Annotated in this window: 194 protein-coding genes, 2 tRNA genes, 2 pseudogenes and 1 riboswitch; of the genes and pseudogenes, 108 read left to right on the top strand and 90 right to left on the bottom strand. The window is 57.3% G+C overall.

The window, feature by feature from the left end:
• Positions 1-144: 144 nt before the first annotated feature.
• Entirely contained in the window at positions 145-336 is a 192-nt protein-coding gene (locus tag JAO29_RS07605) for a hypothetical protein (protein WP_334267595.1), read from the bottom strand.
• Between the two features lie 311 nt (positions 337-647).
• Here JAO29_RS07605 and JAO29_RS07600 point away from each other — a divergent pair, with 311 nt between their 5' ends.
• Together JAO29_RS07600 and JAO29_RS07595 are read left to right on the top strand one after the other, a co-directional pair.
• A complete protein-coding gene (locus JAO29_RS07600; protein ID WP_334267594.1) occupies positions 648-1,109 on the top strand; it encodes a hypothetical protein in 462 nt (153 codons plus the stop codon).
• A 71-nt stretch (positions 1,110-1,180) separates the two neighbouring features.
• Complete coding sequence (locus JAO29_RS07595) at positions 1,181-1,306, top strand: hypothetical protein (RefSeq protein WP_334267593.1); 126 nt, start codon at positions 1,181-1,183, stop codon at positions 1,304-1,306.
• 1,634 nt (positions 1,307-2,940) lie between these two features.
• Here JAO29_RS07595 and JAO29_RS07590 read toward each other — a convergent pair.
• The 6 genes from JAO29_RS07590 to JAO29_RS07565 all read right to left on the bottom strand — a co-directional run bounded on the left by JAO29_RS07590 (position 2,941) and on the right by JAO29_RS07565 (position 10,106).
• Positions 2,941-3,612 carry a hypothetical protein gene (locus JAO29_RS07590; protein ID WP_334267592.1) on the bottom strand — a complete coding sequence of 224 codons (672 nt, stop codon included), beginning with the start codon at positions 3,610-3,612 and terminating at the stop codon, positions 2,941-2,943.
• Positions 3,613-4,368: 756 nt separating this feature from the next.
• Positions 4,369-6,042 carry an acetolactate synthase AlsS gene (gene alsS, locus JAO29_RS07585; protein WP_334267591.1) on the bottom strand — a complete coding sequence of 558 codons (1,674 nt, stop codon included), beginning with the start codon at positions 6,040-6,042 and terminating at the stop codon, positions 4,369-4,371.
• Positions 6,039-6,872: an acetolactate decarboxylase gene (budA, locus tag JAO29_RS07580; RefSeq protein WP_334267590.1), complete on the bottom strand. Its 834-nt coding sequence runs from the start codon at positions 6,870-6,872 to the stop codon at positions 6,039-6,041. The genes alsS and budA overlap by 4 nt, the downstream gene beginning before the upstream one ends.
• A gap of 182 nt (positions 6,873-7,054) precedes the next feature.
• Positions 7,055-7,264 carry a hypothetical protein gene (locus tag JAO29_RS07575; RefSeq protein ID WP_334267589.1) on the bottom strand — a complete coding sequence of 70 codons (210 nt, stop codon included), beginning with the start codon at positions 7,262-7,264 and terminating at the stop codon, positions 7,055-7,057.
• A gap of 192 nt (positions 7,265-7,456) precedes the next feature.
• Entirely contained in the window at positions 7,457-8,392 is a 936-nt protein-coding gene (locus JAO29_RS07570) for an AEC family transporter (RefSeq protein WP_334267588.1), read from the bottom strand.
• Positions 8,393-8,411: 19 nt separating this feature from the next.
• A complete protein-coding gene (locus tag JAO29_RS07565) occupies positions 8,412-10,106 on the bottom strand; it encodes an NAD-dependent malic enzyme (RefSeq protein ID WP_334267587.1) in 1,695 nt (564 codons plus the stop codon).
• Positions 10,107-10,443: 337 nt separating this feature from the next.
• On the opposite strand from JAO29_RS07565, the gene citC reads away from it, so the two are divergent.
• From citC to citG, 6 genes are read left to right on the top strand one after another with little or no spacing between them, the layout of a single operon-like run.
• Positions 10,444-11,502: a [citrate (pro-3S)-lyase] ligase gene (citC, locus tag JAO29_RS07560; protein ID WP_334267586.1), complete on the top strand. Its 1,059-nt coding sequence runs from the start codon at positions 10,444-10,446 to the stop codon at positions 11,500-11,502.
• Positions 11,499-11,792 carry a citrate lyase acyl carrier protein gene (citD, locus tag JAO29_RS07555; protein ID WP_334267585.1) on the top strand — a complete coding sequence of 98 codons (294 nt, stop codon included), beginning with the start codon at positions 11,499-11,501 and terminating at the stop codon, positions 11,790-11,792. The genes citC and citD overlap by 4 nt, the downstream gene beginning before the upstream one ends.
• Positions 11,792-12,658, top strand: coding sequence for an aldolase/citrate lyase family protein (locus JAO29_RS07550; protein ID WP_334267584.1), 867 nt, complete (start codon positions 11,792-11,794; stop codon positions 12,656-12,658). Before citD ends, JAO29_RS07550 begins: the two co-directional genes overlap by 1 nt.
• Positions 12,659-12,686: 28 nt before the next feature.
• Positions 12,687-14,207 (top strand): citrate lyase subunit alpha, encoded by a 1,521-nt coding sequence (citF, locus tag JAO29_RS07545; protein ID WP_334267583.1) that lies wholly within the window; start codon positions 12,687-12,689, stop codon positions 14,205-14,207.
• Complete coding sequence (gene citX / locus JAO29_RS07540) at positions 14,207-14,746, top strand: citrate lyase holo-[acyl-carrier protein] synthase (protein ID WP_334267582.1); 540 nt, start codon at positions 14,207-14,209, stop codon at positions 14,744-14,746. The genes citF and citX overlap by 1 nt, the downstream gene beginning before the upstream one ends.
• A complete protein-coding gene (citG, locus tag JAO29_RS07535) occupies positions 14,721-15,641 on the top strand; it encodes a triphosphoribosyl-dephospho-CoA synthase CitG (RefSeq protein ID WP_334267581.1) in 921 nt (306 codons plus the stop codon). The genes citX and citG overlap by 26 nt, the downstream gene beginning before the upstream one ends.
• A gap of 807 nt (positions 15,642-16,448) precedes the next feature.
• On the opposite strand, the gene JAO29_RS07530 is transcribed toward citG, so the two are convergent.
• From JAO29_RS07530 to JAO29_RS07515, 5 genes and pseudogenes are all read right to left on the bottom strand, one after another.
• Entirely contained in the window at positions 16,449-16,652 is a 204-nt protein-coding gene (locus tag JAO29_RS07530) for a hypothetical protein (protein WP_334267580.1), read from the bottom strand.
• 11 nt (positions 16,653-16,663) lie between these two features.
• Positions 16,664-16,816 (bottom strand): SDR family NAD(P)-dependent oxidoreductase, encoded by a 153-nt coding sequence (locus tag JAO29_RS23465; RefSeq protein ID WP_442886338.1) that lies wholly within the window; start codon positions 16,814-16,816, stop codon positions 16,664-16,666.
• Positions 16,817-16,820: 4 nt separating this feature from the next.
• The gene (locus JAO29_RS07525; RefSeq protein WP_334267579.1) at positions 16,821-17,264 is read right to left on the bottom strand and encodes a hypothetical protein; all 444 of its coding nucleotides are present in this window, start codon (positions 17,262-17,264) and stop codon (positions 16,821-16,823) included.
• A 289-nt stretch (positions 17,265-17,553) separates the two neighbouring features.
• On the bottom strand, positions 17,554-18,219 hold the full coding sequence (locus JAO29_RS07520) for a DUF2950 family protein (RefSeq protein ID WP_334267578.1): 666 nt from the start codon (positions 18,217-18,219) through the stop codon (positions 17,554-17,556).
• 171 nt (positions 18,220-18,390) lie between these two features.
• Positions 18,391-19,469 (bottom strand): annotated as a pseudogene (locus JAO29_RS07515) (DUF3300 domain-containing protein).
• Positions 19,470-20,180: 711 nt separating this feature from the next.
• Between JAO29_RS07515 and JAO29_RS07510 the strand changes: the two are divergent.
• The 4 genes from JAO29_RS07510 (at position 20,181) to JAO29_RS07495 (ending at position 25,832) form a co-directional block, all read left to right on the top strand.
• Positions 20,181-23,561: a PAS domain S-box protein gene (locus JAO29_RS07510; protein ID WP_334267577.1), complete on the top strand. Its 3,381-nt coding sequence runs from the start codon at positions 20,181-20,183 to the stop codon at positions 23,559-23,561.
• Positions 23,558-24,184, top strand: coding sequence for a response regulator transcription factor (locus JAO29_RS07505; RefSeq protein WP_334267576.1), 627 nt, complete (start codon positions 23,558-23,560; stop codon positions 24,182-24,184). Before JAO29_RS07510 ends, JAO29_RS07505 begins: the two co-directional genes overlap by 4 nt.
• 146 nt (positions 24,185-24,330) lie before the next feature.
• Positions 24,331-24,708 (top strand): response regulator transcription factor, encoded by a 378-nt coding sequence (locus JAO29_RS07500; protein ID WP_334267575.1) that lies wholly within the window; start codon positions 24,331-24,333, stop codon positions 24,706-24,708.
• Between the two features lie 35 nt (positions 24,709-24,743).
• A complete protein-coding gene (locus tag JAO29_RS07495) occupies positions 24,744-25,832 on the top strand; it encodes a sigma-54 interaction domain-containing protein (RefSeq protein ID WP_334267574.1) in 1,089 nt (362 codons plus the stop codon).
• A gap of 734 nt (positions 25,833-26,566) precedes the next feature.
• Here the strand turns inward: JAO29_RS07495 and JAO29_RS07490 are convergent.
• The 4 genes from JAO29_RS07490 to JAO29_RS07475 form a co-directional block, all read right to left on the bottom strand.
• Positions 26,567-28,054, bottom strand: coding sequence for an efflux transporter outer membrane subunit (locus JAO29_RS07490; protein ID WP_334267573.1), 1,488 nt, complete (start codon positions 28,052-28,054; stop codon positions 26,567-26,569).
• Positions 28,055-28,118: 64 nt separating this feature from the next.
• Complete coding sequence (locus JAO29_RS07485; protein WP_334267572.1) at positions 28,119-31,238, bottom strand: efflux RND transporter permease subunit; 3,120 nt, start codon at positions 31,236-31,238, stop codon at positions 28,119-28,121.
• Entirely contained in the window at positions 31,235-34,546 is a 3,312-nt protein-coding gene (locus JAO29_RS07480) for an efflux RND transporter permease subunit (RefSeq protein WP_334267571.1), read from the bottom strand. Before JAO29_RS07480 ends, JAO29_RS07485 begins: the two co-directional genes overlap by 4 nt.
• Positions 34,543-35,769, bottom strand: a complete 1,227-nt coding sequence (locus JAO29_RS07475) for an efflux RND transporter periplasmic adaptor subunit (protein WP_334267570.1) — start codon at positions 35,767-35,769, stop codon at positions 34,543-34,545. The genes JAO29_RS07480 and JAO29_RS07475 overlap by 4 nt, the downstream gene beginning before the upstream one ends.
• Before the next feature lie 441 nt (positions 35,770-36,210).
• On the opposite strand from JAO29_RS07475, the pseudogene JAO29_RS23460 reads away from it, so the two are divergent.
• Positions 36,211-36,489, top strand: a pseudogene (locus JAO29_RS23460) (LysR substrate-binding domain-containing protein); the annotation flags it as partial.
• Positions 36,490-37,456: 967 nt separating this feature from the next.
• Positions 37,457-37,777, top strand: coding sequence for a sialidase family protein (locus tag JAO29_RS07470; RefSeq protein WP_334267569.1), 321 nt, complete (start codon positions 37,457-37,459; stop codon positions 37,775-37,777).
• Between the two features lie 613 nt (positions 37,778-38,390).
• Here JAO29_RS07470 and JAO29_RS07465 read toward each other — a convergent pair.
• A tRNA-Lys gene (locus tag JAO29_RS07465) sits at positions 38,391-38,466 on the bottom strand.
• Positions 38,467-38,557: 91 nt separating this feature from the next.
• Positions 38,558-40,180, bottom strand: a complete 1,623-nt coding sequence (locus JAO29_RS07460; RefSeq protein WP_334267568.1) for a hypothetical protein — start codon at positions 40,178-40,180, stop codon at positions 38,558-38,560.
• A 212-nt stretch (positions 40,181-40,392) separates the two neighbouring features.
• Between JAO29_RS07460 and JAO29_RS07455 the strand changes: the two genes are divergently transcribed.
• Both JAO29_RS07455 and JAO29_RS07450 read left to right on the top strand, forming a co-directional pair.
• A complete protein-coding gene (locus tag JAO29_RS07455) occupies positions 40,393-41,397 on the top strand; it encodes a lysylphosphatidylglycerol synthase transmembrane domain-containing protein (protein WP_334267567.1) in 1,005 nt (334 codons plus the stop codon).
• Between the two features lie 136 nt (positions 41,398-41,533).
• Complete coding sequence (locus tag JAO29_RS07450; RefSeq protein ID WP_334267566.1) at positions 41,534-43,549, top strand: arginine--tRNA ligase; 2,016 nt, start codon at positions 41,534-41,536, stop codon at positions 43,547-43,549.
• A 349-nt stretch (positions 43,550-43,898) separates the two neighbouring features.
• Here the strand turns inward: JAO29_RS07450 and JAO29_RS07445 are convergent, their stop codons facing one another.
• The 3 genes from JAO29_RS07445 to JAO29_RS07435 form a co-directional block, all read right to left on the bottom strand.
• Entirely contained in the window at positions 43,899-47,408 is a 3,510-nt protein-coding gene (locus JAO29_RS07445; RefSeq protein WP_334267565.1) for a TonB-dependent receptor, read from the bottom strand.
• Between the two features lie 610 nt (positions 47,409-48,018).
• A complete protein-coding gene (locus JAO29_RS07440; RefSeq protein WP_334267564.1) occupies positions 48,019-49,566 on the bottom strand; it encodes an FAD-dependent oxidoreductase in 1,548 nt (515 codons plus the stop codon).
• Positions 49,567-49,860: 294 nt separating this feature from the next.
• Positions 49,861-51,225, bottom strand: coding sequence for an APC family permease (locus JAO29_RS07435; RefSeq protein WP_334267563.1), 1,365 nt, complete (start codon positions 51,223-51,225; stop codon positions 49,861-49,863).
• 183 nt (positions 51,226-51,408) lie between these two features.
• On the opposite strand from JAO29_RS07435, the gene JAO29_RS07430 reads away from it, so the two are divergent.
• Positions 51,409-52,116: an L-ribulose-5-phosphate 4-epimerase gene (locus JAO29_RS07430; protein ID WP_334267562.1), complete on the top strand. Its 708-nt coding sequence runs from the start codon at positions 51,409-51,411 to the stop codon at positions 52,114-52,116.
• Positions 52,117-52,147: 31 nt separating this feature from the next.
• Positions 52,148-53,734, top strand: a complete 1,587-nt coding sequence (locus JAO29_RS07425; protein ID WP_334267561.1) for a ribulokinase — start codon at positions 52,148-52,150, stop codon at positions 53,732-53,734.
• Between the two features lie 93 nt (positions 53,735-53,827).
• Here the strand turns inward: JAO29_RS07425 and JAO29_RS07420 are convergent, their stop codons facing one another.
• The 3 genes from JAO29_RS07420 to JAO29_RS07410 form a co-directional block, all read right to left on the bottom strand.
• The gene (locus JAO29_RS07420; protein ID WP_334267560.1) at positions 53,828-54,460 is read right to left on the bottom strand and encodes an MBL fold metallo-hydrolase; all 633 of its coding nucleotides are present in this window, start codon (positions 54,458-54,460) and stop codon (positions 53,828-53,830) included.
• A 72-nt stretch (positions 54,461-54,532) separates the two neighbouring features.
• On the bottom strand, positions 54,533-54,832 hold the full coding sequence (gene secG / locus JAO29_RS07415) for a preprotein translocase subunit SecG (protein ID WP_334267559.1): 300 nt from the start codon (positions 54,830-54,832) through the stop codon (positions 54,533-54,535).
• Between the two features lie 35 nt (positions 54,833-54,867).
• Positions 54,868-54,952, bottom strand: a tRNA-Leu gene (locus JAO29_RS07410).
• Between the two features lie 166 nt (positions 54,953-55,118).
• Here JAO29_RS07410 and JAO29_RS07405 point away from each other — a divergent pair.
• Positions 55,119-56,216 (top strand): isoaspartyl peptidase/L-asparaginase family protein, encoded by a 1,098-nt coding sequence (locus tag JAO29_RS07405; protein WP_334267558.1) that lies wholly within the window; start codon positions 55,119-55,121, stop codon positions 56,214-56,216.
• Between the two features lie 66 nt (positions 56,217-56,282).
• Here the strand turns inward: JAO29_RS07405 and JAO29_RS07400 are convergent, their stop codons facing one another.
• The 3 genes from JAO29_RS07400 to JAO29_RS07390 all read right to left on the bottom strand — a co-directional run bounded on the left by JAO29_RS07400 (position 56,283) and on the right by JAO29_RS07390 (position 57,734).
• Positions 56,283-56,525 carry a hypothetical protein gene (locus JAO29_RS07400; RefSeq protein WP_334267557.1) on the bottom strand — a complete coding sequence of 81 codons (243 nt, stop codon included), beginning with the start codon at positions 56,523-56,525 and terminating at the stop codon, positions 56,283-56,285.
• Positions 56,526-56,596: 71 nt separating this feature from the next.
• Positions 56,597-56,833, bottom strand: a complete 237-nt coding sequence (locus tag JAO29_RS07395) for a sigma factor (protein ID WP_334267556.1) — start codon at positions 56,831-56,833, stop codon at positions 56,597-56,599.
• Between the two features lie 49 nt (positions 56,834-56,882).
• A complete protein-coding gene (locus JAO29_RS07390; protein WP_334267555.1) occupies positions 56,883-57,734 on the bottom strand; it encodes an HAD family hydrolase in 852 nt (283 codons plus the stop codon).
• Between the two features lie 3 nt (positions 57,735-57,737).
• Here JAO29_RS07390 and JAO29_RS07385 point away from each other — a divergent pair, with 3 nt between their 5' ends.
• Positions 57,738-58,148: a hypothetical protein gene (locus tag JAO29_RS07385; protein ID WP_334267554.1), complete on the top strand. Its 411-nt coding sequence runs from the start codon at positions 57,738-57,740 to the stop codon at positions 58,146-58,148.
• Here the strand turns inward: JAO29_RS07385 and JAO29_RS07380 are convergent.
• The 5 genes from JAO29_RS07380 to uvrB form a co-directional block, all read right to left on the bottom strand.
• Complete coding sequence (locus tag JAO29_RS07380; RefSeq protein WP_334267553.1) at positions 58,145-59,104, bottom strand: carbohydrate kinase family protein; 960 nt, start codon at positions 59,102-59,104, stop codon at positions 58,145-58,147. The two genes, JAO29_RS07385 and JAO29_RS07380, sit on opposite strands and share 4 nt — an antisense overlap.
• Positions 59,105-59,165: 61 nt before the next feature.
• Positions 59,166-59,939, bottom strand: a complete 774-nt coding sequence (locus JAO29_RS07375) for a dienelactone hydrolase family protein (protein ID WP_334267552.1) — start codon at positions 59,937-59,939, stop codon at positions 59,166-59,168.
• A gap of 64 nt (positions 59,940-60,003) precedes the next feature.
• Positions 60,004-60,642 (bottom strand): YdcF family protein, encoded by a 639-nt coding sequence (locus tag JAO29_RS07370; RefSeq protein ID WP_334267551.1) that lies wholly within the window; start codon positions 60,640-60,642, stop codon positions 60,004-60,006.
• Entirely contained in the window at positions 60,639-61,070 is a 432-nt protein-coding gene (locus JAO29_RS07365) for a response regulator (protein ID WP_334267550.1), read from the bottom strand. The genes JAO29_RS07370 and JAO29_RS07365 overlap by 4 nt, the downstream gene beginning before the upstream one ends.
• Before the next feature lie 167 nt (positions 61,071-61,237).
• Entirely contained in the window at positions 61,238-63,226 is a 1,989-nt protein-coding gene (uvrB, locus tag JAO29_RS07360; protein ID WP_334267549.1) for an excinuclease ABC subunit UvrB, read from the bottom strand.
• Positions 63,227-63,265: 39 nt separating this feature from the next.
• Here uvrB and JAO29_RS07355 point away from each other — a divergent pair, with 39 nt between their 5' ends.
• Complete coding sequence (locus JAO29_RS07355) at positions 63,266-63,853, top strand: histidine phosphatase family protein (protein ID WP_334267548.1); 588 nt, start codon at positions 63,266-63,268, stop codon at positions 63,851-63,853.
• 31 nt (positions 63,854-63,884) lie between these two features.
• Here the strand turns inward: JAO29_RS07355 and JAO29_RS07350 are convergent, their stop codons facing one another.
• Positions 63,885-65,210 carry an FAD-dependent oxidoreductase gene (locus tag JAO29_RS07350; RefSeq protein WP_334267547.1) on the bottom strand — a complete coding sequence of 442 codons (1,326 nt, stop codon included), beginning with the start codon at positions 65,208-65,210 and terminating at the stop codon, positions 63,885-63,887.
• A 30-nt stretch (positions 65,211-65,240) separates the two neighbouring features.
• Between JAO29_RS07350 and JAO29_RS07345 the strand changes: the two genes are divergently transcribed.
• Both JAO29_RS07345 and JAO29_RS07340 read left to right on the top strand, forming a co-directional pair.
• Positions 65,241-66,902, top strand: a complete 1,662-nt coding sequence (locus JAO29_RS07345; protein ID WP_334267546.1) for a M20/M25/M40 family metallo-hydrolase — start codon at positions 65,241-65,243, stop codon at positions 66,900-66,902.
• A gap of 33 nt (positions 66,903-66,935) precedes the next feature.
• Positions 66,936-67,646: an HAD family hydrolase gene (locus JAO29_RS07340; RefSeq protein WP_334267545.1), complete on the top strand. Its 711-nt coding sequence runs from the start codon at positions 66,936-66,938 to the stop codon at positions 67,644-67,646.
• A 213-nt stretch (positions 67,647-67,859) separates the two neighbouring features.
• Here the strand turns inward: JAO29_RS07340 and JAO29_RS07335 are convergent, their stop codons facing one another.
• The 3 genes from JAO29_RS07335 to lexA form a co-directional block, all read right to left on the bottom strand.
• A complete protein-coding gene (locus JAO29_RS07335; RefSeq protein ID WP_334267544.1) occupies positions 67,860-68,711 on the bottom strand; it encodes a DUF4097 family beta strand repeat-containing protein in 852 nt (283 codons plus the stop codon).
• A 522-nt stretch (positions 68,712-69,233) separates the two neighbouring features.
• A complete protein-coding gene (locus tag JAO29_RS07330) occupies positions 69,234-70,442 on the bottom strand; it encodes an efflux RND transporter periplasmic adaptor subunit (protein ID WP_334267543.1) in 1,209 nt (402 codons plus the stop codon).
• A 171-nt stretch (positions 70,443-70,613) separates the two neighbouring features.
• Complete coding sequence (gene lexA / locus JAO29_RS07325; RefSeq protein ID WP_334267542.1) at positions 70,614-71,222, bottom strand: transcriptional repressor LexA; 609 nt, start codon at positions 71,220-71,222, stop codon at positions 70,614-70,616.
• A gap of 241 nt (positions 71,223-71,463) precedes the next feature.
• Between lexA and JAO29_RS07320 the strand changes: the two genes are divergently transcribed.
• From JAO29_RS07320 to JAO29_RS07195, 26 genes are all read left to right on the top strand, one after another.
• A complete protein-coding gene (locus JAO29_RS07320) occupies positions 71,464-72,225 on the top strand; it encodes a response regulator transcription factor (RefSeq protein WP_334267541.1) in 762 nt (253 codons plus the stop codon).
• Between the two features lie 15 nt (positions 72,226-72,240).
• On the top strand, positions 72,241-72,456 hold the full coding sequence (locus JAO29_RS07315; RefSeq protein WP_334267540.1) for a hypothetical protein: 216 nt from the start codon (positions 72,241-72,243) through the stop codon (positions 72,454-72,456).
• A 13-nt stretch (positions 72,457-72,469) separates the two neighbouring features.
• Complete coding sequence (locus tag JAO29_RS07310) at positions 72,470-73,717, top strand: sigma-54 interaction domain-containing protein (protein ID WP_334267539.1); 1,248 nt, start codon at positions 72,470-72,472, stop codon at positions 73,715-73,717.
• An 87-nt stretch (positions 73,718-73,804) separates the two neighbouring features.
• Positions 73,805-74,188: a flagellar basal body rod protein FlgB gene (flgB, locus tag JAO29_RS07305; protein WP_334267538.1), complete on the top strand. Its 384-nt coding sequence runs from the start codon at positions 73,805-73,807 to the stop codon at positions 74,186-74,188.
• A 3-nt stretch (positions 74,189-74,191) separates the two neighbouring features.
• The gene (flgC, locus tag JAO29_RS07300) at positions 74,192-74,692 is read left to right on the top strand and encodes a flagellar basal body rod protein FlgC (protein WP_334267537.1); all 501 of its coding nucleotides are present in this window, start codon (positions 74,192-74,194) and stop codon (positions 74,690-74,692) included.
• A gap of 40 nt (positions 74,693-74,732) precedes the next feature.
• On the top strand, positions 74,733-75,044 hold the full coding sequence (gene fliE, locus JAO29_RS07295) for a flagellar hook-basal body complex protein FliE (protein WP_334267536.1): 312 nt from the start codon (positions 74,733-74,735) through the stop codon (positions 75,042-75,044).
• A 101-nt stretch (positions 75,045-75,145) separates the two neighbouring features.
• Complete coding sequence (gene fliF, locus JAO29_RS07290) at positions 75,146-76,921, top strand: flagellar basal-body MS-ring/collar protein FliF (RefSeq protein WP_334267535.1); 1,776 nt, start codon at positions 75,146-75,148, stop codon at positions 76,919-76,921.
• Positions 76,921-78,012, top strand: coding sequence for a flagellar motor switch protein FliG (gene fliG, locus JAO29_RS07285; protein ID WP_334267534.1), 1,092 nt, complete (start codon positions 76,921-76,923; stop codon positions 78,010-78,012). Before fliF ends, fliG begins: the two co-directional genes overlap by 1 nt.
• Positions 77,996-78,706 (top strand): FliH/SctL family protein, encoded by a 711-nt coding sequence (locus JAO29_RS07280; RefSeq protein WP_334267533.1) that lies wholly within the window; start codon positions 77,996-77,998, stop codon positions 78,704-78,706. The genes fliG and JAO29_RS07280 overlap by 17 nt, the downstream gene beginning before the upstream one ends.
• Positions 78,703-80,028, top strand: coding sequence for a FliI/YscN family ATPase (locus JAO29_RS07275; RefSeq protein ID WP_334267532.1), 1,326 nt, complete (start codon positions 78,703-78,705; stop codon positions 80,026-80,028). The genes JAO29_RS07280 and JAO29_RS07275 overlap by 4 nt, the downstream gene beginning before the upstream one ends.
• A gap of 2 nt (positions 80,029-80,030) precedes the next feature.
• The gene (locus JAO29_RS07270) at positions 80,031-80,504 is read left to right on the top strand and encodes a hypothetical protein (protein ID WP_334267531.1); all 474 of its coding nucleotides are present in this window, start codon (positions 80,031-80,033) and stop codon (positions 80,502-80,504) included.
• 60 nt (positions 80,505-80,564) lie between these two features.
• The gene (locus tag JAO29_RS07265; RefSeq protein ID WP_334267530.1) at positions 80,565-82,208 is read left to right on the top strand and encodes a hypothetical protein; all 1,644 of its coding nucleotides are present in this window, start codon (positions 80,565-80,567) and stop codon (positions 82,206-82,208) included.
• 20 nt (positions 82,209-82,228) lie between these two features.
• The gene (locus JAO29_RS07260; RefSeq protein ID WP_334267529.1) at positions 82,229-82,564 is read left to right on the top strand and encodes a flagellar hook assembly protein FlgD; all 336 of its coding nucleotides are present in this window, start codon (positions 82,229-82,231) and stop codon (positions 82,562-82,564) included.
• 86 nt (positions 82,565-82,650) lie between these two features.
• Positions 82,651-83,877: a flagellar hook protein FlgE gene (locus JAO29_RS07255; RefSeq protein WP_334267528.1), complete on the top strand. Its 1,227-nt coding sequence runs from the start codon at positions 82,651-82,653 to the stop codon at positions 83,875-83,877.
• Positions 83,878-84,019: 142 nt separating this feature from the next.
• Positions 84,020-84,562, top strand: a complete 543-nt coding sequence (locus JAO29_RS07250) for a flagellar basal body-associated FliL family protein (RefSeq protein WP_334267527.1) — start codon at positions 84,020-84,022, stop codon at positions 84,560-84,562.
• Positions 84,563-84,577: 15 nt separating this feature from the next.
• Positions 84,578-84,919: a FliM/FliN family flagellar motor C-terminal domain-containing protein gene (locus JAO29_RS07245; RefSeq protein WP_334267526.1), complete on the top strand. Its 342-nt coding sequence runs from the start codon at positions 84,578-84,580 to the stop codon at positions 84,917-84,919.
• 13 nt (positions 84,920-84,932) lie between these two features.
• The gene (locus tag JAO29_RS07240; RefSeq protein ID WP_334267525.1) at positions 84,933-85,235 is read left to right on the top strand and encodes a flagellar biosynthetic protein FliO; all 303 of its coding nucleotides are present in this window, start codon (positions 84,933-84,935) and stop codon (positions 85,233-85,235) included.
• The gene (gene fliP / locus JAO29_RS07235; protein ID WP_334267524.1) at positions 85,232-86,092 is read left to right on the top strand and encodes a flagellar type III secretion system pore protein FliP; all 861 of its coding nucleotides are present in this window, start codon (positions 85,232-85,234) and stop codon (positions 86,090-86,092) included. The genes JAO29_RS07240 and fliP overlap by 4 nt, the downstream gene beginning before the upstream one ends.
• Before the next feature lie 19 nt (positions 86,093-86,111).
• Positions 86,112-86,381 carry a flagellar biosynthetic protein FliQ gene (locus JAO29_RS07230; RefSeq protein WP_334267523.1) on the top strand — a complete coding sequence of 90 codons (270 nt, stop codon included), beginning with the start codon at positions 86,112-86,114 and terminating at the stop codon, positions 86,379-86,381.
• 4 nt (positions 86,382-86,385) lie between these two features.
• Positions 86,386-87,168, top strand: a complete 783-nt coding sequence (locus JAO29_RS07225) for a flagellar biosynthetic protein FliR (RefSeq protein WP_334267522.1) — start codon at positions 86,386-86,388, stop codon at positions 87,166-87,168.
• Positions 87,165-88,310: an EscU/YscU/HrcU family type III secretion system export apparatus switch protein gene (locus JAO29_RS07220; RefSeq protein WP_334267521.1), complete on the top strand. Its 1,146-nt coding sequence runs from the start codon at positions 87,165-87,167 to the stop codon at positions 88,308-88,310. The genes JAO29_RS07225 and JAO29_RS07220 overlap by 4 nt, the downstream gene beginning before the upstream one ends.
• Positions 88,307-90,409, top strand: a complete 2,103-nt coding sequence (flhA, locus tag JAO29_RS07215; protein ID WP_334267520.1) for a flagellar biosynthesis protein FlhA — start codon at positions 88,307-88,309, stop codon at positions 90,407-90,409. Before JAO29_RS07220 ends, flhA begins: the two co-directional genes overlap by 4 nt.
• A 46-nt stretch (positions 90,410-90,455) precedes the next feature.
• Positions 90,456-91,370: a FliA/WhiG family RNA polymerase sigma factor gene (locus JAO29_RS07210; protein WP_334267519.1), complete on the top strand. Its 915-nt coding sequence runs from the start codon at positions 90,456-90,458 to the stop codon at positions 91,368-91,370.
• 34 nt (positions 91,371-91,404) lie between these two features.
• Complete coding sequence (locus JAO29_RS07205; protein ID WP_334267518.1) at positions 91,405-92,403, top strand: flagellar motor switch protein FliM; 999 nt, start codon at positions 91,405-91,407, stop codon at positions 92,401-92,403.
• A gap of 12 nt (positions 92,404-92,415) precedes the next feature.
• Complete coding sequence (locus JAO29_RS07200; protein ID WP_334267517.1) at positions 92,416-92,724, top strand: FliM/FliN family flagellar motor switch protein; 309 nt, start codon at positions 92,416-92,418, stop codon at positions 92,722-92,724.
• Entirely contained in the window at positions 92,712-93,677 is a 966-nt protein-coding gene (locus JAO29_RS07195) for a hypothetical protein (RefSeq protein ID WP_334267516.1), read from the top strand. The genes JAO29_RS07200 and JAO29_RS07195 overlap by 13 nt, the downstream gene beginning before the upstream one ends.
• Before the next feature lie 87 nt (positions 93,678-93,764).
• On the opposite strand, the gene JAO29_RS07190 is transcribed toward JAO29_RS07195, so the two are convergent.
• The 5 genes from JAO29_RS07190 to truA form a co-directional block, all read right to left on the bottom strand.
• A complete protein-coding gene (locus JAO29_RS07190) occupies positions 93,765-94,181 on the bottom strand; it encodes a peptidoglycan-binding domain-containing protein (protein WP_334267515.1) in 417 nt (138 codons plus the stop codon).
• Positions 94,182-94,388: 207 nt separating this feature from the next.
• A complete protein-coding gene (locus JAO29_RS07185; RefSeq protein ID WP_334267514.1) occupies positions 94,389-96,053 on the bottom strand; it encodes a trypsin-like peptidase domain-containing protein in 1,665 nt (554 codons plus the stop codon).
• A 211-nt stretch (positions 96,054-96,264) separates the two neighbouring features.
• A complete protein-coding gene (locus tag JAO29_RS07180; protein WP_334267513.1) occupies positions 96,265-97,188 on the bottom strand; it encodes a DMT family transporter in 924 nt (307 codons plus the stop codon).
• Between the two features lie 43 nt (positions 97,189-97,231).
• Positions 97,232-98,506 carry a M20/M25/M40 family metallo-hydrolase gene (locus tag JAO29_RS07175; protein WP_334267512.1) on the bottom strand — a complete coding sequence of 425 codons (1,275 nt, stop codon included), beginning with the start codon at positions 98,504-98,506 and terminating at the stop codon, positions 97,232-97,234.
• A gap of 12 nt (positions 98,507-98,518) precedes the next feature.
• Complete coding sequence (gene truA / locus JAO29_RS07170; RefSeq protein WP_334267511.1) at positions 98,519-99,322, bottom strand: tRNA pseudouridine(38-40) synthase TruA; 804 nt, start codon at positions 99,320-99,322, stop codon at positions 98,519-98,521.
• A 399-nt stretch (positions 99,323-99,721) separates the two neighbouring features.
• On the opposite strand from truA, the gene JAO29_RS07165 reads away from it, so the two are divergent.
• The 3 genes from JAO29_RS07165 (at position 99,722) to JAO29_RS07155 (ending at position 104,439) form a co-directional block, all read left to right on the top strand.
• Positions 99,722-101,890, top strand: coding sequence for a TolC family protein (locus JAO29_RS07165; RefSeq protein WP_334267510.1), 2,169 nt, complete (start codon positions 99,722-99,724; stop codon positions 101,888-101,890).
• A 118-nt stretch (positions 101,891-102,008) separates the two neighbouring features.
• Positions 102,009-104,162 (top strand): thioredoxin domain-containing protein, encoded by a 2,154-nt coding sequence (locus tag JAO29_RS07160; protein WP_334267509.1) that lies wholly within the window; start codon positions 102,009-102,011, stop codon positions 104,160-104,162.
• Positions 104,163-104,280: 118 nt separating this feature from the next.
• Positions 104,281-104,439, top strand: a complete 159-nt coding sequence (locus JAO29_RS07155) for a hypothetical protein (RefSeq protein ID WP_334267508.1) — start codon at positions 104,281-104,283, stop codon at positions 104,437-104,439.
• Position 104,440: 1 nt separating this feature from the next.
• Here the strand turns inward: JAO29_RS07155 and JAO29_RS07150 are convergent, their stop codons facing one another.
• Positions 104,441-105,382: a mechanosensitive ion channel family protein gene (locus JAO29_RS07150; RefSeq protein WP_334267507.1), complete on the bottom strand. Its 942-nt coding sequence runs from the start codon at positions 105,380-105,382 to the stop codon at positions 104,441-104,443.
• A 98-nt stretch (positions 105,383-105,480) separates the two neighbouring features.
• On the opposite strand from JAO29_RS07150, the gene JAO29_RS07145 reads away from it, so the two are divergent.
• A complete protein-coding gene (locus tag JAO29_RS07145; protein WP_334267506.1) occupies positions 105,481-105,888 on the top strand; it encodes a hypothetical protein in 408 nt (135 codons plus the stop codon).
• Positions 105,889-105,917: 29 nt separating this feature from the next.
• Here the strand turns inward: JAO29_RS07145 and JAO29_RS07140 are convergent, their stop codons facing one another.
• Positions 105,918-107,480 (bottom strand): S8 family peptidase, encoded by a 1,563-nt coding sequence (locus JAO29_RS07140; protein WP_334267505.1) that lies wholly within the window; start codon positions 107,478-107,480, stop codon positions 105,918-105,920.
• 319 nt (positions 107,481-107,799) lie between these two features.
• On the opposite strand from JAO29_RS07140, the gene JAO29_RS07135 reads away from it, so the two are divergent.
• The 3 genes from JAO29_RS07135 (at position 107,800) to JAO29_RS07125 (ending at position 113,813) form a co-directional block, all read left to right on the top strand.
• Positions 107,800-110,025, top strand: a complete 2,226-nt coding sequence (locus tag JAO29_RS07135) for a sodium-translocating pyrophosphatase (protein WP_334267504.1) — start codon at positions 107,800-107,802, stop codon at positions 110,023-110,025.
• 237 nt (positions 110,026-110,262) lie between these two features.
• Entirely contained in the window at positions 110,263-112,449 is a 2,187-nt protein-coding gene (locus tag JAO29_RS07130) for an alpha-ketoacid dehydrogenase subunit alpha/beta (protein ID WP_334267503.1), read from the top strand.
• Positions 112,450-112,556: 107 nt separating this feature from the next.
• Positions 112,557-113,813: a DUF1501 domain-containing protein gene (locus tag JAO29_RS07125; protein ID WP_334267502.1), complete on the top strand. Its 1,257-nt coding sequence runs from the start codon at positions 112,557-112,559 to the stop codon at positions 113,811-113,813.
• A 250-nt stretch (positions 113,814-114,063) separates the two neighbouring features.
• Here JAO29_RS07125 and JAO29_RS07120 read toward each other — a convergent pair whose 3' ends face one another.
• Together JAO29_RS07120 and JAO29_RS07115 are read right to left on the bottom strand one after the other, a co-directional pair.
• Complete coding sequence (locus tag JAO29_RS07120) at positions 114,064-114,489, bottom strand: DoxX family protein (RefSeq protein ID WP_334267501.1); 426 nt, start codon at positions 114,487-114,489, stop codon at positions 114,064-114,066.
• Positions 114,490-114,544: 55 nt separating this feature from the next.
• Positions 114,545-115,444, bottom strand: coding sequence for an alpha/beta hydrolase (locus tag JAO29_RS07115; RefSeq protein WP_334267500.1), 900 nt, complete (start codon positions 115,442-115,444; stop codon positions 114,545-114,547).
• Positions 115,445-115,521: 77 nt separating this feature from the next.
• Between JAO29_RS07115 and JAO29_RS07110 the strand changes: the two genes are divergently transcribed.
• Together JAO29_RS07110 and gpmI are read left to right on the top strand one after the other, a co-directional pair.
• Complete coding sequence (locus JAO29_RS07110) at positions 115,522-115,833, top strand: Rieske (2Fe-2S) protein (protein WP_334267499.1); 312 nt, start codon at positions 115,522-115,524, stop codon at positions 115,831-115,833.
• Positions 115,834-115,895: 62 nt separating this feature from the next.
• The gene (gene gpmI, locus JAO29_RS07105) at positions 115,896-117,515 is read left to right on the top strand and encodes a 2,3-bisphosphoglycerate-independent phosphoglycerate mutase (RefSeq protein WP_334267498.1); all 1,620 of its coding nucleotides are present in this window, start codon (positions 115,896-115,898) and stop codon (positions 117,513-117,515) included.
• 73 nt (positions 117,516-117,588) lie between these two features.
• Here gpmI and JAO29_RS07100 read toward each other — a convergent pair whose 3' ends face one another.
• Genes JAO29_RS07100 through JAO29_RS07080 form a run of 5 tightly spaced genes read right to left on the bottom strand, consistent with a single transcriptional unit; the run spans position 117,589 to position 122,164 of the window.
• On the bottom strand, positions 117,589-118,596 hold the full coding sequence (locus tag JAO29_RS07100; protein ID WP_334267497.1) for a metallophosphoesterase: 1,008 nt from the start codon (positions 118,594-118,596) through the stop codon (positions 117,589-117,591).
• 44 nt (positions 118,597-118,640) lie between these two features.
• Positions 118,641-119,240, bottom strand: a complete 600-nt coding sequence (gene recR / locus JAO29_RS07095) for a recombination mediator RecR (RefSeq protein WP_442886335.1) — start codon at positions 119,238-119,240, stop codon at positions 118,641-118,643.
• The gene (locus JAO29_RS07090; RefSeq protein ID WP_334267496.1) at positions 119,240-119,563 is read right to left on the bottom strand and encodes a YbaB/EbfC family nucleoid-associated protein; all 324 of its coding nucleotides are present in this window, start codon (positions 119,561-119,563) and stop codon (positions 119,240-119,242) included. The genes recR and JAO29_RS07090 overlap by 1 nt, the downstream gene beginning before the upstream one ends.
• 27 nt (positions 119,564-119,590) lie before the next feature.
• Positions 119,591-121,603: a DNA polymerase III subunit gamma/tau gene (gene dnaX / locus JAO29_RS07085; protein WP_334267495.1), complete on the bottom strand. Its 2,013-nt coding sequence runs from the start codon at positions 121,601-121,603 to the stop codon at positions 119,591-119,593.
• A 54-nt stretch (positions 121,604-121,657) separates the two neighbouring features.
• Positions 121,658-122,164 (bottom strand): SET domain-containing protein, encoded by a 507-nt coding sequence (locus tag JAO29_RS07080; RefSeq protein ID WP_334267494.1) that lies wholly within the window; start codon positions 122,162-122,164, stop codon positions 121,658-121,660.
• Between the two features lie 96 nt (positions 122,165-122,260).
• On the opposite strand from JAO29_RS07080, the gene JAO29_RS07075 reads away from it, so the two are divergent.
• Positions 122,261-123,034, top strand: coding sequence for a tetratricopeptide repeat protein (locus JAO29_RS07075; protein ID WP_334267493.1), 774 nt, complete (start codon positions 122,261-122,263; stop codon positions 123,032-123,034).
• 23 nt (positions 123,035-123,057) lie between these two features.
• Here the strand turns inward: JAO29_RS07075 and flgL are convergent, their stop codons facing one another.
• From flgL to JAO29_RS07055, 4 genes are all read right to left on the bottom strand, one after another.
• On the bottom strand, positions 123,058-123,951 hold the full coding sequence (flgL, locus tag JAO29_RS07070) for a flagellar hook-associated protein FlgL (RefSeq protein WP_334267492.1): 894 nt from the start codon (positions 123,949-123,951) through the stop codon (positions 123,058-123,060).
• Between the two features lie 20 nt (positions 123,952-123,971).
• Entirely contained in the window at positions 123,972-125,378 is a 1,407-nt protein-coding gene (flgK, locus tag JAO29_RS07065) for a flagellar hook-associated protein FlgK (protein WP_334267491.1), read from the bottom strand.
• A gap of 238 nt (positions 125,379-125,616) precedes the next feature.
• Positions 125,617-125,922, bottom strand: coding sequence for a flagellar biosynthesis anti-sigma factor FlgM (gene flgM / locus JAO29_RS07060; protein WP_334267490.1), 306 nt, complete (start codon positions 125,920-125,922; stop codon positions 125,617-125,619).
• A 177-nt stretch (positions 125,923-126,099) separates the two neighbouring features.
• Positions 126,100-127,104, bottom strand: coding sequence for an amidohydrolase family protein (locus JAO29_RS07055; RefSeq protein ID WP_334267489.1), 1,005 nt, complete (start codon positions 127,102-127,104; stop codon positions 126,100-126,102).
• An 80-nt stretch (positions 127,105-127,184) separates the two neighbouring features.
• Here JAO29_RS07055 and JAO29_RS07050 point away from each other — a divergent pair, with 80 nt between their 5' ends.
• The 5 genes from JAO29_RS07050 (at position 127,185) to JAO29_RS23455 (ending at position 133,265) form a co-directional block, all read left to right on the top strand.
• Positions 127,185-128,108, top strand: a complete 924-nt coding sequence (locus JAO29_RS07050) for a LysR family transcriptional regulator (RefSeq protein ID WP_334267488.1) — start codon at positions 127,185-127,187, stop codon at positions 128,106-128,108.
• A 325-nt stretch (positions 128,109-128,433) separates the two neighbouring features.
• Positions 128,434-129,672 carry an aminotransferase class V-fold PLP-dependent enzyme gene (locus JAO29_RS07045; protein WP_334267487.1) on the top strand — a complete coding sequence of 413 codons (1,239 nt, stop codon included), beginning with the start codon at positions 128,434-128,436 and terminating at the stop codon, positions 129,670-129,672.
• A 218-nt stretch (positions 129,673-129,890) separates the two neighbouring features.
• Positions 129,891-130,238: a PadR family transcriptional regulator gene (locus JAO29_RS07040; protein WP_334267486.1), complete on the top strand. Its 348-nt coding sequence runs from the start codon at positions 129,891-129,893 to the stop codon at positions 130,236-130,238.
• Positions 130,239-130,240: 2 nt separating this feature from the next.
• Positions 130,241-132,958, top strand: coding sequence for an ABC transporter permease (locus JAO29_RS07035; RefSeq protein WP_334267485.1), 2,718 nt, complete (start codon positions 130,241-130,243; stop codon positions 132,956-132,958).
• A 1-nt stretch (position 132,959) separates the two neighbouring features.
• On the top strand, positions 132,960-133,265 hold the full coding sequence (locus tag JAO29_RS23455) for a GntR family transcriptional regulator (RefSeq protein WP_442886334.1): 306 nt from the start codon (positions 132,960-132,962) through the stop codon (positions 133,263-133,265).
• Between the two features lie 205 nt (positions 133,266-133,470).
• Here the strand turns inward: JAO29_RS23455 and JAO29_RS07030 are convergent, their stop codons facing one another.
• Entirely contained in the window at positions 133,471-133,884 is a 414-nt protein-coding gene (locus tag JAO29_RS07030) for a hypothetical protein (protein ID WP_334267484.1), read from the bottom strand.
• Between the two features lie 471 nt (positions 133,885-134,355).
• Between JAO29_RS07030 and JAO29_RS07025 the strand changes: the two genes are divergently transcribed.
• On the top strand, positions 134,356-135,423 hold the full coding sequence (locus JAO29_RS07025) for an energy transducer TonB (RefSeq protein ID WP_334267483.1): 1,068 nt from the start codon (positions 134,356-134,358) through the stop codon (positions 135,421-135,423).
• Positions 135,424-135,795: 372 nt separating this feature from the next.
• A complete protein-coding gene (locus JAO29_RS07020; RefSeq protein WP_334267482.1) occupies positions 135,796-136,524 on the top strand; it encodes a hypothetical protein in 729 nt (242 codons plus the stop codon).
• A gap of 198 nt (positions 136,525-136,722) precedes the next feature.
• Here the strand turns inward: JAO29_RS07020 and yihA are convergent, their stop codons facing one another.
• The 4 genes from yihA to JAO29_RS07000 all read right to left on the bottom strand — a co-directional run bounded on the left by yihA (position 136,723) and on the right by JAO29_RS07000 (position 140,656).
• Complete coding sequence (yihA, locus tag JAO29_RS07015; RefSeq protein WP_334267481.1) at positions 136,723-137,334, bottom strand: ribosome biogenesis GTP-binding protein YihA/YsxC; 612 nt, start codon at positions 137,332-137,334, stop codon at positions 136,723-136,725.
• 87 nt (positions 137,335-137,421) lie between these two features.
• Positions 137,422-138,183 (bottom strand): hypothetical protein, encoded by a 762-nt coding sequence (locus JAO29_RS07010; RefSeq protein WP_334267480.1) that lies wholly within the window; start codon positions 138,181-138,183, stop codon positions 137,422-137,424.
• 135 nt (positions 138,184-138,318) lie between these two features.
• A complete protein-coding gene (locus JAO29_RS07005) occupies positions 138,319-140,124 on the bottom strand; it encodes an MFS transporter (protein WP_334267479.1) in 1,806 nt (601 codons plus the stop codon).
• 178 nt (positions 140,125-140,302) lie between these two features.
• Positions 140,303-140,656: an L-rhamnose mutarotase gene (locus JAO29_RS07000; RefSeq protein WP_334267478.1), complete on the bottom strand. Its 354-nt coding sequence runs from the start codon at positions 140,654-140,656 to the stop codon at positions 140,303-140,305.
• 171 nt (positions 140,657-140,827) lie between these two features.
• On the opposite strand from JAO29_RS07000, the gene JAO29_RS06995 reads away from it, so the two are divergent.
• The 4 genes from JAO29_RS06995 to JAO29_RS06980 all read left to right on the top strand — a co-directional run bounded on the left by JAO29_RS06995 (position 140,828) and on the right by JAO29_RS06980 (position 146,380).
• Positions 140,828-141,577, top strand: coding sequence for an SDR family NAD(P)-dependent oxidoreductase (locus JAO29_RS06995; protein WP_334267477.1), 750 nt, complete (start codon positions 140,828-140,830; stop codon positions 141,575-141,577).
• A gap of 58 nt (positions 141,578-141,635) precedes the next feature.
• Entirely contained in the window at positions 141,636-142,940 is a 1,305-nt protein-coding gene (locus JAO29_RS06990; RefSeq protein ID WP_334267476.1) for an enolase C-terminal domain-like protein, read from the top strand.
• Positions 142,937-143,815: a fumarylacetoacetate hydrolase family protein gene (locus tag JAO29_RS06985; RefSeq protein WP_334267475.1), complete on the top strand. Its 879-nt coding sequence runs from the start codon at positions 142,937-142,939 to the stop codon at positions 143,813-143,815. The genes JAO29_RS06990 and JAO29_RS06985 overlap by 4 nt, the downstream gene beginning before the upstream one ends.
• Positions 143,816-143,926: 111 nt before the next feature.
• Positions 143,927-146,380, top strand: a complete 2,454-nt coding sequence (locus tag JAO29_RS06980; RefSeq protein ID WP_334267474.1) for an Ig-like domain repeat protein — start codon at positions 143,927-143,929, stop codon at positions 146,378-146,380.
• On the opposite strand, the gene JAO29_RS06975 is transcribed toward JAO29_RS06980, so the two are convergent.
• From JAO29_RS06975 to JAO29_RS06940, 8 genes are all read right to left on the bottom strand, one after another.
• Positions 146,377-147,105, bottom strand: a complete 729-nt coding sequence (locus JAO29_RS06975) for a ZIP family metal transporter (protein WP_334267473.1) — start codon at positions 147,103-147,105, stop codon at positions 146,377-146,379. The genes JAO29_RS06980 and JAO29_RS06975 overlap by 4 nt on opposite strands.
• A 93-nt stretch (positions 147,106-147,198) precedes the next feature.
• Positions 147,199-147,717: a DUF4149 domain-containing protein gene (locus JAO29_RS06970; RefSeq protein ID WP_334267472.1), complete on the bottom strand. Its 519-nt coding sequence runs from the start codon at positions 147,715-147,717 to the stop codon at positions 147,199-147,201.
• Positions 147,717-148,565, bottom strand: a complete 849-nt coding sequence (locus tag JAO29_RS06965; RefSeq protein WP_334267471.1) for a zinc metalloprotease HtpX — start codon at positions 148,563-148,565, stop codon at positions 147,717-147,719. The genes JAO29_RS06970 and JAO29_RS06965 overlap by 1 nt, the downstream gene beginning before the upstream one ends.
• Before the next feature lies 1 nt (position 148,566).
• Entirely contained in the window at positions 148,567-149,904 is a 1,338-nt protein-coding gene (locus JAO29_RS06960) for a carboxypeptidase regulatory-like domain-containing protein (RefSeq protein ID WP_334267470.1), read from the bottom strand.
• A gap of 39 nt (positions 149,905-149,943) precedes the next feature.
• On the bottom strand, positions 149,944-150,234 hold the full coding sequence (locus JAO29_RS06955; protein ID WP_334267469.1) for a hypothetical protein: 291 nt from the start codon (positions 150,232-150,234) through the stop codon (positions 149,944-149,946).
• Positions 150,234-150,722, bottom strand: coding sequence for a cytochrome c-type biogenesis protein (locus JAO29_RS06950; protein ID WP_334267468.1), 489 nt, complete (start codon positions 150,720-150,722; stop codon positions 150,234-150,236). The genes JAO29_RS06955 and JAO29_RS06950 overlap by 1 nt, the downstream gene beginning before the upstream one ends.
• A complete protein-coding gene (locus JAO29_RS06945; protein ID WP_334267467.1) occupies positions 150,715-152,796 on the bottom strand; it encodes a heme lyase CcmF/NrfE family subunit in 2,082 nt (693 codons plus the stop codon). Before JAO29_RS06945 ends, JAO29_RS06950 begins: the two co-directional genes overlap by 8 nt.
• A gap of 80 nt (positions 152,797-152,876) precedes the next feature.
• Positions 152,877-153,293, bottom strand: a complete 417-nt coding sequence (locus JAO29_RS06940) for a response regulator (protein WP_334267466.1) — start codon at positions 153,291-153,293, stop codon at positions 152,877-152,879.
• Positions 153,294-153,625: 332 nt separating this feature from the next.
• On the opposite strand from JAO29_RS06940, the gene JAO29_RS06935 reads away from it, so the two are divergent.
• The 3 genes from JAO29_RS06935 (at position 153,626) to JAO29_RS06925 (ending at position 158,311) form a co-directional block, all read left to right on the top strand.
• Positions 153,626-155,422, top strand: coding sequence for a sodium:solute symporter family protein (locus JAO29_RS06935; RefSeq protein WP_334267465.1), 1,797 nt, complete (start codon positions 153,626-153,628; stop codon positions 155,420-155,422).
• Positions 155,423-155,468: 46 nt separating this feature from the next.
• Complete coding sequence (locus JAO29_RS06930; RefSeq protein ID WP_334267464.1) at positions 155,469-155,714, top strand: hypothetical protein; 246 nt, start codon at positions 155,469-155,471, stop codon at positions 155,712-155,714.
• Positions 155,715-155,818: 104 nt separating this feature from the next.
• On the top strand, positions 155,819-158,311 hold the full coding sequence (locus tag JAO29_RS06925; RefSeq protein ID WP_334267463.1) for a protein kinase domain-containing protein: 2,493 nt from the start codon (positions 155,819-155,821) through the stop codon (positions 158,309-158,311).
• 64 nt (positions 158,312-158,375) lie between these two features.
• Here JAO29_RS06925 and JAO29_RS06920 read toward each other — a convergent pair whose 3' ends face one another.
• The gene (locus JAO29_RS06920) at positions 158,376-159,329 is read right to left on the bottom strand and encodes a hypothetical protein (protein ID WP_334267462.1); all 954 of its coding nucleotides are present in this window, start codon (positions 159,327-159,329) and stop codon (positions 158,376-158,378) included.
• A 353-nt stretch (positions 159,330-159,682) separates the two neighbouring features.
• Between JAO29_RS06920 and eno the strand changes: the two genes are divergently transcribed.
• From eno to JAO29_RS06880, 8 genes are all read left to right on the top strand, one after another.
• The gene (eno, locus tag JAO29_RS06915) at positions 159,683-160,975 is read left to right on the top strand and encodes a phosphopyruvate hydratase (protein ID WP_334267461.1); all 1,293 of its coding nucleotides are present in this window, start codon (positions 159,683-159,685) and stop codon (positions 160,973-160,975) included.
• Between the two features lie 211 nt (positions 160,976-161,186).
• Entirely contained in the window at positions 161,187-162,209 is a 1,023-nt protein-coding gene (gene gnd, locus JAO29_RS06910; protein WP_334267460.1) for a phosphogluconate dehydrogenase (NAD(+)-dependent, decarboxylating), read from the top strand.
• Between the two features lie 26 nt (positions 162,210-162,235).
• A complete protein-coding gene (gene zwf / locus JAO29_RS06905; protein WP_334267459.1) occupies positions 162,236-163,651 on the top strand; it encodes a glucose-6-phosphate dehydrogenase in 1,416 nt (471 codons plus the stop codon).
• Between the two features lie 166 nt (positions 163,652-163,817).
• Positions 163,818-164,954 (top strand): glutamine-hydrolyzing carbamoyl-phosphate synthase small subunit, encoded by a 1,137-nt coding sequence (carA, locus tag JAO29_RS06900; RefSeq protein WP_334267458.1) that lies wholly within the window; start codon positions 163,818-163,820, stop codon positions 164,952-164,954.
• Entirely contained in the window at positions 164,951-166,645 is a 1,695-nt protein-coding gene (locus JAO29_RS06895) for a hypothetical protein (RefSeq protein ID WP_334267457.1), read from the top strand. The genes carA and JAO29_RS06895 overlap by 4 nt, the downstream gene beginning before the upstream one ends.
• Before the next feature lie 32 nt (positions 166,646-166,677).
• On the top strand, positions 166,678-169,944 hold the full coding sequence (carB, locus tag JAO29_RS06890) for a carbamoyl-phosphate synthase large subunit (protein WP_334267456.1): 3,267 nt from the start codon (positions 166,678-166,680) through the stop codon (positions 169,942-169,944).
• Between the two features lie 17 nt (positions 169,945-169,961).
• Positions 169,962-171,002, top strand: a complete 1,041-nt coding sequence (locus tag JAO29_RS06885) for a dihydrodipicolinate synthase family protein (protein WP_334267455.1) — start codon at positions 169,962-169,964, stop codon at positions 171,000-171,002.
• A gap of 303 nt (positions 171,003-171,305) precedes the next feature.
• Positions 171,306-172,643, top strand: a complete 1,338-nt coding sequence (locus JAO29_RS06880) for an MFS transporter (RefSeq protein ID WP_334267454.1) — start codon at positions 171,306-171,308, stop codon at positions 172,641-172,643.
• Here the strand turns inward: JAO29_RS06880 and JAO29_RS06875 are convergent.
• The 4 genes from JAO29_RS06875 to JAO29_RS06860 form a co-directional block, all read right to left on the bottom strand.
• Positions 172,640-173,632, bottom strand: a complete 993-nt coding sequence (locus JAO29_RS06875; RefSeq protein ID WP_334267453.1) for a tetratricopeptide repeat protein — start codon at positions 173,630-173,632, stop codon at positions 172,640-172,642. The genes JAO29_RS06880 and JAO29_RS06875 overlap by 4 nt on opposite strands.
• 178 nt (positions 173,633-173,810) lie before the next feature.
• Entirely contained in the window at positions 173,811-174,572 is a 762-nt protein-coding gene (pal, locus tag JAO29_RS06870) for a peptidoglycan-associated lipoprotein Pal (protein WP_334267452.1), read from the bottom strand.
• Between the two features lie 105 nt (positions 174,573-174,677).
• Positions 174,678-176,048 carry a Tol-Pal system beta propeller repeat protein TolB gene (gene tolB / locus JAO29_RS06865; protein WP_334267450.1) on the bottom strand — a complete coding sequence of 457 codons (1,371 nt, stop codon included), beginning with the start codon at positions 176,046-176,048 and terminating at the stop codon, positions 174,678-174,680.
• 87 nt (positions 176,049-176,135) lie between these two features.
• Positions 176,136-176,915, bottom strand: a complete 780-nt coding sequence (locus JAO29_RS06860) for a ThuA domain-containing protein (RefSeq protein ID WP_334267449.1) — start codon at positions 176,913-176,915, stop codon at positions 176,136-176,138.
• Positions 176,916-177,007: 92 nt separating this feature from the next.
• Between JAO29_RS06860 and JAO29_RS06855 the strand changes: the two genes are divergently transcribed.
• Positions 177,008-178,348: an enolase C-terminal domain-like protein gene (locus tag JAO29_RS06855; protein WP_334267448.1), complete on the top strand. Its 1,341-nt coding sequence runs from the start codon at positions 177,008-177,010 to the stop codon at positions 178,346-178,348.
• Between the two features lie 252 nt (positions 178,349-178,600).
• Here the strand turns inward: JAO29_RS06855 and JAO29_RS06850 are convergent, their stop codons facing one another.
• Genes JAO29_RS06850 through JAO29_RS06840 form a run of 3 tightly spaced genes read right to left on the bottom strand, consistent with a single transcriptional unit; the run spans position 178,601 to position 180,639 of the window.
• Entirely contained in the window at positions 178,601-179,392 is a 792-nt protein-coding gene (locus JAO29_RS06850; protein WP_334267447.1) for an energy transducer TonB family protein, read from the bottom strand.
• A 24-nt stretch (positions 179,393-179,416) separates the two neighbouring features.
• The gene (locus tag JAO29_RS06845) at positions 179,417-179,830 is read right to left on the bottom strand and encodes an ExbD/TolR family protein (protein WP_334267446.1); all 414 of its coding nucleotides are present in this window, start codon (positions 179,828-179,830) and stop codon (positions 179,417-179,419) included.
• A 2-nt stretch (positions 179,831-179,832) separates the two neighbouring features.
• Complete coding sequence (locus JAO29_RS06840; protein WP_334267445.1) at positions 179,833-180,639, bottom strand: MotA/TolQ/ExbB proton channel family protein; 807 nt, start codon at positions 180,637-180,639, stop codon at positions 179,833-179,835.
• Between the two features lie 202 nt (positions 180,640-180,841).
• Between JAO29_RS06840 and hemW the strand changes: the two genes are divergently transcribed.
• Both hemW and ltaE read left to right on the top strand, forming a co-directional pair.
• Entirely contained in the window at positions 180,842-182,056 is a 1,215-nt protein-coding gene (gene hemW, locus JAO29_RS06835) for a radical SAM family heme chaperone HemW (protein ID WP_334267444.1), read from the top strand.
• A 33-nt stretch (positions 182,057-182,089) separates the two neighbouring features.
• Positions 182,090-183,118 (top strand): low-specificity L-threonine aldolase, encoded by a 1,029-nt coding sequence (gene ltaE / locus JAO29_RS06830; protein ID WP_334267443.1) that lies wholly within the window; start codon positions 182,090-182,092, stop codon positions 183,116-183,118.
• On the opposite strand, the gene JAO29_RS06825 is transcribed toward ltaE, so the two are convergent.
• Both JAO29_RS06825 and JAO29_RS06820 read right to left on the bottom strand, forming a co-directional pair.
• Positions 183,115-184,908: an ATP-binding protein gene (locus JAO29_RS06825; protein ID WP_334267442.1), complete on the bottom strand. Its 1,794-nt coding sequence runs from the start codon at positions 184,906-184,908 to the stop codon at positions 183,115-183,117. The genes ltaE and JAO29_RS06825 overlap by 4 nt on opposite strands.
• Positions 184,909-184,931: 23 nt before the next feature.
• Positions 184,932-185,309 carry a response regulator gene (locus tag JAO29_RS06820; RefSeq protein ID WP_334267441.1) on the bottom strand — a complete coding sequence of 126 codons (378 nt, stop codon included), beginning with the start codon at positions 185,307-185,309 and terminating at the stop codon, positions 184,932-184,934.
• A 195-nt stretch (positions 185,310-185,504) separates the two neighbouring features.
• On the opposite strand from JAO29_RS06820, the gene JAO29_RS06815 reads away from it, so the two are divergent.
• The 7 genes from JAO29_RS06815 to phoU all read left to right on the top strand — a co-directional run bounded on the left by JAO29_RS06815 (position 185,505) and on the right by phoU (position 192,165).
• Positions 185,505-186,215, top strand: a complete 711-nt coding sequence (locus tag JAO29_RS06815; protein WP_334267440.1) for a response regulator transcription factor — start codon at positions 185,505-185,507, stop codon at positions 186,213-186,215.
• A gap of 10 nt (positions 186,216-186,225) precedes the next feature.
• The gene (locus JAO29_RS06810) at positions 186,226-187,563 is read left to right on the top strand and encodes a sensor histidine kinase (RefSeq protein ID WP_334267439.1); all 1,338 of its coding nucleotides are present in this window, start codon (positions 186,226-186,228) and stop codon (positions 187,561-187,563) included.
• A 119-nt stretch (positions 187,564-187,682) separates the two neighbouring features.
• On the top strand, positions 187,683-188,690 hold the full coding sequence (gene pstS / locus JAO29_RS06805; RefSeq protein WP_334267438.1) for a phosphate ABC transporter substrate-binding protein PstS: 1,008 nt from the start codon (positions 187,683-187,685) through the stop codon (positions 188,688-188,690).
• A gap of 93 nt (positions 188,691-188,783) precedes the next feature.
• Positions 188,784-189,833 carry a phosphate ABC transporter permease subunit PstC gene (gene pstC, locus JAO29_RS06800; RefSeq protein WP_334267437.1) on the top strand — a complete coding sequence of 350 codons (1,050 nt, stop codon included), beginning with the start codon at positions 188,784-188,786 and terminating at the stop codon, positions 189,831-189,833.
• Positions 189,834-190,739: a phosphate ABC transporter permease PstA gene (gene pstA / locus JAO29_RS06795; RefSeq protein WP_334267436.1), complete on the top strand. Its 906-nt coding sequence runs from the start codon at positions 189,834-189,836 to the stop codon at positions 190,737-190,739.
• Positions 190,739-191,497 (top strand): phosphate ABC transporter ATP-binding protein PstB, encoded by a 759-nt coding sequence (gene pstB / locus JAO29_RS06790; protein ID WP_334267435.1) that lies wholly within the window; start codon positions 190,739-190,741, stop codon positions 191,495-191,497. Before pstA ends, pstB begins: the two co-directional genes overlap by 1 nt.
• Complete coding sequence (phoU, locus tag JAO29_RS06785) at positions 191,497-192,165, top strand: phosphate signaling complex protein PhoU (protein ID WP_334267623.1); 669 nt, start codon at positions 191,497-191,499, stop codon at positions 192,163-192,165. Before pstB ends, phoU begins: the two co-directional genes overlap by 1 nt.
• Here phoU and JAO29_RS06780 read toward each other — a convergent pair.
• Positions 192,162-195,782: a UvrD-helicase domain-containing protein gene (locus tag JAO29_RS06780; protein WP_334267434.1), complete on the bottom strand. Its 3,621-nt coding sequence runs from the start codon at positions 195,780-195,782 to the stop codon at positions 192,162-192,164. The genes phoU and JAO29_RS06780 overlap by 4 nt on opposite strands.
• A complete protein-coding gene (locus JAO29_RS06775) occupies positions 195,748-198,651 on the bottom strand; it encodes a PD-(D/E)XK nuclease family protein (RefSeq protein WP_334267433.1) in 2,904 nt (967 codons plus the stop codon). The genes JAO29_RS06780 and JAO29_RS06775 overlap by 35 nt, the downstream gene beginning before the upstream one ends.
• A gap of 57 nt (positions 198,652-198,708) precedes the next feature.
• Between JAO29_RS06775 and JAO29_RS06770 the strand changes: the two genes are divergently transcribed.
• Positions 198,709-199,491, top strand: a complete 783-nt coding sequence (locus JAO29_RS06770; RefSeq protein ID WP_334267432.1) for an SCO family protein — start codon at positions 198,709-198,711, stop codon at positions 199,489-199,491.
• A gap of 12 nt (positions 199,492-199,503) precedes the next feature.
• Here the strand turns inward: JAO29_RS06770 and JAO29_RS06765 are convergent, their stop codons facing one another.
• Entirely contained in the window at positions 199,504-199,947 is a 444-nt protein-coding gene (locus JAO29_RS06765; protein ID WP_334267431.1) for a CBS domain-containing protein, read from the bottom strand.
• A 185-nt stretch (positions 199,948-200,132) separates the two neighbouring features.
• Between JAO29_RS06765 and JAO29_RS06760 the strand changes: the two genes are divergently transcribed.
• Positions 200,133-200,507 (top strand): hypothetical protein, encoded by a 375-nt coding sequence (locus JAO29_RS06760; protein WP_334267430.1) that lies wholly within the window; start codon positions 200,133-200,135, stop codon positions 200,505-200,507.
• A gap of 112 nt (positions 200,508-200,619) precedes the next feature.
• Positions 200,620-202,482 (top strand): ABC transporter ATP-binding protein, encoded by a 1,863-nt coding sequence (locus JAO29_RS06755; protein WP_334267429.1) that lies wholly within the window; start codon positions 200,620-200,622, stop codon positions 202,480-202,482.
• Between the two features lie 21 nt (positions 202,483-202,503).
• On the opposite strand, the gene JAO29_RS06750 is transcribed toward JAO29_RS06755, so the two are convergent.
• Positions 202,504-204,576, bottom strand: coding sequence for a S9 family peptidase (locus JAO29_RS06750; RefSeq protein ID WP_334267622.1), 2,073 nt, complete (start codon positions 204,574-204,576; stop codon positions 202,504-202,506).
• Between the two features lie 191 nt (positions 204,577-204,767).
• On the opposite strand from JAO29_RS06750, the gene JAO29_RS06745 reads away from it, so the two are divergent.
• The 3 genes from JAO29_RS06745 to JAO29_RS06735 all read left to right on the top strand — a co-directional run bounded on the left by JAO29_RS06745 (position 204,768) and on the right by JAO29_RS06735 (position 207,020).
• Positions 204,768-205,454 carry a DUF4142 domain-containing protein gene (locus JAO29_RS06745; RefSeq protein ID WP_334267428.1) on the top strand — a complete coding sequence of 229 codons (687 nt, stop codon included), beginning with the start codon at positions 204,768-204,770 and terminating at the stop codon, positions 205,452-205,454.
• 75 nt (positions 205,455-205,529) lie between these two features.
• Entirely contained in the window at positions 205,530-206,321 is a 792-nt protein-coding gene (locus JAO29_RS06740; protein WP_334267427.1) for a TPM domain-containing protein, read from the top strand.
• A gap of 114 nt (positions 206,322-206,435) precedes the next feature.
• Positions 206,436-207,020 carry a LemA family protein gene (locus JAO29_RS06735; RefSeq protein WP_334267426.1) on the top strand — a complete coding sequence of 195 codons (585 nt, stop codon included), beginning with the start codon at positions 206,436-206,438 and terminating at the stop codon, positions 207,018-207,020.
• A 110-nt stretch (positions 207,021-207,130) separates the two neighbouring features.
• On the opposite strand, the gene JAO29_RS06730 is transcribed toward JAO29_RS06735, so the two are convergent.
• Together JAO29_RS06730 and JAO29_RS06725 are read right to left on the bottom strand one after the other, a co-directional pair.
• The gene (locus JAO29_RS06730; protein WP_334267425.1) at positions 207,131-207,478 is read right to left on the bottom strand and encodes an STAS domain-containing protein; all 348 of its coding nucleotides are present in this window, start codon (positions 207,476-207,478) and stop codon (positions 207,131-207,133) included.
• Positions 207,479-207,492: 14 nt separating this feature from the next.
• Positions 207,493-207,933, bottom strand: coding sequence for an ATP-binding protein (locus JAO29_RS06725; protein WP_334267424.1), 441 nt, complete (start codon positions 207,931-207,933; stop codon positions 207,493-207,495).
• 576 nt (positions 207,934-208,509) lie between these two features.
• Here JAO29_RS06725 and JAO29_RS06720 point away from each other — a divergent pair.
• The 9 genes from JAO29_RS06720 (at position 208,510) to JAO29_RS06680 (ending at position 218,354) form a co-directional block, all read left to right on the top strand.
• Positions 208,510-209,769, top strand: coding sequence for a magnesium transporter MgtE N-terminal domain-containing protein (locus JAO29_RS06720; RefSeq protein WP_334267423.1), 1,260 nt, complete (start codon positions 208,510-208,512; stop codon positions 209,767-209,769).
• Positions 209,770-209,802: 33 nt separating this feature from the next.
• A complete protein-coding gene (locus tag JAO29_RS06715) occupies positions 209,803-210,855 on the top strand; it encodes a CgeB family protein (protein ID WP_334267422.1) in 1,053 nt (350 codons plus the stop codon).
• A gap of 359 nt (positions 210,856-211,214) precedes the next feature.
• Positions 211,215-211,718 (top strand): NADH-quinone oxidoreductase subunit NuoI, encoded by a 504-nt coding sequence (nuoI, locus tag JAO29_RS06710; protein ID WP_334267621.1) that lies wholly within the window; start codon positions 211,215-211,217, stop codon positions 211,716-211,718.
• Positions 211,719-211,816: 98 nt separating this feature from the next.
• Positions 211,817-212,923: a homocysteine S-methyltransferase family protein gene (locus JAO29_RS06705; RefSeq protein ID WP_334267620.1), complete on the top strand. Its 1,107-nt coding sequence runs from the start codon at positions 211,817-211,819 to the stop codon at positions 212,921-212,923.
• Positions 212,920-215,649 (top strand): methionine synthase, encoded by a 2,730-nt coding sequence (metH, locus tag JAO29_RS06700; protein ID WP_334267421.1) that lies wholly within the window; start codon positions 212,920-212,922, stop codon positions 215,647-215,649. The genes JAO29_RS06705 and metH overlap by 4 nt, the downstream gene beginning before the upstream one ends.
• Positions 215,650-215,919: 270 nt before the next feature.
• Positions 215,920-216,153, top strand: a complete 234-nt coding sequence (locus JAO29_RS06695) for a hypothetical protein (RefSeq protein ID WP_334267420.1) — start codon at positions 215,920-215,922, stop codon at positions 216,151-216,153.
• Positions 216,154-216,239: 86 nt separating this feature from the next.
• A riboswitch (SAM riboswitch) is annotated at positions 216,240-216,352 on the top strand.
• 129 nt (positions 216,353-216,481) lie between these two features.
• The gene (gene thrC, locus JAO29_RS06690) at positions 216,482-217,768 is read left to right on the top strand and encodes a threonine synthase (protein ID WP_334267419.1); all 1,287 of its coding nucleotides are present in this window, start codon (positions 216,482-216,484) and stop codon (positions 217,766-217,768) included.
• A 5-nt stretch (positions 217,769-217,773) separates the two neighbouring features.
• Entirely contained in the window at positions 217,774-218,052 is a 279-nt protein-coding gene (locus JAO29_RS06685) for a MoaD/ThiS family protein (protein ID WP_334267418.1), read from the top strand.
• Between the two features lie 152 nt (positions 218,053-218,204).
• Positions 218,205-218,354, top strand: coding sequence for a lmo0937 family membrane protein (locus JAO29_RS06680; RefSeq protein ID WP_334267417.1), 150 nt, complete (start codon positions 218,205-218,207; stop codon positions 218,352-218,354).
• 53 nt (positions 218,355-218,407) lie between these two features.
• Here the strand turns inward: JAO29_RS06680 and lon are convergent, their stop codons facing one another.
• The 5 genes from lon to JAO29_RS06655 form a co-directional block, all read right to left on the bottom strand.
• Positions 218,408-220,834 (bottom strand): endopeptidase La, encoded by a 2,427-nt coding sequence (gene lon / locus JAO29_RS06675; protein WP_334267416.1) that lies wholly within the window; start codon positions 220,832-220,834, stop codon positions 218,408-218,410.
• A 211-nt stretch (positions 220,835-221,045) separates the two neighbouring features.
• On the bottom strand, positions 221,046-222,335 hold the full coding sequence (gene clpX, locus JAO29_RS06670; RefSeq protein WP_334267415.1) for an ATP-dependent Clp protease ATP-binding subunit ClpX: 1,290 nt from the start codon (positions 222,333-222,335) through the stop codon (positions 221,046-221,048).
• A gap of 162 nt (positions 222,336-222,497) precedes the next feature.
• Positions 222,498-223,139 carry an ATP-dependent Clp endopeptidase proteolytic subunit ClpP gene (gene clpP / locus JAO29_RS06665; protein WP_334267619.1) on the bottom strand — a complete coding sequence of 214 codons (642 nt, stop codon included), beginning with the start codon at positions 223,137-223,139 and terminating at the stop codon, positions 222,498-222,500.
• Between the two features lie 5 nt (positions 223,140-223,144).
• On the bottom strand, positions 223,145-224,569 hold the full coding sequence (gene tig / locus JAO29_RS06660; protein WP_334267414.1) for a trigger factor: 1,425 nt from the start codon (positions 224,567-224,569) through the stop codon (positions 223,145-223,147).
• Between the two features lie 140 nt (positions 224,570-224,709).
• Positions 224,710-225,942: an aldose epimerase family protein gene (locus JAO29_RS06655; protein WP_334267413.1), complete on the bottom strand. Its 1,233-nt coding sequence runs from the start codon at positions 225,940-225,942 to the stop codon at positions 224,710-224,712.
• A gap of 311 nt (positions 225,943-226,253) precedes the next feature.
• On the opposite strand from JAO29_RS06655, the gene JAO29_RS06650 reads away from it, so the two are divergent.
• Both JAO29_RS06650 and JAO29_RS06645 read left to right on the top strand, forming a co-directional pair.
• The gene (locus tag JAO29_RS06650) at positions 226,254-226,835 is read left to right on the top strand and encodes a uracil-DNA glycosylase (RefSeq protein ID WP_334267412.1); all 582 of its coding nucleotides are present in this window, start codon (positions 226,254-226,256) and stop codon (positions 226,833-226,835) included.
• A 137-nt stretch (positions 226,836-226,972) separates the two neighbouring features.
• The gene (locus JAO29_RS06645) at positions 226,973-227,302 is read left to right on the top strand and encodes a YtxH domain-containing protein (protein ID WP_334267411.1); all 330 of its coding nucleotides are present in this window, start codon (positions 226,973-226,975) and stop codon (positions 227,300-227,302) included.
• A 20-nt stretch (positions 227,303-227,322) separates the two neighbouring features.
• Here the strand turns inward: JAO29_RS06645 and JAO29_RS06640 are convergent, their stop codons facing one another.
• Both JAO29_RS06640 and JAO29_RS06635 read right to left on the bottom strand, forming a co-directional pair.
• Positions 227,323-227,760 (bottom strand): cupin domain-containing protein, encoded by a 438-nt coding sequence (locus tag JAO29_RS06640; protein ID WP_334267410.1) that lies wholly within the window; start codon positions 227,758-227,760, stop codon positions 227,323-227,325.
• A gap of 98 nt (positions 227,761-227,858) precedes the next feature.
• The gene (locus tag JAO29_RS06635; RefSeq protein WP_334267409.1) at positions 227,859-230,327 is read right to left on the bottom strand and encodes an ATP-dependent Clp protease ATP-binding subunit; all 2,469 of its coding nucleotides are present in this window, start codon (positions 230,325-230,327) and stop codon (positions 227,859-227,861) included.
• Positions 230,328-230,686 lie beyond the last annotated feature (359 nt).

Below are 230,686 nucleotides of genomic sequence, written 5' to 3'. Positions count from 1 at the left end.
AGATCCAAGAGAACGCGTAGCGACACCGAGCGTGCGGAGCACTCGGACAGTCCGATGGTTGTTGTGCTGGAGAGACTCTGTACCCGTGAACTGTATGCCTGGTGAAACTTCCATCGGACGGTGCTAAAGCTTCGGAGCCTAAGGTTAGTATCGTTTCCTATATCGGGTTCGAATCGTCGTGCGGCCTTCCGCAACCACGTCATGGGCGAAGTCCAGTGCCCACTCCTGGTTGGCTTCGGAGGGTTTCCCGTACTCCACGCGTATCTCAGTCTCGCAATACTGCTTGATGTCGGGCGGGCGAAGACTCTCAAGCTCTCGGGTCTTCTGCTCTTGCATGAGTTCAGTCTGCGGCTCCGGGTTCCAGGTGGCTATGCAGGCGGGCGACTGGTCTTGGCTCAGAGCATGAGGGATGTCGAGTGATACATGTGAGTCGGAATACCGTCTGACAATGACATCATTCGGACACTGTAGACGCGAACCATTCATCTTTCTTCTTGTTGATATCGCACAGGCTCATCCAGAACAGGAAGAAAAGAATGAGTTTGCGCTAATTCCTTGACTATTTGGGATGGAGCTGCCCGAATGGCTCGTCGCGTGCCCTAAGAAGAGAAACCGCATTGAATACGCAATGCGATCAGGAGATATTTATGATGAGCTTCGGTAAAGTCGTTCTCACTATGGTACTAACTTGTCTAGTCTCTGCTATCCCGGTCTCGGCACAGATTACCAACGGTCTGGATTTCACTACATCCTTTCCATTCTATGTTGGCAATGCTCAAATGCCAGCTGGATCTTACATGGTTACACAATCCGATATGGACGACACGATTCTGATCATCCGGAATGACGATGGATCTCATGCTGCGCTTATCGACTTCACACCAACACAATCAGACACATATCATGCAAACTCAGATGTCACATTCCACAAATATGGCAACACTGAGTATCTGAACCGGCTTTGGGTCGAAGGACAGCAATACGGGATGAAGGTTGTGCCGACCAAGGCGGAGAGCAAACTGGCTGCTGCGACTAATACGGTTGAACATTCCTTAGCCGCGAATAAGCTGTCAGGGAAAGGAGAGGCGGCAGCCGTTGCGCCTCACTAATGCGTGACCAATTCGGTTGCCAAAATCTGCAAGGCCGCGTGATCGTTACAATCAAGATGAGGTCACCCCGTATGGCATCGCCATCGAATCCGGAGGCGTCGACGGTCCGATGCGCGCGGCAAGCCGATATTCCGGTTCGCCGCGCGCATCGTGACCTGTTCGCGGCCACGGCCGTTCTCTACACCGTACAACCCTAATCCACAGAATGGAGCCGCTTCAAATTGAAAGGCCAGAGCGGAACGAAGTGATCCTGAAGTTGCTGCTGACGAACCTGAACCATCCGCACGACTTCGATCAAACAGCGAATAGCTTCGGAGACTAGGCAACGTCTTAATGGGTGGAGTTGCGAGTCACCGCGTAATAGTGTGTGAGGCCCAGCATCAGCTGGGTGGAAGAAACGGTCGCGCAGCTAGTCATGCGATTGTCGGTGAACAGTTGGCGAGGTCGAGATTTAGACACTCATATTCGACGACCTCAAAGAGGTGCAGCCTGAAGATCAGGTTTTCAAGTACTTCGCCGAACTCCGCATCCGCCGATTCTGGCTCTGCAATTGCATTTGAGATGTGCATGTAAGAGGAGTTTATTCCGGAGGTGGTGCAATGCGTTCTGAGCTAGTTTTTGGCGCGATGGTTAACGTCTCGAACCACTTTCTCCTTACCAAACTCGTGTCCCGGGCGACCCGTAGATTCCACCGGCCGCATGATCGCATCCAGGAGACGACGAATGCTGTGTTGGTGCGCTTCTATGACATGAATCCCCTAGCAAGGACAAGGCCGGTTGAGATACCTACTAAGGCCCCGTTGCACCGCGCGAGCTGACGGTGATTCTAAATTCGACTGTAGATCGGGAGATGCTGGTCAAACCTCGCTGGCTTTGTCTTCTGAGCGACATCCTCCGCTGACCCGGCACTCGGCTGGGACACACCCCCCCCATCCACTTGGCTTCAAGGGCTGAGCCTCCCAATTCAGCCCAACCCTTCCCATTCAACTGTCAAGTCCGATCAAATGCACCGACTCATACCCACAATTCGTCGTAGCTGCGGTATGGTCGGCACTCCGACGGTATCCCAGTCTTTAGTCGTTTGATGGCACTGCGGGTAGATGATGACGACGGAGTGGTTTGCCTTTGTCCCGGATTTACATTGAGCCCGACTGCCACTTCCGTTTCGTGAGAAGCATGTGGCCCAAGACCGATTGGACTTAGTCCAGAAGATCTGCCAACCCATACCCGCTCGTTACCGCAAGGGCAGCAGCGAGCGCCCGTTTGCAAAACAAATGTCACTGTCAATGGAGAATATAGAGCCGACAGCGCGGTGGCAGAGGAGCGCAAAAATCAGAACACGTTCGGGTGTCAGTCTTTTGCCACTCCTTGTTGACATTCGTTCCCGCTGACCGCCTGCATGGTGGTCCACAGTAGAAGCACCTCTGTTTACCGCTAGATCGGCGGTCTAGCGAACGGGATTCAGCTGGCACGTGGACGAGTCTATTCCGTGAATCCGGGGAACGTCTACGATCCCTCGGCGGTAAGGCTTGTCATTCTGGAATCGACTTGCTTGCCTTCGTAGCTACACCTGTAACTTCTAACTTTCCGAAGATGTCGGGGCGAGTCCATTTCAAAAACGTTCCCGTAAACGGGTGGCAACTAGCTGGTGTAACCGCAATATGGGGTGGCACATCACTCTCGGTCTACGGCATAAGTGGTCTTAACGCTTTTGCTCAAGTCCTCAGCCCATACGAACTCACGGGTGCGTGCGATCAGTGAAAAGGAATAGCGATGCGGCAGCGATGCTGATGATGAGAGATGCCCGGCCACGTACCCAACGCACCAGGCGCTAACAGATACCGTAACGCTGGTGGCCAAGAAAGCACTGCACAAAGAGCAGATCCATTTCGCCAGTCAGGTCACAACCGATGTCTTCTGTTGCAATGATCGTGCCCGCGAGCTCGCGGCCGATTGCGACATCCTCAATGCTGCAATTCAGCAGAGCAGCGCATTCCTTTTCAGAAAGACCTTCGATGACCGACATAACAAACACAAACCGTTCGAATAGGCTGAGGGAAGTAATGGCTGCAAACGGCTGGTGTGCTCCTGGAACCAAGGGCCGTGCGCTCCCATAGAACGACCAGTAGTACGCTTGTTTCGGCGCAGGCCTGATGATCTGGATCGCTTGCCTGAGCATTGCGCGACGACCATCCTGTTTGGCCCATTCCAGGAATCCGCCTCGGGATTCCACGTACTCATCCAGAGCTTTGAAAAAACACCTCTCGGCGACTTGCCTGTCCGCCGTAACCAGAAACGAAAGCAAATACAGACCGTTCATTTGATTGATGAATATCTCTGCATAGTCGGTGGCGCCTGCATCCTCCTGCAACGAATCGTCGAAGATTGGTGAAACGTTGATATGCATTTTCTTTCCCGCCTTCCGTTTGCCGGCTGTCTGCCGAACACGATCGTCGGCAGCTTTGAGTTCCGAACTTTCCTGTCGTTGTATCAGCGACTCCATCCCGCATTGATATTGAGGAAACGGCTTGGTCGTGCCTCCGCCGCGTGAGCTTTGCCTCTACCCTCGGGCGGGCACTCCATGAAGTGCACGTTCGTTGCCATTGCACGGAATCTCGGCCTCTGTGATGTCGGGATACAGGCGTTACGAGTTGCCGATAAGGATGCCGGTGGCAAACACCAGGGCCCCACCCAGCAAAACCTGGACTGCTGCCGTAACCGCTGGAGTTTCCATGTACCGGTGCCGGATCCAGGTCTCATAAGGTTATTTCCGCCATTGACCCAAGCATTCAAAGTCCCGATGGAGCAATTTCGCTGCCACGAGACTCTATGCCTGGTAAACAGAACTACTACGCGATGTCGCGGAGAATTCGAACGATCCCCGCGCAGCCGTCCACAGGCGGACAGGATGATCGTCTGGCGTGTCAGAATTCTGACACCGAGCACCCTTCCCGTCGGCTCCATGACACGCAATGCAGGCAACGCTTGTAGACCTTCGCCCAGCCTCCGCATTCGGCTTCTTGGTGTAACGAAGAGGACCGATACGAGGGGCGCCGACCTGCGCTCTAAGGCCCATTGCGACAGCTCGTGCAAACCGTGATTAGGCAATCGAGCACTGACGTGAACTTCAATGGCGGCGAAGATCTGCAGTCGTCGCCGCAGTCTCTTCGAGTTTGTATCTATTACCGACTGTATCTCCGAGATAGATATTCTCTTGTTCCAGCATGTGCAAACGTTCTCTTGAGTAGCTTCGCAAGGCTCAGTTCAGAGCCTCAGGATGCACGATGTTCATCAACTGGCGATTGTCACTGTAATCAACTGGAATGCCGATAACTACAGGACCTTCCATGTTGAGGGCCTTTTTTATTGTGGAAGAAATCTGGTCTGGAGCATCAATCCTTAGTCCCTTGGCGCCAAAGCTCTCCGCGAATTTCACCGTGTCTACTGGACCAAAATCCACACCTGACGCCCGCCCATACTTTGAGACCTGTTGGAAACGTACCATGTCATAAGAACCGTCAATCCAAACCAACTGGACAAGATTGCACTTAAGTCGAACCGCAGTCTCAAGCTCCATCGCCGAGAACAGAAACCCTCCATCACCAGATATGGAAATCACCTTTTCCCGCGGACGGACCAGGCATGCGGCAATCGCCCAAGGCAATCCAACACCGAGCGTTTGCTGGCCGTTAGTCATTAGTACTTGTCTAGCACGAAAACTATAAAGATACCGCGCCAGCCAAATGTGGAACGAGCCCATGTCCAAGCAGAGAGTCATATCATCGCTTAGCAGGTTCTGAAGCTCGTGTACCAGACGCATCGGATGAATCGGTACTCCGTTCATCGCAGCTGCGCGTTGCCCGAACGTTATGCGCTCCTGCGCGATGTTGTCGAGTATGGAATTGGGTGTTGTGATTGGTCTATCAATCTCTTCACTCAGGGCGTGAATCGTCGCGGCAATATCGCCGATTAATTCGATTTGCGGTTGATATTCGTTGTCGATATCGCAACGGAGTACATCGATGTGTATAAGCGGGCGCCTTTTGCCCGCGTTCCAAAGACTTGGCTCGCACTCAATGGGATCATAGCCGACAGTCACGACCAGGTCCGCGGCATCAAGAAGTTGATCGGCGGGCTGATTGTGGAATAAGCCTATTCGTCCGCCAAATTGATCGAACAACTCTCGCGAGACAACGCCAGCTCCTTGATACGTGCACACTACGGGAACGCGTACTCTCGTCAGTAAGCGACGTACTGCGTCTGTCGTGCACCTCTGGCTGGCAAGCAGCCCCAGCAAGATTACCGGCTGCTCTGCAGCATTGATGAGGCGAGCTGCTGCAGTAATGGATTCCGCATCTGCGGCTCCGAGCTTGTCGGGCCTCGCGGGCGTCAAAACGTCCCCGTTCGCCGGCCCAACCATGATGTCTTTAGGAGCAGAGATGAATGCAGCTCCCGGGCGCCCCGATTCCGCTGCGCGGAAGGCATTGGCTACTACTTCGGAAATTGATTGTGATGAATCAATTTCGGCGCTAAACTTTGTGATCGGTCGAAACAGGCTGACTGTATCCATGCTTTGATGGAGCTGCTTCAACCGATCAGCAACGGACACTGCGCCACCAATTGCGACGACTGGGTCACCTTCGGAATTAGCGGTGGCTAAGCCGGTGACCAGATTGGAGCATCCTGGTCCCGAAGTAACCAATGCGACTCCTGCTCTCCCCGTCATGCGTCCGATACCACCTGCTATGAATGCGGCATTTTGTTCATGCCGGCAAACAACGGTCTTGATCTTCGAATCCAGCAGGGCATCAAAGACTTTGTCGATTTTTGCTCCAGGTATGCCGAAGACATATTCAATGCCTTGCTCTTCGAGACTTTTTACGAGCAGTTCGGCGCCAGATCGTGGACTCAGTTTTCTAACGGGTGTACTCACTTTTTTGCTCCTTCGGCTTTGGCGAGGTCGGCTGCTGGATCGCGGCGTAAGTCTGCTTTGAGGAAGTCCTCGGTTCCGGGAAGCGCCACGTGATAGTTGCCCTCTCGTTGAATTTGCAATCGCAGGTTCAAGCCTCGGCATTGCAGAAGATGACCACCATGCGCGCGATCGTCTGATAAGAAGTGCAGATGATAGCCAGGAACATTAAATGTTCGTGCATACTCTGGACTCCAAAACCCAACTAATGTTCCCGATAGATTTCGAAACTCAAATTCAGGTTGAACAGCCGCAGCTTGCACTAACGGCACGCCTTCTTGTGTTCGGCACATTGCTCGCGTGCGCACGTACTCAAAAGTTCCATCCACCCTCAAAGCATAGAAAAGGTTATCGGAGGTCCGGAGTGTGTCGAAATGTAAACCCAGTGCGTTCATATCCGTGCATTGCTCCAGAGTGACTGAAAGATCATGTGTAAATCGAGTAATGATCGCAAACGGTGTCAGCACATCATCCTGCACTTCCCGGACAGAACCATCACTGAGCACCTGAAAGCAATCTCCATTGACGATCACCATCTCGCCATCAAGTTCTTCAAAGGTCCCGAGGCCAAGATCACCATGCTGCCGGAGGTCTCCAACGCGTACCGCCCCTTGATATATCCCTTCGACAAGAGCCGTAGCCGTTGAAACCTGATAGAGCGTGTGATGACTTAGTTTGAAGTAATCAGCGAGCGCACAGTTGACGATACGAGAAACAGGTTGTCTCGTTCTGTTCGCGTGAGCTTGCAGCAACTTCCATAATCCCGACGAGACCGTAGATTCTAGATAGGGCATATCGATTTCTTTCCGTTCGTTTGGCCACCAGTCAGGACCGTAGCGCCACTCGGTTGTAAGAAAAACGTGTAATTGCGTAAATTGCTCACTTCGGATGCACCACTTGAATCACAAACGAGAACTGCCAGTCTGGTGCCCCGGCCGGACGTTGACATTGAGAACGCCTGCAACTGAGCATCGAGTCACCGTCGCCGACTTGCCAATGTTCCCCTAACCCACCGCCCCCCCGGAACGGTCCACATGTTTCTGCTGCTGGCTTTCCAATTGGCGGTGTAGGTGGGTAGGCGGGCGGCATACCGACCGTTCGGGAAGTTGTCCATCCCGAAGTTGGAGTAACTCCCGTATTGCAGCTTGATCTGATCCGCCACAGGGTTCTGCGTTTTCTTCATCATTTCCTCCAGGCTGTCCTGTTCCTGCGCCATCAGCGATATGTTGCGAGCAGAATGCCAGCGAGGTTGCCAGCGCGATCCTATTCTTTCTCATATATAGCCTCCTCTCTCTTTCTAGGCTCTCCGGGTTAGCGAGCTCCTACGGCGCGGTGACCCGGTGCAAAGTCTGCCCGGCGATCATGTTTCCATGAATATCTACATCTTCCGCGTCAGCAGAAACACAACTGGGATAGTCGCAAATGCGAGCACTCTAGTCGCAAGAATCGTTGTGGAGGACTCGGACTGTAAAGTTCCGTACTCTTCTGCGAACATGGTTGTAATCACAGCTGAAGGAAGAGCTGCCAACAGGATGGCTTCGCGGGCGAGCACGCCCGACACTCCAAATATCAGCACGGTTACAACCATGGCCGCGGGCTGCACCAAGTTCTTGATGAGGCTGTCGACGCTTACAGCGGCCGTTAGCCGGACCTTTTCTTCCGCAACGATGAGCCCTACCACGAACAGGGAGAGCCCGGTTGTCGGCTGTCCGATTAAGTGAAGCGAATTGATGAGTACGGCAGGTATGTGCACATTGAGAAGGACTACTGCGGCTCCAATAAACGGAACCCAGACCCTTGGTTCACGTATCGCCTTCGCAAAGCTCTTCATGAATACATGAGTGCCGGCGCGCGCGTTTTTCGGTGAGTCCAACTCAAGCAAGACTGAAGTAAGCGGAACAATCAGTAGCGTTGGGACGAGGTTCGCGATAACGATCGGATAGAGACTGGAGGGTCCAAACAACTGATGTAAGATGGGCAGTCCCATGAAGACCATATCGGGAAAGGTTAGAAGACTGGCCTTCAGCGTCGCTTCGTCCAGACGATAGGGTAAAAGATAGCGGCAGACGAGCAAGACCGTGATGTACGGCACCATCAGGCCGACGAAGAAGATCAGCGGTACCTTATAGTTCAGAAGATCCGCGCGCGGGGTTTCCAGGATTCCAGTGAGCAGTAACGGTGGAAGCAACCAGCTAAGGATCAGTTTTGTCAGCGTGGCGCGGTCGGCAATGCGAAGGGATTTGCGCCCTGCCAAATATCCCAGAAGGACGACAAATGCGACAGGGATAAGAGTTGTAAAGATAGTGTCAATCACTTATGTCACCTGTCGCCCTTCAGAAGGCTGGGTACTGTGGCGTCCATTGAGCTTGAGTCACGCTTTGCCTTAAGACTTCCTGAGTCATCTTCGGCGCCACACCATCTGCCTGCGCCGCTTCGGCTACTGCTACAGCAATCTCGACTGTTACCTCACGTGCCGCGGTCAACGCTGGAAGCAGCGGCGCAGTGGGATCTCTCAGCGCGGGAGACGCACTGGCGAGAGCGCGGGCAGCGGCGAGCATCATCGAATCCGTAATGCGCCAAGCACGCGTCGCAGCGACGCCCAGTCCAACAGCAGGAAAAATGTATGCGTTGTTGCATTGCGCGATAGAAAATTGCTTCCCTGAAAAATCAACAGGTGGGAAAGCCGTTCCGGTTGCGACGAGGCCGCGCCCGTCCGTCCAGCGAATCAGGTCCGCAGGCTTCGCCTCGGATTTATCCGTTGGGTTCGATAGCGGGAAGATAATTGGCCGCTCCACTTTGCGCGCCATCTCGCGGACTATGGCTTCAGTGAATGCCCCTCCGGCAGTCGAGAGCCCGATGAGAGCTGTAGCATCGATATTCTTGATGACCTCTTCAAGACCGATCGTTCCAACCGGTGGTTGCGACCAACTCGCGACAACTTCGCGTGGCTGAGCGTAGACGCGCTGGTCAGGCGTAAGATCGGTTCGTCCAGTGTGCAGTAATCCCTTTATATCCACCATCCAAAAGCGACTGCGTGCCTCCGCCTCGGAAAGGCCTTCCTGCACCATGGCCGCGCGGAGATAATCGGCTACGCCGATGGAGGAACCGGCTCCGAGTAAAACGAATTGTTGATCGGTTAACTTCTCTCGCGTGACAGAGACGGCTGCCAGCATCGCGGCCAGCGTTACGGCCGCAGTGCCCTGGATATCATCGTTGTAGGTCAGCAATTCGTTCCCGTAACGCTCGAGAATGGGTCTGGCGTGCGCGGTGGACAGGTCTTCCCAGTGAAGTAGAGTGTTGGGCAGTTCCTTCTTGACAGCGTCGACAAACTGTTCCACGAAGGCAAAGTAATCCTTGTCGTCGCGTCGCTTGTGCCGCCAGCCCAGATACTCCGGATCGGCAAGGCGCTCTGCATTGTCAGTGCCGACGTCTAGAACGACTGGCAATGTCCGCATCGGGTGGATTCCACCGATGAGCGTGTACAGCGAAAGCTTTCCAATGGAAATGCCCATTCCTCCGACGCCTTGATCTCCAATGCCGAGAACACGCTGACCGTCTGTAACGACCATCACATCAACTTCGCGATTGGGTCGGCTTTTCAGTATTTCTCGGATCGAGTTACGTGCAGGATAGGAGATGAAGAGTCCGCGCGGCCGGCGATAAATATGGCTGAAGAGCTGGCATCCCATCGCCACAACTGGCGTGTAGGCAATCGGCATCATTTCCTCGAGATGCTCAGCGAGCAATTTGTAGAAGAGCACCTCGTTCGTATCCTGCAGTGCACGTAAGTAGATGTGTCGTTCGAGATCGTCGTCTTTTCGTTTGAAGGCTTCATAGGCGCGAACGGATTGCTCCTCCAGTGTTTCAACCTGTGGCGGCAACAAGCCGTTGAGCCCCAAACGAGCGCGCTCTTCATCAGTGAATGCAGTTCCCTTATTTAGAGCTGGCGAGTTGAGCAGGGCTGCAGCGTACGAATCAATTTGCGGAACGCCCCTCTCGATCACATCTGTAGCGCTTTTTAATAACATTCCATCTCTCCATTCCCGACGTTAGCGGCTTCCATCTGATTGCCGATCTGTTCGCCACCACAGTCAGTTGCAATTGTTGTTCCAACTTCCGCAGGTCGTCCGCAAGGGCGACCGTCCTGCTGAAAACACTGAGCGGGTGTTTGCGTTTGGGAATTCCTAGTACGCCGTTCAAGTGTCAATTGGTGGACGAAGTGTCATGATGGAGACACTTCACCGTGGTCACTCTCCACCCCTCGACGCGGTCGAGCGGCCATTCCTACGATCTCTCTCCTGTTTGCAACAGTCTGCGGAGAAATTGATTTGGTCCATGATGTGCTTCCCTAGTTCACGAGAGCGTATGAATATAGACCTCAAATTCTTTGCTGTGCGACCAGAAGACGCACCGGACGACGTGGCCGAAGCGAGAGATCTGCTCGCGACCAGCGGACTGGACTTTGACAACCACATCGAGTTGCTGGTTGTGTGCCGTGGGGATGGGCGCCTGGTTGCTTGCGCGGGCCTGGATCACAACATCATTAAGTGTGTAGCAGTCGCACGAGAGTTTCGCGGCGACTCGCTAAGCCTCCGTCTCGGCAGCGAGATCATCAGCGTGGCCGCCCAGATGGGGCGTTTTCGGTTGTTCCTTTATTCAATGCCGCACAATCGGCACCTTTTCCGCGGCTGGGGATTCTATCCACTGGTCGAAGTACCTGGCGTCGTGATCCTGATGGAGAACAGTCCACTCGCTCTGCAGAGATATTGCGACTCTCTTCGATCGCAAAGAGTGGCCGGAGAACGGATTGGCTGCGCTGTATTAAATGCAAATCCCTTTACGTTAGGTCACCAATATCTCCTGGAACGCGCTGCGGCCGAATGTGATTGGCTGCACGTGTTTGTCGTCAAGGAAGATGCGTCCACGTTCTCCTATGCGGACAGGTTTGCAATGGTTGCTGACGGCGTGAAGAAGATCCCGAAGGTGACTCTGCACCCCGGTTCCGAGTACATCATCTCCCGTGCGACCTTCCCTGGTTACTTCTTAAAAGACAAAAAGCCGATTGCCCATATCCGGGCGGCCATCGATTTGCTCCTTTTTCGGGACCATATTGCTCCGGCTCTCGCAATTAATCACCGCTATGTTGGCACCGAACCTTTCGACAGCGTTACCAAACTCTATAACGCTGACATGGAGTACTGGCTGCAGCGTGCGCCCTCTCGAGCACCAGTCATCAAGGTTGTCGAGGTTCAGCGAACCTCAATGGACGGCAATGCGATCTCAGCTTCTGCGGTCAGGCAGCTGCTGTCGCAGTGCGGTATGCATTCGATCGAGAAGTTAGTACCGGCAACGACACTAGAAATTTTAGAACGGACATATTCGGCAAAATCACAACTCGCAGTGGCAGGAGATGATCAAACATGAAAATTGTTAAAGAGGCTGTCGCGGGCACCCTGGAATCCAGCGATGTGCTGGTGAAAGTTTCCCCCAGCGATTCAGGAACACTCAACATCGTCATTCACAGCGACGTGATTAAACAGTTCGGGAACCAGATCAGAAGGGTCACTGTCGACACTTTAGGCAAGCTTGCCGTTAGTGAGGCAACGGTGGTTATCGAAGATAAGGGTGCTTTGGACTATGCGATCCGAGCACGGGTCGAGGCTGCCGTTTTACGCGGCGCGGGCTCTGAGGAGCTGGATTGGAGGCAACTGTGATGAAAGCTCGTCGAAGCATGCTTTTTGTGCCGGGTGACAACCCCGCAATGCTCAGCACGGCTTTTGTATATAAGCCGGATTCCGTAATGTTTGACCTGGAAGACGCTGTGTCCCCGCGCGAAAAGGATTCTGCGCGACTTCTGGTCTTTCACGCATTGCAGCTACCTGCTTATCGCGAGATTGAAAAGGTCGTCCGCATTAATGAGCTCGACACGGACTTTGGCCTCAAGGATCTCGAAGCTGCGATCCACGGCGGAACAGATGTCGTGCGCCTCCCGAAGACCGAAAATGCTGACGCCATCCTCGAGCTCGAAGTGCACGTCGAGCGGCTGGAGAAAGAATGCGGCCGCCCGGTTGGCCAGACCAAGCTGATTGCCGCTATTGAATCCGCGTCCGGCGTCGTGAATGCGGTCGAGATAGCCAGAGCCTCGCCGCGGATGATCGCCATCGCGATCGCTGGATTCGATTATTTGGTCGACATGCAAACCGAGCGCAGCGGTGGATCCGAGCCGGAATTGTTCTATGCTCGCGCTGCTATCCTTCACGCGGCTCGTGCAGCCGGCATCGATGCCTTTGATGTTGCTTACGGCAAGGTGGATGACGACGAAGGCTTTTTGCGAGAGGTCCAGATCGCAAGGCAGCTTGGCTTTAACGGAAAATCTCTCATCCATCCTCGACAAGTTGACCTCCTCCATCGCGCTTACGCACCGACGAATGTGGAGTTACAGCGTGCAAAGCAGATACTGGCGGCAGCCGAAGCCGCTCGGCGCAACGGACTCGGCGTGGTCTCACTCGACGGCAAGATGATCGATCCGCCGGTGATCAAAGAAGCAGAAATGGTGCTGAGCCGCGCCCAGGTAGCGTAAACCCTTTGAACGAAAGGAAGGACTACATATGAATACTCTGCTCGAAAAGCTGTCAGGAGAGAACGCGGTGACGCGTGCGACCCCAATATTTGCGGGCGCTTACACGCATACACCTTATCTCGCTGATCCCGAACTGAAGGTGCATCGGAAGCTATGTCCCTCGCTCGCAGAGGCGATCAAGCGATCAGGCCTGAAAAATGGGATGACGATCTCGTTTCATCATGGCTTCCGCGAAGGCGACAAGGTAATCAACAAAGTAGTCGACGCCGTGGCCCAGATGGGGTTCAAGAACCTGACACTTGCCTCAAGTTCACTACTGAACTGCCACGATCCGTTGGTTGAACACATAAAGAACGGAGTCATCACTCGCATTTACACCTCTGGGTTGCGAGGCAAGTTGGGCGAAGCCATCTCTAACGGCCTGTTGAATGTGCCTGTAGAGATCCACTCCCATGGCGGACGAGTCCATCTTATCCAGAGCGGCGAATTAGAGATTGATGTCGCCTTTCTCGGAGTCTCCTGCTGCGACGAATTTGGCAACGCCAACGGATCACGCGGGAAGTTAAGTTGCGGGTCACTCGGCTACGCGAAGGTCGATGCGGAATATGCGCACAATGTCGTGTTGCTGACCCCGGAGATCGTTCCGTTCCCGAACTACCCAGCAAGTATCTCTCAGGATCGCGTGGACTTGATCGTGCAGATTGATGACATAGGTGATCCCTCGCTGATCGGAGTAGGCGCTGCTCGCGTGACGAAAAATCCACGCGAGTTATTGATCGCCCGACGGGCGGCGGGGGTGATCGAGCACTCTGGCTACTTCAAGGATGGTTTCTCCATGCAAACCGGCTCGGGCGCGGCATCGACTGCGGCTACCCGCTTCCTGGAGGAGCACATGGCCGCTGCAGGTATTACAGCAAGTTTCGCGCTTGGCGGAATTACCGGAGCGATTGCGGATCTACACAAGAAAGGGCTCGTAAAGACCATCGTTGACGTGCAATCGTTTGATAGCAATGCAGCGGAATCGTTGTGCACCTCACCTGCTCATCTTGAGATTTCCGCCAATGAGTATGCCAACGCTTCGTCAAAGGCTGCTTACGTCGATCGAGTGGATGTTGTCATCCTGAGTGCCTTGGAAATCGATATCGATTTCAACGTCAACGTAATTACCGGGTCCGATGGCGTAATTCGCGGCGCGTCAGGAGGTCATTGCGACGTCGCCGCAGCTGCGAACCTAACCATCGTCGTGGCTCCGTTAGTCAGGGGCCGAATTCCCACCGTAGTCCGTCACGTCGCGACAATGGTGACGCCCGGAGAATCTGTCGATGTATTGGTAACCGATCACGGAATCGCCGTGAACCCGAAGCGACCTGAAATAGAACAGCGACTGCGCGAGGCACGGTTGCCGGTCATGACAATTGAGGATCTGCGTGAGCGAGCGGTCGGCCTGACCGGCGAGCCCGATCCCATCGAATTCACAGACCGAGTTGTTGGCATCATTCGCTATCGAGATGGCAGCATCATTGATGTCGTTCGTCAGGTTAAGAGTTAATGAAGGGATTTGCTGAGATCACAGTCAGCGGTACGGAATTGCTGGCTGCGCGGGAGCGGCGTGCCGATTACCAGGCTGCCGCCGTATCCCAATTCGGAAAGCCCGTACTGTCGATCACGATGATTACGCCTGGACCAATGAAGGACGGTTGGTTACCACAACGAGCGATGGAGATAGCACTTCTCCACATTGACACTCTGATAACAGCAAATGGTTGGCAACTGCTCTCGCGTGATGTCTTTTGGCGAAGTACCGGCCCAGAAGCGATCTACGTCATTGATGTTCAAGCGCACCTCCTCAAGACTGTCGCGGTTGAACTAGAGGGGAGCCATCCGATCGGAAGATTGTGGGATTTGGATGTAATCGCGCCAGACGGTGTCGCACTTTCACGTACCCAACTAGCGATCCCGGCACGGGGTTGTCTTGTATGCGACCGTCCCGCACGCGAATGCGGACGTTCTCAGAAGCATTCGCTCGCGGAGTTACTGACAGCCATGCTGAGGATGGTGGAAGATGTTGATCGGCACAGACGAACCTAGCACCGTAAAGGCCCCCGCTCTCGCTGGAGATCTTTTCAGAAAAAGGCGGGCAATCGCAGTGTCTGCATCTGAAGCTCTGTTGAGCGAACTGATGCTTACGCCGAAGCCTGGCCTGGTTGATCTACGAAACTCCGGCGCACACCGCGATATGAATCTCGTAACATTCCTGAAAAGTGCGCGCGTACTCTCGGCTTGGTTCCCTATATTCGTTGACATGGGACACACCGCTGCCGATGTCCCCGCGAGTGATTTTCTGCCTCTGCTGCGGTCTGTTGGAATCGGGTGTGAACAAGAGATGTTCCAGACAACACAAGGCATCAACACACATAAAGGCGCGATCTTCTCGCTTGGGTTGTTGTGCGCTGCCGCGGGACGCCTACTCGCGCAGGAAATCGCCCTAACTCGTGAGCGTCTTTGCACCGAAGTGAGCCATATCTGTGCGGGCATAGTAGAACGCGAACTCAGCGGCACGGCGGAACAACAGACGGCAGGTGAGCGCATTTTTCATCTCTACGGCTTAGCCGGAGCGAGGGGCGAAGCCGAGTCGGGTTTTGGGACGGTACGCTCAGTTGCATTACCCGTCTACGATCACCTGCGCCAAAACGGTCTCACCCAGAAGATCGCCCTCTCACAAGCTTTCCTATATCTACTCACGGTGAACGACGACACAAACCTCGTCGCCCGCGGTGGCCTCGCCGGCCTTGATTACGTTCGTGAATACGCCCGCAAGTTGTTAGACGATGGAGGAGTATTTGCGCTCGATGGTCTCAAAAGAATGATCGAATTCGATGATGACCTGATAGCACGTAACCTCAGTCCTGGCGGAAGCGCGGACCTACTCGCAGTCACTGCGTTTCTTGCAGAATTCCCGACGTCAGTTGACGTTGAGCAATAAAAGCTCGATTTCTCTACTCCCGATTCGATGAACACGCGTCAATGTACTGTCGCGACGTGTCGACTTCCTCAACCGTGTTACTGCGAGTTAGACATTCAGTTCGGCTAACGCCTCTGTTTTCGAAGCCATCCCCGATTGCAACTTTCGCAATACCAGTGCCTAAGTATGTATAGCAGGCATTATCGACGCCGCTTTTTGAGGAGCGCTACCATTTATGACTCGCAGAATACTTGGCGCCTTCGCACTAATCCACGACATAGTCCCATTCCCGATCTGCGAAGCTGTACCGGTTCTGGACCGAGACGATGGGAACGACCTTACGCACACGCTCAATGTGCTACCGTGCGGGTTGGACAACGCCACCACTCGAATCTTCCCGTGCTCTAGGAGTCGGCCAAAGTTGCAACAGACGCTTCGAGAGGCAGGATCGGATCCGGAATGATGCAACGGATACACGTCGATATGATCAAGTCTCAATAGCTTCAGCCCGTCTTCCACTGCTGCCGCAAGTAAGACGGAGTCGCGTTATGGGTCCATTCATTGGGGCCCGGGCGATTCCAGCCACACTTGTAGCAATAACCACCCACTTTGGATCAGGAAACAAGGATCTGGGCGATTGATTCTTCACTTACGTGGGGACCGCAGGAATCGCTGTATCGATGAAATTGAACCCAGCTCTGCCGAGGCGCAGCACCGCGAGTGCGCTGTTACTCGTCACGCGGAGGGTCCAGATACGTTCGGCAGTCAGACCAGCTAAGTTTGCAGAAATCTCTTTCTCATTTAAGAGTACCTACTCTCCGTAGTTAACTAAGACAGGTTGTTTGCATCAGCTCCGGCCGTCACGTCGTAACATGCGCCCGTAACCATGGCCGCAAGATCAGAAGCGAGGAAGACCGCCGCAGGCGCAAGGTCTTCGGCTTTCAGCCACGGGACCTTGAGCGGCACATGAGGTGCGTATGCTTCAATCGCCTGTTGTTCTGTTGGGTGCCTGGGAGGGTTGTCGATGCGCAACCCTTCTCCTATCATGGCAGTCCAGCGAGGGTCATTGCGCGTGAGCGGCGTACAACTAGGCCGGGCACCAATGCGTTGACGGTTATCTTGTGTGGCCCCAACTCAAGGGCCGCACTCTTCATCAATCCTATGATTCCCCACTTCGAAGCAGAGTACGATGACATGTTCTTAGATCCGTGCTTTCCCTGCATCGAGAAACCATTGCTCGACGTAATCCGCCGCCGAGTGCAGGAATAAGATATCGCGTACGTCGTCTACTAACGCCATGAACTTACGTCCGTGCTGCTGAACCGTCGCGGCAGTCTCATCGAGATCTGCACGGGTCGACACCGGATATGTCTGTACCGGAGTGACTCTGGCACAGATATCGATACCTACAATCTCGGCCCCATTGGCCGCCATTTCGACGGCGATGGCTCGGCTGATTCCACGAGCAGCTCCTGTGATCACAGCGACTCGATCCTTAAGCAACTCGTTCCCGAACGCGTGTCCCGCCAACGTTTGATCTTCTGCGGATTGCTGCTGTGCGAATGCCGATGTTCCCGCAGCCGCGGTGCCGAGTGTAGCGGCTGCGCACGTGAGCAGTCGCCGGCGAGTGATTTGGTCTTCCATTCAAAGTACTCCCATGTACGAGGAAAGCTGGTTGGTTTTCCTGTCCGGCACAGCAAGAGCACGGGCTATGCGAAACTAGGATGCTTATAGTGATCAGAAGAAGTGAAATCACGATGGCTGTCTCCATACCGGTTTGACTCTGTCTTCTCCATACTGTCCAAATCAAATTCACCCGCTGGTTGCAAAACACTCGAAATCGTTCTCGTTGATCGACTATGGTTCATTGTGTGTATGCCGAACTGAGCGACACGTTTGGAACGCAATCCGCATTCTCGTTCAGAATGAGGCCTTATTGCACCGCGACCCACTTTTCAGATGGCTTCCCTTGAATCTTCTGCGCCATGCTAGCAGTTTGTGGCCCGAGATCCCTTTCGTACACCTTGCTGCCGCTAACCAGAAACGTCATCACTCCAGAGCTACCGTACGTCGCGGGATACGCCACTACCGCGATACCACTCCGTTGTTTTAGTACTCGGAAGTAGTAGCCGTGAAAAGTTTGGCTTGTGGTGGAAATGCCGCCTTCGGACTCGATAAGACTCTGCACAAACTCGAGGACAGGAGCGTCGTCCTCGGCTACTCTGTACGCATTTGAGCTACTCGCTTTTGTCAGTCCGTGGCACACCTTGATGACGGCGGTCTCATTCTCTCCAACTTCGCGAGTCATAATTTCCCAAGAACCGGAATCCGAATCAAAATGCCAGTTGCCACCAGTTGTGACGAGGGGAATCGGAAACGGCCAATTTTCTGCACCTACGTAAAGTACGGTCGAGCCGTCCGCTTCACGAACCAGCCTGTGCATTTCCTTATATTTCTGAGCAAACCGCTCGCGCTCTAGCTTGTCCTGGCCGTCGTTGCCGGTTGAGATGGGTACTGCACCAAGGATTGCCTGCACCGCCTGATCATCGTTGTTTCGCACGGCGGCGTACAAGGCTTGCGAAGCTTCCTCGGCAGACACGAAGGGCCTCTGCTGGCTTTGCGCTAGCATGGGTTGGGCCGCAGGTAAGAGCAACGACGCTATAAGGTTCAGCAACAAGCTCCGGACTGTTACTTGGGAACGAGCGAGTATCGGATTTGTATGCATAATCAGTTTCTCCATCAGAAGGCGTGATTCCATCAACCTACTTGTTTATCTATGACCACCGCCGCCGTGGAAACCTCCACCGCCGTGAAAGCCTCCCCCACCGTGAAAACCTCCCATGCTCGAAGAGCCGCGGGAGGAGTAACCGCGGGTTACGCCGCCGTCATGGAATCCGCTGAACGCACCGTACTCTCCACCAGCACCTGGTGCTGCAGTGTGTTGGCCTGGCGCTGCCGGACCACTATGAAATGCGTTTCCGCCGTGAAATGGATCTCCGCCTCGAAATCCTCCCCCGGGACTGTGAAATGAATTCATCCGGGCACGATTCGCGTAGAAACTGCGGTTAACAATCGTAGTGCTGTGGGATACGTACGTATTGTGGTTGTAGAGGATTACGTTATGGTGCCAATCGGGTGCCCAGTGATGCCAGCCCCAACCAAATCCGCCAAAAAAGCCCACATGAAAGCCGAAACCAAATCCGAAGCCCGGAGAGGTCCAATACAGACCCGGATACCAATACCATCCCGGCCATGGCGCGACGGGAACTCCGTAGACTAACCACGGGTCATATTCGGGTACATAAACAACCTCCGGGTCAGCCGCTTCAATGACGATCGTGTGCCCCTCGTCGTTCACCTTCAGCTGTGATGTGCTCTTCAAGTTCCCCGACTTTTTCGCTTGCTGCCGCATCACCTGAACGGCATTCATCACGTCCTGTTGCTGATTGATGTAGGCATCTCCCAGTGACGAGGTCCAAGAAAGATTCTTGTCCATGTTCGCGAGTACTGACGGAAATTCGGCGAGCGCCTTCACGCTCGGGTCCCAGGGCTGTTGATCGAGGGCTTGTGCCAGCTGGTCCCCTTGAGATCGGAGTGTGCCTGCAACCAGCGATCCGCTTCAACAACCTGCGCAGGATACGTTGAGGCCGCGAGGATCTGGGCGACTAACGAATCCGGATACAGAGCAATTGGCGCCACAAGTTGCTGCAGTTCCTGCGGATTCGGGTGTGCGGACGTAACCGGTGTCGGCGAGCCGGGTTCATCCGCAAACGCAGGTCCTCCCGACAAAATAGCGATCGTCAGACAGGAACAAAGGATGCGAGCTAGCTTTTTTTTTAGAGCATTCATAAGCTTCTCCATCAGGGGTGGCGCGAGCACCGCTCACCACGCTGACGTAAGGGTTGAAAGCATTTGCCTTGCCATTCCGTAATGATCTTGCACGCACGCCAAATCGCCCATAGTACGAGCATTGCTCGGGACATCAGTCAAATGAGAGTGCATTCTCGCAGGAGCCATGGCGTGCTGGGCGGTGTCGAGATACTGACAGAAGTGTCCCAAGGAGCACAGCGTGTAATCTGAGTTGTGACATCGCAATTCGGAACGGCTCAGTTCATCGAGCATTTCAATCGGTTAACCATGCACGCAAAGTTTGGAATGCGGTGTGCTCCACATGACAGACAAATGGGGATGAAATCATCGACTTGAAAGTTGCGTTTAGCACAACGGTACTCCTGGTCGATTGCAATGTCCGGCATCTGGAGCTACGCGCTTTCGCCGTGAAGACATCTGGATTTTCGGCATAACCGCAACCAGTCCCAGTGGGCGATATCGATCATGAACGAAGACTGTTTCCGCACATCGATGAAGAAATGACCAACGCTGATGTCTTTGTGTCGAAGAGAGTGGCGGCATTCACTCGTTCCAAAATTGCAGAATTCGCATACGATAGCCTCACGAATTCAAATGTCGTCTCGGTTGAGGACAATGGATCTGTCAACCCCGTGAACTAAAACCGGTTGTCTGCCGAATGCGCTATGATGCATGCCTATGCCACTGCGAATGAATTCGCTGACGATGAATACGATGCGATGGGGTGCCATCCCAAAGGCAATACTCCGAACTCTCATTTCTATTCTGGCTGTGGTCGCGGTCACTGGCGTGCTCTCCGCAACTCGTGTAGCCGATGGTCCCTTGGCGGCAGCACTCATCTTTCTTCTTCTCGTGTTGATCGTCTCTGCCGTGTGGGGATTGTTTTATGCATTGCTCTTCTCGTTCCTTGCCGGGCTGGCGTTCACTTGGATAGTTCCGCCGCTTGGCATCTGGGGTATCCGGGATTCGCGCGATGTCTTTACACTAATCGCATTTGTCATGACCGGCATCATTGGAAGTTATCTCTCGGACCGGACGCGGAAAGAGGCACATAAGGCCGAACAACAGCGCGCGGAAGCGACAGCTGAGCGTCAGCGATTCTCAGATCTCGTCAACTCAGTTGAAGGCATTGTATGGGAGGCGGACGCCCGGACCTTTGCGTTCTCATTCGTTAGCGAGCAGGCGGAACGTGTGCTCGGCTATCCAGCCGAGCGATGGTTACGTGAGCCGACGTTTTGGAGAGACCACCTGTATCCCGAGGATCTTGAATCGGCAGTCCGGCTCTTCCAGGAAGCCTCGGTCCAGAAACGTAGTCACGATTTTGAGTACCGCATGATTGCTGCCGATGGACGTGTGGTATGGATGCGTGATCTGGTTACCGTGGTGGTCGAGGATGGAGAGGCAACCCGGCTGCGCGGACTCATCGTTGATGTGACGAAGCGCAAACAGAATGAGAAGGGGCTGCTAGAACAGGCAAATCTTCTGGACCTTACTCATGACGCGATTTTTGCCCGTGACATGAATGGAGTTATTAAGTACTGGAATCGTGGCGCGGAGGCGCTCTATGGCTGGACGGCAGGCGAAGCGGTCGGCAAAATCAGCCACGAACTGACGAAGACTATCTTTCCTATGCCGCTCCGGGAAATTGACGCTGAATTGATGCACGCAGGCCGCTGGGAAGGCGAATTGGTGCACACCAAAAAATCCGGGACACCCGTCATCGTGGCCAGCCGGTGGTCCTTGCAGCGCGATGATCGAGGAACGCCTGTTGCAGTTCTCGAAACCAACAATGACGTCAGCGAGCAGAAGCGGACTGAGCAGGCTCGCGAAGAGATTGAGGAGCAATGGCGAGCCGCCTTTGAGAGCAATCCCACGATGTATTTCATCGTAGATTCGGCTGGCAATATCGCATCGGTGAACATCTTTGGCGCCGAACAATTGGGCTACACCATTGACAAGTTGGTCGGCCAGCCTGTGCTGAACGTGTTCTACGAGCCCGATCGAGAGGCGATCCGAAAGCATGCGCAGGATTGTTTCGAGCAGCCGGGCCGAACCCTGAGATGGGAGGCTAGGAAGATCCGCAAAAACGGCACGATGCTGTGGGTCCGGGAGACCGCGAAGGCTGTCTTTCTGAAGAAGACACCGGTTCTGCTGATCGTCTGCGAAGATATCACCGAGCAGAAGCGCGCCGAGGAGGCTGCTCGCAAGAGTGAAGCTGAGCTTCGCGATCTGATCGAGAACGTTCCAGCAATGGTTTTCATCGCCTTACCAGGCCCTTCGAATATCTTCGCGAGTCGGGGTTGGCGCAAATACACGGGCTTATCTGACAAGGATACGCAAGGAGCCGGATGGCAAAGTGTACTTCACCCTGAAGACCGCGAAAGACATATCGAGAAGTGGACCGTGTGTTCGATCACTGGCGAACCGTTCGAAGATGAGGCGCGATTCCGGCGCATGGCGGACGGGGAATACCGCTGGTTTTTGATCCGCGGTGTGTCCCTGCGCAATGCAGCCGGAGAGATTGTCAAATGGTATGGAGTCCTGACTGATATCGAAGATCGCAAGCAGGCGGAACAGGAACTACGCGAGAGCGAGGTTCGATTCCGTTTATTGGTCGATGGTATGCCCGATACGATCATGCGATTCGGTGAGGAATTGACTGTTCTCGACGTGAACCCTGCGGCCTGTGAAATCCTGGGCTACAGCCGAGACGAACTCATCGGAATGCGTCCTACCGACTTCGACCCGGATGTGGATGAAGCTTTTTTGCAACAATTGAAAACGCGGGTTGAAACGGGAGAGATCGTTACATTTGAGAGTCGTCACCGGCGAAAGGATGGAACAGTTATTCCGGTCGAAGTGCGTATACGAGCAAAGCGGCTCAACGGCCGCTACATCTCCGTTGCGCTGGCACGAGATATAAGCGAGCGCAACCGCGCTGAGGAGGCGCTGCGGCGAAGTGAATCGTATCTGGCTGAAGCGCAGAAGCTGAGTCACGCGGGGAGCTGGGCATTTGACAACGTCACGAAAACATTCGTTTTCTGGTCTGATGAAATGTTCCGACTCTGGGGCTTCGATCCACAGCAGGGCCTACCGGACGGCGCAAACGTGTTGCAAAGGATCCATCCGGAGGAGCGCGACAGGACGGTCGAATACTACGTGACGGCAGTACGCGTAAAACGAGACTACGCGTCCGAATTCAGAATCGTGCTGCCCGACGGAACAGTTAGACACATACATGGCGTAGCCCATCTCGTTCTCGATTCGAGCGGAGAGGTGGTTGAAGTGGTCGGCACCGATATCGACATCACAGACCGCAAGCGCGCCGAAGAAGAGCGCGAGAGGCTGCGGCAATTGGAGGCAGAACTCGCGCATATCAACAGGGTCACAACGATGGGAGAGTTGACCGCCTCGCTTGCGCATGAGGTCAATCAGCCGATTGCTGCTGCCATGACGAATGCCAATACGTGCGTGCGATGGCTTGCTGGGGAGAAGCCGAACATCGAAGAAGCGCGGGAAGCAGCCAAGAGAATAACCAAAGATGCGAGCCGGGCAGCAGAGATCATCAGTCGCATTCGCCTGCTGTTTAAGAAAAGCGTCCCGCAACGCGAGTTGGTCAATATCAATGGAGTTATTGACGATATTGTTGTATTGCTGCGCAATGAAGCAGCGCGACATCGTGTATCTATTAAACGCGAATTTGCGGTGGAGGTTGCGGAAGTGATGGGAGATCGCGTTCAGCTGCAACAAGTCCTCATGAACCTGATGATCAACAGTATTGACGCAATGAAAGGTGTGGAAGGCGACCGCGAGGTTACCATTAGATCCGAACGCGACGCGAACAATGAACTGGTGGTTTCAGTCAGTGACACTGGGATGGGACTGCCCTCAGAGTCCGACAAGCTTTTTAGTGCCTTCTTCACCACAAAACCCGAAGGCACCGGCATGGGCCTAGCCATTAGCCGCTCAATTATCGATTCCCACGGAGGACGGCTATGGGCGACAGCGAAGTCAGGCCGCGGCGCTGTTTTTCAGTTCACATTGCCTATTGCTGCCGAGGCCAAGCAGTGAAGAAAACGGAGCCTTCGACGGTCTTCATCATTGATGATGATCCAGGCATTCGCACCTCAATAGCAGGGCTATTGAAATCCGTTGGTCTGCCATCGCTATCGTTTTCCAGCGCGGCAGAATTCCTCGCGAACAGCGTTGCGAATACTCCCGGCTGCCTGGTTCTCGACGTGCGCCTTCCCGGCGTGAACGGCTTGGATTTCCAACGTAAGCTAGCCGAAGCGGGGATGGAGATTCCAATCATCTTTATTACAGGGCACGGAGATATCCCAATGTCGGTGCGGGCCATGAAGTCCGGCGCGGTGGAATTTCTTACGAAGCCGTTTCGGGATCAGGACCTGCTGGATGCGATTGACCAGGCGCTCGAGCGCGACCGTCTCAGGCGAGAGCAACATGGTCAGGTTGCCGACTTGCGAGAACGTTACTATGCCCTAAGTGAACGAGAACGCCAGGTAATGCAATTAGTCGTCTCCGGCATGCTTAATAAGCAGATCGCATCCGAACTTGGCACCAGCGAAATCACAATTAAGGTCCATCGCGGCCACGTGATGCGCAAAATGCAGGCTGATTCTCTTGCCGATTTGGTCAGAATATCGGAACGGCTGAAGCCGTCGAGCGGCAAATAGGGCAAAGGCAAAACCAACCCTTAATAGTCACCAGACGACTCCTTCCCTTACCAGAGTCCCCTTATCTGGACAAAGACACCCTTCGTATAAGCGAACTATACGAAGAGACAATTGCGCCTCGTTGACACAGGCGTTAATTTATTGACATGGCAAGTCAGACAAAGGCGAAACTGGTTGCGATTGTCGATGATGACGAGTCAGTCCGGATTGCTCTCCAAGGGCTCATGAAAGCGGTTGGCTTGACCGCAAAGGCTTTTTCCTCCGCTGAAGAATTCCTTGTTTCAGGCCAACAACGTCAGACCGCATGCTTGATTACCGATATCCGCATGCCGGGGATGTCGGGTCTGGATCTGCAAGCAAAGCTGAATGCAGAGAACTGCAGGATTCCGACCATTTTCATCACCGCACATGGAGATTCAAAGATGCGACTGCAGGCTCTCCGCTCTGGCGCGGTTGAGTTCCTGGCGAAACCCTTCAACGATGATGACCTGCTCGAAAGTGTTCGGGCAGCTCTGGAGATGTGATCTCATCCGAAGACGATTTGCCCGTGGAGGTTCCTGTGGCAAGTTCAGCGGTATTCAGGTCCGGTGGAGACGAGGTGGGCTCGAGAAGATTTGAGCAAATCATCGGGAACAGTCGTGTTTTAGACTCGGTGCTCGAAAAAATTGAACGAGTCGCACCGACCGATTCAACCGTCCTGATCGAGGGCGAGACCGGCACAGGGAAGGAATTGATCGCACGGGCGATCCACAATCTCAGCGCGCGTTGTGGAAGGCCGTTCATCAAGGTAAATTGCGCGGCGATTCCGCTCGATCTTCTGGAAAGCGAGCTGTTTGGTCACGAAAGAGGGGCTTTTACCGGAGCTATAGCTCAAAAGATTGGACGTTTCGAAATGGCTGATACCGGCACCTTATTTTTAGATGAGGTGGGTGATATTCCGCCCGCGCTGCAGCCTAAATTGCTACGGGTTTTACAGGAACAGGAGTTTGAACGCCTGGGTAGCGGGCGTACACACAAAGTAAACGTGCGGCTCCTAGCCGCCACCCATCGAAACCTGGTGGAAATGGTGGCACGTAATGAATTCCGCAGCGACCTCTACTATCGACTGAATGTCTTTCCTGTCGTTCTACCACCTTTGCGAGAGCGCCACGGAGACATTCCTGCACTCATCACGCATTTTGCCGAGATCTTCAGCCGCCGCATTGGCAAGGAAATAAATTCCATTCCGCCGGAGACGATGACAGCATTCATTTCCTACTCCTGGCCAGGCAACATACGTGAGCTGCAGAACTTGGTCGAGCGTGCCGTAATTCTGGCAGATGATGAAGTGCTTCCGAATCCGCTTCCGGCGTCTGGTCCGCCAGTGGTCACCGTCTCCTCTGACGTGTCACACACGCTCAGAGAGTCCGAGCCGGCCTGCGTTCCAAAAACACTCCGAGATGCTGAACGCGCTCTCATCGTTCAGGCCCTGGTCGCGACCGGATGGGTCGTCGGCGGACGCAATGGCGCAGCCGCACAGCTCGGGTTGAAGCGAACGACGCTGATCCACAGGATGAAGAAGCTTGGCATTCAACGTCTGGGCCAGCGCCCTGCTTCGCCTGACACTCTTGTCGAGACTGAACAATCTGAACCGTCGACAACACCGTGAATTCTTGGCGAAAGATTTCAAACAGCTACTCCTGTTCTTATTGGTTGGCCGAACTGGTCCTTCGACAGCGTTTGTGAAGGAAATTAACTGAAAGCGACGCCGATTGCTCGGCGTCCGCGCTAGGAAGGCAAGGGCCGGATCAGTGTCGCATGTTTTTCCGGAGCTGCCGGGTATTGTTCTGCACTGCGCTCATATCGGCAGAGCTCTTTCGCGTATAGCCATCCGTTAATGTTTTTAGGAAAGCCACGATGTCATCTTCGTCCTCATCCGAAAGTCCGAGGTGTCCGATGGTTGCGTCTTCGTCTGTGAAACCTGGCTGCCGGCCAGCAGGTCTTCTTCTCGTTGGGATCCTTTTCGCTCGTGCATCGCACATCCCTGGTTTTGTAGAAGTGTACGACTTCTTTTAGGCTTTTCAGGTATCCATTGTGCATATAGGCTTTGACGAATCCGGGGGGTAAGTTCTCTTATCCGCATTGCGCAGCGTGAGCACCTGCATTTTTCCAGTGAACTGAGGTGCATACTTAGCCCAGGACTTGTCTGGAGCCGACGAACCGCTCAGAAACCCGCCAACACCCAAATCAACATAGTCCAGCCCCTTAGGATTGGCCACATAACCATATCCGTCAGGCATCGTCTCGTAGCACAGAGACCGATTGATAAGGTCCTCGCCAGAGCCGATATGCAATGCATGCGTTGTCCGGCAACCCCATTTTCCAACGGCTGCCGGGAACTCCCTAACGCTGCAGCTTGTAATCGGAAGCGGGCCCTTTCTGCGACACCTGCGAAGGAGTTGGCAGCTGTGAGCGACCCCAACCGCCCCCGAGTGCCTCGACCAGACTGGCGGCCGCGACCATTTGCTGAATTTGCAGAGTTACTAGTGTCTGCTGATTGGAAAGCACTGTGGTTTGCGCTGTCAGAACATTCAGGTAAGGATCAATACCGGTCTGGTAACGCGACATCGCAAGGTCCAGGTACTCCTGCGATGATTTCACTGCCTCCTGCTCGCGCTGAATTTGCTGGGAATAAATGCGGACTGTAGCCAGATAGTCCTCGACCTGTTGGAAGGCCGTAAGCACGGTCTGACGATAGGCAGCGAGATCCGCGTTGTAAACAGCCGCGTACTGATGCAGTTCCGCCCGGTAGAGTCCGCCGTTGAAGATCGTCTGAGAGATCAATGGACCAACGGAGAAAAAGCGGCTCGGGCCTGAGAACCAGTTGCTAAGAGTAGAGCTTTCAAAGCCACCGCTGGCTGAAAGCGAGATATTTGGGAAAAAGGCTCCGTACCCAATACCGATTACGGCGTTGTCTTTCGCTATAGTTCGTTCGGCTGCGGCGATATCGGGACGGCGCTCGAGTAATTGCGCCGGCACGCCCACGGGAATCGGCGGTGGAGCGGTCAGCAATGGCTTTACCGGCAGCGAGAAGTCTGTGGCCAGCTTCCCGAGGAGTACCGCGATGGCGTGTTCGTACTGCGCTCGTGCAACGCCGACGCTTATTGCCGAAGCCTGCGCACTCTGCAGCGCGCTTTTGGCCTGCACCACGGAGAGGTAGTCGCCCACGCCGGTATCGTATTGCGTCTGCGCAAAATCAACTGCCTTCTGGTCCGCCGCAACAATGTCGTCCAGAATTTGTTGCAGGGCATCCTGACCGCGGATTTCGAAATAGTATTGTGCCAGGCTGGTCTGCTCGGTAAGGCGTTCGAGCTCAAGGTCAGCGGCGCTAACCTGCGCTGCATATTGATATTCACGAACCTCATTGCGGATCTTGCCCCAGAAATCCGGTGTCCACGAGACATCGACGGGGAACGACATAACTGTGCTGGTTCGTCCGGTGTTGGCCTGGGACGTGTTAGTAAGGCTTCCCGAAGTCTTCTGCCGGGTCCACGAAGGATTGACGCTAACCGTAGGCCAATACTGAGAGTGCGCCTCGGCGACCAGAGAGCGCGCTTGCATGAAATTCTGGAAATACTCTCTTATGTTTTCGTTATTAATGTTGAGCTGCTCTTCGAGTCCGTTCAAGTCCGCGTCATCGAATACCTCCCACCATTTGCCGCGAAGCATTGCGTCCTGCGGGTTGGCGACCTTCCAGCTGTCTGTGTTCTGGAAATTCACATGAGACTCTTTGTAGTTTGCAGCCTCAGGGGCTTGGGCGACAGGGGGATGATACTTCGGTCCAACGGCACATCCCGCCAGCAGTAAACACGGCGCAAACACAAATATCATCAATTTCTTTTGGGCAAATATCGTCATGGTGTCCCGCTTGTAATCCTTGTTACGAAGTTGCTCCTTATACTTCAGCGATGAATGTGCCAGGGCGCACGCGGCGAAAGCGGAGGCGCAACCGATCCAAAGCCAGATAAACGACGGGCGTGGTGTACAGCGTAATCAGCTGGCTAAGCATTAAGCCGCCAACGATCGTGATACCTAGGGGTCGGCGCAGTTCTGAGCCCATTCCAGTGCCGAAAGCGAGCGGCAGCGCGCCGAAGATCGCTGCCATAGTAGTCATCATGATGGGACGGAACCGAAGCATGCAGGCCTCGAAAATTGCCTCCGCCGTGCTCTTGCCTTCCAGCCGCTCGAGGGCCAATGCGAAGTCGACCATCATGATGGCGTTCTTCTTAACAATGCCGATGAGGAGCACGATACCGATGATCGACATCACATTCAAATCCATGTGAAACAACATCAGCGCGAGCACGGCCCCGACGCTTGCCGACGGTAACGTGGAGATAATCGTCAGCGGATGAATCATGCTCTCGTACAAGACGCCCAGGACGATATAGACCGCCAGTAGGGCGGTAACAATGAGGGTGGGCTCACTTGCGAGCGACTGCTGGTACGCATCCAGCGTCCCGGAGAAGAGACCATGAATGGTGGAGGGCACGCCCATCTGCTCTTCCATCTGCTGGATCCCTGCTGTCGCATCACTCATGGCGACACCAGGAGCCAGGTTGAAAGAAATAGTTACTGACGGAAACACTCCCGTATGATTGACCTGCAGTGGCGTCGTGCGCGTCTGGTGGGTCGTGATCGCCGCGAGTGGCGTTATCGTGTTAGCACTTGCTCCATTGGTCGATAAACTCCCCGGTTTCAGGTAGATATTGTTCAACCCCGTAGGCGATTGCCAGTACTGCGGGGCGACTTCCAGTACGACGTAATACTGATTCATCGGGGTGTAAATGACAGAAACTTGCGACTGCCCAAAGGCTGAGTAAAGGGCACTGTCGAGTGATTGTGCTGTCTGCCCGAGACGTGCTGCTGTTATCCGGTCGTAGGTGAGCATCTCCTCGAGCCCGCCGTTCTGCTGATCGCTGCTGACATCCTGCAGAATTCGCATCTTCTTCATATTCACGAGAAGGATTGGGCCCCAGTGGGCGAGGTCGTTAAAGTTGTCTCCCTGAAGCGTGTACTGGTACAGGGCATTGCTGGCGCGACCTCCAATTCGAAGGTCCTGTACCGGCTGGAAAAACGCGGAGGCCACCGGCAACTGGCTGATTTTTGCTCGAAGACGACCAATCACTTCGGTCGCGCTCACCTTGCGCTCACTCAGGGGCTTCAGCGAAATAAAGATCGTTCCGCTATTGGTTGCTCCACGGCCGCCGCCGGTGTACGCATTTACATAATCAACTGCCGCGTCAGCCTTGATGATCTTCTCCATCTCTACAAGCGAGTAGTTCATGAAGGGAAAAGAGGCGTCCTGCGGTCCCTGCACTCCGCCCATCAGCACGCCGGTGTCTTGAATCGGAAAGAAGCCTTTCGGAAATTTAGAAATCAGGACAACGTTGAGAACGATGGTGAGCGCAAGTAGGACCAGCATGAGCGCGGAATTTTCCAGGGCCCAGCGAAGCGAACTACGATACACAGACAGGACGCTATCGAAACACTTCTCGCTGACTCGGTAAAAAAGGCCATGCTCATCTTCGCCAGTGTGCGGCTTCAGTAAATGTGCACACATCGCCGGCGTCGTCGTCAGCGAGACAAGCATCGAAATCAGAATGGCGGCGGCGAGTGTGATCGCGAACTCGCGAAAGAGTCGGCCTACGATGCCGCCCATCATCAGAATAGGAATGAAGACAGCAACCAACGATATACTGATCGAAAACACAGTAAAGCCGATTTCACGCGCCCCCTGCAGCGCGGCCGTCAAAGGTTCCATGCCGCTTTCGAGATGACGTGCGATATTTTCCATTACGACGATGGCATCGTCCACGACAAATCCGGTCGCGATGGTGAGCGCCATGAGCGAAAGGTTGTCCACACTGAAGCCGAACAGGTACATCACTGCAAACGTGGTGATCAGTGATACAGGCACGGCCACGGCTGGAATCAGTGTGGCGCGTGCGCTTCTTAGAAAAACAAAGACGACTGCCACCACCAGGCAGATCGACAGAATTAACGTCTTTTCAACGTCGCGGACCGAGGCGCGAATCGTAGTCGTCCGGTCTAGAACAACATTGAACTGTATTCCCTGAGGGAGTACCGCCTTCAAAAATGGCATCTGCGCCCGGATACGTTCAACGGTATCGATGATGTTGGCGCCGGGCTGGCGAAAAATGACAACTGTTACGGACTTTTTCGTGTTCGTGTATCCAGCGACGCGCAGATCCTGGGATCCATCGATCACATCAGCCACATCTGAAAGTTGGACTGCGGTCCCATTGTGATATCCGACCACGAGCGGTTTGTAGTCGTCGGCGTGCGATATCTGATCGTTCGTGATGATGTCGGCGGTCAGAGCCTTGTTCGCAATCTGCCCTCGCGGTTCGTGCGCGTTCTGCAGGCCCAGAACTGATCTGACGTTCGCGAGTGTGAGCCCATAACTCTCCAGCTTTGTGGGGTTCGCCTCAACGCGCACGGCCGGTGCAGCTGCGCCTGCCACAAACACCTGACCTACACCCCCGATTTGAGAGAGCTTCTGCTGCAGGATTGTCGACCCGAGATCGTAGAGTTTAGGAACGTCATATTGTTTCGAGGTAAGGCTCAGAAGCATAATCGGGGAATCAGAGGGATTCACCTTGCGATACGAAGGGTTCTGCGGCAGGTTGGTCGGGAGATATGTCCGCGCTGCATTGATGGCCGCCTCGACATCGCGCGCAGCGCCATCAATGTTGCGGTTGAGATCGAATTGCAAGGTGATCGAAGTGCTACCCAGTGAACTGGAGGACGTCATCTCCGCAATTCCGGCGATGTGTCCGAACTGGCGCTCTAGTGGAGTCGCCACTGAAGATGCCATAACTCTCGCGCTCGCTCCAGGAAGAGTGGCACTCACGGAAATAGTCGGGTAATCCACCTGCGGCAGCGGCGCTACCGGCAACACTTTGAAAGCGATCGCACCAGCAAGAGCAACGGCGATCGTGAGCAGGGCGGTCGCTACAGGGCGCCTGATGAACGGAGCCGAGATGCTCATGCGTGCTCCCCGACGGGAAGGGGTTCATCATTCTCCACCCGGTTTGTCGGTTTCTTTCCGGTGAGTCGCTGACCCAATCTGTCGACAAAGATGTAAATGACCGGAGTCGTATAGAGCGTGAGCAATTGACTCACCAGCAGACCGCCAACCATCGCAATACCGAGCGGCCGCCGCAATTCGGAACCCAGGCCGCGACCGAGCGCAAGTGGAAGTCCGCCGAGTAAAGCTGCCATTGTGGTCATCATGATTGGACGAAAACGCAAAACGCTCGCTTCGTAAATCGCTTCGGTCGACGTTCTTCCGTGCTCGCGCTCGGCTTCGAGGGCAAAATCGACGATCAGGATTCCGTTCTTTTTCACAATTCCGATGAGCAAAATAATTCCTATGATCGCTACGACGCTGAACTCCTGATGAAACAGCATCAGAGCCAGGAGCGCGCCAACACCGGCGGACGGCAGAGTCGAAAGGATTGTGATGGGGTGAACAAAGCTCTCGTAGAGCACCCCGAGCACGATGTAGACGGTGACCAATGCAGCGAGAATCAGAAGCACTTCGTTGGAAAGCGAGTTCTTGAAAGAGGCGGCAGTCCCTTGGAAATCGCCCTGCAAGGAAGCCGGCATATGCATTTCGCTTACGAGTTCGTCGATCTCATCGATTGCGGTTCCGAGCGCCGTGCCAGGAGCAAGATTGAATGAGATGGTCACCGACGGAAATTGCCCCTGATGATTGATCGTGAGCGCTTCAGGAACTAGCGAGAGATGCGAGAACGCACTGAGGGGGACAACGTTCGCCTGGGATGTGTTTGTGGCCAGATTTGCCGCGTTGTTGCCGTTGCGGGCTAACGCGTTAACTGGCGGCGAAAGGGCAGCCGCCGATGGTGTGTACAGAACTGAGGTCGTTGTAGCGTTCGAGCCTGCCGCAGCGGACGACGAAGATGAATAGGAAGTGACCGGACCAGCCCCGGACGTTCCCGAAGAGGCATTCGCCCGAATATAGAGATCGCCCAGGCTAGCCGGATTCTCCTGCCACTCCGGCTGGGTCTCGAGTATCACGTGATATTGGTTGCTCTGAGTGTAAAGAGTATTGATTTGACGCTGCCCGTATGCATCATAAAGCGTGTTGTCGATGGTGGATGGAGCAATTCCCAGGCGTGATGCCGTGACTCGATCTAGAGAGAGGAACAACGATGGTGCGCCGGTTTGCTGGTCGGTAGCTATGTCCTCAATACCTTTGAGTTGTTTCAGTTGGCCGACAAATTTGTTGGTCCATGCATTCAGTTCGTCGCTATTGGGCCCTTCGATCGTGTATTGGTACTGCGTGCGACTGACGCGGTCGTCAACCGTGATGTTCTGGACCGGTTGCATGTAGAGCGTGATGCCGTGCACTTGCTGCAGGTTATTGTTGAGCCTACGAATTACATCGGCGGCGCTCAGTTTGCGCTGTTGGATCGGTTTCAGATTGATGGAAATGCGACCACTATTCAGAGTTGTGTTGGTGCCGTCAGCCCCGATGAATGATGAGAGGCTTTGGACGGCGGGATCCTGCAGAATGAGTTTGGCCAAAGCTTGCTGCTTTTGCGCCATTGCGGAAAAAGAAATCGATTGGGACGCCTGCGAAATGCCTTGAATAACTCCGGTATCCTGCTCCGGAAAGAAGCCTTTAGGAATAACGATGTATAGATATACGGTCAATCCCAAAGTACCAAGCGCGACGAGAAGCGTGATCGTCTGGTACCGCAAAACTATCTTCAGAGTGCGCCCGTAGAAGGCGATCATGCGATTGAAGACATCTTCGGAAACGCGATAAAACCAGGTCTGTCGGGCTTCCGGCCTGCGGCGGAGGATTCGCGAAGACATCATCGGCGTCAGGGTCAAGGACACTACCGCAGAGATGACGATCGTGACTGCCAGCGTGACTGCAAATTCTCGAAACAGCCGGCCAACCACGTCGCCCATAAGCAACAAAGGAATCAGCACAGCGATGAGCGAGACTGTTAAAGAAAGAATCGTGAAGCCAATTTGCCCTGCGCCCTTCAGTGCCGCCTGCAAAGGTGAGTCGCCGTCTTCAATGTAGCGGGAAATATTCTCAACCATTACGATTGCGTCATCCACCACAAATCCCGTCGAGATGGTTAGTGCCATAAGCGAGAGATTGTCGAGGCTATACCCCAGCAGGTACATCACTGCAAAAGTGCCTACAAGGGACACCGGAACAGCGACACTGGGAATAATGGTTGCGTACAGGTTCCGCAGAAACAGGAAGATCACGAAAACAACCAGCCCGATCGTGAGCATCATTTCGAACTGGACATCGTCAATTGATGCCTGAATGCTGGTGGTGAGGTCGGTAAGGGTCGTGATTTTGATTGAAGCCGGAAGGTTCGCCTCAAGCTGAAGCAACAGCGCCTTGATGCTCTTCACAACATTGATAGTGTTCGCTCCAGGCTGCCTCTGGATATTCAAAACGATAGCCGAGGTGCGGTTCATCCAGGCAGCTTGGCGCCTGTTTTCAACGCCGGTCACTACATTTGCTACATCCTTTACCAGAACCGGCGCATTATTCTTCCAAGCAATAGGAATATTGGCGTAATCGCCGGCAACGGTGATCTGATCATTCGCGTCCAGTTGGTAGTCCTGGCGAGGGCCATCAAAGTTTCCCTTTGCTGAATTCACGCTGGCCTGCATCAGGGCGGTGCGGACGTCCTCCATGTTGATGCCGTACGAAGAAAGTGCAACCGGGTTAACCTGGATGCGGATTGCCGGCTTTTGCCCTCCGCTGATGCTGACGAGTCCAACACCGTTGAGCTGCGAGAGCTTGGGCGCGAGCCGCGTATCCACCAGGTCCTCAACCTGGGACAGTGGCATGGAATCTGACGTGATGCCCAACGTGAGCACCGGCGCATCCGCTGGATTGGTTTTGCTGTACACCGGTGGCGAAGGCAAGTCGGAAGGGAGATAGCTCTGCGCGGCATTCATCGCCGATTGCACTTCCTCTTCCGCGACGTCGATATTCAGGGATAGGTTGAACTGTAAGACGATCACCGACACCCCCCCAGAACTGGTGGAAGTCATCTGGCTGAGGCCCTGGATCTGTCCGAACTGTCTCTCCAGGGGGGCCGTGACCGTGCTGGTCATAACATCGGGACTGGCTCCCGGATATTGCGTCAAGACCTGGATGGTAGGGTAGTCCACCTGCGGCAGCGCGGAAACCGGCAACTGTCGGTAGGCGACAATACCCGCGAGCAGGATGGCGGCCATGAGTAAGGCCGTGGCGACGGGCCGCAAGATGAATATGCGGGACGGGCTCATGGAGCGTTCGTCTCACTGGAAGTTGAGGACAGCTGTGCAGTCGAAACTGTAACGTTGGATCCGTCCTGCAGCTTATCGAAGCTGCTGTTGGCCACGACGTCGCCCGGCTGGATTCCTTCAACCGCTGTCATTCCGGAGTCGGAGACGCCAGGCTTAACGCCGGTCATCTTCGTCTGCTCGTTGTGAATTACATAGACGAAGGCCGTATCCCCATTGTGCTGCACTGCTGAAGACGGAACAAGAACCTGGTTCTGCACGGTTCTAAGCGGCAGGCGCGTGTTCACGAATTGATTCGGGAACAGCGGGTTGTCGCGGTTATCAAACGTGGCACGCAGCTTTACAGTTCCTGTTGTAGTGTCAATTTGGTTATCGATGGTGACCAGCTGACCTGTCGCGAGCCTCGTCTGTTTCTGGCGATCCCACGCCTCTACGGGACGTATGCCATGGCGCATTTCGTCCAGCACCTGATTCAGCTGGTCCTCGGCCACTGTGAAAACGACCGTGATGGGCTGAATCTGCGTGATTACTGCAAGAGCAGTCGTGCCGTTGGCTGTGACCAAGTTGCCGGGATCTATAAGGCGAAGACCTACTCGCCCGGAAATTGGCGACGCGATGTGGCAGTAATCAACTTGGACCTCATCATAGTGAACGACGCCTTGGTCGTATTTCACCGTGCCTTGGTATTGCAGAGCCAGCTTCTGCTGATCTTCGAGCGTTTGACGCGGGATGCCATTGCGTGCCCAGGCCTGTTGATATCGCGCCAGATCCATCTGTGCCTGCGCCAGCAGTTGCTGATCGTGTTCCAACGTGCCCTGTGCCTCTTCCAATTGAGCGACATACGGCCGTGAATCAAGGTCGATCAGCGGATCGCCTTTGCGTACGAGTTGCCCTTCACGATAATGGACGGCAGTAATGACACCTGTGACCTGAGCCGTGATTGTGTCAGTGTAGACGGGAGTTACAGTGCCGATCCCGTCGAGATAGGTCTGAACGTTTCCAAGCCTGGCGGTTGCAGCAGTGACCGGTACGGGACCGTTCGCGCGCAGTGGTGCTGGAATTAAGGCGCGCTCTGAGCGGTGATGAAGGACAGCTGCAAACAAAGCGGCAAACACCGCCAGTACAACAGACCATAGCCCGCGATGACGTTTTTTCGAGACGACGGTTCCGCTGGATAATGGTGTCGGAGCTTCCGTCGCCGCTGAAACCGATTGTTGTGGGTCCATAATCTTCTTCCAGTGAGCCTTCGCATTTCCCTCGAATATCCTCTGAACCGCCTTTGGGAATCGGAGTGAGAAGATATTTCAAAGCTGCTTCATGCGAGAGCTCTCACTCCGCTTTGAGGTGGCTCTCTCTTAACGGAGAGCAAGTTTGGTGCCAATGCATTTGGCGGAAAAACCACGTCATCACCTGCGCTCGCAGCACGGGTTGCGAGTTCATGAGGGAATCGGTGTCGAAATATCGACAGATTGTCTGTGCGGTGTCAGCTTATGCGTTTTGTGGCAGTGTTAATTACGAAGGGGCGACTGTGCGCAATTGATACTAGGGAGATCGGAGAAGTCTCCTCCCAATGCTTTAATCAGCAGCACACTACCGTCCATTCGCCCGCGAAGCATCGGTAGGCTTGGCTGATTGCAGCAGTCGCCTGAAGAGATGTTTCCGGCTTTCATGATTTTCTGTTCGGGTTACTGAGCCGCGCCGGCGCCGTTCCGAATATTGTTCAGACAGCCAGCGAGATGCCGACTGTCATCTCTCTCGTGGATTCTGGCATGGGTGTTGCACTCATGCCGGAATCGGCCGCGAGACAAAGATTCGCGAAGATCATAGTGTGCCGCGTCGCTGACCGCATCCCTCCCTCAGAAATTGGAATGATTGTCGCAAAAGGAAATGGCCTGCCGGCAGTTCAAAGATTCTGCGAGCTTGCTCAGAGTATCTTTCGGATCTGATAGGGAAGCCCCTTCTCGGAAGCCTAATCGAGGTTGCGCGATCGCAAACGGATAGAGACGGTTCGCCGATACGGGACCAGCGATACCGCACGACGTTGACTCACATCATGAGGAATTCGTCTGAAAAGGGGTCTTTCATGCCTGACGGGAACAATACGGGAACATTGTCGATTTGGTGTTTTCAGCCACTTACAAGAAAGGAGTAGAATCGCCTCGGAGATTTATTGCGGGAACTCATCGCTAACTTGCTGATTTTAAATTGCTAATAGAGACATAATCGGACCGCCGACGCCGGCTTTTCAGGGCTGGCCTCGCGGGCAACCAACACTGTTTGATGCCAAAATACAGCCCGGGATACCGACTTTTACCGGCTACACCGGTTCATAATCCCTTTAAATGCGCAGCCGTCCACTTTCAGCACACCTTCACACGGTGAAAGTCGTAGGTTCGAATCCGATCGTCCCCCACGGCCAAGTGGCAATATCGGTTCTTCGTCAAATCCTTCGTCAAATTGCGCGCCAAAGAGGCTCCAAAAACGCCTCTTTGCTCCGAGTTATCCTACAGAAAACAAATGTACTCCATGCTGTACGACCCGCCTGTTAACCGAAGGGTTGTAGGTTCGAGTCCTACCTCAGGAGCATACAAGTCAATCACATACAATTTCCTCCTCTTTCGACTCCGTCAAACTTCGTCAAACTCTACTTCGCACCTTGCATCTGCCGGGGGTAATGCTCGCAGGTTGCGTCCTCTCAAGCCCGTCCTTTCAATTGATGCGACCCATCCATCGAGAGTCGTAATGGCGTGCGAGTTGACGCTCGAACGACACCCTCCTCCAACACCTGGACGTAGACGTAGCCTGTGGTCGTGATGCTCGCGTGTCGCAGCACGCCTTGCGCATCCTTTAACGTACCGTGCGACTGAAGGTGCGTGCCTAGAGATCGTCGCATCGTTGTGCGTGTACGCGACCATGAGCACGCCGAAGTCGCATGCGATGCAGATCGTCCTCAGGACCTCGGACGACGTCGGCAAGACGTGGTCTGAACCCATCACACTCTTTCAGCACCCCGATATGCTCGGCGCCGACCCCAACCTTGTTCTGGACAGGGATCGTGTGCTCGCCTTTTCGACCACCGTGCCAAAGCCCGGCGTAATTGAACGAACGCTGATTTATATGCGCGAGAACAAGGATGGCTTTCACTGGAGCGACGAGGTGCAGATTGCAATGCCGCATCGTTACATCGCGGAAAGATTCATCGCGGATGGCGGTTACCCGACGGCACTCTTGTGATGGGCTATGCCTGGATCTATGGGCCGAGGTGTCCATCCCGGATCGCGAGACCGCCGCCAATAGAAAGGGCTGTTTTTAACAAGTCTCTTGGTGCACATACCGTGGTTGACTGCCAAAATGCCGATTCCAGGGCGGGGGACGATTAGGATGTGGGCGAGCTCATGAGCGATGACATGCTCGGGTTTTGCTGCTTGCCCCAGGCCTGGGTGCAGGATTCCATCTGCCCTGATGTAAGTTATGTGATTTTTCTGGTCGGTCAGAGCGAATGTATATCGACCCGCCGAATCCTGGCCCAGGTGCTGGAGCAGGGATGCCCAGGTTCTGTCGTCACAGGCCATTACCCACGTCCAGCCGCTTGGGTGAGGGAACTGCTGGACGATGGGCTTGATTATCAGATATGTGTCAAAGCAAGCCCTGGGTGTGGGGCTGCCCGGCACTGATCCAGCTTGAAGGGGAACGTAGTTTGGTTGAGCTTGGGCGGGACCAAACGCACAAAAAACAAGGGAGAACATCGCGGGGATGCGATGTATCACTTTCGTATCACAGGCCCTTTTGCTGCGCCTGGTGGATACCCTCGCCTGTGCTTCTAAGCCGTTTGTTTATTGAGGTTATTTGGTGAGAGCGCTGGGGCTCGAACCCAGGACCAACGCCTTAAAAGGGCGATGCTCTACCAACTGAGCTACGCTCTCAGACCACATTTCCAAAATATCACACATCATCGTGCAAAATGATCGACTCAGAATGTGTTGCGCTCTCTGAAGCTCCAGTGTGACGTGCCAGTTACCTGTTAGCCTCCAGTACTTGTCCGGAGACTTTATTGCTGTGACTTGACGGAGGGATGCGGCAAACCTTTACTGCGACATTGCTGTAAGCGCAAGGGAAGGCGGTAATTGCCTGACGTGCGAGCACAACCCAGCTCACGCCAGCGGGGCGTAGCAGAGTAAGGCGATCACGGTCGCTGCGCTCACTCAGTCGGGCCTGCAGGCTTTGTCCAACTTCCCATGACTTCGTTAGAGACGGAGTGATGGCAGCCTCCCCTCCATCTTTGGAGTAGTCAGGCAATGCGCTTCGTTCAGCGATCGCCCGAAACGACTGCGCGTCTTCGCCAGGCTTGGTGATGTAGTCGGAATCGAGTGCGAACAGAGCGTCTTTCGGCGTATTGCGTCGGATCCAGTCGAAGGCTTGAACCCAAGGGTTGTTTTGCTGTCTGTTCGGAAGCTCAATGTGAGCGGAGGATGGAAATGTCTGGCGTTCCGAGAAGAACATAATCGTCGCCAGCAATCCAAATGTTGCAACCCAATGCAGCTTCCTTTTTCCAAGCCAGACTGATAGTTGGGCACCTACAAACAGAATCATCACCGTGTAGATGATCTGAAAAACTCTCAGAGGCTGCAGGCGTGCCACAAGCAGGTTTTCGGCATGCGGAGTGGCAAACAAGAGAGCGACGAGTACAGAGGCAAAGCCAGCCGTAATGCTCATGCGGGCCAGAGCGATTCGTGCTGGGTTATTGCCTCTTCTCGCACGTGCGAAGGCGGTAAATCCAAGGATCAGCATCGGCCCGGCGAGGCCCATCCACTCATACCAGTGCCACTGGCTGAGAAACCAGTAGTATCGCGACATTGCAACCTGTCGATAGTCCGAACTTTCAGGGGCACCAACTATACGCAAAATCGAGCCGACGACCACAGAAGCCATGCACAGAACCCCGGTTGACAGTAGCCAGATTCTGCGCCCGGGAACAGCCCCTGCAACCAGCGCGAGGATACTGCCAAAACCATATGCCGCCATCAGTGGGTGCATAAGTCCGGCGATCAACATCAAAGCGCCGACCTTCGTCAGCGACGATACGTCATGTTCTTCGTGCCGCCGCCACTTCATCATGAATTCGAGCGCATAGTAGAGCGCCAGCAGGATACAGGGTGTAGAGATGCTTCGCGCCGTGACATAAGGATCCATCAGCATCAACGATGTCCCCGCGACGGGCAGTGCGAGCCACGTCGCGAGCAAAGTCACAGATCCCAGGCGAGCCGTCCCTTCGAAGCATCGCTCCGCCAGAAGCCATCCAGACCATAGCGTGGCCCAGGTCGCCGCAAGATATGTCATCAGCAATATGGTTTGGAGCCCAAGGCCCGATGCTCTAACGGCCAGAGCCAGCATAGGAGCGAAGATCGAAAACCGCAGATGGCCTAAGACAAATCCGGACTGGTATGGATACATGCCCGGTTCCAGTACTCGCTTCACCCCGGCCAGATACAGGCCACCGTCTTCGGCGAAAGGATGGTATCCATGAACCAAAAATGCAAAAAACGTAAGGGTACTTACAACCAGCATCGCTCTCCCGCGGTGCGTGCGAAAGGGAGCATCTGCACTGGGTTGCGAAAGCGACACTACCGAGGTTGCCAAAGGTTCAATACTCCAGGGTTTGATATTCCAACGAACCCATAACAAGCGAAAAATAGCTTGCCACAAGGATCGACAGGCAACTTTGCCGTAGATTTAAGACGTATTCTCGGGCGTTCTGGTCTACTCGGTCGCAAAAGAATAGTGACGTTACAATGGAGAAAGTACACATCTACTTGACTTAGCTTGTCACGATCCAATCTTTGTAGACTTCAATGACCCAGACGCGCTCCCGTAATCTTGCCAAGACTATCCCCGGCCTCCTGGTCAGCGCATTTTTTCTCTGGTACACGTTTCGCGGGATTCACCCCTCGGCATTTCGCGCTCTTAGTCTCGTGCATCCGGTCTGGATCGCGGGGGTAATAGGTTTCACTCTCGTTGGATATACTCTCCGCTGTGTTCGCTGGGCTCGTATGTTGCAGTCTACGAATGCTCGTTTTGCTACATGCGCGCGCGTGCTCATGATCTCCCTCGCAGCGAACAATATCATGCCGCTGCGGATCGGGGACATTATGCGGATCTTTACTTACGCACCGGATCTTGGAGTGGCGCCTTCTGCTATCTTCAGCACGGTGATCCTTGAGAAGCTGCTGGACGTCTTTGTGGTAGGCCTCATATTTGTACGAACAATGGGGGCCGACCTGCCCCGCAATATCCGGAATGGTGCTGACGCCGCTCTTTTGGTCTCCGTGGCTGGCCTTTTGGTTTTGATGTTCGGAGCTGGCAAACTGGAGATGCCTGTTCGGAGGTTTTTCTCCGCTTTGCCGAGAAATAAACTTGTCGACAAGTTAGAACATTGGCTGCTTCTGGCAATTACCACGCTTCGACAGATGGGAGTCAGGGGGAACGTTGTGCTCCTGCTCCAGAGCTTCGTCATCTGGTTTTGCGAGGGAATGATCTTTGTTTCGGCCATCCACCTGGTGGGACTCCAGACCGACATGCTGGGGCCGTGGGAGGCCGTCTCGTTCGCTAACCTGTCTTACATGTTGCCAAGCTCTCCCGGCGCCATTGGACCCTTTGAATGGGCCGTCAAGACGGCGCTTGCGAGCCATGGAACCCCTCGTGCTATGGCGGCGGTCTTTGGATTGGCGATCCATGCCTGGATGCTGGTCTCTGTGACTGGAGCAGGAGGACTGATCTTCCTTATCCACCGTCTTAGAATGCATAAGCATACGCCGCTGCTCGAAGAGATTGAGACGCTGCCGACAGAGCTTCCGTGATAGAACCCCTGGTTCTCACTTTGTAGTGCGAAGCGCTACCCGGCTTTTCGCAGCCAAGTGGGAACGGAAGCGTCTGTTCGGCGATGCCGTCACGTAAACTTAAACAAAACACAATCTAAGCGGTGGTTTCGAACGCATGTATCGCACAGTGCAACAAGCTCTCCTCGCCTGTATCCAGAGCATCCTCGCGCAGAAGTATGACATTACTCTCGCAAACCTCGTTGTAGAGCAGCCTCCTTCCATCGCGCTCGGTGAGCTGGCGCTGCCGGTTGCCTTCGAACTGGCGAAGAGGCTTCGCAAAGCGCCGCGTGCGATTGCTACAGAATTGGTGACGGAGCTCTCATCTGATCTGCCGGAGGGAATCGTTTCAGTGGAGGTAGCCGGAGCAGGCTATCTGAACATTCGACTGGACCGTGCTGCGATTGCTCGCAGTATTGCCGGCGATAAGCATGCTGATGTTGGCGGCCCGGGATTCCGTCTGGTAGAACACACAAGCATCAACCCCAACAAGGCAGCCCATATCGGTCATCTCCGCAATGCAATACTTGGTGATACCTTCCAGCGCTTGCTCCGCTCCGACGACTACAAGAGCGGATATGAGGTCGGTGTTCAGAATTACATCGACAATACCGGGGTCCAGGTTGCAGATGTCGTGGTCGGGTTGGTGCGCCTTGAGGGTCTTGATCTTGCGGGAACACGCAAGCTGCTGGCAGATCTTCAGGCAAGAGGTCAACGCATTGATTTCTACTGCTGGGACCTTTACGCCCGAGTTTCGCAATGGTATACAGCGGATGAAGCCGAAGTGGCTGAGCGGAAGCAGCTTCGTCTGGAGACGCTTCACGCGATCGAGCATGGCGGCAATGAGACCGCGGAGATCGCCGACATTATTGCAACTGCGGTGCTGCGAAGACATCTGGAGACGATGGCTCGTCTCTCCATTGAATATGATTTTCTTCCCAGAGAGAGCGAGATTCTTCACCTCCATTTCTGGGACGCCGCCCGCCAATTGATGATCGAGAAAGGCGTTCTCTATCTGGAGACGGAGGGCAAAAACAAGGGCTGCTGGGTCATGCGGCGCGCACCGGTAAACGGCGCGAGTTCAGCGCAGGAGACGAGCGAAGGGCCCGATGAGGATGCGAAGGTCATTGTTCGGTCCAACGGAACTGTCACTTACGTCGGCAAGGACATTGCTTATCATCTCTGGAAGTTCGGTCTGTTGCCGGGGAAAGACTTTGGCTACAGGAGATTTCGCGAGTATCCAACGCACACCTGCTGGATTTCGACGGATGGAGAGAGCGATCCCGGACATCCGGTCTTCGGTCGGGCGGATGCTATTTACAACGTGATCGATTCCCGCCAGAACGATCCACAGACGCAGGTCGTGCAGGCTCTCCGCGGGATGGGGTTCACGGAAGAGGCTGATCGTTACACGCATTTCTCCTACGAGATGGTGGCGCTGACTCCGCGCTGTGCGCTCGATCTGGGTTATGCGGTGAGCGAGGAGGATCAGAAGCGGGCTTATATCGAGGTGAGCGGCCGCAAGGGATTCGGAGTTAAGGCCGACGACCTGCTGGACCGTCTGATTGCTGCTGCGAGGACTGAAGTGGATGCTCGCCATCCGGATCTACCGGAGGATCAGCGGGAGACGATCGCTCGCCAGATCGCCGTCGGAGCGCTGCGCTACTTCATGCTGCGATATACGCGAAACACTGTGATTGCGTTTGACTTCAAGGACGCGCTGTCTTTCGAAGGCGAGACGGGGCCGTACGTGCAGTATGCGATCGTTCGGGCGGCCAATATCTTCCGGAAGGCGAATACCACGGCCGAGGCTTCGCTGGCAGCTTTTGCCGGCCTCGAGCTGAACGGGCTTCTGGACAGCGAAGAGGGAAGCGCAGTCTGGGAGACCTGGCTGCTGGCGTCGAAGCTTACCCTGATGATCGAGCAGTGCATCGCTACTTCAGAGCCGGCTTACCTGGCCCGGTATGCCTTCCAGCTGGCGCAGCAGTTCAATAACTTCTACCACCGGCACCACATCCTGAACGAGACGGACCCCACGAAGCGCAGCCTTTATCTTGCGACGGCCGCGGTGGCTCAGCGGGAGATGGTGCGGGCGCTCGGGTATCTCGGCATCGAGGCGCCGGAACGGATGTAGGGAGCGCAGTCTGCGCATGGTACCCCTCCCCCGTAAATTGCGCAAAATATTGAAAGCATTAGAGATAAGGGTGGACCTCCTGTTCTCAACAGGTCTGCTGGCAAAGGGTGAGCCCTGGAGAATCTCTCCAAGGCCCATCTTCTTAAATTCTATTGAACGGGGTGGAATTGACCGGCGAATGGATCTGCTTGCGTTCGTTCGATTTAGAGGATTGGGGGCTTGACAGGAGAATCACACGAGACGAGGTCGCTGGTTTGTCGGGGTTGTGATCGAGAACTTGCTACCCTACGGAGGCTCTGGAGATAAAAAAGGCCCGGACTCACAAGGAGTCCGGGCCACTTGTTGAAGGTTAGAAGTGATACCGCATGGACAGCTGCATCTGTCTTGGGTTGGACCGGATCGGCGTACCCTGGTTGTTGATGTTGCCGAAGCCAGATGCGGTCAAGTTGGTGATGTTGTTCCCAGGATTTCCCCAAGATGCGTGATTGAACACATTGTCAGCATCAGCCCGGAAGTTGATCTGATGCTCGTGCCAGATGGTGAAGTCCTTGGTGACGGAGGCTCCAAAGGTCTGGAAGCCAGGTGCACGTTCGGACCCGACACGGGCGGTACCGAAGGTACCGATCGCAGGCTGACCGTATGCGCAGACACCGTTGTCGACGCCCGGCGTAGTGCAGGGAGTCGCTGACGGATCGGTTCCAAACCAGTTGGTTATCGAACGATTGACCACCTTGATCTTTCGATACTGATTTGGACGCTGGGCTCCGCTGTTTACTTGCGAGTTGTTGGATGCGCTGAGGGTGGTAGGGAAGCCAGAGTAGGCGACACCTGTCAGGCTGGCCTTCCATCCTCCCACGACCTCATCCAGGAAGAGTGGCATGTTCGCACCGTACTTGCGACCACGACCAATCGGAAGATCATAGACGAGATTGAAGTTGACAGCGTTGCGAACGTCCTGACCCGTGGGGCCGTAGTCAAGGCCGAGGTTGTAGACGTTTTCGGCATAAGCACTCGGATTGTTGATGCCCGGAGCGCCGTAGAAGCCAAGGCTGTTGGTCATGGCGCGGCTATAGGTGTAGTTTGCGGTGTACTGCAGACCATGGGACAGACGCTGACGGAAGGTCGTCTGGAGGGCGTTGTAGTTCATCATTGCGTTGGAGTCGGTGAAGCGGATGGTGCCGGTGTAGCCTACACCCGGAGTGTCCTGGTAGGGAGACTTGGGGCACCCAGCTGGCTGTGGCGAGCCGGCGGCCGGAAACGGCTGAACAACTCCATTGATGACGCATGGAGCTGGAAGCTGATTGCGCCGGTTTGCGGTGATGAGGTGAGCGCCTGACTCGCCCACATAGCCGATCTGGAAGGAAGCCGTGTTGCTGAGCTGGTACTCGAGGGTCAAGCTGTACTCGCTGATGAAGGCAGGCTTGATCTTCTTGTTCCAGACGTTATAGACGACGCCAGATGCTCCGCCTGTGCCGCTTGCAGTTCCGAATCCGCTCTGCACGGCGAAGAACTGACCAGGGGCCCCGGTTGTCGCATTCGACTGAAGACCAGTAGCCTGGTAGGAGCCCTGGAAGGGAAGGTTGGTGGTCATACGGAGATTCGCACCGGTTCCTTCCATGAAGTTCTGGATTCCGTATCCGCCGCGCACAACCAGGCGAGGAGTTGACTGCCAGGCGAAGCCGATACGGGGCATAACGCTACCGTAGTAGGGGTCGACGAGTGCCCGATTGTATCCAGCGGCCTTGGCCTGCGCAGAGCCAGCCAGCAGGATGACCGATGGATTGGCCGGATCGATCGTTGACATCTTATTGTTGACCTCGTAGATCGGCTGGACGTACTCATACCGAACGCCGAGATTGAGCGTGAGGGTTGGGGTGACCTTCCAGTCGTCCTGAGCGAAGTAAGCATCACGCCAGGAGCGCATACCGACCGGTCCGGAGACACCACCCTTGCTGACAAATCCAGCGCGGTTCAGGACGAAGTCAGCTCCGGTATATCCGCCGGTTGTTCCGTTCGCGGTTCCGGCGCCCAGGTAGTAGAAGCCACCCATAGAGCCGTCGTTGCCGGGATAAAAGTTGTTCTGCTGCTGGCGGAGGAACTGGGCACCGAACTTGAAGGTGTGCCGGTTCTTGGACCAGGTCAGGTTGTCTCCGTAGAGAAAGGTGTTGAGGGTGTAATTAGTTCCGGCGTTGGAGTTACCGATGGTAGTGAAGTCGCTCGATCCGTTGGAGGCCTGAATGCCCTGTGGGCTGGCGGAGTTCGCCATTGTGAGGCCCGAGAAGCCTGCAAATGGTTGACCGCCCGGGATGCCGAGGAGGCTGTTGCCGTTCAAACCGAAGGCGCCGGTGGGGTCGAGCGTGACGGCTCCGTTGTTCTGAATACGGGTATAGCCAGCACGGAACTCATTAACGATCGAGGAACTGAACTGGTGAACTTCGTTGATGGCTACTCCCCGGAAGGGGAAGGTTGGGGCGCTGTTGAAGCTGGTCGGTAAGGCGCTCAGAGTGGTCTGTCCGCTGTCCATCTGGGAGTAGCGAACGAACATGTTGTCCTTTTCACTGAGCCTATAGTCGACCTTTACATCGAACTGGTCGCCATAGTTCCGCTGCTTCTGGAGCCCATGGTAGTTGTTCACGGTTGGCGTGCCAGCGTTTGGAGCAGCGTTGGGAAGCGGATAAAGCTCCGGGTGCGCAAAGAGGTACTGTGCGGCCGGGTTGACCACGGGAATCTGGTTGTTGACGTAGGCGGGGAGACCAGGCTGCGTCGCGTTGTAGAGCTGAACGGTCTTGCTGTTCATGATCTTCGGATCGAGGAGTTCGGAGAAGTCTCCCTGGCGCATCTTTTGGGTATAGACGCTTGCAACGGACTGACCGCCGGAGTGGAAGCGGCCCCCTTGATAGTCGACGAAGAAGAAGAGCTTATCCTTAATAATCGGACCGCCGAAGGTTCCGCCGAAGAGGTTGCGGGTGTAGGAGTTTTTCGCAACGTGAGTGAAGTTGTTCTTCCAGCTGTTGGCATCGAGGTTGTAGTTGCCAAGGAAGTAGAAGGCGCTTCCGTGCCAGTTGTTGGTTCCGCTCTTGGTCTGGTAGATGACGTCGCCGCCGTTGACGTTGCCATACTCGGCGCTTGCGTTGGAGGAGATGACCTGGACCTGAGCGATGGCGTCGACATTAGGAACATAGCCGATGATGTCGTCCAAGGTCTGGTTGATGTTCATACCATCCAGAAGGTATTGATTTGCCTGCTGGCGGTTTCCATTGACGGAGACGGAGGCGCTGCTGCTGCCGCTGTTGGGGTTGTTGCCGCTGAGCGGACCGGAGACGGCTGCGTTGCTGACGAAGCTGTTGGGCTGAGTGCTAACCGAGCCGGGAAGGAACATGGTGATGGCGGTCAGGTTACGGCCGACGAGAGGAATGTTCTGAATGGCGCGCGTGTCGAGTGTCGTCGCGAGTGTGGGGTTCTCGGTGTTGATGAGAGGAGCGACCTCGGCTTCGACCGATACCTTCTGCTGCTGGTTCTCGAGACCGAGTTTGCCATCGATCTTGGCGTTCTGGCCGGTTTCAAGCGAGAACGGACCGTAGGTTGACGTGGCAAAGCCCGCCGCCGTGATCGTCACCTTGTACTGGCCGATCTGGAGGAAGCGGATGTTATAGATACCGTCGTTGTTCGTCGTGGCCTGGGTGGCGACGTTGGTCTCAACGTTGGTTGCGGTGACGGTGGCGTTCGGAACCACGGCGCCGGAGGGATCCGTCACTGTGCCGTTGATGCTGCCTGTGATCGTCTGCGCTCTGGATACAGCACAACATACGACCAGGAGAAGGACGGCCAGAATACTGAGTCCTATGGGTTTTCGTTGCATCGATAGTCTCCTCGAAAGGTTCGTTCTACGTGAGGTGTTTGCTCTACGGCTGCGCGTTGGGGAAGAGAGTCGCTTGAATCCCATTGGTTTGTCTCCGGGCCAATACGGACTTCGCTCTACCCAACCATTGTTTTGTGTCTTCGACCGTGAGATCGTCTTGGACCATGCTGCTATGCCATGAGGCTTCCAGCAGTGGTGGTGTTCGGCTGCGGTTCCTCCTTGTTCCTGGATGATGAGGCCATTCTCTCGATGGCAGCAGGAGCACTCTGTGGATTTCGTGAACCCGCATTGTGATCCCTGCCGTGTGGGAATGTCCATTGAAAAACTTCGAATTTGTGACCAGACGCGCTCGCCTGGATGACCCCGAAATTTGCGTTCCCGGCATCAACGTCACAGACTCCAAGAGACTTAGTGAAAAGATTGCGAGTCTTGCCTAGGTTTGTCGCAGCGGGGAGCCGGGGCGCTGGATGGCAGCGCGCAGCGGACTGGTCGTGTAGTTGTCTGTACAACGGTGCGTTCGAAGGTGCGACCAAAGAAGCCTCCGTACTGAACCTAAACCCGGGGTAGGCGAAAGCCTGCTCAAAGCAAAACGGCCGTCGTATCCGTAGCCTCAGGGACGGACCGACATTGAGAAATGGAAGATATTATTTGGATCGTAACGCTTTTTGACCCCTTGAAGGAAGGGATAAAGTCCTTTGTCCCCGTAATAAAGTTGGGGCCAGAAGGGATAAGCCAGCATGTCGGCGTCTGGGTAGTTGATATAGCAGCCCTCGTATTGCTGATTCGGATAGGGGGTGCCTTTGTGCGGCTCCTCGACATCTGGGCCGGAGTAGAGGTCAGCGTAGAAGTCATGCATCCACTTCAGCCGTGCGGCGTCGTCGGCTGGGTTCTGCCAGTAGGTTTGGAACTGGAGCTTCATGACGGAGGCCCGCTGGGGGATGGAGGTCTCTTCGGCGAGCGCTGGACGATTGACGGCACCGCCGTAGGAGTCGACGGCGAGAATTCCGCTGAGCTCAACTCCGGGAACCTCGAGGGTGAGGTGCTTATAGATGGTGCGAGCTTCGGCGGAGGTGAAGTTGCGCTTCATGTAGCAGGATTTGTACTTGGCCCGGGTTCCACCACCTACGCCTCCACGCACCGTGGCTTCAAACCAGGGAACGATGTTCATATGGGCGTCGGTGCAGGTGACGGGAGTGCCATCGGGCATCTTGCGAACGGAGACCTTGCCTGCATCGGGACCATGCCTCTGACCCATGTGCTCGGGTTCGGCGACGAGGGGCTTGCAGGGCTTGAAGAGCTCGACGAACTCCTTGAGGGGACCGAGGTCTTTGCAGGTTCCATCGGGATTGCAGAACTGTGCGGAGATTCCGACGCGCCCTGAGGATCGGTGGGAGAGGCCCATAAAGGTGAACATGCCCCAGGTATCGGGATCCTGACCCCGGGTCTCGAGGTAGTGTCCGTAGGTTGTCAGGATGGTCTCGAATCGCTCCGGTGTCATGTCTTCCCAGGGGAAGGACATGCTGATGTTGGCGACCTCGACCGGCGCGACCGGAAGCTTGTCGAAGTAGTAGCCGGTGATGACGCCGAAGTTGTTGCCTCCGGCTCCGCGACAGGCGCGGAAGAGGTCGGGGTCGTGGTTCTTGTCGACGCGACGCGAGGAGACGTGTCCCGAGGCATCGACGGTGACGATGTCGACGGCTGAGAGCCAATCGACGGTGAGGCCCTGAAGGCGGCTGAGAACGCCGTAGCCTCCGCCGGAGATGTGGCCGCCGGCACCGACTCCATAGCAGGATCCGCCGGGGAGAGTAACTCCGTATTCCTTATAGAGACGATTGTAGGCATCGCCGAGACGGGTTCCCGGGCCGATCTTGTAGGTGTGTCCGCTTCCTGAAGGGTCCATTTGGTTCAGGAGGCTGACATCGAGCAGGACGCCGCCTGGATTGTTGCAGACAAAATCCTCGTAACAGTGACCGCCCGACCGGATGGTGGGACGAAGACCGGCTCGCACAGTTTTCTGAAGCGTCTCAGCGACATCGCTGGCGCTCTCGCAGACCTCGATACGGCCTACGGAGTCGGCGTCCGAGACAGGCCATCTCCAATTGTTGCCCTTCTGCAAAGCCTGGAAACGAGGGTCCTGCCGTGAAACGGTAGTAGACATGCTGCTCCTTGCAAAACATTGGGTGGCTCGACGGTGATGCCACCGCACTCCGAAGTGCTATCCCGCCAAAAAGTGCAATTGAGGTACAGAGAGGCCAGAGACACAGTGAAGAGAGACAATCGTTCCAACTGGTTGTAAGTTCCTGAGTAGCTTGATTTTCATCTTACTGAAACAAAGAAGTCAATCGGGCATATGTCCTACATGTTTATGGGGTCCGGAGCAAAGGTGGAGGGCCGAATGACGTGTCATCGCGCGCTTTGAATTGTCCTGGACGGTTTGAGATGATTCGCGTCTCTATGAGACGGATGATCTTCGCTTTTGGGTGAGTCTCGAGACGAAGTAAAAGGGAAGGCCTGCAGCAGCGATCAGCATGGAAAACGTGAGTGCGGGAATGCCGGCGACGGTCTCGGTTCGAGAGGCGTAGAGCGCATAGAACGTCAGGGCGGCTGGGCAGAGGCCCAGAAGGACGGGAACCCAGTTTGGTCCGGGGATCCGGAATGGGCGGGGGAGGGAAGGCTCGTTGCGGCGCAGAAGGATGAGGGCGACGAATTCGAGGATCATCGAGAGGCCGTAGAGGACCAGGTCGATGGTGATGAGTCGCTCGAAGGGAAGGCCGAGGGCAAGGGCCCAGCAGATACCGCAGGCGAGGACAGAGACCCAGGGAGCTCCATTCGAGAGTCTTTTGGTGAAGACCTGAGGGAGGAATCCATCCTCTGCCAGAGCGTGGGGGAGGCGTGTGTAGGAGAGAGTGAGATTGCTAAAGGTGCCGAAGTCGTCGAGCGAGCCGGCTAGGACGATGGAGACCGCCAGCAGGGAGCCGCCGAGGACATGCCCGGCGTCGACCCAGGCTCCGGTCGAGAATCGTTCAGCCGGAATGCCGGCCCAGGCGACCGCCGCGATGGGAACGATGTAGGTCAGCATGACCATGATGGCAGCCAGCAGGATGACGCGGGGATAGTTTCGTTGCGGGTTCTCGACCTCGTTGGCGATGGTGGTGGCGTTATCCCAGCCCATGTAGTTCCACATTGCTACCAGGATGGCTGTGGAGAATGCCTTGCCGTGCGGGGCTGAGAGGTTGGCGTGTCCTCCGAAAGGGCCACTGGCTGCATGCATTCCGGCGAAGATTGCGCTGGTGATGAGGATGAGGAATGGAGAGATCGCGATGAGCCACAGGCGCACGGAACCTTCTCCGACGGCAGCCGCTCCGCGCAGGTTCCATAACATCGCAGCGACTACGACCGCCAGTTCCAGCGCTATAGCACGGTGGCCGCGGGTAAGCGATGGGGCGAGATGCTCCAGGTAGAGGACGAAGGTCGTAGGGTAGATGGCCATGTCGAAGACGGAGGCCGCAAGGGAGAGCCAGGCTTCCTGGAAGCCCCAGAAGGGACCCATCGCCCGCCGGACCCAGGCATAGAATCCGCCTTCCGCGGGAACCGCCGAGGCGAGTTCGCCCAGCATGAGGGCCGTAGGGAAGCTCCAGAAGAATGGCAGCAGAAACAGAAGCCAGAGGGCATGGCCATATCCACCGAAGCCGATAATGTCTTCGAGATCGTAGGGGCCGCCGGAGACCATGAAATAGGTCGCGGCGAGCAGCGGGATGAGACGAAGCTTTTTTATCCGGCCGCTGGATGAGCCTGCCACTGACTTCGCGATGGGCATAGGTGATGGAATCTATCCTACCGTCCTCGCACTTCGCGGATGAGCGGCCGTGATGAATTTGAGCGGTGTTGCACTTCATTTGCCGTGCGCTGCTTTCGATGGAAAAATCGTAGGGCAGTGAATTGAGCCCAACGCCGGCTGGCCACAGATGGTCGGCTGGAGAGATCGCATGAGGAAGAAGACATGCTGGAAGATCTAAAGAAGGCCACGCTTGAGGCCAATCTGGAGCTGGTTCGTCGGGGTCTTGTGCTCTACACGTTTGGAAATGCCAGCGGAATCGACCGCAGCCAGGGCCTGGTGGTCATCAAGCCGAGCGGTGTGGACTATGACGCTCTTAAGCCGGAGCACATGGTGGTCACCGACCTCTCCGGCAGAATCGTCGAAGGCGATCTGAACCCCTCGAGCGACCTGAAGACGCACCTGGAGCTCTATAAAGCTTTTCCGAGTATCGGTGCGGTTGTGCATACCCACAGCGAGAACGCCACAGCCTGGGCACAGGCCGGACGTGAGATCCCAGCGCTGGGGACAACGCATGCCGACTACTTCCATGGCCCGGTGCCGTGTACGCGCGAGCTGACGGATGACGAGATCAACGGCGACTACGTTCTGAACACGGGTACGGCCATCATCGAGCGGTTCAAGAACATCGATCCTATGGCTGTCCCGGCGGTTCTCGTCGCGGGTCACGCCCCCTTCGCCTGGGGTAAGGATCCTCACGATGCGGCGCATAACGCCGTAGTGTTGGAGGCCGTGGCCAAGATGGCCTTCATGACGGTCCTGCTGAATTCCCAGTGTGGCGTCTCCAATGCTTTACTGGATCGGCACTACTTCCGCAAGCACGGTGCGAAGGCGACCTACGGGCAAAGCAACCCGGCTGAAGCAAAGAACTAAAAGAGATCCGGATTACCAGAGGGTGGGGAAGATGGCAGTTGTAGCGGGTGTGGATTTTGGAACACTGAGTGTGCGCGTGACCCTGTTGGACTCGGAGCGCGGCCGGTTGGGAACTGCGGTCGCAGGTTATCCGCTCCATCGAAGACGTGAGGACCCTGATTATGCGACGCAGTCGCACGCCAATCAGATGGATGCGCTGGTTAAGGCCACGCGAGAGGCACTGCAGCTGACCGGCGTACACGGCGAAGATGTACTGGCGATGGCGCTGGATACCACCGGCTCGAGTGTGGTCATGGTGGATGAGGCACTGCAGCCGCTGGATGATTACTACCTCTGGTGTGACCATCGTGCTCATCTGGAGGCACAGCAGATTACGGCAAAGGCTCACGAGATGAAGCTGGAGGCGATCGACTGGTGCGGCGGAGTGTATTCGCACGAGTGGGGCTGGGCGAAGCTGCTGCACTGGTTGCGCCATGCCGACGATGCCAAGCGAGCGAAGTTTGCGACTGCTCTCGAACACTGCGATATGGTGGCGGCCACGCTTACCGGTATCAAGAGCCCTGATCAGGTGAAGCGGAGCGTCTGTGCGATGGGCCACAAATGGATGTGGAATCCAAAGTGGGGAGGCCTGCCGGCAGAGGAGTTTCTGGTCGCGGTCGACCCTCTCTTCCAGGGCGTGAGAGAGAAGATCGGTGGCGAGTACCTGACGTCCGACCATATCTATGGAGGGTTGAGCGACGAGTGGGCGACGGAGATGGGGCTGAAGTCCGGGATCCCGATCCCGGTCGGCGCCTTCGATGCTCACTGGGACGCTCTGGGTGCGGGATGTAAAGAAGGAGACGTCGTCAACGTCGTCGGCACGTCGACGTGCATCATCGCAATGGCTGGCGAGACGGAACTGGTTCCAGGCGTATGCGGGGTCGTGCCGGGCAGCGTAAATCCCGAACTGACGGGCATTGAAGCGGGACTGTCAGCGGTGGGAGACATCTTCGAAAGCATCGCCAGGCGAGCAGGAACCACGGTGAAAGAGCTTGCCCAGGGTCTGGAGTCCTATAAAGCTGGCCAGACAGGACTGCTGCGGATGAGCTGGGATAACGGCGATCGCACCGTTCTGGTGAATCCGGAGCTGGGCGGGGTGACGCTGGGGTGGAACCTCGTGCACACGGCTCAGGATGAGCTGTTTGCTGCTATCGAGGGGACCGCCTTTCATACCCGCATCATCCTCGAACGCATGGCCGAACACGGCGTACCGGTGGAGCGTGTCATCAATGGAGGAGGCGTTCCGCAGAACAATGCCGTCCTCAACCAGGTCTACGCCGACGTCTTCAACAAGCCGGTTCTCGTGCCGGATGGAACTCCCACCAGCCTTGGCTCGGCAATCCTCGCGTTTGTGGCTGCCGGCGTCTTCCCGTCCATCGAGGACGCCCAGCGCAAGCTATGCCTGCCCTTCAGAACGTTCGATCCGGAGCCCAAAGCTGCTGCCCGATACGAACAGCTCTATCACCTCTACAGGAAGCTTTACTTCGCTCTCGGCTCCCGGGATGCCAAACCGGTGGCCCTGGGAGAGGTTCTCCCGGAGCTGCGTCATATCGCGAAGCAGGCCAGGGGCGACGAGTAGTTTCGCGATCTGGAGAAAGATTCAAACTCCACAGGTGATGAATTAGATACGCATCTAGTTGAACTTGATATATGAGCTTTTATCTCGCTCAAACTAAACATCTTGCAGGAATGGATTCGTTGCTCGCTCTTCACCGATTGTGGTGTCGGGTCCATGCCCTGGGATGACCTTAGTAGCGTCTGGAAGGGTGAGAATCTGATCCCGGATGGAGTGGATGAGCTGCCGGCTATCGCCTCCGGGCAGATCGGTACGGCCCACGGATCCTGCAAACAGGGTGTCGCCGGCGAGGAGCAGCGACTGTTCTGGAATATAGAGGCAGATGCTGCCCTGGGTATGGCCCGGGGTAAAGAGAACCCTGCCTTTGATGTCGCCTGCTGAGATAGTCTGGGCGTCCGAGAGGGGCGCATCGGGAGGTGCGACCTCAGGAGTGGGCATACGGAGCCAAGATGCCTGAAGGTCCATCATCTTCACCAAGGGAAGATCGTTCTCGTTGTAGAAGATGGGAGCGCCGGTGAGTTGTTTCAGCTTGTGTGCTCCGGCGATGTGATCGATGTGGGCGTGGGTGATGATGATGGATGTCACCTTGAGGCCATGACGATCGAGAATCTGCTGGATCTGGGGGATATCGTCGCCGGGGTCGATCACGATCGCCTCGCGCGTATTTTCGTCACCGAGGATGGAGCAGTTGCACTGGAGAAGGCCGACTGGGATCGTCTCTTGGATCATAAGACAAGAGTACAGTCCGCAAAAGAAAGACGCAGGCGGATTGCCTGCGTCTCTGATTCCGATGAGTTCCGGTTACTTCTTGGCTGGCGTGCTCTGCTGCTGCTGGGTGGTCGGATGACCGGAGAGAACGGATTTGTCAGAAGAACGCGACAGAAGAATGGTGAGACCGATGGAGGTCAACATGAAGATAACCGCCGAGTAGGTGGTCAGGCGTGTCAACAGGTTGGCTGCGCCGCGGGGTCCAAAGGCAGTCTGTGAACCCTGTCCACCGAAGGCTGCGGCGAGATCAGCCGACTTGCCTTGCTGGACCAGAATGACTCCAACGATAAAGATGGAAACCAACACGTGCAGAATGACAAGAACGATGATCATCGGAGAAAGGACTGCCTTCTGAAGAATGTTTGGATTGGTGCGGAGGAGGGGACTTGAACCCCTATGCCTTGCGGCGCAAGCACCTCAAGCTTGTGCGTCTGCCAATTTCGCCACCTCCGCGTTGGCTCTGCACTGCAGGTCCAGATAGAGCGGTGAGCAATCCGAAAGTTAGTATAGCATTCCTTTCCGGCCGTGGGTGTATGTCGCTGATGCCAGATGGGAATCCGGGTGGATAACGATAGAATTTTGATTCCTTCATTTAACGAAGTTCTTCGGGAGGTCGTAGATGCGGACTGCAGTAATGGCAGTGCTTATGGTGGGAGCGGTGATTGGGGGAGGCCCAGGGATGATGAGGAGTGATGCCGTTCTGGCATCACCGACGAAGGCTCCATCGGGCGAGCATAAGTGGGCGGTCGTCCTGCATGGCGGAGCAGGCGTTATTGAACGCAAATCGATGAGCGCAGAGACGGACGCTGCGTACCGGGCGGCGCTGAAGGCGTCGCTGCAGGCGGCGGCGGATGTTCTTGAGCGGGGTGGGACGTCGATGGATGCGGTGGAGGCTGCTATCAAGCTGATGGAAGACAATCCCATGTTCAACGCAGGCAAAGGAGCCGTTTTCACTGCCGATGGGAAGAACGAGCTGGATGCAGCGGTGATGGACGGTGCGACCATGAACGCCGGTGCGGTAGCAGGAGTGACGAGGACGCGGCACCCGATCTCTCTGGCCCGGGCGGTTATGGAGAAGTCTCCCCATGTGATGCTGATGGGTGAGGGAGCAGATAAGTTTTCGGCCAGTGTGGAGTTGGAGCAGGAGGAGCCCAGCTACTTCTTTACGGAGAGGAGGTGGCAGGGATTGGTCCGGCAATTGAAGAAGGAGAATCTTCCGATCCCGCCACGGCCCCAGGGCGTTCCACCTGCACCGGCAGGAGGGATGGCTGAGATTGAGCCTCCGGACGCGCACAAGTATGGGACGGTGGGGGTGGTAGCGCTGGACCGAAATGGCGATGTCGCCGCGGGGACATCGACTGGAGGAACGCAGGCCAAGCGCTGGGGGAGGGTAGGGGATTCACCGATCATCGGTGCGGGAACCTATGCGTCGAACCAGTCCTGCGCCGTGTCGGCGACCGGAACGGGCGAGTACTTTATTCGGCTGACGGTGGCCCGCACCATCTGTTCCCTGGTGCAGTACAAGGGGATGAAGCTGCAGGATGCGGCAGACCAGGTGGTCCATAAAGATCTGGTCGCGATCCATGGGGATGGTGGGGTGATTGCGATTACGCCGGACGGACAGTTGGCCTGGAGCTTCAACACGCCGGGGATGTATCGTGCGCGGATGAGCGAAGGCGGGAAGATAGAGGTAGGGATCTACTCTGATGAGAGATGATCTTCCTGCTGGAGGATCTTCGTGGATGTTCTGAAGGTGGAGGGCTGTGCTGGATGAAGGCGCGCCTTACCCGTGGTGGGCTGCCTTGGGCCGGCAGGTGCAATCAAGACAGCCGCTTTCAGCGCAGGAGCCGCAGTGGTCCTGCATCTTTTTGCGTAGCGAGCGACGCGCACGATGGGCGCGGACTGCGGCATTCTGGGGCGTGATTCCCGCGCTCCTGGAGTAAGTCTCCAGTGGAATCTCGTCCAGGTCGACCTGACGAAGAATGGCCTCATACCCGGGTTGCAGTTCGTGAAGCGCAGTTGCCATACAGGGACAGGTGTTTGACGGGGTCATATCGAGTGTCGGAGCCTGGGCTTCCAAGCCGGGCGCGAGGGGCTCTAACGTGCGGGTTTCCACCGCCGAGTGGCGATAGTGATCGACGATGGCATGCGGAGAATGCGGAAGAACCATGCATTGGCTGAACCGCTTGTCTTGAGAGACTGCTGCTGCGAGATCGCCCGGGAGTACGCGATCTGCAGAATGTCTTCGGAGGTGGACGCGTCCTTCACTCTTCGTCGCACGAAGGCGAGAAAGAGGCTCCGTTGATCGATGAGATTAGCGATCCATGAGTTCATAGGCATCCATACGATTGGATGCATTCACCGATATTCCGGAAGCAACAGCTTAGAAGTGCTGAAGCAGCTCCTGGAAGGACTTGAGCTCGAGAAGGTGCTGCCCTTCGGGGGCTTGTTCGACCGTCTCGTGCTCGAGAACCCAGGTGAAGTCGTGAGGGATGAAGACTGCGTGCAGACCTGCTCTGAGCGCAGGATTGATGTCCGAGCGCGGGCTGTTGCCGATCATCCATGTACGTGCTGCGTCGCAGCGATGAAGAGCCGAGAGAGCGAGATAGGCTTCGTCGTGCTTCTCGGGGAGAACCTCGACGGCCGTGAAGTGGGGCGCAAGTCCCGAACGCTCGAGCTTCCCGGTCTGTTCGACGGGATCGCCCTTGGTCACGAGAATAAGGCGATGACGATTCGATAAGTGTGCAAGCGTCTCCGCAACCTGGGGAAGCAATTCGATCTCATGGTGCGCGATGCTGTCGGCGAACCCAAGAATGCGCTGGTGCTGCTGATCCGTTACAGAACCTGACAGATCCTCAAAGCAGTTGACGAGGGACCGACGGAAGCTGCGAAGACCGTAGCCATGAGCGGCGATCGTGGCGTGCTCGCAGCGATTGAGATGCTCACGCACTTCCTCGGCGGTGTGGACCTTGTGATCGAGATACGAGATGAACGAGGCGATGGCTCGCTCGAAGTAGATGTTGTTTTCCCACAGCGTATCGTCGGCGTCGAAGAGGAGAGTATCTCCTGATGGGCGGCTCAATAGATTGTCCCCGCTGCTCACATCACGATTATAAGGGGAGCCACGAAGCGGATACAGGTCATAGGGGCGACCCTGCCCGATCTCGCGCAGGTTATCAACAGAGGTGCCGGGAGAGGTTCTTCCCGAGTTCCGTGTGATGGAGTTAAACTGCACAGAATGGCAGCGTCGATGTACATCGTGGTGGAAGGAGAGGATCCAGGTTTCGATATCTTCGTAAATGGACGTGCGCTCGCACGCAACGAAGATGCTATCGAGAAACTGGCTCTCCGCGTTGGCGTGCGTCCGCTGATTGAGTTCTTCTCAGCGGATGAGAATTCGATGTCTTTGCTGATTGAGGAAGGTGCAGGCAACCGGGAACTGATGCATCGATTACCTCCTCCGCAGTGGTATTCCGCGCAGGACGGACTGACCACGGTCGAGGCACTCATCGCCGCACTGGAGATTGAACCGCAGCAGCTGGGCTCGGAGGGAGAACAGGTCCTGTCGGAGCTGCTGGAGTACAGGCGTGTTCTCGAGAAGACCCGGGAACGCGAGATGCGGTGGCACCTCGCGGTGAGCTGGCGCTAGCGCGCGACGGGGTGTGCTGACTGCGGCGTGTAGTTGGATACGTGGCGCGGCGTGGTGTCGATAACCGCCATGATCGCTTCCTTGGTACCGATCCCTCCGCGAGCTCCCGAGGCTGTGCAATTGAGCGCGGCGGCGGCGCAGGCGAAATCCAGCTGGCGATCGAGCGCCCATCCCTGCAGAAGGCCAAAGATAAACCCGGCGTGGAAGATGTCTCCGGCTCCCGTCGTGTCGACGACAGAAACACAGTAGGCGGCCGCATGATGGAACTCTTTGCCGTCGAAGGCCAGCACACCATCGGGACCGAGGGTGGCCGCGGCCAGCCTGCAGCCATAACGCGCGTGCATTGCCTGTAGGGCGCCCTCCAGCGTCGGCTTGCCGGTCAGCCTCGAAGGAAAGTCCCGGCTGACGATGAGGTAGTCGATGTTCTCAATGAGTTGCTCAACCCCGGGGTAGATCTCATCGAGGTCTGCGATCACAGGTACGCCAGCGGAGCGCGCCCATTGCGCCGCGAGGGTCGCAGCCGCAGTGTCATAACCATCGACATGCAGGGCGCCTGCGCTGACGATCCATTCCTTCTCCAGGTCTTCCGGGTGCAACGAGAGAGCCTCATCGCGGCGGGTGAGAACGGTGCGTTCGCCATCGCGGTCGACGAGGATCAGAGACTCCTGGCTGGGACAATCGTTCGCTGTAAAGAGGTGGGTCTCGACGCCCGCCCGGGCGAACTCGTCGCGATGGAGCTGTGCGGCGCTGTCATCTCCAAGCTTGCCGACATATCGCGTCTGCAGCCCCCACTGCTGGCATGCGATCACAGTTGTGGCCACCTGACCACCGGGGAGGATCGTCTTTTCGCGGAACTCGATCTTGGAACCTGGAGAGGGATAGCTGGAGAGAGGAATTACCGTATCCGTAGCATTCAACCCGACGCCGACCAGGTCAACCTTCGACGTTTTTGTCATCTTTTTACTCTAAATGAAAGGGACCTGGCCGTGCGGAGGCAGGCATTCCTCTCCTGGATCGTCATGGACGAGAGGGCTCGGGCGCGAGGTCGCCTTCGCCGAGTTTGCGATGGAACATGTCCAGTGCGATTCCGTAGAGAAGGCGGGCGAGTTCGGGATCGTACCGCGGTCCCTCGTCCCGCATAAATGCATGGGCACCATTGACCTCGTGCCAACTGAACCTGGTCTCCAGCTCGTTGAGGCGGGCGAGCACTTTCAGCCTGCCGTCGAGTGGTACATGGGGATCCTGCCGTCCCCAGATCATCAGCAGCTCGCCCTTGATGTCGGCGGCGCGTTCCAGCGAGTCGTCGTGCATGCCCTTTCCGAGGCTGTGTTTATGAATGTCGGTGGCATAGAAGCATGCTGCGGCAAGGATCTCTGGATTCATGGCGGCCCGGAATGCGAGATGTCCTCCGATGCAGACACCCATGGCTCCCACACCCCCCGTGCAGTCAGGCCGATCCTGCAGATGCTGGATCACCGCCCGCGCGTCGGCATCATAGCTTTCTATGGTCTTGGTGGTCTTGAGAGCGTTACCGCGTTCCGTACCGGCCTGGTCGTAGGCGAGCACGGTTCCAGCGGGTTCGAACTCGTGATAGATCTCCGGCGAGGCTACGATGTAGCCATGCCCGGCGAGCTGGGCGGCCATGCGGCGGATCGGGCCCGTGATCTGGAAGATCTCCGAGTAAAAGATGATCCCGGGATAGCGCCCGGGAGCCACAGGACGGGCGATATACGTTCGCATGGGGCCAGCGGGTGTGTCGAGAGTTACATATTCATCGGAGATGATAATCACAGGCGAGACTCCTCATTGCTTTATGGAGATTGAATCGTGGTGGTTCGCGATCGTGTCCACACGCTCAGGCGTGTGCCGGCAAAAACCTGGAGTATGGATAGCCCCGGACCCGGAGCTGAAGGCAGCGCCAGGACTCGACCGAGTAGAGGATGATCTTGTGATAGATCGTGTATTCAGGCGGCCAGCGGGAGCCGTGAGTGCTCCAGTCGATGTTGAGGCGGGGTTGACGCTTATTGAAGGCGATCAGGATGAGAGAAGCGCGACCGAGGTGATAAGGAGAGCTGATGACCTCGGCTGAACTCCAACCCTGCTGATGCATAATCTCCGCTGAATAGTAGATGTTCTGGATCGTATCGTGGGCCTGAGGCTCTTCGAGGATGGCGGAGGCCGGTACTCCCTGACTGGCGGCAAACTGTGCCATCGTGTGGGCTTCGACGAAGTGATTGTGCGCTGGGCCGCCGGTCATAATGATGTGCGGGGCAATGCCGGCCTTGTACTCCCTCACGCCCTCCAGAACACGCTCCCTCTGTTCCGGGGAGGGGGAGCCGTCGATACGCGAAGGGGTTCCAAGAACGACGATGGTATCGAAGTGGGTTGCAGCGGTGTTATGACGGGGAATGATCAGGAAGTTCCCGTACATAACCAGCAGGAAGACCCATACCGCGAGGAAGAGAACGAACAGTGTCTGGCGAAATAGCTTCACGCCATTAACGTAGCAGACCTCTTATCTGCCACCACCTGCAGCATGCTGTGAACCTCAGCGAGAAGGCGGGGCAGCGAGAAAGGTTTTGGCAGAAACTTCCATCCATGGGTTTCAATCTGGTCGCACTGTCCGTTTGAGACGATGGCTCCCGAGATGATGAGGATGCGAACCGAAGAACGGATCGATCTCAGCTCGCGCGCCAGATCGAAGCCCGAGCGCTGCGGCATGGAATAATCCGTGATCACAAGATCGATGTCCGGAGTACGGCTGAAGATCTTCGCCGCACGGTCAGGATCGCCTGAAACGTAGACCAAATACCCTTCATGTTCGAGAAAGGTGCGTATGAGAGAGCGAATATCGGGATCATCGTCAACAACGAGAATTCTGGGAGACTTCACAGCGGGAGTAGGTTGCGAATCGAGATGCATTTGTTCCAATTCAGTTACGACTTAAAGTTACTGTTCTGTTTGGTTTGGATGCACCGACAGGTTCTTTCTTTGCCTGTGCGCTGACGCTCTCTGCTCTACAGTAGAGACGCCTTCGAGTGAAGAGATGTGAGCAAAATTAATTGGGTGCAAATCAATGAAGAGTCTCATTAGCTGAACAAGAATTCCTTGGTGCGAAGTTCTTTGACCGTGTCTCGCAGTCTGGCCGCTTTCTCGAACTCGAACTTCTTCGCCGCCTCGCGCATCTCGTTTTCGAGTTTCGCGATATAGGTGTCGAGTTCCTGCTGGCTGGCAAACTCCGGCATACCGCTGGTCTCTTCCGTCAGGTCTGCGTAATCGGCATTGAGAATGCCTGCAAGCGTCATCTCGGTGGGGCGGATGATGGATTGCGGCGTAATGCCGTTTTCTTCGTTGTAGGCCTGCTGGATCTCGCGGCGTCGGTTTGTCTCGTCGATGGCACGCTGCATCGAATCCGTCATCTTGTCCGCGTAGAGAATCGCCCGCCCTTCCAGGTGTCGCGCGGCGCGTCCGATCGTCTGGATAAGAGATCCCTGTGATCTCAGGAAGCCTTCCTTATCCGCATCGAGAATGGCGACGAGAGAGACCTCTGGAAGATCGAGTCCTTCCCGCAGAAGATTGATGCCGATCAGGACGTCGTATTCGCCTTTACGCAGGTCTCGCAGCAGTTTGATGCGTTCCAAGGTCTCGATCTCCGAGTGCATATAGCGGCAGCGTACGCCGACCTCGGTGTAGTAGCCCGCCAGGTCTTCGGCCATGCGCTTGGTCAAAGTGGTAACAAGGACGCGCTGGTTCTTCTCCGTCCGTTCGCGAATCTCAGCGAGCAGATCATCGATCTGGCCCTTCACGGGACGAATCTCCACAACGGGATCGATAAGACCGGTTGGTCGGATGATCTGCTCAACGACGACGCCCGCGGACTTGGTCAGCTCATACGGCCCGGGAGTGGCAGAAACATAAACAATCTGGCCAGTTCGCGACTCGAACTCCTCGAAGCGAAGCGGGCGATTGTCGAGCGCGGAGGGCAGACGGAATCCATAGTCGATCAGGTTCTGCTTGCGGGAGCGATCGCCGTGCCACATTCCATGTAACTGGGGGATGGTTACGTGGGATTCGTCGATAAAGATCATGAAGTCACGAGGAAAGTAGTCCAGCAGCGTCGGCGGCGGTTCCCCGGGAAGCCTGCCCGAGAAATGACGGGAGTAGTTCTCGATGCCGTGGCAGTAGCCTACGGATTTGATCATCTCCAGATCGAACCGCGTTCGCTGATGGATGCGTTGCGCTTCGACCAGACGACCTTCCTTCTCCATCTGGGCCTCCCACTCGAAGAGTTCGGCGAGGATGGAGTCGATGGCTGTCGCTTTTCGCTCCGGCTGGACGACGTAGTGACTCTTCGGATAGATGGGAAGGCGGGAGTACTTCTGCTTGACGGAGCCAAACAGGGGATCGATCTGCGAGAGGGAGTCGATCTCATCTCCGAAGAGTTCGATGCGATATGCGTTCTCGTCGTAGGTGGGATACACCTCGATGACATCTCCTCGTACACGAAAGGTTCCTCGGCGGAAGTCCACATCGTTGCGTTCGTAGAGGATTTCCACAAGCCTGCGGGTGATGTCCTCGCGACGCACGCGCTGACCTTTTTCGAGCAGGAGCAGCATGCCGTAGTAGGCTTCGGGCGATCCGAGACCGTAGATGCAGGAGACGGAGGATACGATGATTGCGTCTCGGCGCTCAAAAAGGGAACGCGTGGCTGAGAGACGCAGCTTGTCGAGCTCTTCGTTAATCGTGGCTTCTTTCTCGATGTAGAGATCGCCGGATGGGATATAGGCTTCGGGCTGGTAGTAGTCGTAGTAGGAGACGAAGTACTCGACGGCATTGTTGGGGAAGAACTGCTTGAACTCGTGATAGAGCTGCGCCGCCAGGGTCTTGTTGTGGGCGAGGATGAGGGCTGGCCGATTGAGCTCGGAGATGACCTTCGCCATGGTGAAGGTCTTGCCGGAGCCGGTTACGCCAAGAAGGACCTGATCCTTTTCTCCAGCGTTGAGTCCTGAGACGAGTTCGCCGATCGCGCGAGGCTGGTCTCCCTGGGGCTTGTAGGTAGTACTTAGCTGAAAATCCATCACCACATAAGATAGTGGAAGTGAGACGGAGGATGCGGAATGAGTGAAGGTACTGAGCTGTGGTTGATACGGCATGGCGAAACAGAGTGGAGTTTGAGCGGCCAGCACACGAGCCGGACCGATATCGCCCTGACCGATCATGGCAGGCAGAGGGCGGAAGAGCTTCGCGATTACCTGAAAGGCACCACGTTCGATGCAGTCTTTGTAAGCCCCATGAAAAGAGCGCAGGAGACCTGTCAGATCGCAGGTTTTGGTACTCAGGCAGTAGTCGATAGCAATCTCAAAGAGTGGGATTACGGTGTCTATGAGGGAAAGACCACATCCGAGATCCGCGCCGAGATCCCGGGCTGGAGCGTCTGGAAAGACCCGATCCTTGAGGGCGAGACCGCCGAGCAGGTGGGGATCCGAGCGGACGATGTCATCGCGCGCTCTCTCGCCGCTTCACCTGCGGGTGGCAAGGTGGCCCTATTCGCCCATGCACACATCCTCAGGATTCTTGGAGCACGCTGGGTAGGGCTGGCTGCGAGGCAGGGAAGCCTGTTCGGTCTGGGCACGGGCAGCGTCAGTGTTTTAGGGTGGGAGCGTGAGACGAGGGTAATCTCGTCATGGAATCGCGGCTTCGAGTAGGGACGGCGTACCAGGGCATGGGAGCCGGAGTTCATCCCGCGCCCGGATGCGCGGCATGGCGGTGTGCGGCGATGTGCTCCGGCTGAATGCCCATTCCGATCAGGCGCGCCATAACGTGCCGGAAGCCGGGGATGTGGGTCACGAAGCGAAGTATCAGCGGAGCATGCACCGGTCCGGAACTGTGCAGGACCCGATTCAGAATTCGGTGAGCGAAGACTTGAAACGCCTGAGTTCGCCGGACAGCCTTCTCCCGATACTGCTGTACCTGACGAAGGTGGTGCGGTGTCAGGGAATTGAAATACAGCGCTTCGGACAGGATATTGGCCGTCGCCACTGCATCCTGGAGAGCTATGTTGATTCCTATGCCTCCGACCGGGGACATGGCGTGCGCCGCATCGCCGATACAGAGGAGTCCTGGCGAAGACCAGTGCGTAAGCCGGTTGACTTGTACGGTGAGCAATTTCACCTTATCCCATGAGTCGATCTCGCCGACTCGGTCTGCAAGGAACGGCACGATACGAGCCATGCTCTCCTGAAAATCCTTGAGGCCAGCCTGCTGCAGCTGCGGGAAGGTCCCTTTTTCGATGATGTAAGCCACTTGGAAGTAGTCGATGCGATTGATAAGCACCATCAGGCGCGCATAGTTCACATAGCCGAGGCCGTTCTCCGGGTCGCTGTCGTGGCGAGGGAGACGGAGCCAGAGAACATCGATGGGCACACCCGATTCGATAAGGGGAAGGTGGCCTGCCTCGCGCGAAGTGGCATGACGACCGTCACAGCCGACCGTAAGTGTGGCTGGGATCTTAACCGTGCCATCCGGAGTACGCGCAATGACGCCTCTCGTCACCCCACCGTTCTGAAGAAGATCTGTCGCCTCCCAGCCCATACGGAGCGTAAACGTTGGAAGCTTTGCTGCTTCGGAGGCGATGAAATCCAGGAAATCCCACTGGGGCATCAGGGCGATGTATTTGGCGTGGGTCGGCAGATGGGAGAAGTCCGCTATCGTGACGGCGTAATCACCGATGCATGCTGAAGCCTGCGTGATTCTAGAGTGACGAATCTCAAGGAATTTATCGAGGAGCCCGAGTTCGTAGAGAAGCTCGAGGGTGGAAGGGTGGATCGTGTCGCCGCGAAAATCACGGAAGAAGTCTTTGTGTTTCTCGAGAACCGTAACGGAAACGCCCGCCCGTGCCAGCAGGAAGCCGAGCATGATGCCGGCGGGACCGCCGCCGATGATGCAACACGTCGTTTTGGGGACGGTGTCGTTTACCTCAGGCATCCTGCGAAGAAAGGTAGCAGGCGGTTCTACGGCGGTCAAACTCAGATAAATCAGCGCGTCATGGTAGATTCTAGCCATCCCAAAGAAATTTCCATCAGGAGAGACTCCATGCGATGGTTCCGTTCTATGAGCCTTGTGGCTGCAAGTGTCCTTTTAGGCAGCACCCTGCTTTCCGGTGAAGACGTTGCAGGACCGGATATGTCCGGACGAGAGTGGTGGGCGCACGTTCAGGCGCTGTCGAACGACTCCATGCGTGGCCGGCTGACAGGGAGCGACGATTATCTGAGAGCCGCTGCCTATGTTGTCGAGCAGTTCAAGTCGTGGGGGCTGCAGCCTGCCGGAGTTGACGGTGGCTTTTATCAGCCGGTGACGTTCGACGTGCAGCGGGTGCAGGCAGGGCAATCGTCTGTCAGCCTGGTCAGTGGCGGAGAGGTTGAGCCACTTTCGCTGGGAGAGGACGCGGTGCTCGGCGCACGGACTCCGCAGCTGGATCATGTGGATGCGCCGCTGGTGTTTCTGGGATATGGGTTGCATCTTCCCGAGGCCAAGTATGACGACTTCGATTCTTCTGCTGTGCCGTGGAAGAGTCTCAAGGGCAAGGTGATCGTTTACATCAATGGCGGCCCGTCTGATCTTCCAGGCCCGTTGAAGTCTTACGCCCGCACAGTTCCCTTCATGAAGGCTCTGCACGATGCGGGAGCGCTTGGCATTATCTCCATCCCGACGCCGAAGTCGATGGACTTCGGATGGCAGCGTGTCGCAAGCGGCGCATCGCAGCCCGGGATGCGGCTCGCAGCTGCGCCAGATGCAGCCGACGTTGCCGCGAAGCACCCCGCATTGGCTGACTATCACGATCCGATGTTCTCGGCGACGTTCAATCCTGCGCAGGCGGAGAAGCTCTTTGCCGGAACAGGGCACAGCTTTGCCGAGATTCTTGCGTTGGCAGATGCTCAGAAGCCTCTGCCGCGATTTGCGCTGGGTAAGAGTATCCGCGCCAAGGTCGTGACGGAACAGACGAAGGTGGAGTCACCGAACATCATCGCGAAGCTCGAAGGAGCTGATCCCACGCTCTCGAAGGAGTATGTCCTGGTCTCGGCACATCTGGACCACCTTGGCGTCGGGGCTCCGATCCATGGTAAGACGATCTACAACGGCACGATGGACGACGCTTCGGGAGTCGCGAGCGTGCTCGAGACCGCGAAGAGGTTCAGCCAAATGAAGGCGCGTCCGAAGCGTTCGATTCTGTTCGTCATCTTTACGGCGGAAGAAAAAGGCCTGCTGGGCTCACGTTACTTCGCCGGTCATCCAACCGTCCCTGAGAGTGCAATCAAGGCTGACCTGAATCTCGATATGTTTATGCCTCTGTTTGCACTGAAGAAGCTGCATGTGCAGGGGCTGGAACAGTCCACGCTCGCAGATGACGCGAGGAAGGTCGGAGAGGCACACCACATCATCATTGCTCCCGATCCGGAGCCCGATCGAAACTCGTTTATCCGGACGGACCAGTACAGCTTCGTGCAGGCGGGCGTTCCGGCACTTGCCTTCAAGTTCGGCTGGGATGCCGGCTCGCCGGAGTACAAGGCGTGGCGAGCATGGCTGGCAGAGCGCTATCACTCCACCGCGGACGATCTTTCGCAGCCCGTGGACCTTGCAGCGGCGGCACAGTTCAACAGCTTCTATGCCGATCTGGCGAGGACCGTGGCCGATGATCCCAAGACGCCGCATTATCTTGAATCGAGTTTCTTCTCTCGATTCGAGAAGACCCGGTAGAGGAATCCCGCATAAAAGAATTAGGCTGAAGCAATGGAACCTGTCACCCCGAAGCTGGTGGTCTTTGACCTCGATGGAACCCTGATCGACTCGCGCCAGGACCTTTGCAACTCGGTGAATGCAATGTTGACTCACCTGGGTAAACCGACGCTTCCCGAGGCTGTTATTGCAAGCTACATCGGCGATGGAGCCTCGATGCTGGTGCGGCGCTCGCTGGGAGATCCGGAAGGTGACGCGCACGACGAGGAGTTCGTCGCGGCTGCAGTCCACTATTTCCTCGAGTATTACAGGGTTCACAAGCTCGACTACACCTATGTCTACCCCGGTGTCATGGAGGCGCTGGCGGCGATCCGTGCGGCGCTTCCGGATACGCTGATGGCGGTTTTGACGAACAAGCCGGTGAATCCTTCGCGGGTGATCTGCGATCACTTCGGGATTTCGAACTATCTGTTCCAGAACTACGGGGGAAACAGCTTCCACACTAAGAAACCGGATCCGCACGGCCTGCTGACTCTGATGGGAGAGGCTTCTGCGCTGTCGGATACGAGGGTTACTCCGGCAGAGACGGTGATGGTCGGCGACACGGATATCGACGTTCTGACGGCGAGGGCCGCGGGAGCAATCTCAGTCGGGTGCAGTTTCGGCCTGGCGCCGGAGAGACTGGCTGCAGCCAGGCCGGACCTGACGGTGGACTCGCCCGCCGGCTGGCTGGATGTTCTGGGAATACCCACCCACCCCTACTAATTTGCGCAAAATCTTCGAAACAATAGAGATAGGTCCGGACCTCCATCCCAGTTCCATATTTTGGACAGATCTGAAAGACGAAGACGCCCCAGGGAGACTGGGGCGTCTTTTGACTTACTTCTATTTTAGCGGGTAAGAGGAAACTCATCGGCAACGCGGATCTCTCCTGTTTGAAGAGAGATAGCGCGCGACAGGGGTTGACCTGTTTCGGGGCTACCGAATAGTGATGTCTCCTGAACCGGTATTGGCGTGAACCAGAGGTCCTCCGCCATTGACGGATCCGCTGATGTGATGACGGTTGAGGCTGCCCTGCATGGTGATGGGCTGGGCGACGTTGACGGAACCGGAGCCGGTGTCAGCGACGAGGTTGAACTTCGCGCCACCTCCAAGAGCCATCTGAATGGAGCCGGACCCGGTCGAGAGCTTCCAGTCAGCGGTAGGGTGTCCCTGGACGTCGATATCACCAGAACCTGTAGAAGCTTTCAACGCTCCGTTGGTTCCGCTGATATGAACCGAGCCGGATCCGGTTTCGGCGCGCACGTCGCCGGGACCGGTCTGCTGGAGTTCCACATCCCCGGAGCCTGAGCCGAGGGTTGCCGCTCCCTGGATGCCAGTGGCACGGACCGACCCCGAACCGGAGTGTGCAGTGAGAGTGGCCCCTACATTTTCGATCGTCAGGTCACCCGATCCGGTACCAGCGGCTATGTTGGAGTTTTTGGGAAGGGTGACGTCGTAGTCGATGGAGATGTTGCGGTAGAGATCGCTGGAGTGACGCTCGCCGATGGTGATTTCGTTGCCGTTCTGAACGATTGGCGGATTTTTGGCGATCTGTTGGACGCGGGCTTCGGCGTCTCCTCCCATCCAGTTGTTGCTGCTATGGACGTGGCCGACGATGTGGACCTGGCTGTCGGTGCCTGGTTTGATGCGGATGTAACCGGAGCCCGTAGAGACCGAAACATTGGGGGAGTTGCTGACGTTGAGCGTCCTATCGAAGTTGGCTTCGGCCGCAAAGGCGGTCGTGGCGGCACTGAGAGTGATGGCTACGAGAAGATGACGAGCGTTCATGGATGCCTCCGGTCGATGATTCTGGTTACGCGCGACGAGCGGAGTTGGTTCCGTGAATTCGGCGAGAGATTGTTTTGTTTTGGCGGGCGAGTGCCTCAGTGTTGAATGCTGCTCTTGAGGAGTTTTCCATAGAAGGGAAGAGAGATGCCCTTGAGGAGACGGTTCGAGCTTCGCTCGAAGGAACCCACATCTCGAAGTTGAGATGTGGGGCACCCGGCGTTGTGGATGTATGTTTATGGTTTCCTTGAAGAAACCGCAGATCCTTCGACTACGCTCCCTGCGGTCACTTCGCTCAGGATGACACCCTTGGGAATGGAATGTGCGGAGATTTTGGGGTATGGGAGTTTGATGCTTGATCCGAAGAACCCACATCTCAAAATCGAGATGTGGGGCACCCCGGCACTCGGAACCCGACACCGGACACCCGACACCGCACACCCGGGAACACGGTGTTTGAGACGGTCACGTGTGCGGCTTTGAGGCTGAGAAATCTTGCCAAAAACATGTGAGTGCGGTGGAGATTTATTGTTGCAGGATTACGGTCTCGCCAGGGTTGAGACCGGCGAGGACCTCGGTACGGGTTCCGTTCGAGATGCCGGCCTTGATGTCGACTTTGCGACGGCCTTTCTTCTGGCTGGGATCGGGGACCTCGACGGAGGCGTTGCGGTCTTTGTCGTAGATGACGGCCTGCTCGGGAATGGTAAGAACACCTTTGTGTTCATCCAGGAGAATCTCGGCGTTCGCTGTCATGTTGGCTTTGAGCTCGCCGCCGGGATTGTCGATGGAGACCCGAACCTCAAAGGTCGTTACGTTGTCTTTTTCGACGCCGAGCGGAGCGATCTTGGTGACTTTACCCTGGAAGGTCTTGTCCTTGAACGATTCGACTTTGATGCGGGCGGGCTGACCCATATAGACCTTGCCGATGTCCGATTCATCGACCTTGCCCTGAACGTAGACCTGGGTGGTGTCGCCGATGGTCATGATGAGGGTCGCGGTTGATCCCATCACGAGAATAGAGCTGACGGCGTCGCCCAGCTCGACATCACGCGAGAGAATGACGCCATCCATTGGGGAGGTGACGGTGGTGTAGCTGAGCTGCTCCTCAAGCTGCTTGAGCGAGGCCTGAGACTGCTGAACCTGTGCCTGCGCCTGGTGGAGCTTGGAGGTGTCCACTGCGATCTGCGCGACTGCCTTGTCGCGAGTGTTGGTCGCGGCCAGGAACTTCTGCTCTGCATCGTCAAGGGCCTGCTGAGAGACAACGCCGTCCTTGGACATGGAGAGCGCGCGCTCGTAGGTGTGCTTGAACATCGGAAGGTCGGGAGCCTCGGCGTTGACCTGGTCGTACTGAATCGCTGCCTGGGCGGCGCGAGCGTTGGATTCAGCGGCGGCAAGCTGCGCCTTTTGCGCATTGACCTGGGCGAGAATCTCCACCTGGTCGAGCTGGGCGAGGACCTGCCCCTGCTTCACGTGCTGGTTGATATCGACGTAAAGTTTGGTGACGATGCCCGAAGCTTTGGACTTGAGCTCGACCTTGGTGATGGGCTGCACCTTGCCGGTGGCGACTACCGAACGCGCGATGTCTCCCTTTTCAGCCTTCGCGAGCTGCGAGGGCTCCAGCTTTACACTGTTGCCGCGGGCTGCAACGGCGACCCCGAGGATGACGGCGACGATGAGGGCGATGACGCCGCCCCAGACCCAGAGATTGCGCTTCTGTTTGCGTTGTGTGGCCAAGGTCTTGCTCCCGCTGGTTGCTGTTGCGTTCCGATAGCGATGACGCGTACTGGGATGTGACTACGCAATGGATGGGCCCTGAGTTCCCTGAAATTTTAGAGGAAAAGAGCAGAGAATGGCCGGGCCTGCAACATGGATTTTGAGCGGGAGAGGATACGGCAGTGTTACAGCCTATGCATATTTGCGCAGGACGCCGAGGACCTTGCCCTGAATGCTTACATTTGCGGCAGGTGCGAAGATGGGTGCCATCTCGGCGTTCGAAGGCTGAAGGCGGATCATGCTTCCTTCACGATAAAAGCGCTTGAGGGTAGCATCGGAGCCATCGACGAGGGCAACGACGATCTCTCCTTCGCGCGCGGTTCGGGTGCGCTCAACCAGGACATAGTCGCCGGAGACGATGTGCTCATCCCGCATGGAATCCCCACGAACTTCGAGGGCGAAGACCTCGCGGCTGCCGATGATGTCTCCGAGCGAGATGCTTTCGGCGGTCTCGATAGCCTCGACCGGCTGGCCGGCGGCGATGCGCCCTAACAGGGGGAGGCGGTCGGAGCTGCTGCGCTTACTGCCGCGGGCGGGAAGCACGTCGATGGAACGGCTGCGATTATGGGCCCGCTGCAGAAGACCTTTGTTTTGGAGATTGGTGACGTGTTTGTGGACGGTAGCGAGCGAGCTGAGGCCGAGGCCGCTGGCGATCTCTTCATAGGAAGGGGAGTACCCGTTCTTCTGGGTGAAGCCGGAGAGGAAGTCGAGAACCTCTTTTTGTCGCCGCGTGATAGCCATGCGAAAATTGTAGCGAATAAAAGGCGAATTGCAAGCTACTTTCTTGATGCTCACCCAAAAGTGTGAGGAAGGCCTTCCCGAAGCGGGCCGGCAAGGGACTGATTCCCGTTTTGAAATGTGTCACGCAACAAAACTTCGGATGAGGCTTGAAAGCCCGGCTTCTATAAACCAAGGTAATCACACGCACCGAATATTGAGATTACGAAAGTTATCGGTCGCCAGTTTTGCGAAGGAGAACAAGATGCAGGTTTTGATTGTGGAAGACGATGCTGCGTTGGGATTGTTTCTGGAGAAGGGATTGAAGCTGGAAGGGCATCAGGTCGAGCGAGCGAGCGATGGCGAGGAAGCGCTTGCGCGATTGCAGGAGACCAGTCCGGACCTGCTGGTTCTGGATCTCAGCCTTCCAAGGCGCGATGGAGTCGAGGTGCTGGAAGAGATGCAGGGGCGCTTTGGAAACACCGCTGTCCTCGTCCTTACCGGAAGAAGCATGGTCGAAGAGCGGGTGAAGTGCCTGGATCTGGGAGCGGATGATTTTCTTCTGAAGCCATTCAGCTTTCACGAACTGATTGCGCGCTGCCGTGCGCTGTTACGACGTCGCGAGCGCTTTGCCGACCCGGTGCTTCGGAACGGCGACGTTGAACTGAATCGGATGGAGCGAACGGTGAAACGTGGCGGCATCGCTGTTGAGCTGACCGCGAAAGAGTTCGCACTGCTCGAGTACCTGATGCAGCGCAAGGAGCGTTGCTGCAGTCGCGCGGAGCTGCTGACCAGTGTGTGGCAGATGGCTGAAGACGCGGGAACCAACATTGTGGATGTGTATGTGAACTACCTGAGAAAGAAGCTGAATGCTGTGCCTGCGGATGAGGACGGCGGACATGCGGTGATCGAGACGGTGCGGGGCGAAGGCTATCGCATGGCCGGCATCGCGAAGAAGCTGCCAGGGAGAGCGCAAGTCTACACGGTAGGTTCCGGGACCATAGGTTCGTCCAGGGCAGAGGCGTAGAAGGGAGCAGCGCGAATGGAGAATCTGGTGGAACAGATGGATGTCCTGCTGCATGGATTCTGCCAGCCGCTTACGGTGCTGCAGTGCAGGCTGGCGCTGGGGGAGTTAAGCGGAGAGCCGTCCGCGATGCGAGAGGCGATCGGTGCGGCGCTGGGCGAATGCGCTCGCTTGAATCAGAAGATCGATGCGATGCGAGAGATGTTACAGCGGGCGGAGCTCCAGGACAGATAGGGGAGAGATGGGGATGACGGGCGAGACGGCGATTGAAGGAACGGGATCGATGCAGGCGGCAGTGCTTCTGGCAGCCTCTTCCGTGCGGAAGGTTGTGCTTGCGAGCGCGGATGCCGGGCTGCGTGGGAGGCTCAGGAGCTCACTGAAGGAGATGCGATGGGAGGTCTATGAGGCTGCCGGAGGAGCGGAGGCGATGGCGAGGCTGGAGGATGCGCAGCCGGAGGCTCTGCTGATGGATGGATGGCTTCCTGATCTTGAGGTGGGTGAGTTTGCAGCACAGATTCGTGCGCTGTATCCGGCCGTGGAGCTGATGGGTATGGACGGCGCGGCGGACGGAAGATCGCGGAGTCCAAGACGCAATGAGCTGCTGCATGCGCTAAGGGAGGCACAGGGAGCACGTATGACCGATACTGCAGCGTGGAATGCGGCTCCGGTGAGCGTGCCGGATGTACCGCGCGTCGTGGAGAACGACGCCAGGCGTGTTGCTGCCGAGCCGGTCGCGCTGCTGCCGGAGATGATCGGCGAGAGCGCCGCGATGCGAGAGCTTGCGCACCTGATCCGGTTGGTAGCCCCGCGATCGACGACGGTTCTGATCGAGGGCGAGACAGGGTCCGGCAAAGAGGTGGTTGCCAAGGCAGTTCATCAACTGAGCGATCGCTCGGCCAAGCCATTTGTGGTTTTGAACTGCGCGGCCATACCGGAGGCATTGCTGGAGGCCGAACTGTTCGGCCACACTCGCGGCGCATTCACGGGAGCGGTGCAGTCTCGCACCGGGCGCATTGAGGCGGCGCATGGCGGCACGTTGTTCCTCGATGAGATTGGAGAGATGCCGCTTGCGCTGCAGGCGAAGATGCTTCGCTTCCTGGAGTGCGGGGAGCTGCAGCGTGTGGGCGATAACGAGATGACGCGAGTGGATGTGAGGATCGTCGCTGCGACGCACCAGCCTTTGGAGAAGAGATCGGAGGAGGGAACGTTTCGCCTGGATCTGTATCACCGGCTCGCAGTATTTCCAGTGGAGGTTCCGCCGCTGCGGGAGCGCATGGAGGATGTGGGAATTCTCTCTGAGCACATTTTGGCGAAACTGGGACAGCGCATGCCGCGGAAGCGTTTGAGTGAATCGGCGAAGGAACGGCTGGAGGAGTATGCGTGGCCGGGAAATGTGCGTGAGCTGATGCATGTGCTGGAGCGCGCGACCATTCTTGCCGGTGAGCGGATGGAGATCGGCGCAGAAGAGATTCGCTACCGCAGAGCGACGCGGTAGAAGATTGGAAGTTGAAATAGAAGACAGCAGGTCCAATCGCTTAGAGCGCTCTCATTCGAGGGCGCTTCTTTTTGGAAGCCGGAGTGCATGAGGAGAGGTGGAGGTCTTGCGATGCAGGTGACGACACCATTGAGCGATGCGTTGACACGCTATCTGGATCTGACCACGGAGCAGATGAAGCTGACGGCGGAGAACATGGCGAATGTTGATACTCCGGGATACAAGACGAAGGGCTTTGATTTCGGGCAGGAGTTTCTGAAGCAGATGAGTTCGACGGATACTGCGGGACCCGCTGAGGCGCAGGCGCAGACGGTTGATGGACTGGTTGCGAGGCCGGACGGCAACAACGTCTCGATGGATCGTGAGGGCGTTCAGCTCGCGAAGGCGCAGCTGCAGTTCAAGCTTGGCGTGCAGTTGCTGAAGAATGAGTATTCCTCGGTGATGAGCGCCATCCATGCGGAGGCGAAGTAACAGATGAATTTATTTGGCGTTATGGATGTGAGCTCGTCGGCGTTGAAGGCCGAGCGTGTTCGGGCCGAGGTGGTGGCCTCGAATATGGCGAACGCGGAGACGACGCGGACTCCGGAGGGCGGACCATACCAGAGGCATCATGTGATCTTCGCGGCGGAGGGAGATGGCAGCGGATTTCAGCATTCGCTGGTGAGCCATCTGGTTGGCAACGGTCCTCCTTCTCTCAATGGAGCAGATTTGTTTGGCGAAGATCTGACGGCCGCGAAATCGGTACCCGGTGGAGTCGCGGTTACGGGCGTGATCAGCGATGCTAGCGCGCCGCTGCGCCGCTTTGATCCGCAGCACCCGGACGCCGGACCGGATGGCTACGTCGCTTATCCGGACATCAACCCGCTCACCGAGATGGTGGACCTGATGGGGGCGACCCGATCTTACGGCATGAATGCTTCAGCGGTGCAGGCGGAGAAGAACATGGTGGCTTCGTCGCTCGAGATTTTGAAGTAACTGGCAGCTGAGATTTTTACATTTGGTTTGAGGTGATTCGATGAACGACGTGTTGATGAAGAGCACCGTTTCGACGACAGATGGATTTGCCTCGCTGGCGAGTCGCGGGGTGAGCGCCGACCGCAATGCGGATACGCCGTTTTCGGGACTGCTGCAGTCGATGATTCAGCAGACAGGTGAACTTGACCACCAGGCGGCTGCAACGGTGAGTGGCGTTTTGAGCGGCCAGGGTGTGGATATTCACCAGGCGATGATTGCGACCCAGAAGGCAGATATGGCGTTTGAGCTTGCCCTGCAGGTAAGAAACAAAGCCGTCGGAGCCTACCAGCAGATGATGGGCATGCAGTTCTAGACATTGTGAGTAGACCTTCGCTGCAGCCGATGTGGAGCTGAGCGATACGGACCACCATGCCGGCGCCGCACGCCGGCCGAATGTGAGAGTGAGCAGACGGGATGGCTGAGACAGGACAGACGGAAAGCGGAGAGTTGCAGCGGACCGAGCCCACGCCTGGCAGTTCGACGGGACTTGCGGCCAGAGCTGCGACGATGGCCTCGACGCTGCGAGAGAGGATCATGTCGCTTCCAGCTGGGAAGCGAAACTCGCTGTTGGCCTCAGCGATATTTATTGCCGCGATGGCGGCTGCGATGGTCTGGTATGCCGGACGTCGTGATTGGAGTCCACTCTTTACGGGACTCGAAGGCAAGGATCTCCAGCAGGTCTCGCAGGAGCTTGCCGCAGCAAACATTCCTTACCAGGTCACAAGCGACGGAGGCGGCATCGAAGTTCCGGCAGAGATGAGGGACAAGGCCCGCATGGAGGTTGCCACCAAGGGCATGCCGCAGACGGGAAGGCTGGGATTCGAGTTGTTCGACAAGCCGAACTGGGTGGGCAGCGAGTTCGATGAGCGGGTGAACTATCAGCGTGCCCTCGAAGGCGAACTGGAACATACGATCAGTACGCTTGGCGTGGTGCGATCGGCGAGAGTGCACCTCGTGCTTCCGAAGCAGTCGCTGTTTACAAGCGAAGAGCGCGCGGCGAAGGCCTCCGTGGTGCTGAAGCTGAAGCGCTCATCTCTCGAAGACGAGCAGGCCGATGCAATTCGCAGCCTGGTTGCAGGAGCGGTGGAGAACCTTAGTCCAGACAACGTCAACCTAGTGGATGCGGATGGACGCGTGAACCTTAAGCCGCGTTCCAAGAATGCGGTCGCTGCCGACGTGGAACAGGAGATGGAGGCCAAGCTGGTGGCGATGCTGGAACCGCTGGCCGGGCACGACAACGTACGGGCTACGGTGAACGTGAGCTATGAACAGGGCACGGAAGAGCGAACTGACGAGATCTACGATCCCAATCAGTCGGCGACGTTGAGCCTGCAAAAGAGCGAGCAGGTCTCTGAACAGGCCCAGAGAGCGATGGGAGTGCCGGGAACGGCAAGCAACTCGCCTTCGGGTGCGCCAACAGGGGCGGTGCAGGGATCTCAGGCGGCGGCAGCTCCGGGTACACCTCCACTGCTGCAGAAGGAGGCGTTGCCGGTGTACCCGCAGCAGGGCGCCGGCGCCGGTCAGAGTCTTCGCGAGGAGAGCGGTACCTATGGAGTGACAAAACACCTAATCCACAGTGAAGAGGGTCCGGGTCGAGTGAGGCGGATTACAGCTGCTGTGGTTGTGAATGACCGCAGCATCCTTGAAGGGACGGGCAAGATACAGCAGACGGTGTGGAAGCCACGAAGCTCCGAAGAGATGCGGAGGCTGGAACAGCTGGCCCAGGCAGCCGTGGGCTTTGACGCTCGGCGCGGCGACCAAGTGGTTGTGGAGAACGTAGGCTTCAGCACAAATTCACCAGAGGCGAAGCCTCCTGTGATGGAGCAGGTGATGGAGCAGGCCCGCACCCTGGCCCGAACGCAACCCGGACTGGCAAAGACTCTGATTCTTGGCCTCTGCGCGATGCTGCTGGTGCTATTCGTCCTGCGACCGATGGCGCGCCAGGTTACGGAGATACTGCGGGAGCCCGCTTTGCTTCCGGCTGGAGGTGGTGTGGCGGCTCTCGAGGCCGACTCCCAGCCCATGATGGGAGAGCCCGAGTTTGCGTCCCTCTCGCTACCGGGGAAGACGAAGGAGCAGATGCAGCACCAGGGCATCTTCGAACAGGTCGCAGAACATATCCGGCGGGAACCGGTGCAGAGCACACGCCTGCTTGAGGCATGGATCGGCGCATCGGAGGAGATGGATTGATGACGCAGCATGGAAGGGGTGCAGCCACACAGTCAACGCAGCAGCGCAATCCGCTGATGCTTCCCGCGTCGTCCGGATTCGAGCCGCTGGATGCCTCAGGGCTGCGCAAGGCGGCGATCCTGATGGTGGCCCTCGGCGACGAGCTGGCCAAGACGCTGTTTCAGAGCCTGTCGGAGAGCGACGTCCATCGGGTGACGGAAGAGATCACGCGATTGGGAGAGATCAAGGCGCAGAACCTGACCCAGGTCCTTACCGAATTTTATGGACTGCTGGAGACACAGCAGTACATGGTGCGCGGAGGTCCGGAGTATGCGCTGCGCGTATTGACCGAGGCGTTTGGTCCGTCGAAGGCGGAGGCGCTGCTGGCACAGGTCCGGAGGATCAAGGAGCGTGCGAATGGTGACATGGCGGCTCTGCAGAAGATGGATCCGCAGCAGCTGAGCAAGTTCCTGGAAAGCGAGCATCCCCAGACCGTCGCGCTGGTGCTGGCACATGTCGATGCCAAGCGCGGGTCGATGATCCTTATGCAGCTGCAGCCGACGATGCGCGTGGACGTGGTGAAGAGGCTGGCGGAGATGAGACAGTTCTCACCGGAGATGGCCCAGAAGGTCGCGCTGGTGCTGCATCAGCGCATGGAGGGCATGGGCAACGGCGGCAGGAAATCTTACTCAGGCTTCAAGGCGGTGGCGGAGTTGCTGAACCGTGTGGATCAGACGGCGAGCAAGGTGATCCTCGAAGAGATCGAACAGGAGGAACCAAAGCTCGCAATCGGAATCCGCAACCTGATGTTTACCTTCGAAGATCTTCTGACGGTCCCGGCGGAGAGTATTCGCGAGTTTATCGCCGCGGTGGATAAGAGAGTCCTGGCGATGGCATTAAAGGGCAGCCGCGAGAATCTGAAGGCCCATCTGTTCAAGGCGATGAGCTCGCGAGCTGTCGAGATGCTGAAGGAAGACATGGAGGTGATGGGGCCGGTTCGGATGAAAGACGTGGGACTGGCCCAGCAGGAGTTGTTGGCGCTGGCCCGGCAACTGGAGAGTGAAGGAAGAATGATGCTGAAGATGGGGCCTGACGATGATCTTGCCGTTTGAGAGCCTGGCTGAGGAAAAGAGGCCTGGGATGTTCCCGGTGGTTCCTTTGGAGTTTGAGGATCTCAGGGAGACCCTTCCGGAAGGCGTATCGGATGACGTGCTGGCGGCCATGCCATCCGCAACGGATGATCCGTCACGCACTGCGGCGTATGAAGCGCTGGAGGCAAGACTGCAATCTCTTAGCACTGTGCACGAAGAAGAGATCGAGACGGTTCGCAGGGAGACTCGCGAGGCTGTCTGGCAGGAGCAAGCCAAAGAACTGGACGAGAAGATAGAACAGGAGCGTGCGGCGGTTGCCCGAGTCTGCGAGAAGTTTGCCAGCGAGCGGAGACGATACTTTGCGGAGGTCGAGGGGCAGATCGTTAAGCTGTCACTCGCGATTGCAGCGCAGATACTGCACCGCGAGATCAAGATAGATCCCTTGTTGCTGCAGGGAACTGTAAAGATCGCGCTCGAGAAGATGCAGGGCAATGAGACGGTTAGCCTGCGAGTCCCTGAAGGACAGGCAGAGGAGTGGAGACGGATCCTCGAGGCAATGCAACGCGACGAGGTGAGTGTGGTCAGCGACAATCGGCTTGCGGTGGGAGAGTGCGTTCTGGAGACGAGTGTGGGACGCGTTGAGCTGGGCGTGCAGGCACAGCTTGAAGAAGTCGGCAAAGGCTTCTTCGACCTTCTGGCGCAGAGGCCGGCATGACGACCGCAGGTGAGATGCAAGGGTTGCTGGAGCCTTACTTTGCTCGACTGGAGCGGGGTCCTTCATGGCGCTGGACGGGACGAGTGGTGGAGGCAAATGAGCAGACGATCGAGTCTGAGGGGCCGCTGTGTTCTGTCGGAGAGTGCTGCGAGATTGTGGATGCGGAAGGAAGACGTCATCGCGGTGAGGTGATCGGCTTTCGTGGCCGAAACGTCCTGGCGATGCCGCTTGAGGCGACGCGTGGAATTCGCTACGGCGATGCGCTGTCTGCGATGGGTGTGACGCCGGGCATCGCCGTTGGTGAGGAGATGGAAGGCCGCATTCTGGATTCATTGGGCATGCCGCTCGATGGCCTTCCCGCGCCACGGGCGCGTGAGGTCTGGGCGTTGGATGGAGCGATTCCGCAACCGATGCAGCGGGTTCCAATTCGAGAGCCCTTGAGCACGGGAGTCCGAGTGCTGGATGGCATGCTGACCGTCGGACGAGGACAAAGGATAGGTATCTTTGGCGGCTCCGGGGTTGGAAAGAGCACGTTGATTGGGATGATGACCCGCAACACGGCTGCCGATCTTACAGTTGTGGGCCTTGTCGGAGAGCGTGGTCGAGAGGTGCGCGAGTTTGTCGAAGATTCGCTGGGTGAGGAAGGGATGCGACGATCTGTGGTGCTTGTCTCAAGCTCTGACCAAAGCCCGCTGCTGCGGATGCGCGCGGCGCTTGCTGCTACGGCGGTTGCAGAGTTTTATGCAGCACAAGGACGACATGTACTGCTGGTTCTGGATTCGTTGACACGGTACGCGATGGCGGCACGTGAGATTGGGTTAGCTGCCGGAGAGCCGCCCGCCACCAAAGGGTATACGCCGTCGGTGTTTACTCGCCTCGCAAAGCTGGTGGAGAGGGCGGGGAACTTCGAACGGGGAAGTATTACGGCCTTTTATACGGTGCTGATGGAGGGTGACGATCAGCAGGATCCGATTGTGGATTCGGTTCGCTCGTTTGTCGATGGGCATGTGATGCTGTCACGGCAGATGGCGTCGGCGGGATGGTATCCACCGGTCAATGTCCTGGATTCCCTCAGCAGGCTTATGCCTGCCGTAATTACGAGAGAGCATCGGAATCAGGCGGCGATTGTGCGGAGGCTGCTTGCGGCGCACGCGCGGTCCGAGGACCTGGTCCGCATTGGGGCCTATAAGCAGGGAGCCGATGCCGAGCTTGACCGCGCGATGCAGGCGATGCCGATGATGCGGAGTTTCCTCGAGCAGGACAGCGCGGAGAGGGTGAGCCTGCAGGATACGGTAGAGCGGCTGTTGGCGATGGTGCTGTAGCGATGCAACGCCTCCGGTCACTGCAACGCCTCGGTACAGTCTACGGATTGATGGAAGAGATGCACTCGCTGCAGGCACGCATGGCCGCGGCCGAAGTGGGCGAGGTGGAGACGGTAATTCGGTCCGAGTCGAGCATCCTGCAGGTAGCCGGAATGCATGAGCGGGAGGCGATGAGGGACGACGATGTTCTGGGCAGATATGCGATGGCAGCGAGGGAAGAGGTTGCGATTCGCAAGAGCCGGCAGCTGAGTCCGATCCTCGATAGACGTCGCGAGGTCCGCGAGTTGGCGCAGGTTCGATACAGGGACAGTCGACTGTGGAGCGAACGGATGAAGACACTGATTGATGCGGAGCTGGAACGAAGGGAGATCGCGGAGGAGCGGAGCACGCAGGCTGCTTCTGACGATCGCTTTCTGGCACAGCGGCGCGGCAGGAAGATAAAGAGAGCAGGTATGGAATCGATGAACCTCTCCTAACAATGCACGCGATGAGTTTGGCACGCCGAATGCTTCTTCAAGAGCAGGAGACAGGCAAGCATGAAGATTGCGAGAAACATCATCGCACCAGAGACGCAGCAGAATGTGCTGTTGTCGCTGCATCCACAGATGAGTGGGTCTGATGTCTCCTTCGCAGACAGTTTCGGGAAGAGCCTGGCGGGGGATCTGCAAGAGGGTTCCGCCGCGGTAACGCCCGATAATGCGGGTGCGCTGCCGCATGCAGCTGCCGACGCTCGAGGCGGACATGCGAAACAGAACGGAGCAGCCGTAAGTTCCAGATCTTCTGCCGAGCGGATGAAGCAGCAGATAGAGTCCGCCCTCGAGCAGCATACTGTCACCGGAAGCGGAGACCTGTCGGATCACACAGTGGAAGAAGTACCTGTTGCTATGCTGCATCCAGTTTCACCGCCGCAGGTTGTAGAACCCGCAAACAGCGGTATAAGGCAGCCGATCCCCACCGAGGAACAGCCCGGGATTGTGACCGAGAAGAACACGCTGTTGCCCGCAAAGACAGATGCGATACACGCAGCGGCTGCAGATGCTAAGGATGTCGCCGGAGCTGTGGCCGGGGTTGGACCGGATCAGAAAGAAGACCGAATCAGGGGCGCGTCAGGGAAGGCTGAACGAATCTCAGGAAGCTGGCCCGTCGAGCCGAAACATCACAAGGCTGCGAAGGCTTCTGTCACAGAACAAAGCGGTCAAGAGGCCATAAAGACGGGTACGCCAGCCATGGCTGCTCCTGCGCTGCAGCTTCCCATTGTGACAGGGGATGCAGTTGTAGCGGCGGCTCCGAGCGTGGTCGTTTCAGAGACAAAGAAGGATATTCCGCGAATCACACTTGTCGCAGATGAAAAGCGACCCGCGACCAAGGTAGAAGTCGGTCTTGACCAGCGGATCACGAAGAAGGAACCCGCGACAGAGCAGCGATTCGAGAGTGCTTTGTCAGGATCAGCCTCGACCAGGGAACAAGACTTGAAGCCCCACGAAGCGAGCGGTTCGAACACGGAACAGATCCCGGCCTCGACAGCAAGCTCCGGATCGTCCAGGGCTTCCCACAATACGCAGGTCGAGCTGCAGACCGGAACTGCGCCAGTGACTACGCCGATTCACCCGCACGCCTCACCTGTTCCACAGGCGGAGAAGACAGCATCGGTGAGTGCTGCTACAGGAGGAGGCCAGCAGTTGAATGCGGAATCTTCCGCTACGCGAAACTACGCGGAGAGCGAACACAGGACTGTGACAGCAACGCCGACCACGCTTGAAGTTGGTCTTCCCGGGGGCGCTCACGGCTGGCTGAAGGTTCGAGCTGAGCTGGCGGGGGATGGAGCGGTCCATGCCTCGGTTTCCTCAAATTCGGCATCCGGAACAGAGATGCTGCGGCGAGAGCTTCCGACACTTACGAGCTACCTGCATCAGGAACAGGTTCGAGTGAGTTCGGTGGTGGTGCAGGCGCCGGCGAGCGCGATGGATCTTTCGAATCCTGGCTCCGGAGAGGACCGCCGTCAGGCGATGAACGGAGGATCGCCTGACGCGAATGGAAGCGGAGGGGGGAGGGAGGCTCCGTCGAGCGACAGCAGTGTCGCTGGACAGAATCAGCAGGCCTTCAGAGACGAAGGCGACATTGGCGAATCGCTTTCGAATGGATATGCGGGACTCGGCGGTTGGCTGAGCATACGAGCGTAAGCAAAAGAGATGGAGGAGATATGGACTTATCGCAGCTGGGAGCACTCGTAGGACAAGGAAAAGCTGCCGAACGGGTAGCAACGTCGCTGGCACCGAAGGCGAAAAGTGTGACAGCAAAGGATGCTGCAAGCAGCACGGATGGCGGATCGGGAACCGCGGCTACAACCACGGATAACTCAACGATTACCTCGAATGATTTCCTGACGCTGCTTGTTACTGAGCTGAAGAATCAGGATCCGACTCAGCCGACCGATCCAAATGCGTACATTCAGCAACTGGTCGGCGTGAACAGCCTGCAGCAGTTGATTCAGATCAATCAGGGATTGGGCACACTCGAAAGCGGAATTACGGGCTAAGGGCTTAGCAATGTCGAAGCGCCGATGCAGCCGAGTGTGAACTATAGGAAAGAATTAGAGCGCGTTAGATAAAAGGAGAAGGGAAGATGGGATCTTTTTCAATCGCATTGAGCGGTCTGCAGGCTGATACCACGTCGTTGAACACGATCGGGAACAACCTGGCAAACCTGAATACGACAGCATACAAAGAACAGGGAACCACATTTGAGGACCTGTTCTATCAGCAGATCGGTACTTCCGGATCCAACAACCCGCTCCAGGTCGGCGTGGGTACGAGGGTCTCCGGCACCTCTACTGACTTCACGCAGGGAACGCTTTTGCCTACTGGTCAGCCGAGCGATATGGCGTTGAGTGGCAACGGCTTTTTCGTGGTCAACCAGAACGGCGTACAACAGATTACCCGGTCAGGCGACTTCCAGCTGAGTCAGGCAGGTGACCTGATCACGACCTCCGGAGCCAGTGTGATGGGATATCCGGCCAGCAATGGCGTTGTCAACGTGAATGCGTCGCTGGTTCCGATTCAGCTCCCTGTAGGTGTGACCCAGGCGGCACAGGCGACACAGAACATCTCGATTACTGCAAACCTGAATGCGGCTGCATCGGTCGGCACCTCCTTCACGACGCCGGTCACGATCTATGACTCGCTTGGAAAGAGCCATGCCTTGTCGGTGACCTACACGAAGACAGGATCGAACCAGTGGGATTACAGCGTCGCAGTTCCTGCCGGAGATGCAACCGGGGTACCTTCGAATAACACTGGCACCCTGACGTTCGATTCCACTGGAACCCTGGTCTCTCCGACAGGATCGATCAACAACATCACCTTTCCCACGCTCACAGATGGTGCGAGCGATCTGAGCTTCAATTGGAATCTCGCCAGCGGCGGCAGCCCCACGCTTACGCAGACCACGGCTCCTTCGACGACTGGCTTCTCGGGGCAGGACGGATATGCGAGCGGAAATTACTCGGGCTTTACCGTCGATCAGAACGGAGTTGTAACGGCGAAGTTCGACAACAACCATACCCAGGTCGTGGGGCAGGTCGCAGTAGCTACCGTGACGAACACTCAGGGGCTTGTAAGAGTAGGCCACAACAGCTTTGAGACGACGGCGGCGTCGGGAGATGCTGTTGTCGGAGTTGCCGGGACCGGCGGCCGCGGGACGGTGGAAGATTCTACGCTGGAGCAATCGAACGTAGACATCTCGACTGAGTTTGCGAACCTGATCGTGGCGCAGCGTTCGTTCGAGGCCAATTCGAAGACCATTACCACCTTTGATTCGGTCACGCAGGCGACGCTCGGAATGATTCGCTAACACTCTTTGCACGTAACCCCGTGAGGGCGGCTTCGGCCGCCCTCACGCTTTTGCGGCTGTCTGCACAGATCCGTCATTGTGAAGGTTCGCTAATCCGCCCTGCTGCAACTTTGGCTTGGTGATTGCACCAGTGACAGGCATCATGGCTACTACACCTCCTGTCATTCAGGCAAAGATTACTTCGGATCCGGTCAAACTTCCGCTAGCACCGCTGCTGGTCTCTGTGGTGGTTGGCGTAGTGGTGGCGACGGCAGGCGTTGGCGGGATGATCTGTTACCTGCTGCGCTCAGGCAAGGTTCCCATCCGTGTTGCCGGAGTCGCGCCAGTTGTACCAACTGCCCCCCTGAAGACCCATATGGTTGCTCTCGAGCCGCTGCTTGTGAACCTCGCCGATCCTTCAGGCAGTGCCTTCCTCAGAGCGGGAATCACGCTGTCGATTGAAGATCCGGCGGAGGACAAAGGCAAAGAGACAAACGCCGGGGAAGCGAAGCCCTCCAGCAAGGATGCGGACGCGGCGCTACGCGACACCGCACTGACGGTGCTGGGGCAGCAGACTTCGGATCAGTTGCTTGCTGCCAATGGCAAGGAGCGCCTGAAGGCGGAGCTGAAGTCCGCGCTCGCCGAGCACAACCCTACGGTGAAAGTCGCTGACCTTTTCTTTACCGAATTCCTGGTGCAGCGATAAGCAGGAGAGAGAGTGATGGCAGAGACCGAGTTGGCAAAAGTTGAGACAAAGAGCTCCATCGCTCCCACCCCTGAGAGAGCGCCGGTCGAGCCATCGCCGCAACCTTGGATGAAGCGAATCGAAGAGCATCCGTCATGGCCCCTGCTGTCGCAGATGACGGTTGCCACGACAGCAGCGATACCGATTGAAGGCTTCAAGATACGAGATCTTCTGCGGCTGGAACCGGGGCAGATCGTTGAGAGCATGTGGACCCACACGGAGGATATTCCGTTGAACGCAGGGCGGGTTCAGGTTGCGTGGGGAGAGTTTGAGGTGGTCGATCAGAACCTTATGGTGCGGCTAACGCGGTTGGCGTAACTGGGCAAGAGAGATGGGATTTGCGATGCGGGCTTCGATGTGGGCACGGAATGCGACCGGGAACAAAAATCAACACGATGGGTTGGCAGGGTGGCTGCTGCAGTGGTGGATGGGACGCAGGTCGGGGAAGGCGAAAGCAGTTCGCCAGATGGAAGTGTTGGAGACGCTTCCACTGGACGGAAGAAGACAGTTAGTGCTGGTGCGATGCGCGGGGGAGCAGTTTCTGGTGGGAGGAGGTCCGGACCAGGTGAACACCATCCTTCGGGTCGGGTGCGGAGATGCGACGACGGCGGCCGGGGATGATCTATGCGAGTGAGAGTTCTTCTAATGTTTGTCTTCCTCGCTGTGTGCGATTCGACGCTGGCTGCGCAAACCCATGGTTCGTTCTGGGTGAAGCGAAGCCCGATGACGCTCCAGAGTCTGCACAAGGGAGCGGCTAAAGGAACCAAGGCCGAATCTCATAAGCCTGGGGCGCATGCGATATCGCCTGAGAAGGGAGAAAGTCTCTCCAGCCATGCTGCGGATTCGATCGAAGATGCAATCAAGACGGGCCACAGCGTGCCCTGGTCGATCGTTCTGGGTCTCACGCTGCTTACATTAATTCCCGCGATTCTTTTATCGGTTACGCCGTTAGTGCGATTGCTGGTGGTGTTCCATTTTCTGCGACAGGCACTTGGAACCCAGACCGCACCCTCGAATCAGGTGCTGATGGGGCTTGGGCTGATGATGACTTGGTTTTTGATGACGCCGGTTCTGCTTCAGGTGGAACAGCAGGCAGTGACGCCATATCGAGCCGGTGCGATCTCAGGTGAAGAAGCAATGAGCCGAGGCATACAGCCGGTCAAGCAGTACATGCTGCGTTATGCGCGGGAGAAGGACCTGGCTGTATTTGCGTCCGCAGCGATGAGCACACGTCCTCAGAGCAAGGCCGATCTTCCGGTAGAGGTCGTTGTTCCGGCTTACATGCTGAGTGAACTGAAAGCCGGTTTTCAGATCGGAGCTGTACTGTTCCTGCCCTTTCTCCTGGTGGATCTGGTGGTAGCCAGTGTGACGACTTCGATCGGCATGATGCAACTCCCGCCGGTCGTCATTTCAACGCCGCTGAAGATCCTCCTGTTCGTGATGGTCGACGGTTGGAATCTGCTTGCGGACCAGTTAATCAAGAGCTTTTGACTTTCGATGGAGAGATGAGATGGGACCAGATCAGACGGTTGCAGTCCTGAGAACGCTACTGGTAGAGGCGATGCTGCTGAGCGCGCCGTTGTTGATAAGCGCATGCCTGATCAGCCTGCTGGTAAGCCTGGCGCAGACGCTGACGGGTGTGCAGGAACAGACACTCACGGCGGTGCCGAGACTGATCGTTGTCTTCGGCGTGTCCATGGTTGCCATGCCGTGGATGATTCACCGGACGGTCGCGTACTCCCTTCGCCTTCTTTACGACTTGCATCGGTACCTGGGATAGAGAGATGGTTGATCTGGACAGCACAATTCCGGCTGACTGGCCACACTTTCTCATCGTCGGTGTGTTGGTGATGATCCGCGTGAGCGGCCTGATGGTGTTCGCCCCCGTGTTTTCTTCCGTCGCGATCGCACCCCGGATCAAGGCTGGTTTTGTCTTCGCACTTACGATTCTGTTGTCGCCAGCTGTGAGCGCTGTGCCTGATGCGCGACCCCTGTTGGACATGATGTCCATTCTGGGTGAGCTGGGTGTGGGGCTCGTCTTCGGACTTTCACTGACGATGTTGAATGAGGCATTGATGTTCGCCGGCACGCTTCTTGGCATGCAGTTCAGCTTTTCCCTGGTGAACCTCCTCGATCCGAATTCCAAGGTGGAGACTCCGGTATTGGGACAGCTGTTGAGCTGGCTGGGTGTGCTGGTTCTGATTGGCGCCGGACTCGATCGAACCATGCTCGGCGCCATGGTACGTAGTTTCCGGTTGGTTCCTGTTGGCCACGCAATGGTCCAGGCGCGGACTGGAATGGCACTGGTGCAGATGGGTGGAGGGATCTTCCTCGCCGGGCTGCAGCTTGCAGCGCCTGTCATTGCGGCGGCGATGGTGGTCGAGATCACGGTTGCGCTGGTCGGCAGAATGGCACCGCAGCTTCCGGCCATGGTTCTGGGGATTCCGTTGAAGACGCTGATCTCATATGCGGTGCTGACTGGAAGCCTTGCCTTATGGCCGTCTTGGGTTGAAGGACACTTTAGCGCACTGCTCGATGCGGCGGGAAGGTTGATTGCAAACGGATGAGCGGAGAAGCCACCGAAAAAGCGACGCCACAACGAAAGAAGAAGGCGAAAGAGAAAGGCGACGGAGTCCACAGCCGTGAGCTGCTCTCTTCCATGGCCATGCTGGGTGGCGTCCTGATGCTGGGCTCGACTGCGCACGGCTTCTCCGGGAGCTGGGGCAAGGTATACCTCGAGAGCCTGCGCTCTGCCGGCATCGGCAATGTGAGCGGGGAGCGACAGTGGATCGAGGCCCTCCGGCATATGATCCAGCCTGCAGTTCTGCCGATTGGCCTGGTGCTGGTTGCGAGCTTCGGTTGCGCTCTGATAGCAGGGATAGCGCAGTCTGGAGGAGTACAGCTCCACCCGAATGCGGTTCAGCTGAAGTTCTCGCGAGTCAACCCTGCGCAGAATCTCAAGAATCTCTTTAGCCTTCGCCAGGTTATGCGATTGGTGAAGTCTCTTATCCCCGCAGCCATCATGGTTGCGTTGGGATGGAGATCGCTGAGCGCGAATCTTTCTTCGATGCCTGCGATGAGCCTTGTGCGTCTGCCTTCTACCTTCTCAAGCGCTTACAGTCTTTCACTCGATGCTGCGTGGCTGATGCTTTGTTGGTCTGCTCTCGACTACGGCATCGAGTGGAGGAGCTGGAACCAGCGCCTGAAGATGAGCAAGCAGGAGATCCGCGAGGAGATGCGGGACTCGATGGGAAATCCCGAGATCAAGGGCAGGATCAGACAGATTCAGCATGCCATGCGCAGGCGCAAGGTGAAGGCTGACATGTCGCGGGCCAGCGTCGTGATTACGAACCCGACGCACTACGCTGTAGCCCTTGAGTTCAGTTTTGAGACGATGCAGGCGCCAGTGGTTCTCGCCAAGGGACGCGACCTGTTTGCGGCAGAGATTCGCGAAGAGGCGAAGTGGGCTGGTGTGCCGATCATTGAGAACCCGCCGCTTGCGCGGAGTCTGTATCGGATGGTCGAGCCGGGGAAGGCGATTCCTTTCGAGCTTTACTCAGCCGTGGCAGGAATCCTGGCGTATCTGTATCGCCAGAAGGTGGAAGAGCGAATGCGGAAGCAAAGGCAGCAGGCGCAGGCGAAGTCGCCAAGAGTGCCTTATTCAGGAGCGATGGCGATGGGAATGCGTGGTGTAGGAGGCGGTATATGAGCGCAAAGCGAACAGCGGGTGGATGGTCACCTGCGAAGATGCAGGCGTACCTTTTGCCCGTAGCGGCCATCAGCATGGTCTTCGTGATGCTGATTCCGATTCCGAGTATCGTACTGGATCTGTTGCTGGCCGCCTCGATCACCGCGTCGGTGATCGTATTTCTTACAGCAGTGCAGGTACGGCGTGCGGTCGACTTCTCTGTCTTTCCAACCTTGCTGCTCCTACTGACTCTGTTCCGCCTATCGCTTAATCTTGCCTCGAGCCGGCGAATCCTGCTGCATGGTCATGAAGGCACTGCCGCTGCGGGGTCCGTGATCGAGGCCTTCGGGCAGTTCGTCGTCGGTGGGAACTACATCGTTGGCTTTGTTCTGTTTCTTGCATTGATTGCGATTCAGTTTCTTGTGGTCAGCCATGGTGCGGTGCGAACCGCCGAGGTCACGGCGCGTTTCACGCTCGATGCTCTGCCTGGCAAACAGATGGCGATCGATGCGGATATGAATGCCGGACTAATTGACGAGCAACAGGCTCGTAAACGCAGGCAGGCAATCGCGCGCGAGGCTGAGTTCTATGGCGCCATGGACGGTGCGGCGCGATTCAATCAGCGCGACACGATGGCGACGATCCTGATTACCGTCATCAACATTGTCGCTGGGCTCCTGATCGGTGTGATTCAGCAGGGTGCAGATCTGGCCACCGCTGTGAGAACCTACACGATTCTCACGGTCGGCGATGGACTTGTCACGATGATTCCGAGCCTCCTGGTCTCTGTGGCCGGAGGCATGGTTCTGACCCGGGCATCGTCTTCAGGATCTCTCGATCAGGAACTGGGCACACAACTCCTCAAAGGAAAAAATACGCTATGGATCGCGTGCGGCGTACTGATCGCTCTCGCACTGATTCCCGGACTTCCTAAGCTTGCGTTCTTTCTGATGGCTGGGGGCGTGGCTTTGATAGCACGGAGGCTTCCGGCTGGATCGGTGGAGGCTGCTTCCTCCGAGGCTGAGACGGCGCCAGCAGGCAAAGCCAAGAGTGCGGAGGCTGTGGCGGGAGAGAATCTCGCTTCGTTGCTGAAGATCGACGATCTGACGCTCGAGATCGGCTTTCAGTTGATCCCCCTGGTTGACGAGAAGCAGGGGGGCCAGATGTTGAATCGGGTCCGTGCTCTCAGGCGACACCTTGCGACAGAGCTGGGCTTTATCGTTCCATCGGTTCACATTGCAGACAATCTGCGCCTTAAACCGAGGGAGTATGTCGTCAGCCTGCGTGGGGTGGAGATAGCACGCTGGCAGATGGAGCAGAACTGCCTGCTTGCGGTGAATGCGGATCCGAAGGCGCGGCCGCTTCCGGGAGTTGAAACCAGGGAGCCCGCCTTCGGTGTCAGCGCGCGATGGATCCAGCCGGGGCTGGAGGAGCAGGCGCTGGCAGCAGGCTACTCGGTCGTCGACCAGACGACGGTGATCGGGACTCACCTGGGAGAGCTTATCCGCCGTCATGCGCACGAGCTGCTTGGGCGGCAGGAGGTGAAACGCCTGCTCGACAGCATGAATGAGAGTTTTCCAAAGCTGGTCGAAGAACTGGTTCCCAAGCTCCTGTCGCTCGGAGAGGTGCAGAAGGTTCTGCAGCAACTGCTCCGAGAACAGGTCTCAATCCGAGACCTGGGTGGAATTCTTGAAGCCCTGGTTGAGGCGGCGCAACAGACCAAAAACCTGGTTCACCTGGTGGAGTCGGTACGTCAGACGCTGGGCCGTGGGCTCGTGCATTCCATGCTGGCTAGCGACGGTAGCCTGAACGTTCTGCTGCTGGATCAGAAGATCGAGAACGAGCTGATTGGCACGTTCGATCCGCAGAGCGCAGCCTTGTTGCTGAGCGATGGTTCACGAGCCGGGATGCCTGCGGACTTTTTGAAGCGGGTTGTGGATTCTGTGAAACGCCTAACCGGAGCCTCCTCTGGAGCGGCCCTTCCCGTGCTCCTATGTTCGAGTCCGGCGCGTTATCACGTGAGGCGCTGGCTGGAGCCTTTTCTTCCCAAGGTAACGGTGCTTTCACCAGTGGAGATTCCGGCTGAGGTGAGAGTGAAGAGCATCGGTACGGTCGGCTAGAACGGGCGACACAATCTGCACGTGGAGTTGGACTATGGAGGCGAGGATGAGCGCAACACAACCGATGACGGTGAATCTGCTTGGACCGGGTGCGGGCAGGCCGGAGTGGCTTGGCGAAGAGAACGAGGAGGCGAAAGCGATGCCTGCATGTAAACCGTTTACCGAAGGTGGGAATAAAGCGGAGTCGCAGGCCGGAACGGACATCGCCCAGGACAGGGACCTGCTCCTGATGGAGCAGCTGCCCACGGTACGATACATCGCTCGCCGCATCCATGAACGTCTACCTCAGCACGTGGATCTCGACGATCTTGTTTCGGCGGGCGTGGTGGGTCTGATCGATGCATTTTCGAAGTTCGATCACAACAAGAGGGTTCAGTTCAAAAGCTATGCTCAGTTTCGAATACGGGGAGCGATTCTCGACTCTTTGCGTTCTCTCGACTGGAGCCCCCGCGAACTGCGGCGCAAGGGCAGGGCGGTCGAGGAGGCAATTCGTTCCGTTACACAGCGGATGCGTCGAGCACCGAGCGAGCAGGAGATCGCCTCGGAGATGAAGCTGACGCTGGCCGAGTATCAACAGCTTCTGGGCGATCTGAAGGGGCTGGAGATTGGAAGCCTGCATATGGAACGCTCCGAGGATTCAGGCGATGAAGAGCTCGCATATATCCCCGGAGCACCGGAGGAAGACCCGCTGTTTCGCTGCCTGAAGGGAGAGATGAAGCAGAGGCTGGCCGATGCCATCGAAGAGCTTCCGGAGAAGGAGCGCATGGTGCTGACGCTCTACTACTACGAAGAGCTGACGATGCGGGAGATCGGCTTGACGCTGGGTGTGGTCGAGTCGCGGGTTTCGCAGATTCATTCTTCCGCAGTTGTAAGGTTGCGAAGCTCTCTGGCAGGACTGCGGCCGACTGACGCGGCTCGATCCGCAAAGCCGGAACGTAAACGCTCGGGCACTGGACGCTGATGATGGCGATCCTCATCTCTCTGGAGAGGTCCTAATGGAAAAGAAACTTGGACAGGAAGATATTGATGCGCTCTTCGCCGCGGCGAATGTCACCGCGAATGCGGTGAAGGTCGAGGCCGACAAAGAGCCGGAGAAGTATATCTTCAGTCGGGCCGGCCAGATCAGCAATGACCAGCTGAGGGCGATCACAACGGTGAACGATCTCTTCGCCAGGAACCTGATGCACTCGATGGGTGCATGGCTCCGCATGCCCTTTCGCGCAAAGCTGGTTGCCGGAGAGCAACTACCGTTCAGCGAGTTTCTCGAGCGGCTATCAGCGATGGCGTATATCTGTTCGCTGCGCCTGGAGCCTCTCGGAGCAGTTGGTCTGCTGGAGCTGGATCTGGCGCTGGTAGCGCCGATTGTGGATGTGTTGCTGGGCGGTGTTGGGCGAGCGGCGGAGAGACGCGAGCCCACCGACATCGAAGAAGCGATCATGCGTTCAGTGATCGAGATGATCGTCCAGGAGCTGACGCTCGCATGGCAGGCAGTGGGCCTGGAATTTGCATTTGAGAAGCGGGAGACCGAGGCGCAGACCGCGAGAACCATGACACTGGGCGAGAAGACACTCTGTGTGAGCTTTGAGGTACGTATGCCCGAGGTGCAGGGCGTCGTGAATCTTTGCCTGCCCGCGGTTGTGCTGAATGCGATCTTGCGCAAGCTGATTGCGGAGGGCGATCGCCCGCGGCGGAGATCGAAGGAATCGGTGGTACGGATGCGCGAACTGATGGCTGATTCCAGGGTAGAGGTGCTGCTTCAGCTTCCCGCTGTGCGCTTGCGTGCCAGCCAGATCACCGCGCTTGAGCCTGGACATGTGCTTCGTCTTCCGATCGCCCGCCACGAGTCCTCGGATCTGATTGTGGGAGGTCAGCTGATGGGCAAGGCACAGGCAGTGCGTACGGGGGAGCACCGAGGCGCGAGGCTTGAGACATCGCAGATCGCTGCCATGCTTCAGACGCCTGACGCTTCTACGTCAGCGATGCGGATCAACTAAAGGGAGAGACAGATGGAACAGGTGGCAGCGGCAAGCGGAAGTGCAGGTCTCGAGTCGAAGATGGATCTACTGTGTGACATCGATCTCGATGCAACGCTTCGCTTCGGAGCACGTGAGATGGCGTTGCACGAGGTTTTGGAGTTGGGACCGGGAACGGTGCTGGAGCTCGATCGTCACGTGAGTGAGCCCGTAGATCTGGTTGTAGGGGACAGGATCGTGGCCAGAGGAGAGGTCGTCGTCGTAAGCGGCAACTTTGCCCTGCGCGTAACGGAAGTAGCAACGCCGCAGCTGCGGCTGGAGACCATACGATGCTTTTTCTAGGAAAGAAGACTGAGACTATGTTCATCCCTTCGCCGCTTCCTGCACTGGACAATCCGCTTGCCTGGGGTAGGGATGAGTACGTTCCGTCGAAGGTGGTGTCGCAGGATCTTGATAGCAGACAAGGGCGCAGATCATGTTCCAGTCTGCAGTGCACATCGAGCTGGACTTCGCCATGGCGTAATCGCAAACGGCCCCTCTTCGAGGATCAATGGGGATGCAGCGGACGGTGCGTTCTAAGTTTTGTGCGGACGGCGGTTCGTCGCGAGTCTGCCAGATATTCGGACGGAGCGGGTATACCGCATCGCCATCGAATCCCCTTGGGCCTGTTGATGCTATCCCAGGGGTGGATCACGAATCCCCAACTACAGCATGCACTCGATTTTCAGAGACAGAATGGAGGTCGTATCGGTGACATTCTTGTTGACGAATGCGGGCTTACGCCCGAGAAGGTCACCCGCGGTCTGGGCATGCAATGGAGCTGTCCCATCCTTGGGTTGACCGGCTTCTCCGCACATGAGATGAGTTTTGTGGTCCCCCGGCCGCTTGTCGACCAGCTGGGCTTTGTACCGCTTCGTATCGCAGGGTCGAAAATCCTGTATCTGGGCTTCGAAGAACACCTGGACGCGTCGGCTGCCCTTGCACTCGAACAGATGTCAGGTCTGAAGGTCGAGAGCGGCATCATGCCGACCGAGGAGTACCAGGCCGTCCGCTCCCAGCTGCTAGAGAGGCAGGGGATCGAACTCAAACAGGAGACGTTCAGGGAAACGGATGCAATGGCAGCGCGGATCACCGCAATACTTGAACATGCACAACCGGTCGCTTCCAGACTCGTCCGCGTAGGACGATTTTACTGGCTGCGGCTGTGGCTGGAACCTGCCGTACTGAGAGGAGCGGGCGTCGTGCCTGTAACCGACGAGGACATGCTCGACTACGTCTTCACAACGGAAGACTGAGCTGTACAAGAGATCCCGAAACACGAACGCCCTGCGATTCTCATCGTCAGGGCGTTCGTGTCGAAAGGAACTTATCGGGACAGCATCTTAGCGCTGCGAGAGGGTAGCTTCAGAAGACGCCTCAGCAATGGTTTGGGATGATGCCGGCGAGACAGAAGCCGTGGAGGCAGTTGAGCTGGTCTGGTTCGGTCCCAGCCCGAGCTTAATGATCGCGCGCGAATCCGGCATCAGCTTGGTCTGCCAGCCATTATCCGACTGGTACTTCTGCATTGCGGCCTCGGTTGCTGCATCCCAGTGTCCGGACGTCTCGGACATATAGCCGGAGCGAACCAGCGCCTGCTGAATCTCAGTGGCCCGGGTGTCGTCGATCGAACGCTGACCGGTGTGCTTGGCCTCAGTATGTTTTGGCGAGCTGGATGTATGGTGTTTGCGAAGCTTTGCGACGCAGGGAGTTACTGCTGTTGCTAGAAGTAAAGCGAAACTTAGGAGTCGGCCTGGCCGCATGAAGAAAAAACCTCGAGGATGCAGTATTGGGGGCAGAGGACCGTTCTGTCTGCCGAGCTCTTTTGTTAGGTTATCCCCTAGCGATCAGGAGATGCAAGAAAAAGGTTACACAAATGAGTACCTGTTTCCCGGGCCGGGAAACAGGTGGGAGGGACCAACTCTGCGAGAACCAATCATCACGGTTCCCGCAGAGTCATCAATACCGGACTACGGGAGGGTTCCTCCCACGTACGAGTTCCCGCTGTCTTTTCGGAGAGGCGAGTGAATGACGAAGACCACGTCGTCCTTGGACTTCAACTGACTGACGATTGCCCGGTAGGAGGCTTCGTCGGTCACCGGCTTCTTGTTGATCTCGCTGATGATGGCGCCCTTGGCGAGGCCGATCTCATCAGCAAAGGATCCGGGACGTACGCTCATCACGATTACACCGCGGCTGATTCCAGTCTTCTGGGCTACAGACGGCGGGATCACCGAAACCGTAATGCCGAGCTTGCTCTGCCCTGCATCGGATTCCTGCGGTCCGTTTTCGTTATCGCTGTTATCTCCGGCGAGATCGGCATAGGTCTTTGCCCGATCGCCGATCGTGACTTCGGCCGTACCCGGTTTTCCGTCACGGAGATATCCCAGTTTGACCGTGCTTCCAACCTTGCGGGCAGAGATGTCGCCCACGAGATCATCACCGTCCTTGATCTGTCGACCATCGATGGACACAATCACGTCGCCAGGCTTGATGCCAGCCTTGGCTGCGCCGCCGCTGGGGGTGACCGTGGAGACGATGATCCCGTTCTTGAAGCCGTAGATGCGGCCCACTGCTGAACTGGTGGAAGACTGGAAGCTGATACCGATGGAGCCACGGACTACCTTGTGCTCCGGTCCAATCAGCATGTTGTACACATTGGCGATGATGTTGGACGGCATGGCAAAGCCGACACCCTGGGAGCCCATGGATTGGGTGTAGATGGCAGTGTTCATGCCGACGACCTCGCCATCCATATCGACCAGCGGACCGCCGGAGTTACCGGGATTGATGGCGGCGTCTGTCTGGATGAACTTCTGGAACTGCGACTGGGAGATGCCGGAGGGGCTGGGTTCGTCGATAGAGCGGTTTTTGGCAGAGACGATACCTGCGGATACAGTTTGAGAGAGTCCAAACGGACTGCCGATCGCGAGGACCCAGTCGCCCACCTGGGCACCGTCGGAGTTGCCCAGCTTGACCGTGGGCAGAGGCTTCTCCGCATCGATCTTGATGACAGCGATATCAGTGTCTTTGTCTACTCCTACCACCGTCGCAGGACGGCCTTCCGCATCCGGACCATTGTCGGGGTCGCTTGCGAGGCGGACGTAAATCTTGTCGGCTTTATCGACGACATGATTATTTGTGATGATGTAGCCGCGCGGATCGACGATAAAGCCAGAACCAAGGGCCCGGCGCTCGGCACCCATTGGGCCTTCACCGTCGTCACCACCCCCCGGGTTTCCGAAGAAGCGGTTGAAGAAGTCTTGCATGTCGTTCTGCTGATCGTCATCGCCGCCATCGGGATTGCCGGGTACGGGTCCCCGCTGTGTTCCATGGCGCCCACGACGATCCTGACTCTGCTTGGGGAGCGATTCGGTGTTGATATTCACGACTGCCGGACCCACCTGCTTGGCGATCTGAGAGAAGCCGTTCGAAAGCGTCTTCGCCGCCGGAATAACCAGAGGCTTTGCGTCTGAGCTGTCGGGCGTCTGTTCCTTGCCGCTAACCCCACGAGTGATGACAGAGCCGACGAGAATGCCGGCCGATAACGTAGCCAGGAGGGCGAAAGTCGTGGTAAGTCTATGGCTACGCACGGGGTGCAGCCAGCTCTTTAGCTTGCTTGTTGGTGTATCCATTTAGAGATTCAGACCTCTTTCGTTTACTTCCTGCCCATGACTTCCAGCGCCAGACAGGCCAAGCGTTAAGTATAGTCCTCGGGCAGCGGATACGGTTTTTCTGTGAGCATCCGGTTCCTTCAGCAGTTAGACGCGAACGAGCGGCAAACGGTGCCTCTTCTATCGAGTGACGAATGCTGGAGAACTCCCCATATTCCGACGTTGGGACTGTTTAGAGAGGATGCTCGGAGATTGGGTTGGGTGCTGGGACGAGCTCCGTCAACAAGATTCCACCCAGGATCAGAGCTGCTCCCATCATGGCGCGCGAGCTCAGACGTTCTCCAAGGAATAAAAACGACGTGAGCCATGCAAAGACAGGCTCCAGAGTCAGAATGAGAGCTGTATGTGCAGGAGGAAGGTGTCGCTGAGCCCAGCTCTGAATGGTAAAGGCGGCCGCGGTTGCCAGCAGCGCTGTAACCAGCAGCGCCACAATCAGTCGGAGGCTGACAGCGAAATAAACTCGGCCGCCAAGCGGCAGCGTGATCGCCATAAATAATGCCGCGAAGGCGATCTGCAGTGTGGCAAGTTGTCGGATAGGCGTCCGTGGGGAGGCATGTGCCAGAGCAAGTAGATGTCCGGCGAAGGCGATGGCGCAGAGCAGCGTCAACAGGTCGCCCATGCCGATGGAGCTGAAGATATTCGCGAAAGTGGTTCCGGAGGGCGTGGTCAGCAGTAGCAGGCCCCCGAAGGCAAGCAATGCTCCCATGAGGGCGGCGATTCCGGGCCTGGGCGACGAAGTGGGTCGCAGCGCAGGGATCGAAGTCAGAAGCGGGACGAAGACGACCACCAGCCCCGTGATGAAGGCCGATTTTGCAGCAGTCGTGCGGGCGAGTCCTGACGTTTGAAGCTGATATCCCGCTGCCAGGAACAGTCCGACACCGGCTCCGACGAGGACCGTCTTCCGTGACATATTTCGCAGCTGACGATGATTGACGATCACCAGAGTGAGCGCCGCTAGGCCCATACGCAGCAGGTTGAAGAGAAGCGGCGACGCATCGTTGAGAGCATCCTTGACCACCACGAAGGTGGTGCCCCAGAGAGCAACCACGGCAAGCAGCAGCAGATGTGCGAGCGTGGATGGGGTTAGTCGGGACAAGCTGCTGCCTGGAGTTTGTTTCAAGTGAGCAACCGCATCTGGCTCAAGAAGTGGAGTTTAGGGTAGCATCCACTTCATCCATCGCAGATTCTGCCGCAAGTTGAGGTGCGATCTGTGTGGCCGCGAGCAGAAGAAGAAGAATCCGGCGCAACGCTATCTCGCGACCTGTAGGGTCGTACCACTCATCCAGCGTGTGGATACTGCCGCCGGATCCCCCCGTACCAATGGCGAGAGCGGGAACTCCGAGAGACAGGGGAAGGTTGGCGTCAGTCGAACCGAGGCGAAGCTCTGTTCGAAGACTGAGATGTCGATCGACGGCGCGGAGTGTGGCCAGAAGAGTCGAGTCTTCCGGAAGAGAACCCGCAGGACGGTCGCCGATGGACTCCATCTGCAGCGTTGGAGCCGGCGAGAACGATTGGAAGGCGTTCACCGAGTCAGAGAGCAGGCGATGAACCTCAAGCGTTGCATTGTGCAGGACGCGCCTCTCGCTGGAACGAATCTCCAGCAATGCGCTCGCAGAGAAGGGAATCGAGTTGACCGACGTGCCGCCCGAGATGTGACCCACGTTCAGCGTGGTTAGAGGAGATGAGGGCAGAGGCAGCTCCGAAATCCTTGTGAGCGCCCGGCTGAGAACCAGAATCGGATTCGGTGTGCCTGCGTCAGACCATGAGTGGCCGCCGGGACCAGTAATCGTACAGCGGAAGCGCAGGCTTCCCAGTGCGCGAGTTACCACACCCGTTCCGCTTCCTTCGAGCGCAATGGCAGCGGCGATGCGCTTTCTGTAGGGGCCCTCCGTAAATAGGTGGCGCATGCCACGCAGATCGCCTTCGCCCTCTTCGCCCACGTTCGCGGCGAAAAGAATGGTTGCAGGAGGGTTAATACGGGAATGCTGTAACGCTGCTGCGATGGCAAGCAGAGCCGACAATCCTGCTGCGTTGTCACATACCCCCGGGCCCTCGATTCTCCCCGTCTTAGCCTGCTCTTTGGGTTCGCAGAGGGTTCCCGCGGGAAAAACCGTATCCAGGTGAGCAGAAAGAAGGATGATCGGGCCGTCCTGGCCGAAGTCCTCCTCGGGCGCGATCTCGCCGAGAGCGTTCCCCGCAGCGTCAAGATGGATGCTGCTGAGCCCGAGTTTGTGAAAAAGATCGACAAACCATGCCGCACGGTCACCCTCCCCAAACGGAGGCGCCGGAATGGCGACCATCTCCAAAAGCCAGCGACGAAGCTGGGGTTGGTGCAGATGCAGCCAGTGAAAAGCACGATGCACCGCTGTCAGGCTGGCGAGATTGCTGATCCGCTGATGAGTCGCTGCTGACATGTCCTTTGAAGGTTAGCGCGATTCCGCGCGGAATTCGTAATCGACATTCACAAGAAACAGTCCCTGGGGAGGGGCGGTCGGCCCTGCGCTCGATCGAGCGCAGGAGCTGAGAATTGCAGGCAAAGCATCCGCAGAGGTTCGTCCACGTCCAACGTCGACGAAAGTGCCCACCAGGTTCCGAACCATGTGATGGAGGAATCCGGAGCCGGTGACCCTGTAGCAGAGACCGTCGCCATCCCGCTGCCAGCTGGAGGAAAAGATGGTGCGGACGGCCGATTGGTCCGGGATGACCTCGGAAGATCCCTCGTCGGCTGCCGTGCGGGTCGCAAGATCCGGCGATGTGGCCGCGAAGGAGGTAAAGTCATGCGTTCCCACTACGTGCCGAGCGGCTGATTGCATCTGAGCCAGGTCGAGCGGCCAGGTGCAGTTCCAGACGAATGGCGCCAAAGTAGGAGGGCAGATCGCCTGCACGGAGATGCGATACTCGTACGTCTTTCGACGTGCGCTGTGGCGGGCGTGAAACTCAGGTGGAACGGCTTCCACGGCGAGGATCCGGATGCTCGAGGGAAGAAGATTGTTGAGGGCGCGCTGAAGGTTCGGACGAGGAATCGGCGAGCTCAGTGAGAAGGAAGCCACCTGTCCCAGCGCGTGAACTCCCGTATCGGTACGACCGGAGCCCTGGGGGAGGATCGTCTCTCCCGTGATGTGGCGCACTGCATCGGCAAGAGTGCCCTGGACGGTTGGGAGTCCGGGCTGTATTTGCCAACCGTGATAGGGGGTGCCGTCGTAGGCAATGGTGAGTTTCCAGTGATGCATGGGACAGATTGGACGGTAACACGAAGGATGGCTGAGGAATCGGCCCTTTCTTAGATCAAAGCTCATCGCCGTCACCGGTAAAAGGCCGAGGTTGATATACTTGCCGGGTCATAAAAATCTGAAAATCAGAGCATCGCGGGAACGAAATCGGAGACGCGCGCGTATCAGTGCCCAGCCACACCTCCAGCAAGGGAATCAACAGACGGTAACTGATGGATCATCATCTTTAAAGAGTCCTTGGGATAGGGCTGCGCGTCTTTAGTAAGACACTGTTGAAAGTAGATAAGGGTTATTTCCCGTCGGCCGGCGCGACGGGCCTGATGAAGTAATGCATTCCCGGCGGAGTCCCTGAATGAGTGGGAGCCCCGGTAAGAATCAAGGGAAGGTTGAGATCGCATCGTGAGATTAAGGGATATGCAGGCAGCGGCAAGTATTGGACTGCTGCTGATGAGCGTGAGCACACAGCCGCTGATGGCGCAGCAGGTCACTCCTCCGCCCCAGCCCCCGACGCAAAACCAGCCACAGCCACAGACACAGACACAAACTCAAGTCAGTCCGACCGCGCCGGCTCCGCAGCAAGCGGTCGTTACCGATACCACAGGAACCCCAGGTCTTCCGCAGGCTCCTCAGCCTAAGGCAACTGAGCCTTTTTATCTCCGGGACACGCCAGTCGATTACACCAAGCCCAAGAGTCATTTCTGGAACCCGATCGCGCCCTATACCCCAATTGCAGTACCCCAGGTTCGACTCGGAAATACGCCGCAGCTCATCCAGTTATTGCGTGACGGCAAGATATATCTCAGTCTTTCGGACGCAGTTACCCTTGCGCTGGAGAACAACTACGACATCGAAATTGCAAGAATCAATCTCGACATCGCAGACACTGACATCCTGAGGACCAAGGCCGGAGGAACGGTGCGCGGTGTCTCTACCGGTCTGGTAACCAATACGATCGGCGGAACTACCCAAACGATCACAGGCGGCGGTGGACCAGGAGGAACATCGAGCGGAGCCGGCGGAGGCGCGGCCGGTGCGACCGGTATCGTTCTCAGCACTAACGGCGGTGGTCCTGCCCCGATGAACCTGGATCCCGCATTCACCGGGACCCTTCAGTATGAATCCGCGAACTCACAGCAGACCAGTACGCTGATTACCGGAACCGACACACTCAAGCAGGAAGTCGGCTCCTATGACTTCGGTTATCAGCAGGGCTTCATTACCGGAACCACGTTTAATTTCACGTTCAACAACTCCCGGACCTCGACGAACAGCGTTCGGTCGACCTACAGCCCCCAGTTGAACTCTCTCTTTCAGGCACGGGTCACGCAGCATCTGCTGCAAGGTTTTGGCTGGGGAATCAATGGCCGGCTTATGCTGCAGGCAAGGAATGATCGCCGTATCACGGATTCTGCCTTCCGGCAGCAGTTGCTATACACCGTCACCCAGGTAGAGGACATCTACTGGGGACTGGAAAGCGCTTACGAGGATGAGCAGGCGAAAGAGCGAGCGCTGGCGCAGTCGACCCAGTTGACCGCCGACAACCGGCGGCAACTGGAGATTGGAACCCTCGCTCCTCTGGATGTTGTGAACTCCGATGCTGCAGTTGCAGCCGATAAGCAGGCGCTCGTGGCTTCTCAGACGAACCTTGAGTATCAGCAGTTGCTGATGAAGCAGGCGGTCGCACGCAATCTGAATGATCCGCAGCTCTCGAATGCGCCTGTGATTCCGACAGATCGCGTGAGCCTTGAACGGCTTCCAGAAGAAGATACTCCCATCGAAGATCTGGTGCGTCAGGCCTATGCGAATAACCCGCAGATCGAACAGGCCTCGCTGAACATGAAGAACAACGAGATCACCATCAAGGCATTCAAGAACGGATTGCTGCCCACGGTGGACGCGTATGCCTTCTACGGCGGTTCTGCCCTGGGCGGAGCGCAGAACCCGGTTCTGCAATGCGACTTTGTGACCGGCGCCGCCTGTCCTCCGGGATCCTATCCCACCAGAGGTCTGAACGATGTCTTAGCGAGAACCTTCAATGGCAGATACCCGGACAAGGGAGTTGGCGTCAACATCAACATCCCTCTGCGCAACCGTATCGCGCAGGCAGATCAGGCCCGCTCACAGATGGAATATCGCCAGTCAGAGATGCGCCTACAGCAGCTTTACACACAGGTTCGCATCAATGTCATCAACGGACAGTACGCCTTGACCAATGATAGGGCCCAGGTTCAGTCGGCGCAGGCTGCGCATGACTACGCAGTACAAAGCCTGGAAGCCGAGCAGAAGAAGTATAAGCTCGGCGCATCGACCACTGCCTTAGTGCTGCAGCAGCAACGAAATCTTGCGGCGGCTGACAACACGCTGATCTCCGCAACTGCCGCTTATGCGAGAGATCGCGTTTCGCTCGGCCAGTTGCTGTCAAACCTGTTGGATAAGTACGGCATCAACATCGTCGATGCAGCCACGGGCAACATCGCTCATCCGCCGACGATTCCGGGTCTCACGGCGCCGAAGGCTCCCGAGGAGCCGAAGCCGATCTCGGTCGTCCCGCCAACAACGCAGCAGTAATCTCACTAAGCTGCTACACCTCGAAGGGTCCCGGACAATGTCCGGGACCCTTGACTTTTGCACCGGCCGTTTGCCACACTCCACCGCCGTGACACAGGTGCTGCAATACACTGGAAGGATGAGTAAAGGACACGAGACAGCGACGGAGAACGCCCTCAAAGATTCAGCTTCGGCTTACCTGAGATCTGCGCGTCATCAGCCGGTGAACTGGCATGAGTGGAGTGACGAGGCGTTTGCATTGGCACAGGCCGAAGATAAGCCTGTCCTGCTCGATATCGGCGCGGTATGGTGTCACTGGTGCCACGTGATGGATCGAGAGTCGTATGAAAATCCTCCCACGGCGGAGTTGATCAACCAGCACTTTGTCGCGATCAAGGTTGATCGTGATGAGCGTCCAGATGTGGACACCCGATATCAGGCGGCGGTATCGGCGATCAGCGGCCAGGGAGGATGGCCTCTGACTGCTTTTTTGACGCCGGATGGAAGACCCTTCTTCGGAGGAACCTACTTTCCGCCCGAGGACCGGCATGGACGCCCCGGGCTTCCTCGCGTGTTGCTCACCATGGTCGAGGCCTTCCAGACCAAGCGCGGCGACGTGGACGAGTCGGCAGGAAGTGTGTTGGCTGCCATCGAGCACAATGAATCCTTTGCGGGACGTGCAGGCAATCCGGGCCCTGAATTGGTCAGCAAGCTCATCGAATCCGCCCTGAAGCAGTTTGATCCGCGGTCGGGTGGATTTGGTTCGCAGCCCAAGTTCCCTCACTCGGGCGCCATCGATCTTCTGCTCGATACTGCTTCTCGGCCCTCGTCTTCCACCGATTCGGCCATAGCGCAGCAGGCGAAGGTTGCTGCACTTGAAACTCTGGAGAAGATGTCGCGCGGAGGCATCTACGATCACCTGGCGGGCGGCTTTCATCGCTACTCTGTCGACGAACACTGGGTCGTCCCACACTTCGAAAAGATGGCGTATGACAACAGCGAATTGCTGAAAAATTACGTCCACGCCTATCAGAGCTTTGCCGAGCCCCGTTCCAAGGCAGTGGCAACCGACATGATCCGATGGATCGATGAGTGGTTGAGCGACCGTGAACATGGAGGTTTCTACTCGTCTCAGGACGCAGACTTCTCGCTGGATGACGACGGCGACTACTTCACATGGACCCGCGACGAAGCCGCTGCTGTCCTTACACCTGAAGAACTAGCGATTGCAGGAGATTTTTACCACATCGGTGAAATTGGTGATATGCATCACAACCCCGCCAAAAATGTCCTGCATGTGCGCGCATCGCTTGAGAGTATTGCGGGTAAGTACGGCGTTACGATCGAAGCGGCCCGCCAACTTCTAGTCTCGGCCAGGTTGAAGATGTACGCAGAGCGCCTGAAGCGGCCGACACCTTACATCGACAAGACAATGTACGTCGGCTGGAACGGTATGTGCATCTCCGCTTACCTGCATGCAGGACGGGTCTTGAATCTGCCGGCAGTTCGAGAGTTTGCCTTGAAGTCGCTGGACAGGGTTCTTGCGGCAGCTTGGGACCCGAGCACAGGGTTGTCGCACGTCGTTGCCTACGGCGAAGGAACTGCTGGTAAGCGCGTCGCGGCGACGCTGGAAGACTATGCCTTTCTGGGGAACGCCGCTCTCGATGCGTGGGAGGCTACAGGGGAGTACAAGTACTATGAGACCGCGCAGGCGCTCGCCGAGGTCCTCATCGATCGTTTCTACGACTCCGTAGGAGGAGGTTTTTTCGATACAGAAACCGGGGATGGAAGCGACAAGTTGGGTGCCCTGTCCATTCGTAGAAAGCCGCTGCAGGATTCTCCTTCACCGGCCGGCAACTCTGTTGCTGCCATGTTGTTGCTCCGCCTGGAAGCCTTGAACGATCGTGACGACTACGCTGCAAAGGCGCTTGAGACTCTTGAGACGTTCGCAGGCATCGTCGAGCATTTTGGTCTCTATGCCGCCAGTTACGGACTTGCGTTGCAGCGCATGGTGAAAGGTGCTGTGCAGGTCTGCATCATGGGAGACGATGCTCATGCACAGGAGCTTGAGACGGCGGCCCTGGCCGGATATCTCATCAATAAGACTGTCATTCGTCTGCGCCATGACCAGCTGAGCACGCTCCCGCCTGCTCTCGCGGAGACGCTGCCGCATCTCCCGGTCTTCAAGGAGAAGGACACACAGAGCGTGGCTGTGGTCTGTACCGCAAGAGGGTGCCTGCCAGCGGTTACTGCCGCAGCTGAGCTGGCCGAGCTCCTGAGCCAGACACTGTAACGTCGCGTGGCGGAATCGAGACTGATCGTTATCTCTGGCGGTCTGGGGGGCAGGCAAGACGATGCTGGTGGAAGAGCTCCTGATGTGTAGCTTCTCGACGGAGTTGGAAGAGGAGAGTATGCAGTCTGAGCGTAAGCAGAACTTCGATGAGGCGGTAAGAACCTACGATCTCATGTACCGAACGTATCGCGATTGCGGCTACGAGGTCATGCCGATCCCGATCATGGCAGTCTCCGCCCGGGCCGATTTTGTGCCCGAAGAGGTTGCGAAAGACTGACCTATCCTCCGAGGATGGGAGCTGCCGGAGGAGCCGTCGGGTCTGACTTCTGCTGCATGACCAGCATATTCGATGAGATTCCGAGTGGGATTCCGTCTTTCTCGAATGCGAGGATGATCCTCCGGCGAAGTTCGCGCAGGACACCGTCCCGCTGGTTCACTCTTACCCGGATATTTATGGGGTAGATCACCTCTCGTCCACGGATCTCATTGACACCGAGGACATCCGGATCGGCAATCACAATATCTTTGAAGGCGGGGTCGCGGCGCACACTGTCTGCCAGCTCCCGCAGCACTTCCATCACCCGGTCGGGATTTGCGCTGGCGTCGACCGAGAGTTGAAGCTGGGCAACCGAGAAATCGCGGGATTGGTTGGAGACCGTCGCGATCTGGCTGTTGGGTATGACATACAGGGTGCCATCACCATCGCGAAGCCGGGTACTGCGGAGAGAAAGATCTTCGACCGTACCCTTGAGGCCGGCGATAGTTACAACCTCTCCGACGTTGTACTGGTCCTCCAGCAGGATGAAGATTCCATTCAGCATGTCTTTAAAGATGGACTGGGCGCCCAGGCCAATGCCGACACCGAGGATGCCGGCGGAGGCCAGCAAGGGCTCGTAAGGTATGCCGAAGATAGTCAGGACCTGCAGAAAGGCGAGGAAACCAATCACTCCAAAAGAGGTCGCTCGGAGGATAGAGGCCATCGTGCGCAACTGGGCTGCTCGGTGAAAATTGCCGACCTGCTGGTCTGCCCGCCTCTGGATTCTTTTGACGAAGAAGCGAAGAAGCCGCAGCAGGACAAAAACGATGATCAGAATCGCGAGAAGCTTCGGAGCCTTATCTCGAACCAGAACAATGAAGTACTGGTGCCAGTCATGGGTAAAGACATAGGAGAGGCGTTCTTCCTGCGGGATCCCTTGCGGGGCTAGGCCCAGATGGAGCATGATACTGGCATCTCGCTTTCGCGGTAAGTTATGTCCCTCTCAGCATGCAGGAAGGCAGGGAAGAGATGCAATCGCCGAAAGCAGGATAAGGAGGCCATATGAGTGCAGTATGGTTTGCCGGAATCGCAGTCCTGATCGCTCTCAGTGGGTCATCCGCGCTTGCACAGCGGCAGGGAGGGATGGTGCCTCCTCCCGTTCTGCCCTCCAGTCCCAACCGGGTACCTATCGGTGGAGTCAATCCGATGGGACCTATGGGCACAACCCCAATGGATGCTTCGGGAGCCCCGGATATTCTGAATGCCCGCATCGCAGAGCAACAGGCACGAGCTCGCAACAGCGATCGCCAAAAACGCATTATGGTTGATACGGAGAAACTGGTCGGGCTTGTAGACGAGCTCCACCAGCAGGTGCAAGGTGACAAAGAGCTTTCACCCGCCGATATCAGTAAACGTGCGGAAGAGATCGAAAAGCTTGCCCGCAGCGTAAAAGATAAGATGAGGGGCTGATCCTCGAGAGTGGATGAGCGGCACCCGAGTTAGGGTGCGACCAGGCCGACGGTTACCTCGGGATAAGCCAGAGATGCGTTCGCCGGAGTTGCCATCGAGCGGATTGCGTCGATCGTGGTCGCCGCATCCCATTCCGGATGAATCGCTCGCAGCAGCGCAGCCGCACCGGCGACCAGGGGAGCGGAAGCACTGGTTCCAATCGCCTGAACATAAGCGGCATGGCCCAGATTGAAGCAGCCAAAGCTGTGGCCCGGCTCAGAAGGAAGTCCGGGATCGGTGCCCGGCAGGCCTGAGCTGCATGCACCACGCACCCATCCGCTTACGTCCATATCTCCCCCGGAAGGATAGCTGCCTCCCGGTGCGGCGACGGCATCGAGCGGCGCTCCGTAATTGCTGTAGTAGGCAAGGGAGCTTGGGCCTGGCGCGCAGGTCGACCCGGGATTTGTGTTCTCGCTGCAGTCAGGGTTGGTGGAAGCAACAACGGCCAGCACCCCGCGCGATTGTGCCGGAATCTCGATGTACCGTGGATCGGACAGGTTGGACGCATCATTGCCAGCCGCAGCCACGAGAACGGCACCGGCCTGCGCTGCTGCATAGGTGATTCGGTCGAAAAGTGCCTTGGTTCCCGCTCCATCGCCAGTTGAGAGGTCAAGGATGGTCCCCAGCGACATGGAGATGACGTCGGCATGGTTGGCGATAGCATCGTCGATTCCCTGAATCACCCAGCTAAGCAGACCACTCGCACTGCCGGCATTACAGCGCGCTGCATCGTCCGCGCCAATGGTCGCGGGCAGACGCTCTAGAACCTTAATGTTCAGCAATGACGCCGCTGGGGCAACCCCGACGGTCTTCCCGGTTCCCGGCCCAAGTGCACCTGCGGCGAGTGACGCGGTCCATGTTCCGTGGCCGTCCTGGTCCTGCGGAGTGCCATCATCACAGACGCTCGGCAGTGCTGTCGGATTGACTTCGCTTATATTCAGCTCGAGATTCGGAGCGATGTCCGGATGAGTGGCGTCGACGCCGCTGTCCAGGATCGCGATGCGAACACCTTGGCCTCGCGTCAGGTCCCACGGACCATGCACGGGGCCGCCGGGAATATTCGCCCCATACCCCCCGACCTGCCGAACCGCCCAGCCTTGCGGAGAGTTGTAATAGGTGTCGAACGCCGCTCTCCCGATTGCGACTGAAAAGACCGGGTCCGGAATCATCCGAATCTTTAAACGGTGGGCGGTGACCAGCCGGTCGTGCAGCACGAAGGCAACATCCGGTTGTGCAGCGAGGCTGCGAGCCAGAACCTGATCGTCCGGAGCGGCCGCTGTAGACGTAGCCCCGTGCAGGCGAACCTCAGGCGCGGGTGCGCTGCCCTGAACGGCGACGATTCCGAACCTCGAGTGCTGGCCCACAAGACGTGCTCCCATCGCGCGCACCCGGGTGGCAGCGTCTGCGGGAACCACTCCATCGCGATACACAACGAGATAGCGATTGGCAACGATGTGTTCACCACTTCCTTTAGTAACGACCTGCGCATACAGCCCAGAGGCGCTCCAGATAACAGAGCACAGCAGGGAACAGAGAAGGGTAGAAGTGGACACAACAGCACCCTCGAGCCTGATGGCTGATCTCCTGATCGGCATGAACAGAAATTCGTCGTAGGGAATTGGCAGGAATGTGCTATTACTTTGGTTTATCAAACAGACACAGGTCTGAAAGACACGTCAGGCCATACGTTGACCCTGTTTGTGGGCGCATGCTCTAATTGGCCGCTCTGCGGAGCAAACCAGGAAAGTCCGCTGACGACGAAGTTTGCTGATTCAAGGAGACCTTTGCATGCATGTTGTGAGCCGTTTGGCTGTGGCGTTTTATTTGCAGATCCCTGTAACGCCTCTAACGAGAGATGGAAGTGATGGAAGGATGTGGTTGTGGATCGCGCTGACAGTGGGGGCACTGGCGCTGGTCGCAGCTATGTTTTTAGCACGATCAGTGATCGCCGCCGACACCGGCACGCCGGACATGCAGGTTATCTCGAACGCAATCCGTGAAGGCGCGGAGGCGTTTCTTAGCCGCCAGTACAAAACCATCGGCATCATTGCAGCCGTCCTTGCTGTTGTGCTCTTCATCGGATACCACATGTCGGACAGGATGGCCCCGTTCGCTGTAAAGACGGTGGTGAGCTTTCTGACCGGAGCGGTCTGTTCCGCATTGGCCGGTTACACCGGAATGTATTGTTCCATCCGCGCGAACATCCGCACCGCTTCGGCGGCGCGTTCCAGCCTTAATCAGGCGCTCCAGATGGCCTTACGCGGCGGCGCCGTGACCGGCCTGGTGGTCGTCGCGTTATCCCTTCTTGGAATCGGTGTACTGTTTTTGCTCTTTGGTGGTCTCGAAAATCCGAGAGAGGTGCCTTACCAGCTCGTGGGCTTCGGTTTTGGAGCTTCGCTGGTGGCACTCTTTGCGCAGCTCGGGGGAGGCATCTATACCAAGGCCGCTGACGTCGGTGCGGACCTCGTAGGCAAGGTCGAGGCGGGTATTCCTGAAGATGACCCGCGGAATCCAGCTGTGATTGCCGATCTGGTTGGCGACAATGTCGGAGACTGTGCAGGCCGTGGCGCGGACCTCTTCGAGTCCACGGCTGCGGAAAACGTCGGTGCCATGGTTCTCGGAGCCGCGCTGTATCCGGTCTTCGGCATCAAGGGCATCCTGTTTCCCCTGATCGTGCATGCGATCAACCTGATCGCCAGCATGGTCGGTGTCTTCGCGGTCAAGTCGAGTGAGCAGGAAGATCCCATGCATGCGCTCAATCGCGGGTTCTACCTGACATCGGCCCTGGCGCTGCTCGGTTTTGCGGGTGCCGTCTACACCATGTTGAATGGCCCAGCCGTTCAACCGATCTGGCTTCTGGGCTGTGGCGTCATCGGGTTGGCGACTGCCTTCCTCTTTGTCTGGATCACGGAGTATTACACCGAATCGATCTATCGCCCGGTCAAGTCGATCGCCGAGGCATCGCTCACCGGACCGGCGACCAACATCATCAGCGGACTTGCCGTGGGTATGGAAACGCCCGCGCTTCCGGTGGTAGTCATCTCTGCCGCGCTGCTGTTGAGCTATTACTTCGGTGTCCGTGGTCTGGCCGGAATCGCTGGCATCAGCGAATACGAGAAGGGAATCTACGGCACCGCCATCGCTACGATGGGCATGCTGAGCTGCGCAGCCTACATCCTGGCCATGGATACCTTCGGGCCGATCACGGATAACGCTGGTGGAATTATCGAGATGTCTCATCAGCCGCACGAGATCCGCGAGCGCACCGATAAGCTCGATTCGGCAGGAAATACGACCAAAGCACTCACCAAGGGATACGCCATCGGTTCAGCTTCGCTCGCGGCATTCCTTCTGTTCTCCGCCTACCTTGAAGAGATCAAGGCGATCGTAACTGACAAGGTTATGGCAGCCGGCGGATATATGCCGGCAGGCTGGAGCTTCACCAATGTCAATCTCGCACAGGTCCCCGTCTTCGTCGGAGCTCTGCTGGGCGCGATGCTGACCTTCCTGTTCAGCTCCCTTGCCATCAAGGCGGTCGGACGCACCGCCCAGATGGTCGTGCAGGACGTGAGAGCGCAGTTCAAGGAAAATCCAGGCATCATGGAAGGAACTTCGAAACCGGACTACGGCCGTTGCGTCGGGATCGTGACCGGAGCTGCTCTGCGCGAGATGGTGGTACCCGGCGTTCTGGCTGTCGGCCTTCCCGTCGCGGTGGGACTGATCTTCCGTCACTTCAGCTCGAGCTATCACGCCAACACGACGGCTTACGCTCCCGGGACGATTCTTCCGGTTCCGGCCATCGGTGGTCAGCCCGTCAATTTAGCTGGAGCCGAAGCCGTTGCTGGCCTCCTGATGGTTGGCACGATCGCCGGTGTTCTGCTCGCCATGCTGATGAACAACGGTGGCGGCGCCTGGGACAACGCAAAGAAGTTCATCGAGACTGGACAGTACGGTGGCAAGAAGAGTGAGGCTCACAAGGCGGCAGTGGTCGGCGACACGGTGGGCGACCCCTTCAAGGACACGGCTGGTCCCAGCCTGCACGTTCTTATCAAACTGCTCGCCACCATTACCCTGGTCCTTGCTCCTCTGTTCGTATAGAAGAATGCATGCAAGAAGGAGCGCACGGATATGTCACCGTGCGCTCCTTCTTGCATCTCAGTCCAGAGATCGCGAATCCTTGTACGGTGTAGTTCTTGGCTGCACAGCCCTGTGCTGGTTGACAGCAGACTTTGAATCCGCTTATCGGCAACTCTGCATTGCGAGTCAATCCTCTTCAACAACCGGTACAATCTTCTTCGGTGGTGTGGATTCTCATGCCGCTCCAGGATAAAGTGTATGGCTCGTCAGTCTGGAAGTGGATTAGCAGAAAAGAAGAAGGCCGCCGGAGCGGTAAGCGGAACTGCGCTTACTCGCGAGCAGTTGGTTGAGTTCTACCGGTTGATGTATCTCTCGCGGCGAACCGACGATCGAGAGATCGTCCTCAAACGCCAGCAAAAGATCTTCTTCCAGATATCCTGCGCAGGCCACGAGGCACTCCTCGTCGCCGCCGGTATGGCGATGCGTCCCGGCTACGACTGGTTCTTTCCGTACTACCGCGATCGTGCCATCTGCCTTGCCCTCGGCAACACGGTCGAGGAGCAGCTGCTGCAATCGGTAGGAGCCGCCAGCGATCCAGCGAGCGGTGGCCGACAGATGCCATCCCACTGGTCCATCCCCAATCTCCATATCGTCAGCCCCTCTTCGTCAACGGCCACCCAGTGCCTTCATGCCGTGGGGTGCGCCGAGGCTGGGCGCTACCTCGCAAAGCATCCTGAGGCGGCAGCAAAGCACGAGGGAGACTATCGCGAGTTCAAGGACGTCGTCTTCCATGGCGATGAGGTGACCTACGTTTCAATCGGAGAGGGCGCCACCAGTCAGGGCGAGTTCTGGGAGGCTCTCAACACCGCCAGCAACGGCAAGCTTCCTCTGCTCTTCGTCATCGAAGATAACGGCTACGCCATCTCTACTCCGGTCGAAGCGAACACGCCAGGCGGCAACATATCGCGTCTGATCGCAAACTTTCCAAACTTCCACTTCGCCGAGATCGACGGCACCGATCCCATTGCCTGCTACAACGCCATGGTGGAAGCGGTCGCTTACTGCCGCGCGGGAAACGGCCCGGCGCTGGTTCACGGTCACGTGATCCGTCCCTACTCTCACTCACTCAGCGATGACGAGCGACTCTATCGCACTGCGGCAGAGCTCGATGCAGATGCCCTGCGCGATCCGATCTCGAGAATGCAGATATGGCTCCTTCGCGAAGGGATTCTCGATGCGGACTCCATCAACCGTCTGGAGCGCCAGGTCGATGAAGAGGTGCAGCGCGCAGCCGATAAGGCGATTACCGCTGCTCCGCCCACGCCCGACACCATCCTGCGTCACATCTACTCCGAGCACCTTAAGCCAATGGATGAGCGCTTCAACCGGCAGCCGGAGAGCACTGAGGACCAGAGCGAACGTACGATGGCAGATCTCATCAATACCTGCCTCAAAGACGAGATGAGACGCGACGACAGGATCGTCGTCTTCGGAGAGGATGTTGCCGATGCCACGCGAGATGAGGCCCTGCGTGAAGGAAAGCTTAAGGGCAAGGGCGGAGTCTTCAAGCTGACCTCGGGTCTGCAGCTTGAGTTCGGCAGCGATCGTGTGTGGAACTCTCCTCTCGCCGAAGCCAACATCGTTGGACGAGGTATCGGCATGGCAGTTCGCGGTCTCAAACCGGTGGTCGAAATCCAGTTCTTCGACTACATATGGCCGGCCATGCACCAGATGCGAAACGAGCTCTCCGTATTGCGCTGGAGATCGAACGACGGCTTCAGCTGCCCGCTGGTGATTCGTGTTCCCATCGGTGGATACCTCACCGGCGGGTCCATCTATCACTCGCAATCCGGAGAAAGCATCTTCACGCACACGCCGGGTGTCCGTATCGTGATGCCTTCCAATGCTCTGGATGCGCTTGGGCTTCTGCGTACCGCCATCCGGTGCGACGATCCCGTGCTGTTCCTCGAACACAAGCGGCTTTACCGCGAGACCTTCGGAAGGGCTATCTACCCCGGACCGGACTACACGATTCCGTTCGGAAAGGCGAGCATCGTCCGTCCTGGGAAAGACCTGACCGTCATCACCTATGGTGCCGTCGTGCCTCGGGCTTTGCAGGCGGCGCAGAAGATCCAGCGCGAAAAGGGAATCGACGTCGAGCTGATCGATCTGCGCAGTCTTGCGCCCTACGACTGGGAAGCCATCGCAGAGAGCGTCCGCAAGACGAACCGGGTGATCGTCGCTCATGAAGACATGCTGAGTTGGGGTTATGGGGCCGAGATTGCCGCCCGCATCTCGGACGAACTCTTTCATGATCTGGACGCTCCCGTACGCCGTGTCGCGGCGATGGATACCTTCGTCGCCTATCAGCCTCTGCTCGAGGACGTGATTCTTCCGCAACCTCAGGACATCTACCAGGCGATCTCCGATTTGATGGCGTTTTAGCTCATGCTTTTCGCAGCCAGCGCTTTGGGCGAAACTTCCATCGACGGATGGAGTTTATAAAGCAGGGGCGAGTAGCGTCTTGCAATTCTCCAGCCCCGGGTGCGGCGATGAAAACTGGATCAACGACCAGACGTGGATTCCTCAAAGATGGTGCACTCGCACTCGTTGGCACTGCGGCGATTCCGACCTTCCTCACCCGTAGCGTGCTGGCGGAGGCGACCAGCGCAGCCGCCAGCAAAAATAAGCTGGTCGTTCTCTTTCAGCGTGGGGCAGTTGATGGTTTGAATATGGTCGTGCCATACCGCGAGCAAAACTATTACGCCATGCGGCCGACGATCGCTATCCCGCAGAAGGAAGTCCTCGATCTTGATGGTTTCTTCGGTCTGCATCCTGCCATGGCTTCTCTCAAGCCCCTCTACGCTCAGGGACACCTGGCTGTGGTGCACGCTGCAGGATCTCCCGATATGTCCCGCTCTCACTTCGACGCCCAGGACTACATGGAAAGCGGAACCCCGGGTGTGAAAAGTACGCCTGATGGATGGCTGAATCGAGCCCTGCTGAACCAGAGACCATCTGCCGTACCTTCTCCCTTCCGGGCGGTCGCGTTGGGCTCGCAGGTGCCGCGCACTCTGCAGGGAACCGTTCCCGCGATCGCAATGAGCAATATCGGGAGCTTTTCCCTCGACGGAGATGGTTCTAAGGACTCTCCCATCAGTAATGCCTTCGAGCAGATGTACGATACGAACTCCAACTCGATCCTCCACGGAACCGGGCATGAGACCTTTGCCGCTATGCGCATGTTTCGGGCCGCAGATCCCGCCAAGTACCGCCCGGCTCCGGGAGTGTTGTATCCCCGCACCGAGTTCGGCCGAGGTCTTTCCCAGATTGCGCAGCTCCTCAAGGCTGATCTGGGCGTCGAAGCCGCGTTCTCCGATATCGGTGGTTGGGACACTCACCAGAACCAGGGCGGTACCCAGGGACAGCTCGCAAATCGCCTTCGCGACTTCTCCGACTCAATCGCCGCCTTCTGGCAGGATATGGGCGATGATGCTGGGAGTATCACATTAGTTACTATGTCCGAGTTTGGCCGCACTGCCCGGCAGAATGGTACAGGCGGAACCGATCACGGTCATGCGAACGCCATGTTCGTTCTGGGCGGTCAGGTTTGCGGCGGCAAGGTCTACGGTACGTGGCCCGGCCTCCAGCCAGAGCACTTGAACGAAGGCAGGGATCTTGCTGTAACTACAGACTTTAGACAGGTCCTCGGAGAGGCGGTTTCGAGCACGCTCGGGGTCCGTCGCCTTGATCGCGTCTTTCCCGGAGATCCTCTCAAAACCTCGAAGTCACTCGGCATCCTGTCCTAAGGCGCATCTTTTCTCCTGCTTAGGCAGAAATCCTATTTTTTGAATTGTTGTCGGATGAATATTCAAAAAAGCATAAAATCCACACAACTTTTGTCTCACGGCGGCGTCTTATTGGATGTAACAAGTAAACGCTGAGACTTGCAGTTCCCACAGTTTCGGCTTCACCTATCCGCAGCACCAGCTCCCCCCTAAGTGAGGCCTCCAGTAAACCGGAGGCCTTCTCGCCTTTAAGGTTCGTTGTTGGGGAGAGTTAGGCGAATCCGAGCTTCTGATCGAGTGCGCAGACCCCCGGCCCAAAGAAGAGCAGCATCAAGGCGATGCCCAGTAGAGCCAATGCATACTCCGATCCGGCGTATCCATGGTGCCGAGTGACCATCACTACCGCTACCAGCATGTTGATGGAGATCATCAGGGCCGCAAAACGGGTGAACAGCCCCAAAAGCATCAGCAGGCCCCCCACGAACTCGGTCAGCGCCGAGACCATTCCCATCCAGTAGGGAAGACCGAGGGACGCCACAAATCTGCTGTGGTGCTCCAGTGCGGCAAATGCGTTGCCGCCATGGAATCCTCCAGCGGGGATGACCTTGCTGTACCCGTGATAGACCATAGCGGCGCCAACGATCAGCCTGAGAAAGAAAGCTCCCCAGGGCTGCAGGTTATTCAGTGAATTAGACATTCTTTCTTTGGAACCTCGAGCGGGAATGACTTGAGCTTAGCCTAGCGACATCGTTTCAGCGGGTCGTTGTCGCTGCTGGTGCCGAGGAAGACACCGCCACATACTGGTCCAGGAGCTGACGCACTGCTCCCTCGAACTGTGGACCCGAGCTTGCGGAAACCGCGGCGGTGATCTTCGGGGCTGCAGCAGAGTCGTAGGCAGCCACTTCACGGCTGGGCTTATGGCTTAGCAGCAGCTTCGGCGTCGACAGGCTGGACAACGGAGCCGTCAGCGGAAAGTCTTCATGAAAGAGTAGCCCGACCGGCAGAAATCGGAACTTGGGATTGTGTCGGAAAACATCGCGCAGATCGCAGTACGGAGAATCCAGCATAACTGCGGCAATCTCGTTATGTTCCAGCGCGAGACTGGTCGCCAGCGATGCTCCCACGCCTACTCCGTAGGGAAGGATAGATCTTCCTGGTATTTCTCTGGTGCCCGTGAGGTACTTCCAGGCGGTTTCGGCGTCTTCAAGCATTCGCAGCTGCGAAGGATGGATCTTCGCGCTGCTACCATAACCGCGGTAGTCAAAGGTAAAGACGTTCAGTCCGAGATTCCGTAGGGCCGCCTGTGTCTCCGCAAAGTCTTTCCGTGTTCCGTCCCCGCCCGAAAGAAACAGTACGGTTAGATGGTTGTAGCCGCTGCTGGTCGATGCAGGCAGCCATTCACCTGTGAGCTGAGGCTGGCCCGTATCGCCGGCGCCGAAGTGAATGAGATCTTTAGGGGAGCCGCCCTCCGATGTTTGCACAGGATGAAGTACAAGCTGCCATTGGCTCTTTGAGAAGAGAATGCAAAGCGTCGCATAGGTGCAGAGCAATGCCGCAATCACAACAACAGCAAACGCCTTGAGGAGCCAGGCTCCTTCAACAACCTCCGGAGGAGGAGGTGCCTGTCTGGATTTATGGGAGGGGTGTGCCATCAGCAGATCTATTACGACTTTAGCACCTCATCCTTTCTCTCTCCGAACCGGTAGCATGGAGCCAGGAGGAGTTCTTAGTGTCAAACTGGGTCAAACTGTGCAGCCTTCAAGAAGCGCCAGCACCGGGGAAGGTCGCAGAGGCTGAAGTGGAAGGCGTTGCCGTCTGCCTGGCAAATGTAGGAGGCGAGCTCTCCGCACTTGATAACTGGTGTCCGCATCGCCGAGGCCCTCTCGGACAGGGGTGGATTGAGCGTGACTGCGTGGTATGCCCCTGGCACTCGTGGACGTTCCACGTAAAGACAGGAGAGGCTGAATTTCCTGCCAATGAAAGGGTTGAGACCTTCCCTCTGCGAGTCGAGGGGGAGGATGTCATGATCGATATTGAATAGGCGGCTACGGATTCTTCCGGCGCCGACGCCACAGCCTGACTCTTGTTATCCTTCACTCAGCAATGGCTAACAGACCTCTTGTACTGACTATTCTTGACGGCTGGGGCTACCGCCCTGACACTCACGGCAACGCCATCGCGCTGGCCCGTAAGCCAAACTATGATCGGCTGATCGAAGAGTTTCCCAGCACCCTGATCCATGCCAGCGATCACTTCGTCGGTCTTCCCGATGGACAGATGGGAAACTCCGAAGTAGGCCATCTCAATCTCGGCGCGGGTCGCATCGTCCGTATGGACATCAGCCGGATCGATGAGGCCATCGCGGATGGCAGCTTCTTCGAAGACCCTACCCTGGTCAAGGCTATCCGACTTGCGGCGCAGGGAAATCGTTCGCTGCACCTCGTCGGACTCGTCTCAGATGGTGGGGTCCACTCGCAGCAACGTCATCTCTACGCTTTGCTGCGCCTTGCGGCCATGCATAGGATCGAGCGCGTCTTTGTGCATGCTTTCATGGACGGCCGCGATACCATGCCGAACAGCGGCCTCGGTTATCTTGAGGCTCTCGAACAGCAGATTCGCGAGATCGGTGTCGGTCGGATCGCCTCTGTCTCGGGCCGTTACTATGCGATGGACCGTGATCTCCGGTGGGAGAAGGAGCGTCAGGCGTTCGACGCGATGGTCACCGGGCATCCGCAGGGCGGAAGGTATTCTGACCCACTGGCACGCATCCGTGAGCTATACAGCAATCAGATCACGGATGAGTTTGTTCCTCCCTTTACTGTCGTCGATCAGCATGACGTTCCCGTCGGACTCATTCGGTCCAACGACGTCTGCATCTGCTTCAACTATCGCGCAGATCGCGTTCGGCAGATCACGCGTGTACTGGCTCGAAACTGCGACGTTCCCGGCGGCCTTACAGCGAACAACGCGAACGATCTTCCCAGGGCCGCGGAACTCGATCTCGAGATCCCTCGCTCAGAAGCTCCGTCGAACATCCATTACGTCTGCATGACGCAGTACGACAAAAACTTCAGCGTGCCAGTCGTCATCCCGCCGGAGTCCATGAGCAATCTGCTCGCGCACGTCATGGCCGATGCCAACCTGCGCAACCTGCGCGTCGCCGAGACGGAAAAGTACGCGCACGTAACTTACTTCTTCAACGGCGGCATCGAGAAGCCGTTTCCCGGCGAAGATCGCGTTCTCATTCCATCACAGAAGGTCGCGACCTACGATCTTGCACCCGAGATGTCCGCCTCCGGAATCGCGGACGCTGTCATCAAGGCTGTCAACGACACCGCCTTCGACGTCATCATCGTCAACTTCGCGAACGCCGACATGGTAGGCCACTCGGGAAGGATCGAGCCGACCGTACGCGCCGTCGAGACTGTCGATACTGAGCTCGGACGTATTTTTCGAGCCGTCAAGCAGCGTTGTGGAGCGCTGTTGGTAACAGCAGATCATGGCAACGCCGAATTGCTGATCGATCCAGTGACCGGAGGCCCTCACACAGCGCACACCACCAACCCCGTGCCGTTCATTCTCGTGGCCGACGAATGCGATGCCAGTCATCACGAGATCCTGCGGCCCGGAGGGAGCCTGCGCGATATCTCTCCCACAATCCTTAAACTGCTTGGATTGAAAAAGCCTGAGGAGATGACAGGCGATGGCCTGCAGAATGTCTGAAGCGCGCCATAATTCCACTTACCTGCGCACCGTTATACGCCTCTTCGGGTGCGCAGGTAAGCCGGCTCTGCACTCAGCTCAGAAGCTTCACCGTACCCGCCGGCGTCTTCGTAAAGCCGTGAATCAAGCGGCCGGTTTCGTCCATGTGCAGCATCGTGAGTTTATCCGGGGCAATCTGAAGATGGCTGAAGCCGTATACTTTGGCGGCGTACGGGCCGCGCTGCGCCTCGTCAATCTTCAGTGTGTATAGGTCCGCACCACCACCACCCGACATGACAAAGGACGTGGGGTGGTCCTCAAACTCCAGATGCTGCATGTCGTGGTCATGCCCGGCCAGATAGAGATGCGCCTTATGCTCCCGCAGTAAGGGCTCCCACTCTGCGATAAGAACCTTGTGATCGCCGTGCGGACCGTTGGAGTAGATGGGATGATGGCCTATGACTATCAGGTACGGCGCACTCCGCGGTTTCTCCAGTTCAGCCTTCAGCCACTGAAGCTGCTCCGCCTGTTCCTCCGGCGTAAGAGTAAAGTTCACGCCTGCATGCTGTGGGTTCGGATGCGGCATGTTGCTGTCCAGCGCGATCACCTTCACCAGCGGCTTTGCCGCTGGGAACTCGAAGCTGTACCAGCGCGAGGGCATCGTCCAGCGCGTCCCACCCTTTTTGGCGTAGGCAAGCTCAGCATCAACTTTGCTCTCTGGCATTCTCTGATAATCGTGATTCCCCAGCACCGCATAGGCAGGACAGTCAAAGCTGGTGCGCGGATACATCTCTTCAAACTGTGTCTTCCAGCGCGGAGAATCGACGCCACCCTGCAAATTGCCGTACCAGTTATCTCCCAGCATCAGCAGCGCGTCGGGCTTCAGCGAATGCTGACGAACATAGCCCTGCATGGCCTGGGCTACGGTCTGCTGCGCCGTGAAGTTCTCATAGCCCCAGTCTCCGACCATCAACCACTGCAGGCCTTGCGCCGGTTCATGAGGTTTGGCGAGCGACGGCAGGGAACCAAGCCCAAGACCAGCTACAGCACTGAAAGCAAAACTTTGACGGAGAAATCTACGGCGGCTGAGAGTTTCGTTCATAAGATCGCTTATATCACCCGTTTATGAAAATTTATGCAACACACCTAAACCTCGCGACGACCTTCGAGCGCGCGTGACATCGTCACCTCATCTGCATATTCGATATCGCTTCCAGCAGGGACGCCCGTTGCGATGCGCGTCACTTTGACGGCGGACTGCGCTCGTCGAATCTCATCTGCAAGGTAGCGTGCCGTAGCCTCTCCCTCTGTCGTTGGAGAGGTAGCGAGAATCACCTCATCCAGCTCAGCCAGACGGGTCATCAGGTTCGCAATCCGAAGCTGTTCTGGCCCCACCCCTCCTATAGGGGAGAGCGTCCCATGCAGGACGTGATACACGCCCATGAAGCTCCGCGTCTTTTCGATGGTTCCGATATTGGTGGGCTCTTCCACCACGCACACCAGGCGCTGATTGCGGACCGCGTTGGTGCAATAGGTGCAGGGGTCGACGTCGGTGATGTTGTTACAGACAGAGCAAAGCTGCAGCCGCTCCTTCAACTCGCGGATCGCCTCAGCAAGTCGCTGGGCATCCTCTGAGGAGGATCGCAGTACATGAAAGGCGAGCCGCTGGGCACTCTTCGTCCCAATGCCGGGCAACTTCCGCAGCTCATCGATCAGCCGAGTCATCGGCTCCGCAAATCGTGCCACTAACTCATCCCCGGCAGATTGAGGCCGCCCATCATACCGGCCACGCTCGCCTTCATCGCATCATCGGCCCGTCGTCCGGCTTCGTTGAAGGCAGCGGTGATCAGGTCTTCCAGCAACTCAAGGTCGCTCGCCGAGCTACCCATTGCCGTCGGATCGATCTTCAGGCGCAGAACCTCCTTCTTGCCGTTCATCTTTACGGTGACGACACCGCCTCCGCTCGTGGCTTCCACGGTCGTCTCGGCAAGCTTGCGTTCCATCTGCTCCTGCATCTGGCGTGCCTGCCCCATCATCTCCTTCATCTTGCCGAGATCAGAGAAGTCCATATCTCAAATCCTTCCTTTTTACCTGCCTTAGTCGTTATCTCGAAGATCGATCACGTTCCGAATCTCAGCATTGAACAGCCGCTGAGCCTGTTGCACTACTGGGTGATCCATCGCCTTCGCTTGTGCGCTTCCTGTCTTGGCTGCTCTCGGCTTTTTCTGAGCCGCGGCATTTGCGCTTCCCGGCAGGAGCACTAGCTTCAGCTGGCCTGCACCGTTGCTCCGCAAAGCTGCACGGACAATCTTTTCTGCCTCAGGATTGACCACCATAGGCAGCATGGTCTTCGAGAACTCCGTCTGTACGCGGATCTCGTCTCCGCTGACGGTCCACTCTGCATCCGCCAGCGCATCTGCGGCGGAACCCTGGCTGCTGGCCGCTGAAAGCGCCTCAACTGCAATCCTCTGGTATTCCTCACCGGGCTGCCCCGCAGCCGCAACCGCTGCGATACTCTCGACCACAGGCGCGGCCTCCGGGCTCAGAACAGGGGCATCTGCCTCTGGCTCGATCACTGCTGCGGGGATCGAGCCCATTCCAAGCAGATCCGCCGCAACCTCGATGGCCGTAATCTCCTGCACTGGGTCTGCCTCGGCCACCGCCACGATGGGCGCTGGAGGTGGTGGCAGGTCCGGCTGAACCATCACCTGGGCCTCTACCGCAGGCTTTCGCACGGAAGCGATGACCGGAGGCTCCTGAAAATTCCTCGGGCTGCGATCCGTAGCGAACGGAGAGAACGCTGGCTTCTCCGGAGCCGCTATCTCAGGCCGGCGCGCAGGCGCTGGTGCTACTCGTGCAACCGGAGCAGATGGTGGCGCTACGCTCGCGCTCGTTCGAGGCCGATTCGCATTCGCCTCGCCGGAGCCGCTGGCGACAGGGAACCGGCTCAACAGCTCTTCTACCGGCAGCAGGCGTTGCAGATGAACCAGCTTCAGCAGTCCAAGCTCAAAATGAAAGCGCTGTTCCTGTCGATAGCCCAGCTCATCGAACGTCCGCAGCATTACCTGCAGAAAGCGTGTCAGCTCCTCCTCGGTAAACAGGGCAGCTGAACGCCCCGCGCGGCGCTGCTCGTCCTCGGAGATCTGCAACAATTCGGTGGATTCCTTGTCTACTCCCACTCCGGAGATCTTGGCGATCACACAGTTCCGCAGATAACGCACAAACTGCCGCGCCAGCTGCGCCGGACTGTTGCCCGCATCAAGAAGCTGGTTGGCGGTCGTCATTACGTCTGCACTGCGATTTGCATGGACAGCTTCGAGGATCCGCTCAAATACCGTATTCGCAACCGTGCCCATCAGCTCGCGAATCTGCATCGCATCCAGCCTGGGGCGTCCATCCTCCACCGGCGCACTCGCGATCGCCTGATCCATAATCGACAGCGCATCGCGCATCGAGCCGTCTCCCGCCTCCGCCAGCAGCGCCAGCGCAGCCTCATCCGCCTCGACACCCTCATGGGCCGCGATCGCCCGAATCTGCGCCAGGATATCGACCAGCTTGACCGCATGAAAGCTGAAGTGCTGACACCGCGAGCGAACCGTCTGAGGGATATCCTCCGGCTGGGTCGTCGCCATCATGAAGACGATGTGCTCCGGCGGCTCCTCGAGCGTCTTCAGCAGCGCGTTGAACGCCGCATCCGTGATCTGGTGAGCCTCGTCAAGGATGTAGATCTTGTACTTGTCTCGCGCCGGACGATACCGCGCCGCGTCGCGCAGCTCCCGGATCTCGTCGATGCCGCGATTCGTAGCAGCGTCAATCTCAATGACATCCACGGAGTTTCCCGCCCGGATCTCCGTACACGACTCGCAGACCTCGCAGGGCTCCGCCGTCGGCCTCTCCGCACTGCCGATCGTATTGCGGCAGTTCAGCGCCATCGCCAGGATGCGCGCAATCGTCGTCTTTCCGATACCACGATGTCCGCTGAAGATATAACCGTGGGCAATTCGTCCCTGGGTGAGCGCATTTATCAGCGTCACGGTCACGTGGTCCTGACCCGCGACATCGGAAAAGCGCTGCGGACGATATTTTCTTGCTAATACCTGATATGCCATAAAGCTCGATGCGGCGCCAGGCCGCATCTGGCTATTGTAGCGTCCGGAGAGATATCAGGCTTTGGCCGTGCGCCGAGCCTTCCGGGCCCGCCGCTTCACCTCGTCCTCGCTGAACATCGTGCCCCGGCACTTCTCCGACCCGCAGTGGCAATCCGCGTCGTCGTCATCGCTGTCATGCAGGTTGTACTCGTACGTCAGCTCTTCTCCGGCTTCGATGTTCCGGATCGCAATAATCCAGATCTCGTCGCCGATGTGCTCGGTCTCGCAGTTCGGATCGCACGAGTGATTGATAAACATTGCCGTTCCGAAGCCATCAATCACATCCTGATTTCCCGTGCTGAAAAGATAGGTGATAAACCGGTCTCTGTACCGCTCATCGGCTTCGCGCTTGCTGAAGCGGGGACCGTCATACTGGATCACCGGCGTCCCCTTGCGAATGGGGCGCGTGGTGTAGCAGCCGGCTGCGTGGATAGACGAGGAGCGGATCATCAGGCCTGGGGTCATCAGAAACTCATTCTGTATGTTGGGATTCTGGAGCTTCCAGACATGCTTCGGAAGCAAATATCTCTGCTCATTCAGCATGGAAAGCTAGCTGAATATAACAAACTCGCGCACCCAGGCGTCAAACCTTCCAGACGGGTAGTCTAATTACTGAGCATGAGCCGTACTCCCATCCACGCTCTAACACTTCTCGCCGCCTTTGCGGTACCCGGGCTCGTGTCGGCCCAGACCACGTCACCCAACCCTCCCTGCACAAAATCCGACAAGCCCTCCGGAAGCACTCAGGATCGGGGCCAGTCAGCCAGCGCTCCATGCACCCCCGAAACCAGCGAGCCTCCCGTCGCAAAGCGCTTCCCATTTCCTGGCGGATCCACGCAATCCGCACCAAAGCAGTCACAGCCGACCCCCGACGCGCCTGCACCAGCGGGCAAGCCGCCTGCGGCAGCTGACAAATTTCCGTTCCCGACAGCCGCGCCGCCGGCGATGCCCGGTTCCGAACCCGAAAGCCCCGGCAGTTCCTCCAGCTCCTCGAGCAGCAGCAGCAGCAGCAGCCCCAGCGACTCTCCCGACACCCCGTCATCCGACAAGCCTCCGCTGGCCGACAAGGGCGAGAATCCGCACCCCTCCGGTCGCCGTCGCCTTCCCAAGGTTGAAAAGCTCCAGAGCGATGAAGAGCGGGCGGAAGAAGATCTTAAAGTCTCCAAATTCTACGAGGACGCCGGGAACCTTAACGCCGCTTATCTGCGCGCTCGGGACGCGGTCAAGTCTCTGCCCGACGATCCCGACACCCACTTCGCCCTCGCGCATGTCGCCGAGAAGATGAAGAAGCGCGACGAGGCCATCGCGGAGTACAACAACTATCTGCGGATGAACCCGGACGGCCTAAAGATCAAGGATGCCCACAAGGCCCTATCGGCGCTCGAGCGATAAATCTTCCGCCAAGGCTGTCTCCGTTACATGTGGCTGAAGAGATTATCCTGCTGCAGGGCCGTAATCACGCTCAGCAATGCCTGGTACTGCGTCTGGTTTGACTTCAGATCAGTCGCTACCTTCGCTGGGTCAGACGACACCAGCTTCCCCTGCTGTACCTTTATCTGCGCCTCCTGCGTCTGGGCGTAGGTGCTGGTCGACTGAATCGTGCTCAGCGAATCATTCAGCAGGCTGCGCTGTGTTGAGACACCATGCAGCGCATCGGTGAGAGCAGCGCTGTCCGCCGCAATACTGGTCGTCGAGCCGCTCGTAAGATCGCTCACCAACTGGTTCAGCACTCCAAGTACGTTGGTTGCTCCCGATCCAAAGACGGTCGAGCCAGGAAGGCTGATCTGAATCTTCTGCCCACCCGGCGTAACAATCGTCTGCACATTACTGTCGCCCTGATAGCTTGCCGTCGCGGGCGTGGTCGTCGTATCCAGGGTGAACGGCGCCGTATCTCCCTTGCTGCCGGAGAACAGGTATGCCCCCTGGTAGCTTGTGTTGGCAAGCGCCAGCACGTTGTCGCGGATCGAGGTCACCTGCTGTGCGATCGACGCCAGATTGGCCCCGTTCAGGGTTCCGTTCGCCGCTCCCACCGCCAGCGAGATCGCCGACGTAACCTGGGAGACAACCTCGCCCAGCGTCGAATCCACCATCTGCAGACGCGACGAGACACTCGAAGCCGTCTGCACGAACGTGTCGATTCCGGCAATCTGTCCATCCAGGCGCAGACTCTGTGCCGCTGCGGCCGGATCGTCGGAGAGTTGCCCCACTCGCAATCCGCTCGATAGCTCCGCTGCCAGATTGTTCGAGTTGTTCTTCGCGTTGTTGAGTGCCAGCACAACGTTGTTGAAGTAGGTCGGATCTGCCCTCATGCCTCGGTCCTCTTTCTTCTCTAGGAGACTGTCGTCGGTACGCCAAGATTCAGGGCGCTGGCCATCATCTGATCGGTGACCGAAAAGATCTTGGCCGCAGCCTGGTAGGCACGCTGATACTGTGTCAGGTTCGCTGCCTCTTCATCCAGGGACACTGACGAGAGCGCATTGCGCTGGCTGGTAAGCTGCGACAGCAGCGTCTGCTGCGTCGTATTGTCCTGCGCGGCCGACGATGCCGCGTTTCCGATCTGTCCCAGCAGGCTGTTCAGAGACTCCAACGGAGTCTGGCCACCGATGCTCGCACCGTTTGCAAGTGCTGCCAGCAGCTGTGCGTTTCCCGTTCCGGTGGAGCCCTCCCCCACAGCTGCCGCGGCCACGGACTGTGGATCCGTCGTTGCCATACTGATCAGCGCCGCTGCCCCCGTAGCCGTCGCCGGAATCTGAAAGATGCCTTGACCGGCGTTGCCATTGCCGTCCACTCCAAGCGCGTTCACCTGGTTCACCTGCGTCGCGATCTGGTACGCAAGGTTATCGAGCGTGCTCTGGTACTGGGGCAGAAGCTGATCTCTCGCCTCAAGCGTTCCTCCCAGCGCCCCTCCGGTCAGCCCGGAGGTCACGTCCACCGCCGGAATTCCAGCGACGATGTTCGTCTTGCCGGAGACCTGCACCGTGCTCATCGGGTAGGCTTGCGCTCCACTCACCAGAACTGCCCCATTCGTCGTTGTCAGGGTGATCTGGTTGTTCTCATTCGAAATCTGGTCCAGCCCTATGTACTGCGAAAGCTGCGCGATCGCCTGCTGTCTCTGGTCTTCCATTACACCAGCGTCGGCGTTCGGACTTGTGCTGGAGATCTTCTGGTTCAGGGTTGCGATATTGGAAAGCAGCCCATTCACGGTATTCACGTATCCGGAGACCTGCTTGTCGAGATCCGACGACACCCCCGCCATCTGGTTCGCCGAGGAGTTGAAGACCCCCACGAGATTGCTCGCCGCCGAGATCACCTTCTGTCGTGTCGCCGTATCCGAGGGGTTTGCCGTCAGCGACGACAGCGCGTTGTAGAAGTTGTTCATCGCCGTTCCCAGCGCGGTAGTGCTTGCCGAACTGGAGCTCGAGGTCAACCCGAAGATGTTCTGCACCTGGTTCAAGGCGTCATCCAGGCTCTGGCTCTGGGACTGCACCTGCATCTGCTGCTGCACTCTCTTTTCCAAAATGCGGTCACGCTGCGATACCGGCTGACCCACGCTCGAGCCCATCCCGACGGTTACATTGCCGATCGTAACGCTGTCGTTCTCCGTCCAGGTCGCAACCTCCCTTGTATATCCGGCGGTGTTCTGGTTGGCCACGTTATTCGACGTGATGTTCAACGCCGTCTGATTTGCCATCAGAGCCTGCTGCGCCAGCGCCAGTGCGGAATTCAAAGTCCCCATCGTGTCGTCCCTCTCTATCTGCAGCTTCTTCGGCTAGCGAACCCTTGTGCCTCGTGACACGCGTTCGCTCCGCCGCCTTCTCCAGGAGAGAAAGGCAGACACAAACGCAGCTTCCGTGACCTACGAGGAGCGTCATTCGCTCCTCTACCGTGAGAAGCCTCTCCCGCTCCAGCATGGAAAGCCTCTCAATCGATCCCTCCAGAAGCCACGCCATGGCCTCACCTCCGTGGCCACAGGGCTACTTGAGAAGGGAATCCATGATCTTGCCCGCGACATCGGAGGACGAAACGTTATAGCTCCCCTCCGCAATTGCCTTTTGCAGGGCCTCTACCTTTGCAGTCCGCACATCCGATCCGGAGAGCGCGTTTGCGATCAGCTCACCAGCCGGGCTCAGCTTTGCCTCGTCAGCCTTGACTCCTGCTGCGTTCTGTCCGGCTGCAGTCTTCTGCCGTTCCGCTACCTGTTGGGTCTGCGAAGCAGACGTCGGCGCGACCGGGGTCAGTACCTGCTTCCAATCCCCTATGCCATTCGAATAACTCATCATTTCCTCCACTTATGTGGGTTCATCGGCAGCCCTCAGGAAAACTTTAGTACCGTGCAGCGTGTTCCCCGCATGAGTCCTGCAAACAGAGCGCTCCACCTCAAAACTTGATGAGCGATTTGCCCTATTATGAGCAGTCGAGACTTCGCAGCCCCTGATGGTAAGTAAATGCCAGACGACTTATGAGGAGTAACCCTTGGCGTGGGAAGATCCACGATTCGTGAGCTTTTCCCAGTTGCCATGCGCAAATGCTTCTTTCGCTTCAGGCGAGAGGTCAGCGCTGAGCAGGAAGGAACGCCCCGGCTGCCCGGGCCGGTACTGATAGGGGTAGTCGCTGGAAAACAGAATCCGTTCCTGGCCCACAACATTCACGGACCGTTGCAGGTACTCCTGGTTCCACATGCCGCTTGGGGTAACGTACAGGTTCTGCCGGAAGTAGTCCTCAACAGGACGCTCGAGCTTTGCCACACGCGCAAGTGACTTGAGGCGCTCCAGGTAGAAGAGCACAACCTCGCCCCAATGACCGAGGATGATCTGCAGATCGGGAAAACGATCGAACACGCCTGCCAGAATCAACCGTACGAACTGGATGCCGGCTTCATAGTGCCAGCCCAGGCCAAACGTCGCGAAGGCTAGGTCGACCAACTCCCCGAACCCTGAATAGAGGTCTGCTCGAACAGAAGCTTGCGGGATTTGAGGATGAATGAACAACGGCACGCGCTGCTCTGCCGCTGTGCGAAGCAATGGGATGAAGTCAGGGTGATCCAGGTTTTGGTCGCGCACACGGCCACATACCATCGCACCGCGAAACCGGAGGCGATCCACGGCACGCTGCAATTCAAATGCTGCTTCCTGCGGCGCGGCCATTGGAAGGACCGCGAACCCCTGAAACCGGGTTGGGTACTTTGCGATGGTCGCAGCTATCAGATCATTGGTCTCCCTCGCCAGGTGGATGCTCTCTTCTGGTTCCAGGTTATGAAGTGCGGGTGTTGTGACGGAAAGAACCTGCACGTCAATTCCACTCTCATCCATTAGCGCTAAACGGCCATCGCCTAGGTCTTCAAGCATCCGCACCATCTCGCCTTGGTATAGGAAGTCCGTACCTTCTGCACCGATCGGCGACGCATCCCACGCGGCGTGGATTCTCCGGGGCAGTATATGTTCTTCAATGCTGATGATCTTCATCGGTCCCTCTTTCTTGCGTACTGCGTATTAGTATTACGAGAACGGCACATGCATTCAATGGCTGAAAAGGCATACTCTCTATGCAAAAAGTGAATGCTTCTTTCGAGAACCTCGACCTTCGCTCTCTGCGCTTGCTGAAACAACTTCTCGACTTGCGGAGCGTCACCAAAGCCGGCGAAGCCCTGAGGCTCAGCCAGCCCGCTGCGAGCCGGGTGCTATCCCAACTACGCGATACGCTCGGTGATCCACTTCTGGTTCGAGGTGGTCAGGGGAACACGTTGACACCAAGGGGCGAAGAACTTCGACCAGCGGTCGCGGAAGCACTGAGGTCTATTTCAGCTCTCTTCGAACGAGAGGTCTTTGAGCCGTCCACGGCAAAGCTGATCGTACGGATCGCGACCACGGACCATGGTGCGACCGTAGTTCTGTCACCGCTGGTTACGATGCTCGGCACGTTCGCACCAGGCATCACATTGGAGGTCACCCCATGGAATGCACAGACCCTCCACGAACTGGAGACAGGCCAGCTCGACCTTGCCCTGGACTCTGAAAGCCGCCTGCCCGAGAACTTCCATGCTCGTACCCTCTATCGAGAGAGATCTGTCTGTCTTGTTCGGCAGGGGCACCCGCTGCTTGACGGGCGGCGGAAAGATGGAAGCCTCGACCCCGCATTGGCGTCCACTTATCCGCAGATCGTACTCCTGTATCCCGTGGGCGACCGGCTGGAGGGTGACGATCCACTTGCCCGCCTCGGTCATCCCTCGCACAGGATTGCGTTGCGGACGCCCTACTTCACTTCCGCTCCAATAATGCTCACGCATACCGATCACTTCATGATCCTGCCCTCACGCCTGGGGCGCGTGCTCGCTGACTCGGCACCGCTTGCCCAAATTCCATTGCGCGGCGAAACACCATTTGCTTACCGCCTCATCTGGCACGAGCGAACGCAAAAGGACCATGGCTTGGGATGGTTGAGGACCCAGATGTACCGACTCCTCAAGTAACGAGAAACGCTGTTCTCGTCCGTTGAAATCGCTCACTAGCGCTAAGCCGACCTTTTGTAACCAATCAGTGAGTTGCGGATTCAATGTCGCTTAGTGTGCGAGCGTTCGATCAGTTCGAGCGGGGAAAATCTGCACTACTTGCCTTTCCGGCCGACATCTCAACTCCTCTCGCGAAATTTGTGGCCAGTCTCCCAAAACCGGCGCTATCATCTGGCTTGGGTGGGGCTCGGAGCTTCGGGCCGAGAGCATGCAAACCGTAACATCGCCGTTAGGTTTCCAGGCGAATATTTCACTTTCAGGATCGTGCGAGATGCTGAGATTCGGATTGAATCGTCGAGGATTTTTAGGGGGTCTTGCCACGCTGGCCGGATCAGTCTTCGGTGGGCAGAGATCGTTTGCAGTCGCCGGTGCATCGCCCAGCAAGCCGGGAAAGATCACCGGGTTTGGCGAAAGCGAGAACGTATATGCCGAACTGGGGTTGACCACGATCATCAATGCCCATCTGACGGAGACGGTTATTGGCGGTTCGCTGATACGTCCAGAGGCGTTGGCGGTCATGGAAAAGGCGGCCAAACATTTCGTTGTCATGATGGATCTCGAAGCAGCAGTGGGGAAGCGAATCTCAGAGATGCTGAAGTTGCCTCAGGGATATGGAGTCGTCGTAACCTCAGGTGCTGCGGCGGCGATCGTGAACGGATACGCGGCAATCCTCACAGGGAATGACCCGACGTTTATCAAACAGATCCCGGATTTGACCGGGATGAAGTCGGAGGTAATCATTCAGCGGGCACATCGCAGCGAATGGGATCACCAGATTCGAACGACTGGAGCAAAGATTATCGAAGTAGAGACTGTCGAAGACGTCCACAGGGCCATCAACGAACGCACCGCCGCCATGCACTTCCAGAACTTTAGCGATCCAGATGGGCAGATCAGGCGGGCCGATTGGTTGAAGCTGGCGCACGACGCAAATGTACCGACGTTTCTCGACGCCGCCGCAGATGTTCCACCGAAATCACGGCTGTGGGAGTATGCGAATATGGGCTTTGACCTGATCGCCTTCAGTGGTGGAAAGGCAATCAGGGGTCCACAGACGACGGGCCTGCTGATTGGGCGCCAGGAAATGGTGCACAATGCGCTGCTGAATATGAGTCCCAATGAAGACACGATTGGACGCCCGAATAAAGTCGGCAAGGAAGAGATCCTGGGACTGCTCAAAGCTCTGGAGGTCTATCTGGCTGAAGATCAGGATGTGGTGGATAAAGAGCAGTCAACACAACTGGAGACGATCGCCAATAAGTTGTCAAAGATACCCGGAGTGACTTTCACTCGAAACGTATCACCGATCAAAAACCACTTTCCCTCGCTTCAGGTGCACATGGATCCAGCCCGTTTTTCCGCAACACCTCGTGACATCGCAGCGCAACTTGCCGCAATGAAGCCTTCCATCATCGTTGGCGGTGAGGCAAGCACAATCGAAATGACTGCGATCGATTTGCAACCAGGAGAAGAAAAGATCGTCGCGGATGCACTAGCGAGCGCTCTGACAGCCCATTCTGTCTAACACCGCACCTCGCGTCAGGTTCTAAAGTAACGAGAACTGGATCGAGAACGAGAAACGCGCCCTGAGCGTCAGGTCAAGATCGTTTACTACCGCTAGTCCGATTTATGAGGACGGCCCTGTTCTGTACCTGAGTTCATTGGCGATTATCTCCAGTACAGCTATCTCCACTTGACAAACAAGTGAATCCGGGTCCACGCTATATGCGAAGGATCACTTGGATGCCTAGTAAAGAAAAAGAATCGATTCAACTACTGCAGGGCACACTCGATCTCATCGTGTTGCGAACACTCTCCACGATGGGGCCGCAGCATGCCTATCAGATTGCTACACGCCTCCAGCAGATCTCCGACAGCCTCCTCAATCTCAATCAGGGCACGCTTTATCCGGCATTGGTGAGGCTGGAGCAGTATGGGTGGATTAAGGGCACCTGGGGAAAGACCGGAAATAACCGCGAAGCCAAGTTTTATGCCATCACGAAAGCAGGAGAGAAGGCGCTGGGCGAGGAGACCGAACGTTGGAGAAAGATGGCGGGGCTGGTGGAACGGCTTCTGCTTGAGGAGTCCTAGAAATGAAAGCTCTGCGACGCCTTTTTCTGAGAATTTCCAGCCCCTTCTCCAATGAGGAGACCGAAGCGGAGCTCGACCGGGAGATCACCGCCCATCTTGCACTGCTGGAAGATGAGTTCCTGAGCAAAGGAATGAGTCCCGAAGAAGCACGCCGGGCCGCGAGGCGAGCCTATGGTGGAGTCGAGCAGGCAAAGCAACGGCATCGCGATGAACGCTCCTATCCAGGGCTGGCACAGACCCTGCAGGACATTCGCTATACATTACGACAGCTGCGCAGATCTCCGGGGTTCACGCTGACTGCCGTCCTGATGCTTGGATTGGGAATCGGCGCAACCACAGCGATCTTTTCCATTGTTGAAGGAGTCCTGCTGCGCCCATTACCCTTTCCTGATTCCGAACATTTGGTTACGCTGGGCGACATTCTGGAGGGCTCGAATTACACTTCCGGCGGGTCCTCGGTTACCGCGCCGGATATCCGCAACTACATGCGCGAGACGCACAGCTTCACGCATCTGGGAGGTTATGGGGGGAAATCTTTTGAGCTGTCAGGCAACGATGATGAGCCGCAGCCTGTGCATGCATCGCGCATGAACGGAGAGGTTTTCTCTGCACTGGGGGTTGCGCCCATGCTGGGACGAGTCTTTACACAGCAGGAAGACGATCAACGCCAGCCGTTTGTTGTACTCAGTTACAGTCTGTGGCGAAGCCGCTTTCACGGTGATGCAAAGGTTCTGGGGTCCAAGATTCTTCTCGATCGGAAACCGTACATCATTATCGGTGTTATGCCGCGCAATTTTGAGTTCCCCCTGGTGCCTGGACATGTGAACCAGAGCGAGCTCTGGGTTCCGATGAGCCCTGAGCCGTGGGAGTTCCTGGCCGGTGCCGCGGCCTCGTGGAACCTGCGGATGGTGGGCCGATTGAAGCCGGGCGTTACTCCCGAGCAGGCACAGAGTGATGCGCAGCGAGTGGCTATTGAGACGATGCGGAACTATCCGGCTTACATGAGCAGCCTTCGGATCCATGCAGATGTAAAGGGATTGCAGGAAGACACGATTGCTCGGGCGCGACCGCTGGTGCGTACGCTCTTCTTTGCAGTGATCGTGGTTCTGCTGATTGCTTGCGCAAATCAGGCTGGCCTTCTGTTGGTACGCTCCATCCGCCGACGGAGAGAGATTGCTGTGCGGCTTGCCCTTGGTGCGCGTGCGGCGGCGCTGCTGCGTCAGACTGTGATTGAGAGCATGATCCTGAGCCTCGGTGGAGGCGTCGTTGGTCTTGCGTTAGCAGGCATTGCGCTACGTGTTGGTTTGAACCTGCTGCCACAAACGCTGCCTCGCATCCGCGAGATCGGTCTGGACTGGACCGTTGTGAGCTTCGCACTCGGTCTGGTGTTGCTTACCGGCTTCTTTTGTGGGCTGGCGCCCGCCTTCGCCGCAATCCAGACAAGCGTAAACGAGACGCTGAAGGAAGGCGGCCGCACTGGGAGCTCAGGCAGCGGTCATACGCGGCTGCGCTCCGCGCTGGTTGTAGGGGAGATTGCCGTTGCTCTGATACTTCTCACTGCATCCGGACTGTTGCTGCGCAGTTTCGAAAAGATGCGCTCGGTCGATATGGGCTTTCAGTCGAACCATACGCTGGCCGCAAGCTATTCTCTGCCGGGCAAGCAGTACTCGACGCAACCGCAGATCGATACCTTCAATCAAAGATTGCTCGACGGTCTTCGACAACTGCCTGGCGCTGAATCCGCTGGTATCACTGGCTTACTGCCTGCCTCTGGGTTCGCCGGAGGTATCTCGATTCTTCCAGAAGGCTATGTCTCTTCAAAAGGAGCAGGGTTACACATGGCAGTGTCCACGCAAGTTGAAGGCGATCCCTTCCATGCGTTGGGTATTCGTTTGCTGCGCGGCCGTCTGTTCACCGAAGCAGACAGAGAGGGTTCACCGTTGGTGGCAATCGTGAACCACAAACTGGCAGAACATTATTGGCCCGGCGAGGACCCGATCGGCAAGCGCCTGCGCCGGGGTATGCCCGAAACTTCAACGCCGTGGATGACAGTTGTGGGCGAAGTGGACGATGTGAAGATGGCTTCTGCTGATAGCCAGACGCCGGAGCAGTTCTATCAGCCTGCAACTCAGGTTGTGGCTTCAGAAGGCGTCTTTGCCTCGACGGACGAGTTAATGGCGAATTACGGATGGATTGTGCTGCGCACGAGCGTTCCTCCTGAGCAGATGGAAAATGCGATGCGCGCCGTGCTGCAGAAAATTGATCCGCAGCTTGTATTCACCAAGATGAAGACACTCGATCAGGTGGTCTCAGACAGTGAGGCGCCGCGCCGATTCAACACGGTGTTGATCTCCTCCTTCGCAATTGCGGCCGTGTTGCTGGGAGTGCTGGGAATCTACAGCGTCATCGCATTTACGGTTGCAACTCGTGAGCAGGAGATGGCGATCCGCATGGCGCTGGGATGTGAGCGCTCTCGAATTCTGCAGTTGGTGCTTGCCTCCGGAGCGAAGCTGGCAGCGGTTGGCTGCACTCTTGGGCTGCTTGGTGCTGTCGCTGTATCCACCCTGCTTCGGTCTTTCCTGTTTGGAGTGAGCCCATTCGATCCGGCGGTGCTCGGCATCTCTGTAGCCGTTATGCTGCTGCTCGCGCTGATGGCCTCGCTGCTGCCGGCGCGACGGGCATCTTTGACCGATCCAATGCTTGCAGTACGCGGAGAGTGACATGGGAGGAGAAACGGTGACGCATTCCCTGAATAAGCACAAGAAAACTGTGCCGATTGATTGCACGATGGACCGAGAAAGCTTCGTCCCTCTCTACCTGCAGATCAAATGCTGGCTTCTAAACAAGATCGAAGCAGGGCAATTCTCTCAGGGAGATGTGATTCCGTCGGAAACACAGTTCACCTCGACCTTGAGAGTGAGTCGCGGGACTGTCAGGCAGGCGCTCTTCGAGCTCCGCCTTGAGGGGTATCTCATTCGCAAGAAAGGGCTCGGCACATTTATTGGAGTGCAGCCGAGAGTTCCCTGAATAATTTCACCCGTATCCGATGATCTGAGCGGGTGCAGCTCTTCACCGATTCGCAAAAACCCGGATTGAGGTCGCCCAGAAGAGCAAATTTGCCTCTGATAAAGTAAAACGCCAGTCCAATCGGCATCATTCCGCTGTTGCGGGTCCTGGCCCGGTTAGAGGCGTCGGACCCGAACAACACGGAATCTGACATTTCCCTACTCGATCAAGACTTCCCTTTAGCCGCGTGTACTCGCTTGGCGTTGCCGCTCTCCAGTACACCTGGTCCTACATAGAGCATCATGGCCTCTTCGCCATCTTGGACGAGAACGAAAAACAGATCTGATTGAACGCCTCCGACAAATTGCAGATGAGTCGTGCCGGTGCAATCCGCATTGACCTGGTAGGTACCAGTGAACTCCGCGTCAGTGACCTGCCCTGCGACGGTCTGCTTCCCTGAACCGGTGATGTTGCCACTTCCATCTGCCGTCAAGACCCCGGCGACGATGTAGCCCACACCGCGAGCAAGGTTGTCACCCTTCAGAGTGAATCCGTACGTGCCGTTAAGATCTTGAAGCTTGCATGCTTTGTCCGGCTGGCCAAATGCTTGCCCTGCGCAGACAATTCCGCAGAACGCCAATACAACAATGATCCGACCTAAATTGCGTGAGATAGTGCCTCCTAAAGATTTACAGCGATACTCTCTTAGATGCCCGCTCCGGTCTCTGGATTGCATGCGACATCCACAAGTATTGCTGAGGTTCAATCCTTAAACACGTCGAGCACTATTCCTTCGGAGCCGGCAAGCTAATCCAACGGAGCATCGGACAGGAAGATTGCTAACTGGAACTCGGTCTGGGACTGAGGCTGATTCCGATTGGCGCAGGACAGGGCAATGCACTCTTCGAGCGTCGTATTATTCCTGACCTCAGAGCGGTAGTTCTGTGAAACGCCGTTGGGCGAAGTGAGCAGCCCGTTACTGACGACAAAGCCGACGTATCTTTACTGATATACGTCAGGTCTGAACCACATTATTGCTTGCTGAACTCGCTGCCCAGGCTGCTTTCGCAATCTAGGACGTTTGGCTTAGGCGTGCAATGATGGAGCTACTTTGTCCAACGCATCTCTCCTGAAGAAAATGCCCCTGCGCTTCTCTCGACCGCTTCTGGTCGCTCTCGTTGCGTGTGCGATTATCCATGCGCAGCAACCAATCTCGCCGACGGTTCCGTTTGAACAGGCTGCACGCACAGCGGCTCTGAAGTCTGCGCTGGCACAGCCTGGAGGGGCTCCCTTCCATCTCCGAGCCGTGATCTCCGATCAAAAGAACCATGATCCGCAGTGGGATGCCGAAGTGGAAGAGTGGTGGTCTTCGCCGACACGCTATAAGAGAGTCTTCCACTGTGCGCGCTTCTCACAGACGCTTATCGTTGCCGGCACAAAGACTCAGGAGACGAATTCGGGCCAGGTCTTCCCGGAGCTTCTGCGCAATCTCACGGTTGAGCTCACGAATCCTATTCCGCGTCTGGATGAGCTGACCGCGCTTCATCTTTCGGTGACTCCGGCTGATGGCACGCCAGGGCAGATTGTGACTCGCTACAAGATCCCTACCACGGATGGCGCGGGGGTCAACGCAAGTATGGATGCCTCGGTTGCGATCGATCGCCAAACGGGCCTCATGATTTATGGAGGCAATCTGGACTGGGATGTGGCTCTCCACGATTTTGCGCCATTCCATAGCCTCCAGGTACCGCGGCGACTCACAGCGCAGACACAAGGCGGCCCCCGTCTTACGGCGCAGATGACGCTCCTTGAAGATCTTTCCCCTGCGGATGCCAGCCTGATCCGCGTCACTCAGCCGACACCGTCAGCGCAGCAGCTGCGCGTCGTTGTTGTTCCTGAACCGGAGCTGCGTAAGCTGGGCCTCCACACTCCAGCCCCGCATTGGCCGGACATGGCCCAGGGTGCTCTTACCGGCACGATGACGATGCGCGTGGTCGTGGATCGCAGCGGTCAGGTACAGTCGATCGACAACTTCTTTTCCAGCAATCCCGGTCTTCAGGCGGCTGCGGAGAAGCAGCTTTTGAACTGGCGCTTCCGTCCATACCTCGATCACGGAGCGCCTGTTCAGGTGATCTCTACTTTGACGTTTAGCTACGATGTGGGCCGGGCTTCTCATTAGCTCTCGCCGATTGAGCGGAGATGCCAGCCAGGACAATCCATCATTGAGGGTATCTTCCGTTCCGCTTTATAGAGGAGTCCTGATAAAGGCGCATCGTCATCCAAAATGCAGGCGGCGCCACTCTGGTTTTGTGGCACAATCATCGCCTATTCACTCATCGAGGAGCCGATTAGTACTGATAAACGGCTTCTGGTCTTTACGGCAAGCGTTGCCGTCGCCCCTTTCCCCAGGGTGGCCTGTCGTTTTGGTTCCTGAGGGAACTCCCCTTTTTAGAAGGGCCGGAGCAAGCGTGACCCCAGTCTCCTGCACCCATCGAGAGCCGAGATCGGGCAGGCGCAGAACGTCCCTGCGATGCGATAGGATCTTGTTCGAATGACCTCGAATCCAGATCCAGGCACCCTCCAGATCCAGGTGCTTCGCGCCTACTCGACGCTCCTTCAGCTCCGCGCTGACTGGGGCGGGTCGTTCGTTCTCTCTCTGGGTCTCCCGCCCAAAGGATCTGCGCTCGCGATAGCTTCCAATATCGCCGGTGCGGTCTCCCTGTCGATCGACGACGACGAGACACATCTCAGAGAAGTCGTTCGGGCCGGTGCCGTCGACTTTGTGGTTCATTCGTTGGACGAAGCTGTCCGCGCCATGAAGAATGAGGTTCGCAAAAGAACCCCGCTTTCGGTAGCGCTCAGTGCGTCGCCCATTGCTGCCCTCGAGGAAATCGCCTCCCGCGGAATAGCGCCCCAGCTCTTTTCAAGCTTCATTCCGTCGCATCCGGCAATCCTTGGGGCCGCCGAGAAGCTTATGGCGCATGGCGCGGATCTCGTCGACTTCGACCCGGAGAGTGCGGCCAGTAGCCTCCCGGAATTCCGTAGCAGTGTCTCCATTCTCGACCGGTTCCTCAGGGAGCGCTCCTGGCATCTGCGTACCTTCTCCTTCCAGACCCTTGGAGAACTCAGGGAGTTCGAACACCGCGCTCTGAAGACTCTCCCGGTGGAAGACACCCTCCGGCGTCGCTGGCTCGAGGTAGCTTCACGGATCCTTCCTCGTGAGAAGCCCCCCAGCCGCGTGCTCTGGCTCTCTTCGGCCGAGGAAGATCTTCTATCCTGAAGCTTGTCAAGAGGGTTTGGCTGTAAATCCCATAAAATAAGGAACTTGTATGTGCCGACGAGTTACTTCCGATCGCCTATCCTGAAGATAGTGGAATCGGTCTCGGCACAGCCCTGATCTGCAGAGTCATTGCAGATGCAGGTCCAAAGCTAAGTCACATCGTCTGAATATTTTGCGCAGAAAGGTACGGGGGTGGGGCTACTCCATCACTCCGTGAATCCGCTCCCAGAGGGCCGCCATTCCGGCACCCGTCTTGGCCGAGACAGGAAGGATCTCCTCGATGTCGTGTTCCCGTTTGAGAGCGGCGAGACTCTTCCCCAGCACGTTGTTCGAGAGCCGGTCAGCCTTGGTCCCGACCACGACGAACGGTCGCTGCGTCTGCTTGAGATAAGTGATCAACTGCCCATCGTTGGGCTGCGGAGGGATATTGGTGTCGACCAGGCAGACGCAGAGCGCCAGCGTCTCCCGCTCGCCAAGGTAGGGTTCGATGAACTTAGGCCACTCCGCGGAGATCGACTTTGAGATCTTTGCGTATCCGTATCCCGGCAGGTCGGCGAAGATGAGCGATGGAACCGCCTTCTGTCTGCCCCCGGAAGCCTCGTGCAGCGCGAAGAAGTTGATCGCCCGGGTTCGACCCGGGGTCGAGGAGACCCGTGCTTCCTTCGAGCCGAGCAGGGCATTGATCAGAGAAGACTTACCCACGTTCGAGCGCCCGAGAAACGCCACCTCCGGCCTGCTGTAGGTCTTCGATTCGCTTGGAAAGTGAGCCGCATCGGTGGCGGACAGAAGAAAGACAGGATTCAGGCGCATACCTCAGTCTACCGTCTGCAACCAGGATGGATCCCAAAACAAAGAGGAGCCCTCAAGGGACGCCTCTTCGAAATCAGCTCTGATGAGCTACTTGGTGAGGGGAGACTGCAGTGTGAACGTGACAATGGACTCAGCCGGAATAACAATGTCCTTGTTGCCGGTCAGTGCAGCGCCAGCAGTTCCTGCCCCTGCGCCAGCCAATCCGCCGATGAGAGCACCTTTTCCGCCGCCTGCCAGGCCGCCGATGAGAGCGCCGGCGCCCGCACCACCGCCGATGAATCCAGCGGACCGCTTTCCTTTGCCCTTCTCCTGACGAAGATAGCTGGTTGTCGTTACTTCATGCCCGCCGATTGAGCTCAACTGGATCGCGAGATTGCCCTCGCCCTTGAACTTCCCGCGTCCCTTGGCCGCCACCACCGTTCCCTCGACGTGGGTTCCCCGGGGGAAGACAACCTTGCCGGATGAAGTGGTCAGCGCAGAGGACAGCTCGCCGCTGAAGGAGTCGCCGACATTGTTCTTCTTTGCGCTGATCTCTTGAGACATCACGACAGAGACGTTCGTTCCGCTGGGCACCTTCAGCCGAACCGGTGCTGGAGCAGGTTCTGGTGCCGGTGCCGCGGCGGCGGGCATCGGCGCTGCGGCGGGAGTTGGCGCCGGTGCGGCAGCCGGGCCAGCTGCTGGCGCGGTCGCAGGCGTCGCCGCCGGAGCAGCCGCAGGCGGCGCAGCAGGCGCTGCCTGCGAGGCCGCTTCATTCGCCGGCGCGGCAGGTGTCGAGCTCTTGCATCCTCCGAAGACAAGAACAGTAGTCAAAGCGAACGTTGTTGCAAGATTTCTAGACGTAACGTGCATGCATGTTCTCCCGGTTAGCAAATCTCAGTAGCAATATACTCCCCAAAGGGTAGAGTAGCTAACGCATTGGCCAAGTTGTATGTGCTCTTTTTCAAGTGGTTTTCATCTGCCCGACGGCAGCCTGGACGAGGAATATCACGATCTTGCTCCTTCGAAGTACTGCTCAATCTCCTCCAGAGTTTTGCCCTTGGTCTCCGGTAAAAAGAAGGTGACCACCACGAAATAGATCACAGTGAAACCGGCGAACAGGAAGAACATGAACGAGTAGCCGTGCTTGCTGACCACCGGCAGAAAGATGCCGGCTAAAGTGGTGGAGACCAGTTGGTTGATCACAAGAGCGATGCTCATGCCATTGGATCGGATGCGAGTCGGCATAAGCTCTGAAAGCGCCAGCCAGACTCCGACTCCAGGACCGACTGCGTAGAACGACATAAACAGATACAGGCCGACGGCCACCATCCATCCATGGCTTGAATCAGGAACTCGCCCGACGAGTGCCCGATCGATCTTGAGCGGCGCGGTCCTGGCGGCATCCAGGTCAGCGAAGGGGTTTTTGAAGAAAGCTTCAACCCGATTCGTCGGAACCGCACTTGCGCGGTCGATCTGAATGGGCGCGGCGCTGGGATCATCGGAGCGAACGAAGCTGGTCGCGGCCGTAAAGTCCCCGTAGGAATAGATGACGGCGAGCGAGGCACGCTGACTGTCGATTGAGCTTCCTTTTCCAACTGCGTCGAGCAGGTGCTTTGCTTCGGCAGGAGTGAAGGTGAGTTTCAAGGTCTGATCAGGTTTGACCATAGCCTGCACGACGCTCCGGCAGTCCTGATTGAGTTTTTCTGTCCCGAGGAACAGGACGCCGACGCCGATGAGCGACACGATGATGCCCGACGTTCCCAGGATGAACAGAAACTTCCGCCCCTTGCGGTCGATCAGCGACATACCGCCGATCGTCATCACAAAATTGACGATGGTGAAGATGACATATCCCCAGTGCGCGTGGAGGTCCGAGAGACCGCTCTGCAGGAGAATCGCGGTGTTGTAACCGATGATTGAATTGACGCCCGTAGCTGTATTACAGAACAGGATGATGCACGCCAGAAGGAAGGGAATAACGTACTTCCTGCGCAGCAGAGAGTCTTTGACGACTTCTCCCGAAGGTGCCGTCTGCTTCGCAGCCAGGATGCGTTCCATCTCCTGCATCTCGATCTGTGCGTGCGCTTCGTCGCGCGATCGTTGCAGGGACGCCATCGCCTTCTGCTGGCGCCCGCGCAACAGAAGCCACCGAGGAGATTCCGCCACGAAGAGGCTGCCGATGACGAAGAGTAAACCCGGAGGAAGCGAAACCCAGAAGATCCGGCGCCATGCCTGGTCTTTGAACGCAAAGACCGCCGCTGCATCAGAGACTCGGGCTACAGCTTCGACACGGTAGCTGTAATAGATTCCAATGAGCGCAGCAGAGACGATTCCCAATGTAAGCAGCCATTGGAAGATAGCAGTACCCTTGCCGCGCGTGCTCGCTGGAAGGCATTCCGCCAGGTAGAGCGGCACGACGACACCGATCAGACCGCCGCTGATGCCTTGCAGCAGACGCCCGAAGAACAAGGGACCGTAGCCGTGTGAGATCGCGATCATCGGAATGCTGAGGACGAAAGTCAGTCCGCTAACCACCATCAGCGGCTTGCGACCCATCCAGTCGGCAAGCAGGCCCGCAAAGAGAGTGGAGATAACGCTGCCCAGCAGGACGGCAGCCACAATGATCGAAAGTTGACCGGCGTTGAGCCCCGAGGTCGCCTCAAGGTAGGGAAGAGCTCCACCGATGATGCCAACGTCCACGCCGTACAGCAGGCCACCGAGACCCGCTACCAAGAGGAGAAAACGGTTGTAACTGGACTTCAATCCTACAGGTGACTGGGTATCAGAGGAACTGCGCGCGTTATAGGTCATAGGCTGTCAATCGAGGGTACCTGGCCGTGGCAGAGCTCAGTTCTGCCGCAAGCTACTGCATGAAACTCCCCATGCCATTCAGGTCTGCAAATCATTTCCCTTGCAGTTCACGATACCAGCCCGCAAAGCGATAGGAAACGAATAAGGCGCCTGTTCCAGGCAAGGTCTCTCAGAGAAGTCAGGAATGCTCGCCATTCTGTTCCTGCAGGCTGAAGATCCGCTCCATTAAGGTCCATCTCTGCCCCGGACGCGACTCAGGAAGAGGCTGCTGGAACCTGCCCATCAGCGCCTCCCACTCCTGCACCTTCGGGTTCGCGGCATCGGCTGCCGCCTTCGCTGCAAAAGAGAAGCTCTCGCTGACATCCAGAATCATGAACAGCCTTTTCCCTAGGAGATAGATCTCCATGTCGATCACACCCGAGTCAGAGATGCTGTCCCTAATCTCAGTCCAGATCTTCTCGTGATAGCGTTTGTATTCCGCAATAGCGGAGGGGTCGTCCTTCAGATCAAGGGTCAAACAATAGCGAGGCATAGGAGCTCCCGGTTCTGAATGATATCGCTCGCGGCCAAAGACGTGGCGAGTTACATCTGGTATGAAAGCACCTTTTCCTGTTGTTGGGCGGTTCGGGCCGCAATGTTGCTAATGTCGAGTAGGCCTCAAATCAGAAAAAGAGGTATTCTTTTGGGGACGGTATTTCAATATATGAGTGAATCTTTTTACCTGGAAAATAAGATCGCCCTTGTCACTGGTGCAGCCAGCGGCATTGGGGCAGCCACTGCGAGAGAGCTGGCTCGCGCCGGGGCGGAGGTGATGATTGCCGACATCCACCTTTCCGCGGCAGAATCCCTGGCGGCTGAGATTCCGCGCTCCCGTGCATTGAAGATCGACGTCACAAGTTCAGACTCGATTCGGCTTGCGTTTGCCGAGATCTCAAAGCTGGACATCCTTGTCAACAACGCCGGGATTGGGTTGGTAGGCGACGTATCGCGCACCTCGGAGGAGGACTTCGAGCGTGTCATGAGAGTCAATGTCAACAGTGTCTTTCTTATGACCAAGGCTGCGTTGCCGCTGCTGTTGGAGTCCCACGGATCTATCGTCAACATAGGCTCGGTTGCCGGATCGGTCGGAGTGAAGCAACGCTTCGCCTACTGTGCGAGCAAAGGTGCAGTCCAGGCCATGACGCGGCAGATTGCGGTGGATTACCCTAAAGAGCTCCGTATCAACTGCATCGCTCCAGGAACCGTCCAGACCCCATTCGTGGAGGGATATCTCGACAAGTACCATGCCCATGAAAAGGACAAAGTACGGGCAGAGCTTGTCGCCCGGCAGCCGATTGGAAGACTCGGAACACCGGAAGACATTGCATCGCTGGTTCGATTTCTCTGTTCGAAGGAAGCGGAGTTTATCAATGGCGCTGTTGTTCCGATCGATGGCGGATGGACCGCTGCATGAGCTGGCCGACATCTTTGAAGCAAGCGCTGCATACCACGAAGAAGGGAAGGCCTAAGCCTTGAATGAGATTCTCATTACCGGTGTTCGCGTCATCGATCTGCGATTTCCGACCTCACGCGAGCACATCGGCTCGGACGCCGTAAATAAGGATCCTGATTATTCGGCTGCCTACTGCATTCTTGAAACAAATGCCGGATTGACCGGCCATGGGCTTACATTCACGCTTGGCAGGGGAACGGACCTTGTTGTGCAGGCTGCGACCTATTTGACACGATACGTCGTCAACCGATCCCTGGCATCGATCACGGATGACTTCTGTGCCTTCTCGCGGCAACTTACGGAGGATACCCAGTTCCGCTGGCTGGGTCCCGAGAAGGGCGTCATTCACCTGGCCACAGGCGCTCTCATCAATGCAGTCTGGGATCTGTATGCCCGGGCCGAGAAGAAGCCGCTATGGCAATTGCTGTCCGATCTTGAACCGTGCCAGCTGCTGAAGGCTGTGGATTTCCGTTATATCGATGACGCGCTGACTGCAGCGGAGGCCAGAGAGATTCTGGAAGAGGCGCGCAGCGGCAAGGCAGAACGTCTGACTCGTCTGAAGGAGACTGGCTATCCGGCGTATACGACCTCGGTCGGTTGGTTTGGCTATTCCGAAGAGAAGATCCGTCGTCTATGTCATGAAGCTCTTGCCGATGGCTGGACTCATTTCAAGCTGAAGGTCGGAGGCGATCCAGAAGAAGATCTTCGTCGCGGTCGAATCGTGAGGCAGGAGATCGGGTGGAACAAGATGCTGATGGTGGATGCTAACCAGAAGTGGGGCGTTCTGGAGGCAGTCGAGCGCACACGTCAGCTAGCGGAGCTAAAGCCATGGTGGATGGAAGAGCCGACCAATCCGGATGACATCCTGGGTCATGCCCGCATCCGCAGAGAGGTTCCTGAGGTTCGCATAGCGACTGGAGAACACTGCCATAATCGTGTGATGTTCAAGCAGTTTCTGCAGGCCCAGGCGCTCGACGTCGTCCAACTGGACAGCTGTCGCGTAGGCGGAGTCAATGAAAACATCGCTATACTTCTGCTTGCAGCCAAGTTTAAGACGCCGGTCTGTCCGCATGCCGGTGGCGTAGGATTGTGCGAATACGTCCAGCATCTTTCGATGTTTGATTATCTTTCTGTCTCCGCGACCATGCAGGATCGAGTCATAGAGTTCGTCGATCATCTTCACGAGCACTTTGTGACTCCCGTTCATATCCGCAACGGGCATTACCTGGTTCCTACTGAGGCGGGATACAGCATCGAGATTCGTGAAGAGTCTCTCAACCGCTTCGCCTATCCGCATGGCGAAGCATGGAGCACGCTGCCATGAAGTTTGTCACATTCTCCTCGAAGAGTTCGTCCACACAGAGTCCTTCGGCGCTCTTGAGCCGTAGCGTTCCCACCCCTGGTGTGCTGCTGGGTGACGAGATCGCAGACTTGACCGGTGTGGCCTATCCCAACCTGCTGGCCATTATTCTCGCTGGGAGTGCCGCATCATCCGAAATCGAAGCGAAGCTGGATAAAGTGCCACGAATTGCGCTCTCGGAGGTGACCCTCCATGCTCCCCTGATGCCTCCTCGCATCTTCGCCATTGGTCTGAACTATGCGAGTCATGCGGCTGAATCGAAGATGGCAGTACAAAAGGTTCCGACAGTATTCATGAAGCTGACGAGCTCTGTGGTCGGCCCGGACGTAGATGTCATGCTGCCGAAGATCAGCAGTCAGCCTGACTATGAAGCAGAACTTGGAGTTGTCATTGGGAGATCGGGCTATCAGATAGCAGCTGCAGATTGGGAGCAGTACGTCTTCGGATACACCATCGTCAATGATGTGAGCGCTCGCGATATACAACTCGCGACTTCGCAGTGGACGTTAGGGAAGTCTTTCCCGACCTTCACCCCGCTGGGTCCGGCAGTTGTGACGGCTGATGAAGTCGGAGATCCTCACAAGCTCGATATCTCCCTGACGATCGACGGAGAGAAGCTTCAATCGTCGAACACGAGCGATCTCATCTTTAAGGTCCCGGCGCTGATCGAGTACATATCCAGTACGACACCGCTTGAGGCGGGGGATGTGATCAGCACGGGAACTCCTGAGGGAGTGGGCCTGGGTCGTAACCCGCAACGATGGCTCAAGCCTGGCGAAGAGATGGTCGTGACGATTCAAAAGCTCGGAAGTCTGCGTAACCGCACAGTCGCGGGGTAGCCAAAGCTTTATTGCACGTCAATGCGAGTGCCTGCGGCTCCCCCTGCTTCTATCCCTCGCAAGGGGGATAGAAGCACCTGTTGCGACGGGGTAAGCTTAACGGCGATTCCCATGGGTTCGCTGAGCACTTTGGTTCCCCCTCACCGGAATATCGTTTTTTCGCTGCTCTTCTGGCTGATCTTGCTGTGGCCATCCGTTGTCTCGGCACAGACGAAGGCCACGGACGCTCCTTTGTTGCTTCCTTCCGCCGTTGCGTTCGATGCGTCAGGAAGCTTCTACATCGCGGAGACTGGAAAACATCTCATTCGGCGGGTCGATGCGTCAGGCGGGATCATCACGGTCGCCGGGACGGGCGTTCAGGGATATGACGGGGACGGCTCTCTTGCCACGTCAGCCTTGCTGGATTCACCGCAGGGCATTGCGGTAACTTCTACATCGCTCTACATCGCCGACACCCACAATCATCGGATTCGCAAGGTCGATCTGAAGAGCGGCATCATCACTACTACCGCGGGTGGGACTACTGCCGGTGCGACTGGTGACAATGGACCGGCAAGCGCCGCCACTCTTGATCGCCCGATGGCTCTGGCTGTCAACAATAAAGGCGATCTGTTTATCGCAGATTCGGGAGCTCACCGCGTTCGCAGGATCGACGCAGGCACGGGAGTAATCACAACCGTCGCCGGTATCGGCGTGCAGGGATATGACGGCGACCAGGGAGACGCAAGTGCAGCTTTGCTGGACTCTCCCCAGGGACTTGCGGTTGACGGGAGCGGCAATCTATATCTCTCCGATACTCACAACCAGCGTGTCCGTCGGATCGATGCGAAGACAGGTGTGATCTCTACGGTCTCGGGAACGGGCGCTTTTGGTTTTGCGGGTGATTCGGGAGCTTCCACGCACGCTGAACTTGCGCTCCCCAGAGGCCTCGCTGTGGATCTGCAGGGGAATGTCTACCTGGCGGACAGTGCAAACCACAGAGTTCGCCGGATCGATGCAGCTACTGGGACGATTACGACGCTTGCAGGGGACGGAGTCCAGAACTTTGCAGGTGATGGAGGTGCGCCAGATGCGGCGTCGCTGGACAGTCCGAACTCAGTTGCGCTCTCCCAATCGGGTCTTGTGACTCTCGCCGATACCAAGAATCAAAGAGTGCGTCAGGTGTCGGACGAAACAATCCAAACCGTAGCAGGGCTGGCGTCGACGAGGCCTGTCAGCATCGCGATAGCTGGAGCTGGTGAGATTCCCTACGGTTCGGGAGAGCTGACGGCCACTATAAGTTCTGAGAATGAGGTGGCTGGGACCGTCACGTTTTTTGACCGCAGCGAGTCGCCACCAGGGGTCGTGGCGAAGGTTCCAATCTCTCAGAATGCAGCCGTGTTGGATCTTTCAGGAATTGCTGCCGGCAAGCATCTCCTCACTGCAGCGTACGGAGGTGATTCGTCTCACGGGAGCGCCCAAAGCATCGATTTCGAGCTTACGGTAACTCCGCGTCCTCTTACGGCGATCATCTCTCCAGCTTCCCTCAGCTATGGCGAGCAGATTCCTGCGCTTGCGGGAAGTCTGAGCGGTCTTCTCCCGCGAGATCAGACGGAGGTCTCAGGCAGCTATCGAGCGGATCTTCCGATACGGCCCGACGTAGGAACTTATCCAATCACTATCGAGCTCAGTGGCGCTGCAGCAGGGAACTATCAGGTCATTTCAACTCCGGTGTTGACCATCACGAAAGCTGCGACCATTACGACGCTCACAGCGACGACCGCATCTCTGGTCTCAGCTACCAACGCCGATGCAGGCCAGCCGATACTTCTGCGTGCTCATGTTGCCAGTACGACCTCGGGAAATCCGGGAGGAACTGTGATCCTGTCGGACGGGGCGACACTGCTCTCGGCCGGAAGTCCAGATTCTTCAGGGGATTTCAGTTTTGCCACATCGGCTCTGAGTGCAGGCCCTCATAGCCTGACGGCGATCTACTCGGGAGACGGCAACTTCCGCTCCAGCACTTCTCCTACAGCATTGTTCATCGTGAATACACCGCCTACCGGACCGCAGGACTTCACGCTGGCTCCCGGGAGTGCCACCACGCAGACGATTGTCGCGGGAGATTCTGCAAACTTTTTTTTCGTAGTAAATGCGCAGGGAGTCCTTCCCGGCCCAGTAACATTGTCGGCATCGGGGCTGCCGGACTTGGCAACGGCGTCGTTCAATCCCGGAACTGTCGTGCCCGGAGTCCCTTCGGCGCGGGTAACGATGACAATTGCAACACCCAGGACATCCAGTCTGTTGTGGACAGGAAGGGCTGTTGCCGTCGCATTACTGCTGCCCCTCCTTTCTCTGGCAGGATCAGTCCGGCGAATCTCTGCCGCGCGGCTGCTGATGATCGCGGGACTTGTGACCTTATCCCTGTCTTTCTCCGGTTGCGGCGACCGCGTCCGGACAGGTACGGCTGTTCCCGATGGCACCAAGACCTACAACATCACCATCAATGCAACTACTGCAGGAACCGATGGAACCAGCCTTCAGCATTCCACTAGTGTGACTCTCATCGTTCAACCAGCAACCTAAAAAGGCCCCAAAAGCCTGAGCAGAAAAAAGACGGCGACTCCGGCGAAGAAGATGAGCGCCATTCGGATTCCCGGTTCGCGATTCACTTCCGGTACGAGGTCCGTGGCAGCGACGTATATGGTCACACCTGCCGAGAGGGGGAGTCCTTCACGCACCCATCCAGGTCTGATATTGATGACGAGAACTCCTGCCAGCGTCATCGCACCCAGGATCATTGCCGAATTGAGTGCCGCGCCTCGGCCTCTGCCGCTGGCAAGCATGACGCTCGCGACGGTGAATCCCTCTGGAAGCTTGTGCAGGAACACCGCAACAAAGATCACCCATCCGAGCCAATGGGAGATGACGAAGCCGGAGCCGATTGCAATACCGTCGAAGAACGTATGGGCGGCCAGCCCCAGCAGCACAGAGTAGCTGGTTTTGGCGGAGAGAAATTCGTGGTGATGAGTCTCTTCGCCAAAATGGAAGTGAGGCACAAGAGTGTGCTCCAGCAGGTGCACACCACAGTAGCCCGCGAGAATCAGCAGCGGCGCCCACTTGGGATTGAGAGTGAGTCCCTCGGGTACCATCTCGAGCACTGCAGCACCGAGCATAAAGCCTGCACCGACCGCGACGAAGTAACGAAGCGCACGGGCAGATGGGGAGCGGCGAACGAGGAGCAGACCTCCAAGATAATCCGCAAGGCCGGCAGCTGCTCCCAGGGTAAGACTCAACCAAAGCGATGACATCCGTCTATCCGTTCCACGCGGCGGGACCTTCTCCGCCGCCTTTCACGGGACAGCGTTCGAGCCGCCCGGCTCGCATCGCAAAATGTCCAGGATTCATATCGGTTTGATTTTACCTGTCTCCGGCCACTGAGACTCGCGCGCGAGGACCAGAATCACGCCAATCCCGCAAAACAGCACCAGGCCTTCCAGCCTCTCCGACCAACCGTGCAGCCGCTCGAAGTGGGCTCGTGCTGGAGAATCGATGTCCGCCGTCTCGATTGCTCCTCCGGCAGCGACCCTGTCCCTTTCCATTGAGGGAAGAATGCTGAACTGCGAATAGGCCGTGACGCCAAGCATGATCAGCGCAAGGACGATCTCGATTGCGAAACCGACGCGCGCAGGTACCTCCGCCCAAAGCCAAAGTATCGCAGTGGCTATGCAGAAGATGCCGCCGCCAATCAATCCAATCCAGTGCAGGATGCTAAGCGATCCGCCCACTACAAGACCGGCCTGGTGTGCGCTCGAAAGCCGGCTGAACGCGACCGGCGCGACCACAAAAGCAAAGAAAGCGATGCCACCCACCCACGCGGTCATTGTGAGCAAACGCAAAGCTCGAAGTACTTTCTCGACCACTAGACCAAGTCCCTCCCAATCAGGCGGTGTATACGATCCTTGACAGGAGGGTGCGTTGAAAAGAGATTCGCAATCCCTCCGCTACCGAGCAGTGGTGCCACGATAAACAGATGCGCCGTTGCGGGCGACGCCTGCAACGGGATGCGGCGCGAGTAATTATCAAGCTTTTGCAACGCACGTGCCAAGGCGTATGGGTTGCCGGTCTCTCGCGCTCCGGTGGCGTCGGCTTCGTACTCGCGTGAACGCGAGATGGCCAGTTGGATCAGAGTTGCGGCAATGGGTGCCAGAATCAGCATAAGAAGCCCGGTGAAGCCGCCGCGGTCCCGGTCATCTCGTCCGTCGTATCCACCGAACAGTGATGCCCAGTAGCCCATTCGCGCCATGATCGTGATGGCGCCTGCTAGAGTAGCGGCGATAGAGCTGGTCAGAATATCGCGATTCCGAATGTGTCCCAGCTCATGAGCGAGAACACCCTCCAGTTCTTCGTCATCGAGCAGGTTGAGGATCCCATTGGTCACTGCGACCGAAGCATGCGCCGGACTTCTTCCGGTTGCGAAGGCGTTCGGGCTTTCGCTCGGGATGACGTAGACCTTGGGAATCGGAAGGTTCTGTCTCGCGGAGAGCCTATCAATCACTGCATAGACTCGAGGAAGCTGCTCCCGCGTTACTGGCTGCGCTCGATACATCGACAAGGCGAGCTTGTCGGAGAAGAAGTATGTTCCGAAGTTGAAGGCGACAGAGAGAACGAATGCCATAAGCATCCCATTCCGGCCTCCGAAGTAATCTCCGATCAAGACCAGAAACACGGTCAACAAGACCAGAAGAAATGTCGACTTCAGGGTGTTCATCTCAGCCTCGCAGAGGATCTATCCCTGTTGCTTTAGATGCAGCCGGGACGGTTCCTCTTCGTGACAGTGCCCGCTTCAACACGACTTCGAGCGCGGCTTTCTGATCAGCATATTCCTGCTCGCTCAGCTTTCCTTCTAGTCGGTCCGTCTCAAGCGCAAATAACTCATCCTTGAGGCTTGAGAGCAGGCTCGCAGGGCCGCTTGGAACAGGAATATTTGCAGGCGATGCAGCGGCGACGGCATTGGCGGACTGAGGGTTGTTCTTCAACATGATCCCCGCTCCTGCAGCCATCGCCAGACCAAGGCCGCCGATAACCCACCACTTATACTTCGCCCAGGGATCGTTGGTGCCCTCTGGGTCGATAGGATTGCCGAGGCCCCCACCCGGCCGAGTGTCGGTGGCCGCTGACCCGCCGGCTGCCTGCTGTGTTGCCGCAGTACCGGGCTGAGCACCCTCTCCAGACGATGCAGCTGCACTGTCGCGCGGAAGCTGTCCTATTCCTGACACGGTAAAGCCAAGCTGCTGCGAGGGAGAGACGTTCCGTGCCACATAGGTTTGTGCCGTCGTCTCTTCTGTGACGGGGCTGTAGCCTGCGGACGAACCGGCCTCGAACTTCATGCTCTTCGGCATCATGATCGCCACAGTGTCGGTGGGCATGCTGGGGCGCGGAGCTAGTTTCACGCTCCCGTCATAAGGAAGGCGATAACTGATCTGGAACCGTGTCTCACCGGGCCGAATAGGGAAGACGAAGGTGTAGTGATCCGTATCGCCTAAAGGCGTTGGAGATGCCTGTACGGGCATACCTCCCGGAGCCAGGGCCGCCGATCCTTCGATGACCGCTCCATGAGGCAGATAAAACTCGAACGGGTGATCTCCGTACTGGGTCTTCGGGGGCTTGGACTCGTTCTTCACAAAGAAGTTCTCTACAACCCGGAGGACCTTGCCACTCTCGTCCGTCTGGAGCCGCATGACGTCCGCCTCGCTGCTCACGCCTGCCACCTTGGGCGATGCATCATAGACTTCCACTTCCACCGACTGCGTTCCTGGAGGCGCCGGACGGAAGTAATTTGCCTTGTCGTGGGTCACGCGGATCAGATGCATGCCGGAATCCGGCAGCTCGATCGTGAAGTTGCCCTTGGCATCGGTCTTGGTGCGGGTGGATTCCTGCATGCCCTGAGCGAGGCGGATGAGGGTCACTTCGTCGCCTGCTGCGGGCTTATTGTTGGTCTTGTTGGTCACAGTCCCTGTGATGGATTCAGCGAGGGAAAGACCGGAAAATGCAGCGGCGACAGCAACAATCGCCATCAGGCGTCGAACGGAAGAATTTGAGCAGATCACACTTCAAGTCTACGTCAAACAGAGGAACTGGAGATGTGTTCAGGCGCGGCTGCGGCCGCGCATTCCGCTTTCTTCCAGTGTCTCGATCTCAGAGACGACTTGTGCGGCTTCATCTTCCAGAGCCGCTCGCTGTTCCGCATAGTCCTGCTCTGGATACTTGCCTGCAAGATACTCGAAGTTCAAGTCGCGCAGGTTCTCATAGATGACGTCTTTGCGTTCTCGCAGGTAATCGATGCGAGTCTTGTCCGCCTGAAAGAATGGGTTCTTTTCCGGCCAGAAGATGAACGCAAACAAGATGATCGTAAGGGCGATGCAGGCGATAGCTCCCATCAGTACTCCGTCTCCCGGCGAATACGTGCTCGCAGAGCATCGTCACCGCCTGACGCGCCCCCAGGTAAACCGGCGGCGGCAGGATGCGTGGAAGTGCGCTTACGCCAAAGTGTGATCAGGAACCCTGTACCCACCGTCGCAAGCAGGAAGACTGCAAATGGGGCGATCCAGGCAGCGTTATCGAAACCGCCGCGGATAGGTGCGGCGAGCACGGTAGGCCCGTACTTTGCGGAGAACCAGTTCAGAACTGCGGTATCGCCTCCGCCGGAGGCGATCTGCTGGCGCAACTCGCCAATCATACGGTCCGAGTCAGGACAGCCAACGTGATTGCACTCCAGTAGAATCTGGCCGCAACCGCAGACGCAGACCATCTCATGGCCCAGCCTCCCGAAGCGCGTGTTCGCATCGGCAGCGCCCAGAACCACCAGAAACAGAAGACACACTGCTGCACCCTGGCACCATCGTCGAAGTGTCATAAGTTCAAGCATGATGGACCTCTGCTTCAGAGACGGGCAAGGGAACTGCGACCTTCGCAGGAGCCGGAACCCGAGTCATATTGGGCACAAGAGCAAGGAAGGTTCCGAGGACCACGATCAAGACACCGATCCAGATCCAGTTCATCAGCGGATTGATGAAGACCTTGATGATCGGTTTATCCGTATCAGGGTTCTTGCCCTCGTAGATGACATAGAGATCTTCGGCGAGGGTGGAGTGCAGCGCGACCATCGTCGAAGTTGTCTGGCTGGCGTTGTAGAAACGGCGCTCGGGAGCAAGCTGGGTGATCTTCTTCGAGTTCTTGAAGACATCAAGCAAAGCGTATTCCGTGTCGTAGTTGGGATTGCTGTCTTGCGTGAAGCTTTGGCACACCAGACGGTATGGTCCCAATTGCATGCTGTCGCCGAAGCCCATCTCCTGCTCACGAGACTGGTTGAAGGCTCCACCTGCTATGCCGATAAACATGACGACGATGCCGAAGTGAACCACATAACCGCCATAGCGACGGGTATTTCGGCGGACCAGCAGGATCGTTGAGGCAGCCAGGTTTTTGCCGGTCTGGGTTCGAACGACAGCCGCTCCTCGCAGGAACTCGGCTCCAATGGCTGTGATGACTCCGGCGGCCAGTGTGAAGGTGATGAGCGAGAACAGCTCGGCCTGCATATCGTCGCCTGAGTTCCAGGGCCTTACGCCGCAAGCGATTACGACGATGAAGGCGACGGCCATGGCTACAGACGGCAGAATGAAGTTGCGTCTGATGGAGCGCAGGGAGGTCGATCGCCACGCCAACAGGGGACCAATGCCCGTAAGGAAGAGAAGGAAGATCCCGATCGGCAGGTTGACCCGGTTGTAAAACGGCGCACCGACTGTGACTTTGGATCCCTGAACATATTCGCTCAGGACCGGAAACAACGTTCCCCACAGAACGGTGAAACAGGCAGTCAGGAGAATGAGGTTATTGAACAGGAAGCTCGATTCACGGCTGACCAGGGACTCCAGCCTGTTCTCGCTCTTGAGATGGTCTTTTTGCTTGAAGAAGGTGAAGAGACAGACCGCGAAGACAATAAGGATGAAGCCGTAGAACCAGCCTCCGATGGAGGACTGTGCGAAGGCGTGAACGCTGCTCACGATGCCCGAGCGAGTCAGCAGGGTACCCAGAATGGTGAGCAGAAAGGTTGAGAAGATGAGCCAGACGTTCCAGCTCTTCATCATTCCGCGCTTCTCCTGCATCATGACTGAGTGCAGAAAGGCTGTTCCTGTCAGCCACGGCATGAGGCTGGCGTTCTCAACCGGATCCCACCCCCAGTAGCCTCCCCAACCGAGTACGCTATAGGCCCAGTGTGCGCCGAGGAAGATGCCGCAGGTAAGGAATAACCAGGTCACCATGGTCCAGCGGCGGGTGATATGGATCCATTTTTCTCCTGGATACCGCATCATCAGGGCGCCAAGCGCGAAGGCAAATGGAACGGAAAATCCGACGTAGCCGAGATACAGCATGGGCGGATGAATGACCATCTCCGGATACTGCAGGAGAGGATTCAGCCCAAAGCCGTCCTGAGCGACCGGTCCTGGCTGAATGGCAAACGGGGGCGCGGCGAAGTTCAGCAGCAGGAGGAAGAAGACCTGGATCCCCGCCAGGATGGTGGACGCGAACGCAGACAGGCGCACGTCTACCTTGTGGCGTATTCGCAGAACGAAGCCGTACGCACTCAGTAACCACGCCCACAGCAACAGGGACCCTTCCTGGCCGCTCCACAAGGCAGAGAACTTATATGCCGTGTTGAGATCGCGGTTGGTGTGGTGCAGGATGTAGCTGACGGAGTAATCGTTTGTGAAGGCAGCCCAGACCAGCGCAGTTGCGGCACAGCTGAGGGCGAAGAAACTGGCCAGACCGGCGCGACGAGCCGTCTCCCCAAGGCGTCCAGAGCCTTCCCCTCCGGCGATCATTCCGGGTTGCGACCGGGATCTCCATAGAGCGATAGCGCCCATAACCAGCGTATAGGTACTGAGAACGAGGGCGAGAAGTAAGGCAAAGCTGCCGAACTCAGGCATGGGGTGGGTTTGCATGAATTCCTCTCCCCATTGTCTCAAGGCCTTGGGCAATCAAGCAATGAAGAGAGCGGAGATGTAACGTTTATCGCGCAGTTTCAGGCGGACGCCGGGGTGGGGACCTCCTCAAGGCGGCTGCCTGAGTTGGTTGAGCGCATAAGATCCCAGACACATTTCAGTAAAAGGTCCGGTAGGAGAGGCTTGGTTCGGAATTCAACGTTCAAATCCTGATACTCTCCGCAGGCGTCTTCCATTCCACTGATAACCAGCACTGGAAGCTCCGGCATGATGCTGCGGATCTCCCGGACGAACGCACTTCCATTCATTCCCGGCATGATGTGGTCGGTGATGACGAGGTCGATCACGTCAGACTGCTTACTGTTTTGGAGGTGCTCGATCGCCTTGACGGGATGAAGTGCCGCGATAACGGTGTATCCGTTGCGTTCCAGAATGGTTCGCCGAACGGTGGCCTGCAGCGCGTTGTCGTCCACCAAGAGAATCGTGTTCTGATGCATCTGCAACTCCAGGGAGAAACTCAACAAGTAGAGTCAGATTGCATTTCTCCTGAACCAGGAATGCAGGCAATCCGCCCAAAAACGTGATTTACTCCTACTTAATTGCTGCCATGGCAGCGGTACACAATAGTAAAAGTCTAGAGTTTTCGGGTTCTATAAGGTAGGGATGCAGAATCTTATCTTGGGGGTTTCCCCGAATCTACAGTAGCTTACTATTCCTTGAGGTTATTATTCAGGGCGTCTATGAAAAGACGAGACTTTGCTGGACGCATGCAGGATAACAATCTAAAGTTGCCGAAAGAAAGAAAGCCTGCGGAATCTAAGGGTAAGCCGTGACACTGTCCATCATCGACTGGCTGATCATGCTGGTCTATTTCATGTTTGTTCTTGGGATTGGATTTGCGCTCAAGCGCTATATGCGCACCTCCAATGATTTCTTCCTCGCGGGGAGATCCATTCCTGCCTGGGTCTGCGGACTCGCCTTCATCTCAGCGAATCTGGGTGCCCAGGAAGTCATCGGTATGGGTGCATCCGGAGCGAAGTACGGCATCAATACCAGTCACTTCTACTGGATTGGTGCGATTCCGGCGATGGTCTTCGTCGGAATCTTCATGATGCCGTTCTACTACGGCTCCAAAGCCCGCTCGGTTCCTGAATACCTTCGTCTTCGTTTTGATGAGAAGACGCGCGCCATCAATGCGTTTTCCTTTGCAATCATGACGGTGCTGTCCTCGGGAATCTCCATGTACGCGATGGCGCTGCTTATCCAGACCCTGGGACTCTTCCACGGAATCATCCCGGATCCGTACATCTTTCACGTCTCCGTCTTCCTTTCAGCCATCATTGTTCTCGCCTACATCTTCCTTGGTGGCCTGACGAGCGCCATCTACAACGAGGTACTCCAGTTCTTCCTCATCGTCGCTGGCTTCGCTCCTCTGGTGTGGATCGGCTTGCGCAATGTAGGGGGATGGCAGGGCATCAAGCATACATTGCCCGCCACGATGACGCACTCCTGGCGCGGTATGGCGCATGCCAACACCAATACTCTTGGTGTGGAGTGGATCGGTCTCTCGATGGGACTCGGTTTTGTCCTGAGCTTCGGATACTGGTGCACAGATTTTCTTGTGATTCAGCGCGCGATGGCGGCTGATTCAGAAGTCTCAGCCAGACGTGTGCCTTTGATCGCTGCAATCCCCAAGATGTTTTTTCCCTTTTTGGTGATTCTGCCCGGTCTCATCGCAGTCAGCGTCAGTTCTAAGGTAGTTTCGTCGGGGCAAAACCTCTCCGCATCGCAGGCTGTGGTCACGGCTCCAGTAGAGGGAGCCCAGCCCCACGGCATCGTACCTCAAAAGATCAATCCTCTTAACGGGAAGCCGGTACTCGACAACCATGGCCAGCCGGTCTACAACTACGATCTGGCGATTCCGGTCCTGCTCTTGCATTACTTTCCGACCGGAATCCTTGGTCTCGGGCTGACTGCACTTCTTGCCAGCTTTATGTCGGGGATGGCGGGAAACGTGACCGCGTTTAATACGGTCTGGACCTACGATATCTACCAGGCCTACATCAACAAGAAAGCCACAGACGCTCACTATTTATGGATGGGCCGAATGGCTACCATCGGGGGCATTCTTCTCTCCATCGCTGCCGCATACGCGGCAACCAACTTCAACAACATCATGGATGCCTTGCAGTTGGTGTTTTCGTTCGTCAATGCTCCGCTGTTCGCGACCTTTCTGCTTGGGATGTTCTGGAAGCGCACGACCGGTCATGCAGCGTTTGCGGGACTGATCGCAGGAACCCTGGCGGCTCTCCTGCATCACGGACTTAGCATCCCTGCGAATACCGCGGCAGGTATTCACGGTGGCTGGATCGCAATCGTGCATCACTATCCCAGCGATATGGCCCAGAACTTCTGGACGGCGATCTTTGCGTTCTCGGTCAACCTGGTCATCACCGTCGCTGTAAGTCTGGTTACGCGTCCACGCGAAGATCACGAACTCGTGGGCTTGGTTTATTCGCTTACTCCCAAGCCTGTCGAGACTCACCTGGAGTGGTATCAGAAGCCATCCACGTTGGCCTTCGGGGTCCTTGCGATGCTCGTCGTTCTCAACCTCGTCTTTGCATAAGATCGAGAGGACCGTTGTTTTGCATTCTGCTGCAGGAGCTTGATCTATGGGACTCGATATTCGCATTCCGCTGGGGCTGATCTTTCTCGTGATTGGCGGCATTATGACGGGATATGGCCTCATCACGCGCCATTCAGCAATCTACGCCCGATCGCTGGATGTAAACCTGAACCTTGGGTGGGGCCTCATCATGTTTCTCTTCGGACTGGTGATGTACCTCATAGGCCAACGGCAAAAGTGGCAGGATGATCCGGTGAATCCCCGTCCCTGGGAGCGAAAAGCCGGCCGGTAGAATCGATAGCCGCAGGTGCTGATCCGGGAATATGCATTCGCAGATCAGATACCTGATTCCTCGTCTCGAACCTTTCCCACGCATCCGCTTGCGATAATGGAAGCATGAAGCGGCGCATCATCAAGCAATATGAGCTCATTCGCAAGATAGGGACTGGTGGAAGCGGTGTGGTCTTTCTTGCCAATGACACTCTTCTTCAGCGTCCCGTAGTGATCAAGTTGCTGAAGCGTGGCAACCTCACCATCGAACAGATGCGCGCCACCCAACTGCGCGAGGCGCGTCTCGCCTCGGCCATCGACCACCCCAATGTTTGCGCTATCTATGACGTAGGCGAAGCTCCGGCTGAGGCGGGCGAGACTGAAGAAGCATACATCGTGATGCAGTTCATCCCCGGTAAGTCACTCGACAAGATCATCGTCGAGGGAGCCTCGAGCCTGCAGCTGGTGCTCTCTGCAGGAATTCAGATCGCCGATGGTCTCTCCGCGGCGCATTCGCTCGGCATCTTCCATCGCGACCTAAAGCCGGCCAACGTCATGCTCACGGACGGTGGGCTCATCAAGATTCTGGATTTTGGTCTTGCTCGTCGCCTCTCTCTCGACAAGACTGACTTCGACCCATCCGGACCAGCCGATCCCCGCTCGCTTCCGCCCCTTGGGGCAACCTATACAGCTCGAGGCGGCACGATCGCCTATATGGCACCGGAGCAGTTTGTCACTGGCCAGTCGTCGGTCCAGTCCGATCTCTTTGCCCTCGGCCTGATCCTCTACGAGCTGGCGACTGGCAGGCATCCTTTCCATCGGCCGGACGCTCCTGATTTCCAGACGATTCGAGCGACGCAGTTCGCGGATCCGCCGGCGTTGCGCGGAATCAACCCCTCGCTTCCGGTCGAATTAGAGAGCGTCATCCTGCGGTGTCTGGAGAAACAGCCGGCAGCACGCTTTGCTTCGGCTGCAGACATCCGCGAATCGCTGAAGACGGTGATGCGATCGATGCAGCTCGATACCGTTCTGATGCCCGGAGGTGAATCTCTCTCTCTTCACTCTCAGGGACACCGCGCGCTCGAATCCCCGGAAGAGGAGAAACGTACCACCGGCATTCTTTCCATGCTTGCAGAGCGTTTTCGGGAGTCCGGACCCTCATCCAGCAGCAGGGAAACCAACAGTATCGTCGTACTTCCTTTTATCAACTACGGACCTGCTGATGTCGCGCCTTTGTACGGTTATGCCCTGGCGGATGCCATCGCGACCCGCCTGGCGCGAGTGACCTCGCTCGTCGTTCGACCTTCCAGTTCGCTGACAACGATTCCTACTCAGCAGCTCGATCCCCTCAGCGTTGGCAAGAAACTGCTTGTCGATTTCGTTCTGGCGGGCAACTTCCTGCGATCCGAGAAAGGGTTCGATCTCAACTGGCAGATGCTGGACGTCTCCCACCAAAGCGTCCGAGCAGGCGGCTCCATCAATGTGGCATCGTTTGACCTTGTCAGCGTTCAGACGGAGATATGCGACGAGGTGTTCAGCACCTTGCAGGGGGTAGGGGGGCTTCGAACAACAAAGGAAAATCATCGCGCCCCGTCTCTTTCAGAGGACGTTTCAGAAGAGTACCTTCAGGCGCGGGCGCTGCTGTCGTCCTTCATGACACGTACTGGAAGCCGTGACGATCTGGATAGGGCACGGCAGCTATTTGAGTCGGTTACAAAGACGAATGAGAACTATGCTCCTGGATGGTCTGGCCTGGGCATTACGCACCTTCAATACACTCGCCACGGGCTGGGCGGCCAGATGCATCTGCTGGAAGCTCGTCGTGCGTTCGATCGTGCCTTGCAGCTGGATCCAGGCTCTGTGGAAGCGAACCTCTACCGCGTGTACATGCTTTTGTCTCGTGGTGAGAAGGAATCCGCCCGCCACGGCATCGAGCACCTGCTGCATACAGCAGGGAACGATTGGAACGTTCGCATGGTTGCAGGGATCGCGTTGCGCTTCGATGGCATGTATGAAGAGGCGCTGGAGCAGTTTAACGTCTCGCTGCGAATGAACCCATCAAACGCCGCGATGATCTACAACCACCGTGCCCGTGTCTACCAGTATCAAAATCAGCTTGAGCTTGCCGCCGACGAGATTGAGAAGGGATTGACGCTTGAGCCTCGCCAGCCTCTTATCCGGATCTCCAAGGGGTATCAGCAGATGCGCATCGGAGACCTGCCAGCTGCGATCGAGACCCTCGAAAGCGTCGTTCACGATGAGAAATCGGTTCGTATTGTCTTTCCCACCATAGCGCTGTGCTACACCCAGCTGGGAGACCGTGAGAAGGCAGCAACGTTCATCATCGATGAGACGCTTGCAGCGGCTGAAGCCGACAGCGAAATGGCTTATCGACTGGCTACCTACTTTGCCGTCGATGGAGACGAGAGCGAGGCCCTCCACTGGCTGCGTCGTGCAATCTACCTGGGCAACGAAAATTATCCGTGGTTTTCAAAGAACCCAGCATGGAAGCGCCTCTCTGGCCATAATGACTTCGAACGAATCTTGGAAGACCTGAAGAAGAGCTATCGTCGGAATCAGAAAAACTGGAGACGCCTGCTGGCTCAGGCTCGAGATTAGCCGCTGTACGTGCCAAGGAAAGAGCGAGCCGAGGCCCGCTCTTTCTGTCTTCCAAGCCGTTTCCCTATTTGATCGATGCTCTCATGTCTGTAACAACGCCCGCTGTCGCAGGCATCAGCTGGGCTGCATTGACCGGCTTCAGGATGAGGGGAGTCGTCAGGCTGAATACCAGTCGGGAACCTTCCTGGAGTGTCGCTTGCCGCTCCTGCTTGAGCCACATGACCGTGCTGGCTCCTGCTCCGATTCCTGCACCGACAACTGCTCCAACCCCGCCCCCGATCAGAGCTCCCGCTGCGGCTCCGCTACCAGTCGCCAAGGCCGAGACCGCGAGGGTCTCCTTCACGCGGTCTCGACGTTTCAGGGTACCTTCCCTGTCAACGTTGAAGTTATTCAGCGTTGTGTCTATCAACTGCGCGTGGATGACATATTTCGTGCCGTCGGGTAGCGTGACGCTCTCTGGCTCGAGGTGGAGTGAGGCTGCGCCCGAAATGCGGCGGCCCGCATGTACGGATGTCACCCGCCCCTCAAGAATGGAACCGATGGGGATGATCACTCGATCATGATTAGTGATCGGCGCCATGATCTCCGCTGTGAAGGTGGTTCCCGGCTCCGAGGTGGCGGTAGAGATCTGGTCCCGCATCTTCACACGCAACAACGTTCCTTCACTGATCTCCCCCTCGCGCTCCGGCACGCTGGTTACGATCTGCCCGTCCACGTCTTCCTGATGCCTTGCCAGATCGTCTTGAGCCACTTCAGGGTCTTTGGCAGCGGCCTTATCAGGGACGTATGGGCTGTAGATTTCGGTCGCCGATTCAGGCTTGGCTGCGGATGGCTTTTCCTGCGGTACTGGACGCCGTGCTGCTTCGCCGGTCGAGGTTGCAGGCGAAGTGGCTGCATCCCCGTTGTCCGCGTCGATGATGACCGGCTCAGGGTTGGACACTCCAGTCCGCGTGTTCTGAGCTGCCAGCGGAAGTGCGACAGCGACGAGTGCGACAGCAGAAATTCTACGAATCTTCATGCGCTTCCATCCTCCGGGCAGGACACGGCATTTTGTTCACGTTCCCTGGCCCTCACCTCGAGTTTAAGACCTCCAATCCAGGCTTTTGGAAAATCCGGGTGAGGGAATCGAGACTGCTACTACACCGCTGGGCACCTCGCTGATACCGTTTTTGGCCCAGAGCCGTCGTTCGCACGGTCTGCGAAACCCTTGCTAAAATCCAACAGGTGACGTTCAAAGGCTCAAATATCGTGGAGACAATCGGTTTAGCTGGTGGCCGTAGCTTTCCTGTAGACCGCCGTCCCAAGCTGAATGAGCGCCTCGCCCATCGCATCGTCCCCCAATCTTTTGAATCACCTAACGACAGGAGCAACATGACTGAGATCGTCTCGATTCACGCCCGCGAAATTCTCGACTCTCGCGGCAATCCAACCGTCGAAGCTGACGTCATTCTCGATGGTGGCGCTCGTGGACGCGCTGCTGTGCCCAGCGGAGCCTCTACCGGAGAGCACGAGGCCGTAGAACTTCGTGACGGTGATAAGGAACATTATCTGGGTAAGGGTGTTCTCAAAGCGGTTGAGAACGTAGAAAGCATTCTGTCACCTGAACTGACTGGCATGGACGCCTCCAATCAGCGATTGATCGACGCGACCATGATTGCGATTGACGGAACCGAGAACAAGGGCAAGGTCGGCGCAAACGCAATTCTCGCCGTCTCAATGGCCGTCGCCCGTGCCTCCGCGCTCGCTCTCAAGGTTCCTCTCTATCGTTACATTGGCGGAGTCAACGCCTGCCTCCTGCCCACCCCCATGATGAACATCCTTAACGGCGGATCCCATGCTGACTCGAATGTCGATTTTCAAGAGTTCATGGTGATGCCGGTCGGCGCCGAGAGCTTCTCCGACGCACTCCGTTGGGGAACCGAGACCTTTCATACCTTGAAAGGTGTTCTCAAGAAGAAGGGATACAACACGGCTGTCGGCGATGAAGGTGGTTTTGCGCCCAATCTGAAGTCCAACGAAGAGGCTCTCGATCTGATCCTTGAGGCAATCCAGATCGCCGGCTATCAGCCGGGCGAAGACATTGCGATTGCTCTCGACCCCGCATCCAGTGAGTTCTACGACAAAGCGACCGGCAAGTATGTCTTCAAGAAGTCCGACAAGCGCGAACTCAGTTCGGCTGAGATGGCCGCTTACTGGCAGGAATGGACCGAGCGGTATCCCATCATCTCCATCGAGGATGGTCTGGCTGAAGATGACTGGGATGGCTGGCAGATTCTCACCACCGCCATCGGCGACAAGGTGCAGCTTGTAGGCGACGATCTCTTCGTAACGAATACCCGCCGCCTGCAGCAGGGAATCGAACAGAAGATCGCCAACTCGATCCTGATCAAGGTGAATCAGATCGGCACCGTCTCGGAGACGCTTGATGCCATCGAACTCGCCCGGAGATATGGCTATACCTCCATCATCAGTCACCGCTCAGGCGAGACGGAAGATACCTTCATCGCAGACCTTGCTGTCGGAACCGGTGCCGGCCAGATCAAGACCGGATCAGCCTCTCGAACCGACCGCATTGCGAAATATAACCAGTTATTGCGCATCGAGGAAGAATTGGGACAAGCTGCCCAGTTTCTGGGAGTAGAATCCGTCAACTTCGGCGAGTAGGTTGTCCGTTGCTTCTACGCCGGTGTGGAGAGCACCGGCGTACAGTTTTTAACCTTAGATTTAGGCTTGTTCGTAGCCTAGGATGAATTTCCCTTCGAGGTGAGTGCAGAATAGACGAAACAATCCTGTTCCAATCGCCATCCAGGCGGCAGGAGTCTTCTCTTCAATAAGTGAAACTTTAACCTGCGTACTTCGTGAAAGGGGTCATCACGTGCAACTTGGAATGGTAGGACTGGGAAGAATGGGAGCAAACATGGTGCGCAGGCTCATTGCGCACGGTCATGAATGTGTGGTCTATGATCGCTCGCCTGAAGCGGTTTCAGAGCTGGCGAAGACCAAAGGTGTTATTGGCGCTTCCTCGCCCGAGGATCTTCTCAGTAAGCTCGCTCCTCCGCGTCCTGTCTGGTTGATGATTCCTGCCGGCGTGGTGGATCAGTCGATTGCGCAGTTTGTGCCTCACCTTGAGGCCGGCGACATCCTGATCGATGGCGGCAACTCTTATTACATCGATGACATTCGTCGCTCGAAAGAGCTGTTGCCGAAGCAAATTCACTATGTCGACGTTGGAACCAGCGGGGGAGTTTGGGGACTCGATCGCGGCTACTGCATGATGATCGGCGGTGAGGACAAAATCGTCCAGCACCTTGATCCAATCTTTCAGGCGATTGCGCCGGGGACAGGAGATGTGCCGCGCACGCCGGACTTCGACAAGGTAGGCGGCACGGCGGAGCAGGGATATCTGCACTGCGGCGCGAGCGGTGCCGGACACTTCGTCAAGATGGTGCATAACGGAATTGAGTACGGCATGATGGCTGCCTATGCGGAGGGACTCGGCGTCCTCAAAGGAGCAAACATCGGCAAGCACACTGCAGAGATCGATGCGGAGACCACCCCGTTGCGCGACCCGGAGCACTATCAATACGACTTCAATCTGCCAGCAGTCGCAGAGGTGTGGCGGCGCGGTTCTGTCATCGCCTCCTGGCTGCTGGACCTGACGGCCTCGGCGCTGGTCGAGGACCATGAGCTTTCAAAGTTCAGCGGTCGCGTCTCCGATTCAGGCGAGGGAAGATGGACCATAAAGGCTGGAATTGATGAAGGAGTTCCGACGCCGGTTCTCACCACTGCGCTCTACGAGCGGTTCAGCTCGCGCGGATTAGCTGATTTCTCCGATAAGCTTCTTTCTGCGATGCGCTATGAGTTCGGCGGTCACCTCGAAAAGCCATCTGACAAATAACCTCCAACCTGCAAGGAGACATCCTTTTGAGCACGCAAGCTCCCACCGTTCAGCCCATTATTCCCTCCGACGCACTTGTCTTTTTCGGTGCTACCGGCGATCTTGCCTACAAAAAGATCTTCCCCGCGCTGCAGGCAATGACTCGGCGCGGAGATCTCAACGTCCCTGTGATCGGGGTCGCCAAGGCCGGATGGAATCTGGATCAACTGAAGGCGCGTGCTCAGGACTCGCTCGAAAAGCATGGTGGCCTCGACTGTGATGCATGGCAGAAGCTCTCCTCGCTGCTGCGTTACGTGGATGGCGACTATGCAGATGCCGCGACGTTTACGGCTGTTCGCAAGGAGATGGGGGCGGCACAACACCCAGCACACTACCTGGCGATTCCGCCTTCTCTCTTTGAGAAGGTCGTGGAGCAGCTGGTGAGCACCGGTTGCTCCCGAGGCGCCCGCATGATCGTCGAAAAGCCCTTCGGTCATGACCTTGCTTCTGCGCGTCAACTCAATCGGGTGCTGCTTGCTGCGTTTCCTGAATCCCAGATATTTCGCATCGATCACTACCTTGCCAAGGCCCCCGTACACAACATGGTCTCTTTCCGCTTCTCAAATGCATTTCTCGAGCCTCTTTGGAATCGCGACCACATAGAAAGTGTCCAGATCACCATGGCGGAGAACTTCGGCATTCAGGGCCGGGGAGCGTTTTACGACCAGAATGGCGCTATTCGCGATGTGATGGAGAACCATGTCTTCCAGGTCATGTCCAATCTGGCGATGGAGTGCCCGGCGCGGCACGACAGCGAATCGATCCGAGACGAAAAGGTCAAAGTCCTGAAGGCCATCCCAGCGATCGAACCATGTAATGTTCTTCGTGGACAGTTTCTCGGCTATCACGACGAGAATGGTGTAGCTCCGGATTCCACGGTCGAGACCTACGCCGCCATGCGTCTCGAGATCAAGTCCTGGCGATGGGATGGCGTGCCCTTCTACCTGCGTGCGGGGAAGAATCTCCCGACCACCTGTACCGAAGTAATCGCCAAATTGCGCAAGCCGCCTCAAACCAATCTGACCGATCCAGCCCCGCAGAACTATCTTCGTTTTCGAATTCTTCCGGAGATGACGATCGCAATTGCAGTCTCCGTAACGGCACCCGGCGAGAACGGACAACGTTCGCTTATCGAGCTTGAGGCCTGTCGCCATCCCCGGCCAGAGGATATGGAGGCATACGAGCGTGTTCTCTCCGACGCCATGGCCGGTGATTCAACCCTGTTTGCCCGGCAGGACTATGTAGAAGAGGCATGGCGGATCGTCGATCCTATCCTCCACCAGCCGACGCCGGTCTATCCGTACGCGCCGAATACCTGGGGACCAGAGAAGGATGTTCCACCCGATGCACTGGGCCGTGTCACGCCTCCGGGCCGCTGGCAGCTCCCTGTGCCCAGCGCCTGAACCCGCGTCTTCTGGCCTCTCTTTGCCTCACGACCCATCCCCAGCGGGTCGCTGAACGTGCGAATTTAGCCCTGCTGGCTCATAACGTCAGAGATGATCCGCCCAGCGGCGAGCGCACTCGCGTAGATGCTGCTAGAATCTATTAAATCCACTCCTCGGAGAGGCAATGCAGGCAATCTTGGCGCTCGAAGACGGGCGCATCTTTCGCGGCAAAAGTTTTGGCGCACGGGCGGAGTGCTCCGGCGAAGTGGTCTTCAATACATCTTTGACCGGGTATCAGGAGATCTTCACCGATCCCTCCTATGCAGGCCAGATCGTCGTTCTTACCAATCCTCACATCGGCAACTATGGAACAACTCCGCAGGATGCCGAATCGAGGAAACCATACATCGAAGGTCTCGTTACACGTGAGTTTTCTCCTGTCAGCTCGAACTGGCGGTCTACTCAGGTAGCTGACGAGTATCTGGAGCGCTACGGCGTCCCCGTAATCGCTGAGGTCGACACTCGTGCCATCGTCCGTCATCTCCGTGCCAATGGAGTTATGCGCGGTGTGATGGCCAGCGGAGATAATCTCGATGCGGAGGCCATGGTCGCCAAGGCGCGCTCCATCCCCAGGATGGAAGGCACCGATCTGGCGAGTGTCGTCAGCACAAAAGAGCCGTACAAGTGGGATGCGACCGAGCCCAAGAATCAGACTGGCGACCCTCTGCTGAAGTCCGCACTCGCGAACGATCAGACCCTCCATGTGGTCGCCTACGACTTTGGAATCAAAGAAAACATTCTGCGTATGCTGTCGCGCGAGAACATCAATGTCACTGTCGTACCCGCGAAGACTCCGGCCGAAGAAGTTCTCGCGATGAACCCAGATGGAGTCTTCTTCTCCAATGGACCCGGCGATCCCGAGCCACTCGACTACGCCATTGAAAACGTGCAGAAGCTGCAAGGGAAGACGCCGATGTTTGGAATCTGCCTCGGCCATCAGATCTTCGGTCTGGCTCTCGGTGGCAAGACATACAAGTTGAAGTTCGGTCACCACGGCGGGAATCACCCCATCATGAATCACCAGACGGGGAAGGTTGAGATCACCGCACAGAACCACAACTTCAATGTTGACCCCCAGTCTTTACCGGATGCCGTGGAAAAGACGCACACCAATCTCAATGACCAGACGCTTGCAGGGCTCCGTCATAAGACCGACCCCATGTTCAGCGTGCAATATCATCCGGAGGCCAGTCCTGGCCCACATGACTCTCACTACCTCTTCAAGGACTTCCGCAGAATGATGGAAGACTGGAAGAAGTGAATGCACGGACAAGAACGGGCACCCGCGAAGAAGAGAGAACGTTCTCTTTGTGGACCGCTTTCTTTGTTGCTGCATCCTCATTGCTTTGGCTTTCCAGAATTTATACCCGAACCAGATCGAGGCTTTGGTTTGATGATGCATTCATGTTCTATAGATATGCCGAGAATCTCCATAACGGATTTGGGATGAGCTGGAATGCTGCGGGTCAGCATACATTTGGCGAGACAAGCCTTGTATGGGGGGCGGCGGTTTGGCTGCTTACCTTTTTCCCCGGAAATCCAGGGTTCAAACTCCAGTTGTTGAGCAGTATCTGTTCAGGTCTTGCGCTGGTGGCGATTGCATGGACCGTATCCTCACTGGCTCGAAGTAGCTACCTTCGGCACTGGATGAATGTATTGCCCCTTGTAGCGCTCCCTTTACTGGTGGCCCCGGTCTTTTTGGATAATCTTGCAACAGGCATGGAAACGATGTTGGCGATGGCTATGGTCGCAGCTTATGTGGGCGCGCTTTTGCATTGGTTGCAGGGGCGCAGATCGTCGCTCTTGTGCGGCATCGTCGGAATTTTGCTGTTGCTCACTCGTCCTGAGGCAGGGATCGTCGTTGTTCTTTTCCCATGCGCAGCATTTTTGTTATTGAAGACGCAACGTACCGTCCGAGACCTTACATGGTTTTTCGGCAGATTTGTCGTGGGGATTGTAGTAATCGGGGTGTTAACCCGCTTCTATTTCGGAACTGCTTTACCATTGAGTTTTTATATAAAGGGACGGCATTTTTATGAGGGTTACAAGAGGAGTTGGACCCCGGCAACCTCGTTTGTCCAGTTTCTGGCTGCGAGCGGCCTTTATCTCGCAACGATAGTTCTTTGTGTGCGCAGAGAAACCTCGGCGCTCATCTCTGCATTCACCCTTCCGTTACTAGCAGTATCTTTTTACCTCCTGACGGTACTCCAGATCATGGGGTTCTCTGCACGGTATTACCTGCCCTATCTTCCACTGATCGTGATTCCATCATTATTGACACTCGATCTGGCATTGATTCCGAAACCGAGGGAAATGTCTGAATCGGAAGAAAGACCCATACTCCGATTTGCCGGCTTAGCCATCGTTCTGTACCTGGTTGCACAAAATTATCCTTCTTCACTCCTCTATCATCTGGATCGAACGTTCGAGGGGCGAAGATTTGCTTATGAAGAAGCGGACCGCGTCACGCGCGCCAAACGGCCTCTTCCCGAAATCTCCTGGCGGGAAAGCATCTTCATCTTTGGTGATGGACTGGTCCGCGGATTACCGGCGGGAGCTACTCTCGCAAGTTCGGAGGTCGGTTACATCGGAGCGATTGCTCCTCAGGTTCAGTTGATTGACCTGTCAGGTCTAAACGATACAAACATTGCATTGCATGGATTTCGAGTCGAAGATCTGATCCGGCGCCGACCGGACCTTATATGGCTCCCGCATTCCGATTACACGTTTCAACGTGGACAAATGTTTGCCGAGCCTGACTTCCTCAATAAATACATCGTTTTTGATGATGCGCTCCTGTATGGAGTCGCTATCCGAAAGGACAGCCCTTATCGGGTGGTTATCGAGGCAAAATGGAAGCCTTTATGGCAAACGGTCTATCCGGGATATCCGATGGATGACTATATCGTCCAGAGTAGTCGCTGGAGCCGAACGGAACATGAAGTTTTCTAAACAAAATGGAAAGAGTTGAGTGACAAAAGCAGATGCCACGTAGAAACGACATCGCGAAGATTCTTGTGATCGGCTCCGGGCCGATTGTGATCGGACAGTCGGCGGAGTTCGACTACTCAGGCACACAGGCCTGCAAGGCTCTCAAGGCCGAGGGATATGAAGTTGTCCTCGTCAACTCGAACCCGGCTTCGATCATGACGGATCCTGAGGTCGCCGACCGAACTTATATCGAGCCTCTCAATGCCTCCTACCTCGAAGAGGTCATCCGTGCCGAAGCCGAGATGATGGCATCCGGTTCCGGTAAGTTCGCCGTTCTCCCTACGGTGGGCGGACAGACCGCTCTGAACCTCGCTGTCGACCTGGCTGACTCTGGCTTTCTCGAGAGGCACAACGTTGAGTTGATCGGCGCCAAGCTGGAGGCCATCAAAAAGGCTGAGGATCGTCTCCTGTTCAAAGACGCCATGAACAAGATCGGCCTCGATATGCCGAAGTCCCAGCTCGTAAACACCGTGAGTGCCGGGCTAGAGTTCACCACCAAGATCGGGTTCCCCGCGGTCATCCGGCCCAGCTTTACACTCGGCGGCTCCGGCGGAGGTATCGCTTATAACCGGGAAGAGATGACCGAGATACTCTCACGCGGTCTGGATCTCAGCCCGGTCCATGAGTGTCTGATTGAAGAGAGCGTTCTTGGCTGGAAGGAGTATGAGCTTGAGGTAGTTCGCGACCTCAAAGACAACGTCATCATCATCTGCTCCATTGAGAACTTCGATCCGATGGGAGTTCATACCGGCGACTCGATCACGGTCGCTCCGGCACAGACTCTGACCGACCGCGAATATCAGGTCATGCGCGATGCAGCGATTCGCGTCATCCGCGAGATCGGTGTCGAGACCGGTGGCTCGAACGTGCAGTTCGCCGTCAATCCGACGACTGGCCGAATGACAGTAATCGAGATGAATCCGCGTGTCTCGCGCTCCTCCGCCCTGGCATCCAAGGCGACTGGTTTTCCCATTGCGAAGATCGCTGCCCGCCTGGCGGTGGGCTATACGCTCGACGAGATTCAGAACGACATCACCAAGGCCACGCCTGCCTGCTTCGAGCCGACGATCGACTACGTCGTCGTCAAAATTCCGAAGTGGCAGTTCGAGAAGTTTCCCGGGGCTGACGAGACGCTTGGACCGCAGATGAAGTCGGTCGGCGAAGTCATGGCAATTGGGCGCACCTTCAAGGAAGCCATGATGAAGGCTGTGCGTTCTCTTGAAACAGGCAAGCGAGCCACAGCCGATGACATTGAGCCACGCCGCCTGACCCAGCGCCTGGTAACTCCACATCCGGAGCGCCTCGCGTATATCCGTTATGCCTTCGAACGCGGTATGAGCGTCAGGGAAGTGACCCGGACGACGACGATGGATCCCTGGTTCCTGCACCAGATCAAGCAGATCACCGACGAGATCAAGGCCATCGGGACTGCAAGCATCGACGAGGTAACGGCCGACCAGCTCCGCACTGCAAAGCGGATGGGGATCTCAGACGAACGCCTTGCTGCAGTCTGGGGTCTGATCGGCTCCGAAGGAACGGCAAAGGTGCGTGCTCTACGCAAGAAGCTCGGCGTAAATCCGGTCTACAAGCTGGTTGATACCTGTGCTGCCGAGTTCGAGAGCTTTACGCCCTACCTCTACAGCTGCTACGACGAAGAGGACGAGGCCCCGCCGACGTCGAAGAAGAAGATTATGATCCTCGGCAGCGGACCCAACAGAATCGGCCAGGGAATTGAATTTGACTACTGCTGTTGCCATGCAGCCTTTGCTCTGCGCGAGGACGGCTACGAGACCATCATGGTCAACTGCAACCCCGAGACTGTGTCGACTGACTACGATACCAGCGACCGTCTCTACTTCGAGCCCCTGACGCTCGAAGACGTACTCGAAGTCTACGAGCACGAAGCAAGTTCAGGCGCCGAGATCGGCATGATCGTTCAGTTTGGCGGACAGACGCCCCTGAATTTATCGCTTCCGTTGAAGAAGGCCGGTGTTCCCATCATCGGAACCTCTCCGGAATCCATCGATCTGGCGGAAGACCGCAAACGTTTCGGCAAACTGATCGAAGAACTCGAAATTCCTCAACCTCAGGGTGCGATGGCGACCAGCGTAGAAGAGGCTGTTGCCGGTGCGAATCGCGTGGGCTATCCGGTGCTGGTACGACCTTCGTACGTTCTTGGCGGACGCGCTATGGTCATCGCATACGACGATGCGGCGGTGGTGCGCTACATGACGACTGCGATCGAGTATTCGCAGGAGCGCCCGGTTCTGATCGACCACTTCCTGGAAGATGCGACCGAGGTTGATGTTGACGCCCTCTGCGACGGCGAGGATGTGGTCATCGCCGGGATCATGGAGCATATCGAAGAGGCTGGAATTCACTCCGGCGACTCCTCCTGCGTGCTTCCAGCGGTCGACATCGCGGCGGACGTGCTCGAGACTATCCGCGACTACACGCGCAAACTGGCCACGGCACTCTCGGTGCGCGGACTGGTGAATATCCAGTTCGCCATCCAGCGCGGCAAGGTCTACGTGATCGAGGTCAATCCGCGCGCATCGAGGACGGTACCGTACGTCTCGAAGGCAACCGGGATACCGCTCGCCAAGATCGCTTCGCGCATCATGGTGGGCCAGAAGCTCAAGCAGCTCCTTCCCGAGCAGGTCGCGTCGGGCAAGGACCTGGGAACCGGCGCGCACTTCTTCGTCAAGTCTCCGGTCTTTCCCTGGGGCAAGTTCCAGGGGGTCGATCCTGTGCTCGGACCGGAGATGCGGTCGACGGGCGAAGTCATGGGAGTCGCTGATAACTTCGGCGAGGCCTTCGCCAAGGCACAGACTGCAGCCGGGCAGCAGCTTCCGTTGAAGGGAACCGTCTTCATCAGCGTGAACGATCACGATAAGAAGGGTGTCGTAACCCTGGCGCGGCAGTTTGTCGAGATGGGCTTTCATCTGGTAGCGACGCACGGAACCGCGCAGGTTCTCGAGGACGCCGGAATGCAGCTGGAACGCGTTTACAAGGTCAAGGAAGGACGGCCAAACGTCGTCGACCTGATCAAAGGAGGACGGATCCAGTTGATCGTCAATACGCCTCGCGGACAGGACACGTTCTTCGACGAGAAGGCGATCCGGCGGGCTGCAGTCCAGGCCCGGATACCGACTATCACAACGCTTGCTGCTGCGCGCGCTGCCGCAGAAGGAATCAGTTCGCTGCAAAGCGGCGACCTCAGCGTCTATGCGCTCCAGGCGCTGCACGCCGGGCGCTAGGAAAGGATCGATCGACCATGCTGATGGAAGGTCTTCATCTGCCCCTGACAACTCCGTTCTATCCCGATGGGCGGCTGAATCTTCGGAAGCTGGAACACAACGTCGGCCGCTACTCGAGAACTCCGGCCGCTGGAATGGCCGTGCTGGCGGAGACGGGCGAAGCGGCATTGTTGTCGGACAGCGAAACTCGCGAGACGATGGAAACGGCGATTCGCGCGGCTGCGGACAGCAAGGTGATGACCGCCGGAGTCTCGCGCGGGAGTGTTGCCGGGACGCTGGAGCTGGCAGAGTTTGCGGCTTCGGTCGGCTACGATGCAATTCTGGTCAAGCGGCCTGCGTCTTTGCGGGAGAACCAGCCCAGGGAGATCCTGACGTTTTTCCAGGCGCTAGCCGATCGCTCGCCGCTTCCGGTTCTTCTTTATTCGACTGGATCCGCCGGCCTTCCGCTCGAACTGGCCGGAGAGCTGGCCTCGCATCCAGGTGTGATCGGTCTCGTAGAGGAGACGGTATCTCAGGACCGGATCGCGCGAATCCTGGAGCTGACCTCTTCGGTGCGCCGGGAGGTCACGGTCACGACCGTCTTTGCTGCGGTGACCGGACGCATGCGGTCCATGAAGAACGATGGGGCGGCGACGTTCGTCTCGGCGGAGAGCCTGGGCGGCGGCGCAGCTGTGGCGACGGCGGCTCCGAAGCCTGCTATCAAGACACGGACGAAGACAATCGGATTCCAGGTGATCGCAGCCAGCACGGCGAACGGTCTGACCGGTCTGCGCTCCGGGGCATCGGGGTTGATGCCGGGGTTCGCTGCGGCTGCTCCTCAGGGCTGCTACGAGGTCTACGCGGCCTGGAAGGACGACGACCAGCCGCTCGCCGATGAAAAGCAGGCGCGCCTAGCGCCTGCGGTTGCGTTGGTGGAAGAGGAGCTTGGAGTTCCGGGAATCCGGTACGGTTGCGACCTGAACGGATACTTTGGCGGCCGTCCACGTCTGCCCCTGCTGTCCCTGACGGCGGAGCAGCGGCAAGAGGTGGAGAGGGTGATGGCCGGGATTCGCAACTGACCTCCCCCCGTACACTTTTTGCGCAAAATCTTCTAATGATGAGACTTAGTTCCGGACCTCCGTGTTTGGAGATGTGACGCTGTGAAGATCAGAGCAGTTCTCGTCGCTCTCGGTCCCTACATTTAGGATAGCTGCCGGAGAAGGGTGAATCGGCATTTCTATCCAGCTGAAAACAATAGTTTTGCGCGGCAAGTGACTTGACAGGGTCTTCTGACGATTCCAGCCAGAAGGAGAAACCCTTCCTTGAGGAACGACCGAGCAGAAATCAACCCATAGAATGGTTTAGTGAGAGACGATTTACCTTTGAAAAGAGACGTGTTGCTTCGGGTGACGGAGCGCCGCGGGATTTACTACGGCTGGGTGGTTTTGCTGGCCGGCACGGTTGGCATCATCATGAGCGTGCCCGGTCAGACCATGGGTGTCAGCATCTATACGGACTCGCTGCTGTCGAGTCTGCACCTGACCCGGGTCGAACTGAGCATGGCTTATATGCTGGGCACGTTCGGATCGGCTATGCTGCTGCCGTTTGTGGGACGCCTTCTGGATTCCGTCGGGTCAAGAGTAGTTGCGGTCGTTGCCGCAGTGGGGCTTGCCTTCTGGCTCCTGTTTCTTTCCGCCAGTCCGTCTATCAGCCGTGCGCTGTCCTCGGCCACACATCTTTCGGCGGAGTGGAGCGGAGCGCTGGTCGCGTTTGTCGGCTTCCTGGGGATCCGGCATTTCGGGCAGGGCGAGCTTACGATCGCCTCCCGAACGATGATGGGACGGTGGTTTGAGAGGCGCCGAGGCCTGGTGCTGGGGATCAGCGGCCTGTTCGTCGCGTTCGGGTTTGGGGTGGCACCGCTTGTTGTCAACCGGTTGATCCTGCGTTTCGGCTGGCAGAGGTCTCTCACGGTCCTGGCTGCCGGGTCGTTCATCATGGCGGTGTTTGCATGGATCACCTTTCGCAAATCGCCGGAGGCCTGCGGGCTGGTCATCGATGGCAAAAGGTCACAAATTGCCGCAAAGGACAATGCAGAGGAGCAGCAGCAGTATTCCTTTACGGCGCAGCAGGCGAAGAAGACGATTACGTTCTGGGCATTCAATCTTGGGATGGCGGCGCAGGCGATGCTGTTTACGGCGATTACATTCCATATGGAACGAATCGCCCAGCTGAACCACATGAGCAATGCCAAAGCGTTCAGTGTCTTTTTGCCGGTCGCAATCGTTTCGACCTCAGCGGACCTGCTGGGAGGTGCGATCAGCGACTGGATTCCTCTGAAATACCTGCTCGCCGTGATGCAGCTCGGGATATGTATCGGCCTGCTGGGTGTCCGGTCCTATGGAACGACGCAGGGATTTCTACTGACGGCTCTTGGCTTCGGAATGGGGAATGGCCTGTTTTCGCTGCTTTCGAGCGCCGCATGGCCGAAGCTGTTTGGCAGAGAGCACCTGGGGGCGATCTCCGGAGTCAATATGAGCTGGATTGTTGCGGGCAGCGCCGTGGGACCGTATCTGTTCAGCCTGGGAGACTCTGCGACAGGGGACTACAGGATGATTCTGGTGGGGAGCATGATTCTACCCGTTGGAATCCTGATTACCTCGTTGTTCGCAAACCAACCCTTGCGTGACAAGACGAGACCTGGAGTTTTAGCAGGGGATTAGTGCCTGGGAACGACGGTGACGCCCATGCCGCTTAGCTTGCTGCGCGCCTGCATGGCTTCAGGGGAGTTGGGGAAGCGCTGAATCAGGGCGCGGAGCTCGCGGACGCCTGCATCGTTCTGCTTGAGGGCGAGAAGAGCCTGGCCCTTGTGGAGATGGGAGACGGGCACCTTATTGCTGTCGCCATACTGCTCGATGACGCGGTCATAGCTCTTGATGGCGTCCTCGTAGTGTCCGGCGCGATAGGCGATCTCGCCCTGGTAGTAGGAGGCGTTTCCTGCAAGGGGGTGGTCGGGATAGGACTTGATGACGTCTCCGAACTCGGAGGAGGCGAGCTGGTACTTCGCCCCCATGTAGTCGCCGAGGGCGGTTTTATACAGGTCGTCTACTGGGGGCGCGGCGGGAGCGGCTGTGGGCTGAGGCGCCGGAACTACCTCCGACATGGGAGTTCCGGCTGCGGGTTTTCCCCGGCGCACCGGAGCTGGCGTGGTTGCAGCGGGAGGAGGCGTGCTGGCCGGTGGCGCAGCGTTATCTGCCGGGATTCCGCCGCCCGTTGCCGGTGGGAGGTTCGCGTTCATGGTCTGCTGCTGGCTCTGGATGTCCTGGGCGATCTTTTCCAGGCGTCCCATGCGAGCCTTTAGCTCATCGAGGGAGTCATTGAGCGCCTGAATCTGCCCGGAGACCTGATCGACCTTGGTGTCCTGATTCTGCTGACGGTTCTGTAGCTGCTTCTGCAGCGAATCGATGTTGAGGGACATGCGATTGACCGAGTCAGCGCTTTGCTGAACGAGGTCCTTCATCACGCCCATACGCTCATCGTTGGACTGCTGCAGACGGGCGACGGCGTCCTGGAGCTGTTGTACCTGGGTCTGAAGCTGAACGATCTCCTTGCTGACCGCGAAGGCGGGAGATGCGGGAAGGAGAAGCGATGCAGCGAAGACCGCGCAGGCCATCGAGACCGAACGTCTGAAGATGGGGATTGAGATATTCATGGCGGCTTTCCGGCTTTTCTTTATTCAGAGTGCTGTTGAGGTTGAGTGGAGAGTGTCCGCGATCGATTGATTCGCGAAGGTTGAGAGGCTGGTTCGAGCTTCGCCCGAATGTCCCACCTTAGCGACGATGAAACTGTCGCGAAGATGGGGCACCCGGGCGGTTGCGTCCAGCTGCGGGTTAGCGATCGAGCGAGAACTGAGCGCGTCGGTTCTGCTGCCAGCAGCTCTCATTCTCCTCGGTGCAGAACTGCTTCTCTTTGCCATAGCTGATGACGCGGATGCGCGAAGCGGCTACACCGGCGTTGACCAGAGCCGTCTTGGCGGCGTTGGCGCGATTTTCGCCAAGGGCAAGGTTGTACTCTGCCGAACCTCGGTCGTCGCAGTAGCCGCCGATAACGATCTTGATGGCAGGGTGCGAGTTGAGATAGGAAGCGGCCGTCTGGGCAGAGCTCTGCGCGTCGGGACGGAGATCGTAACTGTCGTAGTCGAAGAAGACGTCCTTCACGTTCTGATGGAAGGCAGCTTCCGAACCCATGTCGCCTTCGCCGTTGCCAGCGGAGGGCGCCTGAGGAACGCGGACGGTGACGCGGACGTTCGCCTCAGTTGATCCGCCGTCGCCCTTGGCGGTCAGGTGGAAGTCGGTCGAGGTGGAGGGGGATACGGTCTGAGTTCCGTTGGCCGGGACCTCTCCAATGCCGTCGATGGTGACGGAGGTGGCATTGGTGGTGCGCCAGTTCAGCACCACGGACTGGCCAACGTCGATGGCGGCGGGGTCGGCGGTGAGGGTAGCCGTGGGTGCGGGAGCGGAGACGGGTGCGGGGCCGAGGGTTGCCGGATTCACCGCCTTGTCCTTTTTGTGGCAGCCAGTGACGGCGCTAAGGGCGGCCACGATTGCAGCCATAACCAGAGCCTTGCGGTAATTTGCGGGCGATACGTTCATTTTGGAGATTTCTCCTGCTCTTTCTTTTCTCGATCGGATGAAACTAAGGGTTTCAGGTTATCTGCGAGCACTGCAATGAAATTCTCTCGCAGGGATGCCGCTCAACTACTTCCAGCTCCAGTTTGGCATGTCGGCGCCTGGGCCAGTCAGGTTACGACGGCCTGTGCCGTCGGCCAACATACTGACGATGCGTGTGCTGGAGGCACGACCGTCAGGGGAGTTCGCAAAGACAAGGTGACGACCGTCGGGAGACCAGGACGGAAAGTCGCAACGGCCGATGTCGTGGGTCACCTGAATCCACCGCTTGGTGGCGACCTCCATGACGTAGATGTCCTGTCCGCCGGGCGCTCCGGGGCCGTACTTGCGGTCCCAGGCGAAGGCGATGAACTGGCCGTTGGGGGACCAGGAAGGAGAGGTGGCATATCCACCGTCGGTCAGCCGGGTTACGGCGGAACCATCAGCGTCCATGATGTAGAGCTGCGGCAGGTGGGTGCGACCGCTGATCCAGGCGATCTGCGAGCCGGTCTTGGGATTGAATACCGGGGAGACGTCGGGTCCGCGGAAGCTGGTGACGCGTCGCGCGGCTCCTCCGTTGGAGTCGGCAATGTAGATCTCGGGATCGCCGGTGCGGGACGAGGAGAAGGCGATGTCATGGCCGTTGGGCGACCAGGCAGGGGAGAGGTTGGTTCCGCCACCACCTGGAAAGCTGACCATGCGGTTGAGAAGGAGCGAGTACATCCGGATCTGGAAGCCCTCGCGGCCAAGTGAGGAGAAGGCGACACGGCTGTTGTCGGGCGAGACGCGAGGAGAGATGGAGATGGCGCCGAGGTGGGTGATGGCGTGCTGATTGGCGCCGTCGTAGTCCATCGCCCAGATCTCTTTGTTTCCGCCCGCGACCCTGACGTAGTAGACCTTGGTTTCGGCGATGCCGGGGACGCCTCCACCGAGGCGGAAGATGATCTCGTCGGCGAAGCGGTGCGCTACCTGGCGCGCCATCTCCTCATTCGCCTCTTCGTTGTACTGCTTGGAGAGGACCTGGGGGAACTGGGTGTTCTTGGCGTCGAAGAGAAAACCGTTGACGGTGATGCGGCCGCCGGAGCTGGCGAAGGCACCAAAGGCGACCATGGCGGCGTTGGTGGGTGCGGCGGACCATTGCGCGAGATTCATCTCTGCGGGAGCTCCGGGCGTGGCCTGCGGGAGAAGGCTCTTGGAGACGACGTCGAAGATTCCCGCGTTGGAGAGATCGTTAAAGAGGGTGGTGTCAAAGGTCTGCTTGAGCGAGGCGCCTTGGGGATCGGAGGATGTGGGCTTGAAGTCGGCTACGGCGATCCGGATGTTGGAGACGCCGGCCGAGGTCTCGGTCTTGAACCAGTCCTGCGCCCGAACTGCCGGCGAGGAGAGCAGCACGAAGAGTGCGAGAAGGGCCGTGGGCCGCAGAAGGATTTGTGCCAGAGAACGAGCGGGACGATATTTCATCTCTTTTATCGTAGACGCAAAGAGGGTACGGACGGTTATTTTGATGTGCCGCGAGCGAACCAAAATTTGTACGGCCAGGTATTTCTGCTATTTACCGGTCGAGTCTTTCGCCTTAATGGACCAAAGAATGCTGCGGCGGATGAGGTTGTAGAGGATGGGGTTGCTGTAATCCTCTTTGCGATGGCCGAGCGCGAGGTAGATCTCGCGGCTGCCGTCGAAGGTGTGGAACCACGCCAAGGGAAGCGGGTTGCGGTAGGTCTCCGGGTTGGTCCGCATCTTTTCGAGGCCGGCGAGCTTTGTGCGATCGGTGGTCAGGAAGGGATGGATGTCCGGGCCGAGGTGGTCGGTGAAGTAACACTCGTCGGTCCAGGAGAGGTCGGAGGCGAGACCTTTTGCGGCAGGGAAGGCGGGATCGGCTACGTGGATGGTAAAGGTCTGGAGACGTGGGTGCTCGACGAACTTTCCTCCAACGACCTGCCAGAAGTATGGCCACGAACGCTCTGAACCAGAGGCAGAGTGAATTGCGACGAAGCCGTGGTGGGACTGAATGTATTGCTTGAATGCGGCGCGCTGCTGATCGGTGGTGAAGGCTTCGTTGTTGCTGTTCGCGAAGACGATGGCGGCGTACTGGCTCAGGTTTTTCTCCGTGAAGACTTCGGGTGAGTCGGAGGAGTCGACGGCAAAGTGGCTCTCCGCACCCATCTTTCGGATGGCTTCGACGCTAGTCGCGATGTTGTCGTGAACGTAGCCCTTGCCGTCCGGGGTGTAGCTGCGGGTGTAGACGAGAACCTTGGGTTGCGCCGCAAGAGCGATGTGAGTGAGGCCGAGGGCAAGGAGAAGAGCGGCGAGCGCGGGGAATCTGGACACCAGAGCATTATGCGCGAATCAGCAGCGCGCGGGATGATTTGAGGCAGGTGTTCGTGGCCGGAGCTGAGGGTCAGTGTAAGCTTCTCCGTGTCATGGCGATCAATCGACGGGATCTCTTGAAGATGGCCGCGGCCACAACGGCGTGCGGTATGACTGCTCCGAGGATGCGGGCAGAGGCGCAGGTAGAGAAGGCGACGCGGGGGATGGCTGCGCCGAAGATCAAGGACATCAGCGTGATCGAGTGCGAGCCTGCCGGTTCGCGGCTGACAGTGGTGAAGATCACGACGGACCAGGATGGTCTGTACGGTTACGGATGCGGGACTTTCACGCAGAGAGCGGATCTGGTGAAACCGGCGGTCGAGAGATATCTAAAGCCACTGTTGATGGGGAAGACAACGGACCGGATCGAGGACATCTGGTGGACCTGCTATGACAGCTCGTACTGGAAGAACGGGCCGGTGCTGAACAACGCGATTAGCGGCATCGATGAGGCGCTGTGGGATATCAAGGGGCGCCAGGCAGGTATGCCGGTGTATCAGCTGCTGGGAGGCAAGGTACGCGAGGCGGTGGATACGTATGCACACGCCGATGGCGCGGAAGATGCTGATGTGGTGGCCTCGGCGAAGCGGTATTTCGGTGACGGGTTTCGCAATGTGCGGGTTCAGATCGGCGTGCCCGGGATGGCGGGTTACGGATCGAGGAGCGGGGGGCAGACGAACTACAAGGCGCTGCACGACAAGCCGTTCTTCGAGCCTGCCGTGTACATGCGGCGCGCTCTGAAGATGCTCGAGACATGCCGGGTGGAACTGGGTGACGAGGTGAACCTGCTGCATGACGTGCACGAACGCCTGTCCCCGAACCAGGCGGTCGAGTTCTGCAAAGAGGCAGAGAGGTTCCACATGTTTTTCGTGGAGGATCCGCTGTCTCCGGAGGATATTGCGTACTTCAGGCAGATTCGCGACAACTGCACGACGCCGATTGCGATGGGGGAGCTGTTCAACTCGCCGCACGAGTGGAGACCGCTCATTGAGGGCAGGCTGATTGACTATATCCGCTGCCATCTGTCGCAGATGGGCGGCCTGACTCCGGCGCATAAGGTCGCGATTTTGGCGGAAAACTTCGGGGTAAAGACGGCCTGGCATGGACCGGGGGATGTCTCGCCTGTGGGGCACATGGCGCAGATTACGCTCGATATCGTCAGCTCAAACTTCGGCATTCAGGAGTACACGTCGTTCAATGAACGGACGAAGCAGATCTTTCATGGATGCCCGGAGATGAGGGATGGATATTTCTGGGTGAATGAGGCCCCGGGATGGGGAATCGAGATCGATGAGAAGGAGGCCGCAAAGGCTCCATTTACTCCCAGCAAGAATGGATTGAACGGAGGATGGGGCGAGATTAGGCGGCTGGATGGAACTGTGATCAAGCAGTAGGGGTTCTTTGGAGGGCTACGCTCCGGCCGATGATTGTTTGCGGTATTGCTCCGATGGAGAAAGCGGAGGCTGGTGAGGGGAACCGCAGATCCTTCGACTGCGCCAATGGCGATGAGGCCGCCGTTGGCTTCGCTCAGGATGACAATTCTTTGGGGGGGGTGGCGTTTTGCTCGAGAGCTATTATCCAGGCCCTCAGGGCTGAGTGTTGAAGCTCAAGGCTGATTGTTGAGGCTCAAGGCTGATCGTTGATGCTCAAGGCTGGGTGTAGTGGAAGGTGTATTCGACGGTGATGTGGTCTCCGGCGGGGAGGGGGCCGAAGCCTTCGACGCGCTGCACGGCGCGGAGGGCGGACTGGTCGAGGGAGGGAGAGCCGCTGCGGGTCTCGAGGCGAGGATTGGAGGGCGCGCCTGCACGATCGATGTCGAAGAGGACAGTGACGCTCTTGCCCACGGAGGCGCGAGGGTCGGCCTCCTGGGTGTACCAATTCTGGGCGACGGTACGGTTGACGATATTGACGTAGTAAGCGAAGCGGCTGCCGAAGGTGCGATCCTGCACCATGGCGGAGGCGGTGCCATTCTTAAGTTCTAGGGTCGACTGCGGAATGCGGATACCTGCGGTCTCGCCGGTGGCTGCCTTGGTGGGTTGGGGCGGCGTGGGCTGCGGATGTTTGGGAGGCGCAGGCGTGGGCTTCTCCGCGACTTTGGGCGGCTTGGCCTTCTCGGGCAGCGTTACTTCGTGGGGCTCAGGTGGCGGCTCTGTCTTCTCGGGAGAGATGAGCGGAGCGGGGCTGGGATTCTCGGAGGTCAGAACGCCGGTGTCCAGCTCGCGCTGTTTTGGTGGAAGAGGAAGCGAGGAGACCATGGTTGCCTGAATCGCTCCAGCATTCGCGGCATTTTCCCCCCAGTTATGGCCGCGATTATGAAAGTAGGCGAGTGCCGCAATGGCCACGGCGATGAAGAGATGGAGCGCAAGCGAACCAACGAAGTTCTTCCGCAGATTGTCGTCTGCGAACTGCTCGTCGGGATTCCAGCTGATGTCTGCCATGTTCCGTAAGTAAGTTGCTGAGGGTTATTTCTCGAGCGGCCGGGTCACGATACTGATGTTCGTGATCCCTGCCTGCTTTACTGCATCCATGACAGAGGCGAAGGCGCCAAAGGGAACTCGTTCGTCCGCGCGAAGATAGATGACGCGTTTGGCAGGATCACCTTTCCCCGTGGTGCGCAGGCGCGCTGGAAGCTCGTTGACGTTGATGGGCTTGTCCTGAAGGAAGACGTTCTGCTCGCGATCGATGGTGACGACCATACGATCTTCCGTCACCTGGGCGACGGTGCGGGTGCGCGGGATGGCCACATCGATGCCGGACTGCAGCACGGGCGCAGTGAGCATGAAGATAAGCAGGAGCACGAGAACGACATCCACCAGTGGAGTGATGTTGATCTCTGCAAGTGCTGTCTGGGTCCTTCCCTTTGCGCTGAAAGCCATGACTAGAACGTCCTCCGGCGAGGCGCTTCTTCAACTGGCGCATAGGTGGGAGCGGGCGGCTGAGGCGGCTGTGTGGGCGTAACCATGGCGGAGTTCTCGATGGCGTTGAGAAGCTCGCGACCGAAGTCGTCCATGCGCGCTCCCTGCTCACGGAGCCGGGCGGTGAGCTGGTTGTAGCCGACGACAGCCGGGATAGCGACGACGAGACCGGCAGCTGTCGTGATGAGAGCTTCGGAGATGCCGGGCGCTACAGCGCGCAGGGTAGCGGCGCCTGCGGTACCGAGGCCGTGAAAGGCGTCGATGATGCCCCAGACGGTTCCAAAGAGGCCGATGAACGGCGCGATGGCTGCGATGGTGGCGAGCCAGGTCATCCTCGATTCCATCAGGGTGAGGGACTCGCTGGATGCAGTTGCAGCGGCGCGTTCGAGAGCGATGGGGTTGCGGGGAAGACCTCGGCCGCCGTTCTGCCGCTGGTATTCATCGTGGATCTCGTTGAAGACCGAGACGAGAGGACTGGGGCGGAATTGCTCTGCGACCGTAGCGATTTCGCTGAGACGGCTGGACTTGCGGAAGGCGCGGAGGAAGCGCTTGCTCTGCTTGTCGGCTTTGCCCAGGCTTGACCACTTGGAAAGCATGATGGCCCAGGAGAAGATGCTGGCCAACAGGAGAAGCACCAGCACTGTAAATGCAACGGGGCCGCTGTTGTGAATCATCTCGCCAATGGCGCTGGAACTTGCTGCATTGGCTGGAGGCAGGGATGCTGCGTCTTCCTGGAGGAAGTGAAGGGCGAGGGCTAGGGTCCAAACCATAGTTATCTGTCCACCAGAGGGTAGTGTAAATCGTTCGACGTTGCCCGGGGCCGAAGGTGTTCTTTTTGCGATACCCCCACAAGGGAAGAGAAGAGCGTGATTTTGCAAGAAATACACAGCAGAGAGTGCTGCGCTAGGAGGATTGCGGGGGCATGTCGCAGACAATGCTCCATGAAAGAATGAGACCAGAGGATCTTCGCGGTTGAACACTCCCGTCGGTATTTACGTCTCGATACCCTTTTGCAAGGCCAAGTGCAGCTTCTGCAACTTCGCTTCGGACGTGTTTGGTTCCGAGAGGATGGACAGCTACATAGACCGTCTGTGCCGCGAGATTGTAAGTGCTCGGCACGAAGCGCAGCGCACGGGCGCGGTGCTGGAAGCGTCGGCGGACTCGGTGTACTTCGGAGGAGGGACGCCGAGTTTGCTATCCCCGGATCAGTTCCGGCGAATCTTTACCGCTTTGCGAGGTGAGTTCCATATCTCGCAGGAAGCAGAGATTACAGTTGAGTGCGCTCCGGGACAGTTGAGTTCGGAGACGCTTGAAGCGCTTCAGCGAGAGGGAATGAATCGTGTGAGCCTGGGCGTGCAGTCGTTTGTGGATCGCGAGGCGAGGACCGTCGGCAGGCTGCATACCGGGCCGGAGTGCGAGGCGGAGATCGCTCGTCTGCAGGCAGCAGGTGTTTCAAAGACAGGACTGGACCTGATTGTCGGCTTGCCTCATCAGACGGAGGCAAGCTGGAGAGAGTCAGTAGACCGTGCGCTGGAGAGCGGCGTCGGTCACATCAGCGTGTACATGCTTGAGGTGGATGAGGACTCCCGTCTTGGCCGCGAGGCTCTCGCTGGCGGGGTCCGCTATGGTGCAGGCGATCTGCCGCATGAGGACGATGTTGCCGAGTGGTATGAGATGGGATGCGAACTCCTGCAAAAGGCGGGGACCGGGCAGTATGAGATCTCGAATTTTGCGAGGGATGGAGAGAGATCGCTCCACAACATGAAGTATTGGAGGCGGCTCCCCTATATAGGTTTTGGTCTGGACGCCCACTCCATGCTGCTGTCGGAGAATGGATCGGTGCGGTTTCAGAATCCGGACGGGATGAATGTCTACATGAACGATCCAACGGGCCCGTTTCCGATGGTTGGAGTCGAGGCTCAGGAGCGACCAGTAGAGCGGGTGAGCCGCGAGGCCGCATTTGAAGAGTCGATCTTCCTGGGACTGCGACTGAATGCGGGAGTGCGACTGACAGACTTACGAGAGAGCTTTGGCGTGGAGATGGTTGAGTCGCTTATGCCGTCGATGGCGGAAGTATGCGAGGCCGGACTGCTGACGATGGATGAGGAGCGGATCAGGCTGACGGCCAAGGGACGACTTGCCTCAAACGAGGTGTTCAGCAGATTGCTGGTTGCTGCCGCGGTCTGAGCAAGAGTTTGCAATACATGGAGACATGAAAGAATGATCGATCTGCGAAGCGATACGGTAACCCGCCCCACACAGGCCATGCGCGAGGCGATGGCGTCGGCGGAGGTAGGGGATGACGTCTACGGCGAGGATCCCACGGTCAACCGACTGGAGAAGGAGGCGGCTGCGGTTCTGAAGCGGGAGGCGGCGATCTTTGTTCCGACGGGAACCATGGGGAACCAGATCGCGATCCGCCTGCATACGGAGCATGGACAGGAGGTCATCTGTGAGGCGCGGTCGCACGTGCTTGACTGGGAGATGGCGACGATGGCGTCCTTTTCGGGGTGCCAGCCGCGCACGGTTGAGGGCGACCGCGGTGTTCTGACATGGCCGAAGATCCGGCGGGCGATCGGCCCGAAGATCTATTACCGCCAGCCGACGGGCCTGATCTGCATTGAGAACACCCACAATATGGCAGGGGGAACGGTGACCTCGCTGGAGGTGCTGGAGGAGATTTGGAGTGGAGCCCGGCAGGCAGGACTACCGCTGCACCTGGACGGGGCCAGAATCTTCAACGCCGCGACGGCACTTGGGGTGGATGTAGCAGCGTTGACTGCGGGATTCGATACGGTGATGTTCTGCCTCTCGAAGGGTCTGGGAGCCCCGGTGGGTTCGATGCTGGTGGGCAGTGCAAAAGCGATAGAACGAGCGAGGATCTTCCGGAAGGCGCTGGGCGGAGGGATGCGTCAGGCGGGTGTGCTGGCGGCGGCGGGGCTGATCGCGCTGCAGGAGATGAGCAAGCGCCTCGCAGACGACCATGCCAATGCACGGCTGCTGGCCGAGGCGGTGGCGAATGAGGCAAGCGCAGAGATCGATCTGCAGGATGTGCAGACCAATATCGTGATCTTCAGTCTTAGGGGCGAGGGGGATGCTGTCGCATTCTGCGCCGGATTGAAGCAGAGAGGCGTGCTGGCCAGTGCGATTGGGCCGCACAGCGTGAGGTTTGTCACGCACTACGATGTCAGTCGCGAGAGATGCGAAGAAGCATCCGCAATTGTGAGAGAGCAGTTGAAGGCGCTCTAAACCGTTTGCGGGAGTGAGGCGGAACTGATCACGGGTTTCTCAGGGATGAACAGGCTCACGGTAGTGCCGCGCCTGGAGTCTCCGTCATCGCTGGTGATATCGATAGAACCACCGTGCTTGTTGATGATTCCCCGACTCACCCATAGACCGAGACCGGTTCCGCGCTCTCCTTTGGTGGTGAAGAAGGGTTGAAACAGATGGGAGCGGGCCTCTTCGGGGATTCCAGCGCCGTTGTCATGAATGACCACGAGGGCGCCACCGGATGCACCGGGAGTTGCGTTCATTTCGCGGGCTTCGACACGGATCTTGCCGCCCGGGCTGCAGGCCTCGGCCGCATTCGCGATGAGATTGGTGAAGACCTGGCGGAGTTCGGCAGGGAAGGCGTTCACCATGACCGCATTGGGAAGTTGCGTCTCGACGGTGACGTTGAGTTCATGCAGGCGGTGCTCCATGAGGAGCAGGATGTCCTGAAGGCTCTCTTTGAGGTCGACGGGGACGGGAGCGCGCGACTCACGATAGAGTCCGAGCATGGCGCGGCTGATCTGGGTGACCCGGGCCAGCTCGCTTTCGGCCATCTCGATGAACTGCTTCGACTCTTCCTCGGTGACGCCGTTGCGCATAAGGTAGAGCAGATTGGAGACGGCGTCGAGAGGATTGTGGATCTCGTGCGCGATGGTCGCGGCGAGGCGGCCGGCAACGGCGAGCTTCTCGTTGGCAAGAAGGCTCTCCTGGGTCCGGCGCTCCATGGTGATGTCGCGGAAGACAAGAACGATGCCGATGATCTCTCCGGTCTGGTCACGGATGGGAGCGCCGCTGTCGGTGACGAGGATGCGGGTGCCATCCTTGCGGACAAGCGCTGTGTCGTACGCAACTCCCACGACGGTGCGCAGTCGCTTGACCTTCGCGACGGGCGTCTCAACCGTCTCGCCGGTGCTCTGGTTCACGATGTGGAAGACATCTTCGAGGAGACGGTTGGAGGCTTCTTCCTGGGTCCAGCCGGTGAGTTCGCTGGCGACGGGATTCATCATCTGAATCCGCCCATCGGCATCGCAGGTGATGACGCCGTCGCCGATGGATGTCAGTGTGGTGCGCAAGCGTTGTTCGGACTGAAAGAGCTCTTCCGCACGCCGGCTGAGAACCTCGAGAGAGGTCCGATAGGCGGAAGAGACGCCTTTGAGGCGTCCCCGGGTGAAAAGGCCGATGAGAAATCCCATACCCAGAGCAACGACGACCAAGACCTGGATGAGGGTGTGTACCTGGCGATGCCATCGCTCGATGCGCAAGGTACGGCGGGATTCTGCGCGCCGGGTGATGGTGGAGATGTCCTGGCGGACTTCGTCCATCAGGGTCTTGCCATACAGATTGAGAGTGACGTCGTTGGCGGTTCCACCGGCACGCACTGTGGCCATGATGGGCAGGGCGAATGCATCGTGCCAGTTCTGATATTCGTTGCGAAGCTCTTCGATGTTGCGCCTTTGATTCGCGTCGGATTGCACGGCGGCGGAGAGGTTGTCCAATTCGGACTGGATGCTGCCCTCAACCTGATGGAAATCGGCAAGAAACCTGTCATCTCCGGTAGCCTGAAAGCCTCGAAGGCCGGATTCCTGATCGGCGATGAGCTTGGCGACCAGCGCTGCCTGAGCGATGTTTGCATCCGCTCCCTGGATCAGCTTGACCGTGTCATTAGCTCCCCGTACCTGAAGGTAAAGAGCACCCGCGGTGATCAACAGGGCGATCACCGGAAGCAGAAAGACCTGCCGTAGGATTCGGTTGAACTCGGTTAGATTCACGTGGTCGTTGGGCCCATCGAAATTTATGGAGCAGCTACGGGCTGCTGCAGAAGGATACCGAGTTTCTGCAGAAGGACCGGAGCTCCCTCGCCCTTGGTCATGTAGAGATCGACCAAGGAGGTCACTTCGAGGGGAAGACCAATATAAGCTGACAGAAGGAGAATGGGGACACCGGGCTTCAGCTGACGCATCCGACTTGCAACCTCTCCGCCATGCATGCCGGGCATGGAGTAGTCCAGAACGACTGCGTCGACGGGTTCCTTTTCGAAGAGAGAGATGCCGGTGGCACCGTCGATCGCGGTGATCACTTTATAGCCGGCGCGTTCAAGGAGTATCTTGCGGACCTTAAGTCCAACCAGTTCGTCGTCAACACAAAGAAGAAGATGGGAGTTCCGTTCCATAATTTCATCCGATTGAAGCGACGGGCCAGTTCAGGACAGAAAGAAACGATAGCTATCTTTACTCTCTTTAAGTATACGCAGCAACACCCTGCGAAACCAACATTAACGATTTACCGTACGTTAGCAAAGCTGAAACCTGTCTTGCGCTAAGCTGTTAGACGGAAACGTCGCGTATCTAGATTGAGGTCGATCCGTTTGAGCCAGACGATTTTTCTATTAGAAGATGACACCGACATCTCCCGGCTGGTGCAGTACCACCTGGAGAGTGCTGGATTCACCGTAAAGTCCTACCCTGCTGTGGGGCAAATACTTCAGGACGCCGAGCGTCAGCCCCCGTCGCTCTTTTTGCTGGACATCATGGTCCCTGGAGGCGATGGTCTCGACCTTTGCCGGCGGCTGCGTCAGAACCCGACGCTGAGCATCATTCCGATTATCTTTCTGACGGCGCGTGCAGCCGAGAACGACCGTGTGCACGGTCTCGAGCTTGGAGCCGATGACTACATCACCAAACCGTTCGGAACCCGTGAGCTTGTTGCCCGCGTGAAGGCAGTTCTCCGACGATTTGAGCGTCCGACGGCGCCGTCTCTGGTCAAGTTCGACAATATAGAGATCGATGCCGGGGCGATGCAGCTTCGGGTCTCCGGGGAACTGGTGACTACGACGGCCACAGAGTTTCGCCTGCTCGACTACCTGGCCCGGCACCCTGGACGGGTATTCAGCCGGGATCACCTGCTGGACGCGGTCTGGGGCGACGCTCGCTTTGTCACCCCGCGGTCTGTCGATGTTTACGTGAGACGTATCCGGGAGAAGATTGAACTGGATCCCGAGACGCCGCGCTTTTTGAAGACGATGCGTGGGGCGGGGTATCGCTTCGAGATCCCGAAGTCTGTCCAGATTCCGGCTTAGGAGGCCGGACGTGAAGCGTAGCTTATTCCTTTCTCTGGCACTTTCTATTGCAGTTGCGGTGGCCGTGACCGCGCTGGCGGGCTCAACAGGTTGGATGGTGGGCGGCGGTCTGGCCGTTCTCGGCGGAGTCGGGCTTTCTCTCCTGTGGACGCGCCTGGTGTGGCGGGATCTGAACAGCCTGGAGGTTGCCGCCTCCAAGATCGGCACCGATTCGGTTGCGTCTCCGAAGTACACCTTCAGTGAGTTTGAGAATCTCGCTCACGCCATCTCGCAGACCACAGACCGTGTGGACCGGACCCTGAGCCAGGCGGCAGAGAGCAGACGAGAGCTGGAGGCGATGATCGACAGTATGCAGGATGCCGTCGTCGCCGTCGATGCTTCCGGGCGAATCCAGTGGACGAACCAGCGTATGCAGCGACTGATCCCGGGACCCTCATTCTCTGGTGCTATCCGGGTGGGTCATGCGCTGGTCCAGACCATTCGTGATCCGGAGGTCCTTGAGTGCGTCCGGATTGCTGTCGAGCAGCGCGTTCTGAGCGAGCGACACTCAACTTCTCTTCTGCCCGGAAAGATATTCGAGGTCTCCGCTTCGCCGATGCCGGGAGGAGGCGCGGTCGCTGTGCTCCACGACATTACACGCATCGAAGCAGTGGAGCGGACTCAACGGGAGTTCGTCGCTAACGTGAGCCATGAACTTCGCACGCCATTGACCTCGATTACGGGGTATGTTGAGACGCTTCTGGACCATGAAGAGAGCCTGAGTGCGCAGGCACGAGAGTTTCTTACGACGATCCATAAGAATGCCAGCCGTATGAATCGACTGACAGAAGATCTGCTGGTGATGGCGAGGGTCGAGTCGTCAGAGCAGAAACTTCATCCGGCGCCTATCCCTGCGGACCTTCTGGTACGGGACGCCGTCCAAGCGATGAGCGGGATGGTTCAGGACGAACAGGCGGTTCTGGAGATAGGGGAGGCGACGGAGTCGCAGGTGCTGGCGGATCAGGATTCCGTCGTTCAGGTTCTGAGCAACCTCATTGAAAATGCAATCAAGTACGGCAAGCATCGTGCCGATGGCCGCAGCCGTGTGGTCGTCAGCGCTGGAACGGCGGAAGACTTCGTCGAGTTCAGGGTGCAGGATTTTGGTCCCGGAATTGCGTCTGAACACCTGTCGCGTATCTTTGAGAGATTCTATCGGGTGGACAAGGCCCGCTCCCGAGAGTCGGGAGGGACCGGCCTCGGGTTGGCGATCGCACGACATGTGGTCGAAAGCCAGGGTGGAACCATAAAAGTTGAAAGCGATCTGAATGCCGGAAGTACATTTATTTTCACGCTTCCAAGAGTTGCGTGAGTGCTATCTCACCTGTTTTTCGGCGTATTCACTTCGATGTAACCTTCCCGTAACAATTGGCCTTCACACTTAAGTAAGAAGCACAGGATAGATGTAAGCACGATTTGCGAGGGGGAAGTGTGAAAAAGAGCATGATTGCGGTTGGCGTTCTGGCCTTAGCGGCTATAGGTGCCAGCGCACAAAACTTGAATGGAGCGGGTGCTACATTTCCTTATCCGATCTATTCAAAGTGGTTCAGCGAGTACAACCAGCAGCATCCTTCGGTGAAGATCAATTATCAATCCATCGGTTCAGGCGGCGGAATCCGCCAGGTCTCCGATGGAATCGTTGATTTTGGTGCCAGCGATGGTCCGATGAGCGACGAGCAGATGGGTGCCGCCAAGGTCAAGACGCAGCACATCCCTACCGTTCTCGGCGCCGTGGTGCCCGTTTACAACATCCCCGACCTCAATAAGGATCTTAACTTTTCCGGCGATGTAATCGCAGACATTTACCTCGGCAAGATCACCAAGTGGAATGACGCGCGCATCGCGAAAGATAATCCTGGCGTCAATCTTCCGAGCAAGCCTATTCTTCCTGTCTATCGTTCTGACGGTAGCGGTACGACGTACATCTTCACGGATTATCTCTCGAAGGTTAGTCCTGAGTGGTCGACCAAGGTTGGCAAGAACACCTCAGTAAGGTGGCCGGTGGGAATCGGCCAGAAAGGCAATGAAGGTGTCGCTGGAATGGTTCGCCAGTCGCCGAACTCGTTTGGCTATGTCGAATTGATCTATGCGCTGCAGAACAAGATGTCGTTCGGTTCGGTGAAGAATGCCTCGGGCAAGTTCGTCAAGGCTTCAACCGATGGCGTGACCGCAGCTGCGGCGGCTGCAGCGAAGACCATGCCGGCTGACTATCGCGTGTCGATCACCAATGCACCTGGGGCGACGTCATACCCGATCTCCAGCTTCACTTGGCTATTGGTTCCGACGCACTCCACGGATGCAAGCAAGACCAAAGCACTGAAGGATTTTCTGAACTGGATGTTGGATCACGGTGAAGCAGAGGCCTCTGGGTTGAGCTATGCACCTCTTCCGAAGCAGGTTCAGGACATGGTTCGTAAGACGGTAGCTCAGATCAAGTAGCGATTCCTTGCCGCGCGTATTGTGAGATTCAGTGCGCGCGGCACAAGTGTCTTAGCAGATACAATCACACTGAAGTCTTTTATCTCCCGCAGCATGAACATTCAAAGAGAGCACGGCATACCGCCCGTTTCTATTCCCGCGGCAACCTCCGCGGCGGAGGGGAGGCTTTCGTCACCTTCAGAGCCCCCGTCAGCGATCAGAAGCTTCCTGAACTCCCGAGGCAGCGGGAGGCTCGCAGATACGACCTTCGCCACACTGATGCTGATCTGTGCATGCACCATCTTCCTGATTGTGCTGTTTATTTTCTGGATCCTGATTCGGAATTCCCACCTAAGTCTGGTTGCGTTCGGGTGGAAGTTCTTCAGCCGAGAGGCCTGGGATCCTGTCTCCGGTGATTTCGGAGCATTGCCCTTTATCTATGGAACGCTGATGACGTCGATTCTGGCGTTGATCATGGCGGTGCCGCTGGCCCTGGGAGTCGCAATCTTCCTTACAGAGTTATGTCCGCGGCCACTGAGAGCTCCCATCTCGTTTCTCAGCGAGCTGCTGGCTGCCATTCCCAGTGTGGTGTATGGATTATGGGCTGTCTTTGTCCTGGTTCCCCTGATGAGGGACACTATCGGCCCTTTCATGGTGCGTGTTTTCGGCTGGACCGGTCTTTTCGATGGGCCGAACTTCGGTGTCGGCCTGCTGACCGCAAGCATCATTCTTGCGATCATGATCCTGCCGATCATCTCGTCGTTGACGCGAGACATCATGACTGCTGTCCCTCACAGCCAGCGCGAGGCGGTGCTGGCTCTGGGAGCGACCCGCTGGGAGATGATTCGCATCGGCGTATTGCGAAACTCGCGCATTGGGATTGTAGGCGCCATCATGCTTGGGCTGGGCCGCGCGCTCGGCGAAACGATGGCCGTGACAATGGTGATTGGAAATCATCCCGACATCAGCAAGAGCCTTTTCGCTCCCGGATATACGCTCGCAAGCGTAATCGCCAATGAGTTTTCTGAAGCGACCGGCGATCTCTATTACAGTGCCCTGATCGAGATTGGCCTTGCACTCTTCCTGGTCACTATTGTGGTCAACGCGATCGCCAGGCTGATGGTCTGGGCGGTTACTCGTGGCGCACCTGCGAGGGTTTCGTAAATGAGTAGCCATCCGATGTCCAACCCGTCACTCTCCGAACCTCGCAAGCCATCCTCGGCCAATGTTTTGCGGCGCCGGGCTGCCGATCACTTCGTTAGCGGTCTCGCAGTGCTGGCCACGTTCCTTGTGCTTGCACCCCTCGCAGCCATTCTTTTCTACCTTGTGTACAAGGGTGCTTCTTCTCTAAACCTTGCCTTCTTCACTCGTGTTCCTGCTCCGGTAGGCGAGGAAGGAGGAGGAATGGCGAACGCCATCGTTGGCTCTGGAATTATTCTGGCGGTAGCCAGCCTGATGGGCATTCCGATCGGCATCGCCGCCGGCGTCTATCTTTCGGAGTTTGGACGCGGCAGGCTACTCGGCAATGCGATCAGGTTTACGGCGGATGTTCTGAACGGCGTTCCATCGATCGTGATGGGAATTGCTATCTACTCCTTGGTCGTCAAGCCACAGCATCATTACTCTGCCTTTGCGGGTGAGGTTGCGTTAGCGATCATGATGATCCCGACGGTCACACGCACGACGGAGGAGATGCTCGCCACCGTGCCGCACGCGATTCGTGAGGCGGCTCTCGGCCTGGGAGTGCCGAAGTGGCGGACGGCGATCTCCATAAGCCTGCGCACGGCGTCTCCGGGAATTATTACGGGTTGTATGCTTGCATTCGCGCGCGTCGCCGGAGAAACTGCTCCGCTGCTGTTTACCGCATTCGGCAACCAGTTCTGGAGCTTCAATCTGAACCAGCCTATCGCGGCGCTTCCGCTGCAGATCTTCGTCTATGCGATCTCTCCTTACGATGAGTGGCATAGGTTGGCGTGGGCAGGAGCACTGGTCCTTATCGCTCTTATTATGGTTTCAGTGACGCTTGTTCGCATCTTTGCCAATCGCGGCATGCTCAAGGGGGGCAGTTAGTGGGAGTCGGTATCTTAGTCGAAGATCTGAACGCATGGTATGGGTCGACGCATACGCTGCAGGATATCAATCTGCACATTCCGGCCAATCATGCAACCGCTCTCATCGGGCCCTCCGGGTGCGGAAAGTCGACCTTTGTTCGTTGCCTGAACCGGATGCACGAGACCAACCCCATTGCCCGCGCGACGGGCGTAGTGAAGATGGGCGAACTGGATATCTATCGCGATGCCTCTCCGGTTGAGATTCGCCGGCGTGTGGGGATGGTGTTTCAGCGGCCTAATCCTTTTCCTACGATGTCGATCTATGACAATGTGGTCAGTGGGCTGAAGCTCAACGGCTTCCGCAATCGGCGCGTTCTGGATGAGACGGTCGAGAGATCGTTGCGGCAGGCTGCATTGTGGGAAGAGGTAAAGGACGATCTGAAGAAGAAGTCCGGAGCCTCGCTTTCGGGTGGTCAGCAGCAGCGCATGTGTATCGCGCGTGCGCTGGCGGTAGATCCCGAGGTGCTGCTGATGGACGAGCCTGCCTCTGCGCTGGATCCTGTATCGACCTCCAAGATTGAAGATCTGATCTTTCAGCTTAAGAGCCAGTACACGATCGTAATCGTGACGCACAACATGCAGCAGGCGGCGCGCGTGGCGGAGAATACGGGCTTCTTTCTCAACGGAAAGCTGGTGGAGTTCGACTCCACACACAAGATCTTTACAAATCCGAAAGACAAGCGTACAGAGGACTACATCACCGGGAGGTTCGGATGATGCGAGTGAAGTTCCACCAAAGCCTGGACGAGCTCAAAGAGAGGCTGCTCGTAATGGCCGGTATGGCAGAGCAGGCGATTCAGAGATCGATTGAGGCGTATCGGACACGCGATCTGAGCATCTGCGAGCTGGTGCTCCGGTCAGAACCGGCTATCAATCGGCTTGAGCGGGAGATCGACCAGATGGCGCTGGACCTGCTGGCCATGGAGCAGCCGATGGCGATCGATCTCCGCTTCATTCTTTCGGTGATCCGCATCAATGCCGATCTGGAGAGAGTTGGAGACCAGGCGGTGAACATCGCGATTCGCGTCCGCGAGATGGGAGCATTCGCCAATATCGATCTTCCGGTCGATATTCCGAAGCTGGCGGAGCTTGCATCCGCGATGGTGCGCAAGGCGCTGCAGGCCTTCATTGAAGGAGATGCGGAGATGGCCGATTCGGTCTTCCGCATGGATGACCAGGTCGACAAGATGAACGACGCCGCCTATTACGCGTTGAGCACGATGATCAAAGAGAAGTCGGAGCTGACGCCACAGGCGTTGAATGCGCTTATTATCGCGCGCAACCTCGAACGTGTCGGTGATCATGCAACAAACATAGCGGAAGATGTAATCTTCTGGGTGCGCGGAGCTGATGTGCGGCACCATGCCGCTTCTACACAATCCTAGTCAGGAGCCATCGGCCACCAGATAAAACCTGGTAGCAGAGGATAGTAGAGCGCGAGGCGGATGTGGGATGGATCCGTCGTCGCTAGCATGGTTCGTCCGTAGGCGTCGAGTTGGGCGGTGTACTTCGCGCGCTCCTGCAGGAGAAACTCATCGACATGGGATCCCGTATACTGCGTCGTCTTGTAGTCGACGATCCATAGGTATTGGTCGCCGGGTTGCAACGGCTCAGGTCCTGCACGGAAGGTGCGATCAAGACGCAGGTCCGATAGTTCTTCCTGCCATGAGGTAAGTGCTCGCTCGCTGGAGGCTTGCTGGTGCGCAGACAGCACCCATAATCCATGGCGATCGCGCAGGATTGCGGACAGGGCGGTGTGGACGCGTTCGGTCAGCCGCTCGGCAGTGCTTTGCGGGAGTCCGTGATTGCGCAATACGGCAGCTATTCGCGGGCGCCAGGTATTTATCTGCTCTGCCAATCGGGTGGGCTCGATTCCTGCTGCCAGGTCCGCCGCAAGAACCTCAAGAAACGCATGCACTGTCGTTCCAAATGCTCGTGCCTCGAACGATCCTTCCGGGCGCGTGAAGGCTCCGGTTCGATGCGAAGGTTGCTGCACTTCAGGCGTGATGAGTGGAGTAGACCGCGGGGTCGGGAGTACATCGAGTGGAAGTCGATAGAGAACAGCCTTCCGGGTTTGCTCTGCTTCAGCCGCGCGATAGGGCAGGATCTGGTTCGCCTCGTTTGGTGTGGGAAAGTTTACGACTGGTGCGGTAAGAGGACGAGCGTCCACGGCTGTGTCTACAAAGTGACGCTCGGCTGCAGCCCAGGCAGCTTGCAGGAGACTGGCGTAGTTCCTCGCAATGCTTCCGTCGCGCTTTCGGTCAGGAGAGGCGAAGAGATGAAGCTCTTCGCGGGCACGGGTGCATGCGACATAGAACAACCTGCGCGATTCGGCATCCTCGCGGGAGCGCTGGACGCGATTCATCCATTGGTTGAGAGCGTCGGAATCCTGACCCTTGCCTGCGATAGGAGCCAGGAGCATCGATGATTCACCTTCTGTCGATGTAATCTCGGCCCAGGTGAGCAATCTCGAGCCGCTGCTGCGCGGCTTCTTTTCCAGTCCGGGAACGAGCACAAGATCCCACTCGAGCCCCTTGGCGCTGTGAATCGTCAACAGGTCCACGGCTCCGCGGGCCGTGGACGTTTCGGCATAGAGCTTTGATAAGCGAGATTGGAGCTGCGTGAGATCTATGGAGCTGTTTCGCTCAAGCGAGTCAAGGAGCTCGAAGTAGGTCCGGGCGTTGCTTCTTTCTTCGCTAGTGAGTGAGAGATCGCCGCCTAAAGATCTCCATGTCCGCTCGACAAGCTCTGCTGTTGGTATGCGGGAGGATTGCTTGAGCGCAGCCTGCAGGATGGGCCAGACCCGAGCCAGCCTCTGGCAGCTTTCTTCCGTGAGTTCCTGGCCCCGCTCGAGAATGAGTTCCTCAACGGTTCGTTCGAACAGAGCCGAATCGTCAATCCCAGTGAGGGTATGAAGTTCGGCGAGCTCGAGACCGCACCACGGTGCGCGTAGAACAGCGAGCCACGCGACGCGGTCCGCAGGGTGCAGAAGCGCACGGGTGAGGGCCAGAAGATCCAGGATCTCTCTGCGCTCCGAGAGAGACTCGATCTCGACGGCGCGGAATGGAATGGGAGGGGTGTTGGTTTCGCGCTTGAGCTCCGCCACAATCTCGGAGAGATGAATGCGGGTACGGACAAGCACAGCGATCTTCCAGGGCGCTTCCTTCCCGGCAGGCAGCGGCCGCGCGCGCCATCGCTCGATGACATTTCTTATCGCGACTGCCTCCTGTCTCGCTTTTCGCCGACGTATACGCTTGTTATCGTCGCGGGAGGAGCCGACGGGGCTGACCTGCGTATGCCATACGGCGTTCTGGCTCTCCGGGGAAGCTTCCCGAACTGCTTGCGCCGCGACATAAGGAGCCTCGTCAGGATGTTCGTCGCTGATGCTGGCGGGGAACAGACGAGCGAAGTCTTCGTTGAAAGACCTCACAAGCGCCTGCTGTGAGCGGAAGTTGGAGGTGAGGTAGAGAGCTCCAAGTTCGATATCGCCTAGGCGGCGCTGCTGCATGGCGCGAATGAAGCGTTCTACGCGTGCCTGACGAAAGAGATAGATGGATTGTTTGGGATCGCCGACGAGAAATACCGTCTGGCTACGCCCATCCCATCCCTGGGTCAGGAGCTGGATTAGTTCGTACTGGCTCGTGGATGTGTCCTGCATCTCGTCCACAAGCAGATGTTGAAGGCGAGTTCCGATGACTGTCTCAAAGGCGCTACCTTCGTTCCGCAGAGCAGCGCGGGCGACGAGGCCGGGTTCGGTAAAATCGCACTCGCCGCGTTCTGCGAAGACGACCTGAAGCTCCGCCAGAGCGCGGTAGAGTATGCGAAAGAGAGCCTTCGCTACCCGCCATTGCTCGGGAGGATACTTCGGCGGAGGAAGAGTCGCTATTTCTTTCAGTGCCTCCGGAAGTCCATCGATCTCCCTAAGTTGGCCGACGATATCTTGTAACCGGCTGACCTGGTATTTATCGATTTCAAATCTAAGGAAGTTCCGCGCGAAGCTACTACGCCATGTTCCATCCTTGGTGAGCAGGAGATGGGCGAGCGCTCTCCAGTGGTCGAGATCTTCGGCCATCTCTGCCGGGACTCGACGCAAGCCTGCGCACAAAGCAATGGGGGAATCGTTGCCTTTGTACCCCTCCTGCGATCCCATCTCCGCGGCCAGCATGGAGAGATCGTGCAACAGAGGAGGTGGAATGATGCGGGAGAGCCGGGATAGAGCCTTGCATATGACTTCAGCCAGGGTCCGCTCAATGTGCGGTAACACGTGCTGGTCCAGATAATCGTCTGCTAGCAGCTCTCTCCCGAGCGGCACGAGACGGCCCCATTGGTCGCGTAGAGCCAGCATCTCAGCCAGCAGATTACGCACCGAAGCGAGATCGCCATCCCGATGCAGGAGGATCAGACGCAGTGCTTCCGTCAAGGCTGTATCGACCCCTCCAAGCTGCAGCAATGTGCGCTCTGCGGCCATGCGATACAGAGGCCCTGCGTCCGTGACAGGCGAGAAGGCGCCGCTCCCGGAGAATACGGGAAGGCCCCGCGCGATCTCTGAACAGACGGAATCGATGGTGCGAATGTTGAAGCGACGAGGATGTTCCAGCAGTCCCCAACCGAGCGCGCGGTCGCGATTGAGGACAGCGAGAGCAAACTCGCGAGTCTGACGTTCGAAGCCTTCCTTCGTGTTGTCAGGTCCGTTTGCCCTCTGCAGTTGCTCGAAGACTCGTTCCCGGATCTCTCCGGCAGCTTTGACCGTGAATGTGATGGCAAGAATCTGCTCCGGCTCTTCCACTCCCGGCAGCGCAAGTAGCTTGAGATAACGCTGGATGAGCAGACCAGTCTTGCCTGAACCTGCAGGCGCCTCAACAATCCACGATTGGCTGACATCAAGAGCGCTCTCGCGCTCGATGCTATCTGGAGGTAGCCCGGAGGGCCGATCAAGCTTTTCCGGTTCGCCTGGAAATGCGAAAAGCTCACCCATTTCCAAGGTCGATGGTCGCTTCTTCATCAAGGTCCTCACCAAAGGCAGCCGGGTTCAACCGGCATAGAATTCGTTGTCCGCAGTGAGCACATGTTTCGGGATACCGCTTCGGGTCAACCTCAGACGCGCCGCGGTGAAAAGCACCAGCGAGTTCCTCCAGAGTTGCCCTCCACTGATCTAGTTGCTCCTCGAGTGCGGCAGCATTGTTTTTTTTCGAGCTTTTGTGAGGCGTGATTTTGCCCGTGAAGCTTTCAAATGCTATATCCCTGCCGGCACGGATCTGGGCGAATGCGAGATCGGCCAGCGGCGTCTCCGGATGGGCCGCTTTGCTGATAACCGCATAGAGAGGAAGCTGCGGCTCATCGGGCCGGTCCGACTCCCAATGCGAGGCCTTGGCTCCGCCGGATTTATAGTCGATGATGATCTCGCCCTGGTCGGTTAGATCAACGCGATCGACGCGAAGGTCAAGGCGGAGAGGACCGATGATTGCATCCCGAGCATCTTCTTCGCTGGATTTAACTATGAAAGGGTCACGCCTGAGCTCGAGGTCGATCCATGTATTCAGTAGCGCTAGAAATCTAGCCCGCTGCAGGTCAACGTAGGCCCTCTCCCATTCCGTTGTTGCCGCCGCTGCGGTCTTTTGCAGACCATACTCGATCGAAGCAGCGAGGGCGGCGGAGCGCTCCTGTGCCGACATGCCCTTGAGAACCGCCTGCGAGCCGATCCGCTTCCAGAAATCTTCAAGGATGCGATGCAGTACACTTCCGCGCTCTCCCGCATCCAGGCCAAGCTCAATCTCTCGTAGCTGTGTCGAGCCAAGGCGTCGTTCCGCGAACGCTCGAAAGGCGCAAGCAGCCTGCAGCTTTAGAATCTCCGCTCCCCCGCGAACGACGCGATCAGGAAGAAGAGGGATGGGTAGAGTGTCGGAGAATTCCTCGAGGGCAAGAGGAGCCGTGTCCGGAGGAGCTGGAGCGACGGATGCAAGCGACGTTGCTTCAAGATGAAGCTGTCGCAGGGATGGTGAAGGACGCTGAATGCCTTCCGGGATGTCGACCGGGTAGCTGAAGATGACCTCTGCCGCACTCGCAGCGATCCGGGCTGTCAGCTTTCTACCGCGTTCCTCTTCAAGCGCATCATCCGCGCCTGGCATACCCAGGTCCCGCTGCAAAGACCAGGGAAGAAGGGGACTGGCAGCAGACTTTGCCGGCCAGCCAAAATCACCCGCTCCGACGAACCATATGGCGTCGAAGGTGCTCCCCGCAGCTTCGAGAGGGCCCATCACCTGCACAGGTGCCTGGTGAGATTCAGGGGCGAACATGGTTTGCTGGGTGAGGCGCTCAAGCTTCTCAACCGCCTTCGCGAATGGGACCAGTGTTCCGTCGAAGTCTAAGGTTGCCAACTCGTCCAGCGTGCTTTCCCACTTGCGGCGTACCTGGAAATCGATACTGTCCTCGCTGCTGCCTCGACCCCATCGCGCGATTTGCAACCAGTTGCGGATAGATTCGGACCAAATCGCATGGGGCCTCTGTTCGTCGGGGATATTTACGCTGGCACGTGCCATAGCTGACAGCACGTCGATGAGCCGATCGAGGTGTGGCTTGCGCCGGGATCGACGAAGAGCATCGAGGAGCGAGGGTAGAGATATCTCAGGGCGAAGCATCCTCGCTTTGCGAAGCTCGAATGCATCGAATGCTGCGCGGCGATTTCGTTCTGACTCCTCCATTGCAAACAAGGGTGAGACCAGCAGGGCGCTTACCTTCGCGACGGGGAGGGGAGACTTACACCAACGCACAAGATCGAGAGCAACGCGCACCATCGGCGTATCTGAAAGTGGAACTCCGAGCGAAAACTCATAGGGTGCCTGATGAGCCGCCGCCTGGATATCTTCCATCTCGGGCGAAATCGTCTCCCGGAAGATTCGGTCGATTTGGCTGCGTTTTGCTTCGAGCGAAGGTACGATAACGGCTATTCGCCTGGCGGGATCCTCTTCTAACATCTTCCTGGCCCAGCGTGCCGCTGCTATGAGTTCCTGGATTTCGTTCTCTGCCGAGGTGAGCAGCCTGTGATTCGCGAATATACCATTTTCAATCTGCTCCACCGACACACCCGCTGTAGTGATTGCGTCGAGAAAAGCCTGTTGCGAGGGAGCGATCTCATCGAAACCGACGAGGGCGATGGGCGCAACGGGCAGGCGCCCTTCCGTCACAAAATGCCGAAGCCTTCCTTCCAGAGCTGCACGGGGCAGGAACTTCTGCATTCGGCAGCGACGTTCGAACTCCTCTGCCCAGCGCTGAAAGCTCTTCGTGTCGGAGGTGATCCATGCGTCCCGTAATCTTTTCAGGCCGTTGTGCCGGGCAAGGCGCCGCCATGCCTCGGATGCCATATCGGCTAAGGTATCGCGGGAGCGGAGACTCGGTGGAAGCTCTGAGTCTGCTGCGATGATGCTTACCCACAGGGCGTGTTCCTGCGAGTGATTCAGCAACACATCGGAGACTTCGCCTTTGAGCAGAAGGGTGCGCCATAAACCGGTTATCCAACTCTCCCAGGGAAGGATCGCTGGAGACACCCAATTCGTGAAACCCGCTAGACGATTTCGCTCATGGAACGCATATCGGAACGTACGAGCGGCACGCTGGTTGGCCGTTACAACCATCAGGCCGCGCTCAAGGGCATTGGCGATGGTCTGAGGAAGCTTCTCCGGACGGGCAGTTGCGTGCATATATCTCAGGTTATACGCCGGATGCATCTGGAAGAAGTCTCGACCATTGGGCAGGAGACGCTCACGCGTTGATGGACGTATCATTGGAAGAGGAGTTGCCGCGTGCATCGGAAGCAGACGTTTTTTATCTTTGTCCTGGTCCTGGGTGTAGGTTTTCTTTCGCTTAGCGGCTGCCATCAAAATTCTGAGTCAAACGCGAAGACCGTTCAATCCGGAGCGGCGAAGACGTTTCCCTTGCGAGGAAAAGTCATCAGCACCGACGCTACGCATGTCACGCTTGCCCATGATGCCATCCCAGGCTTTATGGAGGCGATGACCATGCCTTACAAGCTGAAGGATCCCAGCGTTGTGAGCGAGCTTCATCCGGGCGACACGATTACTGCTACGCTGCACGTGATGCAGGACGAAGGCGGATATCACGACGCAGTAATTGATGACATTGTTGTGGTCGCACAGGCCAGGCCCGACTACAAGCCCGCCAAGCAGTATCACATTCCGCAGGTGGGAGACCCTGTTCCGGACTTCAGCATGCTCAACCAAAACGGCCGAGTGCTTCATCTGGATCAGTTCCACGGCAAGATCCTGGTGGCGACGTTCATCTACACCCGCTGTCCACTGGCTGACTATTGCCCACGTATGACGCACAACTTCGCCGATATCGATAAGACCCTGGCAAAGGATGCTGCGCTCTACAAGGAAACGCATCTGCTCAGCATCAGCTTCGATCCCAAGTACGATACCCCGGCTGTACTCCGGAGCTATGGCGGAGCCTATACAGGCCAATACGGCAAAGAGAAGTTTGCTCACTGGGACTTCGCCGTGCCCCCGCAGAAGGAGCTGGACAAGGTGCTTGAATTCTTCGGTGTCGGTGTAACGCCCGGCGAGAATGCGACTTTAACCCATTCGCTCTCGACCGTGGTCATCGGCAAGGACGGCAAGATCGATGCGTGGTATCCGACGAATGACTGGAAGCCCGCAGAGGTTGTCGAGGCGATAAAGAAGGCAGCTGCTGCTTAGCGCATCCTCACCCTACATGCCGCATATATAGGCCTCAAGGTGCCGGATCGTCTCTTCCTGTTCGCTGATGATCCAGTTCACCAGATCTCCGATCGACACAATTCCGACGACTTTTTCATTCTCAAGAACCGGAAGATGGCGGATACGGCTTCGGGTCATGGTGATCATGCAGTCTCCGATGGTGTGTTCAGGCGAGACGCACAGCGGCGGGGCTGCCATGATCTCGGAGACTTCTGTGTCCTTGGACGACCGCCCCTGCAGGATTACCTTACGGGCATAGTCTCGCTCGGAGATCACTCCCACGAGCTGATCCTCCTGCATGACCAGGAGAGCACCGATCTCCTTTTCAGCCATCATCTCCATGCAGTGATACACCGAGGTGGTTGGCGCAACAGACCAGATGCCGCGCTTCTTTCTCTTAAGAACAGTCGTGATCTTTGTTGCCAGTTCGCTCATGGGGCGGTCTCCTGACGGGGAAAAGATCTGCCGGGCCTGTGCGTTGGTTTCTGGGCAGGTCAGCAGCTTAGTCCTACCCGGGCCGGTTTGGCAAAGAAGTTTGCTGGTCTCAACGCCCTGGCTTGAAACGTATGACAGGCAATCAGTTATCCTTGAGTTCTCAAGATTGAAGGGAGTTCTGGTTTATGGCGAAGATGACAGTTGGCTTCGGGGTCCTGCTTATTCTGCTTGCGGTGATCGGTTTTGTGGCGACCGGAAGTGCGCACCCAACCGCACTGATTCCCGCCGGGTTCGGGATCCTGTTCGTGATCTTCGGAGTTCTTGCAAATAGTCCCGACCCGAAACGCCGGATGCTCTGGATGCACATCTCGGTGACCCTTGCCCTGCTGGCATTTCTGGGGACTCTCACGGCGGACGTTCAGGCCATCAAGATGTCCCATGGCACGGTCTATCCTCATCCCGCAGCGGTGTTGGAGAAGGCAGCAATGTCTCTGTTTTCGCTGATCTATGTGCTGTTTTGCGTTCGCTCCTTCATCAACGCCCGTAGGACACTGGCCTAGCCGTTCCGGGAGTAGGAACAATTGCGGCCCGCTCGGGACCGGCAGTTTCCGGCAGGCGTACACTGGCAATAAGATGCCGTCGATCGGACCTTCCAGTTTCGGAGCCCCGGGAATGAAAGCTGCAGACCGTCCATCCCGCAGCCATAGAGCTCTATCGAACGCTCCGGCGAAGCAGAAACCCAATCTACAACGCGTGCTTCCGGAGATGTGGGATCTGATGAAGCCGCGGCGCTGGCTCTTGGCCGGAAGCTTCCTCCTGATGGTCATCAATCGCGCCAGCGGGTTGGTCCTGCCTGCTTCTACCCGTTATCTCATTGATAACGTGATGGCCCGGCACCTCCTGTACCAGCTTCCCATCATCATCGGAGTGGTGGTAGCCGCGACGGCCTTGCAGGGCGTCACCTCGTACACTCTCACCCAGCTTCTCTCCAAGGAAGGTCAGCGGCTGATTGCAGAGCTGCGCATCAAAGCTCAAAGGCATATCGGCAAGCTGCCTGTTGCCTTTTATGACGCGAACCGGACAGGGGCCCTGGTGGCGCGCATCATGTCAGACGTGGAGGGCGTGCGGAATCTGATCGGAACCGGAATCGTTGATTTTCTCGGCGGCCTGCTGACGGCATTGTTTGCATTCGGCTATCTCATCCACCTCAGCGTACAGATGACCATCGTGACGTTCATCATTCTGGTCGTCTTCGGACTGATTCTGCAGCGCGCCTTCAAGACCATCCGGCCGATCTTCCGCGAACGCTCGAAGATCAATGCTGAGGTCACCGGTCGTCTGACCGAATCTCTCGGCGGAGTTCGAGTCATCAAGGGGTATCATGCCGAGGACAGCGAGGCCCAGGTCTTTGCCTCAGGAGCCCATCGGCTGCTCGCGAACGTCATCTCCTCTCTAACGGCACAGTCCCTGATGTCCCTGGCGTCCACCATGGTGCTCGGCGTAGTCGGAGCGCTGGTAATGTATCTCGGCGCGCATCAGGTTGTTGCCGGCAGGCTCACGACGGGTGGGTACGTCACCTATGTGATGTTCCTGGCCTTCATGATTGCGCCGATCGTTCAGCTTGTCTCGATCGGAACACAGCTTACTGAGGCGGCAGCAGGACTGGATCGGACCGCTGAACTTCTTTCAGAGCAGACAGAAGATGCAGAACCCGGACGTACGAATAGCCTCGGATCCATTCGCGGCGAGGTGGGTTTCGAAGACGTTACGTTTGCGTACGAGCCAGGGAAGCCGGTCCTGCACGGTATCAGCTTTGCATCACACCCCGGAACGGTGACTGCGCTCGTCGGCTCATCGGGCTCCGGGAAGTCGACCATTATCTCGCTCGTGTGCGCGTTCCATACCGCTACGACCGGCAGCGTTTTGGTCGACGGTGTGGATCTTGCTACCGTGCGTCTGGACAGCTATCGCAGTCAGCTTGGCGTGGTATTGCAGGAGACCTTCCTGTTCGACGGCACGATCCGCGAGAACATCCTGTTCTCCCATCCCTCGGCCACGACAGAACAGTTCGAAGAGGCGTGTCGCATCGCTCGTGTCGATGAGTTCGCAGAGCGCTTTCCAGAAGGTTACGAGACGATTGTGGGCGAGCGGGGAGTCAAGCTGTCGGGGGGCCAGCGACAGCGGCTGTCCATTGCGCGTGCGATCCTCGCCAACCCCCGCATCCTCATCCTGGACGAAGCTACCAGCTCGCTCGATTCCGAGTCAGAGGCCATGATTCAGGAGGGGCTGAATCACCTGATGGAAGGCCGCACAACCTTCGTCATAGCCCACCGGCTGTCGACGATTCGCCGCGCCGACCAGATCCTGGTGATCGAACAGGGAAATATCGTGGAACGCGGAACCCACGAATCGTTGTATGCATTGGGAGGTCGCTACTACGACCTCTATACCCGCCAGCATGGCCTGGAGACGAACCTCTTCCTGGCTCCCGGCGAGGGCGATAAGGTTGAGGAGGCTGAAACGACCGAAGTTTAGTGGTGGTTCCAGCCGTTCTCCTTAGGACTCGATGCCCAACTCCCGCAGAAGAAACGCGTAGTCGAAGGCGATCTCCTTCAGGTAGTCATAACGACCTGAAGCTCCCCCATGCCCGGCATCCATGTTGATGTGGAGCAGCAGAGGAGTGTCGTTCGTCTTGAGAGTTCTCAGTCTGGCGACGTATTTGGCGGGTTCCCAGTACATGACCTGCGAGTCGTTGAGACTGGTCTTCACCAGCATTGCCGGATAGTCGCCACGCTTCAGGTTGTCGTAAGGAGAGTACGAGCGCATGTACTCGAAGGCTTCGCGCTCGTTCGGATTCCCCCATTCTTCATATTCGGCGATGGTCAGGGGCAGGGAAGCATCAAGCATGGTATTCATCACGTCGACGAAAGGTACGTGCGAGAGGACTGCGCGGAAAAGATCGGGGCGTTGATTGACCACTGCGCCCATTAGAAGACCGCCGGCGCTCCCTCCCTCGATGGCGACTTTGTCTTTTGCTCCGTAGCCCTGAGCGACAAGAGCTTCAACCACAGCAATGAAGTCAGTGAATGTGTTTCGCTTGACCATCATCTTGCCGGCATCGTGCCAGGCATCTCCGAGGTCGCCGCCGCCGCGGATGTGTGCATAGACAAGCACAACTCCGCGGTCCAGCAGGGACAGCCTTGCCGGGCTGAAGCCAACGGGAAGAGGATAGCCGTAGGAGCCATACCCATAGATGTAGATTGGGTTTGCACCGTTCTTCTGGAAACGATCTCTGCGATAGACAAGTGAGACCGGCACCTGGATGCCATCCGGTGCCGGGATCCAGAGACGCTCGGATGCATACCTTGCTCGATCGAAGCCGCCCGGAATCTCCTGCTCCTTAAGCAACTCGGATGTACCTGCCTGGACGTCATAGTCGTAGATAGACGCCGGAGAGACCAGAGACTGATAGCTGTAGCGGAATTTCGTCGTCTCAAACTCTCGGTTCACGTGGCCCATAGCTGTGTACGTTGGCTCGGGGAACGCTATCGTCCTGGGTTGCTGAAGGGTGCTGTCTGCTTCAAAGAGGCTGACGGAGAGTGAAGTTAAGCCTCTTACGCGTCTCGAAAGCACGCAGAATCCGGCGAATACGTCGAAATCTTCAAGTGGAGACTCTCTATCTTCGGGAATGAATTCGGTCCACGCCTCCCGGCCTCCGCCGTCGACAGGGACGGTAACCACGCGAAAGTTTTTGCCGGTGTCGTTGACCCGGATGTAGAAGAGACCATTCCTGTGATCGACGTAGTACTCCTGCTCGTCAACCCTTGGAGCGATGACGAGGAAGACGCCGCCCGGTGTATCTGCGGATAGATAGCTGCACTCATTTGTGGTGTGGCTACCGGCCTCCATCATCAGGTATCTGCCGTCGCGCGTCTTTCCGACACCGAGGTTGAAGCGTTCATCCTTCTCTTCGCAAACCAGAGCGTCCTCGCTGCTCGGATCGCCCAGCCTGTGGCGGAAGAGCTTGTCCTGCCGTTTCGTGACCTCATCTTCCGTGGTGTAGAAGAGCGTTCGCGAATCATTGGCCCACACGAGTGAGCCGACACGCTCCGCTGAATCCGTATACTCCTCCCCGGTCGACAGATTGCGAATATGCAGGGTGTATTGGCGGAAACCGGTATTGTCGGTGGAATAAGCGAGCTTCTCGTCATCCGGGCTGATGCTCATGCCACCGAGCGCCATGAAGGCCTGTCCTTCGGCAAGCTGGTTGACGTCCAGGATTACATCCTCAGGCTGGGCTGGATCGTATCTGTCTCCGACCGCCTTACGCCGGCAATGGATCGGGTACTGGCTTCCTTCAAGGGTGCGCGTGTAGTAGAACGAGCCGCGTTCGCGGAAGGGCACCGACTCGTCAGTTTCCTTGATATGCGAGAGCATCTCGGTATACAGCTTCGCCTGCAGCTCCTCGGTCGGCCTCATCGCCTCGGTGGTGTATGCATTCTCGGCTTCGAGGTACTGAATGACCTCGGGCGACTCCTTGACGCGCATCCAGCGGTAGTCGTCCTCAAGCGCATGGCCATGCAGGATCGTCGGGGTCGGCTCCCGACGGGCTATCGGGGGAACTGCCATGGCTGGCAAGGCCTGTTTCGCGGTATCGATCTTGGGCGAGGTATCGGTTGTCTTTTCCATTGCTGACAAAAGCATACCGCGTCCGTACTTGTGATCCAGGGCAACCTCCCGGCGATGCATCGCACTAATGGAGAAGCAGAGTCAGCAGTTGCATTTAGGACTACAATGAACCGCCGTTAGGAGGCCCCTCTATGAAAGGTTTTGTTCTCCCCTCCCTTGTGTTTTGCTCTTTAATCGTCCCGGCATCTCTCGTATGCGCGCAGTCCGACTCGATGATGCAGCCGCCCTCGGCCTCGCAGACGCAGCCCAACCAGCCTGGTCGTCCGGCGGCTCCAACGACCTCGATGCAGGATTCAAGTGGCGCTCCTGCAGACTCAGCGCAGCAGATGAAGGACAAGATGTTCGTGCATAAAGCTGCCGAGGGAGGGCTGGCAGAGGTAGAACTAGGTAAGCTTGCCTCGCAAAAGAGCGGGAACGCGGATGTTCAGGCATTTGGTAAGAGAATGGTCGAAGACCATACGAAGTTGAATCAACAGATCGCCCAGATCGCAGACACCATCGGTGCACGTATCCCGAAGAAGATGGGTAAGGACGAGCAGGCCGAGTATGACAAGTTAAGCGCGCTCTCCGGTGATGAATTCGACAAGGAATACATCGCCTGCATGGTGAAGGATCACCACAAAGATCTGCGGGAGTTCCGGATGGAGGCGAGCACAACGCAGGACGCCGATCTCAAGGCTGCGGTCGAGCAGGCTTCCCAGGTTATCCATGACCACATGGTCACGGCTGACAAGATGGCACACGATCGCGGAATTCCGATGCCGGGACATCACCATCATCCCGCCGAGTCTTCCGCCACTCCGCCTCCAGCGCAGTGATCAGGGCTAGAGCCTGATCGTTCGCAGGCGAGCTGTATCCTTCGCACTTACCTCGAAGCGTAGAATGAGTGGGATATGACTCGTGTTTCACGATGGCTGGGAACTGCTCTACTGATTTTGCTGCCGATAGCTCTCTTCGGTGAAACGGTAAAGTCTCTTCCCGCCCCGAACGGATATATCAACGACTTTGCTGGTGTGCTTTCGCCCTCCACTAAACAGGAGATGGAGATGTTGTGCGGCCAGGTGGACCGCCAGGCGCATGCGCAAATCGCCGTTGTAACCATCAACAAACTTGAGAACGACCAGACTATCGAGGAGTTTTCGACCGAACTCGAAGACAAGTGGGGAGTCGGCAACAAGGACGATCGCGGTGTCCTGATGGTACTTGTCATGTCTCCCCGCCGTGGCCGAATCGAGGTGGGCTACGGCCTCGAGGGAATCCTCAATGACGCGAAGGTCGGGGACATTGGCAGATCCATGGTTCCGGCAGCCAACCGGGGCGACTACAACACGGCGGTTCCATTGGGAGTGCGGCAGTTAGCCGGTATCATCGCCCAGGACGCCGGAGTAACCCTAACGCTTCCAGCGCATCAATATCGCAGGCAGGGTGCTCGAGAACAGCCTGCTCCCTTGAGCCTTACCCAGGTTCTTCTTGGCGGCGGTGCGATTATTCTCCTGCTCTTCTTTCTGGCCCGCACCGGAAACCTCGGGCTGATCTTCTTCTTGTTAGGAAGCCTCATGGGCGGAGGAGGAAGGGGCTATCGTGGGGGAGATGATCGCGACGGTTGGGGTGGCGGCGGAGGCGATGGGGGCGGATTTGGTGGTTTCGGCGGTGGCAGATCAGGTGGGGGAGGAGCCAGCTTCTAGGTTCGCTCTATCTCAGGTGGCTATAAAGGCAGCATCAGTGCGCAGGGATGATACAGTACAGCCGGTAGGTCTTCGGCCAGGAAAGCTAAGGAAAGGAAACAGGTTAGAGAAAAAATGAAGCCTTTATGGATTGTTCTCGGCGTGGTCGGGCTCATTGTTGTCCTTCTGCTCTTTGTAGGCGGAAGTTATGTGAGCACGAAGAATACGCTCGTCGAAAAAAATGAAGCGATCAACCAGGCGTACTCCCAGGTCAATGTTGTCCAGCAGCGTCGGCTGGATTTGATACCCAATCTTGTTGCCTCGGTAAAGGGATATGTGGCAGAAGAATCGACGGTTCTGACAAATATTGCGAATGCGCGCGCAGGTGTCTTGGCAGCGGGTTCAGACCACTCCGCCAATATCGATGCCAACCGGAAACTGGATGTAGCTCTAGGACCGTTCTTCCGGCTCCAGGAGCAGTACCCAAACCTAAAGGGCAACGACCAGTTCATGCGCTTGAACGACGAGCTGGCTGGGACGGAAAATCGCATCGCTGTGGAAAGGCAGCGATACAACCGCGTTCTTGAGGACTACAATGTTTACGTTCGGCAGTTCCCTAATAGCATCTGGGCCGGTATGGCCGGATTCCACTATCGGGATGAGTACTTCAAGGGGAACCCCGAAAACAGTGTCGCGCCCAAGGTCGACTTCTCAAAATAAGAGACTGCCGAGTGAACCTTGGCACGAAGAAAGGGCCGTTGCTCTTAAGCAACGGCCCTTCTTATTTCCCGCTGGAACCGTAGAGTCATTGCGTCCAGGATAGAAGAGGACTACTTCGTGAACGAGGAGATTGCAGTTGCTTCGTCGTCACGCACATCGAACACCGTGTAGAGCTTGGTGATCTGCAGCAGGTCCTGAACCTTCTTCGTCAGGTTGAGCAGTTTCAGCTCGCCGCCTGCATTCTTGACTGTTGTGAAAGCGCTGACGAGTTCCCCGATTCCTGAGCTGTCAATATAGTTGATATTCCCGAGGTTCAGAAGAATCTGCTTCTGACCCTTGCTCAGCAGATCGCGAACCGCGTCGCGAATCGTTACGCTGCCTTCGCCGAGGGTAATACGGCCGCTCAGATCCAGGATAGTGACGCCGTCCACTTGGCGGGTAGATACTTTCATGCTCATGATTACTGTTCTCCTTAGGTCCCCGACTTCGCGGGTGTGCGGTGCTTGATGAGAGTGAGCTCGGTGCCCGGATGCAACTTGCGAAAGTTTACCTCATCCATGAACGAACGAATCAGAAAGATACCTCGGCCTGATCCTCGCAGAATATTTTCCGGCGCGAGCGGGTCTGGAAGCGTGGTGGGATCGAGCCCGGGGCCCTGGTCGGTGATGCGAATAACAAGATCGTTCGACGTCGTCTCGAAAGAGGCGGTGATGTGTTTATTGAGATCGTATGCATTTCCGTGCAGTACAGCGTTGACCGCAGCCTCGCGAACCGCCATCGCGATGTAGGGAATCGTGTCTTCGTCGAAGCCGGCGCGCTGCGCGTACTGCTCCGCCGTCTGCTCAATCTTGTTCACACTGTCCAGTGTTGAATCGAGAGTGTAACTGACGCGGCTTGTCGTTGAGTCGGCCAAGGCTGTCCTTGAAGTTCTTACGTGCACGTCGTCAGTGGCAGACAACAGCGATGATGGCAGTGTGCTTGTGCTTTTCTCGAATGTCAAGATTTGCTCCCTTCGCTACAGCGTCCACCGCTGTCCGGGCACTAACCATCCCGGAGATACCTAACTAAACACAACATCTGCTCTATCGGCAAATCCTTGTTGGCTAAACTGCGAAGAAACAGGCTTTGAATGCGGCGCCCGATTACCTCGGTGCGTGCGGCGTGTCTTCCAGGACAAACGCTGATCGCGCAATCACGGCCACAATCCTGGTGCTCGATGGAAGACGACTCCATCTCTCAATAGCCAAATCGGTTACCTATGTACCATGAACGAAGCCACGCACGGATCGTCTTCCCGTATCTAGATATCCGCGCCCTCTTCCATCGTCCTGCTGGTCCCGGGAGAGACCAATATCTGAGAATCTGCGGAAGAGGGACAAGGTTCGCTGACGAGCGGAGAAGATGTCCCATGCTGTATCCCGCTCAAGGGCGGGGTGGCCGATGACCAAGGCACAAGTATGCAAAGTCTGGTAATCTCGCGCGAGCAGCCATGACCCGAAATGGAAACGAGAGGACGACAGTATCAGCGTTGGTGGGCAATGCAATCACCGACTCCCGCGGCGCTCTGCTGGGTCGTGTCCATGAATTTGCCGTCCTGCCTGGGGACGACTCTTCCCGCGTCCAGGGCCTGATTCTCAAGCTTTCCACCAAAGTCAGCGACAGGAAATGCACGATGGCGCCGATTCGTGATCTGCAACGATTGGGGCGCGAGCTGCGACTTGGGGACGGGGCCTTCCTCATCGCTCCTCCTCAGGATCCCACACTCGTCCTGCTGGAACGCGATCTGCTGGATCAGCAGATTATTGATGTCCATGGCAGAAAAGTGGTCCGCGTCAACGACGTGGTTCTCGACTGGGAGCACACCCCGGATGGGGGACTTTCTTTACGGATCGTCGAGGTTGAGGTAGGTCTTCGGGGAGCTGTCCGGCGCCTTCTCAAGGGACTCCCCGCGAATACTGTGGAGACTCTGGCATGTCGGTTCAGTCCCAGCCTCATCCCGTGGGACTTTGTAGACCTTATTGATCCCTCTCGGCGCGTCCGCCTGAAGGTAGACCAGGACAGACTGGCGCAGATGCACCCCTCAGATATTGCCGACATCCTGGAAGAGTTGGCTCCCCCCGAGCGCCAGGCGCTCTTCGAGAGTCTCGATGAGGAAGTAGCAGCGGAGACCCTGGAAGAGGTTGAGCCACGGTTGCAGAAATCGCTGATTCAGTCGCTGGGATCGGAACAGGTCGCGGGCATCGTGGAAGAGATGGATCCGGGAGCAGCTGCCGACCTGCTGGCCGAGCTCTCAGATGAGAAATCCGAGGCCATTCTGGGCGAGATGAGCCCGGAAGAGCGGGACGAGGTCAAGGAACTGCTCGAGTTCTCTCAGGACTCTGCTGCTGGTCGAATGACCACTGAATACATCGCTCTACCGGCATCTTCTACGGTCGCCGATGTTCATACCGCATTGCGTCAGTTCGAAGGGGATATCGAACTGGTCACCGATCTCTACCTTCTGGATGAGAAAGATCGTCTCTCGGGAGTAGTCCCCATCGTTCACATTCTCCTGGCTAACGCTGGCGATGTTCTTGCGGAACTACCCCATGGCCATCTGATTACCTGCCAGGTGGATACTGGGGGCCGAAAAGTGGCTGAGCTCTTTGACAAGTACAATCTTCATTCCCTGCCAGTGGTTGACGTCGACCGAAAGCTGGTTGGCGTGGTTCATGCGGAGCAGGTGATCGCGCTTCTGCGGGATCAGTAAAAAGTCCCTGCAATCAGACATAATGGGAATGGGATGAAGATTCTTTACGCCGGAAGCCTGTCCGCCAACGACTCCGCCCTATACCGCCTGTGGGCGCTTGAACGTCTCGGGCACAAGGTCATTCCTCTCAATTCAATCTCTTACGCCGCGACCAATCCTATTGTCCAACGGATCGTCTTTCGGCTGGTCATGGGCCCCCAGGTGGATCGGCTGAACCGGGATATTCTCGAGATGGCTGAGCGGGAGCGGCCTGACGTGGTATGGGCTGACAAGCTGCTCTGGATGAAGCCGAGCACGGTTCAGCGGTTACGCTCGCTTGGCATCGTCACGGTAAGCTACATGATCGACAACGCTTTCGGGCCCCGTAGAGACCCAGGCTGGCGCCTCTATATGAAGACCATTCCGCAATACGATCTTCATGTTGTGCAGCGAAGCAAGAACATTGAGGATTACCGATCCCGCGGAGCTCGCGACGTGATCAAAATCCAGACAGCCTACGAACCCACACTGCAATTTCCGCCTCCCGCTGACTGGTCTGATCGCAATCGCAACCGCGAGGTCTCTTTCTGCGGTACGCCCTATGACGACCGCGCCTCCGTTCTTGCGAGGCTGTCTAACGAGTTCGGCGTCGTGATCTCCGGTTCCGAGCGAAGTTGGAAGCGCGCTCTTGGCCCCGATCAGTTCACGAAACTCTACCGTGAGGGGGAACTGCACCTCGACAAATATCGCGACGCCATCTGGCGTTCCAAGATCAACCTGAGCTTCATCACGCACTCTAACCAGGACGAATTTGTACACAAAAGCTTCGAGATCGCCGCGTGCGGCGGCTTCCTGCTCGCCGAAAGGTCTCAGGGGCATCTGGATCGCTTTGTGGAGGGTGAAGAAGCCGTCTTCTTCACGGGCTACGACGAGCTCGCAGCTCAGATTCGCCGCTATCTTCCGGACGAGTCTGCCCGTGCCCGGATCGCGGCAGCCGGTCAGCGTCGGGCAGAGCGCGACGGCTATCACAACGATCGGCAGGTAGGGCTCATCGTGGAGCGGATCGAGTCGATCTTGCGCTCGGAGCCCGAATCGACTAGTCGCTGACGGTCACGACCCGGATTTCGGCGAGATTCCGGACCTAGCGCTGCGGCTTTTTGTCGCCGCTGGAGACCAGCTTGAGTCCATCGTCTAGGAGAGGGAGGCCGTCGACGCTGGTTGCCACGATAACCTCGGCCTGATGCTCGGGTGCCTTCGACCTCGGTCAAGGGATAGAGCACCCAGTATTTGTCGGTTCCTTCAGCGGCGAGGTAGCTATGCAGCATCCGGCGGTGGGTGTCGGGACCTGCGGGAAACCCGGCCTTTTCCCAGAAGATCCAGCGCAAGCGTCGATAGCTACTTTGGCTGCGAGATACCCTCAGGCCATTCGCCTGCGGAGTCTTCCCGCTACAGGCTATACTTTACCTATGTCCATCGTTCGCAATGCCGCTGCCATCGCCAAGGGAATGAGCGTTACGCTGAAGGAGGCTTTTCAGCCTACGGAAGTAGAGAATTATCCCGACGGCAAAGGGCCTATGCGCGGCGCGAAGTTCCAGGAGCGATTCCGCGGCAAGCATCAGCTGCAGCGCGACGAGAACGGCCTGGAGAAGTGCGTAGCTTGCTTTCTTTGTGCAGCGGCCTGTCCTTCAAACTGTATCTACATCGAGGCGGCTGAAAATACAGAAGAGAAGCGCATCTCAAGCGCCGAGCGATATGCCAAGGTGTACAACATCGATTACAACCGCTGCATCTTCTGCGGTTACTGCGTGGAAGCCTGCCCGACCGATGCCATCACTCACGGGCATGGGTTCGAACTCGCGTCGCTGAACGCAACTACGTTGGTGATGCGCAAGGAGGATCTCCTGGTGCCTTCTCCAACTGTCCCCGATGTTGTGCTTTCAGACAAGGACAAAGCCGAGGTTCTGGCCTAAACCGCAGAGCGCCAGAAATATGGGATTCAGCGGTTCGAAGCGTCGGCTTGCGGAGACGCGAAGTGAATCGCGCGATGCCGGAAAGACGTCAAATAGAGATGATTACAGCCCCGTTCCACCCTTTGCAGAAGGTGCTTGAGAGTCGAATCGCCATCATCGATGGAGCGATGGGCACGACGATTCGCACCTATGGAATGACGGAAGCTGACATTCGCAGCGAGCGCTTCAGAGATGCGAAGAAGGATCTTCTGAACAACGGCGACCTGTTCTCGTTGACCCAACCGGAGATGATCGGCGACATCCATCGCCGTTTTCTGGAGGCAGGTGCCGACATCATCGAGACAAATACCTTCGGCGCGACCAGCATCGCACAGAGCGAGTTTTTTGTGGACGATCCTCGCGAACATGGGGGCCGGAAGAATCCCGAGTTTTACCAGAAGATCATCGATGACAAGTTCCTCGGCGATCTTGCCTGGGAGATCAACGAGCAGTCCGCTCGTCAATGCAGGGAGTGGGCGGATCGTGTCGCAAACCAGACTGGACGCCAGCGATTTGTCGCCGGTGCGGTCGGGCCGCTCACAGTGTCGCTTTCAAACTCGCCGGACGCCGACGATCCGGGCTTCCGCGTTGTGACCTTCGACCAGGTGAAGACAGCGTATGCGCAGCAGGTCCGCGCGTTGATCGCTGGAGGCTCTGACCTGCTGCTGGTCGAGACGATCTTCGATTCTCTGAACGCCAAGGCGGCTCTGGTGGCCATTCGAGAAGTCTTCGATGAGGATGGCACGGTGTTGCCAATTATGATCTCCGCGGCCGTCGGCCGAGGTGGCGAGACGATGATCTCCGCACAGACAGTCGAAGCTTTCTGGAACGCTGTGGAACATGCAAAGCCGCTCTCCGTTGGCCTCAACTGCTCGCTGGGGCCGGACCTGATGTATCCGTTCCTCGAAGAGTTATCGCAGAAGACAACAGCCGCGGTCTCTGCTTATCCGAATGCGGGTTTGCCGAACCCACTCTCCCCGACAGGATTCGACCTCAATCCGGAAGATATGGCTCGCTATCTTGCTGAGTTTGCCGAGGGAAATCTGATCAACATCGCTGGCGGATGCTGCGGAAACACCCCGGAGCACATAGCCGCTATCGCGAAAGCTCTTGAGGGCAAGGCTCCGCGGTCGCTTCGCCGCGCCGAAGCAGAGGTCGCTGCGTGAGTGTATTGGAAAGCAGCTCCGCGGTGGCGGAGACAAAGCCACTGCGCCTCTCTGGCTCGCAACCTTTCACCCAGCAGCCGGGCGTCTTTATCATCCTCGGGGAGCGGACCAATGTCGCCGGCTCTCCGAAGTTCGCCAGGCTCATCAAGGAAGGCAAGTACGAGGAGGCTGTCAGTGTAGCGCGGCAGCAGGTAGAGAACGGCGCCAACGTCCTTGATATCTGCATGGATGAGGGCATGATCGACGGCGTCGCCGCGATGAGTCGCTACCTGCAGCTTCTCGCGAGCGAGCCCGAGGTGGCCAAGGTCCCCTTCATGGTGGACTCCTCCAAGTGGGAGGTCATCCAGGCCGGATTAAAGTGCCTGCAAGGCAAGGGAATCGTGAACTCCATCTCTCTGAAAGAGGGAGAGGACAAGTTTCGGGAGAATGCGCGGACAGTCCTGAAGTACGGGGCTGCGGTTGTGGTCATGGCTTTCGACGAGCAGGGCCAGGCCGCGACCTACGAAGACAAGATCCGTATCTGCGAGCGCGCTTACAAAATCCTCGTCGACGAGGTTGGCTTCCCTCCGGAAGACATTATCTTCGATCCGAACATCCTTACAGTCGCCACCGGTATGGAGGAGCACAACAACTACGCGGTCGACTTCATCAATGCGACCCGTTGGATCAAGCAGAACCTGCCCCATGCCAAGGTCTCAGGTGGTGTCTCAAATATCTCCTTCAGCTTCCGCGGAAACAACAAGGTCCGAGAGGCCATGCACTCGGCATTTCTGTATCACGCTATCGGGGCAGGCCTCGATATGGGCATCGTTAATGCCGGTCAGCTTGAGATCTACGAGGAGATCGAGCCACAGCTGAAGGTGCTGGTCGAAGATGTGCTGCTCAATCGCCGCCCTGATGCCACCGAGCGGCTGGTGGATTACGGAGAAGCTCTGAAGGCTGCCGGATCCGATTCGACTGCGACCGAGAAGAAGGCAGAGGCGTGGCGCAGCGGTACGGTCGAGGAACGGTTGTCGCATGCCCTGGTAAAGGGAATCGACACCTACATCGAGGGTGACACGGAGGAGGCGCGCGCGAAGCTGGGCCGCCCTCTCCTGGTGATTGAAGGCCCCCTGATGGACGGGATGAGCGTCGTCGGTGATCTCTTTGGAGCCGGCAAGATGTTCCTGCCTCAAGTGGTAAAGTCCGCGCGCGTAATGAAAAAGGCGGTCGCATACCTGACCCCGTTCATGGAAGCCGAGAAGGCTGCGATGGCGGCTGCGGGGCAGGAGGTAAGGACCCAGGGCAAGATCGTCCTTGCCACGGTGAAAGGCGACGTCCATGACATCGGCAAGAACATCGTCGGGGTCGTGCTGGCCTGCAACAACTACGAGGTGATCGACTTGGGCGTGATGGTTCCGGCCGAGAAGATCCTGGAGCGCGCCCGAGAGGTTCGGGCTGATATTATCGGGTTGAGCGGTCTCATCACGCCGTCCCTCGATGAGATGATCCACGTTGCACGAGAGATGGAGCGGCAAGGCTTCAGGCAGCCTCTGCTGATCGGCGGAGCCACCACCAGCCGCGCCCACACAGCCATCAAGATTGCGCCGCACTACAGCCAGCCGGTCATCCATGTCCTCGATGCCAGCAGGGCGGTTCCCGTATCGACCAGTCTGCTGAGCGACGAGAGCAGGGACACCTTCGTGGAGCAGCACCAGGCCGAGTACGAGGCCGTGCGGAAGTCTCATGCCGCGCCGCGGCTGAAAGCTCTTCCTCTGGAAGAGGCGCGCCGCCGCGGGACGCCGATCGACTGGCGCGTGGAAGACATAGCCGTACCCGAGTTTATGGGCGTCCGCGTTCTCGACAACTTCCCTCTGGCGACATTGCGCGACTTTATCGACTGGTCTCCGTTCTTTCACGCCTGGGGTCTCAAAGGCATCTATCCGCGCATCTTCGATCATGCGGAGTACGGCATCCACGCGCAGCAACTGTTCAAGGAAGGCAATACGCTGCTGGACCGCATCATCGAAGGGAATCTGATCACCGCGAGAGCAGTCTACGGATTCTTCCCCGCAAACGCAGTGGGCGATGATGTCGCGGTCTACGCGGATTGCACACACGCACAAGAACTCGCCCGCTTCCATTTCTTGCGCCAGCAGGTGAATCGTGAGGGAACCGAGCCCTGCCGATCGCTGGCAGACTTTATCGCTCCAACGGAGACTGGGCTCCACGATTCTATCGGCGCGTTCGCGGTGACCAGTGGAATCGGTCTCAAAGACCTGTGCAACCGCTTCAGGGCAGAGAACGACGATTACAGTGCCATCATGGCCGAGGCCATCGCGGACAGGCTGGCCGAGGCGTTCGCCGAGTGCCTGCACCTGCGCGTTCGCGAGGAGTGGGGGTACGGACGAGACGAGAAGCTAACCAATGACGAGATGATCCAGGAGAAATACCGGGGCATTCGCCCAGCTCCCGGATACCCCGCCTGTCCAGACCACACGGAGAAGGGAACCATCTGGCAGCTGCTCGATGTGGAGAAAAACACAGGCATCCAGATTACGGAGTCCTTTGCGATGTGGCCGGGTTCGAGCATCAGCGGAATCTACTTCGCTCATCCGAAGTCGCGTTACTTCAGTCTGGGCAAGATCGATCGCGATCAGGTTGAGAGCTACCATCTCCGCAAGGGAATGAGCGTGGCAGACGTGGAGCGCTGGCTGGGTCCCAATCTGAACTATGATCCCTCCTGAATCCAGTTCTTCGACACTAAGACTGACATGATTTAGTCCGTTGAAAAGACAGTCGGAACGCCTCAAGGCGGATAAAATAAAGGTGATGATGGCTTGCCCGGGGTCCTGGGCGGGTACTTCGACCCCGAAGGTGAATCGTGAAAGAACATGGATAGGCAGGCAATTCTTCATCTCTGCAGCCGGGAGAACTTACGTCCCCTTCGGGACAAAATTCTTAGCATATCGGGGTTCGAGGTTGATTCCACTCTGACACCGGATGATGTACCCCAGATGCTTGCGTCCAGGCGCTACGATCTTGTTCTCCTCGACATCGAGGGGGAAGAGAAGATCCCGATGGCTGAGAGGCTCTGCAGCCAGATCAAGAAAGAACTTCCTGAACAGAAAGTGGCGTTTGTCTGTAACTCGCGGGTAGCGATGTTGACCGATTGCGCGGACGAAGTCCTGCATACAGAGTTCGATCCGGCGGCTTTCGTGAAGGGCGTTCGCGAGGCTGCGGGCCGCTAGGCGACCCCATTCCTTGCGATGGGCCTCTGCGTGTGTTACAAAAGATGTGTTCAGTCTGTTTCGGAAACACTTCCGCCCAGACGCGAATTTCATGAAGAGTGGTTGAGGGACGAGCCCTGTGACGCCACGACAACCGGCCTGAAACCATTATTTCGGGCGACCGGTGTCAACTCTCTCCTGGTAACAGGGAACATGAGATTCGAGGGGTGACCCTTACAAGTAACCCCGCGATCTTTAATCTACCCTCCTGCACATGTTTTTAACTTGTGCAGCGTTCCATGAGAGACGTCACGCGACTTTTACCTTCCTCCACCTTGGAGAGAGCGTAATGAGTTATTCCTGTACGTCGACGGCCTACGAGCTGAAGTGCAATGAGTGCGGCAAGGTGTTTGGTAACCAGCCGCTGTCTGCTTGCCCGGACTGCCTTGCTCCCCTTGAGGTGGTATACGATCTGGACTCCGCACGCGGCATCTTCACCCGTGAGGCCATTGCGAAGGGACCAGCGAATATCTGGCGATATTCAACGCTTCTTCCGCTACCCAGGGGCTTTGAGCCAGACCTGCCCGTTGGTTTCACCCCACTTGTGCGGGCAAAGAATCTGGGAAAGCGGATCGGGGCTTCCAATCTCTACATCAAGAATGACGCTGTATGCTTTCCAACGCTCAGCTTTAAGGATCGCGTCGTCTCCATCGCCCTTGCGAACGCACAGGGCTTCGGTTTTGAGACCGTAGGCTGCTCGTCCACAGGAAACCTGGCGAACTCCGTAGCCGCTCAGGCCGTTCGTCTGGGACTTAAAGCGTGTGTGCTTGTTCCGTCCGACCTGGAAGCCGCGAAGATCCTCAATACCCAGGTCTATGGTGCCCGCCTCGTGCGTATCGATGGCAACTACGATCATGTCAATCGGCTGTGCACGCTGATCGCCGATGAGTACAACTGGGGCTTTGTTAACGTCAATCTGCGACCCTACTATGCCGAGGGATCGAAGACGGTCGGATACGAGATCGCCGAGCAACTTGGCTGGCGGCTGCCGGACAACGTAGTTGTCCCGATGGCTGGCGGCTCCCTGATTCGGAAGATTCGTAAGGCGTTCCAAGAACTGATCTATCTAGGCCTGGTCGAGGAGAAACCTGTCCGCTTCTTCGGTGCGCAGGCCACGGGCTGCTCTCCTATCTCGCAGGCAGTGAAGCAGGGCCTGGATTACATTGAGCCGCAGCGTCCCAATACGATCGCCCGGTCCCTCGCTATCGGCAATCCTGCTGATGGACCGGCTGCGGCGAAGATGATCCAGCAAACCGGCGGATGGGCAGAAGATGTATCCGATGTCGAGATCGTCTCTGGAATCCAGGAACTCGCTGAAACTGAGGGAATCTTCACTGAGACGGCTGGCGGTGTGACGACGGCGGTGACGGCACGACTCTACGCTCACGGCCGTATCTCTCCCGATGAGCTCACCGTAAGCTGCATCACCGGAAACGGCCTCAAGACCACAGATGCAGTAGCTGGACACTATGAGCAGGGACGCGCTGTTCGTCCGCGCCTTGCCGACTTCGATGCATATTTGCGCGAGCTCGACGAAGTACCGGAGCCCGCTTTGGTTACAGCAGGAGGAAACTGAATCACATGGCCGTCAAAGTAACACTACCCACAGCATTCACCCGTCACACTGACGGTCGTAAGCAGTTCGATTCCACCGCGGAGAACCTCTCCGCGCTTCTGTCCGACATCGACCAGACCTTCCCGGCCCTTGGGAATCAGATCAAAGATGAGGATGGGAAACTTCGCCGCTTCATCAACATCTACGTCAACGACGAAGACATCCGGTTCCTGGGAGGCGATACCTATGCCTTTCAGGACGGAGACGAGATTATGCTGATCCCGTCGATCGCCGGCGGCTGCTAACCCCCTGTAGTCTCTCGCGAAGGGCGCCGAAGAGATTCGGCGCCCTTTGTGTTGTTGCTGCGGATGAGGAGGTCTGAGCAACGCTTCGTCGGAGAACGCGCTCTTATCTTGCAGATGTTGCGTATTTTAGCTGCAGAAAGAAGGCACCCGCGATGTTCCTCATCCTAGCTGTAGTTTTGTTTGTTATTTGGATCGCCAGCTTCCTGGTCTTCAAAACAGCCGGTATTCTCATTCATCTTCTTCTCTTGTTTGCAATCCTCTCGGTCGTGATGCACTTCATCAGTGGAAAGCGCGCCGCCTGAACTGCAAAAAGCCGGGCCAAAGCCCGGCTTTTCCAGCTCTCTCGATGTGCGTGTTATTGCCGAGAGACGGGCTGCGGAGGAAGATCTATATTCGTCGGAAGAACCTTGGCAAGTGCCTCCGGCTTCTCCTCCTTCAGCTCAGGGAGTTTCCCTTCCAGGGCGATCTGCAGCACCTGATCCATATCCTGGACGAAGTGAAGCTTCATCGACCCCTTCAGCAACTCAGGTAGCTCAGCAAGATCCTTCTTGTTCTCATCTGGAAGAACCGCTTCGTAGATCCCTGCACGATGCGCCGCCAGAAGCTTCTCTTTCAAGCCTCCAATGGGAAGCACCTTGCCGCGCAGCGTGATCTCGCCGGTCATCGCAATATCACGGCGTACCTTGATTCCCGTGAGAGCACTCGCCAGTGCGGTTGCGAGGGTGATACCAGCAGAGGGACCATCCTTCGGAATCGCACCTTCCGGCACATGAACGTGAATGTCAACGTTACGATAGAAATCCTTGCCGAGTCCCAGCTGGTGTGACCGCGAGCGGATGTAGCTCAAGGCAGCCTGCGCCGACTCCTGCATAACATCGCCCAGCTGTCCGGTCGTGGTGAGCTTTCCTTTACCATCCAGCACCTGAACCTCAGTCTGCAGAATCGTACCCCCCATCTCCGTCCAGGCCAGCCCAGTCACCAGGCCGACCTCGCTCTTTTCATGGACCTGTGAATCCCGGAACTTTGCCACCCCGAGCAGATCGGGCAGATTCTCTCCTGTGATGACCTCTTCGTGCGAAGGACCGTCCTTCACCACGCGGCGAGCCACCTTGCGGCAGACATTTCCGATCTCCCGCTCCAGGTTTCTAACACCCGCCTCCCGCGTATATCCGCGGATAAGGTGTTTGAGCGCGTCATCTCCAAAGCTGACCTGCTTATCAGTCAGACCGGTGGCCTCACGCTGTTTCTTCACGAGATATTGCTTGGCGATCTCCAGCTTCTCGAGCTCGGTGTAACCGCTGAGACGGAGAATCTCCATCCGGTCCTGCAAGGGGCCGGGAATGGTGTGGAGCACGTTGGCTGTCGCGACAAACAAAACCTGTGAGAGGTCATACTCCACATCCAGGTAATGATCCTGGAACGACGTGTTCTGCTCCGGATCGAGAACCTCCAGCAGAGCACTGGCTGGGTCGCCGCGGAAGTCCGAAGCCATCTTGTCGATCTCGTCCAGCATGAAGACCGGGTTCTTGGTTCCGGCTTTCTTCATCGACTGAATGATCTGTCCCGGCAACGCACCGATGTAGGTGCGGCGATGGCCGCGAATCTCAGCTTCGTCTCGTACGCCGCCGAGCGACATCCGGACGAACTTGCGTCCAGTCGCCTTTGCGATCGACATGCCAAGCGACGTCTTACCTACGCCTGGAGGCCCTACGAAGCAGAGGATTGAGCCCTTGGGATTCTTGACCAGCTGACGCACTGCAAGAAATTCGAGAATACGTTCCTTGATCTTCTCAAGACCGTAGTGATCCTCGTTGAGAATCGTCTCGGCGTGCTCGATCGATCGAATCTCCTTTGACCGCTTCTTCCACGGCACTGCGAGAAGCCAGTCCAGATAGTTCCGCGAGACCGTAGATTCGGCAGACATCGGAGGCATCGCTTCGAGCTTCTTCAGCTCCTGGAGCGACTTCTCCAGCACCTCTCTGGGCATGCCGGCGGCTTCGATCTTCTTCTTCAACTCGTCGAACTCGGACTTTTCTCCGCGACCAAGCTCCTTCTGGATAGCCTTGATCTTTTCGTTGAGGTAGTACTCTTTCTGAGCCTTTTCCATCTGCCGCTTTACTCGCGACTGGATGGTGCGATCCATGTTGAGCTTCTCGATTGCGAGATCGAGCACATCTCCAACCCGCGTGAGCCGCTGCTCCGGGTCGAAGACCTCCAGAAGCTGCTGCTTCTCTTCGATGGGGAGCTGCAGGTTTGCCGCAATCGTATCTGCCAGCTTTGCCGGCTCATCCGATCGAACACTGGCCGCCATCGTCTCGTAGTTCAGGGACTGCTGGAGCTTTACATACTGCTCGAACAGGGAATGGACCCGCTGCATCTGCTGCTCGACCTGCGGCGTCATCTCCAACTGGGTTCGCCCCGTGCGAACGGTAGCGACGAAGAAGCCATCCGTATCGATCACCTCAACGGAGCGCGCTCGTTCGACGCCTTCCACCAGAACCTTGATGTTGCCATCGGGCATCTTGACGCTCTGCACGATATTGCCGATGGTGCCGGTGGCATAGATGTCGTCAGCCGTTGGTTCGTCGACGGATGCGTCATGCTGGGTTGCCAGGAAGATTTTGCGGTCGCCGGATAGAGCCTCTTCGAGAGCGCGAACACTCGATTCACGACCGACAACGAACGGCGTCATCATGAAGGGGAAGATGACCATATCGCGAATCGGCATCATGGGAAGCTTTTGGGTTCCGCCGCTTAACGTTTCTTTGCTAGGGTTGCTCATAAGTCTCCCCGATTAGACGCTCGCCGAGATGCAAAGATGCACACCTCTGACTTGGCTTCCGGTGATTGTACTGCTTGGCCTTGGACGGGCTGATGACGAAAAAGTAGCAGACAGGTCCTCACAGTCCTCTTGACAGAATACTGTCCTGGCCTGCAAGAGGTTCAAAGAAGAGTTCAGCCTGTTAACGCCCCGGAATAGCCTCCGGATGCGATCAACCTGCCTTCTCGAGAAGCATCGGGACTGTCAGATCTCGGTTCTTCACCATCGTATCGGTGATGACGATCTCTTTGACCTTCTTATTCCCTGGAACGTGATACATCAGGTCAAGCATCAGTTCTTCGATAATCATTCGCAGGCCGCGAGCGCCTACCTTTCGCAACAGTGCCTCGCGAGCGATCGCTCTTGCGGCATCCTCGGTAAACGTCACCTTGACGCCTTCAAAGTCGAACAACTTCGCGTACTGCTTGAGAATCGCATTCCGCGGCTTGGTAAGAATCTCGATCAGTGCAGCCTCATCCAGTTCATCCAGGATGCCCATGACAGGAAGGCGACCGACGAACTCGGGAATCAACCCATACTTCAACAGGTCCTGAGGCTCAGCCTGACGCAATAGCTCGGAGTCTCGCTGGGCGCGGATTGGCATGACCTCTCCATCGACCGCAGCGTCTGGATCGGTCACTGCGCGGAACCCGAGAGCCTTCTTGCCGACCCGGCGGCCGATCACCTTCTCAAGTCCAACGAAGGCGCCCCCGCAGATAAACAGGATATTTGTGGTGTCGACCGCAGTGAACTCCTGGTGCGGGTGCTTGCGACCACCCTGAGGCGGAACATTCGCGACCGTGCCTTCCAGGATTTTGAGCAGCGCCTGCTGCACGCCTTCGCCCGAAACGTCACGAGTGATCGAAGGATTCTCGTCTTTGCGGCCGATTTTGTCGATCTCGTCGATGTAGATAATGCCGGACTGCGCACGAGCGACGTCTCCATCGGCCGCCTGTAGCAGCTTCAGGATGATGTTCTCCACATCCTCGCCCACATAACCAGCCTCGGTGAGGGTAGTGGCGTCGACAATCGCAAACGGAACGTCCAGCATCTTCGCGAGCGTGTGCGCCAGCAAGGTCTTTCCCGATCCGGTAGGACCAACCAGAAGAATGTTCGACTTCGCCAGCTCTACATCGTTGCCGCGAGTCTTGTTCATCTGGATCCGCTTGTAGTGGTTGTAGACCGCGACAGCCAGCTTTTTCTTCGTTGTATCCTGACCGATTACATACTCATCCAGGAAGGCCTTTACCTCCTGCGGTTTCGGCAGGTGGGCCGGCGCAGTGCCGGGCGCTGTCTCCGTGCGATCGTCTTCCAGAATGGAATTGCAGACAGCCACGCACTCGTCACAGATGTACGCCCGCGGGTAATCCGAGGGCGACGAGATCAGCTTGGCCACGGCATCCTGCGATTTGTGGCAAAAAGAGCAGCGAAGCGATTCCTCTGTACCCCGGGATGTTTTCATAAATGGGACGACTCCTGGTAAGGCAATACAACCAATCTACTGTTAACAATCTTACACCCGTTTTATGGAGCAGCGGCTTGGGGGTAACTCCTCCGATGCTTACCCGAAACGGTGAGACCCGGGAATCGTCCCGGGCCTCACCGTTCTTTGGCTTACTGGCTGCTAGGTACGAGGACGATCGATGATGTCGTCGATAATCCCGTACTCCTTGGCCTGAGGTGCGGTCATGATGAAGTCGCGCTCCACGTCCCGCTCAATTCTCTCCAGCGTCTGGCCGGTGCTGGCGCTCATCAGTTTGTTGGTAATCTCCCGAATGCGAAGAATCTCGCGTGCGTGGATATCGATGTCCGTCGCCTGTCCGCTCAAGCCGCCCATCGATGGTTGATGGATGAGGATGCGGGAGTTGGGAAGCGCGAAACGCTTGCCCTTCTTTCCCGCCATCAGCAGAAATGCTCCCATCGAGGCCGCCTGACCGATGCAGAACGTAACCACATCGTTCTTGATGTACTGCATCGTGTCATAGATCGCCAGACCCGCTGTAATCGATCCGCCGGGCGAATTGATGTAGAGCTGAATGTCCTTTTCCGGATCCTCGCCGCTCAGGAACAACATCTGCGCGATAATCACGTTCGCAATGTTGTCATCGATCGGCGTTCCCAGAAAAATGATGTTGTCGCGAAGCAGACGGCTGTAGATGTCGTAGGCGCGCTCGCCACGACTCGTCTGCTCGATCACCATCGGTACCAGTCCCATAACGCTCTCTTTCCTTTTCTTCGTATAAGCCGGGTTGTGAGCTGAGGGGATAACTCTTACGAGGCCAGCTTCTCGTAGAGCACGCTTGCCGTCTTTTCGCGCCGCATCTGCTCGCGAATCCGATCCAGGCCGCCATCCTTGGCCAGCCGCTCACGAAGCGTCTCCATGGGTTCGCGCGACTGCAACGAAAGCATCAGCAGTTCACGATCCAGGTCTTCTTCGCTTACGCTGATCTGTTCGGCTTCGCCGATCTTATCCAGGATCATCGACGCCTTCACTTCATTCAGAGCCTGATCACGTTGTGCGTCACGAAGCCGAGCGAAGTCGAGCTTCCGCATCTCTTCCGGGTTCATGCCCTGCTGGGCCAGTGCCCTCAGGCCACGATCCAGTCTTGCATCGACCTGTTGCTGTACGAAGGACTCCGGGATGGGGAACTGGAACTTGTTTACCAGCTCATCCAGCATCCGATCGCGGGCCTGGCTCTCCAGCGCGTTCTTCTTGCGGTCTCCCGCCATCTCGCGAAGCTTGCTCTCAAAATCGTCCCAGCTCTCATAGTCACCGAGCTGCTTGGCGAACTCCGCGTCACGCTCAGGATAGGTCTTGCGCTTGATCGATTTGACCGTAACGTCATAGCCGACCGTCTGGCCCGCCAACCGCTGCTCACCAAACTCGGCAGGGTACGTCACCTCGAAGCTCATCTCCTGACCCGGCTTCGCGCCTCGCAACGCCTCTGTGAAGGCGGGCAGGGTATTTTTGCCACCAACTTCCACCAGCACGTCTTCGCCGGTGATCGGCTCGGCCTTCGTGGCGTTCTCAACGCCGTCTTCCGTAACCGTCTGGGCCAGGTCTTTGACCTCACCTTTGAACTGGATCTCCGCCCAGTCTCCATCGGCCAGCGGACGATCTTCTTCGACGGGCTCGACCGTAGCATGGCTATCCAGAACCCGGCTAAGCTCGGCCTGATATTCGTCATCGGTCAGGGCTACGTCGGGACGTGCGATCTTCACGCTGTCGTAGCCTTCTACACCAAACTCCGGGGCTACTTCGAAGGCGGCCTTAAACTTCAGAGGCTCGCCATCATGCAATTGCAGGTCAAGCAATTGGGGTTCGGAGATGGGCCGAAGCTTCTGCTCATCGATGGCCTTCCGGAAGCGCTCCGAAACGAGGCTCTCCAGCACCTCCTGGCGCAGCTCTTTCGCGAACTTTGAGCGAACCAGGGATTCAGGTACCTTGCCTGCACGAAATCCGGGAATCCGCGCCAGCTTCTGATAGCGCTTGATGATGCTCTTGTAGGCCTTCGAAACCTCATCTGCGGGAACTTCTACTGCAATCTCTTTCGTCAGCTCCGGGTTCAGGGTCGGGCCGTGCTGATGCTGGTGATCGTTGGCCTGATCATGATCGTGGGCCGGCGTCTGCGCCGTCTCCGGCTGCTGCTCAGCAGCACTGGTCGTCTCGTTCGTCTCTGTCGGGGTCAAGTCCATGCCTTCCAATGTGGGTCACGTGAAATTGCGCCGCGGTCACTTCTACCGTGTAGGACCGCGCGGCACGCGCCTCTGTACTACTGTACGAGGCATCGTCGCGGAGGGTCAAACCGCCAGCCATCCCTCTGTCTGGCCATTCTCTAGAAGTGCGTTGCGGTTGCAGAATTGGGACCGTAGATCTCCAGTCGGATTCTCCATTGCGTTGAATCTCCGGGCTTGAGCGTGATCATCCCGGCCTTGTCGTCCTTCGGCCATTCCTCTCCCAGGGGATCGTCGTAGTTGAACCTTGGGTCGAGGGTTACGAATCGCCCATCTGCGGGAGCCGATACGTGGATCGCCTTGATGGAGGCCGACAGCATTGTGATTCTGATGCCAAAGTTGTTTTCCGGATCCCAAAGTTCAGCCACCGGGCCAGAGTCAAGCGGAGCCTGCCGTAGATTGACGAACGTATCGTCAAGACTCTCTCGCCCCAGCTCCTTTCCCGTGGTCGCGCTGAAGTCTTTAGAGGTTCCTTCGGTTGAGACAAGCCGGCCGGTCGGCACCCCCGAAGTGTTGCCTCGGAGCTCTTCTCTCATTACGCTCGGCAGACGTAACCGAACCTTGCCCCTGTCGCGGCTGAGAATCGAAAACCGGGGCCGCCAGCCAATCCCCACCGGCTCCGGCTTGTCTCCCGTGTTTTTCGCCACAATCCTGATCTCCAGTGCGCGCCCGCTCAGTTGCACCGTCGTCTTCACACTCATCCGTGAGGGCCACGCATCGCCTGAATCGTTCACCTGATAGAGCGCTTCCGCCTCACCGCCATCAGGCATGACGTTGCTCTTGATGCTGGTTCCGCTCTGTTCCAGCAAAAGACCTCCATCTGCTATGGCTAGATCTTGGTCTCTCTTGGCGGGAATATGAAGGACAGAGCCGTTCCATCTCGCAGTCAGATGATCATCCGCCGGCACGCCATAGAGCCGTCCGGCCCATGGCGCCTCGAAAGCACCTCCCAATCCCAGGCTGGCCTCCCCCAGCGCATCGTCTCCGGTCCCCGTCATCCGTGTTTCAGCCTCTGTGATCGAAGGGGAGTCCAGCAGGCTGACCCGGCGTTTATTCGGCAGCATCGCCGTAATCTGCAGAACATTCATGCCGCGACCGGGAAGGAGCGTCGCAGAGAGAAACTCGGGAATCGATCCGCCTTCAATGGGAGACCGCTCCAGGATCACAGGGTCCTGTCCACCTGGTCTTGGCACGGGTACCATGTGCGGCTGATCTCCCTGGCGGAGTTCAGCTTTGAACCGGGCGAAGCGCCCTCGCGTATGAGCTCGCCAACCTAGGGCGAGGCCCACCACCAGCACAGCCAGTATGCCGATAGTGACTACTCCAGACCTCAATACAACCTGTCTCCACAACCGCCTTAGCCAATCAGTGAACTGCGTCACGTACATTCGACCTACTCTGCTTTCTTTCGACTACTCTCCAACCGGATCGCCCCCAACGGAAAGGCGACAAGGAAAACTCCATCAATCGTACGTTTTGGAATATGACCGGCAGATAACTAAAATGAGATGCAGTGACACATCCCGCCGCCACAGTCCTTCCGGAAAATATCCTGCGGATCCATCAAACCATTATTCACTGTGATCAGTGTCCCCGGCTTCGCAGCTATTGCACGGCCATCGGGGAGACCAGACGCAGGGCCTACATGGACCAGATCTACTGGGCGCGACCGGTTCCCGGTTTCGGCGATCCGCGGGCTCGCGTCCTCATCCTTGGCCTTGCTCCTGGGGCTCACGGAGCCAACCGCACTGGCCGGCCCTTCACTGGCGATGGTTCCGGCTACTTCATGTACCCCGTCCTCCATCAGACCGGCTTTGCCAGCCAGCCGGAGGGAACCTCCCGTGACGACGGCCTCAAACTACGCAACGCATGGATCGCCTCCGTCGTCCGCTGCGCTCCGCCCGGCGACAAGCCCACCCCGCAGGAGATTCGCAACTGTGCCGCCCATCTCGACGCAGAGATAGCAGAGCTGAAGCGGCTCCGCGTTATAGTCTGTCTCGGCAAGATCGCCTTCGATGGCTATCTCGCGCACCTCTTCGCTCAAGGCATAATCACGCGTAAATCGGATTTCCGCTTCGCCCATGCCGCTCACTATGTTCTGCCGAACGGCCGTCACCTGCTTTGCAGCTACCATCCGTCCCTGCGCAACACCAACACGGGAAGGCTCGATGCTGCAATGTTTACCCGTATCTTCGTTCGGGCAAGGGAACTGGCGGGCCTGAAATAACGTCCATCTGATTGATTTGACTATATCAAGTCGTCGAAAGCTATCCATGGGGCCAACCCGCCCGTCAAGCACCGAATCCTACGATCTAGTAGGCGAGCTATGAGAATTAAAAAATTCTATGTCGAGGTAAGTCCCGAATGAGTGCAAAAAACTACTGGCTGGCTTTCGGAATTGGTGTCTCTGCCGGAGCAGCGGTCGCTCTCCTCTATGCTCCCCAGAGTGGTGCAAGAACGCGGAAGAAGCTTCGCGAAAGTGCCGAAGAAGCTGGAGATTATCTGCAGGATGCAGGCGACTATCTGAAAACACAGGCCGAACGCCTCACGGACGAGGCGCAGGATGCCATCACGCGCGCTCAGAAGCAGGCAGTTCACATGGTCGACAAGGCGGGCGGCCGAGCAAGCGATCTCGCTGACTCCGTCTCCGGAGCTGTCAACAGCGCTGTCAAATCCGCGAAATCGCTCGTCTAGTCGAAGGCTGTTCCCCAGATCTACTCGGGCGGCCCTACGGTCACCACGAAGTAGCTGGCAGGCGTATCGCCGACGTTCTGGATGTAGTGTTTGTCACCCGCAACACAAAGGCCCATGTCTCCTGCTGAGAGGCGTTGGGCCTTTCCATTTACCGTCAGCTCCACCGTGCCTTCTCGAACAAGCCAGATCTCGCTATGCAGATGGCTTTCGATCGGCTCATGCGGTGCGCCAACCTCCTGGGTCGTCTCGTGAATCTCAAGGCGAATATTCCCAGCCTTCAGCATCCCCAGTGCATACCGCTTCGAAACCCGTTTAGGAACCGCGCCAGGAGTGGCCGGTCCTGGCTTGAACACCCCGGACTCGAGGTTGGAGAGCGTTGCCGCCTCGGCTCTCTCGGGAAGGACAGCAACTGCTGAAAGCAAGGCTGGCAGAAGCGTGGCAAACTCACGACGATCCATAGAATTCTCAGTACCTCATCGTTGGCGTTCTAATAGCGCTTAAAACAATACGCCCCGGCCATTGAGCCGGGGCGTATTTGTTCTTGCAACTACTGAGGCTATACTGCGCTCAGTGCGAAACCGCCAACCTTCTCCTCGCCGTCGCTTGCGATGGGGCGATAGAACAGCTGGTTGTTCTCCATGTAGACCTCGAGGAACGCTGGCCGTTGCGCAATGCCACCGGCAATCAGCGCCTCCGACAGAGGATCCTCGATGAACTTCTGCAGCGCTCTGCGCAGCGGACGAGCACCGTAGGTCCGGTCTGAAGCTGTCTTCTCGATAATCCATCGCTTGGCATCGTCCGCAACCGAGATCGTGATGGACTTGTGAACAAGATTCGTGTTCAGTTGCTGCACCAGCAATTCGAGAATCTGCATCAGATCCTGATCTGTCAGCGAGGTGAAGATAATGATCTCGTCGAGACGGTTGAGGAACTCCGGGTTGAAGGTCCGTTTGACCTCGCCCTTCACCAGCTCTTCCATCTTGTCGAGCACCATGTCTTCCTTCTCGCTCTGGAAACCCAGCCCCTGCCGCTTCTGCAGATGCTTGGCCCCGATGTTCGAGGTCATGATGATGATCGTGTTCTTGTAATCGACCGTATTGCCCAGACCGTCGGTCAGCTGACCGTCTTCAAACACCTGCAGCAGCAGGTTGAAGACATCCGGATGAGCCTTTTCGATCTCGTCCAGCAGCACCACGCAGTACGGATTGCGCTTCACGCGTTCCGTAAGCTGGCCGCCCTCTTCGTAGCCCACATATCCTGGAGGCGAACCGATCAGCTTGCTGACCGAATGCTTCTCCATGAACTCCGACATATCGAACCGGATCAGCGCCTTCTCCGAACCGAAGAGGAACTGCGCCAGCGTGCGCGCCATCTCCGTCTTTCCGACGCCGGTCGGTCCAAGGAAGAGGAAGCTTCCAATCGGACGCGCCGGATTCTTGAGACCCGCCCGCGAACGACGAATCGCCCGCGCCAGCGCAGAGATCGCCTTCTCCTGCGAGATCACGCGCTTGTGCAGCTCTTCCTCGACACGCAACAGTCGCTGCGTCTCCTCTTCCTTCAAGGAGGTCACCGGAACGCCCGTCCAGCGGCTCACCACATCCTCGATGTCCTCGCGCGTCACAATACCCGCTGAGGAATCGTCCAGGTGGTACTTGTCGCGCAAGGCCCGCAGATTCTCGCGCTCCTTACGCTCCTCGTCCGAGTAGAACCGTGCCTTCTCGAACTCATGGTTCGCAATCGCATTCTCCATGCGGTGGACGATGAACTTGATCCGCTTCTGGACCTCGGTCAACTCCTCAGGCAGGGAAGTCTGACGCAGCTTCACCCGGGCGCCAGCCTCGTCGATCAGGTCGATGGCCTTATCCGGAAGAAACCGATCGGGGATGTACCGGTTCGAGTGCGAGACCGAGAAGGTGATCGCGTCGTCCGTGTAGCTGACCGCATGAAACTTCTCATACTTGTCCTTGATCCCCATGATGATCTTGATCGCGTCGTCCTCGTTCGGTGGCGGAACCTTCACCGCCTGGAAGCGCCGCTCGAGCGAGCGATCCTTCTCGATCGACTTCCGGTACTCGCCTGGGGTCGTAGCTCCAATGCATTGAATCTCGCCACGGCTCAACGCCGGCTTCAGGATGTTCGCCGCATCCAGCGAACCCTCGGCCGATCCTGCGCCAACCAGCGTGTGCAGCTCGTCGATAAACACGATGGAGTTCTGGTTCTCCATCAGCTCCTTCATGATCGTCTTCAGGCGCTCTTCAAACTGGCCGCGATACTTGGTTCCCGCCACGATCAGCGAGAGATCCAGTGCAAGCACGCGCTTATCCGCCAGAAAGCTCGGAACTTCACCGTCAGCGATCTTCTGCGCCAGGCCCTCGACAATAGCCGTCTTTCCGACACCCGGTTCGCCGATCAGAACCGGATTGTTCTTCGTCCGGCGGCAGAGGATCTGGATGACTCGGTCGACCTCCGAATCGCGTCCGACCAGCGGATCAAGCTGCTGATCGAGAGCGCTTTGCGTCAGATCTCGCGAGAACTCCGCCAGCATGCTCTGTTCGCCACGCTGCGACTTGCCCGACTGCGAGGTCGGAGTCTTCTCCTGGGTGGTCCGCTGCAGCTCCTCCCGGATGGCAGGCAGCCTCAGGCCGCGCTCCGTGAGAATCTCTGCCGCAAAGCACTTCTCCTCGCGGAGCAGTCCCAGCAACAGGTGTTCGGTTCCAATATGCTTGTGGCTCAGCCGCTCGGCTTCTTCCGCCGCGTAAGCCAGGACCCGCTTGCATTCATTCGAAAGCGGAAGGTCCACGGACGTCGAAACCTTCTCGCGAATCGTCGTATGTCCTTCAATCTGCTTGCGAATCGACTCCACCGACGCGTGCGATCGCAGGAACCGATTGGTGAGTGCTTTGTCTTCCCTCAGCAGACCCAGAAGCAGGTGTTCCGTTTCAATGTAAGGTGACCCAAACTGACTTGCCTCGTAGCGAGCAAAGAAGATAACCCGCCGTGCCTTCTCTGTGTAGCGTTCGAACATGTTCTCCCCTTCGAACCCGGCCTCCGCCAACGGCCCTGGGAGCCGTCGATGGCGCCATTACTACTTCCATTCCCTGCGTCCAACCGCCCGCCAAGAGAACACATTGGGTGCTACCGCTGCTGCGGCGCATCCATCCACTAGTACTAGTGTAGTCGCCGCGTCAACCTGCGTTCTGTCTCGCAAAAGTTACTGCTTACACTACATCAATACCTATTCGACGCAATATGTGAAAAAGAGGTTCATATGACTTTATCGCAGCGTACCGTTTCATAGTTCGGTACCCGTCAAGAGGTTCATATGACTTTATCGCAGCGTACCGGTTCATAGTGCGGTACTCGTCAAGAGGTTTTCTGACAATA

Source organism: Edaphobacter sp. HDX4 (assembly GCF_036877565.1).
Taxonomy (GTDB): Bacteria; Acidobacteriota; Terriglobia; order Terriglobales; family Acidobacteriaceae; genus Edaphobacter.
Note: the sequence above shows the minus strand (reverse complement) of the source record. Positions and strands in the feature narration are given on the sequence as shown.

Coding starts and splice junctions, on each gene's coding strand:
- JAO29_RS07605 (WP_334267595.1), bottom strand. CDS start 336: ATGCAAGAGCAGAAGACCCGAGAGCTTGAGAGTCTTCGCCCGCCCGAC.
- JAO29_RS07600 (WP_334267594.1), top strand. CDS start 648: ATGATGAGCTTCGGTAAAGTCGTTCTCACTATGGTACTAACTTGTCTA.
- JAO29_RS07595 (WP_334267593.1), top strand. CDS start 1,181: ATGGCATCGCCATCGAATCCGGAGGCGTCGACGGTCCGATGCGCGCGG.
- JAO29_RS07590 (WP_334267592.1), bottom strand. CDS start 3,612: ATGGAGTCGCTGATACAACGACAGGAAAGTTCGGAACTCAAAGCTGCC.
- budA (WP_334267590.1), bottom strand. CDS start 6,872: ATGCCCTATCTAGAATCTACGGTCTCGTCGGGATTATGGAAGTTGCTG.
- JAO29_RS07575 (WP_334267589.1), bottom strand. CDS start 7,264: ATGATGAAGAAAACGCAGAACCCTGTGGCGGATCAGATCAAGCTGCAA.
- JAO29_RS07565 (WP_334267587.1), bottom strand. CDS start 10,106: ATGTTATTAAAAAGCGCTACAGATGTGATCGAGAGGGGCGTTCCGCAA.
- citC (WP_334267586.1), top strand. CDS start 10,444: ATGAATATAGACCTCAAATTCTTTGCTGTGCGACCAGAAGACGCACCG.
- citD (WP_334267585.1), top strand. CDS start 11,499: ATGAAAATTGTTAAAGAGGCTGTCGCGGGCACCCTGGAATCCAGCGAT.
- JAO29_RS07550 (WP_334267584.1), top strand. CDS start 11,792: ATGAAAGCTCGTCGAAGCATGCTTTTTGTGCCGGGTGACAACCCCGCA.
- citF (WP_334267583.1), top strand. CDS start 12,687: ATGAATACTCTGCTCGAAAAGCTGTCAGGAGAGAACGCGGTGACGCGT.
- citX (WP_334267582.1), top strand. CDS start 14,207: ATGAAGGGATTTGCTGAGATCACAGTCAGCGGTACGGAATTGCTGGCT.
- citG (WP_334267581.1), top strand. CDS start 14,721: ATGTTGATCGGCACAGACGAACCTAGCACCGTAAAGGCCCCCGCTCTC.
- JAO29_RS23465 (WP_442886338.1), bottom strand. CDS start 16,816: ATGTCATCGTACTCTGCTTCGAAGTGGGGAATCATAGGATTGATGAAG.
- JAO29_RS07525 (WP_334267579.1), bottom strand. CDS start 17,264: ATGGAAGACCAAATCACTCGCCGGCGACTGCTCACGTGCGCAGCCGCT.
- JAO29_RS07510 (WP_334267577.1), top strand. CDS start 20,181: ATGAATTCGCTGACGATGAATACGATGCGATGGGGTGCCATCCCAAAG.
- JAO29_RS07500 (WP_334267575.1), top strand. CDS start 24,331: ATGGCAAGTCAGACAAAGGCGAAACTGGTTGCGATTGTCGATGATGAC.
- JAO29_RS07490 (WP_334267573.1), bottom strand. CDS start 28,054: ATGATATTTGTGTTTGCGCCGTGTTTACTGCTGGCGGGATGTGCCGTT.
- JAO29_RS07485 (WP_334267572.1), bottom strand. CDS start 31,238: ATGAGCATCTCGGCTCCGTTCATCAGGCGCCCTGTAGCGACCGCCCTG.
- JAO29_RS07480 (WP_334267571.1), bottom strand. CDS start 34,546: ATGAGCCCGTCCCGCATATTCATCTTGCGGCCCGTCGCCACGGCCTTA.
- JAO29_RS07475 (WP_334267570.1), bottom strand. CDS start 35,769: ATGGACCCACAACAATCGGTTTCAGCGGCGACGGAAGCTCCGACACCA.
- JAO29_RS07470 (WP_334267569.1), top strand. CDS start 37,457: ATGAGCACGCCGAAGTCGCATGCGATGCAGATCGTCCTCAGGACCTCG.
- JAO29_RS07455 (WP_334267567.1), top strand. CDS start 40,393: ATGACCCAGACGCGCTCCCGTAATCTTGCCAAGACTATCCCCGGCCTC.
- JAO29_RS07450 (WP_334267566.1), top strand. CDS start 41,534: ATGTATCGCACAGTGCAACAAGCTCTCCTCGCCTGTATCCAGAGCATC.
- JAO29_RS07445 (WP_334267565.1), bottom strand. CDS start 47,408: ATGCAACGAAAACCCATAGGACTCAGTATTCTGGCCGTCCTTCTCCTG.
- JAO29_RS07440 (WP_334267564.1), bottom strand. CDS start 49,566: ATGTCTACTACCGTTTCACGGCAGGACCCTCGTTTCCAGGCTTTGCAG.
- JAO29_RS07435 (WP_334267563.1), bottom strand. CDS start 51,225: ATGCCCATCGCGAAGTCAGTGGCAGGCTCATCCAGCGGCCGGATAAAA.
- JAO29_RS07430 (WP_334267562.1), top strand. CDS start 51,409: ATGCTGGAAGATCTAAAGAAGGCCACGCTTGAGGCCAATCTGGAGCTG.
- JAO29_RS07425 (WP_334267561.1), top strand. CDS start 52,148: ATGGCAGTTGTAGCGGGTGTGGATTTTGGAACACTGAGTGTGCGCGTG.
- JAO29_RS07420 (WP_334267560.1), bottom strand. CDS start 54,460: ATGATCCAAGAGACGATCCCAGTCGGCCTTCTCCAGTGCAACTGCTCC.
- secG (WP_334267559.1), bottom strand. CDS start 54,832: ATGATCATCGTTCTTGTCATTCTGCACGTGTTGGTTTCCATCTTTATC.
- JAO29_RS07405 (WP_334267558.1), top strand. CDS start 55,119: ATGCGGACTGCAGTAATGGCAGTGCTTATGGTGGGAGCGGTGATTGGG.
- JAO29_RS07400 (WP_334267557.1), bottom strand. CDS start 56,525: ATGGCAACTGCGCTTCACGAACTGCAACCCGGGTATGAGGCCATTCTT.
- JAO29_RS07395 (WP_334267556.1), bottom strand. CDS start 56,833: ATGAACTCATGGATCGCTAATCTCATCGATCAACGGAGCCTCTTTCTC.
- JAO29_RS07385 (WP_334267554.1), top strand. CDS start 57,738: ATGGCAGCGTCGATGTACATCGTGGTGGAAGGAGAGGATCCAGGTTTC.
- JAO29_RS07380 (WP_334267553.1), bottom strand. CDS start 59,104: ATGACAAAAACGTCGAAGGTTGACCTGGTCGGCGTCGGGTTGAATGCT.
- JAO29_RS07365 (WP_334267550.1), bottom strand. CDS start 61,070: ATGCATCTCGATTCGCAACCTACTCCCGCTGTGAAGTCTCCCAGAATT.
- uvrB (WP_334267549.1), bottom strand. CDS start 63,226: ATGGATTTTCAGCTAAGTACTACCTACAAGCCCCAGGGAGACCAGCCT.
- JAO29_RS07355 (WP_334267548.1), top strand. CDS start 63,266: ATGAGTGAAGGTACTGAGCTGTGGTTGATACGGCATGGCGAAACAGAG.
- JAO29_RS07350 (WP_334267547.1), bottom strand. CDS start 65,210: ATGGCTAGAATCTACCATGACGCGCTGATTTATCTGAGTTTGACCGCC.
- JAO29_RS07345 (WP_334267546.1), top strand. CDS start 65,241: ATGCGATGGTTCCGTTCTATGAGCCTTGTGGCTGCAAGTGTCCTTTTA.
- JAO29_RS07340 (WP_334267545.1), top strand. CDS start 66,936: ATGGAACCTGTCACCCCGAAGCTGGTGGTCTTTGACCTCGATGGAACC.
- JAO29_RS07335 (WP_334267544.1), bottom strand. CDS start 68,711: ATGAACGCTCGTCATCTTCTCGTAGCCATCACTCTCAGTGCCGCCACG.
- lexA (WP_334267542.1), bottom strand. CDS start 71,222: ATGGCTATCACGCGGCGACAAAAAGAGGTTCTCGACTTCCTCTCCGGC.
- JAO29_RS07320 (WP_334267541.1), top strand. CDS start 71,464: ATGCAGGTTTTGATTGTGGAAGACGATGCTGCGTTGGGATTGTTTCTG.
- JAO29_RS07315 (WP_334267540.1), top strand. CDS start 72,241: ATGGAGAATCTGGTGGAACAGATGGATGTCCTGCTGCATGGATTCTGC.
- JAO29_RS07310 (WP_334267539.1), top strand. CDS start 72,470: ATGACGGGCGAGACGGCGATTGAAGGAACGGGATCGATGCAGGCGGCA.
- flgB (WP_334267538.1), top strand. CDS start 73,805: ATGAGGAGAGGTGGAGGTCTTGCGATGCAGGTGACGACACCATTGAGC.
- flgC (WP_334267537.1), top strand. CDS start 74,192: ATGAATTTATTTGGCGTTATGGATGTGAGCTCGTCGGCGTTGAAGGCC.
- fliE (WP_334267536.1), top strand. CDS start 74,733: ATGAACGACGTGTTGATGAAGAGCACCGTTTCGACGACAGATGGATTT.
- fliF (WP_334267535.1), top strand. CDS start 75,146: ATGGCTGAGACAGGACAGACGGAAAGCGGAGAGTTGCAGCGGACCGAG.
- fliG (WP_334267534.1), top strand. CDS start 76,921: ATGACGCAGCATGGAAGGGGTGCAGCCACACAGTCAACGCAGCAGCGC.
- JAO29_RS07280 (WP_334267533.1), top strand. CDS start 77,996: ATGATCTTGCCGTTTGAGAGCCTGGCTGAGGAAAAGAGGCCTGGGATG.
- JAO29_RS07275 (WP_334267532.1), top strand. CDS start 78,703: ATGACGACCGCAGGTGAGATGCAAGGGTTGCTGGAGCCTTACTTTGCT.
- JAO29_RS07270 (WP_334267531.1), top strand. CDS start 80,031: ATGCAACGCCTCCGGTCACTGCAACGCCTCGGTACAGTCTACGGATTG.
- JAO29_RS07265 (WP_334267530.1), top strand. CDS start 80,565: ATGAAGATTGCGAGAAACATCATCGCACCAGAGACGCAGCAGAATGTG.
- JAO29_RS07260 (WP_334267529.1), top strand. CDS start 82,229: ATGGACTTATCGCAGCTGGGAGCACTCGTAGGACAAGGAAAAGCTGCC.
- JAO29_RS07255 (WP_334267528.1), top strand. CDS start 82,651: ATGGGATCTTTTTCAATCGCATTGAGCGGTCTGCAGGCTGATACCACG.
- JAO29_RS07250 (WP_334267527.1), top strand. CDS start 84,020: ATGGCTACTACACCTCCTGTCATTCAGGCAAAGATTACTTCGGATCCG.
- JAO29_RS07245 (WP_334267526.1), top strand. CDS start 84,578: ATGGCAGAGACCGAGTTGGCAAAAGTTGAGACAAAGAGCTCCATCGCT.
- JAO29_RS07240 (WP_334267525.1), top strand. CDS start 84,933: ATGGGATTTGCGATGCGGGCTTCGATGTGGGCACGGAATGCGACCGGG.
- JAO29_RS07230 (WP_334267523.1), top strand. CDS start 86,112: ATGGGACCAGATCAGACGGTTGCAGTCCTGAGAACGCTACTGGTAGAG.
- JAO29_RS07225 (WP_334267522.1), top strand. CDS start 86,386: ATGGTTGATCTGGACAGCACAATTCCGGCTGACTGGCCACACTTTCTC.
- JAO29_RS07220 (WP_334267521.1), top strand. CDS start 87,165: ATGAGCGGAGAAGCCACCGAAAAAGCGACGCCACAACGAAAGAAGAAG.
- flhA (WP_334267520.1), top strand. CDS start 88,307: ATGAGCGCAAAGCGAACAGCGGGTGGATGGTCACCTGCGAAGATGCAG.
- JAO29_RS07210 (WP_334267519.1), top strand. CDS start 90,456: ATGAGCGCAACACAACCGATGACGGTGAATCTGCTTGGACCGGGTGCG.
- JAO29_RS07205 (WP_334267518.1), top strand. CDS start 91,405: ATGGAAAAGAAACTTGGACAGGAAGATATTGATGCGCTCTTCGCCGCG.
- JAO29_RS07200 (WP_334267517.1), top strand. CDS start 92,416: ATGGAACAGGTGGCAGCGGCAAGCGGAAGTGCAGGTCTCGAGTCGAAG.
- JAO29_RS07195 (WP_334267516.1), top strand. CDS start 92,712: ATGCTTTTTCTAGGAAAGAAGACTGAGACTATGTTCATCCCTTCGCCG.
- JAO29_RS07190 (WP_334267515.1), bottom strand. CDS start 94,181: ATGCGGCCAGGCCGACTCCTAAGTTTCGCTTTACTTCTAGCAACAGCA.
- JAO29_RS07185 (WP_334267514.1), bottom strand. CDS start 96,053: ATGGATACACCAACAAGCAAGCTAAAGAGCTGGCTGCACCCCGTGCGT.
- JAO29_RS07175 (WP_334267512.1), bottom strand. CDS start 98,506: ATGTCAGCAGCGACTCATCAGCGGATCAGCAATCTCGCCAGCCTGACA.
- truA (WP_334267511.1), bottom strand. CDS start 99,322: ATGCATCACTGGAAACTCACCATTGCCTACGACGGCACCCCCTATCAC.
- JAO29_RS07160 (WP_334267509.1), top strand. CDS start 102,009: ATGAGTAAAGGACACGAGACAGCGACGGAGAACGCCCTCAAAGATTCA.
- JAO29_RS07155 (WP_334267508.1), top strand. CDS start 104,281: ATGCAGTCTGAGCGTAAGCAGAACTTCGATGAGGCGGTAAGAACCTAC.
- JAO29_RS07150 (WP_334267507.1), bottom strand. CDS start 105,382: ATGCTCCATCTGGGCCTAGCCCCGCAAGGGATCCCGCAGGAAGAACGC.
- JAO29_RS07145 (WP_334267506.1), top strand. CDS start 105,481: ATGAGTGCAGTATGGTTTGCCGGAATCGCAGTCCTGATCGCTCTCAGT.
- JAO29_RS07135 (WP_334267504.1), top strand. CDS start 107,800: ATGTGGTTGTGGATCGCGCTGACAGTGGGGGCACTGGCGCTGGTCGCA.
- JAO29_RS07130 (WP_334267503.1), top strand. CDS start 110,263: ATGGCTCGTCAGTCTGGAAGTGGATTAGCAGAAAAGAAGAAGGCCGCC.
- JAO29_RS07125 (WP_334267502.1), top strand. CDS start 112,557: ATGAAAACTGGATCAACGACCAGACGTGGATTCCTCAAAGATGGTGCA.
- JAO29_RS07120 (WP_334267501.1), bottom strand. CDS start 114,489: ATGTCTAATTCACTGAATAACCTGCAGCCCTGGGGAGCTTTCTTTCTC.
- JAO29_RS07115 (WP_334267500.1), bottom strand. CDS start 115,444: ATGGCACACCCCTCCCATAAATCCAGACAGGCACCTCCTCCTCCGGAG.
- gpmI (WP_334267498.1), top strand. CDS start 115,896: ATGGCTAACAGACCTCTTGTACTGACTATTCTTGACGGCTGGGGCTAC.
- JAO29_RS07100 (WP_334267497.1), bottom strand. CDS start 118,596: ATGAACGAAACTCTCAGCCGCCGTAGATTTCTCCGTCAAAGTTTTGCT.
- JAO29_RS07090 (WP_334267496.1), bottom strand. CDS start 119,563: ATGGACTTCTCTGATCTCGGCAAGATGAAGGAGATGATGGGGCAGGCA.
- dnaX (WP_334267495.1), bottom strand. CDS start 121,603: ATGGCATATCAGGTATTAGCAAGAAAATATCGTCCGCAGCGCTTTTCC.
- JAO29_RS07075 (WP_334267493.1), top strand. CDS start 122,261: ATGAGCCGTACTCCCATCCACGCTCTAACACTTCTCGCCGCCTTTGCG.
- flgL (WP_334267492.1), bottom strand. CDS start 123,951: ATGAGGGCAGATCCGACCTACTTCAACAACGTTGTGCTGGCACTCAAC.
- flgK (WP_334267491.1), bottom strand. CDS start 125,378: ATGGGGACTTTGAATTCCGCACTGGCGCTGGCGCAGCAGGCTCTGATG.
- flgM (WP_334267490.1), bottom strand. CDS start 125,922: ATGATGAGTTATTCGAATGGCATAGGGGATTGGAAGCAGGTACTGACC.
- JAO29_RS07055 (WP_334267489.1), bottom strand. CDS start 127,104: ATGAAGATCATCAGCATTGAAGAACATATACTGCCCCGGAGAATCCAC.
- JAO29_RS07050 (WP_334267488.1), top strand. CDS start 127,185: ATGCAAAAAGTGAATGCTTCTTTCGAGAACCTCGACCTTCGCTCTCTG.
- JAO29_RS07040 (WP_334267486.1), top strand. CDS start 129,891: ATGCCTAGTAAAGAAAAAGAATCGATTCAACTACTGCAGGGCACACTC.
- JAO29_RS07035 (WP_334267485.1), top strand. CDS start 130,241: ATGAAAGCTCTGCGACGCCTTTTTCTGAGAATTTCCAGCCCCTTCTCC.
- JAO29_RS23455 (WP_442886334.1), top strand. CDS start 132,960: ATGGGAGGAGAAACGGTGACGCATTCCCTGAATAAGCACAAGAAAACT.
- JAO29_RS07020 (WP_334267482.1), top strand. CDS start 135,796: ATGACCTCGAATCCAGATCCAGGCACCCTCCAGATCCAGGTGCTTCGC.
- yihA (WP_334267481.1), bottom strand. CDS start 137,334: ATGCGCCTGAATCCTGTCTTTCTTCTGTCCGCCACCGATGCGGCTCAC.
- JAO29_RS07010 (WP_334267480.1), bottom strand. CDS start 138,183: ATGCACGTTACGTCTAGAAATCTTGCAACAACGTTCGCTTTGACTACT.
- JAO29_RS07005 (WP_334267479.1), bottom strand. CDS start 140,124: ATGACCTATAACGCGCGCAGTTCCTCTGATACCCAGTCACCTGTAGGA.
- JAO29_RS07000 (WP_334267478.1), bottom strand. CDS start 140,656: ATGCCTCGCTATTGTTTGACCCTTGATCTGAAGGACGACCCCTCCGCT.
- JAO29_RS06995 (WP_334267477.1), top strand. CDS start 140,828: ATGAGTGAATCTTTTTACCTGGAAAATAAGATCGCCCTTGTCACTGGT.
- JAO29_RS06985 (WP_334267475.1), top strand. CDS start 142,937: ATGAAGTTTGTCACATTCTCCTCGAAGAGTTCGTCCACACAGAGTCCT.
- JAO29_RS06980 (WP_334267474.1), top strand. CDS start 143,927: ATGGGTTCGCTGAGCACTTTGGTTCCCCCTCACCGGAATATCGTTTTT.
- JAO29_RS06975 (WP_334267473.1), bottom strand. CDS start 147,105: ATGTCATCGCTTTGGTTGAGTCTTACCCTGGGAGCAGCTGCCGGCCTT.
- JAO29_RS06965 (WP_334267471.1), bottom strand. CDS start 148,565: ATGAACACCCTGAAGTCGACATTTCTTCTGGTCTTGTTGACCGTGTTT.
- JAO29_RS06955 (WP_334267469.1), bottom strand. CDS start 150,234: ATGGGAGCTATCGCCTGCATCGCCCTTACGATCATCTTGTTTGCGTTC.
- JAO29_RS06950 (WP_334267468.1), bottom strand. CDS start 150,722: ATGCTTGAACTTATGACACTTCGACGATGGTGCCAGGGTGCAGCAGTG.
- JAO29_RS06945 (WP_334267467.1), bottom strand. CDS start 152,796: ATGCAAACCCACCCCATGCCTGAGTTCGGCAGCTTTGCCTTACTTCTC.
- JAO29_RS06940 (WP_334267466.1), bottom strand. CDS start 153,293: ATGCATCAGAACACGATTCTCTTGGTGGACGACAACGCGCTGCAGGCC.
- JAO29_RS06930 (WP_334267464.1), top strand. CDS start 155,469: ATGGGACTCGATATTCGCATTCCGCTGGGGCTGATCTTTCTCGTGATT.
- JAO29_RS06925 (WP_334267463.1), top strand. CDS start 155,819: ATGAAGCGGCGCATCATCAAGCAATATGAGCTCATTCGCAAGATAGGG.
- JAO29_RS06920 (WP_334267462.1), bottom strand. CDS start 159,329: ATGAAGATTCGTAGAATTTCTGCTGTCGCACTCGTCGCTGTCGCACTT.
- eno (WP_334267461.1), top strand. CDS start 159,683: ATGACTGAGATCGTCTCGATTCACGCCCGCGAAATTCTCGACTCTCGC.
- carA (WP_334267458.1), top strand. CDS start 163,818: ATGCAGGCAATCTTGGCGCTCGAAGACGGGCGCATCTTTCGCGGCAAA.
- carB (WP_334267456.1), top strand. CDS start 166,678: ATGCCACGTAGAAACGACATCGCGAAGATTCTTGTGATCGGCTCCGGG.
- JAO29_RS06885 (WP_334267455.1), top strand. CDS start 169,962: ATGCTGATGGAAGGTCTTCATCTGCCCCTGACAACTCCGTTCTATCCC.
- JAO29_RS06875 (WP_334267453.1), bottom strand. CDS start 173,632: ATGAATATCTCAATCCCCATCTTCAGACGTTCGGTCTCGATGGCCTGC.
- pal (WP_334267452.1), bottom strand. CDS start 174,572: ATGAACGTATCGCCCGCAAATTACCGCAAGGCTCTGGTTATGGCTGCA.
- tolB (WP_334267450.1), bottom strand. CDS start 176,048: ATGAAATATCGTCCCGCTCGTTCTCTGGCACAAATCCTTCTGCGGCCC.
- JAO29_RS06855 (WP_334267448.1), top strand. CDS start 177,008: ATGGCGATCAATCGACGGGATCTCTTGAAGATGGCCGCGGCCACAACG.
- JAO29_RS06850 (WP_334267447.1), bottom strand. CDS start 179,392: ATGGCAGACATCAGCTGGAATCCCGACGAGCAGTTCGCAGACGACAAT.
- JAO29_RS06845 (WP_334267446.1), bottom strand. CDS start 179,830: ATGGCTTTCAGCGCAAAGGGAAGGACCCAGACAGCACTTGCAGAGATC.
- JAO29_RS06840 (WP_334267445.1), bottom strand. CDS start 180,639: ATGGTTTGGACCCTAGCCCTCGCCCTTCACTTCCTCCAGGAAGACGCA.
- ltaE (WP_334267443.1), top strand. CDS start 182,090: ATGATCGATCTGCGAAGCGATACGGTAACCCGCCCCACACAGGCCATG.
- JAO29_RS06820 (WP_334267441.1), bottom strand. CDS start 185,309: ATGGAACGGAACTCCCATCTTCTTCTTTGTGTTGACGACGAACTGGTT.
- pstC (WP_334267437.1), top strand. CDS start 188,784: ATGAACATTCAAAGAGAGCACGGCATACCGCCCGTTTCTATTCCCGCG.
- pstA (WP_334267436.1), top strand. CDS start 189,834: ATGAGTAGCCATCCGATGTCCAACCCGTCACTCTCCGAACCTCGCAAG.
- phoU (WP_334267623.1), top strand. CDS start 191,497: ATGCGAGTGAAGTTCCACCAAAGCCTGGACGAGCTCAAAGAGAGGCTG.
- JAO29_RS06780 (WP_334267434.1), bottom strand. CDS start 195,782: ATGAAGAAGCGACCATCGACCTTGGAAATGGGTGAGCTTTTCGCATTT.
- JAO29_RS06775 (WP_334267433.1), bottom strand. CDS start 198,651: ATGGCAGCCGCTAAGCGAAAGAAAACCTACACCCAGGACCAGGACAAA.
- JAO29_RS06765 (WP_334267431.1), bottom strand. CDS start 199,947: ATGAGCGAACTGGCAACAAAGATCACGACTGTTCTTAAGAGAAAGAAG.
- JAO29_RS06760 (WP_334267430.1), top strand. CDS start 200,133: ATGGCGAAGATGACAGTTGGCTTCGGGGTCCTGCTTATTCTGCTTGCG.
- JAO29_RS06755 (WP_334267429.1), top strand. CDS start 200,620: ATGAAAGCTGCAGACCGTCCATCCCGCAGCCATAGAGCTCTATCGAAC.
- JAO29_RS06750 (WP_334267622.1), bottom strand. CDS start 204,576: ATGGCAGTTCCCCCGATAGCCCGTCGGGAGCCGACCCCGACGATCCTG.
- JAO29_RS06745 (WP_334267428.1), top strand. CDS start 204,768: ATGAAAGGTTTTGTTCTCCCCTCCCTTGTGTTTTGCTCTTTAATCGTC.
- JAO29_RS06740 (WP_334267427.1), top strand. CDS start 205,530: ATGACTCGTGTTTCACGATGGCTGGGAACTGCTCTACTGATTTTGCTG.
- JAO29_RS06735 (WP_334267426.1), top strand. CDS start 206,436: ATGAAGCCTTTATGGATTGTTCTCGGCGTGGTCGGGCTCATTGTTGTC.
- JAO29_RS06730 (WP_334267425.1), bottom strand. CDS start 207,478: ATGAGCATGAAAGTATCTACCCGCCAAGTGGACGGCGTCACTATCCTG.
- JAO29_RS06720 (WP_334267423.1), top strand. CDS start 208,510: ATGACCCGAAATGGAAACGAGAGGACGACAGTATCAGCGTTGGTGGGC.
- JAO29_RS06715 (WP_334267422.1), top strand. CDS start 209,803: ATGAAGATTCTTTACGCCGGAAGCCTGTCCGCCAACGACTCCGCCCTA.
- nuoI (WP_334267621.1), top strand. CDS start 211,215: ATGTCCATCGTTCGCAATGCCGCTGCCATCGCCAAGGGAATGAGCGTT.
- JAO29_RS06705 (WP_334267620.1), top strand. CDS start 211,817: ATGATTACAGCCCCGTTCCACCCTTTGCAGAAGGTGCTTGAGAGTCGA.
- JAO29_RS06695 (WP_334267420.1), top strand. CDS start 215,920: ATGCTTGCGTCCAGGCGCTACGATCTTGTTCTCCTCGACATCGAGGGG.
- thrC (WP_334267419.1), top strand. CDS start 216,482: ATGAGTTATTCCTGTACGTCGACGGCCTACGAGCTGAAGTGCAATGAG.
- JAO29_RS06685 (WP_334267418.1), top strand. CDS start 217,774: ATGGCCGTCAAAGTAACACTACCCACAGCATTCACCCGTCACACTGAC.
- JAO29_RS06680 (WP_334267417.1), top strand. CDS start 218,205: ATGTTCCTCATCCTAGCTGTAGTTTTGTTTGTTATTTGGATCGCCAGC.
- lon (WP_334267416.1), bottom strand. CDS start 220,834: ATGAGCAACCCTAGCAAAGAAACGTTAAGCGGCGGAACCCAAAAGCTT.
- clpX (WP_334267415.1), bottom strand. CDS start 222,335: ATGAAAACATCCCGGGGTACAGAGGAATCGCTTCGCTGCTCTTTTTGC.
- tig (WP_334267414.1), bottom strand. CDS start 224,569: ATGGACTTGACCCCGACAGAGACGAACGAGACGACCAGTGCTGCTGAG.
- JAO29_RS06650 (WP_334267412.1), top strand. CDS start 226,254: ATGGACCAGATCTACTGGGCGCGACCGGTTCCCGGTTTCGGCGATCCG.
- JAO29_RS06645 (WP_334267411.1), top strand. CDS start 226,973: ATGAGTGCAAAAAACTACTGGCTGGCTTTCGGAATTGGTGTCTCTGCC.
- JAO29_RS06640 (WP_334267410.1), bottom strand. CDS start 227,760: ATGGATCGTCGTGAGTTTGCCACGCTTCTGCCAGCCTTGCTTTCAGCA.
- JAO29_RS06635 (WP_334267409.1), bottom strand. CDS start 230,327: ATGTTCGAACGCTACACAGAGAAGGCACGGCGGGTTATCTTCTTTGCT.